The organism is Arthrobacter sp. UYP4, from assembly GCF_057291175.1.
Genome location: NZ_JBXAVU010000001.1, coordinates 1,640,464 through 1,864,509, shown reverse-complemented (window position 1 = coordinate 1,864,509; position 224,046 = coordinate 1,640,464). Strand labels below are relative to the sequence as shown.

Genomic DNA, 224,046 nt, shown 5'->3' with positions numbered 1-224,046 from the left:
GGCCGACCGGCTGCCCGGCCGCGTCGTGTTCCTCGGGACCCCCGCCGAGGAGGGGCACTCGGGCAAGGAGGTGCTGGCCCGCAACGGGGCGTTCGACGGCGTCGACGCCGCGATCATGGTGCACCCCTACGGCTACGACCTCGCCGACCAGGTGTGGCTCGGGCGGAGGCTGCTCACGATCACGTTCACGGGGGTCGAGGCGCACGCGTCCGCCCAGCCGTTCATGGGCCGGAACGCGCTCGACGCCGCCAGCCTCGCCTATCAGGGCATCGGCCTGCTCCGGCAGCAGCTGCCGCCGTCGGACCGCGTGCACACGAACATCACCGAGGGTGGGAAGAGCCCCAACATCATCCCGGGCCGTGCCGTGCTGAAGCTCTATGCCCGCTCGCAGCAGCCGGCGACCCTCAAGGACCTCAGCAGGCGGCTCGAGGACGTCGCCCGCGGCGCTGCCCTGATGACGGGGACGGGCGTGGACCTGCAGTGGGACGAGCATCCGCCGTCCCTGCCCATCCGCACCAACAACGCGCTCACGGGCCGCTGGGTGGCCGCGCAGCAGCGCCGGGGACGCTCCCCGCTTCCGCTCGGCGTCGTCTCCGAGGCGCTCGCTGCATCCACCGACTTCGGCAACGTGAGCTACCGCATCCCGGGGATCCATCCCCTCATCCGCATCGCCGAGCCGGCCACGGCGCTGCACACGCGGGGTTTCGCGGAGGCGGCCAGGAGCGCCGAGGCGGAGCAGGGGGCGCTCGACGGCGCCGTCGGGCTGGCGCTCACCGCGCTGGACTACCTCGTCGACGCCTCCCTGCGCACCGCCGTGCACGAGGAGTTCGAGGACCAGGGCGGCGCGATCGACGTGCCCTCCTACTTCGACTGACCCGCCCTGCCCGCCGGGTGCCGGACCCGCCGGCCCCCGGACGACCCGCAGCACCCGCAGCACCCGCAGCACCGACCGCCAAGGAGAACGCATGTCGACCACTGCAGCACCCAGCCCGGGACTGACGGACCGGTTCCTCACGGGCGTGGAGAGGGTGGGCAACAAGCTGCCCGACCCGTTCATGCTCTTCCTGATCCTCTTCGGCATCACGGCCGTGGTCACCACCGGCATGGCGCTCGGCAACGTCACCGTGCAGGTGCCGGGCGCCGAGGAGGCGACGGTCATCAAGGGTCTCTTCACGGGCGAGGGCATGACCTGGCTCACGGAGAACCTCGGTGCCAACTACCTCGGCTTCCCGCCGCTGGCCACGGTGCTGCCGATCCTGCTCGCCGTCGGCGTGGCCGAGAAGTCCGGCCTGCTGGGTGCCCTGATCCGCAAGGTGTTCGGCTCGGCACCCCGCTGGGCCCTGCCGTACGCGGTGGGCTTCGTCGGCGTGGTCGGTTCCGTCATGTCCGACTCCGCCTTCGTCATCATCCCGCCGCTCGCGGCCCTCGTCTTCAAGGCCGCGGGGCGGCACCCGGTGGCCGGGCTGCTCGGCGGCTTCGCGGCGGCGGGCGCGGGATACTCCACGAACCTGCTCGTCACGAGCCTCGACGCCCTGTTCGCCGGCATCACGACGGCGGTCACGGAGAGCCTGCCCAACGCCGGCGCTCCCGTCACGCCGCTCTCGAACTATTACTTCAACATCGCGTCCTCGCTCGTGCTGATCGTCATCGCCGGGTTCATCATCGACAAGGTGCTCGAACCCCGGCTCGCCCGGCAGGCGGTCCCCGTCGACGAGGTGGTGGAGGACGGCGAGCATGCCGCGGCACCCGTGGTCCTGAAGGCCGAACTGGAGCCGCAGGAGGCGCGCGGCCTGCGGTGGTCGATGATCGTGGGCGTCGTCGTGGCGCTGGCGATCGTGGTGGCCGTGCTCCTGCCGAACTCGCCCTGGCGGAACGAGACGGGCGGGTTCCTGCCGCGCTCGCCGCTGCTGAGCTCGATCGTCTTCATCGTCTTCCTGCTCTTCACCATTCCGGGACTCGTGTACGGGCGGGTCGTCGGCACCATCACCACGGGGCGCGACGTCCCCCGTGTCATGGGCGAGGCGATCAAGGACATGGCCGGCTTCCTGGTCCTCGCATTCATCCTCGGCCAGTTCATCGCGCTGTTCAACTGGTCCGGTATCGGCTCCTGGATCGCTGTCGCGGGTGCCGGAGCGCTGGAGGGAATCGGGCTGACCGGGTACCCGGCGGTCCTCGCGTTCATCCTGCTCGCGTCCGTGCTGAACCTGTTCATCATCTCGGGGTCCTCGATGTGGACGCTCATGGCATCGGTCTTCGTCCCCCTGTTCGCGCTGCTCGGGTACGAGCCGGCCTTCATCCAGGGGGCGTTCCGGGTGGGGGACTCGGCCACGCAGGTCATCACCCCGCTGAACCCCTACATGATCGTGCTGCTGACCATGCTGAGGAAGTACGAACCGGAAGCGGGCCTGGGCACCCTGATGGCCCGGATGCTGCCCTTCGTGGTGCCGTTCTGGCTGGCGTGGGTGGCCATCCTGACGGTGTTCTTCTACCTCGACCTGCCGCTCGGGCCGGGCAATGACATCTTCATCGAGGACTGACGCCCGCTGGCCGGTCCCGCGGGAGGACGCCTGTGCGCGGAGCACGGAATAGGTGTCCGACGGGTCCGGTTATGACGATGAACGCCAGCCGTCCCACTCCCGATCGGAAGGACCTCCGTGACAACGGTCTACGCCCTGCACGAGAACCCTGAATGGTTCCCGCCCTTCGCCCGCGCCTTCGAGGCCGAGGGGGTCGAGGTGGTCGAATGGCTGCTCACCGACGGGGTGCTGGATCTCGACTCGGTCCCTCCTGAGGGGATCTTCTGGTCCCGCATCAGCGCGTCGGCGCACACCCGGGATCACGGCCTGTCCAAGGACTACGCGCGCTCCGTGCTGTCATGGCTGGAGGCGCACGGCCGCCGGACGGTCAATGGGCGCCGGGTCCTCGAGCTCGAGATGAGCAAGGTGGACCAGCTGACCGCCCTGAGGGCCGCTGGGATCGATACGCCGCGCACCGTGGCCGCCGTCGGCCGCGAGCGCATCGTCGAGGCGGCACAGGGCTTCGACGCACCGTTCATCGTGAAGCACAACCAGGGCGGGAAGGGCCTCGGGGTGCGCAAGTTCGAGTCCCATGACGAGCTCGCCGCCTACGTGGCGTCGGAGGAGTTCGAGGAGCCGGCGGACGGCATCACCCTGGTGCAGGAATTCATCCAGGCAGCGGAGCCCTTCATCACGCGCGCCGAGATCGTCGGCGGGCGCTTCGTCTATGCGATCAAGGCCGACACCGCACGCGGCGGGTTCCAGCTCTGCCCTGCGGACGCCTGCGCGATCGACCCGGAGACCGGCAAGCCCATCATGCCGCCCGGCGCGACGATCGCCCCTGAGCCGGACCAGCAGCTCTTCAGCCTCCGCGAGGACTTCGACCACCCCGTCATCGCGCAGTTCGAGGAGTTCGCGCGGCGCAACCACCTCGAGGTCTGCGGCATCGAGTTCATCGAGACCGCGGACGGGCGGGTCCTGACGTACGACGTCAACACGAACACCAACTACAACGCGGCGGTCGAGGCGGTGGCGCCGACGTCGGCTCCCCGGGAACTCGTCCGGTATCTCGCGACCCTCGGCTGAGGGCCCGGCCGGTCCGCAGGTGTTCACCCCCGGGTCGGCCGGAGTCCGTCTCCTGATCATGTCCGCTTCCTAGCCTCGGAACCGTCCCCGAACCCTGCAGGAAGCTGACGACCCATGACCATCGGACGTACCATCGCCGTGCTGCTCGCCGCGCCCCTCGCCCTCACCGCCGCCGTGCCGGCGTCGGCCGCCTCCACTCGCGACGACGTCGTGCTCGGGACGCCGCAGGCCGCCGCCCACGCGCACAACGACTACGAGCACGACCGCCCGCTCCACGACGCGCTCGAGCACGGCTTCACGAGCGTCGAGGCCGACGTCCACCTCGTGGACGGGGAACTCCTCGTGGCGCATGACGCCGAGGACGTGACGCCGGGCGTGACCCTCGAGAGCCTGTACCTCGATCCGCTCGACGAGCTCGTCCGCGGCAGGGCCGGCAGCGTCTACCCGGGATGGGACGGTGAGTTCCAGCTCCTCGTGGACATCAAGGGCGACGCCGAGGCGACGTGGGCCGCCATCGAGTCGGACCTCGAGGAACACCGCGGCATGCTGACGCGCTTCAGCAACGGCAAGGTCAAGCAGGGTGCGGTCAGCGTGGTCATCAGTGGGAACCGGCCGCTGGCCACCATGGCGGCCGACCGGCAGCGACTGAGCTTCTACGACGGCCGTGCCGCCGATCTCGGTTCCGCCCTGCCGTCGAGCCTCATGCCGCTGATCAGCAACAACTGGACGCAGCTCTTCGATTGGCAGGGGGTCGGTGAGATGCCGGCGACCGAGCGGGCCGAGCTCCGGGCCTATGTCGCCACGGCGCACGCCCAGGGCGCGCGGGTCCGCTTCTGGGCCACGCCGGACCTCCCCGGCCCCGCCCGGGAGGCCGTCTGGGCAGAGCTCGCCGCGGCGGGAGTGGATCACATCAACACGGACGACCTGCCGGCACTTCAGGCCTTCCTCGCCGCGCGGGGCTGATGCCGCGGATCCGGGCGCGCAGGTCGGGCCCGGGCGCGGACCGGGACCGGCACGACGACGGCGCCCCCGCGAGGCTGCGGAGGCGCCGTCGTCGTGCATCTGCTCGTTCGAGCTAGGGCGTGACGGGGATGGTCCCGGCGTAGTCGGTGCTGTACCCCGTGACCGGAGCGTGCGGGATCTCCTCCCACACCTCCGGGTCGGTCTGCTGGACCTCGCCGCTGGCGAGGCCGGTGAGCAGGGTCCGCATGGCCAGGATGTTCTGCTGGATGCTCTTGCCGCGCGCCTTCTGGCCCAGCGAGCCGTCACTGGTGTTGCCCGACGTCTCGAAGAACACCACGGGGTTGGAGTGGCCCTCCGGATTGAGGCCCTGGTAGTTCAGCCCGAGCATCATCGCCGAGACGACGCCGCCCTTGATGTCGATCTCCAGGCTGTTGCCCACCTGGTAGCGGTCCATCGTGATGAAACCGGTGTCCTCGAGTTCCTCGTAGACGTAGCCGTGCATCTGCCGCGTCAGGATGTCGTAGGCGCCGCCCTCGATCGTCGGCAGGGTGGGACCGCCCGGGGCGAGCGAGATGCCGAGGGACAGCGTGACGTCGTCGCCCGTGCCGTACTGCTGCTTCAGCCCCTGGTGGTGGATGTCGATGCCGTAGTCCGGATCCACCAGGGTCCAGTACTCGTAGAAAGCGAGCGATTCGCGTGCCTGGAACTTGCCGGCCACCCAGTCGCGGTTCAGGTCCACGATGAGGTCCCGCCCGTTCGCGTCCGTGCGGGGTGCGTCCGCCGCGGTGTCCCACAGGACCGTCTGCCGGATGTTGAGCGCGCTGCCGTCGGGGTTGTACATGGGGATGAAGTGGATGGTGAAGGCGTCCCTGATCGCCTTGTACTCCGGCGACCCGTTGGTGCCCAGGTCCTTGAGGAGACTGAGGATCGCCTCGGCGCCGTAGGGCTCGTTGCCGTGGATGCGGCCCTGTACCCAGACGTCCTTCGGACCCGTGCCCACGGTCGCCACGTACAGGTTCCGGCCCTGTTCGCTGGTGTCGACGGCGGTCCCGGCCTCGGCCAGGGTGAAGACGTCCACGCCGTAGCGCGACGTCGCCTCGATCTTCTCGAGCTCTTTTACGGTGTCGGCGTACGTGAGGATGCTGGCGGTGTTCGTCGTGCCCCCCGGGGAGGGGAAATTGCCTTCCGCCCGGGCTGGTCCCGCGGCGAGCAGCGGCAGGGCGATGAGCGCCGCCATGCCGAGTGCGAGGGCCCGGTTCTTCGCCCTGCCGGGCGTACCGGACGCGGTGGTGTTGCTCGGAATCACGAATGTCCTCCATTGGCGCGTAGGTGATGGTCCGGCCCTGGGGCCGGACACCGCGTCCCCCTGCGGTTGGCAGTCCCCAATGGCTGGTGCGCTTCACGGTACAGCGGATGGGCGCCGATGCACAGGGTGCTGTCCGTGCTCGAATCCGCCCGTTCCCCTGCGGTAGGTTGCTGGTATCGGCCCGGCCGTCCCGCAGGGCCGCCGTCGATTTCCCGGAGGGCTGCTGGTATGTCACGTTTCACGAAGGACGGCAAGGTCAAGCCGGAGACGCTGCCGAGCACGCTGCAGCGCTCCGACGAGAAGGCCCAGGACACGTTCGCGGCCACGCTGGACGCGGCCGAGGAGCAGTACGGCGACGGCGAGCGCGCGCGCCGTACCGCCTTCGCCTCCCTGAAGCACGGCTTCGAGAAGGTGGGGGACCACTGGGAGCCGAAGGAGGAGAAGGGCCCGTCGGACGACCAGGCGGCCGGAGGGCGGGCGGAAGCGCGGCCGACGGCCGGGGGCGTCGACGCCAACTCCTCCAAGCAGCACCTCTACGACCTCGCGAAGAAGCTCGACGTGCCCGGGCGTTCGACGATGTCCAAGGCGGATCTCGTCGAGGCGCTGCAGAAGGCGAACGACCGGGCGACGCGCAAGGCGCGCGAGCGGTAGCTATTACGCAACGAAAGCATTTCGTAATCCAGATCGGCTTAGGCTAGCCTTACTTCTACCCCGTTCCACGGCCTCCTCCGAGGCCACAGAAGTCAAGGACCCCCATGGCCCCCTCACGCTTGCGCGGCCTCGTCGCCGCCGTCGCCGTCGCCGCCCTCTCGCTCTCCGCCTGCTCCACCGGCCCTGCCGACAGTGGGACCGCGGCCACCGGTGGCAGCAGTTCCTCCGCCGGCGCGGATGCCTTCCCCGTCACGATCGAGCACGCCTTCGGCGAGACCACCCTCACCGAGAAGCCCGAGCGCGTCGCGACCGTGTCGTGGGTGAACGCGGACGTGTCCCTCGCCCTCGGCGTCGTGCCCGTCGGCATGCCCGCCGACACCTACGGCGGCAACGAGAACCAGTCCACGCCGTGGAAGGACGCGAAGCTCGAGGAGCTCGGCGCCGCGATCGGAACGGAGAGCGCGCCCGCACAGTACACGGAGACGGACGGCATCGCGTTCGACGACATCGCCGCCACGGCCCCGGATGTCATCCTCGCCGCGTACTCCGGCCTGTCGCAGGAGGACTACGACACCCTGAGCAAGATCGCGCCGGTCGTCGCCTACCCCGAGGTCGCGTACGGCACCGCCTGGCAGGACTCGACGCGGATCATCGGCGAGGCGCTCGGCCTGTCCGACGACGCCGAGCAGCTCGTGACGGAGACGGAGCAGGCCATCGCCGAGGCGGCCGCCGAGTACCCCCAGCTCGAGGGCAAGACCTTCATCTACGGCAACCTCGAGCCGGGCAGCGCGGAGGGCGTCAGCGTCTACACCGCCAATGACAACCGCCCGCGCTTCCTGACCGAGCTCGGCATGGTGCAGGCCGACGTCGTCACGGAGAACACGAAGGGTTCGGAGGAGTTCTTCATCCCATGGTCCGCCGAGCGTGCCAACGAGCTCGACTCCGACGTCTTCGTCACCTGGGTCCCCGACGAGGCCACCGAGGAGGCCATCGCGAGCGATCCCCTGCTCAGCCAGATCCCTGCCGTGGAGAGCGGTGCGCTCGTCGCCGACAGTGACAACACCCTGACGCTCTCCATCTCGGCGGCCAACCCCCTCAGCCTGGTCTGGGCGCTCGACCGCTTCGTGCCGATGCTCGGCGAGGCTGCCGACAAGGCCTGACGAGGAGCGCCGATTGCCCTTCCGCGGCATCTCGGCTGGAATGGGAGTACTCGCGTCCGATGAAGGGAACCTCGATGGCTCAGGCGGAAATCAACAAGCTCCAGGCGGCAACGGCCTGGGACAGCAAGGGCAAGAAGCTCGGCGACGTCAACGACGTACACCTCGAGAAGGAGTCCGGCGTCCCGGCCTGGGTCACGGTCTCCTTCGGGTTGCTGAACGCACGCAAGCACTTCGTGCCCCTCGCGAACTCACGCTTCGAGGGTGACGCCCTCCACCTCGCCTGGTCGAAGAGCGAGATCGCCGATGCGCCGGGGTCGGCGAACACCGCGGAGCTCTCGCCCGCGGAGGAGTCGACGCTGATCGACTACTACCGGCTGCGCGACGGCGCCGAGGCACCCTAGGCCGCCGAGCAGGAAGCCCCCGTCCGCTCCGGCGGACGGGGGCTTCGTGCTTCACGCAGGACTCTAGAAGAGGTCGATGATCCCCACGATGTAGCCGACGAAGTACAGCAGTGCCAGGAGCACGACGATCCCGATGACGGTGACCCAGATCGCCTGGCGGCCCTTCGAGGGCTTCTCCTCGTCCGCGTGGCCCTGCTGCTGCCAGGCCGTGCTGGATTCTGCCGGCGGCGTCTCACCCGGCGGCACACCGCCGCCGGGCTCCAGGCCGGTGATGTGGTTCTCGAGGGGGTCGGGATTGCCTGCGTTCGAGGGATCCGGGCGTTCACTCATGCTGTCCTCCACATGGTTGGCTGGGTGATTCCGTCTCACCCTACCCCGCATATCATCAGCAGGCTTAGCAACCGGAGGGGCTGGACACGGGTGCGGAGTTACTGGCCGACCCCGGCCGTGCTGCCGCCGGTCGGATCGAATCGCTGGCCCGAGGCGCTGTGCGGGGTCTCCGTGTCGTCGTCCGCATCGCCGTCGGCCGGCGGCAGGGCGATCGCGGCCGGCGCCACGGCGCCCTGCTCACGCGGCGTCCAGGACATCGTGATGGTCACACCGTCCGCCGTGTCCTCGACGAAGAGGTGGAGGTCCTCACCGATCAGCGCCTCGTGGTGGACCGGGTCGCCGGCCTCCCGTGCCATGTCCGTGAGCCGGCAGATGGCGACTGCCATGGCCCGCCCCCAGTCGTGCGGATGCTTGCTCGTCGACTCCTCCGTAGCGGTGAATTTCCTGTCGGTCGTCGCCATCGCCATACCTCCCGTTGGTGAGGAACGAAGTACCCTTGCCTTTCGGGTGACAGACACTTTAGCAGTGCGTCATATGGGGCGGCGCATGGTATTCGGTTAACAATGAGCAAAGATCCGTCCCGACCTCAGGCCGCCGAAGAACGCAGTGCGAGGATCGCGGTCACGCTGTTCCCGCTCCTCATCCTCGCCGGCGGACTCGTGGCCGTCCTGACGCCCGCGACCTTCACCGGCCTCGGTCCGCTGATCAATCCCCTGCTCGGCGTCATCATGTTCGGCATGGGCCTGACCCTCACGCCGGTCGACTTCGCGCTCGTCGGGAAGCGGCCCATCCCGGTGGTGATCGGTGTGGTCGCCCAGTACGTGATCATGCCGCTCCTCGGCTGGGGCGTCTCGATGGCGCTCGGCCTCCCGCCCGCCCTCGCGGCCGGCGTCATCCTCGTGGGCTGCTGTCCCGGCGGGACGGCGTCGAACGTGGTGTCCTACCTCGCGCGCGGCGACGTGGCCCTGTCCGTCGCCATGACCTCGGTGTCGACCATCCTGGCGCCCGTGCTGACTCCGCTGCTGACCCTGTGGCTCGCGGGCCGGTACATGCCGGTGGACGCGGCGGCCATCGGCCTGTCGATCCTCCAGATCGTGCTGATCCCGGTCGTCGCGGGCCTCGTCGTCCGCTACTTCCTGCCCCGTCTCGTCGAGCGGCTGCTCCCCGCCCTCCCATGGATCTCCGTGGGGGCGATCACCGTCGTCGTGATCGCCGTCGTCTCCGGAAGCGCCGGGATCATCTTCTCCGCCGGGCTGCTGGTGTTCGCCGCCGTCATCCTGCACAACGGCCTCGGGTACGCCCTGGGCTACGGCGCGGCGCGCGCCTTCCGGCTGCCGACCCCCGCCAGACGCACCACGGCGATCGAGGTGGGAATGCAGAACTCGGGGCTCGCCGCCGGACTCGCCCGGACCTACCTGACCCCGGAGGCCGCACTGCCCGGTGCGATCTTCTCGGTGTGGCACAACGTGTCAGGGGCGGCCATGGCGGCCTACTGGCGCCGCCGTGACGCGCGCGCGGACTCGCCGGTAGGCGCTGCGCACCGCTGAGCAGGGACGGCCTCGGGCGGGTCAGCTGCCGACGCCGCCGACGCGCAGCAGCCGCCACTCACCGTGCCGGTCGTCGAGGCCGATCACGAAATCGAGGACGGGGGAGGCGGGACCCGTCTGGGCCTGGAACCGCCAGGACCGCGGGGCCGGCCCGTCGGCTCCGGATATCGGGAAGGCGGCCATGGAGCGCTCGGTGGACGACGCGCGCCACGGGGTGGACTCACCGACCACCTGCCAGATGCTGCCGCGCCACCTCAGTGCAAGGGGCGTGCCGGTGGGCGTGAAGCGCACCGATGCGGGCTCATCGAGCGGGCGGGGTGTTCCGTCGCCCGTTCCGACCGTCTGTGCCGTCATTCCTGATCCTCCGGTTCTCGTGCTGATTGGCTCAACAATAGGACATGTGTTCGATTTCCGGGAGTCCGCCGTCCCGAAGGGGCGGAAGACGCGACCCGGAAAAATTCTGGGGGTGGGAGGGGCTACAGTCGCACCACCACGGTCCAGCAGAGGGCCGCGACCCGACCATCATCGGATCCTCATGACCGACATCTCGATCCTGTCCGGTATCACCGGTGCTTCCGCCGGTGAGCCCCGCTCGGCAGATCCGGAACCGGCACCCCTTCTCGCACTCCTTCCTGAGCCCTTCGACGACGCGCCTCCCACGAAGCGGGAGCGCGAAGCACTGTCGATGGCATCCGTGCTGGACGGCGGCGACCTGGCGGTCGTCCCGCTCGCCGAACTGCGCGTCCTGGCGAACGCGATGTTCCGCTCGCTGGACACCGATGCCCCGCCACGGTGGGCATCGGAGCGTTACGGTGCGGTGGTGGACGAGATCGAGCGGCGTATGGGCAGGATCGCCGCTCAGCGCGGTGCCTCGGTCCGGAGGGTCTTCAGGGACTCGCCCGTAGGCTCCCGCTTCGAGCTCTACTTCGACGGCTACCTCGCCGCGTACCTGAGGTACTCGATCCGCGCGGGCCGGCTCACCCTGCGTGCCGTCGTCGAGAACGCGGGCTTCGAGGGACGGGGACTGGAACGGGTGCTGATGCGCGGAGCGATGCTCGACGCCCATCGACGGCGCATCGACGTGATCCCGGGTTGCGCTCCGGCGCGGGAGTTCCTGGAGCGGAATCCGCAGTACCTGGCGCTGGCGCGCGGCCCACGTCGGCGGGACGACCCCCGGCGCTGATGCAGGGGCTGGCGGCAGGAATGGTGCGGCCGTCACCTGTGTTGTCCCCAGCGAGGCCCGATGGTGCGCCGCCCTTCCGATCGACGCACAGGAGCACCCGCATGCCGCTCAGCACTTCCATGACCACCACCCGCATCGCCGACACCAGCGTTCCGATCACCAGGGAGCTGGCCGGGCGCTGGAGCCCACGGTCCTTCGATCCGGAGGCGACGATCACGGAGCCCCAGCTGGACGCCCTGCTGGAGGCCGCGCGCTGGGCGCCGTCCGCGAGCAACAACCAGCCCCGCCGCTTCATCGTCGCCCGGCGCGGGACCCACGCGTTCGAGACGATCGTCTCGGCCCTCGTGGGATTCAACGCCGCCTGGGCCCACAACGCTTCGGTACTGGTCGTGGGCATCGCCGAGACATCGTCCGTGGAGGGCGATCTGCGTCCCTACGCCGAGTACGACCTCGGCCAGGCCATCGCGCACCTGAGCGTGCAGGCGCAGGCCGAGGGGCTGGCGACCCATCAGATGGCAGGGGTGGAGTGGGACAGGGTGGTGGCGGCCTTCGACCTGGCCGACAACCTGAAGCCCCTGACGATCACGGCCGTCGGCACGGTGGACGAGGCAGGCAAGCTTCCCGGCGCCCTGGCGGAGCGGGAGACCGCACCGCGGACGCGCCTTCCGCTGGACGAGCTGGTGCTGCTCCGCAGCTAGCGGGGTTCCGCGTCCCGTCGGCGCGGACCCACCCGTCAGCCGCGCAGTGCGGCCCGTGCGGCATGCCCGATCACGGCACTGTACGTGGGGTAGGCGAACTTCACCCGGGCCAGCGTGGCGAGGTCGGTGCCCGCCGCCATCGCGGACGCCACCGCGGTGATGACCTCCACCGCGTTCTCACCGACGGCATGCGCACCGAGGATCAGCTCGCGGCGCCGGTCGATCACGAGTTTGAGGAATCCCTGCTCGCGGTCGTCGATGATGGGCCGCTCGACGACCGCGTACGGCACGGAGACCGCGTGGCACTCGGCGTCGCGCTCCCTCGCCTTCGTCTCGGTCAGCCCCACGCCTGCGTAGTCCGGATCCGTGAAGCCGCCCTCCGGCAGCAGGTGGTGCGGCGTGGTGCGCGTGGCGCCGAGCACCGCGTTCTCGGCCGCGGTCTCACCCTCGAAGACGGCCGCCTGCACCAGCATGCTCGTGCCGTTGGCGTCACCCGCCACGAAGATGTGCGGAACGCTGGAGCGCAGGTACTCGTCCACTGGGATGAAGGATCGTGCGGTCCGGACGCCCGCCGCCTCGAGGCCCAGCCCGGCGAGGTTGGCGGGCCAGCCGGCCGCCATGATGACGGCGTCCACCGTGCGGGCCAGCGGCTCGCCGTCGCGCGTCCAGGTGAGCGTGAGGCCGTCGGCCTCCTTCCGGATGCTGTCGATCCCCCCGATGCCCGTCTCCACCTGGACGCCCTTGCCCGTGAAGCTCCCGGTGACGGCCGCGGCGACGTCCTCGTCCTCCGTCATCAGGATGCGTGGCGCGAGGTCCAGCAGGAGGACCCGGGAGCCCATCGCGTCGAAGATGGTGGTCATCTGCGCCCCGGTGTGCCCGCCTCCGATGATGGCCACGCTTCCGGGCAGGCTCTCGAGGCCCAGCACCTCGTGCGGCAGGACGGCGTACTCGGCGCCCTCGACGGGCAGCCGACGCCCGCTGCCGCCGATGCAGAGGATGATCGACGACGCGGTGACCCGGCGGTCACCCACGACCACGCCGTGGTCGCCGGTGAGCTCGGCGTCGCCCTCGATCAGTTCGATGCCGAGGCGCTCCATGGTGGCTCCGTAGCCCTTGGCGTCGAGGACCCGGGCCACCGTGGTGCGCACGCGGTCGACCGTCCTGGCCCAGTCGACGGACGGTTCGTCCACGACGATCCCGTAGTCGTACGCGGTGCGGACCTCCCGGAACAGCCGGGCGGTCTTCGCCAGGACGCGCGTCGGGACGCAGCCCGAGTTCACGCACGTGCCGCCGAGCGCGGAGCGTTCGACGACGGCGGTGCGCGCGCCGAGTTCGGCCGCGCGTGTGGCGGCCGCCATGCCGGCAGGTCCGCCGCCGATGACGAGGACATCGAACTCGTGGTCCATGGAAGGCTCCTTCGGTCGGTGGTGGCGCCTCCCATCCTCCACCGGATACGTACGGGCCCACAATGCGCGTGCGCGGTGGCGGTGCGGTGCTGTGCCGGGCACGCTCCTGCGCCTAGGATCAGGACCTCGGGTACGACACGAATGGATCGACATGGCTGGGGATGCTGGGGAGCTCCGCTACACGCTCACGGACGACGGCGCCTTCCTGCGCCTGCGGTGGGCCGCGGGTGTCACGATCGGAGGAGACGACGTCCGCTCGACGACGGCGGCCGTGACGGCCGCATCGCCCGCCGGGAGACGGCCGCTCCTGGTGAACATCGGACTCGTCGATGCGATCACCGCGGAAGCCCGGCACCTGCTCATCGAGGACGACTGCTCGTGCCGGACCGGCGTGGTCGGCGTGGATGACGTGGGCAGGGTGCTCACCGCCTTCAACTACCGCTCGGTGACCCCGAGCCGGTACTTCACGAACGAGGCGGAGGCGATCGCCTGGTTGACGGGTGGGGCCTCCGTCGGTGACTCCCCGACGGGGTGACGGGACCATGGTCGATGCGGGAGCCCCGGCGGACGCCCTGCCGCTGCACGTGTTCACGCTGCCCGACCAGCGCCGGTCGTTCGCGGCACGGACCGGTGACGGTTGCAGGGCGGCGGGTCGAAGCGCACGGCAAGTGGTGGACAGCAAGTAAGCTGAGTGCCGGAGTGGCTCGTCTCACAGCCACGTCCCGCCGGTTCTGGTCCGATCCGGCAGCACGGATCTCATTTCTGAACAGGTAGTGGCATGGGCGAGGAGCGGATGCAGGGGGTCTCAGGAAGGCTGGCAGCGTTGTCGCCGGCGTCCCTCCACGTCCTGTTCGCCCTGATGCTCGCGGCGGCGGCCCTGACCGGCCGCCACACCATGCTCGACGCGCCGGGCCTGGCCCTCGTCTGGCCTGCGGCGGGGGCGAGCTTCCTGTGGGCGCTCTGGGGTTCACGGACCCGGCGGGACCTCGCCGTCGCGCTCGTCGCCAGTGTTCCCATCCTGACCGTCGTCAACCTCGCCACGGGACTCAGCCCCACCCTCGCCCTGTCTGTAGCGCTCGGGAGCCTCGCCCAGACGGCCCTGGCCGTCCGCCTCTTCCGCGGACTGGTTCCCGGCCTCGACGTACGGAGCGTCGGTGACTACCTGCGGCTCGGGGGTGTCGCGCTCGTCTCCTGTTCCCTCGGCGCGCTGTTCATCGTCGCCGGCGTCGCACTGGAGGGCGGGGCGGACCCGTTCTCGGCGTTCATCCCCTGGCTGGTCCGGCACGCGGTGTCCCTGACGGCCCTCGGAGCACTGGGCATCGTGGTCGCCTCGAGCGTCACGGCCCGCGCGCGCGGGGAGGTCACTCCGCCGCTGACAGCGGCGCGGCGCGCCGAGTACGCACTCCTCACGGTCGTCTCCTTGGTGCTCTACGTGCTCACGTTCGGAGCCGGCCCCGCGCTGCCGATCGCCTACACCACCATCCCGGCGCACATGTGGGCGGGCCTGCGGCTGCGCGCGGGATGGGCCATGCTGCACGGCCTCGCCAGCGGCGCGTTCCTCGTCCTCTTCACCCTCGCGGGCCGCGGCCCGTTCCAGGACCTTGGCCCCGGCGTCGCCGCCTATGTCGCCCAGTCGTTCATGTTCATCGCGTTCTCCCTGTCCGCCGTCCTGGCACTCAGCATGGACGAGCGGCGCCGTCTCATCGCCCGCCTGTACCGGGCCAACGAGGAGGCGAAGGCAGCGGCGGACCTCCGTGACCTCGTGATCGGCAGGATGAACGACGGTGTCCTCGTCGCGGGACCGGACCGCCGACTGATCTTCCAGAACGCGACGAGCGAGCGCTGGCTGGGGCACGGCACGGCACGGCCCGGCGAGGTGTGGAAGCGCGACTACGAGGTGACGACGCCGGAAGGGCAGCCGTTGGCCGAGGCCGACAATCCCCTGACCCTGGCGCTGGAGGGCACGGTCACCGAGCGGATGGACCTGAACCTCACCCACCGGTCCGGCGAGGTGATGCACCTCTCGGTCGACGCCATGCCGCTTCCCGGCGAACGGGGGGCCGTGGTGGTGACGCGCAACGTGACCGACGAGCGTGTCCACCAGCGGGACCTCGGGCGCTTCGCCTCGGTCGTGGCGCACGACCTCCTGACCCCGCTGACCGTCTTCGACGGCTGGCTCGAGCTGCTCGAGGATCCGGACCTGCCCGCCGCCGAGCGGCAGGCCAGCATCGGGCGCCTCCAGCACGCGAGCCTGCGGATGCGGACCCTGATCCGGAATCTCCTCGCCTACAGCCTGGCCAAGGAGGAGAGGCTCACGGCGACCCGCATCGACGTCCCCCGCGTGATGGAGGGCATCGTGGACCTGCGCACCGCCCTCCCGGGCACGCAACTCCCCGCCATGCGGTTCGAGGTGCGTGCGCCGCATCCCGTCTACGCCGACGAGCGGCTCTTCCTGCAGCTGATGGAGAACCTCGTGGGTAACGCCGTGAAGTACGGGCGCACCGACGGAACCGGCGAGGTGGTGGTGGAGACGACCGTCGACATCGGGGGGAGGACCCTCGTGCACGTCCGGGACAACGGTATCGGCATCCCCGAAGGGGATCTCCAGCGCGTCTTCGAGGAGTTCCACCGCTCCGAGAACGGGCTGGGCCAGGCCACCGGGACCGGACTCGGGCTCGCCATCTGCCGCCGTATCGCCGAGAGCCACGGAGGCAGCATCAGCGTCCGCAACGTCGAGCACGGCGGCGCCGAGTTCACCGTCAGTCTGCCCGGCGCGCCCGATCAGCTCCCCCGGGGTATCCCACTGGTCGCCGCGGACGATGCTCCGAGGATCCCGGCGCAGTAGCCCTCGCGCTGCCGGCTCAGTTCTTCGACCTCGGGTACAGCTTGGGAGATCCTGCGTGCCCGTCGCCGTGGCGCATCCCCGCCAGCACCTCGGCCATCGCGTCGCGGGACGAGTGGCGCGGTTCCCAGCCCAGTTCGCTCCTCGCCCGGGCCGTGTCCATGACCGGGCTCTGCGCCGCCAGATCGATCCACCCCGGATCGGTGCGCTGGATGCGGAGCCACCAGCTCGCGCCGACGATCCAGCGCAGCACGCGCACCGGGAATCCGATCACGCGACGCGCCTCGAGCAGGTCGGCGAGGCGCGCGGGGGTGAGTTCGGGCTCCGCGGCGATGTTGAACGCGCCGGAAGCGCGTCGCGCCAGCACCCGCCAGTACGCGTCGGCGACGTCCTCCGCGTGCACGGCCTGGAAGATGAAGGCTGCCGGGACGGGCAGCACGGGAAGCGAAACGCCCAGGAGGACCTTCGGGACGAGCGGGCCGAGGAAATAGCGGCCCACCTCGCTGCCCGCTCCGCTCTGGAAGATCAGGGCCGGCCGGAGGCGGGCCACCGCGATCTCCGGGTAGGCCTGCTCGAACGCATCCAGCAGGCGTTCCTGCTCGGCCTTCTGGCGGCTGTACTGGGAGGACCGGACGCCGTCGGTCGGCCATGCCTCGCCCCTGCGGGTGTCCTTGCCGGCACGCGAGTAGGCCGCGACGGAGGACGCGCAGACGAACTGCCGCACACCGGCGGTGGCGGCTGCGTGGAGGGCGTTGGCCGTCCCGGTGACGTTGGTCCGTCGCATGGCGGGTTCGTCGTGATTCGGCTGGATGGCCCAAGCGAGGTGCACGACGGCGTCCACTCCCGCGAGCGCGAGCACCAGGGCCTCCCTGCCCTCGTCGGTCCCGATGTCGATCGCATGCCAGTCGACGCCGTCGTAGGGGGCCTGCGTCGTGTCCGGGATGGTGCGGGCGATCCCGGTGATGGTGATGCCGCCCGTGTCCCCCGAGGTGTCGTAGCCGGACCGCTCGATGGCCTCGCGGTCCCGCGCTGCCCGGTGCAGGCGGGAGAGGACCGCGGTGCCCACGTTCCCGGTGGCACCGATGACTGCTATGCGCATGGTTCTACTCCTTGGCCTGCTGGTTGTGGGGACGGGGGAGGGCGCTGATCCGAACTGGACTACTAAGCAAGCTTATGGTGCAGTTGAAGGAGACGTACAGCCGCAAGGGCGCACGACGCCCTTTCCAGGGCCATAGCGGGAGGTATCCGTGAGCAGTAACAGCAAGGTCGGCAGTGAGCCGAAGAGTGACGCCTCGCAGAAGGCGCAAACCGCGCCCGATCCGAACGATCCCCGGAAGCCGGATGATCCGAAGGATGTCGGGAAGCCCGCCTGGAAGTACGTGTTCAAGCGGTCGCTCAACGAGTTCGGCAAGGACCAGTGCACCGATCTGGCCGCGGCGCTGACCTACTACGCGGTCCTCGCGATCTTCCCCGGGATCCTCGCCCTGCTGTCCCTCCTCGGGCTGTTCGGACAGGCCCAGAACACCACCAATCAGGTCCTGGAGATCGTCGGCCAGTTCGCGCCGCCGGACACCCTGGAGACCATCAGGCCCACGATCGAGGACCTCGCCTCCAACCAGGCGGCCGGGCTGACCTTCGTGATCGGCCTCCTCGGCGCCATCTGGTCGGCATCGGGCTATGTGAACGCCTTCTCCCGGGCGATGAACCGCGTCTACGAGGTCGAGGAGGGCCGGGGCTTCTTCAAGCTGCGCCCGCAGATGCTCCTCGTCACCGTCGTCGTCCTCGTCCTGATCGTCGTCATGGGCCTCATGCTCGTGCTCTCCGGGCCCGTCGCCGAGGCCGTCGGGAACACGATCGGACTCGGTGGCACCGCACTGACCATCTGGAACATCGCCAAGTGGCCCGTCGTCGTGTTCTTCGCGGTCCTCATGATCGCCGTCCTCTACTACGGCTCGCCGAACGTCAAGCAGCCCAAGTTCCGGTGGATGAGTCTCGGCGGGTTCATCGCCCTGATCGTCCTCGCCATCACCACCGCGGCGTTCTCCCTCTACGTGGCCAACTTCGGCAGCTACGACAAGACCTACGGCGCCATCGCCGGCGTGATCGTCCTGCTCCTCTGGATCTGGCTGGCGAACCTCTCGCTCCTGTTCGGTGTCGAGTTCGACGCCGAGATGGAACGCGGCAGGGAACTGCAGGGCGGCATCGAGGCGGAGGACGGCATCCAGCTGCCGCCCCGTGATACCAAGGCTGCCGACAAGAAGCGCGAGAAGTACCGCAAGCTCGTCAACGAGGGTCGCGAGCTCCGCGAGAAGTACGAGCGGGAGTCGGCCCGCCGGTAGGCCGACCGCACCCTGCACCAGGAGGCCCGGACGTGTCAACGGCCGGGCCTTCTGCATGTCCGCGGTCCTAGACTGGCTGCATGACCGATACCCAGCAGGCCGACACGTCAGGGCACAGCACCAAGGGGTCCTACGTGACCGACGGCCAGGAGTTCACGCGGGACACGCAGTACATCGAGACGCGGATCACGCGGGACGGTGCGGACGGCTATCCCGTCGAGTCCGGGCGCTACCGCCTGATCGCGGCCCGCGCCTGCCCGTGGGCCAACCGCACCATCATCGTGCGCCGCCTCCTCGGGCTGGAGGACGCGATCTCCCTCGGCACCCCGGGCCCCACCCACGACAGCCGGTCCTGGACCTTCGACCTCGATCCCGGCGGCCGTGACCCGGTCCTCGGTATCGAGCGGCTGCAGGAAGCCTTCTTCAAGCGCGATCCGGACTACGCGCGCGGCATCACGGTTCCGGCGATCGTGGACACGACCACCGGCGCGGTCGTGACCAACAACTTCCCCCAGATCACCCTGGACTTCTCCGGCGAATGGACGGAATTCCACCGCGAGGGTGCTCCGGACCTGTATCCGGAGGCGCTCCGGGAGGAGATCGACACCGTCAACAAGCGGGTCTTCACGGAGGTCAACAACGGCGTCTACCGCTGCGGCTTCGCGGGATCGCAGGAGGCCTACGACGCCGCCTACGACCGGCTGTTCACGGCTCTGGACTGGCTCGAGGAACGGCTCACCACCCAGCGGTTCCTCGTGGGGGACACCATCACGGAGGCCGACGTCCGCCTGTTCACCACGCTCGTCCGGTTCGACCCGGTCTACCACGGCCACTTCAAGTGCAACCGGAACAAGCTGACCGAGATGCCCGCGCTGTGGGGCTACGCCCGCGATCTGTTCCAGACGCCGGGCTTCGGCGACACGATCGACTTCGAGCAGATCAAGCAGCACTACTACATCGTGCACGAGGACATCAACCCCACCGGGATCGTCCCCAAAGGTCCCGACCTCGCGGGATGGACCACGGACCACGGACGCGCATCCCTGGGTGGACGGCCCTTCGGCGACGGCACCCCGCCGACCCCCGAGTAGTGGGGGTGGACGCAGGCGGGGCCGCCTGCGTCCGCCGCAGCGGCCGTCCCAATTAGCGAACAAACTCGTTTCTTAATCGTCAGCAGCATAGGCTAGCCTTACTTCAGACTCATCGACCGTCTGAGGGGAGCACCATGGCAGTCCAGGCCGCCGCCTCGCGCCCCTCGACCGGCGATCGGCCCCTGTCGGCCCGGCGGCGGTCCTCGGTTCCCCGCACCGCCGCGCAGCTGGTCCTCACCGCGCTGGTCCTCCTCGCCTTCTGCGTCGCCTCCCTCACCATCGGGGCCCGCTCGGTCGGTCCCGGCACCATGATCGACGCCGTCCTGGCCTTCGATCCCGCCGACGGCGACCACGCGGTCGTGCTCTCCCGTGTCCCGCGCACCGTCATCGGCCTGCTCGTCGGAGCGGCCCTGGCAACGGCCGGGGCAGCCCTGCAGGGGATCGCGCGGAATCCGCTGGCCGATCCGGGGATCCTCGGCATCAATGCCGGAGCGTCACTGGCCGTCGTCGTCGGGATCCATCTCTTCGACCTCACCACCGCCTCCGGGTACATCTGGTGCGCCTTCGCCGGTGCGGGCGCCGCAGCCCTCGCGGTCTACGCCGTCGCCAGCCTCGGACGGGAGGGCGCGACGCCGGTCAAGCTCGCGCTCGCCAGCGCGGCACTGGCCGCCGGCCTCGCCAGCCTCACGAATGCGGTCCTCGTCTCCAGCCAGGAGACTCTCGACGCCTTCCGCTTCTGGCAGGTCGGCACGCTGTCCGGCCGGGGCTGGGACGTGATCGGCACGATCGCCCCGTTCCTGCTGGTGGGCCTCGTGATGACGCTGGCCACGGGCAAGGTCCTCAACGGCCTCGCGCTGGGCGACGACGTGGCGCGCGGACTCGGGCAGAACGTGAACCTCGCGCGGGGCATCACGGCGCTGGGCGTCGTGATCCTGTGCGGGGCCGCCACCGCCGCCGCCGGCCCCATCGCCTTCGTGGGCCTCGTGATCCCTCACGTCGTACGCCTCGTCGTCGGGGCCGACTACCGCTGGATCCTCCCGTTCTCCGCTCTCCTCGGCCCGGTCCTGCTGCTCGGCGCCGACATCATCGGCCGGGTTATCCTGCCGCCCGGAGAAGTGCAGGTGGGCATCATGACCGCGGTCGTCGGCGCCCCCTTCTTCATCTGGCTCGTGCGCCGCCGCAGGATGGCCCACCTGTGAGCACGACGCTCGACTCCTCGCAGGTCCCCCCGCGGCCTGCCCCGGCACCCCCGGCCGCAGGGCTGGCCCTCGTCCGTGCCCGTCGCCGGCGCAGCAGCGGGCTCCGCCTGGCCGCGGTCGGGGCGGTCGTCGTCGTCCTGTTCGCCGCGAACGTCCTGCTCGGTTCCTACACGGTGACCATCCCCGACGTCTTCCGGATCCTCGGGGGTGCCGACATCCCGGGTGCCAGCTTCATCGTGATGGAGAACAAGCTTCCCCGCTCGGTGATCGGGGTCCTGGTCGGTGTGTGCTTCGGACTCGCCGGAGCCGTGTTCCAGACCATGCTCAGGAACCCCCTCGCGAGCCCCGACATCATCGGGATCAGTTACGGAGCGAGTGCCTCGGCGGTCACGGCGATCGTCCTCTTCGGCGCCGCCGGCGCCGCCGTGTCCCTCTCCGCGCTGGTCGGCGCGATGGTCGTCGCCGCGGCGATCTATCTGATCTCGCGCCGGGGGGGAGTAGCGGGCTACCGCCTCATCCTCGTCGGCATCGGCTTCGCGGCCGTCCTGCACGCGCTGGTCAACTTCCTGATCACCCGCACCGACCTCCGGACGGCATCGGAAGCACTGCTGTGGCTCAACGGCTCGCTCAACTCGAGCAACTGGGACCGTGCGGCCGTCCTGGTCGCCGCCCTCGTGGTCCTGCTGCCGGCCGCGGCGGTCCTCTCGCGCAGCCTGCAGGGCCTCGTCCTGGGCGACGACGCCGCAGCAGGCCTCGGGCTCCGGGTCGAGGCCTCACGGCTGGGACTCATGTCCACCGCCGTCGCCCTCGCGGCCGTGGCCACCGCGGCCGCAGGGCCCGTCGCGTCCGTGGCCTTCCTGTCCGGACCGATCGCGCGCAGGCTGCTCGGGAACCGGCCCTCGCTGGTCATGGCGGCCCTGGTGGGGGCAGGAATCGTCCTCGGGGCCGATTTCATCGCCGCGAACCTCATCCCCGGGGCGTCACTGCCCGTCGGCGTCGTGACCGGCGCGCTCGGTGCCCCGTTCCTGCTGTGGCTGCTGGCCACGGCGAACCGATCAGGCCAGGGAGGCTGAGCATGGCTGCACGTCAGGAACCCACGTCGGGGGACACCCTGTCCGCCGAAGGGCTGACCCTCGCCTACGACCAGCGCACCGTGGTCGACGGGCTCTCCCTCACGCTCCCGGCCGGGCGGGTGACGGTGATCGTCGGGGCCAACGCCTGCGGCAAGTCCACCCTGCTGCGCGGACTCGCCCGTCTCCTCAAGCCGATCGAGGGCGCGGTCGTGCTCAACGGGTCGGACATCTCCGCCCAGTCCACGAAGGCCGTCGCCCGAGTCCTCGGACTACTGCCCCAGACCCCTGTGGCACCGGACGGTATCAGCGTCGCCGACCTCGTGGGGCGCGGCCGCTACCCGCACCAGGGCTGGTTCCGCCAGTGGACCCCCGAGGACGACGAGGCGGTGGCGGACGCGCTGGAGGCCACCGACACGCTGGCCCTCGCCGACCGCAACGTGGATGAGCTCAGCGGTGGGCAGCGACAGCGTGTGTGGATCGCGATGGCCCTCGCGCAACAGACGGGCATCCTGCTGCTCGACGAGCCCACCACCTTCCTCGACGTGACGCACCAGGTGGAGGTGCTGGACCTCATCACGGACCTGAACCGGCGGTCCGGCACCACCGTCGTCATGGTGCTGCACGACCTGAACCTCGCCGCACGCTATGCGGACCACCTCATCGCGATGCGGGACGGACGGATCGTGGCAGCCGGGCCCCCCGCCGCCGTCGTCACCCAGGAGACCGTCTCGGGCGTCTTCGACCTGGAGTGCCGGATCATCGAGGACCCGGTCTCCGGCACGCCGATGGTGATCCCGGTGGGCAGGCACCACAGCCCTCCGGCACCCGCCCGTCCCCAGACTCCCCCCGCCGGCCGGCAGCAGGCCACGGGGTACCGACCCAACCCGCAGGACGCCGTTCCCGCCCCCGTGGAGGCAGCATCATGACCCAAGTGACCCATCGGAACGCACTGCGGACCGTCGCCGACACCGAGCCCATGGTGCTCGCGTTCGACGTCGTCGTCACCGCCGTGCAGGACCTCGGTGCCACCTTCCGCCGCATCACGTTCGGTGGGGCATGCCTCGAGGCGTTCGGGGTGGCGGGGGACACCCTCGACCTCCGGATCAAGATCGTCATCCCCTCGAAGGGCCGTGACTGCCCGGACATCGCAGGCATGATGAAGCGCGGGGACTCGGCGAACTGGTACCAGCTGTGGCTGGGCCTGGAGGCGGAGGAGCGTGGTTCCATGCGCACCTACACGGTGCGGAACGTGCGCTGCGGCGGTCCGCGCCCGGAGATCGACGTCGACTTCGTGATGCACCTCGACGACGACGGCCGGGGCGGCCCGGCCTCGGAGTGGGCTTCGGCGGCCCGGCCCGGTGACCGGGTCTGCATCATCGGGCCCAATTCCTCGGCGGCGCAGTGCGCGACGGCGGGTGCCTACGGCGGCATCGAGTGGAGCCCGGGCCTCGCCCAGCACGTCCTCCTCGCCGGTGACGAGACGGCGGTGCCCGCCATCAGCGCGATCCTCGAGGCCCTGCCCGAGGACATCAGCGGGTCCGCCTTCCTCGAAGTGCCGGACCTGCAGGACGTCCAGGCCATCTCCACGAAGTCCTCCGTGGCCATCACCTGGCTGGCGCGTGGGGACCGGCCGCATGGCGAGCAGCTGGAGGCCGCAGTCCGGGACGCCGTCCGGGTGCCGGGTTGGGTGTCGCTCGCCGGTCCCGCCGGTGCGCGGGGAGGAAACGAGCCCGAGGAGGTCGACATCGACCGGACGATCCTGTGGGAGACGCCGCAGCGGATGGAGGCGGCCATCGTGCAGTCGACCGTCGGTTCCGGGCGCCCTGCCGGCACCCAGCCCTTCTACGCGTGGATCGCAGGGGAAGCCGCCGTCGTCCGTGGCCTGCGGCGGTACCTCGTGCGCGACGTCGGGGTGGACCGGAAGCAGGTCGCTTTCATGGGGTACTGGCGCAAGGGCCGCGCAGAGCTCGCCTGAGGTGCCGGCCAAGCCGGAAGGCGCAGGTTCTTCAGCGTCTTCGCGCAGGAACCCGGTGACGGAACGCAGTATGACACGGATGATCCACAGGCAGGATAACGGAATTGTAACTTCGGATCCCGTGGCCTAGGGTTTGAGCAGTCAAAGCTGGTTCCACGGAATCCAGGTCCGCACGCCCGACCCTGTCAGCGGACCGCCTGAACACTGTGTGACAGGGGTGGAGGATCCACGTCCGACGCGGCTCGAGCCGCCTGGAGGTGAAGCTCTTCCGCACTGCTCCTCTGTACGGTCCCGTCTGCGGCTCCTCCGCGATCCGGACCGCGTGGAGGTCGAGCCGACTCCTGCTCGAATCCGGCAGCCGACTTCGCGGGCGTCCGAGAGAGGTAAGCAGTTGACCCAGACGGTTACGTCCGGGCGCCGCCGCGCGTCCGACGATCGAGCGCAGCAGCACCCGGTTTCCCACCGCCCCGCTCATCCCGGCCCGCCCAGCCGCCGCTCGCTCCGGGTCCCGGTCGCCGGTGAGGCCCTTCCGCCCGTCCCGTCCGTCGCTGCACCCGCCCTTCCGACGACCGCACCCGCTGCCCCGGAGCCCACGACCCGACGCGGGCTCCGCGAGCAGCAGGCAGCCGCCCGGGACGCTGCAGCAGTCCTGCCGACACGGCGCAGTGCCCGCCGTTCCGTGCCCGTCGCGCATGCGGATCTGCATCCGGAGTTGAGGGAGGACCTGCATCCGGACCTGCGCTCGGGCCCGCGGCGCTCGCTCCGCCCGCACGCACCTCGGCCGGCGTCGTTCTCCCGGCTGCGCGACAACGCCGCGACGGCAGGGATCGTGCTCGCCTCGGCAGGGCTGGTCATGGGGGCAGTGGCGCCGTCGGCTGCCACCGCCCCGACCGCCGCAACCCCCGGCACGGCCCTCGCCTCGGGTGTCGCACCGGCCGTCACGGCGCCCGCCGGGGCGTCGGTGACCTTCCGGCTCGAGAGCGCCGGACAGGCCGCGGAGGGCATCGCGCCGAGTATCGCCAGTGCACGGGCCCTCTCCGCGTCCCTGACTCCCGCAGCCCAGGAGCGCAAGGCGTTCGGCGTCCCCGTGGACAGCCCTGTCGTCGCTTCCCCCTTCGGATATCGCGTCAACCCCCTGGGCGGATACGGACCCGAACTGCACACCGGCCTCGATTACGCGAGCGGGTGCGGGACCCCGGTCATGGCCGCCGATGCCGGCACCGTCGTCGACTCCGGCGAGCATGCCTATGGCGGCGGCCTGCGCATCGTGATCGACCACGGTGACGGCCTGAAGACCACCTACAACCACCTGAGCGTGCTCGAGGTGCCCGCCGGCACGACCGTGGCGCGCGGCGACCTCCTCGGAGCCGTCGGCACCACGGGGAACTCCACCGGGTGCCACCTCCACTTCGAGGTCCTGGTCAATGACGAGAAGGTCGACCCGCAACCCTGGCTGTGACCGACGGCCGACCTCCAGCGTCTGCAGACGGACAGGCGGACGGGCCGCCGGACGGGTAGACAGGCCGATGGACCGGGCCTGCCCGCAACCCTAGGGCAGCGGATCGCTGACGATCGCGGGATCCTTGTAGCCCAGGGGCATCCGGAGGCGGAGCGAATTGGGCTTCATCTCGAAGGCCATGTGCGTCGCCTTCCCGAGGGGGTCGCCGTCGAGCTGCACCTCGAGGGGCTCGCGCAGCGTGACCTCGGCGGTCCGGCACTGGAAGTACTCGAGCGAGGGGTCCTTGCTCCTGCCCTTCCCACGCGCGAAGAGCTTGCCCGCGACCGCCAGCCAGCCCAGCTTGCCCTTCGGCGCCACGGTCATGAGGTCCATCAGCCCGTCGTCGATCTTGGCGCCGGGGAAGATCTCCAGGCCCCCCATGATCTTCCCGCAGTTGCCGCCCATCACGCTGCGCAGGCGGCGCTCGAAGGGCCTGCCACCGTCCACGGAGATGGTGGTCCGCGCCGGCCGGCCCGGGAGGTTCCTGATCCCGGCGTCCACGTAGGCGAGCCAGCCCACCTTGTCCTTCAGGTCGTCCCTGGTGTCGGACATGATCGCGGCGTCGTAGCCGATGCCCGCCATGACCAGGAACACGTGGGCGTCCTGCGCACGATCCACGGTCACGTGCACGACGTCGATGGACCGCTCGGTCCCCCGGAACGCGGCCTCGACGGCGGCATCCGGACCGTCGACGGCGATGTCGAGGTTGCGGGCCAGGAGGTTGCCCGTGCCCAGCGGAACGAGGGCCATCATGGTCCCGCTGCCGGCGAGCTCCTCGGCGACGCACCGGACGGTACCGTCGCCACCGGCCGCGATCACGAGGTCCACCCCGGCCTCGAGGGCCTCGCGGGCCTGCCCGTGCCCGGGGTCGTCCGCCGTGGTCTCGATCACGAGGGGCGCGTCCCAGCCGTCCTCGGCGGAGATGCGCTCCACCGCTCCCTGCACGTCGGACGTGGTGGCCTTGATGGGATTGATGATGAGCGCGGCGCGACGGCGACCCGATCCGGCATCCGCAGCCACGTCGGTGGTCGCTTCGATTGTTGCGTCGGTGGGCATGATGTCCTTCGTGCGGGAGTCAACGGGCGGGTCCGTCGAGCTTATCCCGACGGACCCGGGTGCCGAGGGTAATCTTTGACGGTGAACTTCTCCCAGCGGTACGTGGCACTCGGCGACTCCTTCACCGAAGGGGTGGGTGACTGGGATCCGGCGTCGCCCAACGGCGTCCGTGGCTGGGCGGACCGCGTCGCGGAGCAGCTCGTCCTCGCCGACAGGTCCTGGGGGTACGCGAACCTCGCCATCCGCGGCAAGAAGATGCGCCAGATCCTCGACGAGCAGATCGACGGCGCCCTGGCTCTCGAGCCGACGCTCGTCACCCTCTATGCGGGCGCCAATGACATCCTGCGGCCACGGGTCGACATCGACCGGCTCATGGGCCACTACGACGAAGGGATCGGCCGGCTTCGCGAGGCCGGTGCGGCCGTCGTGCTGTTCACCGGATTCGATGCCTCGGGGTCCGCTGTCTTCGGCACGACCCGGGGACGCACCGCCGTCTACAACGAGTGGGTGCGTGAGATCGCCGACACGCGGGGCGCGACGGTCGTCGACTACTGGCGCCTGCGCGAGTTCCAGGACTGGAGCTACTGGGACGTCGACCGCATGCACATGTCCACCGCAGGGCACACCCTCATGGCCGCCCGGGTGCTGGAGGCCATGGAGGCCTCGCACGCCATCGACCTGCCGGAACTGGAGGCACGTCCCGTCCTCCGGCGCGTGGAGCAGTTGAAGGCCGACGCGCAGTGGGCGCGGGAATACCTGACGCCCTGGGTGGGCAGGCGGTTGCGCGGAGTCTCCTCGGGCGACGATCTCGCACCGAAGTATCCGGTGCCGGTCCACCCGCACTGGGCGTCCGTTCCCGCCTGACGGTCCGCGCTCCGGCCGGGCCGTCGCAGGTGCGCGGCCGTCGGAGCGCGGCAGATGGATGATCCACACCGCCTGGCTGGTCCGTACCGCCGTCGCGGCGTCTAGCGGGCGGCGACGGAGTTGCTGCCCTCGGTGTCGACCGCGGGGTCGCCGGTGCTGTAGGTGACGGTGTTGTCCTCACCGTCGACGTCGATGTCCCGGGTGTCGTCGACCGTGACGACGTTCGTCCGACCGTCGACGTCGACGTCGGGCACGCTCGTCAGGGTGGCCGTGTTGCCGTCCCCCTCGACGTCGAGGGCCTCGGCGGATTCGCCGGTGATGGTGTTGTCGTCGCCGTCGATGTCGATGTCCTCGCATCCGCCGGTGATGTCGATCGTGGTGCCATCGGTTTCGATGTCGATGTCGCCGCCGCCGCTGCAGCTGATGCTGACGGTGGTACCGGGTGTCCCGATCGTGCGCTCGTCACCCCGGCTGAGGCTGACCGGCGCGTCCGTCGCGGATTCCGTCGCCGTCGATGCCGACGGGGCGCCGGAGCTCGCGGGGCTGCCGGACCCGGTCGGGGCGGCAGTGGACGGGCTCCCCGTACCCTCGGGTGTCACCGGAGCCGGCTCGTCCGCACTGGCCGTTCCGGTGGGCGCGTTGGCCGGCGGCTGCGTGGTGCCGTCGGTGCACCCGGTGAGCAGGGCGAGGGCCAGTGCAGCGCCGAGGGCGATGGACACGGCACGAGAGTCTCGGGGCATCGGGTTCTCCTCCAGGGTGTGGCCGGTGGGCCGCCGACCGGTACGGTAAGCCTACTGTCCATCTCCGTCCCGGACCAGAGCAGCGCAAGGTGCCCGGACCGGGGAGGGACCGGAGCCGCAGTGCAGGGAGGATCGTCGAGAATGGCACTCGGCGCCGTCCCCCGCAACTGTCGGGTGGCTCCCCGCCCCCGCCCGGTACCCGCCGGAGCGGTATGCCAGAATGAGCGGATGGCGGCGCACTGGCTCACACCCGACGAGCGGCGGGCATGGCTGGCCCTCTATGCGCTGACGTCGCTGCTCCCCGCGACGCTCGACGCCCACCTGTTCCGGGAGGCCCGGATCACCCTGTTCGACTACCACGTCCTCGCGATGCTCTCCGAGTCGGAGGGGCGGAGCCTGCCGATGAGTGAGCTCGCCGCCCGCTCGACGGCGTCGCTCTCGCGGCTCAGCCACGTGGTCAAGAAGCTCGAGGGACGCGGGTGGGTGGCCCGGCTGCCGTCCGACTCCGACGGCCGCGTCACCACCGCGTCCCTGACTCCCGCAGGACTCGAGATGCTGGCCGGTCTCGCGGTGGCCCATGTCGCACAGGTCCGCTCCACGGTCTTCGACGCGCTGGACGCCCGGGACGTCGCCGACCTCGAGCGGGTGGGCCGGAAGATCCTCCGGGGCATGGACGGCGCGCACTGGATCCTGTCCGACGGTGAGCCGGCTGTCGAGGCCGCGCTCGCCGGGGACCCGACCGCCGGCGCGGGAGCTGCGCCCGGGCACCACGAAGCACACAGCACCGGGCAGTGACCCGGCGCGGACAGGACGGCAGATGGACCAGCAGGCACAGTTCCGGCGTCAGCCCCGCATCCTCGCGATCGTGCTGGCAGGAGGGGCGGGTGGGCGCCTCGGTGCCCTCACCGACCACCGCGCGAAACCGGCCATGCCGCTCGGCGGCAGCTTCCGCCTGATCGACGTCTCCCTGTCGAACCTCCACCACAGCGGGATCTCCGACGTGTGGATCATGGAGCAGTACCAGCCCAAGACCATCAACGACCACCTCCGCAACGGACGGCCGTGGGATCTCGACCGCACGCGCGGCGGGCTGCTCGTGCTGCCCCCGTTCAGCGGCCACGAGGGTGAGGGGTTCGCCGAGGGCAACGCCGACGGCCTGCTCCGCCAGGCGTCCTTCATCCGGGACTTCGCGCCGGACCTGGTCCTCGTGCTCAGCTCCGACCACCTGTACCGGCTCGACTACCGCGACGTCGTCGACACCCACCTCCGGACGGGAGCCGCACTGACGATGGTCACCGTCGACTTCGACGGCGACGCCTCCCACCACGGGGTCGTGACCGTGGGCGACGGCGGCAGGGTGACCGGCTTCGCCTACAAACCCGAGGAGCCGCAGTCGGACATCGTCACGGCCGAGGTCTTCCTGTACACGGCCGGAACCCTGCTGGAGTCGCTGGAGCACCTGCAGGACAGCCACGACGGCCTCGGCGACTACGGCCACCTTCTGGTGCCCCACCTCGTGGAGCAGGGGTCCGTCGTCGAGCACAGGCTCGACGGATACTGGCGCGACCTCGGGACGCCCGCCAACTACCTGCGCGCCCACCTCGATCTGGTGGACGGCAAGGGGCTGGAGCTCGCGGACCCGGAATGGCCCCTCCTCACGGAACCGCCGCAGCTGGTCCCGGCGTTCATCGGCGAGGGCGCCGTCGTCAGCAACTCGCTCGTGGCGCCCGGCGCCACCGTGCACGGGACGGTCCGCCGGAGCGTGATCGGTTCGGGGGCGACGGTCGAAGCAGGCGCCGTGGTCGAGGACTCCGTCCTGCTGAACCGGGTCCGACTGCGCAGCGGCACCCACGTCCGGTACGCGATCGTCGATTCGGATGCGGACCTCTCCGGCGACTACGCCGGGACCGCTCCCAAGGATCCCGCCGTCGTCGACCGGACCGGGCAGCTCGGCGACTGACCCGTTTTGGCCAGGCCTGATCCTGCCGGTAGTATGGTAGGGCGTTTGGCTGTGGCTGACGCCGACCCGTCCACGGACGGGGCGGAGTCCGTCCGGCTACCCGCGACTACCTGGAATGTAGGGCTGCGCCGGCCGAGAGGCCGTGCCGCCCGATCTTCACCGTCTTCCCCGCGGCGAGGCGCTTCGGCAGGTTCTCACCCTGCCAGGCCAACCTCCGGAAAGCTGCAGTAATAACGGTGTCATTACTGGTGGCGGGACGCCCCACAAGTGATTCCGTCACGTTCATCTAATCTGGAGGAGAGTTATGGCAGCCCACTGCCAAGTGACCGGAGCCGAGCCCGGCTTTGGACACAGCATTTCGCACTCGCACCGCCGCAACAAGCGCCGGTTCGACCCCAACATTCAGAAGAAGCGCTACTACGTGCCTTCCCTGCGCCGCAACGTGACGCTGCAGGTCTCCGCCCGCGGCATCAAGACGATCGACGTCCGCGGCATCGACGCTGTCGTCGCGTCGATCCTCGCGAGGGGAGTGAAGCTCTAATGGCAAAGGACAAGGACGTACGTCCGATCATCAAGCTGAAGTCCACCGCAGGGACGGGCTACACCTACGTGACGCGCAAGAACCGTCGTAACGATCCTGACCGCATGGTCCTGATGAAGTACGACCCCAAGATCCGCAAGCACGTCGAATTCCGAGAGGAGCGCTAAACCATGGCCAAGAAGTCAAAGATTGCTCGCAACGAGCAGCGCAAGGTCATCGTCGAGCGCTACGCGGCCAAGCGCCTCGAGCTCAAGAAGACCCTCGTCGACGAGAACGCCACCGACGAAGCACGCGAAGCGGCACGCCTCGGCCTGCAGAAGCTTCCCCGCAACGCCTCGCCGGTGCGCCTGCGCAACCGCGACCAGATCGACGGGCGCCCCCGTGGCACCCTCCAGAAGTTCGGCATCTCACGTGTCCGCTTCCGCGACATGGCTCACAAGGGCGAACTGCCCGGCGTGACCAAGTCGAGCTGGTAGCAGCGCCCGGGGCGTCCTGCCCCGACAGCATCATCCACCGCCCCGCGCGGTGACCCGGGAAGCCGGCGACCTCCGGGTCGCCGGCTTTTCCTTTCTCCCGGAAGCGGTCCCGCCGGGCCCGAAAGAGGGCCGAAAAGGCTGTGTTTAAGCCGAAAAGCCGCGAAAACACGCGGGGCGGGGCGCCCGAGCTGATAGGTTTTCGGACAGAGGCTCTTCGAATACCGTGAAGAGCTCGTTCAGAAGAGTGACGTCCAGGAGGACCCAAAATGGCTAAAAACCGTAGTGAACTTGTTGCCGAGGTAGCAGCGAAGGCTGACACCAGCCAGGCGTCGGTGAACAGCGTTCTTGACGCGCTGTTCGATGTCTTCGCCGAGTCCATCGCCAAGGACGAGAAGATCACCATCCCCGGATGGCTCGCCGTCGAGCGCACCAGCCGTGCAGCACGCACCGGACGCAACCCCCAGACCGGTGAGACCATCCAGATCGCCGCGGGCCACAGCGTCAAGCTGACCGCAGGCTCGAAGCTCAAGGCTTCCGCCAAGTAGTCCACGTACTGGAGGGCCGCTGCCACGACGGCAGCGGCCCTCCGTCGTTTAACGGCACTCGGACGGAGGATTGGCCCTATTTCTACTGCGGGTAGAGAATGGTGTATATGACGACGACCGGTAGGCAACCGCGCGAGAAGTCCGCCAGCGCCCCCGTGGAGCGTGCGCTCGGAGCCGGTTGGCTGACCCTCGCGGGTGTCGTCGTCCTCGCGGCACTCGTCGTCGCCCTGTTCTACTCGGGAGCGGCCGCTGCCCGGCAGCTCGGCGACCCCGGCGCCCTGACGCGCTGGGGACTGCCCGTCGCCAAGGTGCTGAACAACACCGCAGCCGCGGGCACCATCGGCGCCCTCGTCTTCGCGGTCATCATGCTGCCGCGCACGGTCGGCGCCAACGGCCGCAGACCGACGGCCGACGCGGCCGAGCATCCTGCCTTCGCCCGCGTTCTGCTCCTGGCCTCCGTCTCCGCCGTCGCCTGGACGCTCGGCGCGCTGGGCGTCATGGTCTTCACCTACTCCGATGCCGCAGGCCTGCCGCTCAGCACCGACCCCGCGTACACGCAGGGGCTCGCGGCGTTCCTCACCGACTTCTCCACCGGCCGCGCCTGGCTGGTCACCTCCATCGTCTCGGCCGTGCTGGCCACGATCCTGTTCGGGGTCCGCTCGCAGACCGGACTGGCACTCACCCTGGTGTTCGCACTCCTGAATCTGCTGCCCATGGCGCTGATCGGCCACTCGGCCAGCGGCGACGACCACAACGCGGCGGTGAACTCGATCGCCCTGCACCTCGTCGGTGTCTGCCTGTGGGTGGGTGGCATCATCTCCCTCGCCGTCGTCAGCGGGAAGCTGGGGGACCAGGCGCTCCCGGTCCTCAGGCGCTTCTCCGCCCTGGCCGGCTTCGCGTTCGTCCTCGTGGTGGGCTCGGGCGTCGTGAACGCCGGCCTCCGCATCACCGACCTCGCCCAGCTCAGTTCCCAGTGGGGACTGCTGGTCACGTTCAAGACGATCGCCACGCTGCTCCTCGGCGGCATCGGCTGGATGCACCGGCAATGGATCATCCCGCAGCTCGGGGATCCTGCGGCCACCACCGGGTCGAAGCTCTCCGCGCGCCGTGTGCTGTGGCAGCTGATCGCCGTCGAGCTGGTCCTCATGGGAGCGGTATCCGGTGTGGCCGGGGCACTCGGACGCACGGCCCCGCCCCGTGCGGAGGAACTGCCCACCGAGGCGGGCCCGGCCCGCGTCCTGACCGGCTACGACCTCCCGCCCGAGCCCACCGCCGCCCGCTGGCTCACCGAGTGGCGGCCGGACTGGCTGTGGATCACCGTCGCGCTGACCTTCGGGGTCGCCTACGTCCTCGGCATGGTGAAACTCCATCGCCGCGGGGACTCCTGGTCCGTGCCCAGGCTCCTCAGCTGGCTCGTGGGCCTGGCCCTGCTGACCTACTTCACGTCCGGCGCGCCGGCGATCTACGGGATGGTGCTCTTCAGCGCCCACATGATCGACCACATGGCACTCACCATGGTGGTGCCGCTGTTCCTGGTGCTGGGCGCGCCCGTGACCCTTGCGCTCAAGGCACTGGGGGCACGCCGCGACGGCACGCGGGGGCTGCGGGAGTGGATCCTGGTGATCGTGCACTCCTGGCCGTCGAGGATCATCACGCACCCCCTCGTCGCCGCGGGCAACTTCGTGGCCTCGATCATCGTCTTCTACTACTCGCCGCTCTTCGGCTTCGCCCTCCGCGAGCACGTGGGCCACGAGCTGATGATCACGCATTTCCTCCTCACCGGCTACGTCTTCGTGCTCTCGATGATCGGTTCCGATCCCGTTCCGCTGCGCGCCCCGTACCCGATGCGGATCCTGCTGCTCTTCGCGACCATGGCCTTCCACGCCTTCTTCGGCGTCACGCTCATGGGCTCGACGTCGCTGCTCGAGGCCTCCTGGTTCGGCAACATGGGCCGCGACTGGGGTGCGTCCGCCCTCGCGGACCAGCAGGTGGGCGGCGCCGTGACCTGGGGTGTGGGGGAACTGCCCACGCTCCTGCTCGCGATCGGCGTGGCCATCATGTGGTCCCGCTCGGACGCGCGCGAGACGAAGCGCAAGGACCGCGCGGCGGACAGGAATAACGACGCCGATCTCACGGCTTACAACAACATGTTCGCCGACCTCGCCGCGCGCGACGTCGGACCCCGTCCGGGCTCCCAGGGCGCGACGCGGGTGACCACCACAGCAGGAGACGATGAATGACCGAGACCACCGTCCGCGCCCGAGTGAACTACCGCGTGCGCGGCTCAGCCCTGACCGGCCGTAACTGGCTCAACACCGGCGGTAGGCAGCTGCAGCTCGAGGATCTCCGCGGGAAGATCGTGATCCTCGACTTCTGGACGTTCTGCTGCATCAACTGCCTGCACGTCCTCGACGAACTGCGTCCCCTCGAGGAGCAGTACTCGGACGTCCTCGTCACCGTGGGCGTGCACTCGCCGAAGTTCGAGCACGAGGCCGACCCGGTGGCTCTCGCCGCCGCCGTCGAGCGGTACGACATCCACCACCCCGTCCTCGACGACCCCGAGCTCACCACCTGGCAGGCCTACACGGCGCGGGCCTGGCCCACGCTCGTGGTGATCGATCCCGAGGGGTACATCGTGGCGCACCTCTCCGGCGAGGGCCACGCCGCAGGGCTCACCTCGCTCGTCGAGGAGCTCGTCGCCGAGCACGAGGCCAAGGGGACCCTGCACCGCGGGGACGGCCCGTACGTCCCGGCCGAGAGCACCGCGGGCGACCTGAAGTTTCCCGGCAAGCTCCTCGCGCTGCCCGCCACCGGCACCTTCCTCGCCGGTGACACCGGGCACCACCGGCTCGTGGAACTCGAAGCGGACCTCGTCACCGTGCGGCGCACCATCGGCTCGGGCACCAAGGGCTTCCGTGACGGCGGAGCGGACGAGGCCGAGTTCAACGAGCCCCAGGGCGTCGCGCTGCTGCCGGCGGAACTGGCCGCCGAGGTCGGGTACGACGTCGTCGTCGCCGACTCCGTGAACCACCGCCTGCGCGGCGTGGACCTCGCCACGGGGGAGGTGCGCACCCTCGCGGGCAACGGGATGCAGCGACTGCTCGACGCCGGCAACCACACCAAGACCGGGCCGCAGGCGAACTCCCACGAGATCGGTGCCCCCAGCGAGACGCCCCGGCTCACCGAGACGCAGCTCGGCACCGATGCCCTGAATCTCTCGCTGTCCTCGCCGTGGGACGTGCTGTACTCGTCGGTCCTGGACCGCGTGGTCATCGCCATGGCCGGTACCCACCAGATCTTCAGCTACGACCCCCGCACGCACGCCGTCGAGGTCCTGGCCGGCACCGGCCTCGAGGGACTGCTCGACGGCGACGCCTCGGCCGCCTGGTTCGCCCAGTCCTCCGGCCTCGCCGAGGACGCCAACGGCACCATCTGGATCGCCGACTCGGAGACCTCCTCGGTACGCCTCCTGTCCTTCGTCGAAGTGAACGGACGCCGCGGGGTCCAGGTCCAGACCGCCGTGGGGACCGGACTGTTCGACTTCGGCTTCCGCGACGGCGACGCCGAGCAGGCACGCCTGCAGCATCCGCTGGGCGTCACGGCACTGCCGGACGGATCGATCGCCATCGCGGACACCTACAACGGCGCGGTCCGCCGGTACGATCCGGTCACGCGCCAAGTGTCCACGCTGCTGCGCGGCCTCGCCGAGCCGTCCGACGTCCTGGTCGACATGACGCCGGTGGCCGACGGCGGGGACCCCCTGCTGATCGTCGTGGAGACCAACCGGCACCAGCTCGTCCGGGTGCCGCTGCCCAAGGAGGCGCTGGCCGTCGACGAGGGAGCGTCACAGACACAGCGCCCGAAGACGCCGATGGCGGCCGGCCCCGTGGCCCTCACGGTGCGCTTCACCGCCCCCACGGGCCAGAAGCTCGACGACCGCTGGGGCGATCCCACGCAGCTCAAGATCAGCGCCTCGCCGGAGTCGCTCCTCGTCTCGGGCGGCGGCACGTCCACCGGACTGACGCGCGAGCTCGTCCTCTCACCGGACGCGGGCGACGGCGTCCTGCACATCACGGCACGCGCGGCGTCCTGCGACGGCGAGCCGGGCGGCGAGATCCCCGACCACGCGGCGTGCCATCTCTACCAGCAGGACTGGGGCATCCCGGTCTCGGTGACGGCCGACGGCGACACGGTCCTGACGCTGGATCTGCGCGGACTCGACTGACCTGCCGGTCCGGGTCGCATCGAAGGGCACCGGCCGCGGCCGGTGCCCTTCGTGTGTCCGGCGCCCGCGGCTCGGCGCCGGAACGTAGCGCGAGGGGGCGCGGGGTGTGCGGTGCGTGCGGGTGTCCGGCACGGCGATGCCGACCCTGGCCGGAGCAGGGAATCCCCCCACGCCTCGCTGCCGCCGGAATATCTTTTCGGCAGGTCGGCTTGTCGCCTTCGGAGCCCGCGACGATCGATGCCTCCGCCGGCGGCCAGGACGTCCGCGGCAGGCAGGCATCCGCGGGCAGGACGCGACACGACGAGAAGGAGCGCAGGATGACGGCAGGGACGGCAGCAGCATCGCAGGGAGAGCGGACGGCACTCGTCGTGGGAGCGACCGGCATCGCCGGCTCCGCGCTCGTCGAGCAGCTTCTCGCCGAGGGATGGTCGGTGCTCGCACTGTCCCGCACAGCCGGCGCGGAACGCAGCGGCGTGCGCTGGCTGTCGGCGGACCTGACATCGGCCGAGTCCCTGTCCGCCGCCCTCGCCCCCGTGGACCCCAGCCACGTGTTCTTCACGGCGTGGTCCCGGCGGGACACCGAGGAGGAGAACATCGCCGTGAACGCGGGGATGCTGCGCGACCTCCTGGCCGCCCTGCGCGGCAAGGACGTGGCCCACGTGGCCCTCATGACCGGCCTCAAGCACTACCTCGGTCCCTTCGAGGCCTACGCCGCCGGTGAGATGGCCGACACCCCGTTCCACGAGGAGGAGCCGCGGCTGCCCGTCGCGAACTTCTACTACGCGCAGGAGGACGAGCTGTTCGCGGCGGCCGCCGCGCAGGGCTTCACCTGGTCGGTCCACCGGTCGCACACCGTGATCGGCCACGCCGTCGGCAACGCGATGAACATGGGCCTGACCCTCGCGGCCCAGGCAGCGCTGTGCAGGGAGACGGGTGAGCCGTTCGTCTTCCCCGGCTCGGAGACCCAGTGGAACGGGCTGACGGACATGACGGACGCCGGCCTCCTCGCCGAGCACATGCTCTGGGCCGCGACGACGCCCGGAGCCGCCGACGAGGCCTACAACATCGTCAACGGGGACGTGTTCCGCTGGCGCTGGATGTGGCCCCGGCTCGCGGCCTACTTCGGCGTCGACTGGGAGGGGTATGCCGGGTCGCCGCGGCCGCTCGAGCGGGCGATGGCGGGGCGCGAGGAGCAGTGGGCGGAGCTCGCGCGGCGCTACGGGCTCGCGGAGCCGCGCCTGGACCGCGTGGCATCGTGGTGGCACACGGACAGCGACCTGGGGCGCGACATCGAGGTTGTGACGGACATGGGCAAGAGCCGTGACGCCGGCTTCACCGGCTACCGGCGGACGCTCGACGCCTTCACCGCGCTCTTCGACCGGTACCGCGCCGAGAACCTCATCCCCTGACGCGGAGGAGAACCGCGCGGGCAGCCGAGGCTGTCCGCGTGGTTCTCCTAGTAACGGACGACGGGTGTCACGGTGACCTCGTCCCCGATCACCCGGAGGTCGGCCTCGAAATCGAACGGGACGGACTCCGAGACGTCCCGGACCGCACCGGAGAAGAAGTCCCTCAGCTGCGTCTCGATACGCGCCGACCCGCGCAGCGGTGCCAGCGACCATCCGCCGTCGGTCGGGGTGATCGTCGCCGTCGGGTACTCCTCGATGGACCACGCGATCTCGCCCGCCAACCGCTCGTTCGTCGGATAGTTGAACGGGCAGTTGGTCGGCTGGAAGACCGTCTGGGCCGCGCAGTCATCCAGGAAGGCCCGCAGCCGGTCGTCCACGGCCGAGGTCAGTTCCGGCGTCGCCTCCGTCGCGAGCGCCAGCAGCGGAGGCGCGGCGTCCCGGCCCGTCACCGTCACCGAATGCGCCGGCGCCCGGAAGTACCGTCCCTCGTACACGGCGTCGACGACCGCGGGGTAGAAGGACGCGAGCGCGGCCCTGCCGTCGGGAAGACCCACGTCCATGCCGTTCACCGCGGCCTCGACGCTGTTCAGGGCGGACACCTCGACCGTCGGCAGGACGGTCGGCTCGAACCGCCACACGTTGAAGAAGCCCCACTCCGTGCCCGTGCGCCGGAGCGGGAAGACCGTCGTCGACTCCGTGCCGTCGAGGGTGTAGGTCACCGGAACCTCGACGCGGTCCCCGCCCGTGTCGCGTGCCTCGCCCACCTCGACGTCGGCGAACGGAGCACTGGCCCGGCGGAGCGCGTCACCCTCGAGCAGGGCCGGATTCGAGCCCTCGGGTACTGACGCGTTGAGCAGGCCCAGTGCCTTGCCGCCGTCACCGTCGCGGAGTGCTTCGAGGTACAGGCCCACCTGGTGCTCCGGGCTGTAGAGCCGTCCGTTGAGGATCACGACGGCCGCGATGAAGGCTGCCGCGACGAGCATGAGGGCGAGCAGCCATGCTGCGACGACCTTCACTACGGGGCTGGTATGCACCTCTCAACGGTACCGGCTGCGCCGTTCAGCCGGGCAGGAAGCCCAGTGCGGCACCTCCGACGGCGAGCACGAGCCCGATCCCGGCGATGACCCGGGTGCCGCGGTAGGGCTCCTCGAGCGACCAGCGCGTGGGATTGCGGGCGTGGTAGAAGATGGTGACGTCCTCGCCCGGAGCGGGCGGTGGAGGAGCCGGCACGGAGCGGCGCCGCCGCATGCAGCTCGACCACAGGGCCTCGACGATCCTGTACCGGCTGTCGTGCCAGCGCAGGTACGGGTGGCCCTCGTGCTCGTACGTGACGGCCTGGGTCCTGGCCCACGAGCCGTAGACCAGCCGGATCACGAGTGCCGCGACGAGCAGCCCCACACCCAGGGCCGTGAGGGTGGAGCTCACGATCTCGGTCACGACCATCGGTGCGTCCTTCGGCGCCACAGGGCGTGCCATGGTCCTCAGGACCACGGGCGCCTGCGGCGCCTGGTCCCGAAGAGTCCGCGGGCCAGTTCCTTGCCGATCACCCCTGCAGCCCGGAGCGCGAGGTCGGCCATCTCGTCCCGGTCGGGCGCGCGCCCTGCCCACCGGTCCGTCCTCTGCGCACGACCCTGCCCGGAGCACCGTCCGTCGCCCTCCCCGCGGCCGCCGCTCCCGTACCCGGTCGCGGGACCCGCGGGAGGCGAGGACGTACCGAGGATCTCGTCCTCGATGCGGCGGGCCTCCGCGTCGCGGTCCTCCCGTCGCGAGGCGACGCCCGTCCCGGCCAGGGGATCGGCGCGGGTGCCTGATCCGCCGTCGGCAGCGCCTCCGGGCGCATCCCGTGCTGCCAGTGTCTCGAAGGCCGAGTGCCGGTCGACGGACTCGCCGTACCTGGCGAGGAGCGGTGATGACGCGACGGCGGCCGGCACGGTGCCCTCGGGTGCGCGGCCCATGACCGATGCGGGGGAGCGCAGGCGCGTCCAGGCGACGGGGGTGGGAGCGCCGTGCTCGTTCAGCACGGTCACCACGGCCTCGCCGATGCCCGCGGAGGTGAGGACCTCCTCGAGGTCGTAGGGGCTCGTCGGGAAGGTCGACACCGTGGCACGCAGGGCCTTGGCGTCGTCGGGCGTGTAGGCGCGCAGGGCGTGCTGCACGCGGTTGGCCAGCTGGCCCAGGATCTCTCCCGGGAGGTCCCTGGGTGTCTGGGTGATGAAGAAGATGCCGACGCCCTTGGACCGGATGAGCCGCACGGTCGCCTGGATGGACTCACGGAAGGCCTTCGAGGAACCGGTGAAGAGCAGGTGCGCCTCGTCGAGGAAGAACACGAGGCGGGGCTTGTCGACGTCGCCGACCTCCGGCAGCTCGGCGAACAGGTCCGCCAGCAGCCACATCAGGAACGTGGAGAAGAGCCGGGGTTTCTGCTGCACCGCGACGAGTTCGAGCGCCGTGATGATGCCGCGGCCGTCCGCGGCGGTGCGCAGCAGGTCGGCGGTGTCGAACTCCGGTTCGCCGAAGAAGGCGTCCATGCCCTGCGCCTCGAGGGCGACCAGCTCGCGCAGGATCACCCCGGCCGTCGCCTTCGAGAGGCCGCCGAGCAGTTCGAGGGCCTCCTTGCCCTCGGCCGAGGTGAGGAAGCCGATGACGGCGCGCAGGTCGGCGAGGTCGTAGAGTTCGAGGCCGTTCCGGTCGGCGTAGTGGAACACCAGCTGCAGACTGGATTCCTGCGTCTCGTTGAGGTCCATCACACGGCTCAGGAGCAGCGGCCCGAACGAGGAGATCGTGGCACGGACCGGGATGCCGTTCCCGTCCGGGCCGAGCGAGAGGAATTCGACCGGGAAGGCGGCGGGAGCCCAGTCCTGACCGACGCTCGTGGTGCGCTTCGCCAGCCGCTCCGAGGCGGTGCCCGGCGTGGCGAGACCCGTCAGGTCACCCTTGATGTCCGACAGGAAGACCGGGACGCCGTGCGCAGAGAGCTGTTCCGCGAGGACCTGCAGCGTCACGGTCTTGCCGGTACCCGTGGCACCGGCGATCAGCCCGTGGCGGTTCATCATGGCGAGGGGGAGCCGGACCTGGGCGCCGGTATGCAGCGTCCCGTCCACGAGGGCCGCCCCGAGCTGGAGGGTCGGTCCCTCGAAGACGTATCCGGCAGTGATGTCGGCGACCTGGTCGGCGCCGTCGTGTTCGACCATAGGGTCAGACTACACAGCAGGGCCGGCACCCGATCCGGTGCCGGCCCTGCTGTGGTTGCGCCCGCCTGCGCGGGCTGGGAACGGTCCGGTCAGCCCGCGGTGTGTCGCCCGCCGGCCGCCGTCGCGCCCCCTGACGAGCCCGCCCCGGCCTTCACCGTGGTGTCCTCGCGCCGGCCGGGAGCGCCGTCGGCGGAACCGTTGCCGTCCCTGCGTCCGTCCGCCTGCTGCGCGGTCGCGATCTCCTCGGCGCGTTCCTCGGCCGCCTCCCGCGTCAGCTCGGCGCCGGCCTCGGCGTCGCGGGTGAGGTTCTCTCCCGACTCGGCATCGAACAGGTGCAGCTTGCGCGTGTCGAGCCAGATCTCCGCCTCCCGCCCGCCGCGGATGCGGCTCGCCGCGTCCAGGGTGACGACGACCTGCGGCCGCAGTTCGTCCGCGTCCATGTCCCGGGCCAGGCTGTCGAGCAGTTCCCTCATCTCCGGGGCCGGATCGAAGTTGATGTACCCGTACTGCTCGTTCCCGAGCCACTCCGTGTGGGTCAGCGTGGCCGTGAACGTGGACCCGTTCGACTTCTTGTGGTCCTCCACGAGCTTGGCGTCCTCGAAGAACTCCGGCCGGACGCCCACGAGCACGACCTTCTTGCCCGCCGCCTTCCGCGCCTTGTCCTCCGGGATCTCGAGGTCGCCGATGGCCGTCCTGAGCAGGTTGCCCTCGAGGGTCGCCGGCAGGAAGTTCATCGACGGAGAGCCGATGAAGCCGGCGACGAACAGGTTGACCGGCTGTTCGTACAGTTCACGCGGCGAGGCGATCTGCTGCAGTTCACCCTTCTTCAGCACGGCCACGCGGTCGCCGAGCGTCATGGCCTCCGTCTGGTCGTGCGTCACGTAGACCGACGTGACGCCCAGGCGCCGCTGCATCTGGGAGATCTCCGAGCGCATCTGGCCGCGGAGCTTCGCATCGAGGTTGGAGAGCGGCTCGTCGAAGAGGAAGGCGTCCGCCTGCCGCACGATCGCGCGTCCCATGGCGACGCGCTGCCGCTGGCCGCCGGAGAGGTTCGCCGGCTTGCGCTGCAGGTGGTCGGTGAGTTCGAGGGTCGCGGCCGCCTCGGTGACGAGCTTGTCGACCTGCTCGTCGGAATGCTTGCCCTTCGCCAGGCGCAGGGGGAACGCGATGTTCTCGTACACCGTGAGGTGCGGGTACAGCGCGTAGTTCTGGAACACCATCGCCAGGTTGCGGTCGCGGGGCGCCTTGTCGTTCACGCGCTGGCCGTCGATGAGGAGATCGCCGTCGGTGATGTCCTCGAGGCCCACGATCATGCGCAGCAGCGTGGACTTCCCGCAGCCCGAGGGGCCGACCAGGATGATGAACTCGCCGTCGGCGATGTCGATGCTGACGTCGTTGACGGCGGGGAAGCCGTCGCCGTACTTCTTGACCAGGTGATTGAGGGTGATGGAAGCCATGGTGCGAAATCCTTTACTTGAACCGGGGGCGTTAGCCCTTGACGGCGCCGGAGGTCAGGCCCGAGACGATCTGGCGTTGGAAGAGCAGGACCAGGAGGACGATCGGGATGGTGACGATGATCGCCGCCGCGGAGATCGCCCCCGTCGGTGCCTCGAACTGCGATGCACCCGTGAAGAAGGCGAGGGCGGCGGGCACCGGCCTCGCCGCCTCGGTGGAGGTGAGCGAGATGCCGTACACGAAGTCGTTCCAGGCGATGAAGAACGCGATGATCGCGGTGGTGAAGACTCCCGGCGCTGCCAGGGGCACGATCGCCTTGCGGAACGCCTGCCACGTCGTCGCGCCGTCCACCTGTGCGGCCTGCTCGAGCTCCCACGGGATCTGCCGGAAGAACGCGGCGAGGGTCCAGATGGAGATCGGGAGGGTCAGTGACAGGTACGGGATGATCAGGCCGAGCCACGTGTCGTAGAGCCCGATGGTGCGCCACAGGTTGAACAGCGGCGTCACGATCGAGATGACCGGGAAGATCGAGACCGCGAGCGCCGTGGTGAGGACCAGCTTCTTGCCCGGGAAGTCCAGCCTCGCGATCGCGTAGGCGCACAGGGTGGCCAGGACGACGGCGATGAAGGTCGCGATCAGCGTGATGCCGATCGAGTTGCGCAGGGCCGAGAGGAACAGCCCCTGGGCGTCTCCCACCAGGATCTGCTCGTAGTTGGAGGTGGTGGCCCTGCCGGACGTCGGGAGGAACTTGCCGCTCGTGAGGTCGCTGGGGGCCTTGAACGACGTGGCGAGGATCGAGACCACGGGGAACAGCGCGTAGATCAGGACGAGGACCGTCACGATCGCCCAGAGGATCTTGCCCCGGGTACTGGTGTTCGTCATTACTTTCCTCCCTGCGATCCGGCGAGATCGACCTTGAACAGCTTGATCGCGATGAAGCAGATCAGCAGGACGCACAGGAACAGGAGGACGGAGACGGCAGAGCCGAGCCCGATCTCGAGCCGGCTGATCGATTGTCGGTAGGCGAGCAGCGACAGCACTTCCGTGCCGTACGCCCCGTTGGTCATGATGAACACGTTGTCGAAGATCCGGAAGGCGTCCAACGCACGGAAGAGCACGGCGACCATGATCGCGGCCTTCATGTTGGGGATGATGACCTTGCGCATCTGCTCCCACCAGGTGGCTCCGTCGACCTTCGCCGCCTCGCTGAGTTCGTCGGGTACCTGCGCGAGGCCGGCGAGGAGGAGCAGCGAGATGAACGGGGTGGTCTTCCAGATCTCCGACGCCATGATGACGAAGAGGGCCGTGGGCCCCTGCGCGAACCAGTTCAGGTTCTCGTCGATGCCGGGAAGCCAGCCGAACCAGTTGTTGACGTACCCCGAGTTGATGTCGAACGCGTAGAACCACGCGAACGCGGAGACGACGGTGATGATGCCGTACGGCACGAGGATCGCCGTGCGCAGCAGACCGCGCACGGATTTCAGGGCCTTGTGCATCACGAGGGCGAGGGCGAAGCCGAGGACGAGTTCCACGATCACGGTGACGACGGTGATGAACACCGTGGTCCACAGGCCCGACCACCAGACCGGGTCGGAGAGGATCACGGCGTAGTTCCCGAGACCGATGAACTCGCGCTCGCCGGGGGCCGTGAGGCGGAAGCGGAACAGTGATTCGTAGATGGCCTGCAGGATCGGGTACAGCGTCACGAGCAGCATGATGACGAATGCCGGCCCGGCGAGGATCCAGCCGAGCCGACGCTCGGCACGCACGCGGTCGCTGTACTGCTTCTGGGGTTTCTTGGTCTTGCCGTTGCCCGTGCCGGTGTCGCGTTCGACGCGCGGGCCGGGCTCGGTGGACGACGCCGTCGTCGTCTTCGCTGGGATGGCGGAGGTCACAGGAGTTGCTCCCCTCGAAGGACCGATGTGATGAAGTCGCTCGACGTCTCCGGGGTGCTGTCCGGGTCGACGTCGGCGGGGGGCGCCCAGCGCTGCTGGATGCCGGTGGAGACCTCGTTGTAGAACGGGGTCTGCGGACGGGGTGCTGCTACCTGGAGGGAATCCCGGATGGTCTCGGCCATGGGGAAGGACTCCTCGATCCGGGGGTCCTCGTAGGCCTCCGTGTTGGACGGCGGATTGCCGTTGGTCACGAAGTACTCCGCCTGGTTCTCGACCGAGACGATGCACTGGACCGCTTCGTACGCGAGGTCGGGGTTGTCGCTCTCGGCTCCGACGCCGAGATTGATACCGCCGAGCGGGGGCGCCGACTCCTGGTCCGCCGTCATGCGCGGGAAGATGCCCCAGCCGAGGTCGTCGACGACCGCCTGGTCCAGCGTGCCCGCCTCGACGGCGGCCGTGGTCGCCGGCCAGACGAACGGGTAGTTGACCATGAAGGAGCCGGAGTCGCCCTGGAAGGCGATGAGCGAGGCGTTCTCGTCCTGGGTGGGAAGCCCCGGGCCGCCCAGTCCGTCCTTGCCGATCGTGGAGATCACCTCGGCTGCAGCGACACCGGCGTCGGAGTCGAGGCCGAGCTCGATGGTGTCCGCCGTCGCCTCGGGGTCGACGATGATGGAGCCCCCCGCCGACTCGATCAGGGCGTTCACCCAGACCGTCATCGACTCCGCCTGCGCGCCCTGGACGCCCAGGGACTTGTCCTGGCTCTTCGCGGCCTCCATGATCTGCTCCCACGTGACGGGCTTGCTCATGTCCAGGCCGGCGGCCTCCGCCACCGACTTGCGGTACCAGAGGATCTGCGTGTTGGCCCAGAACGGGACGGTGACGAGTTCGTCCTTCCAGGTGGCCCCGGCGAGGGCACCCTCGACGACGTTCTCCGTCGTGCTCTCCGCGACCTCCTCGGGCACCGGCGCCAGGAAGCCCGGCTCGGCGAGTTCCGGGATGAAGGGGGGATCGAGGCTCATGATGTCGAGCGACGAATCCCCCGCGGCGAGGCGCCGTGCGAGCTGCTCCCGCTGGGAGGCGGCGTCGCTCGGCAGGAGCGAGGTCTCGATGCGGTAGCGCCCGCCCGATTCGTCGCTGCACTTCTGCGCTATTGCGGCCTGGCCCCCGTTGTCGGGGTTGATGTACCAGGTCAGGGAGTTGTCAGCCTGTGCCGGACCGCAGCCGCTCATGGCGAGTGTCCCCATGATCATGCTCACGACGACGGCGGCCTTCGGACGGCTCTTGCGTGTTCTTCGACTAGTCGGCATTCGTACCGAGCCTCCACATCCTCGTAGACAGCCCGGCTGACGGTTCGAGCGAATCGACAGCCTAAGCAAGCTTGCTTTTCGACCCTATGCCTTGCCGCCCCAAACCGCTAGGCAGTCTGCTGACCATCGCGCAAAAGGGCGTGCAGGACCGACGGGAGATGCCGGAGGTGCGAGGTGGTTCAGGCGGAGACGGCGGAGTTGTCCAGCGCGAAGGGCGGGCGCTCGAGGTCACCGGTGACCGCCTCGGCAGGATCGGAGCCGAGCTCGACGATCCGGTTGCCGGCGTCCACGTGCACGACGGTGGGGACGAAGGCACGCGCTTCCTCGGTGGTCATCTGCGCGTAGGTGATCAGGATGACGAGGTCGCCGCGCTGGACGAGGTGCGCCGCGGCGCCGTTGATGCCGAGGACGCCGGATCCCCGCTCGCCGGCGATGGTGTAGGTCTCGAGCCGCGCGCCGTTGGTGATGTCGACGATCGACACCAGCTCGCCGGGCAGGATGTCCGCGGCATCGAGCAGGTCCAGGTCCACCGTCACGGACCCGACGTAGTGCAGGTCGGCATGGGTGACCGTGGCGCGGTGGATCTTCGACTTGAACATTGTGCGATTCATCGCCTCAAGAATACGCCGGTCGGGCGCATGCCGCGGAGCGGCGGAAGGTGTCCTTGGGCACACCCGGAGCCCCGGGGACGGACCCCGCCGGGGGTCGAGAGCGGGCGACGGGAATCGAACCCGCGTATCGAGCTTGGGAAGCTAGCGCTCTACCATTGAGCTACGCCCGCACGGTTGGAACCGCTCCATCACCTTACAACAGTTCTTGCGGCTTCCCGGGACCGGCGTCGCCTGCGTGCTCGGGACCCCCGTCCGGACCCGCTGCGTCGGCTCCGTCAGCCGCCCCGGACGCTGCCCGGCCGGCCCGGGACCCCTCACGCTCTCCGGCCGTGACCGGTGCCCCGTCCGTAGTTGCGGCCGCGGGAGCGGCGCGCGCCTCAGCCCGGGCCCGCTCGATCAGTTCCCGCCAGGGCTCCTCGAGCCGGCTCTCCGGCACGTACACCTCCGTGTAGCCGATGGCGATCCGATAGGTGAAGCGGTCGCGCTGGGCGCCCGGCGCGGACCCGGCCGCCTGCGCGGCATCCCCGGCAGGAGGTCCCCCGGCGCGGGTACCGCCCTCCGGGCCGGCCGCACCCGCTTCCGCCTCCGCGAGCGGCAGCCAGCGTTCCTCGGCCTCGGTGCGGCTCACCTCGATGCTCCAGGTGCGGGTGAGCCCAGCGAAGCCGCCCGAGCGGGTGATCTCGATCCTCACGGCAGCACGCCGACCTGGGACCAGGCGCCGGTGACCGCTCTGGCCTCGGGACTGCCGGCGCCGAAACGCTTCTCCGCGGCGCCGACGGTGGCACGCGCGAAGGCCGGGAAGTCGCAGTCCGGTGGGATGGTGCCCCCGAGGACGGCGTCGTACCAGATGCGTCCGGCGCCCTCCCAGGCCCGTCCGCCGAGGGCGGTCGCCGCGAGGTAGAAGGCGTGGTTGGGGATCCCGGAGTTGATGTGCACGCCGCCGTTGTCCGACGTCGTCTCCACGTAGTCCGCCATGGTGGCGGGCTGCGGGTCCTTGCCGAGGACGTCGTCGTCGTACGCGGTGCCCGGTGCCCGCAGTGAGCGGAGCGCTTCCCCCTGCACCTGGGCGGTGAAGATGCCGGCTCCCACGAGCCAGGACGCGTCGGCCGCGTCCTGCCGCAGTTCCCGCTGCTCCACGAGGACACCGAACACGTCCGATAGCGACTCGTTGAGAGCGCCCGACTGGCCCTGGTACTCCAGGTTGGTCGAGTACTGCGTGAAGCCGTGGGTCAGTTCGTGGCTGATGACGGTCAGGGAGGCCGTGAAACGCCCGAAGATCTCGCCGTCGCCGTCGCCGAACACCATGCGCCCGCCGTCCCAGAACGCGTTGTCGTAGCCGGTGCCGTAGTGCACCGTGGCCTCGAGCGGCCTGCCGGCGCCGTCGATCGAGGACCGCCCGTACTCCTCGCTGAACAGCCGGTAGGTGGAGCCGAGGCCGTCGTAGGCCTCGTCCGCGGCGACGTCGCCCGTGGCGGGTGCGCCCTCGGCCCGCACGAGGTTCCCGGGGAGCTCTTCGCGGCCGCCCGCGTCGGAGATGCGCCGGGTCAGGGTCCCCACCACGGCGGCCCTCCGCACGGGGGCGCTGAGGGCTTCCGAGCGGACCTGCAGGACGGGGTCGAGCTCCAGCAGGGCGTGCCGCGCCGCCCGGGCGGCGACGGTGAGCCGTGGATCCTGAAGGGCGGCGAGGCGCGTGAGAAGGTGTGGTGGGACGATGCTGCAGTGCATTCGCTGCATGGGGCCTCCTTCGGGTTGGACCCAACCTAGACCCGCAGGCCGACAATCCTCGGCACGTAGGCTTGCGCCATGAGTGCAGAGCGGAACACGCGCAGCCTGGAGCAGGGCATCGAGCGGGATTTCTCGGACAAGATGAGCTACGGGTCGTACCTGGAGCTGGACCGGCTGCTCGACGCGCAGCATCCCGTGAGCTCGCCCGAACACCACGACGAGATGCTGTTCATCATCCAGCACCAGACCTCCGAGCTGTGGCTCAAGCTCGTGCTGCACGAACTCACGGCCGTGCGCCTGAAGCTGCAGAGGGACGACCTGAGGGCGGCGATGAAGGGGATCGCACGCATCAAGCACATCCAGCGCTCCCTGACGGAGCAGTGGTCGGTGCTGGCGACCCTCACGCCGTCCGAGTACGCGGAGTTCCGCGGCGACCTGGGGTCCTCGAGCGGCTTCCAGTCTTACCAGTACCGCGCCGTCGAGTTCCTGCTCGGCAACAAGAACGAGGCCATGCTCCAGGTGTTCGCGGCGGACCCCGCGGCCGAGGCCCTCCTCTCGGACCTCCTGGACCGGAGCAGCGTGTACGACGAGTTCATCGCGCTCCTGGCACGGCGCGGGTATGCGATCCCGGCAGACCTGCTCGGGCGGGACGTCCGGGTGGCGCACGAGTTCCATCCCGCGCTCGTCGCCGTCTACAAGGAGGTGTACGAGGACGCCGCGGGCCACTGGGACATCTACGAGGCCTGCGAGGAGCTCGTGGATCTCGAGGACAACTTCCAGCTGTGGCGCTTCCGCCACCTGAAGACCGTCGCGCGGACGATCGGATTCAAGCCCGGCACCGGGGGGTCGTCCGGCGTCGGGTTCCTCCAGCGGGCGCTCGAGCTGACTTTCTTTCCCGAGCTCTTCGCCGTCCGCACCGAGATCGGCCGCTGAAGGGCGCGGATCGGTGCTGGTAGTTTTGGACGGTGCTGATCTCCGACCGCGACATCCGAGCAGAACTGTCCGCCCAGAGGATCGTCCTCGAACCCTTCGATCCCGCGATGGTGCAGCCCTCCAGCGTCGATGTCCGCATCGACCGCTACTTCCGGCTCTTCGACAACCACAAGTACGCCCACATCGATCCAGCCGAGGACCAGCCGGACCTCACGCGCCTGGTCGAGGTCGGACCCGACGAGCCGTTCATCCTCCACCCGGGGGAGTTCGTGCTCGGGTCCACCTATGAGACCGTCACGCTTCCCGACGACATCGCGGCGCGGCTCGAGGGCAAGTCGTCGCTGGGTCGGCTCGGGCTCCTCACGCACTCGACGGCGGGCTTCATCGATCCCGGCTTCTCCGGGCACGTGACCCTGGAGCTCTCCAACATGGCGACCCTGCCCATCAAGCTGTGGCCCGGTTCGAAGATCGGCCAGCTGTGCTTCTTCAAGCTGACCTCGCCCGCCGAGCACCCCTACGGGTCGGGGGAGTACGGCAACCGCTACCAGGGACAGCGGGGCCCGACGGCGTCGCGCAGCCACCTCAACTTCCACCGCACGGGCATCTGAGCCCTCACGCCTCGGGCACGACGGCACGCACCACCCGGGCCGGCGGCCGGACGGGCAGCAGGACGAGGAGTCCCGCGAGCAGGACCACGAGGATCCCGATCACGCCGTACAGCTGCGAGCCGAACACCCCGATGCACAGGGCGAACAGCGTCGGGGCGAGGAAGCTCACCGCACGGCCCGTCGTGGCGTAGAGGCCGAACAGTTCGCCCTCGTCGCCGACCGGCGCCAGCCGCGCGAGGTAGGCCCGCGACGACGCCTGCGCCGGTCCGACGAACAGGGTCAGCAGCAGCCCGAAGACCCAGAAGGTCGTGTCGGAGGTCCAGTCCATGCCGAAGAAGGAATGCGTCTCGGTCCCGAGCAGGAGGATCGCCGTCCCGGCCACCAGCAGGCCCACCAGGGCGCCGATGATCACACGCTTCGGGCCGATGCGGTCGTCGAGGAAGCCGCCGATCACGGCGCCCGCCGCGGCGATGACGTTGGCGGCGATGGCGAAGACGATCACCATGCTCGCGGAGAACCCGAACGCACCGGCCGCCAGGATCCCGCCGAAGGTGAAGACCGCGGCGAGGCCGTCCCGGAAGATGGCACTGGCGAGCAGGAAGAAGATGGTGTGGGGGCTTTCCCGGTAGATGGCCTTCACGCGCCGCACCAGCAGACCGTAGGAGGCGAGGAACCCCAGCTGGGCGGCCCGGGCCCGGCGGGGGACCTCCGGCACGGCGAACATCACGGGCAGGGCGAACGCGGCGAACCACAGGGCCGAGAAGACGGCGACCAGCCGGATGTTCAGGCCGTCCTCGCTCGAGGCACCCGCCCAGTCGACGACCGGCTGGATGAACACCACGAGGACCACCACGAGTGCCACGATGCCGCCCACGTAGCCCATGGCCCACCCGAAACCGCTGACCCGGCCGATCGTCGACGGGGTCGAGATCTGGGTCAGCATCGCGTTGTAGTTGACGCCCGCGAACTCGAAGAAGATGTGGGCGGCGGCGATGAGCGCGACGCCGAGGACCAGCATCCCGGGGCTCGGGAACACGAAGAAGCACAGCGCGGTCAGCACGGCCACGATCAGGGTGTTCACGCCGAGCCACAGCTTGCGGCGCCCCCCGCTGTCCGAGCGCTGCCCGGTGACCGGAGCCAGGAGGGCGATCAGCAGGCCGGCGACCGCGAGGCCCCAGCCGAGCACCTGTGAGGCCCGTTCCTCACCGCCGAAGGCGTCCGACGTGAGGTACACCGTGAAGACGAACGTGGTCATGACGGCGTTGAAGGCCGCCGAGCCCCAGTCCCACGACGCCCAGGCGAGGACGGGCTTGCTGAAGATGCGGCCTGAGCCCACGGCCGGAAGGGGAGCAGGGGCCTCCGCGGGGGGCGGAACCTGCTGATGGGTACTCATACGGTGAATGCTAGCGCCGTATGATCCTGGTCACGCCCGCACCCGTCGAAGGCGCGCGGCGAGCCGGACCGGCCGGTATCTGTGGAAGGCCGCGCCCATTCGTTCGATAGACTGGGGAAAGCCCGACCGACCCCCAGTGGAAGATCGAGACTCCCATGATCCCCGTGCTGCTAGCGATGTTCGCGCTGGCACTCGGAGCGCCCTTCCTCTTCTCGCGGCTCGGCCGGTCGGCCTTCTTCATCCTCGCCGCCGCCCCTGCTGCCGGCTTCGCCTGGCTTCTGGTCCAGCTGCCGCAGGTCCTCGCGGCGGACCAGGGTGCGCCGAACGGCCGGCCCGGTGCGCCGCCGTCCGTGGTGATCCCGTGGATCCCCAGCCTGCAGCTCGAGCTCGCCTTCCGGCTCGATGCGCTCGCCGCCGTCCTGTGCATCCTGATCCTCGGCGTCGGAGCACTGGTCCTCTTCTACTGCGCGCGCTACTTCAAGAGTGACGACCCGGACGTCGGTGCCTTCGGCGCACAGTTGCTGGCCTTCGCCGCGTCCATGTTCGGGCTGGTCACCGCCGATGACCTGATCCTCATGTTCATCTTCTGGGAACTGACGACCATCCTGTCCTACCTGCTCATCGGCTATGCGCGCCAGCGACTGTCGGCCAGGCGTTCGGCGCTGCAGGCGCTCATCGTCACGACCTTCGGCGGACTGGCGATGCTGGTGGGCCTGGTGATGCTCGGGGAGGCGGCGGGCACCTACCGGATCTCCGAGATCCTCGCCGGGGCCCAGGCGCTCGCGGGGCGGGGGGCGCTGGTCGACATCGCGATCGCGCTGGTCCTCGTCGGCGCCATCACCAAGTCCGCGCTCGTCCCGTTCCATTTCTGGCTGCCGGGAGCGATGGCCGCGCCCACGCCCGTGAGTGCGTACCTCCATGCAGCGGCCATGGTGAAGGCCGGGGTCTTCCTCGTCGCGCGCTTCGCCCCGGGGTTCGGCGAGACCGCCTTCTGGTATCCCGTGATCTTCGTCCTCGGGATGGCCACGATGCTGCTCGGCGGGTGGCGCGCGCTGCGCCAGTTCGACCTCAAGCTCGTCCTGGCCTACGGGACCGTGAGCCAGCTCGGTTTCCTGACCATGGTGGTCGGGCTCGGCGGACCCGATGGCGCGGTGGCCGGCCTCGGGCTGCTGCTGGCCCACGGCTTCTTCAAGGCGACGCTCTTCCTGGTGGTCGGGATCATCGACCACCAGTCCGGGACGCGCGACCTCCGGGTGCTGTCCGGGGTCGGCGCCACGTCACCGGCGCTCTTCGCGGTCGCGCTGGTGGCGGCCGGATCGATGGCGGGCGTTCCGCCCCTGCTCGGGTTCGTAGCCAAGGAGTCCGTCCTCGAGGCCTTCGCGCACCGCGCCGAGGACGGTCCGGCCGGGACGCTCCTGCTGGGCGGGATCGTCCTCGGTTCGATCCTCACCTTCGCGTACAGCGCGCGGTTCGTGTGGGGTGCCTTCGCGCTGAAGCACGGCGAGCCGCAGACGCCGTTCAAGCGCGTCCGGATCTCCTTCCTGCTCGCGCCGGCCCTGCTCGCCGTCGCCTCGGTGCTGTTCGGGCTGTGGCCGGCACCCCTGGATGCCGCGATCCAGCCGTACGCCCGGCTGTTCCCGGACGGGGCCGCCACCCCGCACCTGGCCCTGTGGCACGGGTTCAACCTCCCGCTGCTGCTCTCGATGGTGACCATCGGTGCCGGCGTCGCGCTCTACCTGCTGCGGCGGCCCTTCGAGCGGCTGCAGGGCCGCCTGCCGGCCGTGCGGGAAGCGGAGGTGCTCTACCGCTCCCTGATCGGCGTCCTGGACGACGTCGCCGTCTGGATCACGGGGCGCACCCAGCGCGGCTCGCTCTCCTTCTACCTCTTCGTGATCCTGGCCACCGCCGTCGCCACACCGCTCGCGGCACTGATCCTGTTCGATGCCCCGCTGCCCTCGGACTTCCGGATCGCCGAATCGCCGGCCCAGGTCGTCGCGGCGGTCGTCATCCTCGGAGGGATCCTGGCGGCGCTGCGTTCCGACAAGCGGTTCATGGCCGTCCTGATGGTCGGCATCACCGGATACGGCATGGCGGTCATCTACGCCCTGCACGGCGCACCCGACCTCGCCCTCACCCAGATGCTCGTCGAGACGATCGTCCTGGTCGCATTCGTCCTCGCGCTGCGTTCGCTGCCGGCCCGCCTGTGGAACAGCAGCGGAAGCCGCCATCGCCTGCTCCGGGCGGGTCTCGGCATCGCGTTCGGCGGCATCATGGCCGTCATCGCGATGTCGGCCATGGCCTCCCGGAACGCCGCGCCCATCTCCCTCGCCTACCCGGAACTGGCGTACGGCGAGGGCGGCGGGGCGAACGCCGTCAACGTCCTGCTCGTCGACATCCGCGCCTGGGACACGCTCGGCGAGATCACCGTGCTCGCGATCGCCGCCACCGGCATCGCGAGCCTGATCTTCATCCGCGGACGCGGTGACCGGAGGCGACGCGCCGATGACGTCGAGGACGGATCGGTCGACCGGGGCCAGGAGCCGCTGAACGCCGGGGGCCGGGAGTCCGCCGCCCGCCTGCTCGCGGCCCGCTTCGCCGATGTTCCGCGGGACCCCTGGCTCGTCGCGGGCAGGACCCTCGCGCCCGAGCGGCGGTCGATCATCTTCGAGGTCATCACGCGCCTGCTCTTCCACACGATCATCCTCCTGTCGATCTACCTCCTGGTCGCCGGCCACAACCTCCCGGGCGGCGGGTTCGCCGGCGGGCTCATGGCAGGGATCGCGCTCGCGGTCCGCTACCTCGCCGGTGGACGGTTCGAACTCGCGGAGGCCAGCCCGGTCAGCGCCGGCGCGTTGCTCGGCGTGGGGCTCGCGATCGTCTCGCTGACGGCCGCCGCCCCGCTCCTGTTCGGCGGAGCGGTCCTCGAGAGCTACATCCTGGAGTTCTGGCTGCCGGTCTTCGGCGACGTGAAGTTCGTGACCTCGACCGTCTTCGACATCGGCGTCTACATCATCGTCGTCGGTCTCGTCCTCGACGTCCTGCGCAGCCTCGGGTCGGAGATCGACGAGCGCAGCGAGACCGAGGGCCCGGTCGAGGAACACCCCGGCTCCGATGCCCTCGTCCCGCCCGCCGTGGAAGGAGCACAGCCATGACCGTCAACATCACCCTGATCGTGCTGATGGCCGCCTTCTTCGCCGCCGGGATCTACCTGCTGCTCGAACGGAGCCTGACCCGCGTGCTCCTGGGCCTGATCCTGATGGGCAACGGGGCCAACATCCTGATCCTCGCGATGAGCGGAGGCGGCGGGAAGTCCCCGCTCTACGTCGCGGGGACACCGGCCGAGGGGTATACGGACAGCCTGCCGCAGGCGCTGATCCTGACGGCGATCGTCATCACCTTCGCCGTGACGGCCTTCATGCTGGGCATCATCTACCGCTCGTGGGTGCTGGGTCGCGAGGACAGCGTCCAGGACGATCCCGAGGATCGCCGCGTCGCGGACCAGGACAGCTACGACTACGAGGACGACGCCGACATCGCTGCCGATACTTCCGAATTCTCCGACGACGAGGGCTCCGCGACCGTGCCCGACGGCGGGCCCGGGCCCGACGGGCCGACGGCCGGGGTCCGCCGATGATCGCCGCCGACCTCGCGCCCCTCGCCGTCGTCCTGCCGTTCCTCGGAGCGGCGGTCACCTTCATCCTCATCCGTCACTCCCGCGGTCAGCGGGCCGTGAGCATCACGACGCTCAGCGTCACCCTGTTCATCGAGGTCGTGATGCTCCTCGCCGCGCCCTCGGAGGGGACGCATGCGGTGAGGCTCGGCGGGTGGGAGCCACCCTTCGGCATCGTGCTCGTGGTGGACCAGTTCTCCGCCCTGATGCTCGTGGTGTCGTCCGCCGTCAGTCTCTCGGTGCTCATCTACGCCACGGGCCAGGGGATGTCCGACGGCGACGAGGACGGACCGGTGTCGATCTTCCACCCCACCTACCTGATCCTCGTGGCCGGGGTGTCCAACGCGTTCCTCACCGGTGACCTCTTCAACCTGTACGTGGGGTTCGAGATCCTCCTCACCGCGAGTTACGTCCTGATGACCCTGGGCGGCACGGCGCCGCGCATCCGCGCCGGGGTGACGTACGTCGTCGTCAGCGTGGTGTCATCGATGCTCTTCCTGATCGCCATCGCGATGATCTACGGGGCGACCGGCACGATCACCATGGCGGACCTCGCCGTGAAACTGGAGGCCGTGGACCCGGCGACGCAGATGGTGCTCCACCTCATGCTGCTCGTGGCGTTCGGCATCAAGGCCGCGGTCTTCCCGCTCTCCTTCTGGCTCCCGGACTCCTACCCCACCGCGCCGGCACCCGTGACCGCCGTGTTCGCCGGCCTGCTGACCAAGGTGGGCGTCTATGCCATGGTCCGCGTCGAGACCCTGCTCTTCCCGGGCGACCGCATCAACTCCCTCCTGATGGTGGTCGCGCTGCTGACCATGGTGGTGGGGATCCTCGGAGCGCTGGCCCAGGCGGAGATCAAGAGGCTCCTGTCCTTCACGCTCGTCAGCCATATCGGGTACATGGTCTTCGGGCTCGCCATCTCGACGCGGGTGGGCCTCGGAGCGGCGGTCTACTACGTGGCGCACCACATCACGGTGCAGACGAGCCTCTTCCTCGTCACGGGCCTGATCGAGCGCCGGGGCGGGACGGCCAACATGGACCGGCTCGGCGGGCTGGCGAAGCTGTCACCGCTCCTCGGGATCCTCTTCTTCCTCCCGGCCATGAACCTCGCCGGCATCCCGCCGTTCTCCGGTTTCCTCGGCAAGCTCGGACTCATCCAGGCGGGAGTGGCCCTCGGGACCCCCCTGGCGTACGTGCTGGTGGCCGGCGGAGTGCTCACCAGCCTGCTGACGCTCCTGGTCATGGCGCGGGTCTGGAACAGGGCGTTCTGGCGCAGCCCGGCCGACGCGGAGGACCCGGATCCGATCCTGCTCGCCAGCAAGGCCGACGGCTCCAGCGTGGGTACCTCCCGCCATGTGACGGGCGAGGACACGGGACGGTTCGCGGGCAAGGACCCCGTGACGCTGCTCCCGGGCACCATGACCGGTCCCACGATCGGGCTCGTGGCACTCGGGCTCGCCCTCACGTTCCTGGCAGGGCCGCTGTTCACGCTCAGCGACGACGCGGCCTCCGAGATGCTCGAGCGCACACCCTACATCGAGGCCGTCCTCGGGCCGGGGGCGGACGGATGAGCCGCCAGCGCATCCCCCTCATCACCGAGCTCCCGCTCGTCGTCTGGCTCGTCCTCGTCTGGGGGGCGCTCTGGCAGGACTTCGGTCCCGGGAACCTCGTCTTCGGGGCGATCATCGCGTACGGGATCGTCAACTTCTTCTACCTGCCCCCGGTGGAGCTGACGGGCCGCTTCAACGTGCTCTGGCTCCTGCCGTTCATCGGCCGGTTCCTCCTCCAGCTCGTGTTCGCGAGCGTGCAGGTGTTCTGGCTCGCCATCAGCAAGGGGCCGTCCCTCCGGAATGCGGTCGTGGCCGTGGAGCTCCGGAGCCACTCGGACTTCCTCGTCACGGCGACCGGTCACGCGATCTCGCTCATCCCCGGGTCCCTCGTCCTCGAGGTGGACCGCTCCACCTCGACGCTCTACCTGCACTGCCTCGACGTCGAGACGGAACAGCATGCGGAGGCGGTGCGTGCCGAGGTCCTCGCGACGGAGGCATGGCTCATCCGCATCATGGGGAGCCGGGCCGATCTCGCCGCGCTCCGGTCCGAGGAGGCACGGCGATGACGGCGGTCATATATGTTGTCGGCGGAATACTCTCCGTCGCGGCCGTCCTGGCCGTGTACCGGGCGGTCCGCGGTCCGTCGATCCTCGACCGGGTCCTCGCCCTCGACGTCATCGTCGCGATCATCGGCGCGGCGTTGGTGCTGAACATGGTGGTGAACCAGCATCTCGACAACCTGGTCCTGCTCGTCGCGGTCTCGCTGATCGGGTTCATCGGGTCCGTCACGGTGGCGCGGTTCGTCACGGACAGGAAGTAGCGCCATGGTCGACGTCGTCGTGTCCGTCCTCCTGATCGGCGGAGCCCTCATGTCCCTGGCCGCGGGAATCGGCCTCGTGCGCTTCCCGGACCTGCTCTCGCGGATGCACGCAGCCACCAAGCCGCAGGTCCTCGGTCTCCTGCTCTTCCTGCTGGCGCTCGCGGTCGACTCCGGGAGCTGGGCCCTGGTCCCGCTCCTCGTGCTGTGCTGGGTGTTCCAGCTGCTCACGAGCCCGGTGTCCGCGCACATGGTCGGCCGGGCGGGCTACCGCACGCGGCACCTCCGGCGCGACCTCCTCACGCTCGACGAGCTCGACGACGTCGTGGCGCATGCTGCGGGGGACCGGGCGCACCCCGGGTCCCGCCGCTCACCGGACGCACCCGTCGAACGGGACGACGACGCTTCCTGAGCAGCCGGGACGGGCTGCCCGGTGTCCGGTCGTCCCGCCGGACCGATACCTCCGGCACCCGGAGGCCCCGGACCGATACCTACGGCGCCCGGAGCGCCGCCCGGTGGCGATGCTTCGGTACCGGAAGGTAAGGTTGCTTCATATCGACGGGTCGACACGACAGTGCAGGGTGGTGGAATGGACGAGCAGCGGAACGCCGTGGTCATCGAGGACGACGCCGACATCCGCCAGCTCCTCGTGATCGTCCTGTCCTCACGGGGTTTCACGGTGCACGAGGCCGTGACCGGCGCCGAGGGGGAGCGCCTCGTGGAGACCGTCGACCCGCAGCTCGTCACACTCGATCTGAACCTCCCGGACTCGGACGGCATCGATGTCTGCGCCCACCTCAGGGTCGGGTCGGACGCCCACATCCTCACGATCTCCGCGCGGCCGCCACAGCTCACGGAGGAGCAGTGCCTGGCCGCAGGGTCGAACCACTTCATGGCCAAGCCCTTCAGCCCACGGCTCCTCGGCGCGTACCTCGACGGTGTCTTCCCCCGGGCGAGCGCCGCCTGACCGGACGTCCCGGGCCCGCGTCGGGGCTTCGGCGGAGGACCCCCCCCCGCCGGGACGTCGGTCGACCACGGCTGCGTCCCGCTCCCGCAGGATGTCAGGACATGCGGGCCCGCCAGTCCTCGGGCACACGCCCTGCCGGTCCGGGCACCGGCTGGTCCGAGGGGTGGCTGGTCGGCGCGGCGAGCGGGCGGCCCTCGACGAACTCCTGGACGCGGTAGTCCCAGAACCAGTCCTCACCCGGTTCGAAGGACATGACCACCGGATGCAGGGTGTCGGCGGCATGCGCGGAGGCGTGCCGGCCGGGTGAGCTGTCACAGCAGCCCACATGCCCGCAGGCGGCGCAGCGGCGGAGGTGGACCCACCAGCCGCCCGAGTCCCCGCATTCCTTGCAGCCGGTACCCGAGGGGTGTGCGCCGGTGTCGATGGCGTCCGTCATGGCCGTCTCCTGTCGTGGGGTCGTGCCGGGGGAAAGCCGCCGGGTGCGCCGAAGGCCCCGGCGGCGTCGTCCGGACGCGCTGCCGCGGCCACGAATCCGTCCGGACGCACGAGGTAGAGCATGCCGGGCCGGAGCGGGGTCGCCCCGACCGTGGGGAAGACGTGGAGGGGCAGGTCGAGGTCCTCCGCGGCGGCGCGCGCCCGCCGTACCGCGGTGTCGTCCGGCGCGTACAGATGCAGCTGCCAGGCAGCGGTGCGCAGCGCATCGAAGTTCGACCCGGTCCAGTGCAGGCGCCGCCCCACGACGGCGTCCCGTCGTCCGGGCCGGTTCCCTCCGTCCATCCGGTAGTGGATGCGGATCTGGCCGAGGTAGCCCGCGAGGCGCCGTCCGACCGGCAGGCGGGGGAGGAGTGCCACGCCGAGGGGCAGGACGATCCGCGGTGCGTACCTCCGCACGAGCCCCACCGCTGCCGAGCGGGACGTGACGCCGCGGAACACGAGGTCCGTGGTCTTCAGGAGACGCACGGCCACGGGCCGGCGCTCGGTCTCGTAGCGGTCGAGGAGCGTGGCGGGCGCGCGCCCGGAGATGACGTCGTCGAGCTTGAAGGCGAGGTTGTGGGCGTCCTGCAGTCCCGTGTTCATGCCCTGCGCGCCGACAGGGGAATGGACGTGGGCCGCATCGCCGGCGAGGAGCACGGCGCCGATGCGGAAGCGCGCGGCGATCCTGTGGTGGACGCGGTAGGTGGAGAACCAGCGGGAGTCCTCGTAGGTGACCCCGAACGTCTCCGCCATCCGCCGCCGGGCGAAGGCCTCGGTGATGGCGGCGGCGTCGTCGCCGGCGACTCCGATGAGCCGCTGGCCGTTCCTGCCGCCGTGCGACCGCATGGGGAAGGCGAGGAGGAACTCGGCGGCACCCTGGCGGATGTTGACGGAGGCGGGGGCGAGTCCGCTGACGCCGAGCGCATCCACGAGGTAGAAGGTCTGCCTGCTGGTGGTGCCCTCGAACGCCGTACCGGTCGAGGTGCGGACGGTCGACGACGCCCCGTCGCACCCGACGGCGAAGCGCGCCCGGAGGGGCGAGGAGCCGCCGGGCCCGTCGACGACGGCGAGGACGCCGCCGTCCACCTGCTGCAGCGACGAGACCCGGTGCCTCCACCGGACGGACCCTCCGATCGCGCCGAGGTTGTCGGCGAGGATGCGCTCGTTGGCGCTCTGCTCCAGGATGTACATCCCGGGGTAGGGCGTGAGTCCGCGCCCCAGCCCTGTCAGCGGGATGGGCGCGAACGATCGGCGCTCGAAACCCTGCCGCAGGGATGCGGCACGGACGGCCTCCGCGAGCACGCGGTCGACGACGCCGAGCTGGTCGTAGATCTCCATGGACCGCGAATGGACGCCCAGGGCCCTGGACTCCCGCGTGGGGCCGTCCTTGCCGTCGAGCAGCGCGACGTCGAGGCCCAGCGTCACCAGCCAGTTCGCCAGCATCAGGCCGGTGGGGCCCGCGCCGACCACGAGGACGTCCACGGCCTCCCGGCCGGTCCCGTCCTCCGCCGTGGTCATCGCCCGGACCGCCGGTTCAGCGGTCGAGCGTCGTGCAGACGCAGGCCCGGTTGCCCTCTGCATCGGCCAGGACGGTGAACGACGGCGCTGCGGCGTCGTCGACCACGGTGCCCCCGGCGGCGACCGCTGCGGCGATACGTGCTTCCGCCGCGTCGTGCGGTACCCAGACGTCGAGGTGGAAGCGCTGCCGCGGTGTCTCGTGCGCCCCGGTGTGCTGGAACCAGAGCAGGGGCACGCGCCCGGTCGGGTCGACGACGTCGTCCCCGGCCACGGCGTGTGCATCGCCGGTCAGCAGGGCGGCCCAGAACGGGCCGATGGCCGCCGGGTCGGCGGTGTCGAGGGCGAGTTCGACGACGGTGGGCGCTGCAGGATCGGCACTGATGCCCCGCCGTCCCGCCAGGTCGCTGATCCGCCGGGCGAGGTCGACATCGCGTCCCGTCACGCCGGAGGCGTCGTGGCTGACGAGTGTCAGATCGACATGGGGGTAGGCCAGGGCGATGTCCGGATGATGGCCGGCCGCCTCCGCCAGTTCACCGACCCCCGAGACGAAGGCCAGGCCGGTGGTGAAGTCCCCGGTCAGGAACCGGGCGTGCAGGGCCTGCGGCAGCTTCCGCCAGTCATCGAGGCCGGCGTCGAGGATCTCCTGCGTGCTGAGGATGGTCATGCCGCCAGTATGTCGCGGGCGCGCGGGGAGGGGAAGAGAAGGTCCCGGACCCCTGCCGGACACCTTCGGGAGGCATCCGGCAGCGGTCCGACCGGGCACCGGGCCCGGTGTCGATCGGGTACCTGCCGATCGGGTACCTAGAGTGCCCCGCCCGTCGTCCGGTTCTTGTCGAGGAGCGGATCGTCCAGGACGTCGGCGGTCCTGCCGGGCTCACCGGCTCCTGTTCCCGACCCCTCGGTGGAGACGCCCTCGTCGACCGGAACGAGCGTCTCCGCGCCGTGGGGCGAGAGGCCGTCGTCCGCGCCGGTGTACACCTCCGCGGCGCCGCCGTCCGCGGGCGTGATGGTGGCATCGGGCGTGGTGTCCCCGGTCGGTGCCTGGCTCTTCTTCCCGGCGGCGACACCGGCGGCCGCTGCGGCAGCTGCCAGGCCGATACCGGCTGCGACCTTGCCGGAGATCCCGGCCTTGCCGCTGTCACCACGGGACGCGGCGGCAGCCTCCACACCGGGCTCTCCGGCAACCGTGCCGGAGCCCACCGATCCGCGCCAGGCTCCGGTGGCATAGCCTTCGTCCTCGATGAACGCCTTGAACCGTTCCAGGTCGCCCTCGGCCTGGTTCTCCACGACGTTGAGCTTGTCGCCGATCTTCTCGACCAGGCCCTCGGGCTCGTACTCGAGCACCAGGTGGACCTGGGTCTGCCCGCCCCCGACGTCCTCGAACGACACCGAACCGGCATTCGTCGCGCCCTCGGTCGCGGCCCACGACACCCTGGCGTCCGGCACCTGCTCGAGGATCCTCGCTTCCCACTGCCGGCGGATCCCGCCGATCTCCACCACCCAGTTCAGGCGCTCCTCGTCGAGCTGCGTGACGGATCTGACGCCGCCCATGAAGTGGGGGAACTCCTCGAACTGAGTCCACTGGTTGTAGGCCACGCTGAGGGGTACGTTGACGAGAATCCGCTTTTCGACCTTCGTGCTCATGGCATCTCCTTCGGTTGGTCCGTGACATGACAGACAGGGATGACTGCCCATCCCAATTCATAAGCACGCTTAGCGTAACGTCAGAGCCCGCGGATTGGCGAGGCCCGGGGGCTGGAGAGCAGCCGGCGTCGCGCTGGTCGCACGCGTCGGACGGGATCATGCAATCAGCGAGAATCGCAACGATCGGCGCTGTGGGAAGCTAGTACTATCTGATGATGCTGAAACCCTCGACGTCGGCGTCGGTCCCGTCCGGGCTCTTTCGCGTCCCGTTCGCCGTTGCGGCCTCCTTCACCGTCCTCACCATCGGGACGGCCGTGGGCTTCGGACTGCCCCTGCGCGACCCGGACGGCTTCCTGGGTCCCAGCTATGTCCGCCTCCCCGCGATCCTGGCGCTGATGGTCCTCGCCGACGTCGCCCCACGGACGCTGCTGAGGCGGCCTTCCGTCCGCACCATCCATCGAGTCGCGGCGATCGAGTTCCATCGCCGCTGGCCCGTGTCACGGCTCGTGGTGACAGCCATGGGGCTGCTCACGTTCTACCTCGCGTACGTCTCGTACCGGAACATGAAAAGCTTCCTGCCGTTCGTCCGCGATCGGGTGGCGGATCCCCTCCTGCAGGCGAGCGACCGGTGGCTCACGGGCGGGCACCACCCGGGCGACGTGCTGCAGCAGATCCTCGGGACCGGGGTCAGCGCACATGTCCTGTCGAGTGTGTACGTGTCCTATCTGATCTTCGTCCCGATGTCCGTCGCTGCGGCCCTCGTCTGGTCCCGGCAGCTGTCGCAGGGCGCGTGGTACGTCGCCGCGCTGTCGTTCAACTGGATCCTCGGTGCGGCGAGCTACTACGCGATTCCCTCCCTCGGCCCGATCTTCGTCGAGCGGACCCACTTCACGGACCTGCCCCGCACGGCCGTCACGGATCTCGGGGAATCCCTGTACCGGAGCCGGGTGCGCGTCCTCGCCGATCCGCACGCCACGCAGTCGGTCCACGGCATCGCGGCCTTCGCCTCACTCCACGTCTCCGTGGTCTTCACCGCGGCCCTGGTGGCGCATCTGATCCGCCTGCCGGTCGTCCTGCGGGCGATCCTCTGGACGTACCTCCTGCTCACCGCCCTCGCCACCGTCTACTTCGGGTGGCACTACCTCGTCGACGTGATCGCCGGCTTCGCCCTGGGCGCGGTCGCGACGTGGCTGGCGTGGCAGGCGACCCGACCGCGCAGGCTCCTCCGCGACCTCCCGGTCGTCGAGGAGACGAAGGTACCCGCCTGAGGCCTCCGTCGCGCTCGCGGCCTCGAAGCACCCCTCGGGCGTGCGGCCGGCCGCAGGACGGACCCTCCGCGGGAGGCCGGAATTTGACTCCCGGTTCCGCACGGTTCAGGGTTTTATGTCAGTCCCAGTCCTCCACCCACGCGATCGCCGCGGCATCCCTGCATGCCCGCGGCCGCGGAAGGAACATCCACCCCATGCAGAACTCCGCATCCTCGGCGCCGCCCTCCACCCAGCACGCCGCTGGAGACTCCAGCCGGCCGCCCCACCTCACCCGGGCGCTGAGCAACCGCCACATCCAGCTGCTGGCCATCGGTGGTGCCATCGGCACGGGCCTCTTCATGGGCTCCGGCAAGACCATCTCCCTCGCCGGGCCCTCGGTCATCTTCGTGTACATGATCATCGGCTTCATGCTGTTCTTCGTCATGCGCGCCATGGGCGAGATCCTGCTCTCGAACCTCGAGTACAAGTCCTTCAGCGATTTCGCCGGTGACCTCCTGGGCCCGTGGGCCGGTTTCTTCACCGGCTGGTCCTACTGGTTCTTCTGGGTGGTCACGGGTGTCGCCGACATCGTCGCCATCGCCGGCTACGTCGACATCCTCGCCCCCGGCACCCCGCTCTGGATTCCGGCACTGGCCACGCCCGTGGTGCTCCTGCTCCTGAACCTGCCCACCGTGAAGGCCTTCGGTGAGGCCGAGTTCTGGTTCGCGATCATCAAGGTCGTGGCGATCCTCGCGCTGATCGGGACCGGCATCGTCATGATCGCCACCCGCTTCACCTCACCGGGCGGCTCGGTCGCGGACCTCGCGAACATCTGGAACGACGGCGGCATGTTCCCGCACGGACTCTTCGGCTTCATCCTCGGCTTCCAGATCGCCATCTTCGCCTTCGCCGGTATCGAGCTGGTCGGCACCGCCGCCGCGGAGACCAAGGACCCCGAGAAGACGCTGCCCCGTGCCGTGAACTCCATCCCCATCCGTGTACTGCTCTTCTACGTGGGAGCCCTCACGGTGATCATGGCGGTCAACCCCTGGCGGACCATCGATGCAGCGAACAGCCCGTTCATCGGCATGTTCACCCTGGCGGGCCTCGGGGTCGCCGCCGTCGTCGTCAACCTCGTGGTGCTCACCTCGGCGGCATCCAGCGCCAACTCGGGCATCTACTCGACCTCGCGCATGGTCTACGGCCTCGCGCAGGACGGCAACGCCCCGACGTCCTTCGGGAAGCTCAGCCCACGCAAGGTGCCGCAGAACGCGCTGCTGTTCTCCTGCATCTTCCTGCTCGCCGGCCTGATCCTGCTGTACTCGGGCGACTCCGTGATCGGCGCCTTCACCGTCGTCACCTCGGTGGCCTCGGTGCTGACCATGTTCGTGTGGTCCATGATCCTGCTCAGCTACCTGGCGTTCCGGCGCCGCCGGCCCGAACTGCACGAGCGCTCGACGTTCAAGATGCCGGGTTCGGCCTTCATGCCGTACGTGGTCCTGGCCTTCTTCCTGTTCATGCTCTTCGCGCTGGCACAAGCCGAGGACACCCGGCTGGCCCTGGTCGTGACACCGCTGTGGTTCATCCTGCTGGGTGCTGCCTGGTACCTGAACCGCAGGACACCGCTGCAGCAGGCCCGCATCGAGGAGCACAAGGCGACACTGCGGTCCGAGCGCTCCGCCGCTGCAGCCCGCTAGTCCCGCTCCATCCAATACGTGAGGACCGTCCCGCAGGGGGCGGTCCTTCGTCGTCCCGGGGTGTGCACAAGGGGGGATGTCATACTGCTGGGATGGCCAAGAACAGGATCCTCCGCGGCCGTGGCGTCCTCGCAGCCCGTCTCGACGACGACCTGAAGGAGCGGCTGCGCGCCGCCGTGGTCGATCCCCACCTCCTCCTCGCGGGCAAGGCCGCCCTCGCGGCTGCCCTTGCCTGGACCTTCGCGCTCGCCATCCCGGGAGAGGCCTCCCGGTATCCGTACTATGCTCCGCTGGGCGCCCTGCTGGCGATGTACCCGACGGTCGCGGGAACGCTCAAGTCAGGTCTGCAGACGGTCGCCGGACTCACGATCGGGATCGTCCTGGCTCACATCGCGGTCTGGGCGGGAGACCCCAACTGGCTGACGATCGCCTTCGTCGTCGGAGCGGGCGTGCTTCTCGCCGGCCCCCTGAAGAGGACTGCGGGCGGCGGCTCGGGGATCGCGTCCGCCGGGCTGTTCGTCCTGGTCATCGGCAACGAGAACCTGGGGTACTCGCTGGGCTACTTCGTGCAGACCGTCGTGGGCGTGGGCGTGGGCGTCGCCGTCAGCGCGCTGATCCTGCCGCCGCTCAACCTGAACGACGCGGTGGGGCAGATGAGCCGGCTCCGCAGGACGGCTGCACGTCAGCTCCAGGAGATGGGCGAGGCCCTGCAGGAGGACTGGCCGGCGGACGACCCGCGCTGGCCCGAACGGCGGGACGACCTCACCGCCACGGCACGGAATGCCCGCGAGGCCCTGCAGTTCGCGGACGAGAGCAGGAAGGGCAATCTCCGGCGGCGCTTCCACCCGCACGACGCCCGCCGCGACCACCGGCACGTCGAGGTCCTCGAGACCGTGGCGATCCACACGCTGAACATCACCAACATGCTGCAGGACGCGCTCCATGGGACCTCCCGTGAGCACCCCCTGCCCGCCGCGGTCCGGCCGCCCCTGCAGCAGGCGTTCACCGCCGTCGGCGACGTCCTGGACCTGTGGACGGTGGAGGACCTCGACGCCGAGGCGCTGCAGGTCGCCGAGCGGAGCCTGAAGGACCTCGAGATCAGCGCGTACGAGACCTCGTCGAAGGAGGTCCCCTTCGGTGCTGCGGCCGCGATCGGCATGAACCTGCACCGCATTCTGCAGACGGTCGCACAGGAGCAGCGGACCGACGGGGCCGACTGAACCCGGGAACGACGAGGGGCACCCCGGAGGGTGCCCCTCGATCCCCACGGGGCTGCTCAGGTCAGGTCGCGGCTCTTCGCGAACCGGTCGATGGCCTTCTGCGTGGAACGGTTCGTCAGCACCTGGATGGTGGTGCTGACCGCACCCGAGATGATCGCGAAGACGAGGGCCGAGCGCAGCGTGTTCTCCAGGCCGTCCTTGCTCTTCGGCGGCGCTTCGCCCGTGATCCTCTCCCAGAGGAAGTCGACGAGCTTGGTCCCCACATAGCCGGCGCCGACACTCATTCCTGCGCCGAGCAGCTTGAACAGTACGTTCATGGTCTCTCCTTCTTGTCCGATACTCCTGCGCCTAGCCTAGCGGCGGTGCGTACCCCGCCGCAGGGACGATCCGGCCCGCAAGCGGTTCCGGAGGTGCGGGGCCGAGCCCGGCGTCGCGGTCCACCGGTGTAGGATCGGTAGCGCTCAACCAACAAGCGACAGGGGAGCGCCGATCCGCAGCATGCTGCGGGGACGGGCGCTGAGAGTGCGGACCGCCGCAGACCCTCGAACCTGATCCGGCTAGTACCGGCGAAGGGAGTCGAGTTCTCAGAGTGCACGGCGCTGCTCCGGCGGCCCCGGCACTATCCCCTCCTGTACCTCAGGAGGATTCACCATGGCATCATCCACCGCCCTCAAGACCACCTCCGGGCGCACCCGCCAGTGGCGCGTCGTCGACATCGTGGTGGCCTCGGTCATCGCCGTCGCCGTCGGCGTCCTGTTCTTCGCCTGGTCCGCGGGATACTCCGGCATCAGCCTGCTGACGGCCGGTTTCCCGCCCCTGGCGGGCCTCTACTCCGGGGGCTGGCTGATCGCCGGCGTCCTCGGGGGACTGATCATCCGCAAGCCCGGTGCCGCCCTCTACTGCGAGATGCTCGCGGCGGCTGTGTCCGCCCTGATCGGCACGCAGTGGGGCGTGGGCGTCCTCGTCTCCGGAGCGATCCAGGGAGCCGGCGCCGAACTGGTCTTCCTGCTCTTCCTGTACCGGAAGTGGAACCTGCCGGTCGCGTTGCTGGCCGGCCTCGGCGCGGGCCTCGCCCTCGCGATCAGCGAGAACATCCTCTACAACGCGCTCTGGACCTTCGAGTTCAAGCTCCTCTACACCGTGTTCGCGGCCATCTCCGGCGTCGTCATCGCGGGCCTGCTCTCGTGGCTGGCCATGCGGGGCCTCGCGAGGACGGGTGCGCTGTCCTCCTTCGCCGCGGGCCGCTCGGCGGACGTGTGACGGCAGCACACCCACCGGCCGCGGGGGCCGTGCAGGTCAGCGCCCGCGGCTGGGGCTGGCGCCACGCGGGCCGGAAGGCCTTCGCGGCACGCCACCTCGACCTCGACATCGGGCCGGGAGAGCGCGTGCTGCTCCTCGGGGCGTCCGGGGCGGGCAAGTCGACCGTGCTGCACGGACTCGCCGGGGTGCTCGGCGCGCAGGACGAGGGCGAACAGGAGGGCGGACTCCTGCTCGACGGCGTCCCCCCGGCCGCGGCGCGGGGGAGGGCTGGGCTGGTGCTCCAGGACCCCGAGACGCAGGTGGTGCTCGCCCGCGTCGGCGACGAGGTGGCCTTCGCCGCCGAGAACCTCGCCGTGCCCCGCGAGGAGATCTGGCAGCGCGTCGGCAGGGCGCTCGACGACGTCGGCCTCGACCTCCCGCTCGACCACCCCACCACCGCGCTGTCCGGGGGGCAGAAGCAGCGCCTCGCGCTCGCGTCCGTCCTCGCGATGGAGCCCGGGCTGCTCCTGCTCGACGAACCCACCGCGAACCTCGACCCCGACGGCGTCCTCGAGGTGCGGGACGCCGTCGTCCGCGTCCTGGAGCGCACCGGTGCCACGCTCGTCGTCGTCGAGCACCGCGTGGCGGTCTGGGCCGATGTGGTGGACCGCGTGATCGTGCTCGACGCCGGGGGAGGCGTCCTCGCCGACGGTTCCCCCGCGGACATCCTGGGGCACGAGGCCACGCGTGCCGGGCTGGCACGCGCCGGCGTCTGGGTCCCGGGCCGGCGGCCGCCCCTGGGAGGGCCCGTACCCGGCGCCGGTGGCGGCCCGCTGCTGTCGGCGCGCTCCCTCACGGTGGCCAGGACCAAGCGGGGCCCCGCGGCCGTCGAGGACCTCGACCTCCGGGTGCACGAGGCGGAAGCACTGGGCATCACCGGGCCGAACGGCGCCGGGAAGTCGACGGCGGCGCTCACGCTCGGCGGCCTGCTCCGGCCGCGCGCCGGCCGGGTGGACGCCGCGCCTCCGCTCGCCGGAGCGGCGGGCAGCGACCCGTTCCGCTGGCGGTCGGCCCAGCTCGTGCAGCGGATCGGCACGGTCTTCCAGGAGCCCGAGCACCAGTTCCTCACGGCGTCCGTGGGCGAGGAACTGGAGTTCGGGCCGCGACGCGTCAGCGGGACCGCCGATCCGCGGCGGATCACCGAGCTGGCCGAGCGCCTCCGCCTCACCCATCTGCTGAAGGCCAATCCGTTCACGCTCTCCGGCGGCGAGAAGCGGCGGCTGTCGGTCGCGACGATGCTCGCCACGGCCCCGCGCCTCCTGATCCTCGACGAGCCCACCTTCGGCCAGGACGCCGGGACCTGGGCCGAACTCGTCACCCTGCTGCGCGAGCTGATCGACGACGGCGTGGCCGTCGTCTCCGTCACGCACGACGCCGATTTCATCGCCGCCCTCGGCGGCAGGACCCTGCACATCGCCGACGGGGCGGGACGGCTGGTGGCCCGATGAGCACCGATCACCTGACCCCGGTGCTGACCGGGAAGACGCTCCTGCGCGCCAACCCCGTGTCCAAGCTGTTCGCCGCCGCGGTCATCACGCTCGCCCTCATGGCGAGCATCGACTGGGTCAGTGCCGCCGTGGTCCTGGCCTGCGAGCTCGCGCTGATGCCGCTGCTGGGCATCAGTGCGTGGGGCCTCGCCCGGCGCATCTGGCCCCTGCTGGTCGCGGCGTCGATCGGCGCCTACGGCACCGCGCTGCTCGCGGAGAAGAGCGGAACGGTACTGATCGACGTCGGGCCGTTCCTCTTCACCGAGGGCTCGGTGGCGGCCGGGGTCGCGGTCGGGCTGAGGGGGCTCGCGCTCGCGCTGCCCGGCATCTTCCTCCTGCTCACCACGGACCCCACGGACCTGGCCGACGCCCTCGCCCAGAAGCTGCACCTGCCGCACCGCTTCGTCCTCGGCGGGCTGGCCTCGCTGCGGCTCGTGGGCCTGCTCCTGGAGGAGTGGGAGTCCCTCGGACTGGCACGCCACGCGCGGGGCATCGGTTCGGACGGCTCCGTCGTCGCGCGCACGCGGAATCTGCTGGGGCAGTCCTTCGGGCTGATCGTCCAGGCGATCCGGCGTGCCACGCGGCTCGCGACGGCGATGGAGGCGCGCGGTTTCGGCGATGCGACGCGCACCTGGGCGCGGACCAGCACGTTCTCGTCCCTCGACCTCGGCGTCGCCGCCGTCGGGCTCGTGGTCGCGGCGGGCGCGGTAGCGGCGGCGGTCCTGGCCGGGACCTGGAACTTCCTCCTCTCCTGACCGGGAGGCGCCGGACATGCCACAGGGGCTCCGCGGATGCGGAGCCCCTGTGGCATGCGAGCGGATCCCGGCCCCGGCAGGACCGCTAGAGGACGTCCGAGAGGAACGACCTCAGGCGGGGCGTCTGCGCGTCGTCGAAGATCGCGGACGGTGGTCCCGACTCCACGACGACGCCGCCGTCCATGAACGTCACGGTGTCCGAGACGTTGCGTGAGAAGCCCATCTCGTGCGTGACGACGACCATGGTCATGCCCGCCGAGGCGAGGTCCGCCATGAGGGCGAGGACGCCCTTCACGAGCTCCGGGTCCAGCGCGGACGTGGCCTCGTCGAAGAACATCACCTCGGGGTCCATGGCCAGCGCCCGCGCGATCGCCACGCGCTGCTGCTGCCCGCCGGAGAGGTTGCCCGGCCGGACGTCGGCCTTGTGCTTGAGGCCCACCAGGTCGAGCTGGGCGAGGGCCTTCTCCCGTGCCTCGCCGGCGGACATCTTCCGGAGCTTGCGCAGCGCCAGGGACACGTTGTCCAGCACGGTCTTGTGCGGGAAGAGGTTGAACTGCTGGAACACCATGCCGATGCGGCGGCGCAGCTCGTCCGGGTTGTCCTTGAGGACGGAGCGGCCGTCGAGCAGGATATCGCCCTGGTCGGGTTCGATCAGCCGGTTGAGGACACGCAGCAGGGTGGACTTCCCGGAGCCGGACGGCCCGATGACCGACGCCGTCGTCCCCCGTTCCACGTGCAGGTCGATCCCGCGCAGCACGTGGTTGGAGCCGAAGGACAGGTGCAGGCCCTTGCCCGTCAGTGTTCCCGATTCGATGGTCTTCATGCCTTCGCTCCTCCGCTCGTCGGAATCACCGCGGCCAGTTCGTCCGGTTCCGGTTTCTGCTTCCTGCCCACGCGGAGCCTGGTGTCGATGAAGTTGACCAGGTGCGTCAGCGGGATGGTCAGGCAGAGGTAGAGCACGCCGGCCGCGATCAGGGGCGAGAGGTTGCCGGTGTTGCTCGCGGCGTCGTTGCCCACCCGGAAGAGCTCGCGTTCACTGGCGACGAGGCCGATGAAGTAGATGAGCGACGACTCCTTGATGAGCGAGATGAACTGGTTGACCAGGGCGGGCAGCACGCGCCGCACGCCCTGGGGCACCACCACGAGCTGCATGGATGCGCCGTAGCTGAAGCCCAGCGCACGCGAGGCCTCCAGCTGACCCTTCTCCACGCTCTGGATGCCGGAGCGGAAGATCTCCCCGATGTAGGCCGAGGCGATCAGCGACAGGGCGAGGATGCCCAGCGGGTAGGGGCTGGTGCTGCCCGTGACCTGCCGGAGGATGGGACCGAGGCCCAGTCCGATGAGCAGGATGATCACGACGGCGGGGAGGCCGCGGAAGATGTCCGTGTAGATGCGTGCGATCCACCGGAGCACCCGGTTGCGGGAGATCCCCATGATCGCGAGGAGCATGCCGACGATCGTCCCGATGATCCCCGAGGCCAGGGCGAGCAGGAGGGTGTTGGGCAGTCCGACGGTCAGGAGGTCCGGCAGGACCGCGGCCATCGCCTCCCAGTCGAAGAACGTCTTGCCGAGCTGTTCGAGGGCATCCATGCAGGGCCGGCTACTTTACGTCCACGGCTTTGCTGCCGGGCTTCCAGTCGGTGGGCATCTCGCGGTCCGGGTACCACTCCTTGGTGAGCTCGGACCAGGTGCCGTCGGCGATCACCGCGTCGAGGCCCGAGTTGAGGGCGTCGATGAGGGGCTGGTTGTCGCTGTTGACCGCGTACGCCGTGAAGTTCTCCGTGTTGATGATGGTCTCGGCGATCGTGGTGTCGTCGCCCTCCTTCACCTGGCCGGTGGCCTGCTGCGACGGGGCGACCCAGGCGTCCACCTGCCCGTTCTTCACGTTGGCGTACACCGTGTTGTAGTCCGGGAAGCGCACGGGCTCGAGGCCGAGGGTATTGGAGACGTAGTCGTCCTGGACGGTGCCCTGGACCACGCCGATGCGGGTGCTCTCCGAGAGGGAGTCGAAGCCGCTCACCGAGGAGCCGTTCTTCGTGACGACGGCCATGTAGCCGAAGTCGTAGCCGTTGGTGAAGCCGACGTTCTCGCGGCGGGCCGCCGTCGTCGAGATCGAGGAGGACCCGACGTCGAACTGCTTGTTCTGGACCTGCGCGAGGAGGGCGGAGAAGTCGGTGGAGGCGAACTCGACCTCGAGGTCGAGCTTCTCGCCGATGGCGCGCAGCAGTTCGTTGTCGTAGCCGGTGAAGACACCGTCCTCGAGGAAGATGTTCGGCGGGGCGTCCGAGAGCGTGCCGACGCGCAGGGTGCCGTCGGTGATGAGGCCGAGCCCGGACGTGTCGATCTCGTCGATCGGCGTGGTGTCCTCGGTGGTGTACTGGTCGAGCGACTGCTGGTCGCTGCCGGCCAGGGCGTCGGCGGATTCGGTGGGCGTGCTTCCGCTGTCACTGCCGCAGGAGACGGTCAGGGCGAGGAGCGGCACGGTGAGTGCAGCGAGGACCTTGCGGGAGATGTTCATGGTGTCCTTCATTTCGATGCCGGCCCGGGTGCGGGCGCTGGGTGTTCGGGGATGCCGGATGGCGGCAGGGGGAGGCTGCTGGCTGCTGGGTGACACGCTCGCTGTTCTGGGCTGTGCGCGCTGTGGCGGTGGTGTCCTCCGTCTACCTCGGGACAGGCCGCACGACGCCGTACTTGCCAACCGGGGGACTTGGCCCGGCGGCCGAATCTTCACCTGGAGCACCCCACTACGGGAGAGGGTTGCTGTCCAGCCGGCCAGGGCCGATGGCTGGAACTCTTGATTTCAGGAAAACGGTAGGGCAGCACGAAGCGTCGGGTCAAAACGCGGATGCCGGGAAAGTGGTGTTTGACGTAGCAAAGGGCCCCGGAGGGGCCCTTTTGTGGTGGAGATTACACGAAACGATCCACCAGTCCGGTGAGTTCTGCGGTCAGGGCGGCGGAGGTCCGGAGCTCCGTGCCGTCCAGCGAGAGGACCGGCGCGAGGAGCCGGATGCTCGAGATCAGCCACACGGCGTCGGCGTCGAGGAGGTGGTGCGGTTCCAGCGGTCCGTAGCCGAGCTCCCACCCCTGTTCCCGGGCTGCGGCGAACAGTGCGCTCTGGGAGGTGCCCGCCAGGATGCCGCTCTCGAGCTGCGGCGTGAGGAGCGTCTTCCGACCGTCGCGGTCGTACGCGAGGAGCACGGTGGAGGTGGGGCCCTCGAGGACCTTCCCGTCCGAGGAGATGAAGATGACGTCGTCGGCGCCGTGCGCCTTCGCATGGCGGATGGCGGCCATGTTGACGGCGTAGGAGAGCGTCTTCGCCCCCATCAGCAGCCAGGGAGCACGCTGCGCCACCGTGCTGTCGTAGCCGCGCTCGAGGAACAGCACCTTCAGGCCTGCCTCCCGCTGCGCCAGGGTCGACGCCGGAACGGGTGCCACCGAGACCCAGGCCGTGGCCCGGCCGGCACCCTCGACGCCGCGGGTGGCGACGAGCTTCACGACGGCATGGTCCTCACCCGGTTCCGCTGCCGAGAACTCCCGCAGGCCGGTGCGGATGGCACGGCTCCAGGCCTCGGCGTCGGGCACCGACAGGTCGAGGGCCGCGGCCGACGACGCGAGTCTCGCGAGGTGCGCCTGCTCCTTGCGGGGGGATCCTCCGACGGCGAGGAGCGATTCGAAGATGCCGTCACCGCGGGTGGCGCCCAGATCGGTGGCCAGGAGCTGCGGCTGGGACGCGTCGACGACCCTGCCGTCGTCGTGGGCCGGGTCGAGGAACACGAGAACAGTCATGCGCTCCAGCGTATCGGCTGGGTCGCGGGAGCGGGGCGGACCGGTGCGGCGGGGCCGTCAGGTGAGTCTGGCCTTCCGCGTGAAGAGTTTCTGCAGCAGGATGAAGGCGAGGAGAAGCGCGCCGATCACGATGCGCGTCCACCAGGAACTCAGCGTCCCCTCGTAGGAGATGAAGGTCTGGACGATGCCGAGGATGAGCACCCCGGCGAGGGAGCCGAGGACGTAGCCGTATCCTCCGGTGAGCAGCGTGCCGCCCACGACCACCGCGGCGATCGCGTCCAGTTCCAGGCCCGTGCCCGCCAGGCTGTACCCGGAAAGGCTGTAGAACGAGAAGAGGATCCCGGCCACCGCCGAGCACAGCCCGCTGATCCCGTAGACGAGGACCTTGGTCCGGGGGACGGCGAGTCCCATGAGCAGCGCCGAGGATTCGCCGCCGCCGATCGCGTACACCGTCCGGCCGAAGCGGGTCTGGTGCAGGACGTAGAAGGCGACGGCGACGACCACCAGTGCGATCACGACGCCGGGGGAGATGAAGAGCCTGTCGGCCAGCGGGATCCTCGCCTGGGCCATCGCGGTGAAGAAGGGGTCGGTCACGGTGATCGAGTCGACGCTGATCATGTAGCAGAGGCCCCGTGCCAGGAACAGCCCGGCGAGGGTGACGATGAAGGGCTGGATCTCGAAGACCTGGATGACCAGCCCCATGAGAAGCCCGAAGGTCGCACCCGTCAGGATCACGAGGGCGATGACGGCTATCGGGTTCCACCCGGCCTGCAGGAGTGCTGCGGCGATCATCATGGAGAGCGCGACGACGGATCCGACCGAGAGGTCGATCCCGCCGGTGAGGATCACGAACGTCATCCCGACGGCGAGGACGATCAGGAAGGTGTTGTCGATCAGGAGGTTGAGGAACACCTGGCCGGAGAGGAACCCGGGGTACATCACGGCGCCGGCGGCGAACATCGCCAGGAACAACCCGGTCGTGGCGAGTGCCGGCGCGTAGCGCGCCTTGCCCTGGAGGCGGCTGATCCGGCTGCGGTTCAGCGGCGCCGGGGTGCGGGTGAGGACCGACATCAGATGGACACCTTCACTTCGGACTGTTCTGTCACGGGACGCCGGCGCCGGCCGAGCAGCGCCCGGGCCTTGCTGGACTGGAGGAGGCAGACGATGATGACGACCAGCGCCTTGAACACCAGGGTGACCTCGGGCGGGATCCCCAGCGTGTAGACGGTCGTCGTCAGTGTCTGGATGATCAGGGCGCCGACGAGGGTACCCACGAGGCTGTACCGGCCCCCCGCCAGGGAGGTTCCTCCGATGACGACGGCGAGGATGGCGTCCATCTCGATGTAGAGACCGGCGTTGTTGGCATCCGCGGCCGTCACATTGGAACTGATCATCAGGCCGGCGACGGCTGCGCACAGACCGCTGAAGACGTAGACGGTCCAGGTGATGTTGCGTGCGTTGAGCCCTGCCAGCCTGCTGGCGACCGGATTGATGCCCACCGCTTCGATGAGCGTTCCGAGGGCGGTACGCCGCGTCAGCAGCCCGGCCACGCCGAAGGCGACCGCCGCAATGAGGATGGAGATCGGGAGGCCGAGGAAGAATCCGGCGCCGATCGCCTGGTAGGAGTCGTTGGACACGGAGATGATCTGGCCGTCGGTGACGAGTTGCGCCAGTCCCCGCCCGGCCGTCATGAGGACGAGGGTGGCGATGATGGGCTGGATGCCGACCACCGAGACGAGGAAGCCGTTCCACAGACCGAGGGCCAGTCCCACCGCCACGGCGATGACCACCGCCACCGCCGCCGTGCGGAAGGAGGAGGGATCCGGGGAGTTGTAGATGTAGGTGCAGGAGACCGCCCCGGAGATGGCGGCCACGGCTCCCACGGACAGGTCGATACCGCGCGATGCGATGACGAGCGTCATGCCCAGGGCGATGAGGATCGTCGGTGCACCGTTCCGGAGGATGTCGATGAGGCTCCCGAACAGGTGCCCGTCCTGGACGCGCACGGCCAGGAAGTCGGCGCGGAAGAGCTGGTTGAGGAGGAGCAGGAGGACCAGTGCGAGTACGGGCCAGGTCAGCCGGTGCTTCAGGAGGGCGTTCATGCGTTCGTCCCCGCGATGATCGTCATGACGTCTTCCATGGTGACTCCGTCGTTGGCCAGGTCGGCGACCATCTCCCGGTCCTTGAGCACGGCGATCCGATCGCTCAGCCGGAGCACTTCCTCGAGCTCGGCCGAGATGAAGATGATGGACATGCCGTCGGAGGCGAGGGTGCTGATGAGCTTCTGGATCTGCGTCTTCGCGCCGATGTCGATGCCCCTGGTGGGTTCGTCGAGGATCAGCAGCCTGGGGTTCGTGATGAGCCAGCGGGCGAGCAGCACCTTCTGCTGGTTGCCGCCGCTCAGATTTCGAATCAGGGCGTCCTTGCTGGCCGGACGGATGTCCAGGGCCCTGATGAACTTCTCGGCCAGCTGGTCCTGCGTCGCCCGGGGGATCCGCCTCAGCCATCCCTTGCTGGCCTGCATGGCCAGGACCAGGTTGTCGCGGACGGACAGGTCGCCGATCAGTCCTTCCTCCTTCCGGTTCTCCGAGGAGAAGGCGATCCCCCGGTCGATCGCGGAGCGGGGAGTCCGGAGCGTCCGGACCGTTCCGCCGATCCGCAGGCTGCCCTGATCGGACCGGTCGGCCCCGAAGAGCAGCCTCGCGGTCTCCGTGCGTCCGGAACCCAGCAATCCTGCCAGGCCGAGGATCTCACCGGCGTGGATGGCGACGGTGACGTTACGGACGGAGCCCTTGCGGCCGAGGCCCTCCGCCTGCATGAAGGGGGCATCCTGCGTGCGGTCCGACTGGCGGCGGCCCTCGGCGTCCTCGAGTTCGGCGAGGGCGTCCATCTCCTTGCCGATCATCTTCGAGATGAGTGCCATGCGCGGCAGGTCCCGGGTGAGGTATTCGCCCACCAGCTTCCCGTTGCGCAGGACGGTCATGCGGTCGGAGATCTCGTACACCTGCTCGAGGAAGTGGGACACGAAGAGGATGGCGACGCCACGGTCGCGCAGCGTCCGGATGACCGCGAACAGTTGCTGGACCTCGTCGGCATCGAGGCTCGAGGTGGGCTCGTCCAGGATGAGCACCCTGGCGTCCACCTGCACCGCCCGTGCTATCGCGACGAGCTGCTGGAGGGCGATCGAGTGGGAGGACAGGACGGACCCGGGGTCGATGTGCCCCAGCTGGAGCTGCCCGAGGACCTCCCTCGCCTTCCGGCGGACCTCCTTCCAGGAGATGCCCCCGCGCCTGCGCGGCTCCCGCCCCAGGAGGATGTTCTCCTCGACCGACAGGTTGGGGCAGAGATTGACCTCCTGGTAGACCGTGCTGACGCCTGCGGCCTGTGCCTCCGCAGGGGAGGTGAAGCGGTGGTCCGAGCCCATCACGGTGATCGTCCCGCCGTCGATCGCGTAGACGCCCGTCAGGGCCTTGATCAGTGTCGACTTCCCGGCGCCGTTCTCCCCCATCAGGGCATGGACCTCACCCTGGAACAGCCGGAGGTCGACTCCGTCGAGCGCCTTCACGCCGGGGAATTCGATGGAGATCCCGGCCATCGCGACCACGGGGACGATCTCGTTCATTGTCCTGCCCTTCTGTCGGGGATGCGGTGGCCCGGCCACCGCATCCCCCGTCGTCGACCCGGACACCCGCTTCCGGTGTGCCGGATCCGGTCGAGCTCCTAGTACTCGCGGCTGGCCAGGACTTCCTTGGCCTGCTCCGGGGTGAAGGCGGATTCCTCCGTGACGACGCGGGCGGGCACCTCCTCGCCGGCGACCACCTTCGCGGCCAGGTCCATCAGCTGCTCCCCGAGGAGGGGGTTGCACTCCACGATGTAGTTGATCTTGCCCTCGGACAGCGCCGTCATGCCGTCCTTGACGGCGTCGACGGTGATGATCTTGATGTCCTTGCCCGGCACCTTGCCCGCGGCTTCGATCGCCTCGATCGCCCCGAGTCCCATGTCGTCGTTGTGGGCGTAGACGACGTCGATGTCCGGGGTGTTCTTGAGGAACGCCTCCATGACCTGCTTGCCGCCGCTGCGGGTGAAGTCGCCGGTCTGGGACTCGACGATCGTGAGGTCGGGATCCGCCGCGATGGCCCCCTCGAACCCTTCCTTCCGGTCGATCGCGGGGGCCGCTCCCGTGGTGCCCTGCAGCTCGACGATGTTGATCGGGCCGTCCGTCGACGCCGAGTCCTCGACGAGCCAGTCGCCGGCCTTCTTGCCCTCCTCGACGAAGTCGGACCCGAGGAAGGTCTTGTACAGGGAGGTGTCGGCGGAGTCGACGGAGCGGTCCGTCAGGATCACGGGGATGTCGGCATCCTTGGCTTCCTTGAGGACGGTGTCCCAGCCCGACTCGACGACGGGCGAGAAGGCGATGACGTCCACCTGCTGCTGGATGTAGGACCGGATCGCCTTGATCTGGTTCTCCTGCTTCTGCTGCGCGTCGGAGAACTTGAGGTCGACGCCTGCCTCCTTGGCGGAGTCCTGGATCGACTTGGTGTTGGCCGTGCGCCAGCCGCTCTCGGCGCCCACCTGTGCGAAGCCCATGGTGATCCCGTCATCGGAACCGCCTCCTGCGTCCGAGCCGCCACCACACGCCGTCAGCGCGAGGGTGGTCGCTGCGATGACCGTCACGAAGGATTTCTTGAACACTGCTGCCTCCTGGAATTCGGAACCGCAGCAAGGAGCACCTGCACCGTCGTTGCTGCGCGGGCGTCGTGCCCTGGCTGCAATTGTGAACGCTAACAATTAGACGGTCAAGTGATTCCGGTCACATTTTCGACACGGAGCGGAACGCCTCGGAACGACGTCGCCGGGGGCGATACACGCTCCGGGTTTCGTGCATACTGGGACCACGTGGGGAGATGGGCGACAACTCGATGGCCGAAGTAACAGCACCGCGGGGACCGAGCCTCACGGACGTGGCGACGCTCGCAGGGGTCTCGCACCAGACGGTGTCCCGTGTGGTCAACCGGCACCCCAACGTCAGCGACGCGACCCGTCGGAAGGTGCGGGCGGCGATCTCGGAACTCGATTACCGTCCCAACGCCGCCGCGCGCTGGCTCGCCACGGGGCGGACCCATTCCATCGGCATCCTCGCCGGCGAACTGGCGCAGTACGGGCCGTCGAGCGTCCTCATGGGCATCCAGGACGCGGCCCGGAGTGCCGGCTACTTCCTGACCGTCGTGACCCTCAAGGACTACTCCGAGGCCGCCGTGGACGAAGGGCTGAGCGGGCTGCTCAACCACGGGGTCGAGGCCGTCGTCGCGGTCACCCCGCATGTCTCGGCCCTCGAGGTGCTCGCGAAGGTCCAGACCAGCATCCCGATGGTCATGGTGGGCGGCGGCGGCGGGATCGACGGCGACGTCTCGCTCGATCAGGAGGGTGGAGCGGCGCGGGCGGTGGAGCACCTCGTGGAGCTCGGACACCGCCGGATCGCGCACCTCGCCGGGCCGCTGGACTGGGTGGATGCGCAGCGCCGGGTGGACGGGTGGCGCAGGGTGCTGCGCGCACACCGGCTCGGGGACGGAGCGCTGTACCAGGGGGACTGGAGTGCGCGGTCCGGCTACGACGCCGGGATGCGGCTCGACGTCTCCGACGGCACCACCGCGGTCTTCGCCGGGAACGACCAGATGGCCCTGGGCCTGCTGAAGGCGCTGCGTGAGCGAGGCTGCAGCGTTCCCCGCGACGTGAGCGTCGTCGGGTTCGACGACGTTCCCGAAGCCGAGTTCTACGAGCCGTCGCTGACCACCGTCCGGCAGGAGTTCCACGACCTGGGCCGGTCCTGCATCGATGCCCTGATGGACCGCGGGGCCCGGAGCGCTGCGGACGCGGGCCCGCTGCGCCTGGTCATCAGGGGGAGCACGGGACCTGCCCTGCCGCACTGAGGGCGGCCCGATGGTCATGTCCCGGCGCATACCCTGCCGGGACGCAGGAGAGGCCGGACCGCATCCCGCGGTCCGGCCTCCGTCGAAGGGGAGTGCTACTTCTGGTCGCCGTCCTTGCCGTCGACGGTGTCCTTGGCCTTGTCGGCCATTCCACCGATGTCTGCCATGGAGTGACCCTTCAGTCGAACTGGTCCGCGGGCGCCCGTGACCGCCGCGGTCTGACCCCTCCATGGTGACCCGATCGCATGCCCGATGGTGCGGCGAACCCCTGGTTGACAACGGTGCTGACGTGTCCGCCGTCTCCGGATCCGGTCCTAGCCGCGGGGCCGCATCCGGTACAGCAGGCTGTCGCGGACCATGGGCCACTCGTGGGCGAGGATCGAGAAGACGACGGTGTCGCGCAGCTCCCCGTTCCGGGCGCGGGTGTGGCTGCGAAGGACGCCGTCCTGCCGGGCGCCGAGTCGCGAGATCGCCTCGCGCGACTGGTGGTTGAGCCAGTGCGTGCGGAACTCGACGGCGGGGCACCGGAACTCCTCGAAGGCGTGGCGGAGCAGGAGGTACTTCGATTCCGTGTTGGTCCCGGTCCGCTGGGCCGAGGCGGCGTTCCAGGTGGAGCCGATCTCGACGCGCGGGGTGTCCCGGTCGATGTTCATGTAGGTGGTCATGCCGATGATCCTGCCGGGCCCGCCGCTGCCCGGCTCGACGAGGCGTGTGGTGAAGGGCAGCATGGAGCCCGTGTCCTGCAGGGCGAGGCGCCGGTCGATCTCCTGCCGCATCCCCTCCCGGGTCGGCACGGAGGTGTACCAGAGGTTCCAGAGCTCGCCGTCGGCGGCCGCGGCCACCAGGCCGTCGTGGTGCTCGTGGGCGAGGGGTTCGAGGACGACGCGGTCTCCCCGCAGGGTGGTCGGTTCGAGGGAGGCCATGAACCGACCCTAGTGCGGGATCGTGCGCGCCGGGAGGCGCCACGGCGGTGTGGTTCCCTGCGGGCGGCTCGAGTTGCGGGCGGCATGGAATCGCAGGGCGGCCTGCCGATGCGCCGACGAGGCGGTGCCCCTGCCCGGACCAGGCGTGGTCAGGGGTGGTGGGGCTGCCCGTGCTGGTAGACGTCGGGGGTGCCGTCGTCGTCCGCGTCGATCTCCTCCTCGGCCTGGATGGTGCGGTAGTGCCTGTTGCGGCTGCGCAGGATGATCGCGGACAGGAGGGCCGCGGTCAGCGACGCGGTGAGGATGCCGACCTTGGCGTGGTCGTTCGTGGTCCCGCCGTCGCCGAAGCTCAGGTCGGCGATGAGGAGGGAGACGGTGAATCCGATGCCGGCGAGCAGGGCGACCCCGACCAGGTCCACCCACTTCAGGGACGCGTCGAGGGTGACGCGGGTGAGTCTGGTGAGCAGCCAGGTGGTGCCGACGATGCCGATGGGTTTGCCGGCCACCAGTCCGGCGATGATGCCCAGGGTGACGGGGTCGGTCAGGGCTGACAGGAAACCGCTCCAGCCGCCCACGGCCACGCCCGCGGAGAAGAACGCGAACACGGGCACCGCGAAGCCGGCCGAGAGGGGGCGGAAGCGGTGCTCGAAGATCTCGGACAGCCCGGGCCCTGCACCGGGTCCGCCGCTCGCCCGGCTGCGGATCACCGGTACGGCGAACCCGAGCAGGACTCCTGCGACCGTGGCGTGGATGCCCCCGGCATGCACGAGCGCCCAGACGGCGACGCCGATCGGAAGCAGGATGAACCAGGCCGCGGCGGGCTTCAGGCCGAAGAACCGCCGGTACTTCTGGGCGAGGACCGTGAACAGCGCCAGCGGGATCAGGGCCAGGAGCAGCGGCGCGAGGTGCAGGTCGTCCGAGTAGAACACCGCGATGATGGTGATGGCCAGCAGGTCGTCGACCACCGCGAGGGTGAGCAGGAAGATGCGCAGGGCGCTGGGGAGGTGGGAGCCGACGATGGCCAGGACCGCGACCGCGAACGCGATGTCGGTGGCCGTGGGTGTCGCCCAGCCCTGCAGGGTCTCGGGGCTGGAGAGGTTGATCGCCGCGTAGACGAGGGCCGGTACCGCGACCCCGCCGAAAGCTGCGGCGACCGGCACGACGGCCCTGGTGAAGCTGCGCAGATCCCCGGCGACGAACTCCCGCTTGAGTTCCAGCCCGACGAGGAAGAAGAAGACCGCGAGCAGACCGTCCGCCGCCCATGCCCCGAGGCTCAGCTCCAGATGCCAGGGCTCGTACCCGATCCGGAAGTCCCGCAGGGCGAAATAGCTTTCCGAGGCAGGGGAGTTGGCCCAGATCAGGGCCACGGCTGCGGCGAGGACGAGCAGGATCCCGCCGACGGTCTCCTTGCGGAGGATCTCGCCGATCCGCAGGACCTCCGAGTAGGAGCCTCGGCCCAGGATGCCGGATCGGGGTGCGGGTGTGGGCTCGGGTGCTTCTTCGGCCATGGGAGGGTTCCTCCTGGAATCGGGGTCGACGACACAATCTGCCGACCAGACTTCCCGGCTCACCGCACTCCACTCTACCCACCGGCACCGGCACGGGGAACATCCTGCTGCCACGCTGCTCGTGCCGTGCGGCGATCCCGGCCGCCGGAGCGGCTGCGGACGGTGTCGTCCGGCGCTGCGGAGCAGGTCCTAGCCGGGCAGGAGGTCCTCGATGAGGTGCTGGATGCGGCGCTTGATCTCGTCCCGGATCGGTCGGACGGATTCGACTCCCTTGCCGGCGGGGTCGTCGAGCACCCAGTCCTCGTACCGCTTGCCGGGGAAGTACGGGCACTCGTCCCCGCAGCCCATGGTCACGACGACGTCCGAGGCCTCCACCGCGTCGGTGGTGAGGATCTTCGGGGTCTCGGCGGCGATGTCGATGCCCTCTTCCGCCATGGCCTCCACCGCTGCGGGGTTGACCTGGCTCGCCGGCCGGGAACCGGCGGACAGCACCTCGATCCGTCCTTCGGAGAGGTGGTGCAGGTAGGCCGCGGCCATCTGGGAGCGGCCGGCGTTGTGGACGCAGACGAACAGGACGGAGGGCTTCACCGCAGAGGCGGTGTCCGCAGGTCCGGGTCCGGCCGGCGGGGTGGTGTCCGTGGTCATGAGGGTCTCCTGGTCGGGACGGGTCGGGACGGGATCGGGGAGCTGAAGGGGGTCGCCGACGGGCACGCGGTCGCCAGGGAAACCGGCACCCAGGGCCGAGAGGACACCGCGCGCCTTCGTCCGGACCTCGTCCCACTCCTCGGCAGGATCGGAATCGGCGGTGATCGCCCCACCGACGCCGAGCGTGAGGTGCGTGCCGCCGTCGTGCTCCCGCAGGACGAGGGTGCGGATGACGACGGCGAGGTCCGTGGCGCCGGTCAGGCTGAAGTATCCGGCTGCGCCGGAGTAGGGGCCGCGGGGAGCCTCCTCCAGGCCGTCGAGGATGGCCATGGTGCTGATCTTCGGTGCTCCGGTCATCGATCCGGCCGGGAACGCCGAGGCCACGACGCCCGCCCGGGCACTCCCGGGCCGGAGGCGCGCGTCGATCGTGCTGACCATCTGGTGCACGGTGGCGTAGGTCTCGATGTCGCACAGCCTGCTGACCGTGACGGATCCCGGCACCGCGTGGTGCGAGAGGTCGTTGCGCAGCAGGTCCACGATCATGATGTTCTCCGCGCGGTCCTTCTCCGACGAGCGCAGCTCCTCGCGGAGGAGGGCGTCGGTCGCCGGGTCCGCTGACCGGCCGCGCGTCCCCTTGATGGGCTCGGCCCGCATCCGGCCGTCGGCGGTCAGCTTCAGGAACCGCTCGGGGGACGTGCTCGCGACGGCGAAGCCCGGGAAGCGGAGGAAGGAGGCGAACGGGGCAGGGCTGCCGGTGCGGAGCCGGAGGTACGCGCCGAGCGGATCGAGGGCGTCCGTGCGGGCGGACAGCGAGGTGGTCAGGCACACCTCGTAGGTGTTCCCCTCGGTGATCTCCGCCTGGGCGCGGCGCACCTTCCCGAGGTACTCCTCGCGGGAGTCCCGGGCGGCGAACCGCGGCACGGGCACGGGCAGGGGGAGGGACGACGGGGCGGGGGCCGGCGTGGCGAGGGCCTCGCGCGCGTGGGCACGCCAGGCGCCGAGTTCGGCGTCGGGACGGCCGTCGGAGAGGGTCAGCAGGAACACGGCGCGCTCGGCGTGGTCGAGGACGACGGCGCGGCCGGCGAAGATCAGAGCGGCATCGGGGAGGGCCCCCTCGACCGGCGGGGTGGATCCGCCGCCCGTCTCCCGCTTCAGCTCGTAGCCCAGGTAGCCCAGCCAGCCCAGCCCGAACTCGCACCCGAGGCCCTCCGGGGTACGCACGGCCCGCCGACCCCAGGCGTCGTCGAGCCATCGGAAGAAGGGCTCGCGGATGCGCGTGGTGACCGCACCCGCCGTGATCTCGGTGACGCCGGCGCGATGCAGGGCCTGCTGCCCGAAGACGCCACCGGAATCGGCCAGGATGCTGAACCGGTTGCGCTGGTCCCGGCCGGTCGTTCCCGTGGCGTCGGAGCTGTCGAGCCACACCGCGGACGGGGAGGCCCCGTACAGCGTGGAGAACAGGGCGGCCGGGTCCGGCACCGCGTCGATGCGCTCGCAGTCCAGTGTCAGCCCGCGCCGCCCGGCACGTTCCGGAGCCAGCAGGACGGCGCAGGAGGGCAGCCCGGTGAGGGCCAGGCGCACGGCCTGCGGTGACGGCGGACCGCGGTGGCCCTGCACGAGGACGTCGGCGGCGGCAGCCGGATCGTCCTCCGCCAGCCAGGCGTCCTCCTGGTCCGCCCACCGCTGCCAGAAGGGCGCATAGGTGTCGCCGTCGCGTTCCAGTGCCGTGCGCATCCTGACCGCATCGGCCGCCTCGACCCAAATGACGGCGTCGAGGTGCGCGCGTGCCGCCGCGGCCGCGGCACCCACGCCTTCCAGGAGCACGATCTCCGCCGCCGGTGTCGTGTGCTCGGCGCCGTCCTGCCCCCGGTCCCAGTCCCAGGCATTCCAGCGGGCGGTCCGCCCTGCCGCCAGGGGACGCAGGACGCGCTCGACGTAGCGTGCCGTGCCGTCCGCGAGCCCGTCCCAGCCGGGGTAGACGTCCTCGAGGTGGAAGAGGCTGACGCTGTGATGCTCACGGAGGAGCGCGGCGAGCTCGACGGCGAGGGTCGTCTTGCCCGCACCGGACCGGCCGTCGATCGCGATGAGCAGCGGGGAGGAGGTGGGCATGGGTCAGGCCAGGGCGAGCAGCGCGCCGACGCCGACGAACAGCGACCCGAAGGTGCGGTTGAGGATCACCTGACCGCGGTCGTCGCGGGTGAAGCGCCGGAACGAGCGTGCCGTGCCGGCGTAGAAGAACCACATGACCAGGACGTCGATGGCGATGACGGTGGCTGCCAGCACGCCGTATTGGCCGAGCAGGGGCTGATCCGGGCGGATGAACTGGGGGATGAGGGCGAGGAAGAACACGATCGCCTTGGGGTTGAGCAGGTTCACCCAGACGCCGCGGCGGAACATCGAGAAGGCGCCCTCGCTGTGCTGCAGCGCCCGGACCTCGCTGTGCTCGGGCTTCTGCAGGAACTTCCGGATCCCGAGGTACACGAGGTAGGCGGCGCCGGAATAGCGGATCAGGTTGAAGGCGAGCGGGGAGTTGGTGACGAGGATCCCGACACCGGCCGCGGCGATGCCGATGTGGACGACCAGGGCCGCCTGCTGGCCGAGGATGCCCCAGATGGAACGCCGGAAGCCGACCGTCAGGGCGTTGCTCATCGTGTTCACGGCACCGGCACCCGGGACGAAGCTGATGAGCGTTCCGGCGCCGAGCAGCGCCAGCCAGAGGGAGGGATTCACCCGTTCATGGTAAGCGCCGGGCGTCAGCCCTCCGAACCGTCGGCGTCGAGCTCGTTCCGGACGTAACGCACCACGCCGTCCACCGCGCCGTCGACCATCTTCCAGGTGGCCTCGAAGTCGCTGGCATCGCCGTACCAGGGGTCGTAGATGCCGAGGTGGTCGAGCTCCGTGTCCGTGGTCGAGGGGTCGAACTCGCGCAGGAGGTGGATCCTGTCGCGCGCGTCGTCGTCGGGCGCGTCCCGGCGCAGCTCACGGTAGTGGTCGAGGTCGAGGGCGAGGATCAGGTCGCGCTCGCGGTACCAGTCCGGTTCGAACATGCGGGCCCGGTGCAGGTGGCTCTCGATGCCGAGCTCGGTCAGCTTGGCCGCGGCACGCTCGTCGATCGGCCTGCCGGCCTCCCAGTCGGTGGTCCCCGCGGAGTCGACGACCACGTCGTCCCCCAGGCCCGCCTTGCCGAACGCATGGGTCAGCATGAGTTCGGCCATGGGCGAGCGGCAGATATTGCCTGTGCAGACGGTGACGATGCGGTACATCCCGCCAGCCTAGCGGCGGTCGCGCTCCGCGGCCTGCCCCGGGCCGCATGCGCCGCGGTCCGGAGCTAGTCGCGCGCGAGGATCTCCACGCTCGGCAGGAGGAACACGCCGTCGTCCCTGCGTGCCCACCGGCGCCACCCGTCGGCCAGCCGGTCGAGGGTCGGCTGGTCGGCGAGGCCGCGGTCGAGCGTCTGTTCGGCGAAGGCCGAGTGCAGCACGCGTTCCGCCCAGGATTCGGCATGGAAGCGGCGGTCCTCGGCGGTGGCATAGGTCCAGTTCGACGACGACACCTCGACGTCCGCGAAGCCGGCCTCGGCCGCCCAGCCGGGGAGTCTCCGTCCCGCGTCGGGCTCGCCACGGTTGCCGCGCGCCAGCGTGCCGTAGAGCTCGCGCCATTCGTCCAGCTCGTCGATGGCGGGATACCAGGTCATCGCTCCGAAGTCCGCTTCGCGGACGGCCACGATGCCGCCGGGCCGCACCACGCGGCGCATCTCGCGCAGTGCTGCCACGGGGTCGGCCAGGTGCTGCAGGAGCTGGTGGGCGTGGACGACGTCGAAGGACTCGTCGGCGGCGTCGAGGTCGTACACGTTGCCCTCGCGGAACTCGACATTCGCCACGTCCGCGTGGGCCTCGGATGCCTGGGCCACGACGTCCGCCGAGCTGTCGATGCCGAGCACCGACCCGGGTGCGACGATGTCGGCGAACCCCGCCGTGATGCTGCCCGGGCCGCAGCCGATGTCCAGCAGGTCGAGGCCGCTCTCGAGGAAGGGTTCGAGATAGGCGGCCGACGACGCGACGGTGCGTGCCGCATGCGCTGCCGTCACGCTCGGGTGGTGTCCGTGGGAGTAGACCTCGTCGTTCATACCTCGAGGCTAGCCGGTGGTGGGTCCGTCAGTCTGCGTCGGCGTCGTGCAGCGCCTCATTCTTCGCCGCGACCGTGGCCTCGGTCACCTTCCGCATCATGTCCCGCAGGAGCGCCAGGTCCTCGTCCGAGTACTCGTCCAGGACCGCGTTGATGTGGCGGGCGAGCGGCGCGAACAGCATGGCACCCGTGATGCGCGCCTTCTCCGTCATCTCGAGGTGGACCTGCCGCCGGTCCACCTCACTGCGCCGGCGCGTCACATGGCCGGCGGAATCGAGGCGGTCGACGAGTGCGGTGGTGGCCGGTGAGCTCAGGTTCAGTTCCTCCCGCAGGAGCCCGGGCGTGACCGTGAGGCCGGCGCGTGCCGCGCCCATCATGATGCCCAGGGCGTGGAGGTCCGTGCGGTAGAGGCTGTCCCGTTCGCTGGCGACGTCGACATAGCGGTCCGTCTCGACCGTGAACTGCTGCATGAGTGCCATGAGCTCGTCCCTCGCAGCCATGATCCCTCGCCTTCTTTCGCCTCCAGTTTAGGCTGGTTCCTATTATCTCCATGATAGATATACTTTACGATAGAGATAATTTCTGGGAGATGGAGAGATCATGAGGAACAGCTGGTTGAGGGTCCTGCTGCCCGTCGTCGTCGTACTGATCTGGCTGGTCGGGGCAGCGGTGGGCGGTCCGACGTTCGGGCGCCTCGAGGAGGTCTCGAGCAACGACCAGGCATCGTTCCTGCCCGCGAGCGCCGAATCCACCGAGGCGGGCGAGCTGCAGCAGCGGTTCAGCGACTCGGACGCCGTCCCCGCGGTCCTCGTCGCCGAGTCGGACACCGCCATCGGGCCGCAGGACCTCGGCCTGTACGAGGAGGTCGGGGTGGCGCTCGGCGAGGTGGAGGGGCTGGAACCCCCGGCCGAGGGAGCGCCCGCCGTCGCCGGACCCATCCCGTCCGAGGACGGGCTGGCCGTCCAGTACATCGCCTTCGTCTCCTCCGACGCCGAACTCGCAGAGGTGGTCGGGGAGTTGCGCACCGTCCTGGCGGACGAACTACCCGACGGCGTGACCGGCTACGTGACCGGACCGGCGGGCTTCACCAACGATCTCGTGGAGGCCTTCGGCGGCATCGACGGGATCCTGCTCGGAGTGGCACTCGGAGCGGTGTTCCTCATCCTCCTCGCCGTCTACCGCTCCATCGTGCTGCCGTTCCTGGTGCTGCTGACCTCGGTGTTCGCGCTGGCGACGTCGATCCTGCTGGTGTTCGGTCTCGCGAAGCTCGACTGGATCCAGCTCAGCGGGCAGAGCCAGGGCATCCTGTCGATCCTCGTGATCGGTGCGGCCACCGACTATGCGCTGCTGCTCGTAGCCCGGTTCCGGGAGGCGCTCGCCGAGCACGAGACCACCTGGCACGCCATGCGGGTGGCCTACCGCGGGTCGGTGGAACCCATCCTGGCCTCCGGCGCGACGGTGATCCTCGGGCTGCTGTGCCTGCTGTTCTCCGATCTCAACTCGAACAGGAGCCTCGGGCCGATCGCGGCCATCGGCATCGTCTTCTCGCTGGCCGCAGCGCTGACCCTCCTCCCGTCGCTCCTCCTCCTGTTCGGCAGGGCGGCGTTCTGGCCGCTGCGCCCGCGCTACGACGCCGGGCTCTCGACCGCCGTCGCCCCCCACCATGGCAGGCATGCCGCACCGACCGCCGCAGGCGCGGAGATCGGCCTGGAGCGGCTCAGGGGCATCTGGAAGCGGGTCGCACTGCTGGTGGCCCGCCGGCCCCGCGTCCTGTGGATCGCGTCACTGCTCATCCTCGTCGCCGGTGCGCTCGGCCTCACCCAGCTCCAGGCCAGTGGCGTGCCGCAGTCGGCACTGATCCTCGCGCCGTCGAACGCCGTCGACGGGCAGGAGGCCCTCGGTCGCCACTTCGACGCCGGATCCGGCAGCCCCGTCTACGTGGTCGCACCGGAGGCAGACTCCGACGCCGCCCTCGATGTGGTCACCGGGCAGGACGGCATCTCGGGCGCGGCGCTGACCGTCGACGCCGCGGGAGTGCCCGCCGTCGAGGACGGGCAGGTCCTGATCAGCGGGACGCTCGAGTTCCAGGCGGACTCCGGGCAGGCGGAGGACGTGGTGCGGGAGCTGCGGACGGCGCTCGACGACGCCAGTCCCGACGCGCTGGTGGGCGGCGTCACCGCGGTGGCGATCGACACCAACGACACGGCCCTCGCGGACCTCGTCAAGATCATCCCGATCGTGCTGCTCGTCATCCTCGGAGTGCTGATCGTCCTGCTGCGCTCCGTCGTCGCACCCGTGCTCCTCGTGGCCAGCGTGGCGCTCTCGAACGCCACGGCCCTGGGCGTCTCCGCACTGGTGTTCAACGGCATCTTCGGGTTCGAGGGCGCCGATGCCTCCGTGCCGCTCTTCGCCTTCGTGTTCCTGGTGGCGCTCGGCGTGGACTACAACATCTTCCTCATGACCCGGGTACGCGAGGAGTCGCTGCGCATCGGCACGCGGCCGGGCATCCTCCGGGGGCTCGGCGTCACGGGCGGGGTGATCACCTCTGCCGGCGTGGTCCTGGCGGCGACCTTCGCCGCGCTGGGCGTGATCCCGATCCTGTTCCTCGCGCAGATCGCGTTCATCGTGGCGTTCGGCGTGCTGCTGGACACCGTGCTGGTCCGCTCGCTGCTGATCCCCGCGCTCGCCTACGACATCGGACCGAAGATCTGGTGGCCGTCCGGGCTGGGCAGGGTCGCGTCGCCACGGTAGCCGCGCGCGTCCGCCGGCGGCCACCGCCGGGTCCGTGCACCGGTCGCTGACAGCCCGTAGCTGTGCGTTTCCTGCACAGCGACCGCACAGCTACGGGAAAGCCCTGCCCCAGGTGCCGGCACCAGGCTGGAGGAACACCACCAGCCCGCAGGAGGACGCCGTGATCAGCTACCGACCCACCCCCGAACTCACCCCCGAACTCACCCCTGGACGCAAGGGCATCAGGGCGGCCATCGGTGCCATGGCCCTGGTCGCGGTGCTCGGCACCACGGCGTTCGCTCCGGTCGGCGCCGATCCCACGGCGCCCGTCGCCGGCGCCCGGACCGCCGTCGTCGTGGGGACCACCCTCCCGGCGGAGCAGGCCATCGTCCGGAGGCAGGATCCCGGCGGCTCGCTCGACCAGGGCGCTGCAGCGGGACCCCTCTCCGCCTGAGACCCCGGTCCTCCGGACCCGTGCGGGATACTGGACGGGACCTTCGACCGACCGCACCGCTCCGCCCGCAGCGCACGCCGGCCCCGCCGCATCCCAGACGACACCAAGGTAGACACGATGGCCGACGCCACGCACCACTCCATGACCGACAACCTGCCGCGGTTGGCGCACCCGGACGGCAGCCCTATCCGGGCGCTCGTGGTGGACGACGAGACGAGCCTCGCGGAACTCGTGAGCATGGGCCTGAGGATGGCCGGCTGGAGCGTGACGACCGCCGGCGACGGCGCCACGGCGATATCCGCGGCACGGGATTTCCGCCCCGACGTCCTCGTGCTCGACGTCATGATGCCCGGCGTCGACGGCATCGAGGCGCTGAAGAAGATCCGCACCTTCGCACCGAACGTCCCGGCCCTCTTCCTCACGGCCAGGGACGCCGTGCAGGACCGCATCTCCGGGCTGTCCGCCGGCGGCGACGACTACGTCACCAAGCCCTTCAGCATGGAAGAACTCATGCTGCGCCTCCACCGCCTCGTCCAGCGCTCCGGCGTCGCGGCGTCGGACTCCGCGGAACTGGTGGTCGGCGACCTCGTGATGAACGTGGACACGCGCGAGGTCACCCGCAACGGAGAGGACATCGCCCTGACCTCGACCCAGTGGGAGCTGCTGCGCTACCTCATGGAGAACCCGCGCCGCGTGGTCAGCAAGGCGCAGATCCTCGACAACGTCTGGAACTACGACTTCGGCGGCCAGGCGAACATCGTCGAGCTGTACATCTCCTACCTCCGCAAGAAGATCGACGCCGGGCGTGCACCGATGATCCACACCGTTCGGGGCGCCGGCTACGTCCTCAAACCCGCCGCCTCATGACCCCGCAGGACCCCGCCGGCGATCGACCGGGCCATCGGCCGCTGCACCTGCGCACGAAACTGATCCTGGCGACCCTCGCCCTGCTCACGGCGATCTGCATCGCGATCGGCGTCCTCAGCCACCTCGCCATGAGCAGCTACCTGACCCGCCAGCTCGATGCTGCCCTCGAGCCCGCCGCCGGCCGGGCGGGCTACCCCGGCGGGCGACCACCGGGGAACGACCAGCGGCCGTCCCGTGACGTCGACCCGGAGAACGCAGCCGGCCAGCGACCGGGAACCCTCAACGCGGTGTTCGACGACGGTGAGGCGCGGAACTCCGCGCTCGTGCAGGACGACGGCACGACCGAGCCCCTCACCGGAGCCGATCTCGACCTGCTGGCCGGCATCGAACCCGCCGACGGTCCCGAGGAACTGGTGCTCTCGAGCGGGCGCTACCGGGTGGACGCGGCGGACCTCCCCGTCGCGTTCGACCCCGACGGCGGCGTCCTGGTCACCGGTCTGTCCACGGCGGAGCGGGACAGCACCCTCGTATCCCTGGACATCACCGTCGCCGCGCTCTCCCTCGCCGGGCTGGCTCTCACGGGCCTTGCCGGCACGGTGATCATCCGCCGGTCCCTGCGCCCGCTCGAGGAACTCTCCGCCGTGGCGACGTCCGTCTCGCAGCTCCCGCTGTCCTCGGGGGAGGTGGCCATCCCCGTGCGGGTCCCGCCTGCCGCAGCGCAGCCGGGCACGGAGGTCGGGACGGTGGGGCTGGCCCTGAACGAGATGATCGACCACGTCACCAGTGCGCTGCGGGAACGCCACGCGAGCGAGACGAAGGTGCGGCAGTTCGTCGCCGACGCGAGCCACGAACTGCGCACCCCCCTGACGTCCATCCGCGGCTACACCGAGCTGATCCTGATGAGTGAGATCGTCAGTCCGTCCGGCCGTGCCGCGCTCGAACGCGTCGACAGCGAGTCCAAGCGCATGTCCTCCCTCGTCGAGGACCTCCTGCTGCTCGCGCGACTCGACGAGGGCCAGCGCGGCGAGGCGTCCGACGTCGACCTGACGGAACTGGTCATCGAGACGACGAGCGACGCCCGGGTGGCCGCCCCGGACTATGCCTGGAGCCTGGACCTGCCGGACGAGCCCGTCGAGGTACGCGCCGTCGGGGCCGAGATCCGCCAGGTGCTCATCAACCTGCTCGCCAACGCACACAGACACACCCCGCCGGGTACCGCGATCTCCACGGCGCTCGCAGCCGGCGACGGAAGGGCGAGCATCACCGTCACGGACTCGGGTCCCGGCATCGACCCGGCGTTCCTCGACACGATCTTCCTGCGCTTCAGCAGGGGCGACGCCGCGCGGAGCGCGAGCGCAGGGAGCACCGGTCTCGGGCTGGCGATCGTCCAGGCTCTCGTCGAAGCCAACAGTGGAACCATCAGCGTGACCAGCGAGCCCGGCCGCACCCGGTTCACCGTGGACCTGCCGCTCCCGCCGGCGGGTCGCGACCCCGACCAGGAGCGCCCCTAAGCCCACCGCACAGCGTGGAGTACGGCCATGCCGTGGGCGCTCGATAGGCTCAGGGGTATGAACGAACTCGCCGACTTCCTGGACGCACGCATCACCGAGGACGAGAAGGCCGCCCGCGTGGGCAACCTTCCCGAGGAGGTGTGGGGTGCCCGCGGGTGGTACGACCCCGAGCGTGTCCTTGCGGAGTGCCGGTCGAAGAGGAAGCTCATCGATTACGTGAGTGCCGGCCTCGACGAATCGGACGGGCTCGCGGTCCTCCGGCTGGTGGCCCTGCCGTGGGCAGGCCATACCGCCTATCGCCAGGACTGGAGGGCCTAGGCGCGGGCGTGCTTCGCCTCCTTCGGACGGACTAGCCGGGAGCGGGTCCGGCGGAGCGTTGCGGGGCGCCCTCGGGAGAAGGCGTCGGCGGGCAGAGGTCCGTGATCAGCCCGGTCCCGGCGCACTCCCGGACGGCCCGGATGCCCGCCACGGCCGCCGCCTTCCCCGGGAACGGCTTGGACACTGCGATGACCGTCCCGTCCGGTGTCTTCAACCTGAACCTGAAGGCATCGTCCCGATCATGGAAGAGTTCGAACGCCGCGGCCATGGTGCCCCCTGCAATCGTCCCGGACAGAAGGACTGCTCGGGCTCGCTGTCGAATCCGGGACTCGAGGCCGAGTCCCGTCTGGCCCGGTGACGGAATAGGGCTTGCCCCATGTGACCCCAGCCACACCCAAGCCCCGATGATAAGCAGTCTGCGGACTACTGGCGAGTACGTGTCATCGGCGAACCGGGGCCGATGCCCGGTCCGGGAGGGAACGCCTGGAGGAAGAACGCCGCCCGACCGGTGCCGCAATCAGTGCAGTGGCCCGACGGACCGCATGGCTCCGTAGGGGCGCCTCCGCCATTCCACAAGCTTTGCGCAAGAAGCTGTGGATACCGCACCGCCTCCTCCCGCCGTCGCTACCCTTGAACTGTGCCCATCCATCCGACCCCGCCTCCTGGCCAGCACCAGGAGGGGACGGCGCTCCCGCAGGGCGACGCCGTCCGGGTCCCGGACGCGTCGGGCAGGGCTGCGCCTCTCCTGGACCTCGACGTCCTGCGGGACATGGAGCGCGACTTCCCGGACACGTTCGTCGTCGAGCGTTTCGCCCGCGACTTCTCCGAGACGCTGGAAGGGAAGATCGACCGCCTGGAGGCCTGGCTGCAGGACGGCGACCCCATGGCCGCCCAGGACGCCGTGCTCAGCGTGACGACGTCGGCGGCGATGGTGGGAGCCACGCGCCTGAAGCAGGCCGCACTCGCCACGCAGCGCTTCCTCGCTGCCGACGACCTCGGCGCCGCTCAGCGGTCGGTCGCGCTGCTCCGGGGCTGTGCGACCGATACCGTCCGTGAACTGCTCGACACCTACCTGGGACGCCACTAGCCGGACGCGCGCTCCTGCCCCGGATCGACGCGCCTCGGCATGATCCGGAAGCCCACGCCACGCACCGTCGTGATGAGCTCGGGGTCGCCTTCCGATCGGGCGAGTTTCTGGCGCAGGTTGGCGATGTGCACCTCGATGGCACGTTCGTCCGTGCGGCTCACGAAGTTGTACCCGCGGTAGTCACGGCCGCGGGACACGCGGACCAGCTCCTCCTTCGTGCGCACGGCGCCGTTGCTCGCCATCAACTCGTGGAGCAGGTTGAACTCGGTCTTCGTGAGCGGCAGCTCGACGCCGGAGCAGGTCGCCGTGCGGGCTTCGCTGTCCACGACGAGGCTGCCGTTCCGCAGGAGGCCTGCCGTCCCCTTGGCGGTCCCGGCGTCCGTGGGACGATCGGGTGCAGTCGCAGGTCCTGGCGCAGGTCCTGCTGCTGCGGGCGGCTGTGTCGGAGGGTGCTGCGCGTTCTGGCCGATGCGCGGCCTGCGGAGCATCGCGTCGATGCGCGCCCTGAACTCGCGGGGGCGGAAGGGCTTCAGCACGTAGTCGTCGGCGCCGGCCTGGAGCGCCGTGAGGATGTCCATCTCGTCCGTGCGTCCGCTGAGGACGATCACGTAGCAGTCCGTCGTGGAGCGGATCCGCCGTAGGACCTCGTACCCGTCGATATCGGGCAGTCCGATGTCCAGCGTGACCACGGCCGGGTGTTCCCGGCGGACGACGTCGACACCCTCGCGGCCGCTGGACACGCCGCTGACCTGGAAGCCACCCTGCTCGAGGATGGCGGACACGAGGTTCCTGATGTCGAGATCGTCCTCGATCACGACGGCGGCCCGGCGGTCACCGGAGAGGGGGCTATTCATGACCGGGTGCCTGATGGTGGCGGTTGGCCCAGCGCGGCGTCACCAGGACCGCCGCCGTCCGTGTGGACCCCGGGGAGTACCGTGCTGGGAGGACTGTATTGACTTGGCGTGTCCGAGGCATACTCCGTGGACCTGTTCTCTTCGGCGGCCCGGCTGACCTCGTGGGTTCCGTGGCTTTGCGTCCCCGGTTCGCACCGGGTTTGCCTTTGTCGACGAGCGGCTGCCCGCCCGACGATCTTAGCAATGTCGGGTGACACTTCTGCCACTGCGGGTGCGCAGCAGGAGAAGCCGGTCCGAAGGGGCCCGAGACGCTCACGCCGTCCCTGCTCCCGGCCGGCGCAGGACGGCGGACGCGCGGAGGACCGCCTCGCCGACGGCATCGAGGGACCGGGAGCCGTGCCGCCACTGCTGCCAGTGGAGCGGGACGTCCACGTGGCCACCCGGCTCGAGGGGGCTGACGTCGCCGGTGGGTGGTCCGGCCTCCAGCTCGAGTTCGGACATCAGCCCCCACCCCATGCCGAGCCGGATCGCGTCGGCGAACTCCTGCGCTGCCGGGACGAAGTGGCGGGGCGGGGAGACGGGCCGCCCGGTACGGGTGCGCAGGTAGCGGTCCTGCAGGTCGTCCTTGCGGTCGAAGACGATCACGGGAGCGTCCGCGAGGCGGTCCGGGCCCGCACCGTCGGGGAACCACTTCTCCCGGAAAGCCCGCGCGCACACCGGGACGTAGCGCATGATGCCCAGGGGCCGGGACGAGCATCCCTGCACGGGCTCGGCGATGGAGGTGATGGCTGCGGCGGCGGTCCCGTCGCGCAGCAGATCGAGGGAATGCTGCTGGTCCTCCCGCAGTATCTCGACCTGCAGGCTCTCGGCGAGTGGTGCCAGGGCCGGCAGGACCCAGGTGTGCAGCGAGTCCCCGTTGATGACGATCGTGATGCGCTGGTGCTGCCGTTCGCCGGCGGCTCCCAGCTCGGAGGCGAGGTCCGCGGACAACAGGTCGAACTGACGTGCGAAGCGGACGATGGCCTCGCCGGCCTCGGTGGGATGCAGCGGACGGGTGCGTGTGATCACCGGACGCCCGACGGCCACCTCGAGTGCGCGGATGCGCTGGCTCACCGCCGAGGGCGTCACCGAGAGCAGGGCGGCGGCCCCCTCGAAGCTACCCTCCCCTACGATGGCCGCGAGGGCCCTTGCCTGCGCCGGTTCGATGCTCGACATAAGCCCGTCTTACCACACTGAAGAACCATTAGCTGGCCTGAAGGCCCTTCCACTCCTACCGTGGTGATGTGATCGCTTCCGCTGCTACCGGCCTCGCTGCCGGACTGACCCTGATCGTCGCCATCGGCTCCCAGAACGCCTTCGTCCTGAGCCAGGGCCTGCGGCGGTCCCACGTGGCCTTGGTCGTGACCGTGTGCGCACTCTCGGATCTCGTGCTGATCGCCCTCGGAGTCGGCGGACTGGGTGTGGTGGTCACCGGCGCCCCCGTCGTCCTCGAGGTGGTGCGCTGGGCAGGGGCAGCCTTCCTCACCGGCTATGCGGTGGTTGCCGCGCGCCGGGCCGTCCGGGGTGGCACGCTCGATGCCGACAGCCGGACGGGCACCTCCTGGCGGGCCGCGCTCGGTACCTGCCTCGCCCTCACCTGGCTGAACCCGCACGTCTACCTCGACACCGTGCTGCTGCTGGGATCGCTGGCCAGCACCCACGGGACCCCGGGGAAGTGGTGGTTCGCAGCGGGAGCCGGCCTGGGGAGCATCCTCTGGTTCACGGCACTCGGTGTCGGTGCGCGGTACCTCGCCCCGGTCTTCACCCGACGGTGGGCCTGGCGTGTGCTCGACGGGTCGATCGCCGTCGTCATGCTCGTCCTCGCGGTGATGCTCGTCGTGTAGCCGCGCGGGTGAGCGGGCGGGGCACCACCGCGGCAACGCCGTCGGCGCGGTCTGCCGGAGGCAGGCGTCGGGAGACGGCGGTCGTCCCACCGGCCGGAAGGGCGGCTAACGCCAGGAGCCGACGATCGCCTGTGCTGCCGGGATCGGGCCGACCGCGGTGCGGGGTGACCGTCGGAGCAACCAGGTCAGGGCCTCGTCCCGTCGCTCGAAGTACTCGATCGGGTACGACGGCCGGTGCACCGCCTGGAAGTGGGCGACGAGCACCCTCTCGACGGGCGAAGCGCCGACGACGGCGACCGCCGGGAGGTTCCGCGCGGAGGACAGTGCGGTGAACGCTTCCCTGGAGAGGGTGACCATGCCGTTGAGGTCGGCCAGGATCGGAGGAAGGCATCCCGGGGCCAGTGCCTGCACGCGGACCCCGAGTGCCTCGATGTCGCCCGCGGTCACTTCGATGGATCTCGCCCAGCGCAGCGTCAGCACGCCGGTCGCGAGGTACTCCAGGTGGAACCTGGCGGTCTCCGCGGAAGGTGGATTCACCGGGCACCTCCTCCCTCGTGCGGCTGTCGGGCCGGCTCTGTCCTCCCGGGGAAGCGGTACCGGCGGCCTCTTCCGGGGCCGCCGGCACCGTGGATCGGGTCTCACGCCTCTCCAGGTGTCCGACGGCTGGGGGAACCGCCGGACGGTCCAGCGTACCCGACGGGCAGACCGGTCTGTCTACCCTAGGATGGACGGACGAGTCGACAGCAGGGGAGATCCATGGTTGCAGCGGCGGCAGTCCAGACGAAGGACGCCCGGGAGCGGATCCTCGGGACGTCGTACGACCTGTTCCTGCAGCGCGGGGTCCGGGCTGTCGGGGTGAACGAGATCATCGCGACGGCCGGCGTGGCCAAGGCGACCTTCTATCATCACTTCCCGTCGAAGGACGATCTGGTCATGGCGTTCTTCGAGCGCCGTCAGCGCCTCTTCACGATCGGCTATCTCGGGGCGGAGAGCGAGCGCCGCGCGGATACGCCCCGCGGACAGCTGCTGGCGATCTTCGACATCTTCGACGAGTGGTTCCACACGCCGGACTTCGCCGGCTGCCCCTACATCCGTGCCCTGCTGGAAACCGGCCCGCGGCATGCGATCGGGGCGGCCGCCGTCCTCTACCTGGACGACATCCGTTCCACGGTCGAGAAGGCCGCCACGGCGATGGGCCTGACCGACGCGGAGGATTTCGCCTACTGCTGGCTGGTCCTCATGCAGGGCGCCGTCGTCTCGGGTGTGGGCATCGATCCCGGCAGCAGTGCACGGATCAAGCGGCTCGGGAAGCACCTCATCGGCCTCCACACGCCCATCGAGGGCGGGGAGGCAGACTGGACCATCCGATAGGGGTGTGCCTCGTCCGCGCCCGGATCGGCCCCCGCGTCCGCGTTCGCTACCATCGGTAGCACCACCTCGGGCGGTGCACGACCTGCGCGAGGACCGGGCACGGCCTGTGCAGGGGCGGTCGATCGTTGCGGCGAGGCCGTATCCGGTCAGGCTTCGGGGAGCTGCCTGGGCGGCCGGAGGGACATCGCGCGATGGCGGGAGCTGCATGAGGCTGGATGTTGTGACGCTGCAGGTTGCGTTCGGCGTGATCGCGCTGACCCTGCTGGTGCTGTTCTACGGCGTGAGCGTGCGGCGCAGCCACTCCACCTACAGCACCTGGTGGTGCGCGGCGATCGCCTCGTTCCTCACGGGCACCGGTCTCTACCTGTGTGATGGTACGGTCCACCAGGTCTGGGCCAACCCGGCCGGCAACGCCCTGCTGGTGGCAGGAGCCGCATGCGTGTGGGCCGGCGCGCGGGCCCTGCGCACGACGGCACCGAGACCGTGGCAGATCCTGATCGCACCGGTCATCACGGTGGTGGCCTCCGCCTTCGACAGCCCGTCGACGAACACCTGGTCCGCCGGAGGGTTCCTCCTCGCCTTCATGACGTTCTTCATCGGACGCGCCTCCCTCGAGATCTGGCGGCTGGACCCCAACACGACCACCACGCAACGTCCGCTCGCGGTCGCGTCCGGTGCCCTGGGTCTGTACTACCTGTGCCGGTGGATCGCCTTCGTGGCCACCGGCCCCTCCTCGTCGACCTTCCAGACCTACTTCGGCACCGTTCCCACGACCCTGTTCACCATGGTCCTGCTGATCGTGGTGTCCTTCACCATGGCGACCCTCAGCAACGAACAGGCCCTCAAGGAGCTTCGGGCGCAGGCCAGCCACGATGAACTGACGGGGATCCTGAACCGCCGCGGTTTCCTCGAACTGGCGGAGTCCGAGATACGCAACCTGCCGACCCGGGACACCCCGAGCACCCTCGTCCTGGCCGACATGGACAACTTCAAGCAGGTCAACGACACGCACGGACATCCTGCAGGAGACTCGGTCCTCCAGGCGGTCGCGGCAGCCTGTACCCGCTCGGTCCGTTCGACGGACCTCGTCGGACGCTACGGTGGGGAGGAATTCGTCCTCCTGCTCCCCGGCGCAGGGCTCGACAGCGCGGAGCTGGTCACCGAGCTGATCAGCAAGACCCTGCGCATGAGCCAACCCGCCTTCGATTTCCCCCTCCCCACCATCAGCTACGGACTGGCAGCACTGCCGCCCGGGCCCGACCGCATCGGCAACGCGATCGCAGCCGCCGATGTGGCCCTCTACACCGCCAAGGAACTGGGCCGCGACCGCGCCGTCAGGGCGGACCAGCACTGAACGGCATCACGTCCTCACCAGGGGCGGCACGGGCGCCACCTCATATGCCTGGCCTTGGTCCGACACAGCAGTGGCACAGGGTACCCCCGGAACGTAGGAGAAGAATCCTTCCCCACGAACCGGAGACCAGCCCATGAACATCCTGATCCTCATCGCCGCAGACCTCCTGGCGATCACACTCCTGACTGTCGGCCTGTACCTGCGCCGGCACCGCCGTCGCGACCTCGTGGTCTCCTACCTCGGCATGAACGTCGGAGTCCTCGCAGTGGCGACGGCCCTGTCGGGATCCGCGGCCGGCGTCGGCCTGGGCCTCGGGCTGTTCGGTGTCCTCTCCATCATCCGCCTCCGCTCCACCGAGCTGGCACAGCACGAAGTGGCCTACTACTTCTCCGCGCTCGCCCTCGGGCTGATCGCGGGCCTCGGCACGGAGCCGCTGTGGCTCCCGCTCGCCCTCATGGGGCTGATCCTCGCCGTCATGGTCATCGGTGACCACGCACGGGTGCTCCCGGCCTACCGGCATCAGGTCGTGGTGCTGGACCAGGCCATCAGTGACGAGACGATGCTCCGGGTCCGCCTCGCAGAGGTGCTGAACGCCCGGATCCACTCCGCCACCGTGTCCGAGCTGGACCTCGTGAACGACAGGACCACCGTCGAGGTCCGCTACGAGGCGAGCGCCGCCGGTGCCGACGCGCGGCGGGCCCCCGTTCCACCGTCGACCGCCATGCCGCCGCAGGCCCCGGCCGGGACCACCTGCTCCACCGACCTGCCCGAGGCGATGCCCGCAGCCGATCCGGCGCACGTCCCGCCCCTGCCGCCGATTCAGGAGGATCCGGCCGGCAGTGCACGGGCGACGGCGGGTGTGTCGTGAATGCCGGTGCCTTCGCCGGCCTGGACCGCAGGGCGTCCGTCAGCCTCGGGGACCTGAACGGCGCAGCCGCCCTGCAGACCAGGATGGACCGCAAGTACGTGGTCGGGACGCGTCTCGCCGCGAACGTCCTCCGATCGTTCGACGCCGACGTCCGCGTCCTCGAGATGCTGGGGCGGCGGTCCTTCACCTACGACTCGGTCTACTTCGACACCCCGACCCTGGACAGCTACCTCCTCGCCGCCCATGGCAGGCGCCGCCGCTACAAGGTCCGCACCCGCACCTACGTGGACAGCGCTGCCGGCTTCCTCGAGGTGAAGACCGAGGGGGCGCGTGCGGCCACCGTCAAGGAGCGCATCCCCTACGCGCTCTCCGACAGCCACCGCCTCACCCCTCGGGGCCTGGACTACGTCCACGAGACACTCGCCTGCTCCATCGGGTCGGTGCCCTCCGGCGTCCTGCGGCCCGTGATCGAGACGCGCTACCGACGCATCACGCTCTACCTCCCCGCGTCGGGGAGCCGGGCCACGATCGACCTCGGCGTCACCTGGCGCAGGCCCGGTGGCCAGGCCCACGAACTCGACGGCGCCGTCATCATCGAGACGAAGTCCGGCGGCGCGGCCGGCGCCCTCGACCGCCACCTCTGGGCCTCCGGCATCCGGCCCGGCAGGATCTCCAAGTTCGCCACCGGCATGGCCGTCCTCGATCCGACGCTTCCGGCCAACCGGTGGCACCGCACCGTCTCCACCGGACTTCCGCTCCGACTCATCTCCCTCTGACACCACACGTCCCGAAGGACCCCCATGCGCATCCCCTCCCTCACTGCCCCCCGCAGCACAGCCCTGAAGACCTCCGTCGCCGCACTCGCGCTCACATTCTCTCTCGCCGCCTGCAGCACGGGGACCACGAACGCCGGTACCGCGAACGGCACCACCGACACCACCACGACGGACGCGACCACGACCGACACCGGCGACACCACCGACGCGACCGCGGTCGTCGCCGGTGCGGCCGACATCACCGAGGACACCCACTACGACGCCGACGACCTCACCTGGGACGCCGCGGAGGAAGTAGCGGTCACGCTCGCGGACGGTGCCAGCAGCGCCACGGACGACGGTGTCGCCGCCGACGGCGTAACCGTCGACGGCGACACCGTCACCATCACGGCCGCCGGCACCTACCGGCTGTCCGGCAGCCTCGCCGACGGCCGGGTGGTCGTCGCAGCAGGGGAGGAGGACGTGGTCCGCATCGTCCTCGACGGCGTCGAGCTGACCAGCAGCACCGGATCCCCCTTCGTCGTCACGAGCGCGAACGAGGCCCTGGTCCACCTCGAGGACGGCACCGCCAATACGCTGAGCGACGCCGACAGCTATGCGGACACCGGCACGGACGCCCCGGATGCGGCCCTGTACTCGATGGCCGACCTCACCATCGCCGGCGCAGGCACCCTCACGGTGACCGGCCATGCCGACAACGGCATCGTGTCGAAGGACGGACTCGTCCTCGCAGCGGGGAACGTCACCGTCGAGGCCGTGGACGACGGCATCGAGGGCAAGGACTACATCGCCCTGCTCGGCGGCACCTACGACGTCACGGCCGGCGGCGACGGCGTGAAGGCCACCAACGAGGACGAGGACGGCCGCGGCTGGTTCACCGTCTACGGCGGGCAGCTGGTGGTGTCCTCGGGCGACGACGGCGTCAAGGCGGCCACCCTGCTCACCGTCGATGCGGGGGCAGTGGAGGTCACCGACTCCGTCGAGGGCCTGGAGGCCCAGCACATCGCCGTCGACGGAGGCTCAGTCGACGTCACCTCCAGCGACGACGGCGTGAACGCGGCAGGTGGGTCGTCCGGTGCCACCAGCGGCGGGGGCGGCATGGGCGGCGGGTCCATGGCGGCCGGAGACTACACGGTCAGCGTGACGGGCGGGACGCTCACCATCGACTCGGAGGGAGACGGCCTCGACTCCAACGGCGACGCGAGCATCACCGGAGGCACCGTCGTCGTGAACGGACCGACGGGCCAGGGCAACGGCGCCCTGGACGTGAACGGCGAGCTGACGGTCGACGGCGGGACGGTCGCCGCAGCGGGCAGTTCCGGCATGGTCGTCACCCCGGGTGCGTCGTCGACGCAGTCGGGCGTGCAGCTGAGGTTCGGCGCGACGATCCCGGCCGGTACCGCGATCCAGATCGCGTCGTCGGACGGCACCGTGGTGGGTTCCTTCGTGGCGAGCAAGGACCTCGCGTCGCTGATCTTCTCCTCGGCGGCGATCACCGAGGGTGGGACCTACACCGTCTACACGGGTGGCACCACGGCCGCCACGGAGGGCGTCACCGAGGGCACGTTGGACGGTGCCGAGGAACTCGGCAGCGTCACGGCCGGCGAGTACACGCAGTCCGAAGGCCCCGGCGGACGCTGACGGCGCGGCAGGAGCGGGGAGGCCCCGGCTTCCCCGCTACCGCTCGTTGTCGGCCCGTTCCTCGATCCAGTCCGTCGCGGCATCGGAGAGGAAGACGCCCTCGGGCCCGCGCTCACCCATCCACCAGGAATCGGAGGCGATCAGGCCACCGGCCCGGCTGATGTCCGCCACGACCTCGGGCGTCAGGGCCGTCCCGTTGTTGCTGATGAGCCACTGCCGCGTCTCCGGCATCACATCGTTCCACCACTCGTCGAGTTCCATGCCCGCAGTATCGCATCGCGGGAGTCTTCGAACCGTCAGTCCTTCCTATAGTGTGCGACGCACAGTATAGTAACGGCCATGAGCGACGACCTCCTCCAGGGCCACCTCCAGGAGCTGCGACGCGGCACCGTGGTCCTGGCCTGTCTGTGTCGCCTTCGGCATCCCGATTACGGGTACGCCCTGCTCGAGTCCCTCGAGGCATCCGGCATCCACGTCGACGCCAACACCCTCTATCCACTCCTGCGGCGCCTCGAGAAGCAGGGCCTGCTGACCAGCGAGTGGAACACTGCCGAATCCCGTCCCCGCAAGTTCTATCGGACGAGTCCGGCCGGCGACGACCTCGCCGCCACCCTCACGGCCGACTGGGATCGGCTGACCACATCGCTGCATCGCCTCGCCGAAGGGGACAGATCATGACCAGCCTCACCGACCGATACATCTGGGCCGCCGTCCGCACCGTCCCGGAGGCCCAGCGCTCCGGCCTCGAACCCGAGATCCGGGAGATGATCGAGGAATCCATCGACGTCCGCCTCGCCGCCGGCGATGATCCGGCCTCCGCCGAACGGGCCACCCTCACCGGATTGGGTGACCCCGAGCGCCTCGCCGCCGACTACGTGGACCGCCCGCTGGTGCTGGTGGGTCCGCGGTACTACCTCGAGTGGTTGCGCCTCCTGAAGACCATCGCCTTCATCTCCGTCCCCATCGCCGCGGCCGCCGTGTTCGTCGTCCAGCTCTTCACCACGGGCAGCGTCGGCGGCGCGATCGGCAGCGCGGCGGCGACGGCGATCAGCGTGACGGTGCACGTCGGTTTCTGGACCACCCTGCTGTTCGTCATCCTGGAGCGCACGGGCTCCGCGGAGGCCGGGATGGAGTGGACGGTCGACCGGCTCCCGGAGCTGCCCGACGGCTCCCGTGACGGCCGCCGGTCCGAACTGGTCGCCTCGCTGGTGTTCCTTGCGGTATTCGCGGGCCTGATCCTGTGGCAGCAGGTGCGACCTGCGGTCCGCGCCGAGGACGGGAGCGGGATACCGCTCCTCGACCCCGCGCTCTGGACCTCCTGGCTTCCGTGGTTCCTCGGGCTGATCGTCGCCGAGGCATTCTTCGCGACCTGGATCTTCCGGCGCGGGTGGTCCTGGTCCGCAGCCGCCGTGAACCTCGTCCTCGGCGTCGCCTTCACGGTACCGGCGCTCCAGCTCTGGGCCGCGGGGGACCTCCTGAACCCGGCCTTCCTCGACGCCACCGGCTGGGATCCCGGCGTCGCGACGGAGGGCTGGACCGTCAGCACCATCGTGACCGCATCCGTCCTGGTCCTCGCCGTCTGGGATGTCGCCGACGGTTTCCTGAAGGCAGGGCGTGCATCGGGTGCGGCGTCGCCGCGTCGGGTCCTCGCCGATCACTGACGCGTACCGGCCGGCCACAGGGCGCAGGCGTACCGTGGGCGCATGGCAGCCACCGATTCCCGTCAGCAGCACATCGTCAGCACCCTCGTCGAGGCCCACCAGGACCTCATGGAAGTGGATCCGCTCGCCTTCCGTGCGAGGTTCCGGAAGATGGCGGCGGATCCCTACGCCTTCTACCGCGGCAGCGCGGCCCTGTTCTACACGGACATGGCGGAGCTCGACGACGCCTGGGCGGACGAGCGCACGGGCCGGGTCTGGATCCACGGGGACCTCCACGCCGAGAACTTCGGCACCTACATGAGCAACCAGGGGCGGCTCACCTTCGACGTCAACGATTTCGACGAGGCGTACGTGGGTCACTTCTCCTGGGACCTGCGCCGCTTCGTCGCCTCGCTGACGCTGCTCTGTTGGCAGAAGGCCCTGCCGTCACGGGCGGTCCGGGACCTGGCGCACACCTATCTCGAGGCGTATCTCGGCCGGGTCGAGGACTACGTGGACAACGAGCAGTCCACGTTCGCCTTCGGGCTCGACAACGCCGAGGGCTCCATCTACCGCGTCCTGCAGCAGGCCCGCGCGGCCCGGCGGACGGGCCTGCTCGACTCGCTCACCCTGATCGAGGACTACGAGCGGACATTCCGCGACGACGGATCCATCCGGGCGCTCGACGACGACGAGTACGCCGAGGTGGCCGACGCCTTCGAGCGCTACCTCGGGACCGTCCCGGACAGCGAGCGGTCGCGCCGCCGGGTGTTCTACCGGATCAAGGGCATCGTGGGCAAGAAGGGTTTCGGCATCGGCAGCGCGGGACTTCCGACCTACAACGTGCTGATCGAGGGCTTCGACGAGGCTCAGGAGAACGACATCATCCTGACCATGAAGCAGTCCAACATCGCCGCGCCCAGCCGGATCGTCCGGGACGAGCGCGTGCGCGGTTATTTCGAGGACGACGGGCACCGCGCCGTCATCAGCCAGCGCTCCCTGCAATCCCACACCGACCCCTTCCTGGGGTACACGACCATCCGGGGGGTCTCGTTCGTGGTGTCCGAACTCTCCCCCTACAAGCGGGACCTGTCCTGGGACGACCTCACCGAACCCGAGCAGATGGATCCCGTGCTCGAGGCCCTCGGACAGGCCACGGCGAAGATCCACTGCTCCACCGACGAGGACAGCGACCACGACCTCGTGCCGTTCCGCACCGAGACGGCCATCATGGCCGCCGTCGACCGCGACCGGGACGGATTCCTGGAGGACATCGTCGGTTTCGGCGAGGCGTATGCGGACACCGTCCGGCAGGACCACGCCCTCTTCGTCGACGCCTTCCGCGAGGGCCTCATCAGCGCCGTCCCCGCAGCATGACCAGAAGAAGTTGAGTCCGCAAGGCTCAACTTCATTTTGCCCCTGGGGGCTGCCGGGCCTATACTTGAGTGCAGAACGCTCAATCTACGCGCCCGGCGGATGAGCGCCTCGCAAATCCCGGGCAGTCGAAAGGAAATTGCATGTCACGTGCAGTAGGTATTGACCTCGGAACCACCAACTCGGTCGTCTCGGTTCTCGAAGGTGGCGAGCCCACCGTCATCGCGAACGCCGAGGGCGCACGCACCACGCCGTCGATCGTCGCTTTCTCCAAGTCCGGCGAGGTCCTGGTCGGCGAGATCGCCAAGCGCCAGGCCGTCAACAACATCGACCGCACCATCTCGTCGGTCAAGCGCCACATGGGCACCGACTGGACCGTCGGCATCGACGACAAGAAGTACACGCCGCAGGAGATCTCGGCCCGCATCCTCCAGAAGCTCAAGACCGACGCGGAGAGCTACCTCGGCGAGAAGGTCACGGACGCCGTCATCACGGTTCCCGCCTACTTCAACGACGCCGAGCGCCAGGCCACCAAGGAGGCCGGTGAGGTCGCCGGCCTGAAGGTCCTGCGCATCGTCAACGAGCCCACCGCGGCAGCCCTCGCCTACGGACTGGACAAGGGCAAGGAGGACGAACTCATCCTCGTGTTCGACCTCGGCGGCGGAACGTTCGACGTCTCCCTCCTCGAGGTGGGTAAGGACGAGGACGCGTTCTCGACCATCCAGGTCCGCTCGACCGCCGGTGACAACCGCCTCGGTGGCGACGACTGGGACCAGCGCGTGGTCGACTACCTGTTGTCGCAGGCGAAGGCCAAGGGCGCGGACCTGTCGAAGGACAAGATCGCCCTGCAGCGCCTGAAGGAAGCTGCCGAGCAGGCCAAGAAGGAACTGTCCTCGGCGACGTCCACCAACATCTCCCTGCAGTACCTCTCCGTCACGGCGGACGGCCCCGTCCACCTCGACGAGCACCTCTCGCGCGCCAAGTTCCAGGACCTCACCAAGGACCTGCTGGACCGCACCAAGAAGCCGTTCAACGACGTCATCTCCGAGGCCGGGATCAAGGTCGGCGACATCGACCACATCGTCCTGGTCGGCGGATCCACCCGCATGCCCGCCGTCGTCGAACTCGTGAGGGAGCTCGCGGGCGGCAAGGAGCCCAACAAGGGCGTCAACCCCGATGAGGTCGTCGCCGTCGGTGCCGCCCTGCAGGCCGGGGTCCTGAAGGGCGAGCGCAAGGACGTCCTCCTGATCGACGTCACGCCGCTGTCCCTCGGCATCGAGACCAAGGGCGGCATGATGACCAAGCTCATCGAACGCAACACGGCCATCCCCACCAAGCGCAGCGAGACCTTCACCACGGCGGACGACAACCAGCCGTCCGTGGCCATCCAGGTCTTCCAGGGCGAGCGCGAGTTCACCCGCGACAACAAGCCGCTGGGCACGTTCGAGCTGACCGGCATCGCGCCGGCTCCGCGCGGCGTCCCGCAGGTCGAGGTCACCTTCGACATCGACGCCAACGGCATCGTGCACGTGTCCGCGAAGGACAAGGGCACGGGCACCGAGCAGTCGATGACCATCACCGGTGGCTCGTCCCTCTCCAAGGAGGACATCGACCGCATGGTGCGCGAAGCCGAGGAGCACGCGTCCGAGGACAAGAAGCGCCGTGAGGCCGCCGACACCCGCAACGGTGCCGAGCAGCTCGCCTACTCGGTGGACAAGCTGATCGCCGACAACTCGGACAAGCTGCCCGAGGACGTCCGGACCGAGGTCCAGGCCGACGTCGACGCCCTCAAGAAGGCGCTCGAGTCGCAGGACAACGACGACGAGGTCAAGTCGGCCTTCGAGAAGCTGCAGGCCTCCCAGTCGAAGCTCGGTGAGGCGATCTACGCGTCCGCCCAGCAGGACGCGGGCTCCGCCGGCGCCCCGGACGACGACCAGTCAGCCTCCACCGGCAGCGACGAGGACATCGTCGACGCCGAGGTGGTCGACGAAGACACCAACGAGAAGAAGTAGTCATGCCGCACCACGGAAATGAAGAAGAGCACCAGTCAGAGCCGGTGAGCTTTCGCGACAACCGGAAGATCGACCCGGAGACGGGCGAAGTCCGTGGGCAGCAGAACGACGCCGACACCCCGGCCGCGGAAGACCCCGCGGCCGGGGGGCAGGCTTCCCCCGCGGGCGACTCCGCCGAGGGGGACGCCCTGGCGCAGGCCGAGGCGATCCTGAACGAGGCCGGCGCCGACGGGGAGAGCAATCCCGCCGTCGACGTCGTCGCGGAGCTCCGCAACGACCTGCTCCGGCTGCAGGCCGAGTACGTCAACTACCGGCGCCGCGTCGAGCGTGACCGGGACGTGGCGCGGGACCAGGCGGTCATCGGCGTGATCAACTCGCTGATGCCCGTGCTCGACGACATCGACGCCGCACGCCAGCACGGCGACCTCGCCGAAGGACCCTTCGCGGCCATCGCGGGCAAGCTCGAGAACGTCCTCCGGACGTACGAGCTGACCCGCATCGACGAGGTCGGCGTCGCGTTCGACCCGAACATCCACGAGGCGCTCATGCAGCAGCCCAGTGCGGACGTCCAGGTCGACAGCGTCAGCCAGATCCTCCGCGCGGGCTACCGCAAGGGCGAGCGCGTCCTCCGGGCCGCGCAGGTCATCGTGGCGGTTCCGGAGTAATCAGCAGCATGATCGCCGGGACGGTCCCCGAACGGCGGCAACGAAATTCCTGCGGGCCTGGCGGCCCTTGGAATATTGAAGCCGCCTTCCTCGGGGACTGCCCCGGCTCTCGCCGCTCACTCACCTCTCTATCTGAAGAACGACGAAAGGAGACGCCAATTGGCTAGTCAGGATTGGGTCGGCAAGGATTTCTACAAGATCCTGGGTGTCTCCAAAGATGCGTCCGACGCAGACATCAAGAAGTCGTACCGGAAGCTCGCACGCAAGTACCACCCTGACCAGAACCAGGGCGATGCAGCCTCCGAGAAGACGTTCAAGGACGTATCGGAGGCCTATTCCGTCCTGTCCGACGCCGAGCAGCGCCAGCAGTACGACGCGATCCGCGCGATGGGCGGCGGAGCCAGGTTCTCCGCCGGCGGGTCCGGCGGGAGCGCCGGCGGCAACGCGGGATTCGAGGACATCTTCGGGAACCTCTTCGGCCAGGGCACGGGGACGCGCCGGCGGACCGGGTTCTCGAACAGCGACCTGCCGCCCGAGTTCGCCGACCTGTTCGGCGGCGGAGGCATGGGTGGCGGGTTCCCGGGCGGGTTCCAGTCCACCCGCCCGCAGAAGGGCGCGGACCGCACGGCCAGCACGTCCATCTCCTTCGGCGGATCCATCAACGGCACCACCATCGGCCTGCGCGAGCCTTCGGGCGAGCAGATCGATGTCCGCATCCCCGCAGGCATCCGCGACGGCCAGAAGGTCCGGGTGAAGGGCAAGGGACAGCCGGGCCAGGCCGGCCCCGGTGACCTCATGGTCACCGTCAAGGTCAAGGAGCACCCACTCTTCAAGCGCGACGGCGACGACATCCGCGTACACGTGCCGGTCAGCTTCCCCGAAGCGGCCCTCGGGGCCCAGATCGAGGTCCCGACCGTCAGCGGAGAGCTGGTGAAGATGAAGATCCCGGCCGGCACACCGTCGGGCCGCACGCTCCGGCTCAAGGGCCGCGGCGTGAAGACCTCGAAGGCGACGGGCGACCTGCTGGTGACCGTCGACGTCGTCGTCCCGCAGAATCTGTCCAAGGAGGCGGAGGCCGCCGTCGAAGCCTTCCAGAACGCGACGAAGGATGCCGATCCGCGATCCGGCCTCGCTGCGAAGGCGCGCCTGTAACAGTACATTTGAGCCACCGCCGGCAACGCCGGCAACGGAAGGAGGCACTGCCATGGACTACACGATGCCCATCTACGTCATCTCCGTCGCCGCCGAGCTCGCCGACATGCACCCGCAGACGCTCCGGCAGTACGACCGGCTGGGCCTCGTGACGCCCAGCCGGGCGCCGGGACGTGCCCGGCGGTACTCGCAGAGGGACGTCAGCACGCTGCGCGAGATCCAGCGGTTGTCTCAGGAGGGCGTCTCCCTGGAGGGGATCCGGCGCATCCTCGACCTCGAGAACCAGGTGTCGGCACTGCAGTCGCGGATCACCGAGCTCGCCACGGAGCTGGCATCCCGCCGCGTCCAGTCCGAAACCAGCAGGGTCTTCGCGGCCGGACTTGCCGGCGACGTCGTCACGCTGGCCCGCGGCCAGCGTCCCCGCCCCCGCAGCCAGGCGCTCGTCGTCTGGCGCCCCGACACGGCCCGCGCGGCGAACTAGCCGCCCACCGGCGGCGTGGCCTGCCTCCGGGCAGACGACGCGCGTCAGTCCCTCGGCGCAGCCGTGCTCGAGCGGACGATGAGGGCCGTCCGGGCCGCGTGGTTCACGGGCTCGCACGTATCGGGCCCCTGCAGGATCTGCAGCAGGCGTTCGACCGCCCGCTGGCCCTGCTGCTGCGGGAACTGCGCGACGGTGGTGAGGCCGAGGGTCTCGCCGAGTTCATGGCCGTCGATCCCGATGACCGAGATGTCCTCCGGAACGCGCAGGCCCAGTTCCCGCGCGGCGAGGATGGTACCGATCGCCATCTCGTCCGAGGCGCAGAAGACCGCCGTCGGGGTGTCCCGCGGATAGCCGAGCAGCTGCTTCGCCTGGCCGTAGCCGCCCTGGATGGTGAAGTCGGCATCCAGGCGCCACGAGTCCAGGATCCCGAGGCCCGCGGCGTCCATCGCCGCCTCGTAGCCGCGGCGGCGCGTGCCGGCGATCCGGAAGTCGTTCTCGAAGGCGTCGGTCCCGCCGATGTGAGCGATCCGGCGATGGCCGAGCGTGATGAGGTGGTCCGTGGCCAGTCCGGCGATCGCGTGGTCGTCGACGCTGTAGGTCTCGGCCCCGGGGAGGGGGCCGCCGATGCCGACGACGGGCTTGCCGACGGCGAACAGCTGTCCCAGTTCCTCGCGGCCCAGTTCCAGCGAGACGGGGATGACGCCGTCGCAGCGCTGCCGGAGCAGGAATTCGGAGAGGACCCGGTCGCGGTGCCCGGCGTCCTCGTTGAGGTTGTAGAGCGTCAGGTCGTAGCCCGCCTCGAGCAATGACGCGGCCACGCTGTCCACGATCTGGGAGTAGTACCAGCGGGCTACGGACGGGACGACGACGCCCACGTTGCGGTGGCGCCCGGACGCCAGCGAGGAAGCCGTCGAACTGACCACGAAGTCCAGCGTCTTCGCGGCCTGCAGCACGCGCGCGCGGGACTGCTCGGAGACCCGGCCGTTGCCGCTGAGCGCCCTGGATACGGTGGCGGTGGAGACACCGGCCAGGCGGGCGACGTCCTTGATGCCGGCCATGGTGTCCTCTCCTCCCGTGCCCGGGGACAGTCCGCTCGACGTGTCCCCGTTCGATCATTCCGGATCAGGCATGGATCCGCTATCCGGCGCTGGTCAGCATCCAGACGCAGGCGTCTGGTACGAGGTGCCCGCCGTCGGCCGCGCCGGGCGTGCTCGCCGCGATCACCGTGCCCTCCGGCAGCGGGGTCGCGAACTCGCCCATGTTGAGGAGGACGAGGACGTCGCCGTTCCGGAAGGCGACGACGTCGGTCGCCTCGAGTGCGCGGGACCAGCTCAGCGAACCGGCTCCGAGGCGCAGGTCGCGGCGGAGCCGGAGGGCCGTGCGGTACAGCGACAGCGTCGAATCGTCGTCCATCGACTGCACGTCGCGCGCGTACCCGGCCCAGTCCTCCGGCTGCGGCAGCCACGGCGCCGAACCGTCCACGTCCGCGAATCCGAACGACGGCGCCCCGGCCCGCCACGGGAGGGGGACCCGGCACCCGTCGCGGCCCAGGCGCTCGCCCCCGGTGCGCACGAACGTCGGATCCTGCCGCGCGGCGTCGGGCATGGCGGTGTGGTCCGGCAGGCCGAGCTCCTCGCCCTGGTACAGGTAGATGCCGCCGGGCAGGGCGAACATCGCGAGCGACGCGGCGCGGGCACGGGCGAGACCTGTTCCCGTGTCCGGCTGCGCGTCCGACCGGCCGATCCCGTCACCACCACGGGGAGCGCCCTCGGCGAGGCCGAAGCGGCTGGTGTGCCGGACGACGTCGTGGTTGCTCAGCACCCACGTGGTGGGCGCGCCGACGGCATCGAAGGCGGTGAGCGATGACGAGATGACATGGCGCAGGCTGTGCGCGTTCCACGGGTGGTGGAGGTAGGCGAAATTGAAGGCCTGGTGCATCTCGTCCGACCGCACCCAGTCGGTGAGCCGGGGCAGGGGGTCGATCGACGCTTCCGCGCAGAGGATGCGCTCGCCGTCGTACTCGGCGAGGATGCCGCGCCACTGCCGGTAGATCGCATGGACCTCGTCCTGGCCGAACATGGGTGCCTCCCAGCCGGGGAAGCCCTCGGACGAGCAACCGTCGGCGCGTCCGCCCCAGTCGGGCAACCCCTGCGCCTTCACGAGGGCGTGGGCCACGTCCACGCGGAAGCCGCCGACGCCGCGATCGAGCCAGAATCGCAGGACCCTCTCGAACTCCGCGCGCACCGCGGGGTTGTCCCAGTTGAAATCGGGCTGGGAGGAGTCGAAGAGGTGGAGGTACCACTGGCCGGGCATGCCGTCCGTGTCGACGGTGCGGGTCCACGCGGGGCCACCGAAGTGCGATTGCCAGTTGTTGGGCGGTTCGCTGCCGTCGGTGCCCCGGCCGTCCCGGAAGACGAACATCCCGCGCTCCGCCGATTCCGCGGGAGCGGCGAGGGCGGCCTGGAAGAGGACGTGGTCGCTGGAGCAGTGGTTGGGCACCAGGTCCACGATGACGCGGATGCCGAGGGCGTCGGCGCGCGACACCAGCGCGTCGAAGTCGGCCAGGGTGCCGAACAGGGGATCGACGTCGCAGTAGTCGGCGACGTCGTATCCGCCGTCGCGCTGGGGCGAGGTGTAGAACGGCGACAGCCAGACGGCGTCGATGCTGAGGTCCGCGAGGCGCCCCAGCTCCGCCGTGATGCCGGGGAGGTCACCCATGCCGTCGCCGTTCGAATCCCGGAACGACCGCGGATACACCTGGTAGATGACGGAGGAGCGCCACCACCGGTCGTCCTCGGAGGCGGCGTGCAGGGGCGCATGGAACGCGGCGGACGTGGACAGGTGCTCGCCGTGCAGGACGGGGGCGATCTCAGACATGTCGATCATCCTAGACCCGTTGAGACCAAACGATGGAAGCGCTTCCAATGTTCAGCCTACTGTCCTTGCGCATTTCCTGCGGAAATTGACAGGAGATCACCAGACTACTGAGCGGTACGGTGTAAACGTTTACAACTACAGTTCCCCCGATGGTCGGCGCTCAGGGCGAGGAGCAGGGCGAGGACCCGTCCGGTGCCGGGACCCCGGGTGGAATTTGTCCCGGCACGCGGGCAGACTGGAGGGATGGAACAGACTCCGGAGTCGTGTCGTGCTTGAGACCTTCGTCGAAGCCCTGGCGATCGGCGCCGGCGTGCTGGCAGCCATGGGTGCCGGGACCGGGGTTGCCGGCTGGCTGGTGGTGCGGAAGGTCCGTCGGTCGCGGATCATCGAGCGCACCAGGGACCGGGGACTGCTGGCCGCCCGCGCCTACGCGCCCGACCGCCTCACCCGTGAACCCGCCCGGCTCATCGGTGAGCTCAAGCGCTCCTCGCGTGCCACGCATCTCGCGCTCGCCGAGGCCGCGGCGCAGGGGCGGCCGGTCGGTGACCTGCCCCGGGCCGCTGCCGAGATCGACCGGGCGGCGGGTTCCCTCGAACACCTGCTGAGGGTCGCGGACCGCGAGCCGAACCGGACTCTGAAGCAGGAGCTGACCACGGATCTGGCCGCTCAGGCGCGTGCCCTCGACGACCTCTCCGCCGATCTCCGCCGCTGCCTCCTCCAGACGTCGCGGTCCATCGACACCCTCCAGCTCGATCAGGCCACCAGCCGCCTCCGCACCGAGATCTCCGCCATGAGCACGTGGCGGGACAGTTACGGGAACCGGCAGGGCTGGTGACCGGTTCCACTAGGTAGCACACTCCATCCAGTCACCCCGGGGGTCCGACCGTGTCGATCAAACGCCGCATCACGCGCATCGTGCAGGCCAACCGCAATGCGGCGACCGAAGCGAAGCAGGATCCGCGGGTCCAGGCGCAGAACGCCCAACTGGCGCAGCGCTCGCTGCTCGACCAGGCGAGGCGTGGAGCGGCCGATGTCGCAGCCCACCATCACCGGGTGGGCCTCGCCGCGAACGAGGCCGCCGCCTACCTCAACCGGGTCGAGGCTGCTGCGGCCGCCGCCGTGCAGCGGGGCGACGACGACGCCGCCCGGGCGGCGATCCGGGAGTCGATGACGGCGCGACGGCGTCTCGAGACGCTGACCCGGCAACTGCACGAAGCGGAGCAGCAGGCCCGCCGGCTCCACGACGACGTGCAGCGGCTCGAACAGCGTGTGCAGCAGAACGCGATGGAGTACGACGCCCTGCTCGCCCGGCGCGCGGCCGCCCAGGCCGCCATCGGCGTGCACGACGCTCTGGCGTCGTCGTCGAGGGAGGCCGCGGCGATCGACGCCGCGCGCCGGAACGCCGAGCTCGAGGTGCGCCGCTTCGAGGCGCAGGCCCAGGCCCGTGAGGAGCTGTCCTGGACAGATCCTTCGTCGCCGCGCCTGCAGCAGGCGTTCGAGGAGCTCGAAGCGGACGCCGCGGCCCAGCAGGAACTCGAGGACCTCAAGCGGAGGAACGCGCGAGGCTATCCTCCAGCGCAACAGTGAGCGCCTGCAGGACGGCGTCGTCGACGTCGTCCACGGCGCGGAGGCGCACGCGCCACGCGAACGGATCATTCGCCCGCACCGGTTCGAGGCCGGGCAGCTCCGGTACCGCCAGACGGAAGTACAGGTCCACCGCCGTCCTGGTGCCCGGGGTGATCTGCGCGAACTTGCGCCGGGTGGTCTGCAGCGCCGCATAGGTCTTGCGCATCTGGATCACGACCCCCGGTGTCTCCGCAGCCCAGAGGATGAGGCGGTCCGCGATGGGCTTCAGGAGCGGCCGGTCCTGGTACTGCGCGTCGTACAGCTCGTCGGCGGAGCGGAGGAAGAAGTCGGGCAGTCCGAAGACCTCCCAGTCGACGCTCATGAGGTTGTACCCCGTGACGCCCTGGCCCTTCAGCCATCGGGACAGGTCCTCGCGGCTGGTCACCCCTGCCTGCCGTGCTTCAGCCGCCCATTCCGCCGGCGTCCGGCCGGTGGTGCGCAGGAGTCGGGCCGCGTTCGTGTCCACCATCGACTGCCAGCTCTGCATCTCGCCCATCCCCACACTGTAGTGGCGCCGCTGCACGCCCGGAGCGGTGCCGGTGCGTTGCTACACTCTGCCAATGACTGAGCTGAGCGGTTCCCACGTCCTCGTCGTCGGCGCCACCGGGGTGCTCGGTGCGGAGCTGTCCCGGCAGCTGGCGGCGCACGGCGCACAGCTCACCCTGACCGGCCGGTCGGAGGAGAAGCTGGCGCAGCTCGCGGACGAACTCGGCGACGCCGTCGTCGGGCAGGTCGCCGCGGATCTCGGCCGGCCGACGGGCCCTGGGGACATCGCCGCTGCCGTGTACGGCCGCGAACTCCACGGCATGGTGTTCGCCGCGGGCGTCGTCGCCTTCGGCCCCGCCGTCGAGGTGGATGACGACACCCTCGACGAGCTCCTGCTCGTGAACCTCCTCGGCTACATGCGGCTCGTGCGCGACATCGCGCCGAGGCTCGCCCGGGATTCGTTCATCGCGCAGATCAGCGCCGTCGTCGCGGAGAGCCCGACGGCGGGTATGGCCGCGTACTCGGTGACGAAGGCCGGCCTCGGCGCCTACGGCAAAGCCCTCACGCTCGAGCTCCGGAGGCAGGGTGTCCGGATCCTGGACGTGCGGCCGCCGCACACGGAGACCGGGCTGGCCGCCCGGCCCATCGCGGGCTCGGCCCCGAAGCTGCCGCAGGGCAAGGACCCCGTGGCCGTCGCGGGCCGCATCGTCACCGCCATCCGCGAGGGTGAGCGGGACCTGCCGTCGTCGGCGTTCTGACCGTCGTGCGCCGAGGGCCGGTGGCGGGACGCGGCGGCGGGCCTGCCGACGACCCGCGGCTGCCGGTCACGACGACACGTCTGCCCGTCGGCCGGTCCGGAGGTGGGTCGCTGCGGCCGGCCCGGCGGTGACGACGGTGCCGGCTGCGCAGGCGACAGCGGCCGCGGAGAAGGCGAGTGCGGGACCGGCGGCCTCGATCAGGGAACCCACGAGGGGGGCCCCGGCCGCCTGTCCGAGGACGAGCGCGGTGAAGAGCAGGGACGTTCCGCCCGCGCTGTTCTCGGCGACGGACGACGCCCACAGGATCAGGACGGAGGTCGCCGCCGTGTAGGCGAGACCGAAGACAGCCGCCGCCAGGTACGCGAGGACGGGATTGCCGGCCGCTGTCCCGAGAAGCGCTGTCGCCCCCGCCGTGCCGAGGGCCGTCACCGACCAGGTGGTCGGGATGCGGTGGTCCGCGAGCCAGCGGGCGGCCAGGATCGCGCAGGCGCCGCCGGCCCCCAGCGCCATCCACGCGCCGGCCGACATGGACGCGGTCATGCCGCTCTCCTCGAGGGTCGCCCGTCCGTACACCCACACGGCGGCGCAGCCGAGGCCGAAGACGAAGGCGCCGGCGAGCGGCCTGCCGAGCCCCCGGACGCTCGATCGCGCGACCAGTGACGGCGCCTCGCGTCTCCGCGGGCCGTTCCCGGCCGGTACTGCCAGGATCCTGTCCAGGCGCAGGACGGACAGCACCGAGGCCAGGGCGATGCCCGCGATCAGGAGCCAGGCGATCCGCCAGGCGTCGCCGAGCACGAGGGACAGGATGCCCGCGGCGACGACGCCGAACCCCGTCCCCGAATTGACGACCGACTGGAGCCTCCCCTCCCGGGCAGGGGCGGTGTTCCGCTGCACGAGCTCCACCAGGGCCGGCGACGCGAACCCCGCACCCGTTCCGGCGAGGAGCACGGCACCGGTGAACATCGCCGTGTCCTGGGCGCAGGCCACTCCGATACTGCCGAGCGCCGCCGAGAGACCGGCGAGGAGGGTCACGGCGCGGGGATGGCCGGGTGCGTACCGGAAGCCGAGGGCCGCCGAGACGCAGTACAGCACCGAGGCGCCCGACGACGTCAGCCCGGCCACAGTGGGGGACAGGGAGAACGACGCGGAGAAGGCGGGCAGGAACAGGCCGTACCCCAGGCGCGCCAGGCCGTAGGTGGCGGCGATGAGGGCGACGGCCGACACGGCGAACCCGGTGGAGGGTGCCGGACGGCGGGACCATAACGATCGTTTCATTGAAACGGACGTTATATCCTTGTGGCGTGACGACGCAACCATCCGCACGGGAGAGACTCCTCGATGCAGCAGAAGAACTGGTCTCGATGCAGGGTGTCACCGTCACCCCCGTCGATGCCATCCTCGAGCGCGCCCGGGTGTCGCCGGCGACCCTGTACGCGCATTTCGGGAACAAGGAGGGTCTCATCACCCAGGCCCTCCAGCGCCGGCTCTCGGCATGGGACCGCACGTGGCAGCAGTGCATCGATGCTGCGGACACACCCGAGGAGAAGGTGCTCGCAGTCTTCGACGCGCTGGCCCAGCACCGGCGCAGCCTCCACCCGTCGCGCTGGTGCGTCTTCCTCGGCGTCACCGCCGAGGCGCCGTCCCGCGGGCCCGAGCTGGAGGACATCCTGGCGGGTGACACACGGCTGCTGGCCGACAGGCTCGGGGAGCTTGCTGCCGGCCTGGTCGGAGCCGGCCGATCCGAGAACCTGGCACAGCACCTCGTCCTGGTCTACACAGGGGTCCTGGGAATGATCCTCCGCGGCGCCGACGCCGATACCGCGATCGCCGACGGCCGCCGCATCGCCGCCATCACCGTCTCCGCGTTCGGGACGGCCGACGCCTAGCTGTCCGGGGCCTGCGGCCCCGCCGGTGGGTGGCGGGATGCGGACGGTCAGGCGAAGTCCTGCACCTTCCTCCAGCCCGGGTCGAGCGAGTGCCTCGCGGTGACGGACCGGCGCTCACGTGCGGCGGCGTCGAGGGCGTCCCGGCCGTTCTGGTCCTCGGCGTCCGAGTAGAAGTGGAAGGTCCGGGCGCCCTTCGAGGTCTCTGTCGCCACGAGCATGCCCCGCATCCCGAGGGCCCGCACCAGGCTGTCCTCGAGCCCGCCCAGGTCGTCGGACGCCGCGGCTCGGGGGAGTCCCTGCTCGTCGGCGTCGAACGGGATGCGCAGCGCCGTGTGGAGGTCGAAGCGCGGGTGGTCGATCCACCGCAGCGGCCGCAGGACCCGCACGAGGATGGGGTCGCCGGATCCCAGTGTCCCCTGCATGAGCAGCCAGTGCGGTTCCGGCGATGCCTGCGCCAGCTCCGCCACGCGTGCGGGCAGCTCGGCGGCGGGGATGCTGTCCTGGACGTCGTGGACGAGGCAGTCCACACGGCGTACCCAGCGCTCGACGTCGTCCTCGCCGAGCAGCCACTCGAGCAGCAGGACGCAGAGGCCGTGCTCGTCGTCCCACTGCCCCGTGAAACCGGGGTTGTGCACGGACAGGATAAAGCCGTCACCCGCGCGGGCCACCGCCGCGTGCACGCGCGTGAGACTCAGGTCGAAGGTCCTGCCGCGGTAGGTGATGATCGACTCCAGCATGTCCGGCTTGGCGCTGCGGGCGGGCACGAAGGACCAGCGGCTGCTCGGCGGTGGGGCGGCGCGGTACCACCGCTCGGCCACCGGCCGCAGGGAGGCGTCCCCGCCGCTGGAGACGCAGAGGGTGTGCTCGGCTTCGGCGCCGGACCGCGTCTCCCATTCGAGGCCGCGGGCGATCGCCCTGACGTGCCGCGTCACGACGTCGACGTAGGCGTCGAAGTCCCCGGCCCTCGTGGCGGTCGTCAGCAGCTCCTCGCCGTCGTCGGCCCACCATTGCCAGAAGGCCGCGATCGGGTCCCTGCCCGCTACGCGGCCGGATGCTCCCCGGCGGCTGAAGATACCCATGACGACCTGCGTTCCCCTGGTGTGCGCGTCCGGGATCCTCCAGCCGCTCCGACTCCAGAGAATCTACCCGGGTCGGGCCCTGCGTGGGGGAGACGCCGCCGGCAGGGACGGCGCGCACCGCACAGGAGATCTACGGCGGAGGGCAGCTGGAAAGGGCTACGCATCGATCACGAGGTCGGTCCGCGCGGTGGAGCAGCAGGGCAGGAACTTGCCGGCGTCGATCTCCCGTGCCCGGATCCCGCCCTGGTGGTTCATCTCGACCTCCCCGGAGAGCTTGACGACCTTGCAGGAGCCGCACATGCCTTCCTTGCAGTTCGCGCCGATCCGGACGCCGGCACGCTGGGCCACCCCGAGGATATGTTCGGTGGGGTCGATCCGCACATTGACGCCGGTGCGCAGGAAGGACAGGGTGAGGTTCCCCGTCCCGACCGTGTCGAAGCTCGAGGCATCGGGGGGCACCGCGTCCGGCCCTCCGTGCGGACTGCCGTCGGGGGCCTCGGGGCCGGGCGCATGCGGGTCGAAGGTTTCCAGCGGCAGTCCCGTGGCCTTCAGGGTTCCCTCGGCGTCGTAGCCGGGCTCGTAGAGCCCGAAGGCGCTGGGCCGGCTCTCGTAGTGATCCTCGGCGGAACCGGCTATCTCCTCCGCCATCTCCTCCGCCATATCCACTGCGTGCGCGAGCTCCACCTCGTATTCGAGGAGCGTCTGGCGGTCTCCCGAGAAGAACTCCATGTGGACGGAGGTGTCGTCGACGCCGACCTTCTCGAGGAGTTCGGCGGCAGTGTTCAGGTAAGCCTCGGGGCCGCAGGCATAGACCTGCCGGCCGTTCGCATCGGGGGCCACCTCGTCGAGCATGTCCGCCGCCAGCCTCCCGGTGAGCCATTCCCACCCCTCTGGTTTCTGGCGGTCTCCCAGTGAGTAGAAGACCCTGATGCGTGAGTCCACGGAGACGATGTAGGCCAGTTCCTTGTGGAAACCGAAGTTTCCGGCCGCCGCTCCGTGGTAGAGCACGATGACATCGGCCTTCCCGGGCAGCGAGTGGATGGTCCGCACCATCGACATGATGGGGGTGATGCCTGCACCGGCAGCCAGCAGCAGGTATCTCGCCCTCCGGTCGGCGTCAGGAAGGTGGAATGCCCCGATCGGGCCGAGCATCTCGAGGACCGTACCGGGTCGGACGTTCTCGTGCACCCATGGTGAGACCAGTCCCAGGGGGTCGCGTTTGACCGTGATGTCGAAGGTCCACGGCTTGGTGGGTGAACTGGACAGGGAGTAGCTGCGGTCCACGGCGTCCTGGTCCTCACCGTGCACGGGAAAGGCGACGTTCACGTACTGGCCTGCGCGGAACGCCAAAGGCGCCCCGTCGGAGCGGCGGAACACGAAGGTCATCATCCCGCCCGCCTCCGGAACGACCTCGACACATTCGGCCAGGAACTCCTGCGGATGCCAGGGGCCCAAGGCGCGGGCGGCACCGGCCGGTCCTTCGGTGCTGCTCATCACCCTGTTCCAAGGCATCTCGAGACCGCGAATGCGCTGGGGTTCTTGGGCTGCCGTGTCGGCCCGGGGTTCGGTCATGCCATCTGCTCCTGCACGCGCTGCACGTACCAGTTGATGAACGCCTCCACCTGGTATTCGCTCTTCATGTACGGGCCGGGCTCGTAGGCGGGGCTGCCGGCGCCCTTCTGGCACAGTTCCACGAACGCCTTGTCCTGCAGATTCGTCTGCTTCCAGGTATAGGTGAGTTTCTCCAGGTCGTAGTCGATGCCTTCCACGGCGTCGTCGGCCACCAGCCAGGTGGTGCGTACCAGTGTCTGGTGCTCGTTGACAGGGAAGACTGCGAATGTGATGACGTGGTCCCCCTGGAAATGGAACCAGCTGTTGGGCTGCAGGTGCATCGAGCAGCGACCGAGGCGGAAGTCCCGCAGGTCACCGAGCAGCTTCTTGGAGAGCCGGCGCCCATCGGGGGAGAACGATTCGCCGTCGCCGTCGAGCGATTCCCTGGAGATGCGGATTCCCGCCACGCGGGTGTCGAGCTCCTCGACGACCTCGTAGGGAAGGCCGTAGCGGCGGCAACGCTCTTCGAGCGAGGACTGCGCTTCCTTGTTGCGGTCCCACACTTCCTCGAGGTGTGCCGGGATCAGCCCCTCCGTCAGGCCCCAGGTGGGAAAGAGGGAACAGGCGAGCTCCGGGTGGCCGTCGCAGTGGTAGCACTCACGGTTGTTCTCCATGACGAGCTTCCAGTTGCCCTCTTCGATGATGTTCTGCTGGTAGGCGATTTTCGTCGTCGCCAGATCGTGGGGTGCGAGGTAGGGCTCGAAGATCTTCGAGGTCTCGTCGAAATCGGTCGGCGGTTCGTCGGCGATGCAGACGAAGACGAGTCCGGCGACCACGCGGCTGGAGGCACGCTTGAGGCCGAAGCAGCCCTTGTCGAACGTCGTCTCCCCGGGTGCGGAGGCGTGAATCAGATCGCCCTCGGGGGAGTAGGTCCAGGAGTGGTAACCGCACACCAGGTTTCCCGTGGTCCCCGCGGGTTCGGTCAGGACGCGGGCGCCGCGGTGGCGGCATACGTTGTGGAGCACGTTCACGCCGCCGTCGTCATTGCGCAGCACGATCAGGGAGTAGGGCCCGTAGTCGACGGTGACGTAGTCGCCCGGCTCCGGGAGCTCGGCGATGCTGGCGGCAAAGATCCAGTGCCGGCCGAAGATGGCCTGCATGTCGATGCTGAAGATCGTCGGATCGGTGTAGAAGGGGGCATCGAGCGAAAATCCAACGCGCCGGAAACCGAACAACTCGCTGATTTCTGCCAGCTGCTCGGCAGGCACCGAGGAAACAAGTCTCCCGCGTGTGTCGAGGGGCACGTTCACTGGAGCAGACATGGGTTCCTCCAAAAGGACGGGGTAACTGTGCAGGTCGCAAGAATGATCACGGGCGGAACAGGCGGAGCCGATAACGGTATTGTCACGAGGTTAGGGCCATTCACATTGCGATAAAAGCGCAACAATCCGGTGAGGACAGTGCACCATGGGTGCATGATCGACCCACGGCTCATAACCCTCCGGGTGTTCGCCCAATGCGGCACCATCAGTGCCACCGCGGAACTGACGGGTTACTCTCCCTCCGCCGTCTCCTCGCAATTGCGGGAGCTCCAGCGCGTACTCGGAATGCAGCTGCTGACCAAGGACGGTCGCGGCATACGGCTGACCGCCACGGGCCGCTTCCTCGTGGAGGGCTCGGACACCCTCCTCATGGAGTGGGAGAGCCTCCGCGCTGCGGCCATGGAGGCCGGCGACAGGATGCAGTCCACTCTCGGGCTCGGCGGATTCTCCACGGCGGCCGCCCAATTGCTCGCGCCGCTGGCCGCCACCCTCCGGTCGACACACCCTCTGCTGAAGGTTCAGGTACTCGAGGCCAACCCGACGCGCTGCTTCGACTTGCTGGTCGCCGAGCGGATCGACCTGGCGGTCGTCGTCGCCATGCAGTCGGACTCCTCGGTGGAGAACGATTCGCGATTCGAGCAGACACTTCTCCTCGACGATCCCCTGGACGTCATCATCCCCGCCGATCATCCGTTCGCATCCCGGGAAACGGTGGCGCTCGAAGAACTGGCGTCGGAGACCTGGATCACCGACGCTGCTGGTTCCACCTACCGCTCCCTCTTCACGGCGGCCTTCACGGCAGTCGGGATGACGCCACGCATCGCCCATGAGGCCGTCGAATGGGAGACCCAGATCGCCTTCGTCGGCGCGGGACTCGGCGTGGGCCTGTTGCCGCGCCTGGCGCCGCTGCACAGTGCCGAGAAGGTGGTTCGACTACGCATCACCGGCAGGGGGAAGCCTTCACGGCGCATCATCGCTGCTGTGCGCAGGGGCAGCCTCTCATCGCCCCTCATCCAGGAGGCGCTCGGCATCCTGCAGGCCCGCGCCCGCCGGATCCTCACCGCCCGGCCCCGCGACGATCCCTGACACCACGGACCGCGATGGGCTGCCGACGCGGCAGGCGTTCAGGAGTCCGTCGCGGGAGCGAGAGGCGGCGGCGTGCCGGCCCTGCGTATGCCTCGGCGGCATGGGCCGGGACAGGCCGCATGCCGCCGAGGTGGGTTGCTACTCGAGCTGCGCAGCCATCAACTGGACGGTCTGGAGCCCCTGTGCTCGACGGTCGGGATGATTCCCGTCGCGGGCCCTCCGGGACACTCCGAGTCGGAGCACTTCTCCGCGCACTCATGCTTCGTCACGAGGTCGAACTGAGCGCCGCCGTGTTGTTCCACGCCGGTGCGTATGGCCCGCTCCACGACGGAGGTGGCCAGGCGACGCCGCAAGGAGAGAGGGTCCCGACGCAGGTCCTTGGTGAGGGCGAAGCAGAGCAGCAGCATGACGATGACGAACGGTAGCGCTGCAACGATGGTGATCCGTTGCAGGCCTGCCAGGGCTTCGGATGGTTCATCTCCGCCTGCCAGCAGCATGACCGCCGCCACGGCGCCGGTGAGGCAGCCCCAAAAGATGACGACTGCGCGGCGGGGGTGCTCGGCGCCATTGGAACTGAGTGATTCCATCACGATGGACGCAGCGTCGGCGCCCGTGATGAAGAAGATGGCGACCAGGACCATGGCCAGCACGATCACGGCACCGGTGGCCCAGTCGGCCATGCCCAGGTTCTTGACCAGGTCGAACAGCGCCCCGTCGAAGTTGACGGTCGGTGTCCCGTCGACCACGGTGACCAGGCCGGGCGTGTTGGCTTCGTCGGCTTCCTGCTGGACGTTGAAGGCAGCGCCTCCGAAGATGGCGAACCAGAGCACACTGACGAGGCTGGGCACCAGCAGCACACCGGTGACGAACTGGCGGATGGTGCGGCCGCGGCTGATGCGGGCGATGAAGAGGCCTACGAAAGGCGTCCAGGACACCCACCAGGCCCAGTAGAAGATGGTCCAGCTGGTCATCCAGCTACGCAGTGACTCATCGCCGACCGCTTCGGTCCGGGAGGACATCTCGGCGAGGTCCCGCACGTAGTCGCCCACCGCGGAGGGGACCAGGTTGAGGATGAAAAGGGTGGGTCCGGCGACGAAGACGATCAGTGCAAGGACGACGGCCAGGACCATGTTGATGTTGGAGAGCCACTGGATGCCACGGCTGATCCCGGAGACGGCAGAGGCGACGAAGCACAGGGTGAGGACGGCGACGATCGCCACGAGCACGGGAGTGCCGATCTCACCGAACCAACCGTTGGATGTCATGCCGCTACCGATCTGCAGGGCGCCGAGGCCCAGCGACGCGGCGGTGCCGAACAGGGTGGCGAAGATGGCCAGGATATTGATGAACTTCCCGACCGGCCCTTCGACCGTCCGAACGCCGAAAAGAGACGTGAAGGCGACGGAGATCAGTTGGCGGCGGCCCAGCCGGTAGGTCCCGTAGGCCATGGCGATACCCACGACGGCGTACATGGCCCAGGGGTGCAGGGTCCAGTGGAAGATCGAGGTGGCCATGGCCGTCTGGATCGCTGCGGGTGTCCTTCCATCCACTGTTCCGGGCGGGGGGGAGATGTAGTGGTAGAGCGGTTCGGCCACGCCGTAGAACATCAGCCCGATGCCCATGCCCGCGGCGAACATCATCGCGACCCAGGAGATGGTCCGGAATTCCGGCTTTTCGCCGTCCTTGCCGAGCGGGATGTTGCCGAACTTGCCCACGGCCAGCCACAGGACGAAGACCACGAAGAGCGATGCCATGAGCATGAAGAACCATCCGGTGTACTCCATGACCCAATTGAGGGCTCCGGTGGAGGTGCTGGACAGGCTGTCGCGGCCGGCGAAGCCCCAGATGACGAAGGCGATGGCGATGGCGCCCGTGATGCCGAACGTGACCTTGTCGAGAACGAGCTTGTGGTTCCGGCGGTCCGCGACTTCTTGCTCGGTCCTGGCGTGACGCAGCTCGTCGAGGATTTGTTCGGACTCGGCGTCGGACCCGGCGTCGGACACAGCGTCGGCCACGGGTGCGACTCCTGCCTCCGGGTCGAGGGCAGCAGGTTGCCTGTCTCCTCCGGCGCCTTCGTCCGCAGGCAACTCCTCGGGTACGTGGGATTTCAGGTCACTATCAAAAGCCATGAGCGGGTCCTTTGCTCGGTGAGGCATGAGTCTGCGATCGGCCGCGGCCCTCGGACGTCGGCCCGAGCGGAAAAGGTGCGGCCTCGAATGATCCGACGGTCACGATGCTGCCGCCGACGAGGTGAACTTCGTGGGTTCACCCCCTCCACCTTCGGGGGATCATGTTTCATGAACACACTTCTTTCGTGTTCAGAGGATTAACGCTGATATGTCCTGCCCGGGAGCGTTGATATATCAGTGATACTTTAGATCACGGCGGGGTGCACGTCCATAGGTCGGGCGCGCGAATAGGATGGATCGGGAACTGGGGCGTCGAGGCCCGGGGCTCATCGGGAGGAGACCTGGAGATGGCAGACGCTGGCGGAGCACCGGTGCAGGCGGAGGATCCGGCCGCGCCGCTGAGGCAGGACGACGAATCCTTCGCCGACTTCGCCTACCGGATTCTGTGCGACGAACTGATCGTCCTGGACATCAAGCCGGGCGAGCCCCTCAACGACGACGTCATCTCCCGCCGACTCGGCGTCGGCAGGACGCCGATCCGCGAAGCCATGAAACGGCTGGAGAGCGACCATCTGGTGGTGGCCTACCCCCGACGCGGAACGTTCGCCGCCGGCGTGGACATCACGGACCTGGCCGAGATCTCCGAGATCCGACAGCTCCTGGAGCCGGCGGCAGCTGCGCGGGCTGCGCGACATGCCTCGCCGCAGCTCCGGAGCGAGCTCCGGGACTTTGCGCGGGACGTCGGGCAGCTGTTGCCGGGGATGCAGTCCCAGCAGGATCTCATGCGGCTGGACATGCGGGTCCATCGGATGATCTACCGGGCCACCGGAAGCAGGCATCTCGAGGACGTGCTGATCCGATACGACAACCTCGCAACGCGGATCTGGAGCCTGGTGCTCGAAAAGCTCCCGCCGGTGTCCGAGCACATCGCCCAGCACATCGAGCTGCTCGAACATATCGCGGCGGGGGACTCCGAAGCTGCTGCGCGGTTGACCAGCCGCCACGTCACCGATTTCGAGAACCACATCAGGGCTGTGCTGTAGTCCGGACAGGTACCCGCCCAGTACGGGCGGATGCGGGAGAAGTCGCACCGAGAACGGTACGGACAGTAGTGGCAATCGCTACTGCTCCCCGCCCGACGAAGCCTGCGAACGGCGCCGGCCGGCCCGGCACGGCGGGGTCGCTCAGCCGCGGAGCCTGGTCATCGTGGGGTCGTAGAGGGGATCCGCGGTGACGGTGGCCTGGATGCGCCGTCCGAAGTACGCGATCTCCACCGAGTCCCCGAGGCTGACGTCGGCAGGAAGATACGCGTAGGCGATCGGTTTGGCGACCGTGTAGCCGTAGGCGGCACTGGTGACGTAGCCGACTGCCTGGTCCTTGTAGAAGACCGGTTCCTTGCCCAGTACGAGGCTCCGTCCGTCGTCGACCGTCAGGCAGCGCAAGCGGCGGGCGGAGTTCTCCTCGGTGCGGCCTTCCAGGGCAGCCTTTCCGACGAAGTCCTCCTTGGTCATCTTCACGGCGAATCCGAGGCCGGCTTCCAGGGGGTCGTGCTCGGTGGTCATGTCGGTGCCCCAGGAGCGGAAGCCCTTCTCCAGGCGCAGCGAGCTGAAGGCGGCCCGACCCGCGGCGATGACGCCGTAGGGCTGCCCGGCTTTCCACAGGGCATCCCAGAGGCGCTGGCCGTTGTCCGCGCTCGTGTACAGTTCCCAGCCCAGCTCGCCGACGTAGGACAAGCGCATCGCAGTCACGCTGACGCCGCCGATGACGACCTGCTTGGCCCGGAAGTAGCGAAGACCGTCGTTGGAGAAGTCGTCGCTGCTGACAGTGCTGATCAGGTCCCGGGCGAGGGGGCCCCACAGGCCGATGCAGCAGGTGCCGCCTGTCGTGTCGCGCACCTGTACCCAGTCGCCGGCGGTTCCGCTCTCGGTCTGGTGGCGTGCGGCCCGCTCGAAGTAGGCGGTGTCGATGTTTCCGTTGGCTCCGAGCTGGAAGGTGTCCTCGCTCAGCCGGGCCACGGTGATGTCGCTCCGGATGCCGCCGGCGCTGTCCAGCAGGAGGGTGTAGGTGACTGCCCCGGGCTTCTTCGACAGGTCCCCGGTGGTGAGCCCCTGCAGCAGCTTCAGTGCTCCCGGTCCGGAGACCTCGAGGCGCTTGAGTGGGGTCATGTCGTACATGGCCACCGCGGTGCGGGTCTTCCAGGCTTCAGCGGCTGCGATGGGCGAGCTGAACATCGCGGACCAGGCGTCGCGGGCCGGGGGCTGCCACTCGGCCGGCATCTCCTTGAGCAGGTCCGCGTTCGCTTCGAACCAGTAGGGGCGCTCCCATCCGCCGGACTCCAGGAAGAACCCGCCCAGGGCCTTGTGGCGGGCGTGGAAAGGGCTGACGCGGAGGTTGCGGGGGGACAGCTTGGGCTGCAGCGGGTGCAGGACGTCGTAGATCTCCACGAAGTTCTGCTGGGACGTCTCGCTGACGTACTCGGGGGTCAGCTGGACCTCTTCGAAACGGTGGATGTCGCATTCACCGAGGTCGATCTGGGACGTGCCGGTGGTCAGGAGTTCAGCGACGGCCCGGGCGATACCGGCCGAATGGGTCACCCAGACGGCTTCGGCCACGAAGAAGTTGTCGAGCTCCTTGGACTCACCCACCAGGGCCCCGCCATCGGGCGTGAAGGAGAAGATGCCGTTGAAGCCGTCCTCGATCTCGCATTCCCGCAGTGCCGGAAGCAGTTGCTTGGTGTCCTCCCAGGCCGGGAGGAAGTCCTCCAGGGTGAAATCGAGACGGGAGGGCATGTTGTGGTCGCTGATGCCGGCCGGGTCGTAGGAGCCCAGGTCATCGAGGTCCACGGGCATGGGACGGTGCGCGTAGGAACCGATGCCGTAGCGGTCGCCGTGTTCGCGGTAGTAGAGGTCCCGGTCCTGGTGACGCAGGATCGGCAGCGACGCTCCGTCGGGAAGTTCGTTGTGGCCCGTGCGGGCCGGCACCGGAGTGGTTTTCACGTACTGGTGGGCCAGGGGGAGGAGGGGGACGACCATGCCGATCATCTCGCCGATCTTGGCGCCCCAGAAGCCTGCGCAGGAGACCACGATGTCGGCGGGGATGACACCGTCCGGAGTCACGACCCCGGTCACACGACGGTCGGACTGCTCGATGCCCGTGACCGTGGTGTTGCCCAGGTACTGGACGCCTGCGGCTTCCGTGCGCTTGATCAGCAGCTGGACGGCACGGGCGGCACGGGCCAGGCCGTCGGTCGGGACGTGGAGCCCGCCCAGGATGTCCTCCTCGTTCAGGAGCGGGTAGAGCTCCTTGCACTCGGCGCTGGAGAGGATCTTCCCACTGATTCCCCAGGAAGCGGCATATCCGAGCTTCCGCTTCAGGTCCGCCAGGCGTGCCTCTGTGGTGGCGACTTCGAGGCCTCCGACCTGGTCGAAGCAACTGACGCCGTCCTCGGTCAGGGACAGGAACTTCTCGACGGTGTATTTGGCGAATGAGGCCATGGTCTTCGAGGGGTTCGTCTGGAAGACGAGACCCGGGGCGTGGGACGTGGAACCCCCGGGCATGTTCAGGGGCCCCTGGTCCAGGACCGTGATGGTGTTCCATCCCCGGGTGACCAGTTCGTCCGCGAGGTTCGTGCCGACGATCCCAGCTCCGATGATGACGATGTTTGGCGTCGATGCCATGTGGCTTCTCCTGCTGATATCCATGGGTTGTCCGTGCTGGTCTGGGGGCTCGTGCTTACCGGAACACGACGGTGCTGGTCCGGTCCAGCAGCACGCGGTGCTCGCAGTGCCACCGCACCGCGCGTGAGAGAGCCAGTGCTTCGGCGTCCTGGCCGACCGTCGAAAGGGCGGTCGGTCCATAGCTGTGGTCCACCCTGATCACTTCCTGTTCGATGATGGGCCCTTCGTCCAGTTCCGCCGTCACGTAGTGGGCCGTTGCGCCGACCAGTTTCACGCCGCGATCGTAGGCCTGGTGGTAGGGGCGTGCACCCTTGAATCCCGGTAGGAACGAATGGTGGATGTTGATCGCACGACCCTCGAGGGCGCGGCAGAGGTCGTCGGACAGGACCTGCATGTACCGGGCCAGCACGACGAGGTCGATGTCATGCTCGTCCACCAGTTCCAGCAGGCGGCGTTCGGCATCCGACTTCGTCTCGGGAATGACCGGGAGGTAGATGAAGGGGAGGCCGGCGGCCTCGGCCATGGCCCGGTGGGTCTCATGGTTGGAGACCACGAGGGCGATCTCACCCCCCAGGCTGCCGCCGCGCCAGCGGAAGAGCAGGTCGTTCAGGCAGTGGCCGAACTTGGACACCATCACGAGGATGCGTTGCTTCGTCTGGTCATGGAAGCTGAACTTCATGTCGAAGAGGTCGGCGATGGGGCGGAACTCCTCCTGGAGCCGCTCCGGGGTGTAGGCCGAGGAGCCCGAGAAGGCGGAGCGCAGATGCAGTGTCTGGCGGAGGCCGTCATCGAACTGCTGGTGCTCGTCGATGTTGAAGCCACGTTCGAAGAGAAAGGTGGTGACTGCCTGGACGATGCCCGCACGTTCGACGCATGACAGCGTCAGCACGAACCTCTGCGTCTGGTCTTCCGCACGGGCCTCCGACTGGGGCAGCGTGCTGGTCGATGAATCTGTCGCCACTAGGGTCATGTCTCCTCCTTCTGAATATATTCAAACGTCGTACACTGATATATTACGATTGGATGAGAGCGTATACTGGTGATGCGGTGAGGGTCAAGAGCCCTCCCGGCTCGAAGGGGAAAGGGATTCGCGTCATGGCTTTGGAAGTTCTGGCAGCCGCCGATGAGGCAAAGAGGTCGTTGGCCGATGTGGCCTACGAGCGCATCCGGGACCGGCTGCTGATGCTCGACATCAAGCCTGGCGACCTCATCAACGACGACGCCCTCGCCAAGGACCTCGGCGTCGGCCGGACCCCGGTGCGTGAAGCCCTGAAGCGGCTGGAGCTGGACCGCCTCGTCGTCTCCTATCCACGGAGGGGTACTTTCGCCACCCGGGTGGAGGTCACCGACCTCGCGTTCATCTCCGAGATCCGCACCCAGCTCGAGCCGCTTGCCGCCTCCCGGGCAGCGCGGGTGGCGACGGAGTCGATGAAGGAGCAGTTGCGCGCCGTGATCCGCGCGGTCGAGTCCTTCGACACGAGTGCTGCTTCGGTCGTCGAGACCCTGCGCCTGGATGCCCGCGTGCACCAGGGCATCTACGCGGCGGCCGGCAACCCCCACCTCGAGGACGTCCTGATCCGCTACGACAATCTGGCGACGCGGATCTGGTGCATGGTCCTGGACCGCCTGCCCGACCTCTCCCGTCATGTGCACGAGCATGTGGACCTGCTGCGCGCGGTCATCGACGGAGACGAGGCCCGGGCCGCGGAACTCGCGCGGATCCACGTCAGTGGTTTCGAGCACGCGGTGCGCGAAGCGCTCTTCGCCGCCTGAGGCGTATCGCCCGAACCGCGCCACGCTGTTGACACCCTTGGGGGACAGTAGAATACTTATGGCCAACTACTAATATATCAAACGGATATTAGTTGCAGCCATAGGAGACAACGATGGTCGACGTTCTGACCCGCTCGCTCGCAGAGACCGATCCCCAGGTCCATGCCGCCGTGCAGCAGGAACTGGCACGCCAGCAGGGCACTCTCGAGATGATCGCCTCCGAGAACTTCGCCCCGACCGCGGTCATGGAGGCGCAGGGATCCGTCCTGACCAACAAGTACGCCGAGGGTTACCCGGGCAAGCGGTACTACGGCGGCTGCGAGCACGTCGACGTCATCGAGCAGCTGGCCATCGACCGCCTCACGGCGTTGTTCGGTGCCGAATTCGCGAATGTGCAGCCCCACTCAGGTGCCCAGGCCAACGCAGCGGCGATGTTCGCCCTCATCCAGCCCGGCGACACCATCCTGGGGCTGAACCTCGCGCACGGTGGCCACCTGACACACGGGATGCGCATCAACTTCTCCGGCAAGCTCTACAAGGTCGTCCCGTACGGGGTGCGTGAGGAAGACCGCCTGATCGACATGGCCGAGGTCGAGCGCCTGGCGGTCGAGAACAATCCACAGCTGATCGTCGCCGGCTGGTCCGCCTACTCCCGGCAGCTGGACTTCGCCGAGTTCCGCCGCATCGCGGACCGGGTAGGCGCCTACCTGATGGTGGACATGGCGCATTTCGCAGGCCTGGTGGCTGCAGGGCTCCATCCCAGCCCCGTTCCTCACGCCCACATCGTCACGAGCACCACCCACAAGACCCTCGGTGGCCCGCGCGGTGGTGTGATCCTGACCAACGATGCCGCCATCGCCAAGAAGGTCAACTCCGCGGTGTTCCCCGGACAGCAGGGCGGTCCGCTGGAGCACGTCATCGCCGCGAAGGCTGTCGCGTTCAAGCTCGCTGCCGAGCCGGAATTCCGCGACCGCCAGGAACGCACCCTGGAAGGGGCCCGCATCATCGCGGAACGCATGCTGTCCGCCGACGTCGCGGAGTCAGGGGTGACCGTGGTCAGCGGTGGCACCGATGTGCACCTGGTCCTGGTGGATCTGCGCACGTCGGAACTGGACGGCCAGCAGGGCGAAGACCGCCTGCACCGGATCGGCATCACGGTCAACCGCAACGCAGTGCCTTTCGACCCGCGTCCGCCCATGGTCTCGTCCGGTCTCCGTATCGGCACACCGGCGCTGGCCACGCGTGGCTTCGGCAGGACGGAGTTCACCGAGGTCGCGGACATCATCGCCGCAGCACTCAAGCGCGAGTTCAGCGACGAGACCGTGGCGGAACTCCGGCAGCGGGTCGAGATCCTGGCCCACAAGTTCCCTCTCTACCCCAACCTCTCCTCCGACGCGACCGAGGTGGCATGATGGCCGATCTTCTTCCGGAGCACCCGGACTTCCTCTGGCACAACCCCGACCCCGAGAAGAGCTATGACGCGGTGATCGTCGGCGGCGGCGGGCACGGCCTCGCCACCGCCTACTTCCTGGCCAAGAACCACGGCATGACCAACATCGCGGTCCTGGAGAAGGGGTGGCTGGCCGGCGGCAACATGGCCCGGAACACCACCATCATCCGCTCCAACTACCTCTGGGACGAGAGCGCGGCCATCTACGAGCACGCCCTCAAGCTCTGGGAGATCCTGCCCGAAGAGCTCGAATACGACTTCCTGTTCAGCCAGCGCGGTGTGATGAACCTGGCCCACACCCTGGGGGATGTGCGCGAGAGCATGCGCCGGGTCGGGGCGAACAAGCTCAACGGCGTGGACGCCGAGTGGCTCGACCCCCAGCAGGTCAAGGAACTGTGCCCCATCCTGAACATCAGCGACAACATCCGCTACCCGGTCATGGGCGCCACGTACCAGCCACGCGCCGGGATTGCGAAGCATGACCACGTGGCCTGGGCCTTTGCGCGCAAATGCGACGAGCTCGGCGTGGACATCATCCAGAACTGCGAGGTCACGGGCTTCCTGAAGGACGGGAACCGCGTCGTGGGCGTCAAGACCAACCGGGGGACCATCTCCACCGAGAAGGTAGGGCTGTGCGCTGCCGGCCACAGCTCGGTCCTGGCGGAGATGGCCGGCTTCCGGCTTCCCATCCAGTCCCACCCCCTGCAGGCACTGGTCTCCGAACTGCACGAACCGGTCCACCCCACCGTGGTCATGTCGAACCACGTGCACGTCTACGTCTCCCAGGCCCACAAGGGCGAACTGGTCATGGGCGCCGGCGTCGACTCCTACAACGGATACGGCCAGCGCGGATCCTTCCACGTGATCGAACACCAGATGGCTGCCGCCGTCGAGCTGTTCCCCATCTTCGCGCGGGCGCACGTGCTGCGGACCTGGGGCGGGATCGTCGACACCACGCTCGACGCCTCACCCATCATCGGCACCACGCCGGTGGACAACATGTTCGTCAACTGCGGCTGGGGTACCGGCGGATTCAAGGGAACCCCCGCGGCCGGGCTCACCTTCGCCCACACCATCGCCACGGGGACGCCGCACGACCTGAACAAGCCGTTCGCGCTGGAGCGGTTCGAGACCGGCGCCCTGATCGACGAACACGGCGCGGCCGCCGTGGCCCACTAGAAGAGAGTTCGGACATGCTCCTCATCTCATGCCCCAACTGCGGCTCCCGCGACGAGACCGAATTCCACTACGGTGGCCAGGCCCACGTGCCCTACCCCGAGGATCCGGCAGCGCTGGATGACCGCCAGTGGGCCGAGTTCCTGTTCTACCGGGACAACACCAAGGGGGCCTTCGCCGAACGCTGGCTCCACAGCACCGGCTGCCGCCAGTGGTTCAACATGCTCCGCGACACCGTGACCTACGAGATCCAGGCCGTCTACCCGATGGGCGCGGCCCGCCCGGACAGAGCCGCCGCGGCACCTGAGTCCGGCACCGCCAGCACAGCCCCGGACAGCACCACCACCGGGACAGCGGCTCCCGACATCTCCGGCACGAGCACGGCCCCCGCCACCTCAGCCGGCACCACCGCCCCGGAAGGAGCATCCAAGTGACGCCCCAGAACGCCCGCCTCGCCACCGGCGGACGCATCGACCGCACCATCTCCTGGCGTTTCACCGTGGACGGCGAGGAGTTCACCGGCCACCCCGGCGACACGCTCGCCTCCGCCCTGCTCGCCAACGGTCGGATCGCCGTCGGCAACTCGCTGTACGAGGACCGCCCCCGAGGAATCATGTCCGCCGGAGTCGAGGAATCGAACGCCCTGGTGAAGGTGTACCCACGGTTCCCCGGCCACGTGGCCGAGTCCATGCTCCCGGCCACGACCGTCACCCTGGTGGACGGCCTGGCGGCGGAGCTGCTCGACGGGCGGGGCAGGCTGGACCCGGAGGACGACCGTGCCGAGTACGACAAGAAGTACGTCCACACCGACGTCCTGGTCATCGGCGGCGGTCCCGCCGGCCTGGCCGCCGCCCGCGAGGCCGTCCGCACCGGCGCCCGGGTGATGCTGATGGACGACCAGCCCGAGTTGGGCGGATCGCTCCTGTCAGGGTCCACGGCTCCCGGGCCGGCAGAGACCATCGAAGGGAAGCCGGCCCTGGACTGGGTGGCGGACGTCGAAGCGGAACTGGTGTCCGGTGCCGAGTCCACCGTTCTCAACCGGACCACCGCGTTCGGCGCCTACGACGCCAACTACGTGATCGCCGTCCAGAACCGTACCGACCACCTGTCCAGCCCCGCAGCGCCCGGCGTCTCCCGGCAGCGTATCTGGCACGTGCGTGCGGCACAGGTGGTGCTCGCCCCCGGCGCCCACGAACGGCCCCTGGTCTTCGAGAACAACGACCGCCCGGGGATCATGCTGGCCTCCGCCGTCCGCAGCTACCTCAACCGCTACGCCGTCGCCGCCGGACAGCGCGTGGTCATCAGCACCACGAACGACAGCGCCTACGCACTCGCCGCGGACCTGCGCGCCGCCGGCGTGGAGGTGGCGGCCGTCGTCGACGCCCGCCCCAGCCTCACCGGGGTGGCAGCCGCCGCCGTCGACGCCGGCACCCGGGTGCTGACCGGCAGTGCGGTGGCGGACACCGCTGCGGACCGCACGGGCCGACTGAACGTCGTCACCGTCCGCGGCATCAACGACGACGGCGAACTCACCGCGGACGTCGAAGAGATCGCCTGCGACCTGCTGGCGGTCTCCGGCGGCTGGAGCCCGCTGGTGCACCTCCACTCCCAGCGGCAGGGCAAGCTGCGCTGGGACGACGAGCTGGCCGCTTTCGTGCCGAGCACCGTGGTCCCGAACCAGCAGACCATCGGCTCCGGCCGCGGCAGCTTCGACCTCGCGGACGTCCTGGCCGAAGGCATCTCCGCGGGGGTATCCGCCGCCACCGCCGCCGGTTTCGAGTCCGCCACGCAGCCGTCCGCCCTCGGCGAGCCGACCTCCTCCGCCCCGACCCGCCAGCTGTGGCTGGTCCCGGGCCAGGCCGGCACGCCGGACGACTGGCACTCCCACTTCGTGGACTTCCAGCGCGACCAGTCCGTGGCCGATGTCCTGCGCTCCACCGGCGCCGGCATGCGCTCCGTGGAACACATCAAGCGCTACACCTCGATCAGTACCGCCAACGACCAGGGCAAGACCTCCGGCGTCAACGCGATCGGCGTCATCGCCGCCGCACTCCGCACAGCGGGCGAAGCGTCCCGCGGCATCGGCGACATCGGCACGACCACGTACCGCGCACCGTTCACCCCCGTGGCCTTCGCGGCACTCGCCGGGCGCCAGCGCGGCGAACTGTTCGACCCCGCTCGCAGGACATCCATCCACCCGTGGCACGAGGCCCACGGTGCCCTGTTCGAGGACGTGGGACAGTGGAAGCGCCCCTGGTACTACCCGCGCGCCGGCGAGGACATGGACGCAGCCGTGCTGCGCGAGTGCGCCGCCGTCCGCGACTCCGTCGGCTTTCTGGACGCCACCACCCTCGGGAAGATCGAGATCCGCGGCAAGGACGCCGGTGAATTCCTCAACCGGATCTACACCAACGCCTTCAAGAAGCTCGCCCCGGGTGCCGCCCGCTACGGTGTCATGTGCATGGCGGACGGCATGATCTTCGACGACGGCGTGACCCTCCGCCTCGATGACGACCGCTACTTCCTGACCACCACCACCGGCGGCGCCGCCAAGGTCCTGGACTGGCTGGAGGAATGGCTCCAGACCGAATGGCCCAACCTCGACGTGCACTGCACCTCCGTGACCGAACAGTGGAGCACCATCGCCGTCGTCGGGCCCAGATCCCGGGCCGTCATCGCCAAGCTGGCACCGGACCTGGCAGCGGACGGGGGGCTGGAGGCGGACGCCTTCCCGTTCATGACCTTCCGCGAGACCACCCTCGCCTCCGGCGTGCAGGCCCGGATCTGCCGGATCTCGTTCTCCGGCGAACTGGCCTACGAGATCAACGTGCCGTCCTGGTACGGGTTGAACACCTGGGAAGCAGTGGCAGCCGCAGGCGCCGAATTCGGCATCACCCCCTACGGCACCGAGACCATGCACGTGCTCCGCGCCGAGAAGGGCTACCCGATCGTCGGCCAGGACACCGACGGCACCGTCACCCCGCAGGACGCGGGCATGGAATGGGTGGTGTCCAAGGCCAAGGACTTCATCGGCAAGCGGTCCTACGCCCGGGCCGATGCCGGGCGCGAGGACCGCAAGCACCTGGTCAGCGTGCTGCCCGTGGACCGTTCCTTCCGGCTCCCCGAAGGGACCCAGCTGGTGGAGCAGGGCATCAGCACCGACCCTGCCTCCGGTCCCGTCCCGATGCAGGGTTTCGTCACCTCCAGCTACTCCAGCGCCGCCCTGGAGCGGACCTTCGCCCTGGCGCTGATCAAGAACGGCCGCAACCGCATCGGTGAGACCCTGGTGGCCGCCGCAGGCGACCGGCTGGTCGAGGTCGTCATCGCCGAGACCTTACTTTTCGACCCCGAAGGGACCCGCAAGGATGGCTGACACAGCAGCACTCAACGGCATCAATGGACTGCGGCCCCTCCGGCGCAGCCCCGCCTCCCATCTGGCCGCCGCGCTGGAGGCCGGCTCCATCGAGGGGACGGTGGTCCTCCGTGAGGGCCCGTTCCGGACCATGGTGGGCCTCCGCGTGGACCCCCGCTCCGAGGAGGGCGCCCGGGTCGCCGCGGTGGCCGGCGGCCTGCCGCTCCGCTGCGGTGACGTGGGCGGCGCCGACGGCGTCCGGGTCCTCTGGCTGGGACCCTCCGAGTTCCTGGTGGTCGCATCCGAGGCCGCCCACGACTCGCTCGGTGGCACCCTCATCGATTCCCTCACCGCCGCTCTGGGCGGGGCTCCGGGCCAGGTGGTGGACCTGTCCGCGAACCGCACCACGTTCGAACTCTCCGGCACCCGGGCCCGTGCCGTCCTGGAGAAGGGCTGCTCCCTGGACCTGCACCCGCGCAGCTTCCCCCCGGGAACAGCCCTGAGCACCGAGGTGGGCAACATCCCGGTGGTCCTCGAGAAGACCGGGAAGGAAAGCTTCCGGATCTTCCCCCGCGCATCCTTCGCGGACTTCCTGGGCCGGTGGCTCCTCGACGCGATGCGCGAGTACGCCTCGCCCGAGGTCCCCTGACGGTCCCCGGTCCGGGCAGAGCTGTCCGGATCGCTCGGTGCCACCGGGAGGGGCGACAGCTCGGACCTGGAATCCGCCTGTCCGGTCCTCGTGTATCCCGGTCGGACGGATCGCCCATGCCCTTTTCCGACAGGATCATCTGCCGGGCCACTCCGGACACGAAGGAACCGCACCATGGCTGTAGGAGTCTTCGATCTCTTTTCCATCGGCATAGGACCTTCGAGCTCGCACACTGTCGGACCGATGCGGGCCGCCGCGGTGTTCAGCGAGGAACTGAAGGCCTCCGGCATCCTTGCCGACGTGGCATCACTGCGGGTCGACCTCTACGGGTCCCTCGCTGCGACGGGGCACGGGCACGGAACGATGACGGCGATCCTCCTCGGCCTCGAGGGGTTCCACCCCGAGCTGATCCAGCCCGAGGAGGTGGAGGAGCGGCTGGCAGCCATCGCCGGCACCGGCATCCTGGAGCTCGGTGGAAGCGTGTCCTTGCCCTACGGGGTCGAGGACATGGTCCTGCGCCCCCTGACGATCCTGCCCCGGCACACCAACGGCATGACCTTCACCGTCCACGGCCCGGCCGGGCAGGTCCTTCATACGGCCACGTTCTTCTCGGTCGGCGGGGGGTTCATCGTGCGGGACGGGGAGGAGGACGCCGCCCGGCAGGAACTCGAGTCCTCGAAGAAGGAGCTTCCACTCCCGTTCCGCACCGCCGCAGAGCTGCTCGACCACTGCCGACGAACCTCCCTCGGTATCAGCGACGTGATGCTGACCAATGAGAAGGACAGCCGCACGGAGGAGGAGATCCGGCAGGGCCTGCTCCACATCTACTCGGTCATGGAGAGCTGCGCGCAGGTCAGCCTCACCCGCGAGGGACTGCTGCCCGGCGGGCTCAAGGTCCGCCGGCGCGCCCCCGACTGGCATGACCGCCTGCTGAAGGAGGACAAGGACCACGACCCCGCGTACTGGCAGGAATGGGTGAACCTGATCGCTCTTGCCGTCAATGAGGAGAACGCATCCGGCGGCAGGGTGGTCACGGCACCGACCAATGGAGCGGCGGGCATCATCCCCGCCGTGCTGTACTACGCCCTGCATTTCGCGCCCGGGATGCAGAATGCCAGCCGGCAGGATCTCGACGACGTGGTGGTCACGTTCCTTCTGACCGCCGGTGCTGTCGGAGTCCTCTACAAGGAACAGGCCTCGATCTCGGGCGCGGAGATGGGCTGCCAGGGCGAGGTGGGCTCGGCATCGTCGATGGCTGCCGCCGGCCTGGCCGAAGTGCTGGGTGGCAGCCCCTCGCAGGTCGAGAACGCGGCCGAGATCGCGATGGAACACAACCTCGGCCTGACCTGCGATCCCATCGGTGGCCTGGTGCAGGTGCCCTGCATCGAACGGAACGCGATCGCCGCGGCGAAAGCGATCAATGCCGCCAAGATGGCGCTCTGGGGCGACGGCGTCCACCGGGTGTCCCTCGACGAGGTCATCATCACCATGCGGGAAACGGGCAAGGACATGAGCTCCAAGTACAAGGAGACGGCCATGGGCGGGCTGGCCGTCAACGTCGTGGAGTGCTGAGCAGTAGCGACCGTCCAACGGGTGGTGCACGGTCGGCACCTGGGACCTGACGTGTCGGTCTCGTCCTCGGCCGCCCCGGTCATGACCCCTGCGTCATCGGACCGGATCAGCGGTCATCGAACGGGAATCTGCCAGGTCGATCCAACGGCGCCGACCCGTCAGCGGCGGCGGTAGGTGAGGTCGAAGACCATCCGCCCGGCCTTGATCGCCTTGTTCTCGAAACTCGTCAGGGTGCGGCCCTCGAAACGGGGCGCCCACCCGCCGAGCTCGTCGGTCCCCTCGTTGACGCCGGTGTTGCCGGTGCTCACCGGGTCGCGGCCCTCCCGGACCGGCGCACCACCCACCACGGATTCCACCCCGCTCTGCCACACCTGGGTCAGCGGGCTCCCGGCGCCGGAGCGTTCGCCGTCGTGCAGGTTCTCGAAATGCCCGCTCGCGTCCAGGACGGCGCGCATCTGCACGGCGTAGCTGGACCAGTCGGTGGCGAGGCGGAAGATGCCGCCGGGCTCGATGACGCGTGCGGCGAGTTCCACGTAGTCCTCCTTGACCAGGCGGCGCTTGTGGTGACGGGCCTTGTGCCAGGGGTCCGGGAAGAAGGTCCACAGCTCGGCGACGGACGACGCCGGGATCATCCCGGCGAAGGCCTCCGCGGCATTGACCTGGGCGGTCCGGACGTTCGTCAGGTCCTTCTGGCTGATCCGCAGCATGGTCTGGGCCAGTCCCGGACGGTAGACCTCGAGGGCGAGGTAGTCGCGGTCGGGATCGAGCTCCGCGGCGTGGGTGATGGCCTCTCCCAGGCCCGATCCCACCTCGACGACGAGGGGCGCCGTCCGGCCGAAGGCCGCTTCGACGTCGAGCACGAAGCCGGGTGCCACCGACGTGTCGGCGTTCTCCACGCGGGGCACGTCGATGAGGAAGGCCTCGGCGAGCTCGTCCCAGGCCTCGCGGCGCCTGCCCTGGAGGCGCGAGCCCCGTCGGACGAAGGACACCGGCTGGGAGCGGTGCGGCTGGTCGGGGGTCTGTTCTCGTGGCTCCATCATCTTCTAGGCTACCGGCCGGACATCAGCCCGCCATCGCCCGGCGGAGGCGCGAGATCGCGAGCTGCGCATAGAGGGCGGCGCCGTCGGCCAGGACGCCGTCGTCGAAGACGGCGTAGGGGGAGTGGTTGAACGGCGCGGTCACCGGGTCCGCGCCGGGGGGAACTGCCGAGAGGAACACGAAGCTGCCCGGCACCGCCTCGAGGATCCGCGAGAAGTCCTCCGAGCCGCTCATCGGCTGCGGCATGGTGACGTACCGGTCGGGGCCCAGCAACTCCCCGACCTGCGCCGCGGCGTGTGCCGTCTCGTCGGGGTCCGTGACGGTGACGGGATACTCGTGGAGGTACTCGATGTCCGCCTCGAGCCCGTGGGCGGCGGCGATGTGCCGGACCAGCCTCGGAGCGGCGTCCGCCATCCTGTCCCGGTTCGCCGGCGAGAAGGTCCTGATGGTCGCCTCGATCCGCGCGGTCTGCGGGATGATGTTGCGCTGCGTGCCCGCGTGCAGCACGCCGACGGACAGCACCACGGGATCGAACATGTCGAACTGCCGCGTGATCAGAACCTGCAGCTGGGTCACGATCTCCGCCGCGACGGTCACCGGATCCTTCGCGGAGTGCGGGGCGGAACCGTGCCCACCCGCCCCGCGCACCGTCACCATCAGTCCGTCCGACGCCGACATCAGCGGTCCGCTGCGGCTCATCAGCATCCCGGCCGGTATCAGGGAGGACGTCACGTGCACCCCGTACGCCGCGTCCGGGCGCCTGCCCGCCGCGTCGAGGACGCCCTCCCGGATCATGACGCCCGCCCCGTCGTGGCCCTCCTCGCCGGGCTGGAACATGAGGACGACATCCCCGGGCAGCTCGGAGCGACGCTCGGCGAGGAGCGTCGCCGCTCCCGCGAGCATCGCCGTGTGGAGGTCGTGGCCGCACGCGTGCATGACGCCCTCCACCCGGGAGCTGTACGGGACGCCGGTCGCCTCCTGGACGGGCAGCGCGTCCATGTCGCCGCGGAGGAGGACCACCGGGGCGTCGTCGCCCTGCGCCGCGCCGCCGCGGAGCACCGCGGTGACCGACGTCGTGTCCGTCCCGAGCGTCACCTCGTAGGGCAGGCCGTCCAGGGCGTCGAGCACCTTCTCCTGGGTGCGCGGCAGGTGGAGGCCCAGCTCGGGTTCGCGGTGGAGGCGGTGGCGCAGGTCGGTGATGTCACCGACGAGGGCACGGGCATCCTCGAGCAGAACGGCGGGGGACAGCGTCATGGAGATCCTCCTGGCAGGGCTGGTCCTCCCACCCTTGCAGAAGGCGCCCGGGGAGGCGAGGTCCCGTCGGCGGGCGCGGTGCCCCGCTGCTCCAGGCTCCGCCACAGCCTCCGCGGACCGCGCCGATGCGGGGTTCGGGCGCACCTCCTGATAAACTGGGACCACTTGCCTGCGCACGGCGGACCGCGTCCGCCAGTTGAACGCGCAGCCTGCGTCGATAGAACGCATTCTTTTGCCCCGCATCCAGCTCCGAGGATCGTGAGCGCGGTGGACACTGTCTGACTTTTCTTCGGCGAACCCCTGCGCCAACCGGTGCCGGGGAAGATGAGAAGAAAGTTCGTGTTAACTACATGACTACTTTTGCTGCCCTCGGTGTGCCCAAAGCGCTGGTCGAGAACCTCGCCGCGCAGGGGATCACCGAACCATTCCCCATCCAGGTCAAGTCGCTTCCCGACTCCCTGGCCGGGCGCGACGTCCTCGGACGCGGCCGCACCGGCTCGGGCAAGACCCTCGCCTTCGCGCTCCCCATGGTCGCACGCCTGTCCGAGCAGGAAGCGGCCTACCGTCGCAAGCCCGGGCGCCCCCTGGCCCTGGTCCTCGCGCCGACCCGCGAGCTCGCGACCCAGATCAACGCCACCGTCGAGCCCCTGGCCAAGGAGCTCGGACTCAACACCACCGTGATCTACGGTGGTGTCTCGCAGCAGCGCCAGGAGAAGGCTCTGCGCGCCGGCGTCGACATCGTCATCGCCTGCCCCGGGCGCCTCGAGGACCTGATGCGCCAGAAGCTCATCACGCTCGAGTCCGTGGAGATCACCATCCTCGACGAGGCCGACCACATGGCCGACCTCGGCTTCCTGCCTGTCGTCAAGAAGCTGCTCGACACCACCCCGGCCGACGGCCAGCGGCTGCTGTTCTCGGCCACGCTGGACAACGGCGTGGACAAGGTGGTCAACCGCTACATGACCAACCCCGTCACCCACTCCGTGGACGACCCGCAGGCAGCGGTCACCACCATGGAGCACCACGTGCTGATGATCGGTGACCAGACGCAGAAGAAGCAGCTGATCGTCCAGCTCGCGTCCGGTACCGGGCGCCGCCTCCTCTTCATGCGCACCAAGCACCACGCGCGGAAGCTCGCCAAGACCCTGACCGACGCCGGGATCCCCGCTGTCGACCTCCACGGCAACCTGTCGCAGAACGCCCGTGACCGGAACCTCTCCGAGTTCTCCACCGGCGACGTCCGCGTCCTCGTGGCCACCGACGTCGCGGCCCGCGGCGTGCACGTGGACGACGTCGAGCTCGTGGTCCACGTCGATCCGCCCACGGAGCACAAGGCGTACCTGCACCGCTCGGGCCGCACGGCTCGTGCGGGCTCCTCGGGAACCGTGGTCACGATCACGCTGCCCGAGCAGAAGTCCGAGGTGCAGAAGCTGATGAAGGCCGCCGGTGTCGACGTCGCCTTCGAGACCGTCAAGGCGACCTCACCGCTCGTCCTGTCGCTCGTCGGCGACGTCGCCGACAAGATCGATCCCCGCACGCGCGCCGCGCTCCTCGCCTCGCGTGAGGCCACACGCGGCGAAGGTACCTCGACGGGCGCCAACGCCGAGCGCAAGCGCGCCCGCCGTGGTACCGCAGCCCCGTCCGCGGGAGGCCGTGGCGGCAGGGGTGGACGCGGTCGCGTCTCCGCCGAGACGCAGGCGACCCAGGGCAACCGGGCCGACCGCCGCAAGGACCAGCCGCAGGCGCCGCGCTTCGGCACCGACTCGGGTGCTGCTGCGAAGACCGGCGGTTCCCGCCGTCGCACGGACGAGCCCCGCACCGCCTCGGAGACGACGACGCGCAGCCGCCGTCCCGCCTCCGGCCAGCGCGTGGGCGACGCCGTCCGCCGTCCCGCGGCCGGCGCCCCCGCCGCCGGCGGGCAGCGCAGCCATGCGCCGTCCTCGGCTCCGCGGACCGAGGGAGCCCGCCGTGCGGCCGGCTCCCGCAGGGCCAGCGCGCCTGCGTCCAACGATCGCCGGTCCCGCTAGCAGCATCGCTGACCACGGAAGGCCCCTACCCTCGCGGGTGGGGGCCTTCCGTTCGTCCGGGGGGTGCCCCGGCGCACCGGGTGGGGAACAATGGGCGGATGAACGCACTCCTGAACGTCATCTGGCTCCTGTTCGGCGGCATCTGGCTCGCGCTGGGCTACTTCGCGGCAGGCATCATCTGCTGCCTGCTGATCGTGACCATCCCCTTCGGCATCGCCTCGTTCAGGATCGGCGCCTACGCGCTGTGGCCCTTCGGTCAGACCGTCGTGAACCGCGGCGGTCAACCGGGCGGGTTCTCCACGATCGGGAACGTCATCTGGCTTCTCGTCGCGGGCATCTGGATCGCCATCGGCCACGTGCTCACGGCCATCCCGATGTTCGTCAGCATCATCGGGATCCCGCTGGGCATCGCCAACCTGAAGCTGATCCCGGTGTCGCTGGCGCCGCTCGGCAAGGTGATCGTCCCCTCGTCGGGGACCTACCTGCCGACCTACCGCTGACGGCCGCCGCCGGATCCCCGACGGCGGCCTGCAGGTCCCGCTAGTCGGAGCCGCCGACGACGGTCGGGCTGGTGGCCCCGTTCCGGCCGGGCTTGTCCGCGTTCTTGAGCAGGTCGCCGAGCAGCGCGATGATGTCCAGACCGGTGGTGTCCTTGACCATCTGCGTGGTCTGGTGGACGCCGCTCGAGACGTTCTTGCTGAGCTGGCTCGCGCCGTCGTTGGAGACGACGGTCATGGTGTCGATCGCCGACATCGGCGCGGCGATCTCCCGTGCCATCGCGGGCAGGACCTCGAGGACCTTCGACAGGATGGCGGCCTGGTTGAACTTCTCGTAGGCCTCCGCCTGCGCGGCGATACCGGCGGCCTCCGCCTTGCCACGGGCTTCCGTCGACTGCGCCTCGGCATCACCGCGGGACGCGATGACCGCGGCGTCGGCGCGGCCCTTGGCCTCGTTGATCGATGCTTCGGCGGTACCGCGTGCCGTGTTCGACGCGGCATCCGCCTCGGCTGCCACCCGGTCACCCTCGGCGACGAGCTTGCGGCGTGCGAGGTCCACGCGGGCTTCGATCTCCGTGGCCTCCGATGCCCGGCGCCGCTCCTCGAGCTTCGCGTCGGCCTGCTGGATGAGGCGGTACTTCTCGGCGTCCGCGGGCTTGCGCACCTCGGTGTCCAGCTCGCGCTCACGGAGCTCGGACCGCCGCTGGGCGACCTGCTGCTCACGCATGATGACCTGCTCCTGCTGTTCGGCCTGGGCGAGGGGTCCCGCGGCGTCGGCCCGTGCCTGGCGGGCATCGGCCTCCTCCTTCAGTTCCGCGCGGCGGATGATCAGCTGCTGCTGCGCGAGGGCCACCTGCTCGTCGGACAGGGCGCGTGCCTGCTCCGATTCCTGCATGGATCGGGCTTCGGCGATCTTCGCGTTGCGTTCCGCGAGGGCGGCCTCCGGGCGGCCCAGGTTCTTCAGGTACCCGGAGTCGTCGTCCACGGACTGGATCTGGAAGGTGTCGATCTCCAGGCCCTGGTTGTGCATGGAGTGTTCGGCCTCCTCCTTGACGCTCTTGGCGAAGGTCGCGCGGTCCCGGATGATCGATTCGACCGTCAGGGTTCCCACGATCGAGCGGAGCGAACCGGACAGGGTCTCCTGCGTGTAGTGGTCGATCGCCTCCTGCTGGTTCAGGAAGCGCTGGGCGGCCTTGCGGACAGCGTCCGCGTCACCCCCGACCTTGACCTGGGCGACGCCGGTGAGGTGGAGCTTGATGCCGTTCTTGGAGATGCCCTCGATGCGCAGGGACACCTGGCGCGATGCGAGCGACAGGGGATAGGCCCGCTGCGAGAACGGGTTGATGAAGATCCGGCCGAAGACGACGCGCTGGCTGTCCGGATCGGGCTGCCCCTTGCTGTCCTTGGACGAGATGATGAGCGCCTGGTCCGGGCTGGCGATGTGCAGCGCCATGCGGGCGAGGACGACGGCGGCGATGATGATGACGAGCAGCACCACGGCGCCGATGATGAGCGGGATGAACCTGAGATCCACGGGGACCCTTTCAACGGTCTTCGGATGGCCTCCGGCGTCGCGTACGGGCGCCGGAGGATGATCAAGCAACTGCGTTCACTGTGTCGATCCGACCCCCATGTCGTCGAAGGAGAGGACCCGCGCACTGGGGCGGGCCGGTGGCTGCTCGGCGGTCAGCCGGTGGCCGCGCCCGTCAGGAAGGCCTGCATGAGGGGGCCGCCGGACGTGGATCCCAGCTCGCCCTCCTCCACGAAGACCGCGACGGCGAGGTCGCCCTGGAGGGCGACGACCCACGCGTGGGTCCGCGGGGGAGTCTCGCTCCCGAACTCGGCGGTCCCGGTCTTGGCCAGGACGGGATCGCCCGGCACGTCCTGCAGGAGCCGGGCCCCGCCCTGCTCGACGACGGCGGACATGAGCGTCCGCAGCGTCGCCGACTCGTCGGCGGTGAACGCGCTGGGCCGCGCCTCGGACTCCCCGGCCGACGGCGTCGCGTCACCCGACGGGGCCTCCGTGGCCGCGGCGCTCTCCGAGCCGGGGTCGAGTTCGGTGGATTCGCCCGCGGCGAGGAGGGTCGGCGTGACGCGCGATCCTGCCCCCACGGATGCGGCCATGGTGGCGAGGCCCAGGGGCGACACCAGTACCTCGCCCTGCCCGATCATGGCGGCGGCGTGGGCCGTCCCCTCCGCCTCGGTCGGCACGGAGCCGAAGAACGCGGGTGTGCCGATGCGCGACTCCACGCCGATCCCGAGATCGGTGGCGGCGGCCGCGAGATCGGCCTGGCTGATCTCGCCCCGGGCCGAGATGAAGCCGGTGTTGCAGGACTGCGCGAAGGTCTCCAGGAGCGGGATGGTCCCGAGGAACTGCACCGGATAGGTGCTGGCGTTGTTGAACGTGCGGCCGTCCACGGAGACTTCCTCGGTGCACTCCGTGGGGCTCTCGGGCGTGAAGCCCTTCCGGAGCAGTGCGAGGCTCGTGGCCACCTTGAACGTGGACCCCGGCGGGTACTGGCCCAGGAGCGCGGTCTGCAGGCCCTCGCTGCCCGGACCGTTGGCCGCCGCGAGGATCTCGCCCGTGCTGGGCCGGATGGCGACGATCGACGACGCCGAGGGCTCGTCCGCGAGAACCTGCTCGCCGAGGCCCTGCAGGCGGGGATCGAGCGTGGTGGCGAGGTCGGTGCCGTCCACGGCCGCCTTGGTGAAGAGGGTCTGGCTGGGCGTTCCGGGGTCCGCCACCGGCGCGGCGCCGACCGAGAGGCCCGGGGTGCCGGCCAGCTGGTCGTTGTGCTGCAGCTGCAGCCCGCCGAGCCCGGTGACATCACCCGCCCGGAGGGCACCGTCGGACTGCTCCACGAGTTCCTCCGTCGCCTCGCCCACGCTGCCCAGGAGTTCGCGGGCGAAGGTGCGGGTGGGTGCGAGTTCCAGGGTGTCGGCCTGCCGCAGTGCACCCGGGACGGCATCGATCTGCGCGTCGGTGACCGTCCGCGTCGCGTCGTCACGCAGGACGACCGCCACCACGAAGGCCTCCGCACCCGCGGCGGCGACCTGTTCCTCGTAGGCCGCCGGGTCGAGCTCGAGCAGGGTGGCGAGCGCACGGGCCGAGGCGGCCCACTGCGCGTCCGGGACCCCCGTCTTGTCGATGCCGACGCGGATCACGGGCCGCTCGGTGACGAGGACCTCGCCGCCCGCCCCGGTGATGTTGCCGCGGTCCCCGGGCACGCTGGTGAGGGTGAGCTTCTCGTCCGGCAGGAGGTTCGGGACGAACAGCGCAGGGTCCCAGGCCGCCTGCCAGACGTCCTCGACCCGCGTGAGGTCCGCCGTCGTGCTGTAGGTCCAGTCGGAGTCGGTGTCGTCGAGGTCCCAGACGTAGTCGAGCGTCGCGGTCGCGCTGTCCTCGCCGGTCTCCTCGACGCCTGCGACCGTCACCTTCGGCGCTCCGGGCCCGAACCCCTCGGTGATCGTGGCGAGCTCGCCGGTCACCTCGGACGCCTCCACCGACGTGAACGCGGACTGCCCCACGTCGAGCCGGGCCAGTCCCTCGGCGAGCGTGCGCGCCGCGTCCTCCGCGGTCGGGCGGTCATCCGTGCAGGCCGCGAGCGCGAGGGTGAGGGCGGCGGTGGTCAGGACGGCGGTGACGCGGCGGAATTTCCCCATAGGGGCCATTATGTCCGAGATCACAGCGGGCTCCGGAAGCCGCACTGTGCCGGGCGGCCCCGGCGCCGCCGCAGTCGTCCCTTCCCGCTCCGCCAGGGTCGAAGCGGGGGAATATCTCTCCCGGCTCGAAAGTTGAGTCGAGTACACTCAATGCAAGACCTACGTCAGGACGGAAAGGAACCGCGCGTGGACACGAATTTCACCACCAAGAGCCGCGAGGTGCTGTCAGCTGCCGCCATGAACGCCTCCACGGCGGGGAATGCGCAGATCGATACGCCGCACTTCCTCAAGGCCCTCCTGGACCAGCGGGACGGCATCGCCGTCGCGCTCCTCAAGGCGGCCGGCGCCGATCCCGACACCGTGAGCGTGCAGGCGAGCACGGCGATCAAGGCACTGCCGTCGTCGTCGGGCTCCTCGGTGGCGCAGCCGCAGTTCTCCCGCGGTGCCCTCCAGATGATCAACGCGGCCCAGCAGGAAGCGGAGACCCTCGGTGACCAGTTCGTGTCCACCGAGCACATCCTGCTCGCCCTGGCGGCGGACAACGGAGCGGCCGGTGGCATCCTGCGCTCCGTCGGGCTCACGCGCGAGGCACTCGCGTCGGCCCTGCCGGGCGTGCGCGGTGACCGGCGCGTGACCACGCCCGATCCGGAGAACACCTTCCAGGCGCTCGAGAAGTTCGGGGTGGACCTCACCGAGGTGGCGCGGAGCGGCAAGCTGGACCCGGTCATCGGGCGCGATGCGGAGATCCGCCGCGTGGTGCAGGTGCTCAGCCGCCGCACCAAGAACAACCCGGTGCTCATCGGCGAGCCCGGCGTGGGCAAGACGGCCGTCGTCGAGGGGCTCGCCCAGCGCATGGTCGCGGGCGACGTGCCCGAGTCGCTGCGGGGGAAGACCCTCATCAGCCTCGACCTCGGGTCGATGATCGCCGGCGCCAAGTACCGGGGCGAGTTCGAGGAGCGGCTGAAGGCCGTGCTCGACGAGATCCGCTCGTCCGGCGGCCAGGTGGTGACCTTCATCGACGAACTCCACACCGTCGTCGGAGCGGGTGCCTCGGAGGGGTCGATGGACGCCGGCAACATGCTCAAGCCCATGCTGGCGCGCGGTGAGCTCCGGCTCATCGGTGCGACGACGCTGGACGAGTACCGGGAGAACGTCGAGAAGGACCCGGCGCTGGAGCGCAGGTTCCAGCAGGTGTACGTGGGCGAGCCGTCCGTGAACGATACCGTCGGCATCCTCCGCGGGCTGAAGCAGCGCTACGAGGCGCACCACAAGGTCTCGATCGCGGACTCCGCCCTGGTCGCCGCGGCCACCCTGTCCCACCGCTACATCCCGGGCCGCCAGCTCCCGGACAAGGCGATCGACCTCGTGGACGAGGCCGCCTCGCGCCTGCGCATGGAGATCGACTCCGCACCGGTGGAGATCGACGAGCTGCGCCGTTCCCTCGAGCGGATGCACATGGAGGAGATGGCGCTCTCCCGGGAGAAGGACGAGGCATCGCTGGAGCGGCTGGACGCCCTGCGTGCCGAGATGGCCGACCGCCAGGAGGAGCTCGACGGGCTGAACGCCCGGTGGGAGGCCGAGAAGGCCGGCCTCAACCGCGTGGGCGACCTGAAGGCATCCCTCGACGACCTGCGCTCGCAGGCCGACCGCGCCCAGCGCGAGGGTGATCTCGAGACGGCGTCCCGCATCCTCTACGGGGACATCCCGCAGCTGGAGCGCGAGCTGCGGGAGGCCCAGGCCGCCGAGGAGCAGACCACCAATGCTCCCGACCTGATGGTCGCGGAGGAGGTGACCGCGAACGACATCGCCGAGGTCATCTCCGCCTGGACGGGCATCCCCGCCGGGCGCATGCTGCAGGGTGAGAGCGAGAAGCTGCTCGCCATGGAGGACGTCATCGGCGCGCGCCTGATCGGACAGCAGCGGGCCGTGTCCGCGGTGTCCGACGCCGTCCGCCGTGCCCGCGCCGGGGTGTCCGACCCGAACCGCCCCACCGGTTCCTTCCTGTTCCTCGGACCCACGGGCGTGGGCAAGACCGAGCTCGCGAAGGCGCTCGCGGACTTCCTGTTCGACGACGAGCGGGCCATGATCCGGATCGACATGTCGGAGTACTCGGAGAAGCACTCGGTGGCGCGCCTCGTCGGCGCCCCGCCGGGATACGTGGGCTACGAGGAGGGCGGCCAGCTCACCGAGGCGGTGCGGCGCCGGCCCTACAGCGTGGTGCTGCTCGACGAGGTGGAGAAGGCGCACCCCGAGGTGTTCGACCTGCTCCTGCAGGTGCTCGACGACGGGCGGCTCACCGACGGGCAGGGCCGCACGGTGGACTTCCGCAACGTCATCCTCGTGCTGACGTCGAACCTCGGGTCCCAGTTCCTCGTGGATCCGTCGCTCGACGACGCGGCGAAGCGCTCCGCCGTGATGGCCGCCGTCAACGCGAACTTCCGGCCGGAGTTCCTGAACCGGCTCGACGACGTCGTCGTCTTCGACCCGTTGAGCCTCGACGAGCTCTCGAGGATCGTGGACCTGCAGGTTCGGGCGCTCGGGGACCGGCTCCGCGACCGCCGCCTCGAACTCGAGGTCAGCGCTGCGGCCAGCGAATGGCTCGCCCTCACCGGCTTCGACCCGGCATACGGCGCACGTCCGCTGCGCAGGCTCGTCCAGCGTGAGATCGGCGACCGGCTGGCGAAGGGCATCCTGGCCGGTGAGATCGTCGACGGCGACACCGTGGTCGTCGACCGCCAGGAGCCGGACGCCGGCGCGCTGGCCGACGGCAGCCTCGACGCGGGGGGCCTGCTGGTGCACGCCGCGCGGTAGCCGGGCCCGGCACACGAGAGGAATCGCAGGTTGCTTCCTCTCCCGCCTGCGGGCCCGGGTCCGTCAGGAGGTGAGCAGGCTCCGGCTCATCGTGTCGCCGTCCTCGACGACGGCGAAGCAGTCCACCCGGCGGTCGCCGTCGGCCCAGGTCTGGCTGGTCGGGGTCGCGCGGAGCAGCGTGATCCGGAGGTCGTCCGTCACGGCGTCCGGGTCGATGGCCGCGGAGGCCGCCGCGCAGGCCTCCTCGGCCCGCAGCCCGAGCTGCTCGCGTCCGGGGAACTCCGCGTCCTCCGGGTAGTTCTCGCTCGCCACCAGTTGTGCGTTGTGGGCTTCGCCGCAGTCCACCGGGACCGCGTCCTCGGTGATGCCCGTGAAGTCGGCGAGGCAGTCGCCGGCGGCGACCGACGACGGATCCACGCGCTCCTCGTCCTCCGCCCCGCCGAAGAGCGAGACGAGCAGCCAGACGAGCAGGCCGAGCAGGACGACGACGCCGCCGATGATCAGCAGCAGCGGCAGGTTGCTGCTGCGGGCCCTCGACCGGTCCCGCTTCGGCTCCGCGTCCGCCGCCTTCGGGTCGGTTCCGGCTGCCCCCGGGGCCCACGCGGCCGCGGTCGCGCCGCGCGACCCCGGGGAAGGGTCCACCGGGGACGCCGGGGAAGCCGGTGCTGCCGGGCCGATCGACGCCGGATCCGTGCCGGGGTAGAGGCCCGGGTGGCCGAGGCCCTGCTCGCCGCCCTCGGGCGGGAAGGCGTACGGACCGCCGGCAGGAACGTCGGCGCCGGTGCCCGCCGCCGGCACGCCGGCCCCGTCGGCCGTGTCCGCGGCCGTGTCCGCGGCTGGGTCCGCGGCTGGGTCTGCGTCCGCCGCCGCGTCCCCTGCGACACCTCCGGCGGGAGCCGTGCCGTCCGGGGCCGCCTGGACGACCGGGGCGCCCGCCGGCAGGGGACCACCCACCAGTGTCCCTGCCTTCTCCGCTTCGGCGGCCACGGCGCGGGCCTCCGCCGCGGCGTCCTCGAGGGAGGCCGCTTCCGCCGTGTCCCTGCTGATCTCCGCCGGCCCGAGGGCGGGCTCCGGCAGGTCGAGGCTGTCCGGCGACACCGACAGCTCGGGTTCCAGCGCCCCGGGAGGTAGCGTGCCGTCGTCGAGCACGACGCCGTCGGGATCGACCACGTCGGGGCCGTCGGGCCGGTCGGGTTCGTTCCCGCCCGGACCGTGCCCGGGATCCCTGGGTGCCTGCTCCTCGTTGCTCATGGTGGGCCGCTGTCTCCTTGCATTCCTGGTGTCTCGTGGCCGGCGCTCCGACGTGATTTCGACTCTAGCCAAGATCGTCGCCGGAAGGGTCGGGACGTGGCTGGAGCAGGCTCGGGTACCGGGGGCGGCTTCGCGTCCATGCTTTGCAGGAGGCGGGGGCACCCGCGCTCGGATGCACCCGAAAGCATGTAACCTGTACATACGACAAACTGACCAAATACTCCGGGGCCTCGCTGCAGCCTTGGGCCTCGTGCCCCAGTGACCACCTCCGGATCGACGCACAAAGGGGGTCACGCCATGGGGCGCGGCCGTCAAAAGGCAAAAGCTACCAAGCAGGCCAGGGACATGAAGTACTTCAGCCCGGCCACTGATTATTCGGCACTGCAGCGAGAGCTCACAGGCCCGGGTAGTCGTGCTTCCACTCGACGTACCGAACCTCTCGAGCCGGTCGAACCCGACTACTCGGAGTACGCGGACAAGTACGCCGACGAACTCGACGACGACGGCGAGGAGAGCGGCTCCCGCCGCACCGGCTGACCTCCCGGTCCGCCGTCCTCCGGGACACCACAACCGGCGCATCAGGCCCCTTGCGGGACGATGCGCCGTTTCGTGTGCCCGGATCCCGGAACCGGCGAGCCGCCGCGCTCGCGACGCCCCGACTCGCGCGGTGGACAGGTCGGGACTGCCCGTCCGCGGTCGGTCCGTTCCTAGTGTGGGGAGGCGAGGAGCGGCTGCAGGGCGAGTTCTGCCGCCCCGACCAGCAGGAGCTCCGGCCCGAGCGTCGCCCGCCGCACGTCGACGCCCCCCGCCAGGGATCCGGTGTTCACGGCATGGGTCAGCCGGTCACCGTGGAAGCCGAACAGGGAGCCGAGGAAACCGCCGAGCACGATCCGCGTGGGATCGAAGATGTTGACGAAGTTCACCAGTGCCACGGCCAGCAGGTCGAGCTGGCGCTCGGCCTCCTGCTGGACAGCGGGCCCGGGATCGTCGGACAGCACGTCCTCGAGTGCCTCGATCCCGCCGCCTGCGAGGCCGGCCGCGTCGAGCAGGCGCTCCAGGCGGACCTCCGCGTCCAGGCATCCGGACCGGCCGCAGTGGCAGGGCGACCCGCCGGCACGGACGAGGGTGTGGCCCAGTTCCCCGGCGTAGCCGCGACTGCCGACCAGTTGGACGCCTCCTGTCACGATGCCGCCACCGATACCGCTCGCGCTGCCGTTCAGGTACACGGCGTCCTCCACACCGAGCGCCGCACCGAAGATGCTCTCGGCCATCGAGCCGAGTGAGGCATCGTTCGCCGCGACCGCAGGCAGCCCGAGCGCCCTGCTGAAGGGCCCGGTGAGGTCGGCCGCGCGCCAGCCGAGGTGCGGTGCCACGAGGACGCGGCCCGTCCCGGCGTTGACGAGCCCCGGCAGCGCGATCCCGACACCGAGCACCCGGTCGAGCCCGGCCAGGACGGGGTGGAGGTCGGCCACGATGTCGCGGGTGAGCCGCACGGCGTCGTCGAGGGAGGGCACCCCGTCGGTCTCGCGGCGCACCCGACGGTGGACGTGACCGCCGAGTCCGACGACGCCGGCCGTCAGCGCGTCGATGTCGGGATTCACCGCGATCACGGCGACGCCGGGGTTGGCATGCACGATCGGGCTGGGGCGCCCCACCTTGCCCCCGACCGCCGGTTCCGTCTCGTGGACGAGCTGCTTCTCGGCGAGGGCGGACACGAGGGCCCCGACGGTCGAGCGGTTGAAGCCGCTGCGCCGCGTGAGCTCCGAACGGGACAGCGGTCCGTCCCGGTGCACCATCGTCAGGATCTGGGAGAGGTTCTGTGCGCGAAGGCCTTCGGTGCCGTTGACCGATCCGGGTAGTGTGCGCACGGCCCTGGGTTCTCCTTCGTCCTGCAGGAGCCCTCTGTGCGCCTGGTGTGGCCCTATCGTATCCAGAAGCGCCGGGTGGGCCCGGCGGCCGCTCAGGCCCGCTGCCCTGCGGGACTCGGCGCAGTCCCGGCGGGGAGGGGCGGTGCGGACGTGCTCTGGCGCACCACCAGGCTGGTGGCGAGGTCGAGCCGGAGGTTGTTGGGCCGCTCGCCGTCGCGCAGGCGCAGGACCATGCGCGTGGCCTCTTCCGCCATCTGGATGAGCGGCTGGTGGACGGTGGTCAGGGCGGGGCTCGACCACTGCGCGAGCTGGAGATCGTCGTATCCCACGATCGAGAGTTCGTCGGGGACGCGCAGCCCGATCTGGCGGGCGGCGTCGAGGACGCCGAGCGCCTGCAGGTCGCTGCCCGCGAAGATCGCCGTCGGGGGCTCGGCGCTGCGCAGGAGCGAGAAGGCGTGGTCGCGCCCGCCGTCGACGTGGAAGTTGCCGTAGCGGATGAACTCCGGGTCGATGGACAGGTTCGCCATGCTCATCGCCGATCGGTAGCCATCGATGCGCGCGAGGGAACACATCATGTCCTCGGGTCCGCTGATGGCTGCGATGCGGGTGTGGCCGAGGTCGATCAGGTGCCGCGTGGCCATCATGCCGCCCGACCAGTTCGCGGACCCGACGGACGGGACGTCGGGCGCGGGATCCCCGGCGGGATCGATGATGACGAACGGGATGGCGCGCGCGTCGAGTTTCTGGCGGAAGTCCTGCGGCATGTCCGAGAAGACCAGGACCACTCCGGCGGGCCGCCTGGCCATGACGCCTTCGATCCACTCCGAGCCCGGGGCATGCCGCGTGCCGGTCTCGGTCAGCACGACGCTCATCCCGTGCTCGCGCGCCACGTTCTCGACCCCGCGGATGAGTTCGAGCGCCCAGGCGCTCTCCAGTTCATGGAAGACGAGTTCCACGAGGGCCGCCCGGGCCGCCGACACCTTGCGCCGGCGGTACCCGTGCTCCTCCAGGAGCTCCTCAACTTTCGCCCGGGTTTTCGGAGACACGTCGGCGCGGCCGTTGAGCACCTTGGATATCGTTGAGAGGGATACGCCCGCCGCCGTCGCGAGCTGGGCGAGGGTGACGCGCGGTTCGTCCGCCGAAATCGACATGCGGCCAGCTTACATGCGGGCTCCAGTGCGGCCCGGCGGGCGTCGGACACGATTTGTGACCGCCCACACATCGGATGTTGCAAAAGCGGGCGAGCGCTACATACACTCATCCCACTACATAACTTTCGATATTATTATCGAAACTTTCGAGAGGCGTTCAACGATGAACAACCGAACCTGGATGTCCCGCAGTCTTGCAGGCACCGCGGTCATGATGCTGGGCCTCACCCTGGCAGGGTGCGGCGGAGGCGGCGGCGACGCGTCGAGCCGGCCCGAGAACGAGCTGCACCTGGCCGTCTACGGCGATGCCAGCAACAAGGTCGAGCAGGCCATGGTGGACAAGTTCAACGAGACCTCCGACGTCAAGATCGTGCTCGACACGATCCCCGGCGCGGACTACCAGACCAAGCTGCAGACCATCATCGACACCGATTCCGCTCCGGACATCTTCTTCAACTGGGGCGGTGGCAGCATCGCGAACTTCGTGAAGGCCGATCTGCTGATGCCCCTCGACGACTTCATCGAGGAGGACCCGCAGCTGAAGGACGCCTTCCTGCCCTCGGTGTTCGAGACGGCCGTCATCGACGACAAGAGCTACGGCATCCCGATGCGCGGCACGCAGCCCGTGATGCTCTTCAACAACTCCGAGGTGCTCAAGCAGGCCGGCATCGATGCTCCTCCCGCCACCTGGGACGAACTGCTGGAGGCCGTCGAGAAGCTGAAGGCGGCCGGCGTCACCCCGATCGCTCTCGGCGGCGCCGACCAGTGGCCCACCCAGATGTGGTTCCAGTACGTCTTCGACCGCGTCGCCGGCGAGGACCTGTTCCAGTCGGCGCTCGACGGCGACACGGAGGTGTGGGACTCCGAGGAGAGCCGTGAGGCCCTCGGCAAGCTGCGCGAACTGATCGACGCGGGTGCCTTCGGCACCAACTTCGACTCGGTCAAGTTCACCGACGGCGGGTCCCCCACGCTGCTCTCCAGCGGCCGGGCAGGCTTCGAGCTCATGGGCTCGTGGGCCTACGCGACGCACCTGGATGCCAATCCCGAGTTCGCGGAGAACGTGCTCGGCTACAGCGAGTTCCCCGCGATCGAGGGCGGCGAGGGCGATCCCGACAACCTCGCCGGCAACACGAACAACTTCTACTCGGTCCACAAGGACACCCGCTACCCCGAAGAGGCCGGCGAGTTCCTGAAGCTCATGTACTCGGACGAGTTCGTGCAGGAGCAGATCGCCATCGGCAACCTGCCCACCACCACCAACACGGAGGAGTTCCTCGGCGAGGCCTCCAACCCCGAGTACGCGAAGTACCAGTTCGACCTCGTGAAGGAAGCGCCCCACTTCCAGCTCTCCTGGGACCAGGCGTACCCGCCCGAGGCGACGGTGACCATCCACACCGCCGTGGCCCAGTTCTTCAGCGGCCAGATCGATGAAGACGGCTTCATCAAGGCCATGCAGAGTCTCTAGGACATTCCCATGACAACGCTTGCAACGCGCAGGCAGGCAGCGCCGGGCGGCTCCACTCCGAGCCGCCCGGCCCGCTCGGGCGCCTCCTCCGTGGGGCGTCCGGGCTTCGCCTGGGCCCTGCCCGCCACCATCTTCTTCGCGCTCTTCGCCCTCGTGCCGCTGGCCGCGGTCGCCGTCCTGTCCTTCACCTCGTGGAGTGGCCTCGGTGACCCGGAGTTCGTGGGACTCGAGAACTGGGAGACGCTCGTCTCCGATCCGGTGATGGTCAAGAGCCTCTGGCTCAGCCTGCTCTTCATCGTCCTCGGGGTGGTCACCCAGACACCGCTGAGCATCCTGCTCGGCGTCTGGGCCGCGGGCAACCAGCGCAACCGCGCCGTCCTCAGTGCCATCTACTTCATCCCCCTGCTGCTGTCCTCGGCCGCCATCTCCGTGCTGTGGCGTGCCCTGCTCGATCCGAACTTCGGTATCCCGGGCCAGCTCTCCTGGCTCTTCGGTGACGGCAACCTGCTCGGCACCCAGTCCGGCGCGATCGGTGTCCTCATCTTCGTGGGCATGTGGCAGTTCACCCCGTTCCACACCCTGATCTACCAGGGCGCGGCGAAGGGCATCCCCAACGTGCTGTACCAGGCGGCGTCGATCGACGGCGCGGGCATGGTGCGCCAGTTCTTCTCCATCACGCTGCCCCAGCTGCGCAACACGGCCATCACCTCGATCATCCTGATGGTGGTCGGCGGCCTGACGACGTTCGAGACGGTGCTCATCCTGACCAACGGCGGGCCCGGCACCGACACCACCATCACCGCCTTCTACATGTACCAGGAGGCGTTCCAGAGCTTCGACTTCGGCGTCGGCAGCGCGATCGCCCTGGTGCTCGTCGTCGTCGCCACCCTGATCTCCCTCGTGGTGGTCAAGGTGTCCGGCTACGACAAGATGAACAGCTCGCTGGAAGGACTCTGATGAAGACCCGCCCCAACTACTTCGCCGGCATCGGCTCCTTCGTCTGGCTGCTGATCGTCGCGATCCCGCTGTACGTGATGCTGTCGGGTACCTTCCAGACGCGTGAGGAGTTCGGGGACAACGGCCCGCTGTCCTTCCCCACGAGCTTCACGCTGCAGAACTACGTCGATGCGATCACGAGCGGCTTCGGCCGGTACTTCCTCAACACCGTCGTCGTGACGGTCGGAGTCGTCGCGATCGTGCTCCTGCTCGTGCCCCCGCTCAGCTATGCGATCGTGCGCAGCCAGAGCCGGGCGGCGTCGTTCGTGTTCCGCTTCTTCCTGCTGGGCCTCGCGATCCCGGCGCAGGCCGTGATCGTGCCCGTGTTCTACCTGATCAACACCGTCGGCCTGTACGACAACCTGATCGGCGTCATCCTGCCCACCGCGGCCTTCGCGCTGCCCATCTGCACGCTGATCCTCAGCGGCACGATGCGCGACATCACGGGGGAGCTGTACGAGGCCATGGCCATGGACGGAGCGAGCCCGGCGCGGGCCTTCTTCCGGCTGGTCCTGCCGCTGTCCAAGGGTGGCATCTCCACGATCGCCGTCTTCTCCGCCCTCCAGGCGTGGAACGGATTCCTCTTCCCCCTCATCCTCACGCAGTCCGAGAGCACCCGCGTGGTGACCCTCGGCCTCTTCAACTTCCAGACGCAGTACGGCATCAACATCCCGGGCCTGCTCGCCGCGGTCACCCTGTCGATGGTGCCCGTCCTGCTCGTCTACCTGTTCGCGCGCCGCGCGCTTGTCCAGGGCCTCATGGGCGCTGGCGGAAAGTAACCATGACTGAGACAACACTGAACGACGCCCCCTGGCGGGACACCGCCGCCGCACCCGAGGACCGGGTGGAGACCCTCATCCAGGCGATGACGCCGCGTGAGAAGGTCGCCCAGCTGGTCGGCGTCTGGGTCGGCGCCAACACCGAGGGCGGCGAGGTGGCCCCCCACCAGCACGAGATGAACGAGGCCGTGGACCTCGACGAACTCCTGCCGCACGGACTCGGCCAGCTCACCCGCCCCTTCGGCACCGCCCCCGTGGAGCCGGGACTCGGAGCCCTGTCGCTGCAGCGCACCCAGGAGCGCATCACGGCGGCGAACCGCTTCGGCATCCCCGCCCTCGTCCACGAGGAATGCCTCGCCGGGTTCGCGGCGTGGAAGGCCACGGCCTACCCGGTCCCCCTCGCCTGGGGCGCGACCTTCAACCCCGACCTCGTCCGGACCATGTCCTCGGCCATCGGCGCGGACCTCCGCTCCGTCGGCGTCCACCAGGGGCTCGCCCCGGTGCTCGACGTCGTGCGCGACGCCCGCTGGGGCCGCGTGGAGGAGACCATCGGCGAGGATCCGTACCTGATCGGGACCATCGCGACGGCGTACGTGCAGGGACTCGAGCGCGGCGGGATCGTCGCCACGCTCAAGCACTTCGTCGGCTACTCGGCGTCGAAGGCGGGCCGCAACCTCGCGCCCGTCTCCATCGGGGAACGCGAGCGGGCGGACGTCCTCCTGCCGCCGTTCGAGATGGCGATCCGGGAATCCGGCGTCCGGTCGGTCATGCACGCCTACACCGACATCGACGGCGTACCGACGGCAGCGGACGCCTCGCTCCTCACCGCGCTCCTGCGGGACACCTGGGGCTTCGACGGCACCGTGGTGGCCGACTACTTCGGCATCGCCTTCCTCAAGGAGCTGCACCGCGTGGCCGCGACCCTCGGTGAGGCGGCAGCCGCGGCGCTGACCGCAGGGGTGGACGTCGAACTGCCGACCGTGCACACCTTCGGCGAGCACCTCCTCGCCGAGATCGACGGCGGGCGGCTGGACGAAGGGCTCGTCGACCGTGCGCTCCGGCGCGTCCTCCGGCAGAAGCTGGACCTGGGCCTGCTGGACCCCGAGTGGTCGCCGGTCCCGCCGGCCCTCGAACGGACCGGCGCCGGGACACCCGTCGTCGACCTCGATTCCCCGGGCAACCGGGACATCGCCCGCGAACTCGCGGAGCAGTCCATCGTCCTCGTCAGGAACAGCGGGATCCTGCCGCTCGCCGCCGCGCCGCGCATCGCCCTCATCGGCCCCAACGCGGACACGCACCGCGCGTTCCTCGGCTGCTACTCCTTCCCCGCGCACGTCGGCGAGCAGCACCCCGACGTCGAGATCGGCCTCGCCATCCCGACGGTCGCCGAAGCACTCCAGCGCGAGTTCGGCGCGAGCGACATCACGATCGCGGCCGGCTGCACGATCGACGGCTCCGCGACCACCGGGTTCGACGAGGCCCTCGCGGTCGCCGGCGGAGCCGACGTCGTCGTCGCGGTCCTCGGTGACCGGGCGGGGCTCTTCGGGCGCGGCACCAGCGGCGAGGGATGCGACGCCGAATCACTGGCCCTCCCGGGCGTGCAGCAGCAGCTCCTCGACGAACTGCTCGCCACCGGCAAGCCCGTCGTCGTCGTGCTGCTGACCGGCCGCCCGTACGCCCTCGGGTCCGCGATCACCGACGCCGCCGCGATCGTCCAGGGGTTCTTCCCCGGCGAGGAGGGTGCGGCCGCCGTGGCCGGCGTCCTCAGCGGACGGATCAACCCCGCCGGGCGACTGCCCGTCAGCATCCCCGGGACGCCGGGCGCCCAGCCGTCCACCTACCTGGCCGCACCGCTGGCGCAGTCGAACGGCGTCTCGAACATCGATCCGACAGCGGCCTTCGCCTTCGGCCACGGACTCGGCTACACCGAGTTCCAGTGGCAGGGCGCGGGAGCGACGGCGGGAACGGCACCGACCGACGGCGAGGTCGCCGTGCACGTGACGGTGACCAACGCGGGGGAGCGCGACGGCGTCGAGGTGGTGCAGCTCTACCTGCACGACCCGGTGGCATCCGTCGTCCGCCCGGTCCAGCGTCTCATCGGGTACGCGCGCGTCTCCCTGGCGGCGGGGTCCTCCGCGAGGGTCGCGTTCACCGTGCCCGCCGACGTCACCTCCTTCACGGGGCGGGACGGGCAGCGCATCGTCGAACCCGGGGAGCTGGAGCTGCGCCTCGGCGCATCGAGCAGTGACATCCGGGCGACCGTGCCCCTCACCCTCACGGGCGAGGTGCGGCGCGTGGACCACACCCGGCGGCTCCACTGCGACGTGCGGGTGGACGCCGTCTAGCACCCGTCCGCAGGCCGTCGGAACCCGTCGCAACCCGTCCCCGCTCAGCTGGGGGCGGGTTGCGTCGTTCCCGGGACCACCCGGTCGGTTCCGTCCGCGGCCGTGACTGGTGCATTCCCTGTCGGCAGCTGCCTCGGGGAGCCGGGATCCCTGCAGGGACCGTCCCTGCACCCCGGAAGATGCACGCCGGAAGATGCACGCCGTGCAGAAGAACGTGCTTGCGCGCGGAGCCCCCGCGCGTCACGGTAGTAAGCAGACTGATCTTCCGGTTACGGAGCCTCCCGCAGGCCGGACCCGGCAGGATCAATCATCCCTACCGAGGAGGCACCAGCATCATGGCACGAGACGACACATCAGGCGCGAGCACCCCGAGGAGCCGGCGCAACGACGTCGTCGCCGCGGAGAAGGAGCGGTTCGGCGGCATCAAGTGGGGGTCGGCGTTCTTCGGGTGGCTGACGGCGATCGGCCTCACCGTCATCCTCAGTGCGCTGGCGACGGCGATCGGCGTCGGCATCGGAGCGGCCAACACGGGCACCGCGTCCGACGCCGCCAACCAGGCACAGGAGAACGCCCAGACCATCGGCATCGCCAGCGGTATCGTCCTGGCCGTCATCCTGTTCGTCGCCTACTACTGCGGCGGGTACGTCGCCGGTCGCATGGCACGCTTCGACGGCGTCAAGCAGGGCGTCGCCGTCTGGCTGTGGGGCATCGTCGTCGCGATCGTCCTGGCGATCCTCGCCGCCGTCGCGGGCAGCCAGTTCAACGTCCTCGCGCAGGTGCAGGGCCAGCCCAACATCCCCGTCGACGGCAGTGCCCTGACGACCGGCGGACTCATCGGACTGGCCATAGCGATCCTCGTGCCCCTTCTCGGCGCGATCCTCGGGGGCAAGGCCGGGATGCGCTTCCACCGCAAGGTGGACCAGGTGGGCATCGACCACCAGGTAGGCCTCTGACCGGGCGACGCCGCACCACCCACGACGAGAGGCACCACCCCGCGGGGTGGTGCCTCTCGTCGTGGGTGCGGGACCGGCTAGAACGCCACGGATGCCACCGTGGCCCGGTACTGCGTCCGGATGACGGGCCGGTGGTCGGACGCGCGATCCTCGAGCGTCTCCACCGACCACTGCGGCCGGGAGCCGGCCAGGACCCACGCGGCCTGTACGGCGGCCCCCCGCGCGACGTACTCGCCCGGAGCGGGGATGCGCACGGGCAGGTCGAACACCTGGGCGGCGACCTCCTGGACCGCCGCGTTCTGTGCGGCCCCGCCGATCAGCAGCAGGTGGCGCGGTGTGACACCGGCGGCCCGCACCGCGTCGAGGGCGTCGGCCAGTCCGCACAGCATGCCCTCGATCGCCGCACGGGCGATGTTGGCGCGCGTCGAGGAGGCGATGCTGAGGTTGTGGAAGCTGGCCTTCGCCGTCGGCAGGTTGGGCGTGCGCTCGCCCTCGAAGTAGGGCACCAGGACCACACCGTCCGACCCCGGTGCTGCCTCGCGGGCCAGGTCGGCGAAGCCGTCGTGGTCCACGCCGAGGATGCCGGCCACCGATGACAGCACGCGGGCGGCGTTGAGGGTCGCCACCAGCGGCAGGAACAGTCCGCTGGCATCGGCGAACCCCGCCACCGTCCCGGACCGGTCGGCCACCGCCTGCGGGGCGACGGCGAAGACCGTGCCGCTCGTCCCGAGGGACACGACGACGTCTCCCTCCTCCGCGCCCAGTCCGAGGGCGGCACCCGCATTGTCGCCGGCACCGGATCCCAGGACGATCCGGCGGTCTCCCGACAGGAACGAGGGATGCACGGTCCCTGCGGAGGCCTCCGCAGGGAGGACCCGGGGGAGCACGACCTGGTCCGGCTCGCCCTCCGGCTGTCCGGCTTCACGCGCCGGGCGGCCGAGGATGTCCTCGAAGAGGGCGAGGTCGTACGCGTTCGTGGCAGGGTTCCAGTAGCCCGTGCCGCTCGCGTCGGAGCGGTCCGTGACGAGTTCCTCCAGCACCGGCCCGAGCGGAGCTTCCCCCTCGGGCCCGAAACCGCGCAGGCGCCACGTCAGCCAGTCGTGCGGCAGCGCCACGGCCGCGATGGCCGGGACGACGTCCGGTTCGGCGTCGCGCACCCAGCGCACCTTGGTGCTGGTGAAGGACGCCACGGGGGCGGACCCCGTCCGCGCCACGAGGCCGTCGACGCCCAGTTCACCGATCAGGTCCCGGGCGGCACCGGCGGACCGGGTGTCGTTCCAGAGCAGGGCGTCGCGGAGGACCCGCCCCTCGCGGTCCAGCAGCACCATTCCGTGCTGCTGGCCCGCGACGGCGAGCCCGTCGACGTCGTCGCCGAGTCCGTCAGCGGCGTCGAGCGCTGACAGCAGGGCCTTCCACCAGGCGCCGGGGTCGACCTCCGTGCCCTCCGGGTGGAGGGCACGGCCGGTCCGGACCTCCGCGCCCGTCCCGGTGTCGACGACGACGACCTTGCAACTCTGCGTCGACGAGTCGACGCCGGCAACGAGGGCCATGGATCAGCGGGCGCCGAGCAGGTGCTCGATGAAGAGCTGCTGCAGCTTCACGAAGCCGAAGCCCTTGCCGTTGAAGTAGGCGTCCGTGTCGAACTCCTCGTAGGACGCGCGGTCCGCGCGGAGCGCGTCGTAGCCTTCGCCCTCGTTGAGCGTGGGCACGTTGATCTCGGAGACGCGGGATGCTTCCAGTGCGGCCTGGACCTCGGGGTCCGCGCGGAAGGCCGCGGCACGCTCCTTGAGCAGCAGGTACGTCTGCATGTTCGCTGCGGCCGAGTCCCAGACGCCGTCCATGTCCTCGGTGCGGCTCGGCTTGTAGTCGAAGTGGCGGGGGCCGTCGTAGGACGGACCGCCCGCGGGGCCGCCGTTCTCCAGCAGGTCCACGAGCGAGAAGGCGTTCTGCAGGTCGCCGTGCCCGAACACGAGGTCCTGGTCGAACTTGATGCTGCGCTGGCCGTTGAGGTCGATGTGGAACAGCTTGCCCTGGTAGAGGGCCTGCGCGATGCCGTGGGTGAAGTTCAGCCCGGCCATCTGCTCGTGGCCCGTCTCCGGGTTGATGCCCACGAGTTCAGGGCGCTCCAGCGTCTCGATGAACGCCATCGCGTGACCGAGGGTCGGCAGGAGGATGTCGCCGCGGGGTTCGTTGGGCTTGGGCTCGATCGCGAAGCGGATGTCGTACCCCTTGTCGGTGACGTAGTCGCCGAGCAGGTTGACGGCCTCGCGGTAGCGCTCGAGGGCGCCGCGGATGTCCTTGGCGGCGTCGTACTCGCTGCCTTCGCGTCCGCCCCACATGACGAACGTCTTCGCGCCGAGCTCTGCTGCCAGGTCGATGTTGTCCAGCACCTTGCGCAGGGCGAACCGGCGCACGCCGCGGTCGTTGCTCGTGAAGCCGCCGTCCTTGAAGACCGGGTGGCTGAAGAGGTTGGTGGTGACCATGGGCACGATCAGCCCGGTGGACTTCAGTGCGCCCTTCAGGCGGTCGATCTCGCGCTGGCGGTCCGCCGGGGAGGAGCCGAAGGGGAAGAGGTCGTCGTCGTGGAAGGTGATGCCGTACGCGCCGAGGTCGCTCAGGCGGTTGACCGCCTCGACGACGTCGAGGGGTGCACGGGTCGCGGATCCGAACTGGTCCTGGGCTTCCCAGCCCACCGTCCAGAGTCCGAAGGAGAATTTGTCGTCGCGGGTGGGCTCGATCGCCATTGAGTGCTCCAGGAAGTGTGTGTGACTAATATGTTGCCGTTACAAACATATTAGGTTTACCGCCAGAGTCAAGCCCGGATCACGAGCCGGTACCCATGCCAGGGATGCTGGACACGCGTCAGGACCCGAGTGCTCCCACGCTCGCCCGGGTGACCAGCCGGGTGGACAGCTCGATCCGTGGACTGTCGACGGCGTCGCCGGCGATCAGCCGCACGAGGGTGCGGGCCGCGAGCGCCCCCATCTCCGAGAGCGGCTGCCGGACCGTCGTCAACGGAGGGGACGCCCACCCCGCCTCGGGCAGGTCGTCGAAGCCGATGACGCTGAGGTCGTCAGGAATGCGCAGTCCCTGCTGGCGGGCCGCCTCGTACACGCCGAGGGCCATCTGGTCACTGGCCGCGAAGACCGCGGTGGGCCGGTCGGCGCGCCCGAGGAGTTCCATCCCTGCCGCGAACCCCGAGGCGTAGTCGAAGTCCCCACTGATCACGAGGGCGGGATCGAAGGCGATGCCCGCGGCGTCGAGCCCGGCCCGGTAGCCGTCGAGGCGCGCACGGCTGCACCACAGCCCCGGGCGTCCGGCCACGAACCCGATGCGGCGGTGGTTCTGCTGGGTCAGGTGTTCCGTGGCGGTGACCGCACCGGTCCAGTTGGTCGCCCCGATCGTCGGCACCTCGAGATCCGGCACGCCGGCGGGATCGACGACCACCACCGGGACGTTGAGCCGCTGCAGTTCGGCGTGCAGGAACGAGTCGAGGTCCGTCGTGACCAGGATGGCGCCGTCGCTGGTCCTGGCTCCGAGGGTGTCGAGCCACTTGCGCGTCGAGTCGGCGCTGCCCCGCCGGTGGATGGCGGACACCACCACGGACATGCCCTCGGTGTTCAGGGCCTCCTCGACGCCGCGGATGATCTCCACCGCCCAGGGGCTGTCGAGGTCGTTGAAGACGAGGTCCACCAGCCCGGAGGGGGCTGACGGGGCCGTGCCGCGGCGACGGTACCCGTAGTCGCGGAGCAGGGCCTCCACGCGTTCCCGCGTCGCGGGAGCGACGTCGGACCGGCCGTTGAGGACGCGCGACACCGTGGGGACCGAGACTCCGGCGGCCGAGGCGATCGCCGAGATCGTCACGGCGGGTTGGGTGTTGTCGTGCACAAATCCTCCTCGGGGCGCCTGGAGCAACGTCGAGGTCTCCCGGAACTGTTTTCGCTTCCGCCCTTGACCTCTCCTGCGCGGTGTTCCTAACCTACAGCAACGGTATTTCCGGAAAGTTCCGGAAAAGTTCCGAAGAAAGTTTCGGACGACCGCACCTCAGGTACCTCAAAGGAGAGCTCATGAAGGTCCACCACTCACTCGCTGCCGCAGTCCTCGCTTCGGCAATGATCCTTCCCACCGCCGCACCCGCGCTCGCAGCACAGCACCAGGCCCCCCGTCCGCCCGGGATCGAGAAGCAGGACACCCTCCGCTGGGTCGCCCCGAACGATCTCAAGATCGGCACCGCCGTCGCAGGCGGCGGTCACCACGAGACCCAGCCCTATCCGGCCCCGTTCCCCAACGACCGGGAGTACCTGCAGCACCTCGCCGCCGAGTTCAGCTCCGTGTCGCCCGAGAACCAGCTCAAGTGGGAGTTCGTGCACCCCGAGCGCGACACCTACCGCTTCGCCGAGATGGACGCCATCGTCGACTTCGCGCAGGAGAACAAGCAGGTGGTCCGCGGCCACACCCTGTTCTGGCACAGCCAGAACCCCGCCTGGCTGGAGGAGGGCGATTTCTCCAAGGAGGAGCTGCGCGCCATCCTCAAGGACCACATCCAGACCGTCGTCGGGCGGTACGCCGGCAAGATCCAGCAGTGGGACGTGGCCAACGAGATCTTCAACGACAACGGCACCCTGCGCACCACGGACAACATCTGGATCCGCGAACTCGGCCCGGAGATCATCGCCGACGCGTTCCGCTGGGCCCACGAGGCGGATCCGAAGGCGAAGCTCTTCTTCAACGACTACGGCGTGGAGAGCGTCAATGCGAAGAGCAACGCCTACCTCGAGCTCATCCCGCGGCTGCAGGCCCAGGGCGTCCCCGTGGACGGCTTCGCCATCCAGGGGCACCTGAGCACGCGCTACGGCTTCCCGGGCGATCTCCGGACCAACCTCCAGCGCTTCGACGACCTCGGGCTGGAGACCGCGATCACCGAGATCGACGTCCGGATGGACGTCGCAGCGGGGACCCAGCCCACCGCGGCGCAGCTCGAGAAGCAGGCGAGCTACTACCAGCGGGCACTCGACGCCTGCATCGCCGTGGAGGAGTGCAACTCCTTCACGATCTGGGGCTTCACCGACAAGTACTCCTGGGTGCCGGTGTTCTTCTCCGGTGAGGGGGAGGCGACCGTCATGTGGAACGACTTCACCCGCAAGCCGGCCTACTACGCACTGCAGGAGAGCCTCGAGCAGGCGTCCCCGGGGCGCGGTAACCGCTAGGCAGCACCAGCACGACAACCAGCACGACTAACAGCACGACCAGCACGACCACCCCCAGCAGTCGGTGGCCCGCCCCTCCCCGGGCGGGCCACACCATCAAGGAGAACCATGAGACAAGGACGTCTGATCGCAGGCGCCACGGCATTCGGCCTGATCACGGGAGCCGGCGTGCTGACGCTGCCGGCCGCCCAGGCGGACGAACCGTCGGTGCTGCTGAACGAGGATTTCGAGGACGGCAGCTTCAGTCCGCTGGCGCAGAACGGCGGGCCCACGCTGTCGGTCGTCGACGCCGACGGCGACAAGGCCCTGCTGGTGAAGGGCCGGGTCAACGACTACGACGGCATCAAGACGCCGGCCGACCTCCTGCAGGCCGGCGGGACCTACACGTTCTCCGCGCAGGTGAAACTCTCGGCGCCGGCAGGAACGACGACGTCGGCGCGCTTCGTCGTGGAACCCGCCTACAGCTGGGTGGGCAACACCACGGTGTCCGCGGATGCCTGGACCACGGTGACCGGCACCTTCAACGCCCCGGCCGGAGCCGACCCGGCGACGCTGCGGGCCTACCTCGGAACGGGAGACCTGGGTGCACCCTACGACTACCTCGTGGACGACGTCGTGATCACCGGGACGGCCGGGCCCGCCGACGGCGGAGCCTGGCAACCCACCCCCGACGCGTCCTTCGTGCCGGGAGGCGCAGCGAACCCCACGAGCACCCCCCTCGCCGCGGCGCGGGGCACCGGGAACACCGTCGCCCTGACGTTCGACGACGGGCCGAACCCGGGCGAGACCGCAGCGATCCTCGACTTCCTGCGGGACAAGGGCATCACCGCGACGTTCTGCATCATCGGGCAGAACGTCCAGGCTGCCGGTGGCGCCGACCTGCTGCGGCAGATCGTCGCCGACGGCCACACGCTCTGCAACCACGGCACGTCCTACGCGGACATGGGCTCCTGGTCGCAGACCCAGGTCGAGACCGACCTGAAGGAGAACCTGCGCATCATCCGGGCCGCCGTCGGTGATCCGTCCCTGCAGGTGCCCTACTTCCGTGCACCGAACGGCAGCTGGGGTGCCACTGGGGAAGTGGCCGCGGCGCTCGGCATGCAGCCGCTCGGCCTCGGCAACGTCATCTTCGACTGGGACGGCAACGACCTCAGCGAGGCGACCCTGACCGCCAACCTCCGCGCGGCCTTCACCCCCGGCGCCGTGGTCCTCGCCCACGACGGCGGCGGCGACCGCTCCAACACGGTCCGGGCCGTCACGACGGTGGTGAGCGAGAAGCTCGCCGAGGGATGGACCTTCACCCTGCCGCAGGGCGGCGCGGGAGCGGCACCCGTCGAGGTCACCTCCGGCTTCGAGACCGGCACCGACGGCTGGACGGCCCGGGGCGACGGCGTCTCCGTCGCCACGAGCAGCGATGCCCGCACCGGCACCGGCAGCCTGCTCGTCACGAACCGCACCCAGCCCTGGCACGGTGCCGCGCTCAACGTCACGGCGGGCCTGCCCGTCGGGACCGCCGTGCAGGTATCGGTGTGGGCGAAGCTCGCTCCCGGCGAGGCCCCGGCCTCGCTCAAGGTGTCCGTGCAGCGTGACAACGGCGGCGGAAGCGCGTACGACGGCGTCGCCGGCGCCAGTGCCTCCGTGACGGCCGACGGCTGGGTCCAGCTCAAGGGCACCTACACGCTCGGTGCGGCCGCGGACAAGGCCCAGGTGTACGTCGAGGGACCGGTGGGGACGGACTTCCTGCTGGACGATTTCAGCCTCGCCCCGATCGTCGAGAAGCCCATCCAGTCGGACGTCCCCGGACTGAAGGACGTGCTCGGCGCGGACGGCATCGAGCACGTCGGTGTCGCCATCGATGCCCGGGAGACCGTGGGAACGGCCGCCGACCTCGTGCGGAAGCACTTCAACGCCTTCACACCGGAGAACGCAGGCAAGCCGGAGAGCGTCCAGCCGGTCGAGGGCCAGTTCGCCTTCACGCAGCTGGACCAGCTGCTGGACTTCGCGGATGCCAACAATGTGCAGGTCTACGGACACGTCCTCGCCTGGCACTCGCAGACCCCGGCGTGGTTCTTCAAGGACGGCACCCGCGACCTCACCGACAGCCCCGCCGACCAGGCGTTGCTCAAGGCCCGCATGGAAGCGCACATCAAGGGCATCGCCGACCACATCGACGCCCGCTACCCCGAGGGGGACAGCCCCATCTGGGCCTGGGACGTGGTCAACGAGGTCATCGCGGACGGCGACACGGCGAACCCGCACGACATGCGCGACAGCCGCTGGTTCCAGGTCCTCGGCGAGGGCTTCGTGGACGAGGCCTTCCGCCTGGCGGACCGCTACTTCCCCGAGGCGGCCCTGTTCATCAACGACTACAACACGGAGATGCCGGAGAAGCGGGCCGACTACCTCGACCTGATCCGTGCGCTGAAGGCCCGGGCCGTGCCGATCGACGGCGTGGGCCACCAGGCCCACGTGGACGTCGCCCGGCCCGTGCAGTGGCTCGAGGACTCCATCGAGGCCGTCGAGGCGCTGGACCCCGCGCTCCTGCAGGCCATCACGGAACTCGACGTCAACGCCTCCACGGAGAACCAGGGCGCCGATGTCAGTGGCGCTCCGGCGGATCCGTACAGCCCGGCGTTCGAGGACGACGCGGACGCCGCAGCGGAGGTCGGCTACTACTACCGCGACCTCTTCGCGATGCTGCGCGAGCACAACGCGTCCGTGGACTCGGTGACCTTCTGGGGGATCAGCAATGCCCGCACCTGGCTGCGGACCTGGCCCATGGCCCGACCCTGGGAGCAGCCGCTGCCCTTCGACGACGAGCTGCAGGTCACGCCGGCCTACTGGGGCATCGTGGATCCGTCCAGGCTGCCCGCCCGGCCCGCCGATGTGCTGCCGCCGCGGATCGCCGACCAGTCGGACATCACCGCCGTCTCCAACGGGGCCAGCGGCGCCAAGGTCAGCTACGTCTCGCCGTCGGCCATCGACACGCTCGACGGCGTCGTGCCGATCACGTGCCTCCCCGCACCGGGCGGCCGGTTCCCCGTCGGTACCACGACGGTCACGTGCACGGCGACGGACGCGGCCGGCAACACCCGGACCAGCTCGTTCGACGTCGTCGTGACCCGCAAGCAGGCGGGCAAGCACTGACCGGCCTGCACCGACCACGACAAAGCCCCTGTCCTCTCCGGAGGGCAGGGGCTTCGTCGTGGAGTCCGATGCTGGGCGTGCTCGGCGGGGTGGCTCGCTCCTCCCGTTCGCCGTCGTCCGGTGGGAATGTTCGAACATGCCCACTGTCCGGGCTCGATCAGGAGGAGGATCCGGACCTGCCGTGCTCCGGCAGCGGTGCTGTGGACGTTTCGGGTCAGGCGTAGGCGCCGAGCAGCCGTACCGAGCCGCCGTCCACGCCCTTGGCGCCCTGGACGTAGTCCGGCCCGTCGGTGCTCCCGTTCCCGGCCACCTGCACGCTGCCCATGATCCAGGAGGGGACACCTGCCGCGGTGAGCTGGGCGAGGGCGGCGTCCGCGCCCTCGGCCCCGACGATCGCGACCATCCCGACCCCGAGGTTGAGGGTGCGCTCGAGATCCGGCAGCGGGACGGAACCGAGCTGCGCGACGAGCGTGAAGACCGGGGGCAGTTCCCACGTGGAGCGGTCCACCGTTGCTTCCAGCCCGCGGGGCAGCACGCGGGCGAGGTTCGCCGCGAGCCCGCCGCCGGTGACATGACTGAAGCCGTGGACCTGCGCGGCGTCGTTCCGGGCCAGCGCCAGGCAGTCGGCCGCGTAGATCCGGGTGGGCTCGAGCAGCTCCTCGCCGAGCGTCCGCCCGAGCTCGGAGACCTGGCGGTCCAGCGCCCAGCCGGCCTGGTTGATGACGCGCCGCACCAGCGAGTACCCGTTCGAGTGCAGGCCTGAGGAGGCCATGCCGATCACGACGTCGCCCTCGCGGACGCGCTCGGGACCGAGGACCCGATCGGCCTCGACCACGCCGGTCGCGGCGCCCGCCACGTCGTACTCGTGCTCACCGAGCAGGCCTGGGTGTTCGGCGGTCTCGCCGCCCACGAGGGCCGTGCCGGCGGCCGAGCAGCCGGCCGCGATGCCGCGCACGATGTCCGCGATGCGCTCGGGGACCACCTTCCCGCACGCGATGTAGTCGGTCATGAAGAGCGGCTCAGCGCCGACCACCACGATGTCGTCGACCACCATGCCCACGAGGTCGAACCCGATGGTGTCGTGGATGTCCATGGCCTGCGCGATGGCCACCTTGGTGCCCACGCCGTCGGTGGACGTCGCGAGCAGCGGCCGCGTGTAGGTGAGGAGGCGGGACACGTCGAAGAGCCCGGCGAAACCGCCCACCCCGCCGAGAACCTGCTCGCCGTGCGTCGCCCGCACGGCGTCCTTCATCAGCTCGACGGCGCGGTCACCCGCTTCGACGTCCACTCCTGCGCTGGCGTACGTGATGGGGTTGGACGCGCTCATACCCGCTCTTTCTTGTCTTCGTCGGTCAGTACGGCTTCGAACTCTGCGTCCGGTCCGGGATCGCATCCCGTGGCCCCGGACTTGTCGGCGGGGTTGGTGCGCTCGAGCAGGTTCTTGCCCAGGCGGTCGTCGTCGGGCAGTTCGATCGGGTACGTGCCGGTGAAGCATGCAGTGCAGAGGCGCTCACGGGGCTGCTGCGTCGCGTCGATCATGCCGTCCTCGGAGATGTACGCGAGGCTGTCGGCGCCGATGGACTTGCTGATCTCGTCGATCGCGGCGCCGTTGGCGATGAGCTCCGCTCGGGAGGCGAAGTCGATCCCGTAGAAGCAGGGCCAGCGCACGGGCGGCGAGGAGATCTTCACGTGGACCTCGGCCGCGCCCGCCTCGCGCAGCATGCGGACGACGGCGCGCTGCGTGTTGCCGCGCACGATCGAGTCGTCGACGACGATGATGCGCTTGCCCCGGATGACCGACTCGAGGGCGTTGAGCTTGAGCCGGATGCCGAGCTGGCGCAGGGTCTGGCTGGGCTGGATGAACGTACGGCCCACGTAGGCGTTCTTCACGAAGCCGTGGGCGAAGGGGATGCCGGACTCCTCCGCGAAGCCCACGGCGGCCGGGGTGCCGGACTCTGGGACCGGGATGACGATGTCCGCGGCGGCGGAGTTCTCGCGGGCGAGCTGCCGGCCCATCTCCACGCGGGACTCGTACACGGAGCGGCCGGCGATCGCGGCGTCGGGCCGCGCGAGGTAGACGTATTCGAACACGCAGCCCGCGGCGGTCGGGGCGGCGAAGCGGCTGCTGCGCACCCCGTCCTCGTCGATGGCGATGAACTCGCCGGGCTCGATCTCGCGGATGTAGCTCGCGCCGACGGTCGCGAGGGCCGCCTGCTCCGAGGCGACCACCCAGCCGCGCTCGAGGCGGCCGAGGACGAGGGGACGGACACCGTAGGCGTCGCGCGCCGCGTACAGGGTTCCTTCGTCCATGAAGACGAAGCAGAATGCGCCGCGGATGCTCGGCAGCAGGTCCATGGCCGTCTGCTCCAGCGAGCGGCCGTCGTTCCCGGCGAGCAGCGCGGTCACGAGGGCGGTGTCGGTGGTGTTGCCCTGCGCGAGCTCGCCGGCGCGGGGCTTGCCGTGGCGGTCGAGGACCATCTGGTACAGCTCGGCGGAGTTCGTGAGGTTGCCGTTGTGCGCGAGGGCGACCGTGCCGGCAGCGGTGGCGCCGAGCGTGGGCTGCGCGTTGGCCCAGTGGGAGGACCCGGTGGTGGAGTAGCGGCAGTGCCCGACGGCGATGTGGCCGGTCAGGGTGTTGAGCGTCGCCTCGTCGAAGACCTGGGACACGAGGCCCATGTCCTTGTAGACGTTGATCCGCTGGCCGTCGCTCGTCGCGATACCGGCCGATTCCTGGCCCCGGTGCTGCAGCGCGTACAGCCCGTAGTAGGTGAGCTTGGCTACTTCCTCACCGGGCGCCCAGACACCGAAGACGCCGCAGGCGTCCTGGGGTCCTTTTTCGCCGGGGAGAAGATCGTGGGAGAGTTGTCCGTCGCCGCGCACCATGCGCCCATTCTCTCACGGCAGGCAATGGCGGCCGCGCGATGGGCGGCGTCGGGCCGCTGGCCCGGGACGCGCGGCCGCGGCGACGCCCGTCACACGGCCGGGACGTGCGGCGTACCCGCGATCCTTCCGATCAGCCGCTCCATCCGTGCGAGGCCCACGAAGCGGCCCGCGTTGTCCGTGACGAGCAGGGGAGCGAAGCGGGCACTGCTGTCCCGGGTGATGGCGCGGGACAGCGCCTCGCCGATGGGGGTGTCCACGTTGACGACCAGCCCGGCCGTGACGACACCGAGCCGCGCCGCCTCCTCGGGCAGGACGGCGACGGGCCGGCGGCCGTCGAGGAGCACGACGTCGGCGAGGAACGGGTCCGCTGCGAACAGTGCTGCGGCCTGCGCCGGGGACGGGGCCGTGGGGGCGGGCTCGACGACGCCGCGCACGGTCTGCGACGACGTCGAGCGCGGGGAGGCGGACAGCCGCAGCGCCAGATCGACGTCGAGGGTGGACCACGGGGGTGCCGGACGGCCCAGCAGGTACCCCTGGACGAGGGGTACCCCGAGGGCGGCCAGGGCGTCGAGTTCCTCGACCCTTTCGATGCCCTCCGCGAGGAGCCACGCATCGACCCTTCCCGCGAAGAGCCCGAGCATCTCGATCAGGGCGCGCTTGGCCTCGTCCGTGTCGATCCCGCGGACCAGTTCCCGGTCCACCTTGATCATGGCGGGTCGGAGCGCGAGGAGGTGCTGCAGGCCCGCGTACCCCGACCCGGCGTCGTCGACCGCGATCAGGGCGCCCGCGGACCGCAGCGCGTCCAGATGGGGTTCCAGCTGCAGGTACGAGTCGATGGGAGTCTGTTCCGTGAGCTCCACGATCACGCCGCCCAGGTTGCCCTGCTCCGCCCAGACGTCCCGGACCACGGGGGAGGGCAGCAGGTGGGGCGACACGTTGACGGTGAGGAAGCAGTTGCCCGGCAGGCCCGCGCGGTGCGCGAAGGCGCTGCGCAGGGCTGCCGCCTCGAGTTCGGCGTCTTGACCCTCCCGGCGTGCCCGGGCGAACCATGCCTCGGGGTTCTTCTCCTCGTACCCGGGAAAACGCACGAGGGCTTCGTAGCCGACCACCGAGCCGCGGACGGTGTCGATGATGGGCTGGTACGCCGAGGAGATGCCCTCGCCGCGGCATGCGGCGTCCAGCTCGGTGGCCTCGCGGAAAGCCTGGTCCTGCCCGAGGGCCTGCATCGGGGCCGGCGGCGTCAGGCGGCGACGATGCGGGTGCGCACGGCCCCGACGAGCTCGGGTGCGAGATCCGTCAGTCCGTGGACGGCGGCGGCGTGCTCGCCGACGCGGGCGAGGATCTCATCCTCGGAACTGCAGACCCAGCGGGCTTCACACCCCGGTACGACATCTCCACATGCGAATGCCTTCATGAAAAACTCCCTCTTCCGCGGCCCGCGGACCAGCCTGATCAATTGCCCCCATCCCTACTGTCGTCAGGTCGGGCGGCACCGTTAGCCGAACCGCCGCATCCGGTCAGGAGCGGTGGGGGCGCCGTCGGGAGGCCTAGGCGGAATCGTCGTCGTACGTGCGCTCGGCGCGGGCGCGCTCGGCGCGCCGGACGCTGCGACGGTCGACGACGAGCACCACCAGGGCCGCGAGGAGCAGTCCCGGCAGGGCGAACGCCACGGTGAAGAAGCCGAGGACGGACTCGCGCGTGAGGGTGGGATCGGCGGGCCCGGTGTAGGCGACCACGAGTGCCGCGAGGAAGCCGAGGATCGCCCCGATGGCCATGAAGGGGATGAATTTCGGGGCTCTCCGGACGGTCACCTCCCGGACAGCCGGGGCATCGGGTGCGGGGACAGCCGTGCCGGGCTCCTGCGTGCCCTCCCGGTCGGCGGGCGCCGGCTGCCCGTCCGCAGGCACCGCGCCGCGCGTATCGGGCTGCTCGGGGGTGCTGTTCGGCGGGGGCTGCTCGGCGGTCATGGTTTAAGGCTACCGGGCATCAGCGTCCCAGCTCGACGAGCTGGTAGCCCGCCTCGTCGAACACCAGGGTGTAGTCGGTCCCGGGGAAGCGCTGCTCCGCATGGGCCTCCGCGTCGCTCGGCCGGACGGGGCCCCAGCTCCAGTCCTCCGCGTCGACGACGAGGTAGTCCGGCGCCGGATTCGGGTTGCCGAGCCAGTACACCCGGGTCTCGGGGACGAGGTAGGCCATCAGCACCACCCCGCTCTCCACGCTGGACCCAGCGGGGATGAGGTCCATCATGCGGTGGGCCGCGTCCCAGCGGTCCGACGGTCGGTAGGTCTCCGGTTCTGCGAGGGCGGCGAACTTCTGGCCCGGCAGCAGGACCAGGCAGGCCAGCACCGCGGCGGGGACGCCGACCAGGGCGGTGGTGCGCACCCAGGTGCGGCGGTGCATCCGCAGGGTCCGCACGCCGTCCACCAGTGCGAGGAAGAGCACGGGCATCAGGACCGCGCTGTAGTGCCACTCCGGCCCCCAGTACCCCTCCTGGCCGGAGGCGAACCGCCACAGGATCGTCGGCAGCAGGACGAGGCTGAGCGAGGAACGGAGGAACAGGGCACCACCGGCGAGCAGGAGCAGCAGCAGCGTCTCGTGTTTCGCGGTCCCGGAGACGAGGTCGACGACGGCGCCGGCGGGGTCCGCGATCATGCCACCCACGTCGATGCGGTCCGAGTAGTCGTACTGGCCGGAGGTGTTGAGTGCCGGGAGGATCACGCGTACCGAGACGATGAGCCACAGGGCGCCCCACAGGGAGAGCCACAGTCCGGCGATGGTGCGGAGGCGCCATGCGAGGACCAGTCCCAGGGCGATGACGGTGAGCCCCAGATCCTCCTTGACGAAGACGAGGAGCCCACCCCACACCACGGCGGGCAGCACGCGGCGCAGCAGCACCGCCTCGAGGCTGAGCGCGAGGAGGGGGACGGCGAACGCGATCTCGTGGAACTGCGCCGCCACCGCGGACTGCAGGCCCCAGGACAGGGCGTAGGCGATCCCCACCCCGATCCCCGCGGCGCGCCCGAGCAGCGTCATCCCCGTCCGCGCCACCACCGCCACGGACAGGCCGAACAGCAGGCCCTGCACGACCAGGAGGGTGAGGCCCGACGGCGCGAGGGCGTAGGCCGGTCCGAGCAGTACGAGCAGCGGATGGAAATGGTCGCCCAGCAGGTTGAAGTCCTCGCCCTTGATCGGGACGATCGGGGCGCCGGGCGCTGCGTAGGCCTTCGCGAGCTGCGTGAAGATCCCGAGGTCCCAGGACGGTGAGTCCAGCCGGTACCACTGCGTGACGGAGAAGAGGGTGTAAAGGAGGGTGGCCGCGAGGCCGGTCGCCCACGCCCCGGCGGGCCGGCTCCGGAGTGCCGCGACGAGGTTCTTGCGCCGGGCACCCGGGCGGTCCCCGGCACGGGGAGGCACGTCCCTCGCGGTGGACGCCGTCGTGTCCGTGCCGTCCATGCTCATGTGCGGCGTCCGAAGAGGGGGAGCCAGGCACCGAGGTCGGCGCGCTGGCCCGACGCCGCGACCTTGCCCGCGGCGAGGGCCTCGGGCCAGGTCGTCGTTCCCGTGACGAGGGCGAGCCAGGTGGCGGCGTCCGTCTCGACGACGTTGGGCGGGGTGCCGCGGGTGTGGCGCGGCCCTTCGACGCACTGCGTGACGCCGAAGGGCGGCACACGGACCTCGACGCTGTTGCCGGGCGCCAGTCCGGCGAGCTCCTCCAGCGTGAACCGTACGGCGGTCGCGAGCTCGGGTCGGCCGGCCGAGCCCTCGGCCACGCGTGTGAGGGCCCGGTGGCCGTCCTCTGCGGAGATGCGTCGTCGCGCCATGGTCGGGCGGGCCCTAGTCGAGCAGGGCCAGGACCGGGGCGGCGAGCCGCAGGCTGCCGACCGGACGTCCGCCGCCGAGGACCGGCGGGACGACCTTCTCGAGGACCGCGCCGACCTTCTCGGCGTCGATCGCCCCCGATGCGGCGAACAGCGTCAGGCCGACGAGGGTCGCCGCACGGGCATTGCCGTCGAGGACCTTCAGGGCCAGGGATGCACCGTTCCGCGCGCCGAGGACGAGGACACCCTCGGCCCCGCTCTTGGCGAGGACGCCGAGGTCCTCCATGACCACCGAGTTCTCCATGCCGTTGCCGTGCACGGCCCACGGGTAGTCGAGCATCGCCGTGGCGATCGTCGCCGCACGCGCGTCGGCGTGCTTGTCCGACGGCGCCTTCGCGATCCTGCCGATGCCGCGGGCGAGCCCCTTCAGGGACACCGCGGCGACGGGGGCGCCGCAGCCGTCGATGCCCCATGCCGCCACGGACTCCTCGGTGTACTCCTCGATGACCGACGCCACGGAGCGCTGGAGCGGGTGCGTGGGCTCGAGGTAGGTGGCCGTGTCCCAGCCGTTCTCGGTGCAGGCCCACAGGAAGGCGGCGTGCTTCCCCGAGCAGTTGAAGGCGATGCGCTGCTTGCCCTTGCCGCTGCGCACGAGGTCGTTGCGGGCCTCCTCGTCCTGCGGCCAGTCCTCGGGGCACTGGAGGTCGTCCTCGGTGACGCCCGCGGCGTCGAGCATGGTGCGCACCACGTCCATGTGCTCGTTGCTCGCGACGTGGCTCGCGGCGGCGAGGGCCACCTGGGGGCCGCGCAGCGGTACGCCCGCCTTCATGCTGGCGAGCGCCTGGAACGGCTTGAGCGTCGAGCGGGGGAACACCGGGCTGTCGATGTCGCCGAGTCCGGTGACCACGGAACCGTCCGCCGCGAGGACGACGGCTGCACCGACGTGGCGGGATTCGATGAAGCCGTTGCGTTCGAGGACGGCGAAGTCGACGGCGTCAGCCGTGGTGAAGGTGGAGGGCATGGTCCCAGTATTCCCCATCAGGGGCCGCCGTCCCGGTACGACTGCGCCCACCGGAGGGACGGTCTTCCGGTGGGTGCAGGCCCCGGAGCCTTCCGTGGCCTTCCGTGCATCGGAGGTCTACTTGACCGTGAACTGCACCGACTGCCAGCCCGAGGCGCCGTTCGGCACGGTGTCCGCGCGCTGGTCGGTCTGGAGGCCGTCGGCGGCGTCGGTGGCCCGAGCCCGTACGGTGTGGAGTCCGGGCTCGAGATCCACGCCGTACGACCACTGCCGCCACGTGTCCACGGATGCCTCGGCCGCGAGGTCCACGGCTTCCCAGTCGCCGCCGTCCACGGAGACCTCCACCGCGGTGATTCCCCGCTGCTGCGACCAGGCCACACCGCCGATCATGACCGTGCCGGCATCCACCGATGCGAAGGACTGCGGCACCTCCACGCGGGCCATCGTCTTGATGGGGCCTTCCTCGGACCAGCCGCGGTCCGTCCAGTAGGCGGTCCTGTCGGCGAAGCGGGTGACCTCCAGGTCCACCACCCACTTGGTGGCGGACACGTAGCCGTAGAGCCCGGGGACCACCATGCGGACGGGGAATCCGTGCTCCACCGTCAGCGGCTCACCGTTCATGGCGACGGCGAGGATGGCGTCGCGGTCGTCCTGCAGGACGGGCAGGGGGGTGGAGGCACTGAAGCCGTCCGAACTGGTGGACAGGACCATGTCGGCGCCGTCGAGCGGCCTGGCACGCGCCAGTACCTCCCGCAGGGGGTAGCCCAGCCACTTCGCGGTGCCGGCGAGGTAGCCGCCCACGGGATTGGACACGCAGGTCAGGGTGATGTGGCGTTCGATCAGGTCCGCGTCGAGGAGATCCTGGAAGGACAGCTCGAACTCCTCCTCGACCATGCCGTGCACGCGGAGCACCCAGTCGTCCGTGGTGAGCTGCGGGACGCTGAGCGCGGTGTCGATGCGGTAGAAGTCTCCGTTCGGGGTGACGAACGGTGTCACGCCCGGGACGGGGGACTGCACGCCGGCGGGGAGGACCGGCGCGGGGCTGGCGGGCGCGGGGAACTGCAGGCTGTCGCGGAGGGCGGCGATGTTGTTGCGCGCTCCGGACAGCAGCCGCCCACCGCCGGCGGCGGCCGCAGCGACCACGGCGGTGGCCCCGGCCGCGGCGAAGAAGCCGCGGCGGGAGGTGGTACCGCCGGGCTTCGCGGCCGTGGCTGCCGACCGGCCGCCGGACGGGTGGACGACGCCGTCCGTCGTGTCGGTGGGGGATCCGGTTCCCGTGATCCCCGCAGGAGCGGGTGTCCCGGAATCGGCGGCGGGGACGACGGCGGCGTGGCGGAGACGGGCGATGAGCAGGCGCAGGGCGAGCAGCCCCGCGACGGTGCCGACCACCGAGGGGACGGCGTCGGGAAGGGAGGCACCGGCACGTGTGAGGACGCACGCCACGATGATCGCGCCCATGAGGATCACCCCGGCGGCACCGAGTGCCCAGCGCCGGTAGGCGACCACGCCGAGGACGGCTGCCAGGATCGCGATGGTGACAGCCATGCCAACGAGCAGCGCCAGCTTGTCATGGGTGCCGAAGGTGGCGATCGCGAAGTCCTTCAGCCACGGCGGGGTGAAGTCGATGAAGGTGGAGCCCATCGCGATGACGGGGGTGGCACTGGCCCGGAAGAAGGCGCCGGCGAGTTCGGCGACACCGAGCACCACGCCGGCGGCGATGATCCCGGCGAGGGCGGCGAGGAGGGCGATGCCGCGGCGGGGCCCGGTCGAGTTGCTCATGCGAAGTATTCGGAGAAGGCCGCGAAGGGTATGGGTAGGGCCCCGCGTAACAGGGCCCGCACGCTGGGAGGGCGCGGGCCCCTCCAGTACGCTGTCCTACTGTGAAGGTACTTGTGCTGGGCCCCGGAGGCCGCGAACATGCCATCGTCCGGGCCTTGCTGGCCGACCCGTTCGTCGGCGAGGTGCATGCGGCCCCCGGCAACGCCGGTATCGCGGCGGACGTGCCGACCCACGACATCGACGCGAACGATCCCGCCGTCGTGACGGACCTGGCCCGACGGCTCGGTTCGGACCTCGTGGTGATCGGCCCCGAGGCCCCGCTCGCCGCCGGCGTCGCCGACGCCCTGCTCGACGCCGGGATCCCCGTCTTCGGGCCCACGAAGGCTGCTGCCCAGCTCGAGGCGTCCAAGGCGTTCGCCAAGCAGGTCATGGCGTCCGCAGGGGTTCCGACGGCGATGGCACGGGTCGCCGCCACGGACGAGGAGGCGAACGAGGCGCTCTGCACCTTCGGGGCCCCCTATGTGGTGAAGGACGACGGACTCGCCGCGGGCAAGGGCGTCGTCGTCACGGACGACCTCGACGAGGCCCGCGCCCACGCCTCGGCGTGCTTCCGGGCCGGCGGCACCGTGGTCGTCGAGGAGTACCTCGACGGGCCCGAGGTCTCCCTGTTCGTCCTGTCCGACGGGCGCACCGTGGTCCCGCTCGCACCGGCGCAGGACTTCAAGCGCATCGCCGACGGCGACCGGGGTCCGAACACCGGTGGCATGGGCGCCTACTCGCCGCTCGAATGGGTTCCCGCCGGCCTCGTGGACGAGGTCGTGTCCCGCGTGGCGCAACCCGTGATCGACGAGATGGCACACCGCGGCACGCCCTTCGCGGGCGTCCTCTACGTCGGCCTCGCCCTCACCTCGCGCGGCATGCGCGTCATCGAGTTCAACGCACGGTTCGGCGACCCCGAGACGCAGGCGGTGCTCGCCCGGCTGTCCACACCGCTCGGGGGGGTGCTGCTCGCTGCCGCGAAGGGAACCCTCGACCAGGTGGACCAGCTCAAGTGGTCGCCCAGGACCGCCGTCGCGGTCGTGCTCGCGTCCGAGAACTACCCCGATGCTCCCGCGACCGGTCGCCGTGTCCGCGGCCTCAGGAAGGCCGCGAAGGTCGACGGAGCGCACGTGCTGCATGCCGGCACGGCGCTCCGCGACGGCAAGGTGGTCAGCGCCGGCGGCCGCGTGCTCGCCGTCGTCGGGCTCGGGGATTCGCTGGCGGACGCGCGGACCACCGCCTACGACAGCCTCTCGCTGATCGAACTCGAGGGCGGCCAGTTCCGCACGGACATCGCGCTCAGGGCCTCCCGCTCCGAAGTCACCGTCACGGGACCCGCGGCGGCACCGGCATGAGCACCTTCGCCCCGGCACACGTCGAGCTCCCAGGCTGGCGGCACGTCTACTCCGGCAAGGTCCGGGACCTCTACGAGCCGGAGGACGGACGCGACGACGTGGTCCTCGTGGTCGCGAGCGACCGCATCAGCGCCTACGACCACGTCCTGTCCTCCGAGATCCCGGACAAGGGACGCGTCCTGACGCAGCTCAGCCTGTGGTGGTTCGAACGCCTCGCCGGGATCCCCAACCACGTGCTCGCCTCCGACGTGGCAGGCGGCGTCCCCGCGGCCGTCGAGGGGCGTGCCATGATCTGCCGGAAACTCGCCATGTACCCGATCGAGTGCATCGCACGCGGCTACCTCACCGGGAGCGGACTGCTCGAGTACCGGGAGTCACGGACCGTCTGCTCCCTGCCGCTGCCCGCCGGGCTCGTGGACGGATCACGCCTCGAACCGGCGCTCTTCACGCCGTCCGCCAAGGCCGAGGTGGGCGAGCACGACGAGAACATCACCTACGACGCCGTGGTCATGACCGTGGGCGACGACGCCGCCGCGGAACTGCGGTCGCTCACGCTCGACATCTACACCCGCGCGGAGGCGATCGCCCGGGAGCGCGGGATCATCCTCGCGGACACCAAGGTGGAATTCGGCCTCGATCCGGCGACGGGCCGCATCACGCTGGGCGACGAGGTGCTGACGCCCGACTCCTCGCGGTTCTGGGACGCCGCCCTCTACGCGCCGGGGCAGGCGCAGCCGTCCTTCGACAAGCAGTTCGTGCGCGACTGGCTGACCTCGGACGCCTCGGGCTGGGACCGGCGGTCCACACCACCGGCCCTGCCCGACGACGTCGTCGAGCGCACGCGCACCCGGTACATCGAGGCCTACGAACGCCTGACCGGCCGCACCTTCGCCTGACGTGTCCGCTCCGCCCGGGGCTCAGCGCCGCGCCGGACGGCTCCCCGTCGGCGCCTCGCGCGCAGGGGCGGGACCGACCGGCGTCGTCGGCGACCGCGTGTCCCCGGGCACCGGGGACGGATCGGGCGGCGTCGTCGCCGACCGCGTGTCCCCGGGTGCCGTCGCATTCGTCGGGGCCACGGCGAGGACGAGCAGCGCTGCGCCGATGATGCCCAGGCCCGTCCAGCCCAGGGCCGGGAGGCGTTCCCCGACGACGACCACGGCGAGGATCGCGGCGACCGCAGGTTCCGTGAGGGTGACCGTGGTCGCGGTGCTCGCCGAGACCCGTGCGAGGCCGAAGCCGAACAGCAGGTAGCCGAGGAACATGGGCACGAGCGCCATGTAGGCGGCGACCAGGAACGCTTCGCGGGTGGCGACGAGCGGGGCTCCCGTGATGAGGAGGACCGGCATCAGGAGCAGACCGCCGCCGCCGAACACCGAACCCATCGAGGCTGCCCGGCTGATCCGCCGGGCCATGAGGCGGTGGACGGCCCACGAGTACGTGGCATAGGTGGCCCCTGCCACCAGGCCGAGGCCCGTGCCGAGGATGGTCGATGAAGCGTCGGCGGCGGGGCCCTGCACCTTCGACAGACACAGCAGGACGCTGCCCAGCACGCCGAGACCGGCGGCGAGCATCCACCACCTGCTCAACGGGTGGCGGTCGATGAGCCGTTCGAGGACTCCCGAGGCCAGGGGCGCCGAGGCGAGGGACACCACGGAGCCGACGGCGACGCCGGCATGGTGCATGGAGCTGTAGAACGCGAGGGGATAGATCCCGACGGCGACGGCGCCGAGGAGGGCGGCGGGGAGGTTCGCCCGCAGCGCGGCGCGGGCCGCCGCCAGCGCCGGGACGGCGATCAGGGCCTGCAGCAGTCCGCCGATGCCCAGTGCCGCTGCGCCGATCGCCAACGGGCCGGCCGAGGGGGCGAAGGTCGCTGCGGTTCCCGTGGTCCCCCACAGCAGGGAGGTGGCGGTGATCGCACCGAGGCCGACGAGCCGGTCCCGGTTCACAGGGCGTCCGCCTCCTGGACGGTGCTACCGGCCGGCGATGCCGCGGCCGCGTACTCCGGGTGTGCCTCGTGCACGCCACTTCCCTTCGAACGGCGGTGCGACGTGCACCGCGGTGACGGGCTCCGGCGGCTCCGCACTGGTAGACCAGAGTACCGGGAGACAGGCCGGCCGGTCCTAAACCGGGCGATCCGGGGACGATGGTCGCAACCGGAGCGTTATGGTTACGGCCCGGTCAGTTCAGGCCGGCACCGGGGCCCCGGCCGCAGTTCACGATGATCGACGATCCCTTCCGACACAGCGCTGTGCGGAACCCGTGGAGGGCCGCTCCAGCGCCGGACCAACGAGGAGCACAGAGTGAGAACCACCACCAGGACCACATCCCATCCGTCGGCCTCCCGGCGGTGCACCGTACGCGCCGCCGCCGCCGTCCTCGCCATCGGCGCTCTCCTGCTGCCGGCCGCGGGGGCCGTCGCTGCACCACCGTCGCCCGGACCGTCGTCGCAGAGCACGTCGCACAGGCAGCAGGGCCTCAGCATCCCGTTGCCCGGCGCGTCGTCGGCCGAGGGGATCGCGGCGGGCAGGGGATCCACGTTCTACGCAGGCGACCTCGGCCTCGGGGACATCTTCCGCGGCGACATCCGCCGGGGAACGGCGGAACTGTTCATCGACGCGCCGGAGGGCAGGGCGGCCGTCGGCCTGAAGGCGGATGTGAGGAACGACCTGCTGTTCGTCGCGGGTGGCGGAACCGGCCATGCGTACGTCTACGACACGCGGACCGGAGCCACGGTGGCCGACATCGAGCTGACCACGGGCAGCGCGTTCATCAACGACGTCACACTCACGAAGGACGGCGCCTACTTCACGAACTCGCGCAGCGCCGAACTCTACTTCCTCCCGGTCGGGAAGAAGGGAACGCTCGGAGAGCCGCGCACACTGCAGCTCAGCGGGCCGGCAGCGGAGGTCGCACCGGCACCGGCCTTCAACCTCAACGGCATCACCTCCGTGGACCGCGGCAGGACGCTGATCGTGGCGCACTCGGCCAACCAGGCGATCTACACCGTGGACCCGGAGACCGGGGCCAGCGCCGTCATCACGACAGCACCGCTGCCGAACGTCGACGGCATCCTCGCGAAGGGCGACACCGTCTACGCCGTCCAGAACCGGATCAACCAGGTCAGCAGGATCGACCTGGCGAAGGACCTCTCCGCCGGCGAGGTCGAGGACGTCATCACGAGTCCGCTGTTCGACGTCCCCACCACGGTGGCGCTCTTCGGCAGCACCCTGGCGCTCGCCAACGCGAAGTTCGGGGCAGTGGATCCCGACGGGTACGAGGTCGTGACGGTCGACGCACGCTGAACCGGGACCACGACGAGAAGGGCCCGCCGGCTTCCGCCGACGGGCCCTTCTCGTGGTGACTACGGTCGGGGTGACAGGATTTGAACCTGCGACCTCGTCGTCCCGAACGACGCGCGCTACCAAGCTGCGCCACACCCCGGTGTCGCGGACGGAAGGCGGGAACCTCCCGAACAGCAACTGTCCAAGAATAGCCGAGGATGCGCGGCGAGGAAAACCGGGACCGCAGCCGCGGCCGGCTCCTCAGACGAGCGAGTCCTTCCAGGCCGCGTGCAGGGTCGCGAACCGGCCCGTACCGCCGATGAGTTCCGCGGGAGTCCCGTCCTCCACGACACGGCCGTCGTGCACCACGAGCACGCGGTCGGCGATCGCCACGGTGGACAGGCGATGCGCGATGATCAGCGCCGTCCGGTTACCGAGGAGCTTCTGCAGGCCCTCCTGCACGAGGCGCTCGCTCGGTATGTCTAGGGAGGACGTCGCCTCGTCGAGGATGAGGACCGCGGGATCCGCGAGGAACGCCCGGGCGAAGCTGATGAGCTGGCGCTGGCCCGCGGACACGCGGCCGCCGCGCTTGTTGACATCGGTGTCGAAGCCCTCGGGGAGTTCGAGGATGAAGTCCTCCGCGCCCACGGCACGGGCCGCCGCGACGATCTCCTCCCGCGTGGCCTCGGGTTTGCCGAGGGCGATGTTGTCCGCCACCGAGCCGCTGAAGAGGAACGCCTCCTGCGTCACCATGACGACGGCGCGCCGCAGGTCCTTCGGCGCGAGGTCCCGCAGGTCCACGCCGTCGAGCGTGAGTTCGCCCTCGGACACGTCGTAGAAGCGGGCGATGAGCTTCGCCAGTGTGGACTTGCCCGCACCCGTCTGTCCGACGAGCGCGACCGTCTGTCCGGCGCGGATGGACAGGTCCATGGTGGGCAGCACCACGGGTCCGGTCCCGTACCGGAACGCGACCTTCCGGAAGTCGATCGCACCGCGCGGATGCGGGAGCGCCACCGGGTTCTTCGGCGGGCGGACGGTCGGTACCTCCTCGAGCAGGCCGGAGACCTTCTCGAGCGCCGCGGCGGCCGACTGGAAGGAGTTGTAGAACATGGCCATCTGGTCCACCGGCTGGAAGAACCGCTTGCTGTAGAGCAGCAGTGCGAGCAGGGCGCCCACCTCGAGGGTGCCGCCGAGGACCCGGAAACCGCCGAACACCAGCACGACGGCGACCGTCACGTTGCCGATCAGCACGAGTCCGGGCTGGAAGACGCCGTTGAGGTTGATGGACCGGACGGTGACCCTGCGGTAATCCTCGGCCAGTTCGTCGTAGCGCCTCCCGTTGACCGCTTCGCGGCGGAAGGCCTTGACGGCGCGGATGCCGGTCATGGTCTCGATGAAGTGGACGATCAGCTTCGCCGAGACCACGCGGGACTCCCGGTACGCGATCTGGGAGTGTTTCTGGTACCAGCGGGCCAGGAGGAACATGGGGACGGCGGCCGCCAGGATCAGGAGGCCCGTCCGCCAGTCGAGGGCGAAGATGGTGGCCGCGGTGAACAGCATGAAGATGGCGCCCGAGGCGAGGGAGCTCACGCCCGAGTCGAGCAGTTCGCGCAGCGCCTCGAGATCGGAGGTCTGCCGCGAGATGATGCGTCCCGACGTGTACTTCTCATGGAACTCGAGGCTCAGTCGCTGGGTGTGGCGGAACACGCGCACTCGGAGGTCCAGCAGCATGGCCTGGCTGAGCTGCGCGGTGGCCCGCACGTAGCCGGCCGTGAGGACGGAGGCGAGGACGGCGGCCAGCAGGTAGGTGCCGCCGGCGACCCAGAGCAGGAGCGGGTCGCCGTCGATCAGGGCCGGCAGCGCCCGGTCGATGCCGAAGGCGATGATGGCCGGGCCGGCCACCCGGGCGGCCTGCGAGATGACCACGAGCAGCACGGTCCAGACGAACTGGCGTCGGTTCGGCCGGATCAGGGACCCGAGCAGCCGGAAGGACCTCGAGCGGACGGATCTGCTCTGCGCGCGGTCGAGGAGGACGTCGTCCTCGTTGAGGACTCCGGCGGAGGTGGCGCCCTTCCCGTCCCTGGGCGGATCGCCCCCGGGGGTCGTCGTGGTGCGGCTCATGCCAGTGCCTCCTCGTCGTCGTGGTCGGACAGGACCGGCCGTCCGAGCTGTGCGATCTCCTCGTCGTCGAGGCTTGCGATGACGTAGCGGTAGTGGTCGCTGCGCGCGAGGAGCTCCGAGTGGGTGCCGACGTCGGTGATGCGCCCGTCCTGCAGCAGGGCCACGCGGTCCGCCAGCGCGACCGTCGACGGCCGGTGCGCCACGATGAGCGTCGTGGTGGAGCCGAGGACGGCGCGCAGCCCCTCCTCGACGCGTTCCTCCGTGGCGACGTCGAGCGCCGAGAGCGGATCGTCGAGCACCAGCACGGTGGGCCGGGCCGCGATGGCCCGGGCGAGGGCGATCCGCTGGCGCTGGCCGCCGGACAGGCTGAGGCCCTCCTCGCCGATGAGCGTGTCGAGCCCCTCGGGCAGGTCGTAGGCGAACTGCGCCTGGGCGACCTCGAGTGCCTCGGCGAGCACGCTGTCGGCCTCCGTGCCCGTAGTGTCGGAGCCCATCAGGACGTTGTCGCGGACGGAGTTCGAGAAGAGCGTCGTGTCCTCGAAGGCCACCGCCACGAGGGTACGCAGCTCGGCGAGGGTGAGCTCGCGGAGGTCGACACCGTCGATGCTGATACTGCCGCCCGTGACGTCGTAGAGCCGGGGGACGAGCTGGAGGAGGGTGCTCTTCCCGCAGCCCGTGACGCCGACCAGTGCCATCGTCTCCCCGGCCCGCAGCGTCAGGTCGATGCCGTCCAGGACATCACCGGTGCCGTCCTGCGCGTCGGGGTAGCGGAAGTGGACGGCGTCGAACACCACGTCCCCCCGCGGCGCCTCGAGGTGTACCGGCTCGGCGGGATCGGTGATGGTGTTCTCGGACTCCATGACCTCGTAGTGCCGGTCGATCGCCGTCTTGGCCGTGAAGGTCATGGCGAGCAGCGGACCTATGAACTCGACGGGTCCGGCCACGGCGGCCGCCGTCGCGAAGAAGGCGACGAGCGCGCCGATGGACACGTCGCCGCTCGCGGCCAGCGTCACGCCCACCACCAGGGAGGCGCCGAGGGCGAGCTCGGGCAGCAGGGTGACCACCATGGAGAAGTTGGCGAGCGATCTCGCCTTGAAGATCTCCGTGCGGCGCAGCTCCTCGGCCTGCTCCTCGAAGTCCTCCAGCGCTTCACGGCTGCGCCCGAAGGCCTTGAGGACGCGGATGCCGTGGACGGATTCCTCGACCGTCGTGGCGAGGTCCCCGGCCTGGTCCTGGCTCTTGCGGGAGACGCGGCTGTAGGAGGTGCGGAAGCGGTAGCCGTACACCATGAGCGGCACGGCGGCTGCGACGAAGATCAGTGCCAGGGCCCAGCTGGTCAGGAACATGACGACCACGCCCATGACCACGGTCAGGGAGGTGACCACCAGCATGATGAGGCCGAAGGCCATCCACCGACGCATCAGGTTGAGGTCGCTCATCGCGCGGGAGAGCAGCTGCCCGCTGCCCCACCGGTCGTGGAACTCGATCGTCAGGTCCTGCAGGTGGCGGTAGAAGGACGTCCGCATGTTCGTCTCGACCGTCGTCGCCGGGGCGATGACGAACTGCCGGCGCAACGCGACGAACGTGGCTTCGAGGACGCCGAGGAGCAGGACGACGCCGGAGGCGATCCAGACGGTCCGGGCCGATCCTCCCTCCGCCAGCGCGTCATTGATGAGGACGCGCAGCACCTGGGGGATGGCGAGCGCCATGACGCTCGCCCCGAGGGCGCAGAGCAGGCCGAGGAGCAGCCGGGGGATGATGGGCCGGACGTGCGGATAGAGCCGTCCGAGCGATTCCCACAGTGTGTTCTGGTTCGTCATGCCAACTCTTCGGTGATCGGTGCTTGTTGGTGTCCTTCAGCAACCATCCTAGGCCAGGAGGGCTGTAACCCAGCTCACACGTCGGGAAGAAGCCGGCAGGATGCCGGGGCTAGCGGGCCGTCCGGGGAGTCAGCGTCAGCAGCACGGCTTCCGGCTTGCAGGCGAAGCGGACCGGAGCGAAGCGTGAGGTCCCGATGCCGGCCGACACGTTCAGTGGCACGGTGCGGCCGTCGGAGTCCCACTGGGTGAGACCGCGGGCACGCCAGGTGGGCAGATCACAGTTGCTGACGAGCGCCCCGTAGCCCGGGATGCACACCTGCCCGCCGTGCGTGTGGCCGGCCAGCATGAGGTCGGCGCCGCCGGCGGTGAAGTAATCCAGGACGCGCTGGTAGGGCGAGTGAGCGACGGCCACCCGGATGTGGGGAGCGTCCGCCGAGGTGCTGCTGCCCGGGGGGTAGGGCGCGTACCTGTCCCGGTCGAGGTGTGGATCGTCGACCCCCGTGAAGTCGATCCGCAGGTTCCCGAAGCCGACGGACTGGGACCTGTTGGTGAGGTCCACCCAGCCGGCTGCACCGAACGCGCTGAACATGTCGGCCCAGGGCAGATCCTGCGCCTTCGACTTCTTCGGAGGGATCGACGGTCCCGCGAAGTACCGCAGCGGGTTCTTGAGGACCGGCGCGTAGTAGTCGTTGGATCCGGGTACGAACACGCCCGGGACCTTCAGGAGGGGCTCGAGCGCCTCGAGCAGCGGGCCGACGGCCTTCTTGGAACTGAGGTTGTCGCCCGTGTTGACCACGAGATCGGGATTCAGGCTGGCGAGGCTGTGCAGCCAGTCGGCCTTCGACTTCTGGCCGGGCACCATGTGGATGTCCGAGAGATGGAGGACCCGCAGGGGAGCGGCGCCCGGCGGCAGGATGGGTACCGTCTCCTCCCGGAGCTGGTACAGCGTGCGCTCGACAGCCGAGGCGTAGGCGAGGGTTGCGGCCGCGGTGGTCAGGGTGAGGCCTGCCATCCAGCCGAGCGGTGCCCCGCTCCGGGTTGTCTGAGTCGATTCCACGCTAGCCGTTGCCTCCGTTGCCGCTGTTGCCCGCTTGTCCTCCAGTGGTACCACCGGTGGTACCGCCAGTGCCAGTGCCACCGTTGTTGGTGCCGTTGTTGTTGCCCGAGTTCCGGCCGGGGTTCGTCGAGCGCTGGCCGCTGATCATGCCGGCGGGCGGGTTGGCGAACGGCGCCCCGACGTACAGGCCGGGGATCTGCTGCATGAAGCGCGCCCAGGACGGGGCGGCGATGAGCGAGCCGTCGATCTCCGGGTACACCTGCCCGCCGATCTCGAGTCCGCCGAGCGAACTGGTGTCTCCCTCGCCTTGCCAGTTGCCGACCCAGCTCGCGGTCACCATCCCGGAGTTGTAGCCCATGAACCAGGTTTGCGAACGCGCATCGTTGGTGCCGGTCTTGCCCGCCATGGGGATGTCCCCGTACTCCAGGAGCTGCCCGGAGCCGTTGGTCATGACGCGCTGGGTCGCGTAGTTCACGCCACGCGCCACGTCCGCGGCGATCTTGCGTTCGCAGGACACGGCGGGGACGGGGTAGCTCGTCCCGTCGATGGCCGTCACCTCGGTGAGGGCGCGGGGATCGCAGACCACGCCTTCGTTGGCGAAGCCGGAGTAGGCCTTGGCCATGGACATGGGCGCGGCCTCACCGCCACCACCGATCAGCGAGGACGGCCCGAAGCCGAACGGGACCTCCTCGCCCTCGGAGCTCTTCGCCTGGTGCACGCCGAGGTCGTAGCCGATGTCCCGGATGCGGCACAGGTCCAGCTGCTTGGCGCTCGCCATGGTGATGGTGTTCAGCGACTGGGCGAGACCGTCCAGCACGGTGGTGAACCGGTAGTTGATGTCGCCGTAGTTCTGCGGCGTGTAGCCGTCCTCCTCCTGGATCAGGAACTCCCCGCCCTGCGCGCAGCTCGCCTTCCACTTGTCGAACTGGCGGTAGGTCTTCTTGGTGCCGTCGAGGACCTGGTTGAGGCTCTTGCCGTTCTCGACCCAGGCCGCGACCGTGAAGGGCTTGTAGGTCGAACCGGGCTGGAAGCCGCCGCCGCCGCCCAGGCTCTTGCTCGGGTCCCCGCCGTCGAACTGGTCGACATTGAAGTTGAGCACCGTGTTGCCCTGGGCCGCCTCGGGGTTGTACCGGGTGTTCTGCGCCATCGACAGGATGTTGCCGGTCTTCGGATCCAGGCTCAGCATGGTGTGCCCCACCTTGCCGTCCGTGGTGTCGGGGTTCGCGGTCTCGGTCACGGCGGTCTGCGCGGCGTTCTGCACGCGGGGGTCCAGCGTGGTCTTGATGGTCAGGCCCGAGCGGTACAGGACCTTCCGGCGGGCATCCTCCGTGTCGCCGTAGGCGGGATCATTGAGGATCAGGTGCGTGACGTAGTCGCAGAAGTACGGAGCCTGCGCTGCGCCGACGCATCCGCTGAGGGTCGGGGAGATGGCGAGGCCGAGGTCCGTGGCGATGGCCGCGTCGTGTTCCTCCTGCGTGATCTTCCCGCGGGTGAGCATGGCGTCGATGACGAGGTTCCGGCGCTGCAGCGCACCCTCGGGGTTGGACTCGGGGCTGTACGCGCTCGGACCGTTGACGAGGCCGGCCAGCATCGCACTCTGCTGGATGTTGAGGTCCTTGGCATCCACGTTGAAGAAGTACCGCGATGCCGCCTGCACGCCGTAGGTGGTGCCGCTGAACGGCACGATGTTGAGGTAGCCCTCGAGGATCTCGTCCTTGCTGAGCTCCTTCTCGACGGCGATGGCGAGCTTCATCTCGCGCAGCTTGTCGCCCACGGTCTTCCCGCCACCGCTCAGCGTGATGGCTCCACCGTTCTGGCGGGCGGTGTCGATCAGGACGTTGTTGACGAACTGCTGCGTGATGGTCGACGCGCCACGGGAGGTGCCGTTCGAGACGTTGCTGGCGATCGCACCCAGGATGCCCTCGAGGTCGACGCCGCCGTGCTCGTAGTACCGGTAGTCCTCGATCGCGACCAGCGCGTCCTGCATGGTCGGCGAGACCTGGTCGAGCGTGACCGGCTGGCGGTTCTCCTCGTACAGGGTCGCGATCAGGGACCCGTCGGAGGCCACGATCTTCGTCGGCTGGGCGAGCGCCTCGCGCTCGAGCTCGGCCGGCAGTTCCTCGAAGAACTGGATGGACGCGGAAGCCCCCGTTCCTGCGGCAGCGGCCACGGGCACCAGGAGGCCCGCGGCGAGCACACCGGCGAGCGCACTGATCCCGAGGAATGCAATGATCTTGCCGAGGGTGGTTGCCGTGTCGAACAGGGGTGATTTGCGCGCAGCCATTATTCCAGTTTACAAGCACGCGCTAGGCTTTCCTCATGAAGAAATGGGAGTACTCTACGATTCCGCTCATCATCCACGCAACGAAGCAGATCCTCGACCAGTGGGGCGATGACGGATGGGAGCTCGTGCAGGTGGTTCCCGGACCCGACGGAAACGGTCTCGTGGCGTACCTCAAGAGGGAGAAGAGCTAGCAGTGTCCGCTGGAAATACCGCGGTTTCGGCGGTGGAGGCGCGCCTGGCGGACCTCGGGATCGCCCTTCCCGACGTGGTCCCGCCCGTGGCCATCTACGTCCCCGCCGTCGTCACGGGCAGCCATGTGTACACCTCCGGCCAGCTGCCCTTTATTGGGGGCAAACTCACAGCTTCGGGCAAGGTCGGTGCTGCTGACGGCGTCGACGCGGAGACCGCGGCCTCCCTCGCCGCCACCTGCGCGGTCAACGCCCTGGCCGCCATCAAGAGCCAGATCGGCGACCTGGACCGCATCACGCGGATCGTCAAGGTCGTGGGATTCGTGGCGTCCGATCCGTCCTTCACCGGCCAGCCCGGCGTCATCAACGGCGCCTCGGAGCTGCTCGGAGCAGTCCTCGGAGACGCAGGCGTCCACGCCCGGTCCGCCGTCGGCGTGGCCGTCCTCCCTCTCGACTCGCCCGTCGAGGTCGAGGTCATCGCGGAGTTCGTCTAGGCCGTGGACCGTCTCAGCACCCGGCTCTTCCCCGTCCATCCGGACCAGCGCACCGCGGCGGAGAGCTGGATCGAGCACGGGGAGCGCACGCCCCTGAAGGCCCGGCCGGCGTCGTCGGTGGTCCTCCTGCGCGACAGCGCGATCGGTACGGAGACCTACCTCTCCTATCGTCGCGGGCAGTCGCCCCTGGGCGTCATCGGGTTCCCGGGCGGGAGCATCGAGGAGTCCGACGACGACGACCTCCCGTGGTTCGGCCCTCCACCCTCGATGTGGGCGAAGACCCTCGGCGTCGACGACCACCGGATGGCCCGCCGGCACGTGCTGTGCGCCATCCGTGAACTGTTCGAGGAGACCGGGGTGCTGCTCGCCGGACCCGATGCCTCGTCGCTGGTGGAGGGTACGCAGGCCAAGGAGTGGATGAAGGCGCGCGAGGCGATCAACGAGGGTGAGTGCCGCTTCTCGGAGATCCTCACCCGACGGGGACTGGGCGTGCGCACCGACCTCATCAAGCCGCTCTCGCACTGGCTGACTCCGGACTTCGCGCACCGTCGCTTCGACACCCACTACTTCGCGGCGGCCCAGCCGGTGAACCAGGAGCCGAGCATCCTCGCGAGCAAAGGCGTCTGGGGCCAGTGGCGCTGGGCCGCGCAGGAGGTCGCGGACCGCGACACCACGAGGCTCGGCGACGAGGTGGGCCAGCCCAACACGGTGAACCGCACGCTCAGTGAACTAGCAGTGCCCGCAGTGGAGATCATCCTCGAGAAGATCGGTTCCTCCCGCGGCTGCATCGCCTACCTGTCGCACAAGCGCCCGGTGAAGATCTACCACCCGCAGCTCGCCGAACACGACGGCGACCTCATGCTGCAGGTCGAGTGCCCGAAGCTCAGCGAGGGCGGGTCCGTCCAGCGCGGGCGCTGACCGCCCGTCCGATGCACGACAAAGGCACCTGCCCGCGGACAGGTGCCTTCGTCGTGCGGAGCCTTTTCCGTGCGGAGAGGTGATCAGCGGCTGCGCTGGCGCAGGCGCTGGATGTCCAGGATGACGACGGCGCGCGCCTCGAGGCGGAGCCAACCGCGCTGGACGAACTCCGCCAGGGCCTTGTTGACGGTCTCGCGCGACGCCCCGACGAGCTGTGCCAGTTCCTCCTGCGTGAGTTCGTGCGCGACGAGGATGCCGTCGGTCGCCGGGCGGCCGAAGCGGTCCGCCAGGTCGAGCAGGGCCTTGGCCACACGACCGGGGACGTCGGAGAACACGAGGTCCGCGAGCGATTCGTTGGTGCGGCGGAGGCGGCGCGCAAGGGCCTGCAGGAGCTGGGCCGAGACCTCGGGACGGGTCTCGAGCAGCGTACGGAGGTTCTCGTTCTTCAGGCCGGCGAGGCGCGTCTCCGAGACGGCCGTGGCCGTCGCGGTGCGCGGGCTCGGATCGAAGAGGGCCATCTCGCCGAACAGCTCGCCCGGACCGAGGATCGCGAGGAGGTTCTCCCGGCCGTCCTGGGCGGTGCGGCCGAGCTTGATCTTGCCGGAGACGATGAAGTACAGCTGGTCGCCCTGGTCGCCCTCGCGGAACACCGACGAACCGCGGGGGAGGTCCACCTCGATCAGCTCGTCCGTGAGTGCGGCGAAGACGTCGTCCCCCAGCGAAGCGAAGAGGGGCGCCCTGCGCAGTACCTCGATATCCATTGATTCTCCTGATGCGTCTCTTGTACGTCGTCCATGCGGCGGTCCGCGCTGTCCTCCGCCCTCCATCTTGCCGTACCGAAGCGGATGTGACGACTGATACACGCTCCGGTGACCCGTATTCCGGCTGGAGCACCCCCGTTCCCACGGTCCTCCCATGCTGCGCCGCTAGAATCGCTCGGAGCGTCGTGAGGAACGTAGCCCTCCGTCCACCATAGCCAGGGGAGAATATACGTGCCGGACTTCAGCCTCGCCGGGTTCACCCTCCTCGACGTCGTCCTGGTGCTGGTCCTCCTCGGTTACCTGGTGACGGGGCTCCGGAACGGGTTCCTCGTGACGCTCGGCGGCATCGCCGGGTTCATCGCAGGCGCGGTGGCGGCCTTCTTCGCAGTGCCCCTCGTCAGCGCCTGGGTGCCGGACAACCCCTGGCGCCTGATCGCGGTCATCGCCACCGTGATCGTCCTCATCATCGTGGGCCAGGCCGTCGGCTCCGCGCTCGGCGCCTCGATCCGCCGCTGGTCCGACTTCCCGCCGCTGCGGATCGTCGACCGCCTCCTCGGGGGCGTCGTGAACGTGGTCGTCGCCGCACTGGTCCTGTCGATGCTGGCCTTCAGCGTCGGGACGCTCGGCGTCCCGTTCCTGTCCCAGCAGCTGGCGTCCTCCCAGGTGATCCGCGGCATCGACACGGCGACCCCGGGGCCGGTGCGCTCGTGGCTGGCGCAGCTGCGGACCATCGCGGTCGACGACGGGATCCCCACCATCCTGGAGAGTGTCGGGCCCGCGACCCCGGCGGATGTGCCCGATGCGTCCGTCGATACTCCCGAGCTCGCTGCGGCCGCCGATTCGGTGGTCCGGATCACCGGTACGGCCTTCCAATGCGGCCAGAACCAGACCGGATCGGGTTTCGTCGTCGCGCCCGACCGGGTGGTCACGAACGCGCATGTCGTCGCCGGGGTGGACGAGCCCGTCGTCGAGGTCCCGGGCGCGGGAGCGCTGCCCGGTCGGGTGGTGCAGCTCGACACGGCCCGCGACATCGCCGTGATCGCCGTCGACGGCCTCGACGCCGCCGCGCTGCCGCTCGGCGACGACCTGGCCAACGGGACGACGGCGGCCTTCGCGGGCTACCCGGCGGGTGGCCCGTACCGGATCCAGCCCGCGAGCATCCAGGGACTCACCCCCGTCCTGGTGAACGACATCTACGGCGCGAATCCCCGGCCGCTGCAGGTGTACAGCCTCGCCGCGAACGTCCAGCAGGGGAACTCGGGAGGTCCGCTGCTCGACCTGCAGGGCCGGGTCACCGGCGTGGTCTTCGCGAAGTCCACCGCCGACGCGCCCGTCGGCTATGCGCTCTCGCTCGCGGAACTGCGTCCCATCGTCGAGAGCGCCGAGGGACTGCAGGACGCCGTCTCCGCAGGACAGTGCACGAGGGCCGACCAGGCCCGCTGATACGCTGACAGCCACACGTCGCTCTTCGACCAGGGGGAACCGGTATGGCCAGCGAACGGGGTGCCCGCACCGGGCCGGCGCGCACGAAGACCCCACCGGTGTTCATGTACCACTCCATCAGCCCGTCGGACCAGCCGGATCCGTACCGGCTGCGGGTGCACCCGGACCGGCTGGACCGGCACCTGCGGTTGCTGCGGCGGTCGGGCCTGCGGGGAGTGTCCCTGTCGGAGCTGCTGAGGGCGGTGGACCGGGGGGAGGCGCGCGGCCTTGTCGGGCTCACCTTCGACGACGGCTACACCGACTACCTGGAGCACGCCCTCCCGATCCTCCAGCGGCACGGGATGACCAGCACCCTCTATGCGGTGGCCGGTCGCCTCGGTGGCGACAACGAGTGGGACGACGGCCCGCGGCTCGGCCTGATGGATGCCGACCGGCTGCGCACCGTCGCCGCCGCCGGCCAGGAGGTCGGCAGCCACACCATGACCCACCCCCACCTGCCCGGGGCCGATGCGGAGTCCCTGGCCGCGGAGATCGGCGGCAGCAGGACGGTCCTGCAGGACATCCTGCAGGCCGACGTCGTGAGTTTCTGCTATCCCTACGGCGAGTTCGACGACGCCGCCGCGGATGCCGTCCGTGCCGCCGGCTACGACCACGGCTGCGTGATCGGCGACTACGACCCGGGTGACCGGTTCACCCTGCCGCGCTGCTACGTCAGCCCTCGTGACACGGGCGCGCATCTGGTGGCACGCATGGCGCGGCACGCGGTGCGCCTGCGCCTGCGCTGACGACGTCCGTCCCTCCGGGCTACAGCCACTCGATGGACTGCCCGTGCGGTCCGGTGCGCGCGATCGTGACGCCGTTGTGCTGCAGCACGAACCGTCCGTCCTCCTCACCGGGCGCCTTCTCCATCGCGTCGGGCACACCGGCGAGTGTGCCGTAGCCCTCGTGCGACAGCCAGTGCACCGGACGCTCCCGGTGCGCGGTGAGCCGCATCATCGTGTCCCGGAAGCGGTCCCGCCCCGCCCGGTCGAGGTAGGCGAGCACGGCGCTGTGGAACACGACGACGACGGCGTCCGACGGTGCACGGGCGACGAGCGGCAGGATCTGCTCGTTCAGGTCCCCGCGGATGAGCAGCGGCGGTTCCGCCCGGACGACGCCGAGGGCCGCGCGGAGGCGTTCCGCACGGAAGCGGTGCTCCGGCCAGACGAGTGCCTCGAGCCAGCGGACGTCGTCGTCGTCCCCCGCATCGAGCGGATTCAGGTCGATCCCCGCCCGCCAGACGACCTCGGGCAGCGACGACGGCACGGGCACGGGGCCCGCCACCGTGCAGTCCAGCGGCGGTACCGGGGACCCGCCGGGCGGCTGCAGGGAGGGCCCGGGGGAGTAGGAGTAGGCGTAGCGGTCGGGGTACAGGCAGGCTCCGGCGGAGGCGCCGACCTCGACCAGAGCGAGCGGCCTGCCCTCGTCGGCGCTGATCGCCGCCAGGGACGGCAGCAGGACAGCGCACCTGCCGGCCTCGTTGGTCTGGGTGGCACGCGTCTCCATCACGGAGCGGATGGCGTCCCAGGAATCGAGCACGAAGGACCGGAAGGCGGCGTAGTCCCCGAGCGGGACGCCGACGAATCGCGCTGCTCCGAGGAACAGGACGGGCTGGCGGCGTGCCGGAGGGAGCGTGTCCAGCAGGGCGAGGAGTTCGCCGTCGCCGCTGACGCCCATGCACCACGCGTCGTACAGCGGCGAGTAGCCCCGCGTCTCGACCTCCGCGAAGCTGCGATAACGCACGGATGTTGCAGTATCTGTTCCAGCCATCGGTCCTCCGGTTTCAAGCACGTTTCGCGCGGGTATCGCCGGCCCGGTCCGTCGCACGCGATGCCAAATCGTAACCACTGATGCTCCCGAAATGCCGCCGGCGGCCCCGCCGGAAGTTAGGCTCGTCACACGGATCAGCGCGTTCGCCGCTGTGGTCCCCATGGATACCGGTCACATCCGGTAGGAATCACTCGTTCACCAGGGAGCAACACATGTCCAACCGAGGCACATCCGTGCGCGGCGCAGGTTTCGCGAGGAAACGCGCTGCGCTCACCGCAGGATTCTCCATCGCCGCACTCCTCCTGACCGGCTGCGTCCAGAGCCAGCGCGAGGAGAACACCGGCACCGAGGGCGAGGCCGCCGTCGACTCCACCTTCGTCTTCGCCGCGTCCTCCGATCCCAAGTCGCTCGATCCCGCCTTCGCCAGCGATGGCGAGTCCTTCCGCGTCAGCCGCCAGATCTTCGAGGGCCTGGTCGGCGTCGAGCCGGGCACCGCCGACCCCGCTCCGCTGCTCGCCGAATCCTGGGAGACGGCCGAGGACGGCCTGTCCACGGTGTTCCAGCTCAAGGAAGGCGTCACCTTCCACGACGGCACGCCCTTCAACGCGGAAGCCGTGTGCTTCAACTTCGACCGCTGGTACAACTGGACCGGCATCCAGCAGGCCGAGACGACGTCGTACTACTACGGTTCCCTGTTCCGCGGGTTCGCGGACAGCCCCGAGAACGCCGTCTACGAGTCCTGCGAGGCCAACGGGGACACTGAAGTCACCGTCAACCTGGCCAAGCCGTTCGCCGGATTCATCGCCGCGCTGTCGCTGCCGGCCTTCGCCATGCAGAGCCCGACCGCTCTCGAGGAGTTCACCGCCGACGAGATCGGCGGCACCGCGGAGGCTCCCTCGCTGAGCGAGTACGCCCTCGGCCACCCCGTGGGCACCGGGCCGTTCAAGTTCGACTCCTGGGACGTCGGACAGCAGCTCGAGCTCTCGATCTTCGACGACTACTGGGGCGAGAAGGGCCAGATCACCAAGACGATCTTCCGCATCATCGACGACCCCCAGGCACGCCGCCAGGCACTCGAGGCCGGTGACATCGACGGCTACGACCTCGTGGCTCCCGCCGACACGCAGTCGCTCAAGGACGCCGGCTACAACATCACGCCGCGCGATCCGTTCACCATCCTCTACCTGGGCATGAACCAGGCCGTCCCCGAGCTGAAGGATCCGAAGGTCCGCGAGGCCATCGCCCACGCGATCGACAAGGATGCCCTCGTCTCGCAGACGCTGCCCGAGGGAACGAAGGTCGCCACCCAGTTCATCCCCGAGGTCGTCGACGGCTACAACGAGGACGTCACGACGTACGACTACGATCCCGAGCGTGCGAAGGAACTCCTGGCCGAGGCCGGCTTCCCCGACGGCTTCGACGTCACCTTCAACTACCCGACGAACGTCTCCCGCCCGTACATGCCCACGCCCGAGCAGGTCTTCACCAACCTGCAGGCACAGCTGAGCGAGGTCGGCATCACGGTCAACCCGGCGCCCGCCGCCTGGTCGCCCGACTACCTGAACCAGGTCCAGGGCACCCCGGACCACGGCCTGCACCTGCTGGGGTGGACCGGCGACTACAACGACACCGACAACTTCATCGGCGTCTTCTTCGGCCAGGAGAAGCTGGAATTCGGCTTCGACAACCCCGAGCTGTTCGCGGCCCTCGACGAAGCCCGTGGCACCAGCGACCGCGACCAGCAGACGGAGATGTACAAGGAGATCAACGAGCAGATCGCCGAGTTCAACCCGGCCATCCCGCTCGCCCACCCCGCTCCCTCGCTGGCCTTCGCGCCCCGCGTCACCTCCTACCCGGCGAGCCCCGTCAATGACGAGGTCTTCACCGACATCGAGCTGAGCGAGTAGCAGCAGTACCCGTGTGGAGCCGGTCCCGGTGTCGGGGCCGGCTCCACACTGCTGTACTACCCCTGTCCGGCTGAAGCCGGTCCACCCGGAAGGATCCTGAGTGTTACGCGTCATCGGTAAGCGGCTAGCCCTGCTCGTACCCACCCTGTTCGGACTGTCCATCCTCCTGTTCCTGTGGGTACGCAGCCTCCCCGGCGGTCCGGCCACCGCCCTGCTCGGCGAGAAGGCGACGCCCGAGGCCATCGCCCGCGTCAACGAGCTTTACGGCTTCGACCGCCCCCTGCTCACCCAGTACCTCACCTACATGGGCAGGCTGCTCCGGGGCGACTTCGGCGTCTCCATCAACACCGGGCGCCCGGTGCTCGAGGAGTTCGCCACCCGCTTCCCCGCGACGCTCGAACTCACCGTCATCGCACTCATCTTCGCGATCGGCGTCGGTGTCCCGCTCGGCTACCTGGCCGCGCGGTACTACGGCCGGTTCCTCGACCACAGCTCCGTGGTCCTGAGCCTCATCGGCATCACCGTGCCCGTCTTCTTCCTGGCCTTCATCCTCAAGTACCTGTTCGCCATCCAGTGGTCCCTGCTGCCGCCCGACGGCCGGCAGGACCCGCGCATCGACGCGACGCACTACACACAGTTCTACGTGCTCGACGGACTGCTCACGGGCGAGTACGACGCCGCATGGGACGCGTTCCTGCACCTCATCCTGCCGGGGCTGGCCCTCGGGACCATCCCGCTGGCGATCATCGTCCGCATCACGCGCGCCTCGGTCCTCGAGGTGCAGAACGCGGACTACGTCCGCACGGCCCGCGCCAAGGGCCTGATGGAACGCACCATCCGCGGCAGCTTCATCCTGCGGAACGCCATGCTCCCCGTCGTGACGACCATCGGCCTGCAGTTGGGCCTGCTCATCTCGGGGGCGGTCCTGACGGAGACGGTCTTCGCCTTCAACGGCATCGGCCGGTTCCTGCGCGACGCGATCTTCGGCCTGGACTACCCCGTGCTTCAGGGCTTCATCATCTTCATCGCGATCCTGTACGCACTGATCAACCTGATCGTCGACCTGTCCTACTCCGTCATCGACCCGAGGGTGCGTGTGCAATGAGTACCATCCTGCCTCCCGCCGCCGGCGGTTCAGCGGCCCCGAACGATCCCGCCATCGACACCGGTCGGGGCACCGGCCTGTGGAAGGACGCCTTCCTCCGCCTGCGCAGGAACCCGCAGGCGATCGTCGGTGCCGTCATCATCGGCCTCTTCCTGCTCGTGGCCGTCCTCGCGCCCATCCTGGCGCCGTACGGCGGCGACGAGCTGCCGGGTCGCACCTCCATCACGCCCACCACCATCCCCGGTCCCGGTGAGATCGACGGCTTCCCGCTGGGCCTCGACCGGTTCGGCGGAGACGTGCTCAGCAAGCTCATCTGGGGCGCCCAGGCGTCACTGCTGATCGGTGTCGTCTCGACGGCGCTCGGCCTGGCGGGCGGCATGCTGCTCGGCGTCCTGGCCGGCGGGCTCGGTGGCTGGGTGGACAACGTCATCATGCGCTTCGTGGACATCCTGCTGTCCGTCCCCAACCTGCTGCTCGCCGTCAGCATCGCCGCGGTGCTCGGCCAGAGTTCCTACGCCATCATGATCGCGATCGGCGTCTCGCAGATCCCGATCTTCGCGAGGCTCCTGCGGTCCTCCATGCTGTCGCAGCGGGGGGCGGACTACATCCTGGCGGCCCAGACCCTCGGGCTCAGCCGCCGGACCATCACCATGAGCCACCTCCTGCCGAACAGCATGGGACCGGTGATCGTGCAGGCGACGCTCACGCTCGCGACGGCCGTGATCGACGCGGCGGCGCTGTCGTTCCTGGGCCTCGGTGGCGGCCTGCCCCAGGCCGCCGAGTGGGGGCGCATGCTCACCTACGCCCAGGCGGAACTCGCGGTAGCTCCGCAGCTCGCCTTCCTGCCCGGTGCATGCATCGCCATCACGGCACTGGGCTTCACCCTTCTGGGGGAATCGCTGCGCGAGGCCCTCGATCCGAAGACCCGGAGGAAGTAGCGACCGCTTCCCGGTGCATCAGCGGCCATCACCCCTCGGGGCGGTGGCCGCTGCCGGTTCCGGGGCAGGCGGGCCAAAGGCCCTCCTAGCGGGCGTGCAGGTCCAGTCGGTGCGGGTCGATGCGCAGGTCGGGGTCCCACCCACCTGTGGCCGCCGCGGCCCGGTAGGTGGCCCGCAGGAACCGCAGCAGCGTGGCATCCGGGTCCTCGCTGGTGCGCACGGCCTCGTAGGGCAGCAGGAACTGGCGGAACTCGGTGCTGTAGTAGGCGCCGTCGACGTCGATGACGGCATCGCGGTACCCCTCGGGCTCGGGGTAGGCATAGGAGTAGAAGGCGCCCTCCTCGCCGCCGCCGGGCCAGAACCCGCAGCTGGAGAGCTCGTGCGAGTAGCCCTCCTGCATGACCCAGTCGGCGCAGTTCGGCGCACCGCCCGGATGGATGGGGGCAGGACGTCCGGTGAAGCGCGTGCAGGCAAGGTCCATGGCACCCCAGAAGAAGTGCACGGGGCTCACCTTGCCGAGGAACTCGGCGCGGAAGCGCGTGAGGACCCGTTCCGCCTGGATGAGCTGCCGCCAAAACGCGTTCACCGCCGCTGCGTCGTAGGACGCGTGGTGGTGGTCCTCGGCGAAGGGTACGGCGGGATCCACCTCCGTGGGCACGGCCCGGATCGGTGCGTCGATGCCGAGCTCGGCCAGTGCCGCCATGGTCCGTGCGTGGAACTTCGCCACCGACTGCGGCTCGAGCGGCACGCTGCGGTCCCCGCCGGAACTGCTGCGCACCACCAGGCGGTGCGCCACGACGTCGGCCTCGATGTCGAACATCCCGTCCCCGTAGGGGATGGCGGAGGTGCCGAGCCCGCGCGGCGTCACGTAGAGCGGCACCTGCCACCAGTGGTTGACCAGCGGGGCGTGCGCCATGCGGATCTTGCCGACCACCTGGAGCCACATGTGCAGTGTCGCCTGCGTGTCCTGCCAGTCCGCGACTCGTAGCGCCGGCCAACCCGACGCCGTCGTCGTTCCCGTGATCACCTGGTCGCTCATGCTGCTCCTCCGCCTCGTCGTGTGCGGCCAATCTATGCGCCCTACCCGCGCTGGTACAGGCCATGACGGTTCGTGGCGCTTGCTAGGGTGGCATCCGACGGATCCCGGCCGAGGCGGAACACGTACGCAGTGCGCGTTCCTCTCCGGGGTCACCCCGGGGCACGCAGACCGACCAGCACAGGGCGCCTCAGGCGCCTGACTGCGCTCCGCGCAGCTCAGCGCCCGAACAGAAGGACAGGTCGGCCGGGATCCGTCGCGCTGTCGCACACCGGTGCGGCGACGCCCAGGCGGAGGGGGAGCCATGGACGACACCGAATCCCTGCCGGACGACGGCGGATCCTTCCCTGCCCGGGGCGGCCCGGACCGGGCCAGCCGTGGGACGGCGGCGGCCAGGACGCTCGCACGGACGCCTGCGCCCGGCGGTCCGGGACTCGCGTTCCTCCTCGCGGGGGCATTCCTGACCGCGCCCGCCTGGCAGCGCGAGGACCTCCTGGACGCCGGTGCCGCCGTCCTCGGGAGCCGGCGGCGCTGGTTGGGGTCGCTCGTCCGCGCCGTGTTCGCCGGCTACCCGCGGCGGCCCGACGGCGCTCCGCGTGAGCTCGCCCGCTGGATCCGCGCCCAGCCGGTCTTCACGGACGCGATCGGGCGAGCGGCCGCGAGGGGCGTTCCGATCACCCCGGCCCGGTACCTGACCGCAGGTTCCCCGGAGGAGGGGCACCGCTCATCCCGCGTGGACCTCGGGACGGGGGCGCCGGCAGCACCGGGCGCCGCGGACCTGGGCCGGCTCGCGCGGGAGCTCAGGCTGACACCGGGCGAGCTCGACTGGTTCGCCGACACCCGGTCCTGGAACCGGCGCGCACCGAGCCAGGCACTCCGCCACTACCGCTACGAGTGGCGTTCGCGCCCGGGACGTGTCCCGCGGCTCCTGGAGGTCCCCGGGATCCGCCTGCGCACCGTGCAGCGCCGGGTGCTCGATCTCGTCCTCGCCCCGATCCCCCTGCACCCCGCCGCCCACGGGTTCGTCCCGGGACGCAGCGCGAGGACGGGTGCGGCCCTGCATGCCGGGACGGACGTCGTCATCTCCCTGGACCTCGTCTCCTTCTTCGCGCACGTGTCACCGGGCCGGATCTTCGGTGTGCTGCGGCAGGCGGGCTGCCCCGAGGCCACCGCGCACGTACTCACCGGACTCTGCACCCACTCCGTCCCCGAGGCTGTCCTGCGGGCCATGCCCGGCGGCGGCACTCCGGAGGAGCGCTTCGCACTCGCCCAGGCCCTGCGTGCCGCACACCTCCCGCAGGGCGCGCCGTCCTCACCCGCCCTCGCCAACCTCGCGGTGCGGCGGCTCGATTCCCGGCTGGCGGGCTGGGCGGAGGCAGCCGGTGGCACGTACACGCGCTACGCGGACGACCTCGCCTTCAGCGGCCCGGCCGGCCTCGCCCGCCGGGCGGACGCCTTTCTCCGGGGTGCCGAGCGCATCGTCGCTGCCGAGGGCCACGAGGTGAACAGGCACAAGACCCGCGTCCGCAGCGCGGCGACACGGCAGACCGTGACGGGTGTCGTCGTCAATGCGCATCCGAACGTGGCACGGGCCGACTACGACGCCCTCAAGGCGACCCTGTACAACTGCCTCGTCCACGGTCCGGAGTCGCAGCGACGCGGCCAGGCCGACTTCCGCGCACACCTCGGCGGGCGCATCTCCTGGGTGGAGTCCCTCAACCCGCTGCGCGGCCGCAAGCTCCGGGAGGCCTTCGACCGCATCGGCTGGTGACGGCTCTAGGAGGCCAGGTCCTCGTCGATGTTGAGCTCGTTGCCCGGGATGGAGGCGAGCAGCCTCCGGGTGTAGGGGTGGCGGGGGTTCTGGAAGACCTCTTCGGAGCTGGCGGCCTCCACGAGCTCGCCGTCCTTCATCACGCACACGTAGTCCGAGATGAGGCGGACGACGGCGAGGTCGTGGGAGATGAAGAGGTAGCTGAGGCCCAGTTCGGACTGCAGTTCGCCGAGGAGTTTCAGGATCTGTGCCTGCACCAGGACGTCGAGCGCGGAGACGGGCTCGTCGCAGACGATCAGCTCGGGCTGCAGGGCGAGGGCCCGTGCGATCGCCACACGCTGCCGCTGCCCGCCGGAGAGTTCCGCCGGGTAGCGCCGCAGGGCGTTCTGCGGGAGGGAGACCTGGTCCATCAGTTCGCGGACACGTGCCGCCCGCTCCTTCCGGGACCCGCGCTTGTACGCGTTGAGGGGTTCCTCGACGATGCGCTCGATCGTGAACATCGGGTTCAGCGAGGAGTAGGGGTCCTGGAAGATCGGCTGCACGCGCTGGCGGAAGTCGTTGAGCTGCGCCTTGTCGAGGGTGGCCACGTCCATGCCGTCGAACGTCATGGTCCCCGAGGTCGGCTCGATCAGTTTGAGGAGCATGCGCGCCGTCGTGGTCTTGCCCGAGCCCGATTCCCCGACGATCGCCACGGTCTGCCCGCGCGGGACATCGAGTGTGACGTTCTTCGCCGCGTAGAAGTCCTCCTTGCTGCCGCGGCGTTTGTAGATCTTCGTGAGGTCACGGATCTCGACGATGTTCGGGGGAGCTGCGGGGCCGGCGGGAGCCGCGTCGATCCCGGGTGCGGCCGGACGGTCCGAGGACGACGTCGCAGCATGCGCTCCGGCGGCAGCGCGGGGTACGTCCTGGGCATGTCCATCACTCGTCGCGGGAAGGTGGTCGGAACCGTGGTCGGTGGGAACCCCGCCGTCGTGTCCTGCCTCGTGCTCCGCGAAGACGGCCTCGGCCAGCTTGAGCCGGCTCGCGGTGTCCGCCGTGAAGGCGCCGGGGCGCAGGCGGACGGCGGCGACGCTCGGGGCCGCCCGGACGAGGGACTGCGTGTAGGGGTGCTGCGGATCGTTGAGCAGCTGCTCGGCCGGTCCGGTCTCGACCACACGGCCGCGATGCATCACCACGAGCTGCGAGGCACGCTCGGCGGCCAGCCCGAGGTCGTGCGTGATGAGGAGGACCGACGTGCCGAGCTGTTCGGTCATCGTCTCGATCTGGTCGAGGATGGTGCGCTGCACGGTGACGTCCAGGGCCGACGTCGGCTCGTCGGCGATGAGCAGGCGGGGCTGGCAGGCGAGGCCGATCGCGATCAGGGCCCGCTGCCGCATGCCACCCGAGAACTCGTGCGGGTACTGCTTGGCGCGCTCGCCGGCGTCGGGCAGGCCGGCGGCCGTCAGTACCTCGATGACGCGCTGCTTGACGTTCTTCTTGGTCGCCATGCCGTGGACGAGGAGTGTTTCGGCGACCTGCGTGCCGATCTTCGTCACCGGGTTCAGGTTGGACATCGGGTCCTGCGGTACGAGGCCGATCGCCCTGCCGCGGATGGAGCGCATCTTCGCTTCCGGCAGAGCCACCAGGTCCTGGCCCTCGAACAGGATGCTGCCGGAGGTGACCCGGCCGTTGCCGGGCAGGAGGCCGATGCAGGCCATCGCCGTCGTCGACTTGCCCGAGCCCGACTCGCCGACGATCGCGAGGGCGCTGCCGCGCTTGAGCGTGAAACTCGCGTCCTCGACCGCCTGGACCTCGCCGTGGGTGGTCCGGAAGCTCACCGCCAGGTTCCGCACCTCGAGCAGGGGTGCGTCGAGGTTCTCTGGCTGGTCGGCCGCGCTTCCGGCGGGAGTGATGTCCGTCATAGCACCATCGTGCCCTATGTCCGGGGCCGTCGCCGTCCACGCGACGGGGCCCGGGCTAACTTTTCGGGAACGATGCGGCGCCGTCGGCCGCAGCGGTGAGCCGGGTCGCGAGGTGGTCCACCGCCAGGCGGTAGCCGTCGACGCCCGCACCGACGATCACGGCATCCGCGACGCCCGAGAGGAAGGAATGGTGCCGGAACTCCTCGCGCCGGTGCACATTGCTGATGTGCACCTCGACGACCGGGAGGCCCACCCCGGCGAGGGCGTCCCGGATGGCGATCGACGTGTGCGTGTAGGCGCCGGCGTTGATGACGATCCCGTCCGCCGTCGTGCGTGCGGCGTGGATGGCGTCGATGATCTCGCCCTCGTGGTTGGACTGCATCGCCGTCGTGGTGCAGCCGCGCTCCCGTGCGGCATCCGACGCGAGGCGGACGACGTCGTCGAGTGTCGCCGTCCCGTACACGGCCGGCTCCCTGGTGCCGAGCAGGTTCAGGTTCGGGCCGTTGATCACGAGGATGCTGGGGGTGCGTGCCGGGGTCATGCCCTAACTATGCCGCACGCCCGGCACCGGCCGGCGGATCCGCGAGGCGGGAACGCAGGCGCACGGCGCCCACCGCGCCGGCCACCGTCACGAGGCTCATGGCGGCGAGGACGACGCCCGGGTGCCACCAGGCACCGCCCGTCGCGATGCCGAACTGCTGGGTGATCGACGGGGCGAAGCCTGCGACGATCGCGGCGATGCTGTAGGCGAAGGACAGGGCGGTGAACGCCGTCGCCGGCCGGAAGATGTCCGCCATCAGGCCGCCGAGGGCTGCCCAGCTGGCGGTCGGCAGGATCCCGCCGAGGATGATCGCGGCGATGTACAGGGGTTCCGTCGCGATGCTGATGGTCCAGTACAGCGGGAAGGCGATCAGCGCGGTCCCGAACGCCCCGCCGGCGACCACCCTCGCGGAGCCGATGCGCATCGCCAGGTAGCCGAAGGCCGGGATGGTGACGAGCTGGAGGATCGACCCCACGAGGGCTGCGTTCAGGACCGTCGCCTGGGACAGCCCGAGGGTCTCGGTGCCGTAGGCCTGGGTGTAGGTGACCATGAGGAAGTAGGAGCCGATGCCCAGGACCGCGGAGGCGATGGCGACCACGATCGCGGTGGGCTGGGACTTCAGGACCTCGAGGAAGGGGACGCGGGGGAGGGCATGCTGCCGGCTCGTCTCCCGGAAGACGGGCGTCTCGTCGATGGCGAGCCGGAGGTAGATCGCGACGGCGAGGAACGGGAAGGCGAGCAGGAACGGGATGCGCCAGCCCCAGGTCGTCATGACGTCCGGGGCGACGACGGCGAGGACGAGGAAGATGGCGGAGATCAGCATGGTGCCGACGGGGGACCCGAGCTGGGGGATCGAGGCGTAGAGCGCGCGCTTGCGGGGCTCGGCGTGCTCGGTGGCGATGAGGATCGAGCCGCCCCACTCCCCGCCGAGCGAGAGGCCCTGCAGCAGGCGCAGCACGGTCAGGATGATCGGTGCCCACACGCCGATGGTGCTGTAGTCGGGCAGCAGCCCGACGGTGCCGGTGGCCAGCCCCATCAGGGTGATGGTCCAGATCAGGGTGCGCTTGCGGCCGATCCGGTCACCGAGGTGGCCGAAGAGGATCGCGCCGAGGGGGCGTGCGACGAATCCCATCGCGAAGACCAGGAACGCCGAGAGGGTCCCGGCGAGCGGATCCTGCTCGGTGAAGAAGACGGTGTTGAAGACGAGCGCGGCGGCAGTGCCGAACACGTAGAAGTCGTAGGACTCGAGGGCTGTTCCGACGAAGGAGGCTCCGGCGACGCGGCGGGCCATGCGCGGATTCGATACGGGGGGCTGCTGCACGGTAGTGGACACGCTGAAATCATCCTCTCGCTCCGGCGTACGGGCCATCTTTTCGGACGAACGTCACATCCCGGGCAGGTCGTCCGTCCGCAGCGCGGCCGCTGCGGCGCTGCTCGGAGCCGCCGGGCTGCTCAGGTGGGCAGGGCCGCACCGGCACCGGCGGTGATGATGGCACGTCCCGTGGTGATGAGCGACTCCGTGATCGCCGTCGGGTCGCCCAGGTAGCCCTGCACCATGGCGCCGTCACGCAGCATGATGAGCTGGTCCGCGACGATCCCGGGCTGCTCCACCCCGAGCTCGGACAGCAGCTCCGTGACGACGGAGTGCAACCACGCCCGGTACCGCTCGACGGCGGCGCGGACCACGTTGTCGGCTGCCGGGTACTCGGCGGCCGCATTGATGAAGGTGCATCCGCGGAATCCCGGCCGGCAGGCTGCACTGCCGTTGGCGGCGGCCAGGGCGAGCAGGACGCTGCAGGCATCCGGGCCCGCAGCACGCTCGCTGTCGACGGCGGTCTGCAACTGCTCCAGCTGGTTCTCGAGGTAGGCCACCACGAGGTGCTCCTTGGACCCGAAATGCCGGTAGAAGGTGACCTTCGTGGTCCCGGCGTCGGCGATCACCTTGTCCGCACTGACCGAGCGGATGCTGTCGGCGTCGAACAGTCGTGTCGCGGACGCGAGGATGCGTTCCCGGACGGGGGGCTGGGCGTTCATGGATGCTCCCGTGAGAGGGTGGATTTGGGTCGGGTGGAGTTACTAGTTAGTCTACCTGAAGGAGCGGGGGCCAGTCCGGCCCCCACGACGGAAGGATCTCCCCACATGAGTGCTCTCTACACCGCAGTCGCCACCGCCACGGGCGACGGACGCAACGGCAAGGCACACACGGACGACGGGCAGCTCGTCGTCGACCTGGCGGTCCCGAAGGAGATGGGCGGCGCCGGTGGCGCCACGAACCCCGAGCAGCTCTTCGCCCTCGGCTACGCAGCCTGCTTCCACAGCGCACTGAAGCTCGTCGCCGGCCGCAGCAAGGCCAGGATCAGCGACACGGCGGTCACCGCCGAGGTGAGCATCGACGCGGTCGACGGCGGCGCGTTCCAGCTCGCCGTCGCCCTGCACGCCGAGATCGGCGGCGTGGACCAGGAGACGGCGGACGCACTCGTCGAGCAGGCCCACCAGGTGTGCCCCTACTCGAACGCCACGCGCGGCAACATCGAGGTCACGGTCGACGCCACGATCGGCTGATCGGTTCCGGCTGGACGCAGAGAGGCCCCCGCACGCGCGGGGGCCTCTCCGCGTCCCGGGTCGGGCGCTACTTCCGGAGCGAGACGGCGATCTGCTGCATGATCGTGGGGTCGGACAGCGTCGTGGCGTCGCCCACCTCGCGGCCTTCGGCGACGTCCTTGAGCAGGCGCCGCATGATCTTCCCGCTGCGGGTCTTCGGCAGTTCGGGCACCACCAGGATGTTCCGCGGCTTGGCGATCGGTCCGATCTCCTTGCCCACGTGGTTGCGCAGGGTGGTGACGATGTCGTCGTCGTCCTTCGCCGAGCCACGGAGGATGACGAAGGCGACCACGGCCTCGCCCGTCGTCTCGTCACTGGCACCGACGACGGCGGCCTCCGCGACGGACGGGTGGCTCACCAGCGCCGATTCGATCTCGGTGGTGGACAGGCGGTGGCCGGAGATGTTCATGACGTCGTCGACCCGGCCGAGGAGCCAGATGTCCCCGTCGCTGTCCTTCTTGGCGCCGTCCCCGGCGAAGTACATGTCGTCGAAGCGGGACCAGTAGGTGTCCTTGAACCTCTGCGGGTCGCCCCAGATGCCACGCAGCATGGCGGGCCACGGCTCGCGGATCACCAGGTAGCCGCCGGAACCGTCCGGCACCGACACCCCCATCTCGTCGACGACGTCGACGGCGATGCCCGGTACGGCGACCTGCGCGGAGCCCGGCTTGGTCGCGGTCACCCCGGGCATCGGCGCGATCATGTGCGCGCCGGTCTCCGTCTGCCACCACGTATCCACGATCGGCGCCTGTCCGCCGCCGATCACCTCCCGGTACCACATCCACGCCTCGGGGTTGATCGGCTCCCCGACGGAGCCGAGCACGCGGATCGACGAGAGGTCGTACTTCTGCGGGATGTCGCGGCCCCACTTCATGAACGTGCGGATGGCCGTCGGTGCCGTGTAGAGGATGGACACCCTGTACTTCTCGATCAGTTCCCACCAGCGGCCCTGGTGCGGGGTGTCCGGCGTCCCCTCGTACATCAGCTGGGTGGCGCCGTTCACGAGGGGCGCGTAGGTGACGTAGCTGTGACCGGTGACCCAGCCGATGTCCGCCGTGCACCAGAACACATCGGTCTCGGGCCGCAGGTCGAAGGTGTTCCGATGGGTGAACGCGGTCTGGGTGAGGTAACCGCCGGTCGTGTGCAGGATGCCCTTCGGCTTCCCCGTGGTCCCCGAGGTGTACAGGATGAACAGCGGGTGCTCCGAGTCGTGCGCGACGGCGACGTGTTCCTCCGGGGCGCCGTCGACGACGTCGTGCCACCAGGTGTCGCGTCCCTCGGTCCACTCGACCGGTTCGTTGTTGCGGCGGACCACGACCACGCTCGTGACCGTGTGGCCCTCCTTCTCGAGGGCCCCGTCGACCGCCGGCTTGAGGGGGCTCGGCTTGCCACGGCGGTAGGTGCCGTCGGAGGTGACCACGAGCGTGGCCTCGGCGTCGTCGATGCGGCTGCGGAGGGCGTCCGCCGAGAAACCACCGAAGACGACGGAGTGGACGGCGCCGATCCGCGCACAGGCGAGCATCGTGACGACCGCCTCGGGGATCATGGGCAGGTAGACGGCGACGCGGTCGCCCTTCGCCACGCCGAGCGACTCGAAGGCGTTCGCCGCCTTCTTCACCTCCCGGGTCAGTTCCGCGTACGTGATGGTGCGTGTATCACCGGGCTCGCCCTCGAAGTGGATGGCGACGCGGTCGCCGAGGCCGGCTTCGACATGGCGGTCGAGGGCGTTGTAGGCGGCGTTGACCGTGCCGCCCACGAACCACTTCGCGAAGGGCGCGTCCGACCAGTCGAGCGTCTCGGTGAAGTCCTGGTCCCAGGTGAGGAGCTCCCGCGCCTGGCGGGCCCAGAACTCCGTGCCCTGCTCGCGTGCCTCGTCGTAGAGGGACGGCTGGGCGACGGCGTTCGCGGCGAACGCCTCGCTGGGCGGGAAGCGTCGTTCCTCGTGCAGCAGGTTCTCGAAGGCATCGCCTTGTCGTTCGGCGGTCATGTTCTACCCCTTTGTGACGTGTTCAATGACGGACAGGACGCAGGGTGCCGCGACGGCTCGCCGCACCGCAACGTGCTCCAGTGGAACACTATCGAGTTCTCCCCGCCGGTGTGTGCCCGGCGTCACAGGACCTAGCCGAGATGCGGCGATTGTGCGGTGAGCGGCGGTCGGCTCGGCATCTCCTTCGGTGGAGAAGGCGCGGGCCGATGGCTAGGGTGGAAGGAGGTAAGTGATGCCGGCGGCCGATGCAGCCGGTGACCAGCGCTAGAAACGGGAGTTTGAGATGACGGAAGCAACCGAGGGGCGACTCGCCTCCGGCCAGGAGGCGACGGCATCCCGAACCGACGCACGGGACACGGGCGCGCAGGCGGCCGAGAAAGCCTCCGGCGCGGACAGCCCGTCCGGCACGACGGCGACCCGGCAGGCCGGCGCCACCGGGCCGAGCGAGGCCGTGCTCGGTCCGTTCACCCTGCGTGAGGCCGTCTTCGGCGGAGGCGTTGCGCTCGTGTTCATCGGGACGCTGCTGCCGTTCATCGACGGCATGGTGCGCTACGCGAACTTCTGGAACAGCGGCCCGCTCTTCTTCATCGGCATCGGCATCCTGCTGCCCGTGATCGCACTCGCCCTCCTGGCCGGACGACGCCTGGGAAGTGCGGGACTCCGTGTCGGATCCCTCTCCGTCGACCAGTTCGCATCGGTCACCGCCGTCCTGGCCGCCACCTACTTCTTCCTCCAGACCGTGACCGACTTCCACCCCGGACCCCTGCTCGCGCTGATCGGGTCCCTCGCCATGCTGGCCGCGACCGTCACCGCTCCTTTCCTCCCGGTCTTCCGGAACGACTTCGCGGAGCGGCCGGAGGTGCCTGCGCCCGCTGCGGCCCGCCCCATCACCGCAGCCCGCCCCCGCCCGAAGCAGCCCAAGCAGCCCAGGCCCGAGGCCGGAGCGAAGACCCGGCAGGCCCCGACGACCTCCGGTCCCGGCACGGCGGGAGTCAATCCTGCCGCTGCCGCAGTGCTGCAGAACGGCGCGGGCCTGTACGGTGCGGGCGGGGCAGGCGCCGTCGGTGCCGGTGCCGCCGCATCGGGCCAGTCCGGGATGGAGCGGGGAGCGTCGCAGGGCACGCCGACGCACAACGACCCGGTCACCGGTACGACGACGGCCGAACCGTCGGGGTCCTCCGCCGTCGGCCGCGGTTCGGAGGCCACTCCGGAGGATGCGGGCACGCGGACCTCCGATTCCTCGGATCGGAACGCCTCCGAGGCCGTCCCGTCGCAGACCACGACGCCCGCCGCGGATGCGACGCGGGTCCACGACGTCGTCCGCGACGACCTCCCGGGGTCCTCCGCAGCGGAGACCGCGGAGGAACGGAGCCACCAGGAGCCCATCACCGCAACGCGCTTCGCGGAGGAGGAACCCGTCGTCGAGGCGTTCTGGTTCGCGGTCGGCTCGCCGCGTCCCGTCGTCGACGAACAGACCGGCCGTGAGGTCTTCACGCTCCAGCCGGGCGACTGGGAAGTCGGCATCGAGGATCGCGGGAGCGAGTTCCTGGTCCAGGACAAGCGCACGGGATCGGTCGGTATCCTGCGGGACCTGCGCAACATCGAACGCGCTCCCCGCGACTGACGCATTCCGCCCCTGCCCGTCGTGGCCGGTGGCTCGAGCAGCACCACCGAGAGGAGATCCGCGCGTGGCAGGCAGGAAAGCGAAGATCGAGGAGGAATCGCCCGTCGCCCTCAAGCGCCGCGCCCGCCGGATCAACAGGATCCTCGGTGAGACCTACCCCTACGCGGTGGCGGAGCTCGACTTCCGGAACGCGTTCGAACTGCTGGTGGCGACCGTGCTGTCCGCGCAGACCACCGATGTGAGGGTCAACCTCACCACCCCCGCCCTCTTCGAGCGGTACCCCGACGCGCGTACCATGTCCGAGGCCGAGGAGCTCGAGCTGCAGGAGATCATCCGCCCCACCGGGTTCTACCGCGCGAAGGCCAACAGCCTCCTTGCGCTCTCCCGGCGGCTCGTCGACGAATTCGACGGCGAGGTACCGGGCACGCTCGAGGACCTCGTGACCCTGCCCGGGGTGGGACGCAAGACCGCGAACGTGGTCCTCGGCAATGCGTTCGGTGTGCCCGGCATCACCGTGGACACGCACTTCGGGCGGCTGTCGCGCAGGTTCCGCTGGACGACGTCGGAGGACCCCGTGAAGGTGGAACTCGACGTCGCCGCGCTGTTCGACCGCAAGGACTGGACGATGCTCTCCCACCACGTCGTCTTCCACGGCCGGCGGATCTGCCATGCCAAGAAGCCGGCGTGCGGGGTCTGCCCCGTCGCGGCCCTGTGCCCGTCCTACGGGGAGGGCGAGACGGACCCGATGAAGGCGGCCAAGCTGCTCAAGTACGAACTCGCGCCGGGCCGGGAGGAGCTGCTGGACCAGATGCGGGCCGGCCGGACCCGTGCGGAGCTCCGCGAGGCCGGGCACGGCCTGGGTGCCTAGGGCCCGGCTCGTGCCGGGAGGGGATCCGGCGGATGCGGCGGTGACGGCGTACGACGAGCTGACTCGATGGGTCAGGTCGATGGACCGCCCCGGAGCCACGCTGCTGCAGCCGCACGGCTGGCAGTTCGCGACCTTCGACCCCACCAGGAGCCGTCGCGCTGCCGTGCTGATCCTCTTCGGAGCCCGGGACGGGGGCCGGTCCGGACGACCCGGCAGGGCTTTAGGGCGCAACGAACTCGACGTCCTGTTCGTGATGCGGGCCAGTTCGCTCTCCAACCATCCGGGCCAGGTGGCGTTCCCCGGCGGCGCGATCGACGCCGGGGACGCGGACGAGGGCGCGGCAGCCCTGCGCGAGGCAGAGGAGGAGACGGGGGCTGACCCTCGGGGCATCGAGGTCCTGGGGACCCTGCCCGACGTGGGACTCCCCGTCAGCAATTTCATGGTCACGCCGGTGCTCGGCTGGTGGGCCGAGCAGTCGCCGATCCGTGTCGTGGACACCGCCGAGTCCGAACTGGTCTTCCGGTGTCCCGTGGAGACCCTCCTCAACCCGTCGCGCCGCCGGACGGCAGTCGTCCGGCGCGACGGATTCGTCAGCCGGACACCCGCGTTCCTGGCGCCCGAAGCGGTGATCTGGGGATTCACGGCGATGCTGCTGGATGCGGTGTTCGACGGTCTCGGCTGGACGGAGCCGTGGGACCGGTCGCAGGAGATCCCCGCACCCCTGTGAAATGCCCTGGCCCGGACCGCGATCGCCGGCCGTCGCACGGAAGCGTGACCGGAGGCCGTGCGGACTACTTGGCGTCCGCGTAGGACGTCACGGTGACCGTGGTGATGGAGAATTCGATCGGGATGGCACCGAAGATCAGCCGCGTCGCCGCCCGCGCAGCGTCGCCGAGGAGGGCCTCCGCCTCGGCGGCCTGCTCCACCGGGACATGCAGGACCACCTCGTCGTGCAGGAAGAAGGCGATGCGGCTCCGCGGCTGCGGGATGCTGCTCGCGGTCAACCGCCGCCGGATCTCCGCCAGCCAGCACAGGGCCCACTCCGCGGCCGAGGCCTGCACCACGAAATTGCGTGTGAAGCGGCCCCGGGCCCGCGCCGCCGCGTCCGCGCGGCGCTGCTCCTCCGCCGTCGTCGTCCGTTGCCTCGCGCGCCATTCCTCCGAGGCGGGCGGGCAGCCACGGCCGAGGTAGCTCGAGACACCCTCCCCGGCTTCGCCCGCCCTCGCCGCCGCCTCGACGACGCCGATGGCGCGCGGGTAGGCGCGGGTCAACTGCGGCATGAGCCGCCCGGACTCACCGCTCGTCGCACCGTACATCGCGCCGAGCATCGCGAGCTTCGCCTTCGCACGGTCCCCGCCGAATCCCTGGTCGGCGATGCCCTGGTAGAGGTCCCTGCCGCGCGCGGCGGCGGCCAGCGCCGAGTCCTGTCCGAGCGCCGCCAGCACCCGGGGCTCCAGCTGCGCCGCGTCGGCGACCAGGAAGACATGACCCTCGTCGGGCCGGACGGCGTCGCGCACCTGCCGAGGGATCTGCAGCGCACCGCCGCCCCGGGACGCCCACCGGCCGGAGACGACGCCGCCCACGACGTACTCCGGCCTGAAGCGTCCTGCGTGGACCCAGGTGTCGAGCCAGTTCCAGCCGTTCGCCGTCAGGAGCCGCGACAGTTTCTTGTAGGCCAGGAGCGGTTCGATGGCGGGGTGCTGCTGCTGCTCGAGTTCCCACGAGCGCGTGGTCCTCACCTCGATCCCGGCCCGGTGCAGGGCCCGCAGGACCTCCTGCGGGGAGTCCGGATTGAGCGCAGGGCTACCCAGCTCGGCACGCAGCACCCCGGCGAGCCGCTCGAGTTCGATCGGCCGCGCACCCTCCGCGGGCCGCGGCCCCAACGTCCGTTCGAGCAGCTCCTCATGCACGTCCCTGCGCCACGGGAGCCCCCAGTGTTCCATCTCGGCGGCGATGAGCGAGCCCGCGGACTCGGCGGCGACCAGCAGGGTGAGGCGTCCCGGCTCCATGGCATCGGAGACGGCGGCGAGCTGGTCGCGGAACGTCCCGAGGACCTCCTCCGGGGACGGACCGGAGGGCTCCCGCGGCTCGTCGAACAGCGAGTGCTGGTTCGGCGGCGGAGGGGGTGGCATCAGGAGCCGGGGAGGCTCCGTGCCGTCGTCCTTCGGGGCCGCCGACCTCAGCGAATCGATGTAGGGGGAGGGCCGGCAGGACGCCGAGTAGGCCAGGATGTCCCGGGTCAGTGCGAGGTCCCAGCATCGGTCCACGGCGACGCCCGCGGTCAGGAGGGCGGGATACCAGTCCCGTGTGCTGCTCCACACCCAGCGCGGGCGCTCGACCTCCAGGCGGGCGACGGCGTCGCCGAGCCCGTCGCGGTCGAGCACGTCCGGCTCACCGACGGACCCGCCCTCCGCATCGAGGCGCTGCAACGCCACGGCGGCGTCGCCACCGCGACCCGACGGCAGGGACGCCACGGCTATGTACATGAGCATATTGTCGGCGGTCGCGCTGTCATTCCTTCAATCCTGGTCCTTGTCCACATAGGGGTGACCCCTGCGGTGACGCCCACCCGGTGCAGCGAGGCTTGCCGCATGACTCGGCAGACGCGGACGCGGACGGAACGGCGGCAGCCCGTGGTCCTCGCCGGAGGGACGCAGTTCGTCCTGGATCAGGTGGCGCGCGCATGTGCTGCCGCCGGGATCGCGGGCCTGTTCGTCCCCACCCTCGCCGAAGCACTCACGCACGACCCGCTGGTGCTGCTCGTCGCGGTGGACCAGGCCGCGGCGGGAGTGCACGGGCAGCGCGAGGTCATCGTCGTGGGGACCGCCGACGACGAGCAACGGGCCTGGGGAAGCGCTGCGGCCCTCGCCTCGTCGCGCGTCGTGATCCTGCCGCAGGGTGCGGGCTGGCTCGCCGAACACCTCGGACGGCGGGTCAACCCTGCCGCCACCGGCGCGGTGGTCGGCTTCGTCGGTACCGCCGGCGGCTGCGGCGTGAGTACCTTCGCCTTCTGGTGTGCCCGACGCACCGCGGACCAGGGTAGGTCCGTGCTGCTGGTGGACGCGCATCCCCTCGGCGGCGGCCTCGATCGTGCCCTCGGCATAGAGGAGCACCCCGGCGTGCGGTGGCACGACCTCGAGGAGATCCGCGGGACGCTCGGTGCCGAGCAACTCGCCGCCGCATTGCCCTCCGTCGGCGGCCTCTCCGTGCTGTCGCACGGCACGCGACCCGGCCCGCCCGGCGTCGAGCGAGGGGACGCGACGGGGCCGGCGGGAGCTGTCATGGAAGCCGCGCGCGGCGCGTTCGACACCAGCTTCATCGACCTCGGCAGCACCGGGACAGGTGACCGGGCCCTCGCGTCTGCATGCGACCGCCTGGTCCTCCTCGTGCCATCGAGGCCTCGCGGCGTCGCCGCAGCGGCCGCCGTCCTCCAGGAGTGCGGGTCCGTCCCGGTGACCATGGTGCTACGTGGGCCGGTCCTCGACGGCCTCGATGCCTGGGCGGTCGCCGAACTGGCGGGACGCCCGGGTGCGCTCCCGTACCTCCCCTTCGTCCGGGGGGCCGCCACTGCTGAGGCGAGCGGCAGGATGTTCGACTTCGCCCTGCCCAGGAAGGCACGCAGGATCGTCGAGTCCGTCGCTGCGGAGGGGGACGCGGCCGCATGAAGGAGCCCGACCCCCAGAGGCAGCCGACCCGGCGCGAGCTACGCGCCGGTCCCGGGGCCGGCACCCTCCACCGGGGTGCACCACCCCGGCCGGTCGCCGACGGGGCACGCGACAGGGACCCGGGTGCCGCGTCGATGGTGGAGTCGGTGCGGCGGGCCGTTCTCGCCGGGGACGTGCAGGCGACCGGGGCGGCCCTCGCCGACGCCGTGGGGTCGAGCGGCAGGCTTCTCGGATCGGAAGGTACCCTATCGGCCCTCGACCGGGTTCGAGCGGAACTCAAGGGACTCGGACCGCTCGAGCACCTCCTCACCCAGGAATCCACGACCGACATCCTCGTCAACGGGCCCTCGGACGTGTGGGTGGACGGCGCGGCGGGACTGCAGCGGGTGGGTTCCGTCTTCGCCGGCGATTCGGAGGTACGAGCGCTCGCCGTGCGCCTCGTCGCCGCGGGTGGGCGGCGCCTGGACGACGGCAATCCTGCCGTCGACGTGCGGCTGGACGGGCTCCGGATCCATGCGGTGCTCCCGCCCATCTCGACGACGGGAACGCTGCTGTCCATCAGGATCAGGAGACCGCTGCAGTTCTCGCTCCCGGAACTCGTCGACCGCGGGACCGTGGCGCCCATGATGGCGGAGGCACTGACCCTGATGATGCGCCGCCGCCTCAACTTCCTCATCAGCGGTGCGACGGGGACGGGAAAGACCACCCTCCTCTCGACGCTCCTCGGGCTGGCCGGGCCGCGGGAGCGTGTGGTGCTGGTCGAGGACGCCGCAGAGCTCGACCCTGCACACCCGCACACCGTCGGGCTCCAGTCCCGTCACGGCAACCTGGAGGGTGCCGGCGTCCTGGACCTCACCGAGCTCGTGCGGCAGGCCCTGCGCATGCGACCGGACCGGCTGGTCGTGGGGGAGTGCCGGGGCGCCGAGGTCCGGGAGTTGCTGGCCGCGATGAACACGGGGCACGACGGTGGTGGGGGAACGGTCCACGCGAATTCCGCCGACGCCGTCCCGGCCCGTTTGGCGGCGCTCGCAGCGCTCGCGGGCCTGTCGCCCGAAGCCCTCGCCCTGCAGGCAGCGAGCGCACTCGACGTGGTGGTGCACGTCGTGCGCGACATGCGTGGCCGCCGGGTGGAGAGCATCGGGCTCCTGGAACTCGGCCCGGGCGGCGGCCTCCTGGTGCGGCCGGTCCTCATCGACACCGGCGGGCAATGCCGACGAGCCTCGGGATGGGACGACTTCGCCCTGCGGGTGGGCCGGAGCGGGGACGGGCCATGACCGGAGTCGTCGTGGCAATCCTCCTGGCGCTGGCCGGCACCGTCCTCGTGCTGCCGACCACGGGACGGAGCGGCAGACGGGCGCCGGGTACCACGACACGTCCCGCTCGGACCGGCAGCACCCCCGTGGAAGCAGGGGTCGTCCGGCCCGACCGGCCCTTGAGGTCCAGGCGTCCGGCGTTCGACCTCCACGAGCTCCCGTTGTTCGTCCACCAACTGGCGGGGCTCCTCAGGGCAGGGCGGCCTCCGCACGTCCTCTGGGCGGATATCGAGGCCGTCTACGCCGACGGGAGCAGTAGCTTCGCGGCCGCCGTGCGCCCGATGATCGCCACAGCACGGCGTGCCGCGGACCTCGGCCTCGGTGTTCCCGACGCCCTCCGCCGAGGGGCTGCACATCGCAGCAATGGTGCCGGGGTGTCATCGTCCGCCGCGCACATCGACCGGCTGTGGATCGACCTCGCGGGGTGCTTCGAGGTGGCGGGGCGCAGCGGTGCGCCCTTGGCCGGGATCCTCGAGCACTACGCCGCACAACTGGACGCGCACCTCGACGGGCTGTCCGCCAGGGATACGGCGCTGGCGGGTCCGCGGGCGACGGTGGTGCTCCTCTCCTGGTTGCCGGCCGTCGGCCTGGTCCTCGGTTTCGCACTGGGCACCAACCCGCTGGAGGTCCTCACCGCGTCACCGCCGGGGCGCCTCGCGCTGGTCGCCGGCGCCGTCCTGATGATCGCATCGCGGATGTGGTCCCGGTGGCTGGTGCAGCGGGCGGGTGGGGGATCACCGTGATGCCCGGTCTCCTGGTGTTCGCCCTGCTGGCGGCGGCGTCCTCCGTGATGACGGTGTCGTCGGGGCGGCTCCGTCCGGCCCGCACGGAGCGACGGGGCGTGGAACAGGACGGCGGGATCCGCGACGGTCCGTTGCTCCTCGACCTGCTGGCAGCGCTGTTGTCCGCCGGAGCATCGGTGGAGCATGCGCTGTCGCTGGTCGCCGAATCCTGCGAGCCCGGTATCCGCTCGCACCTGGTCCGCGTGCACACGGCACGGCTCCTCGGTGCGTCGTGGGAGGCGGCCTGGGAAGCCGGGGCGGGGAGCCGGGCGGACACGCCGCCCCCGGGTTTCCTGCACCATGCCGGTCGGAGGCGGTCCGTCCGCGATCAGGACCGCACCGTGGAGGATGTCCGGCTCGGTCTGCGCTTCGCCACATCGACGGGCGCGCCCTCGGCGGCGCTCCTCCACGCCCATGCAGCGCAGCTGCGGCGACGGTACAACCGTGAGATCGACAGGAAGGCAGCAGCCCTGGGCGTGCAGCTCGTCCTGCCCCTCGGCCTGTGCTCCCTGCCGGCCTTCATCTGCCTCGGCGTCGTGCCTGTCGTCCTGGGGCTCCTACCCTCCCTCTGATGTGGGTGCCGGCGCTCCGCGGAGCGTGTGCGAGTGCGTCCCGCTGCAGGATCCGACCGTGAGTCCCGCTGCGCCGGTCAGGTCACTCGTCCCGCGCATTCCGCTGAATCGGTCGGGCCGTTCGTTCCGTGCATTCCGCATGCGCCGGTCGGGCCGCACGTTCCCGTGCATTCCGCTGCGCCGGTCGGACCGCACGTTCCCGTGCATTCCGCTGCGCCGGTCGGACCGTTTGTTCCCCTGTTCCGGGGAGATGCGCTCCGGGGCAGGATGACCGCGGCACCTCGGGCACAGGGGTTATCCACTTAGCCCGTCCTGTCGTCGAGTGAGCACCGGCTGGTGACGAGAGTTGGTCCTGCGGCGATCGTCGCGGAGAGCACGCGGGACCTGTGTCCCTCGTCGAGGAAAGGACAGTCCATGTCAGAGGAGACCCAGCTCGAGGTAGTGCAAGGGTCGGCGTTCCGAAGCGCCGTCGTCGCTCCGGACGGTGCAGCAGGCTGCGGCAGCCCGGTGCGTCCTGCGCCGTCCGAGCTCTCGCAGGCGGCACCATCGGCGCCGCTTCATCCGGTGGGCGACGCCGAGCGGGAGAAGCCGGAGGGCGGCAGGCACGGGGCCGTCGCACCGGCTCCGATGCCGGTCGACCGGATGAGCCGTCGGGCGGAGGCTCGACGCCGGCGGTCGAACGAGCGGATCATCCGCCGTCGGAAGGACCCGGCGACAGGTCAGGAAGCCGGGATGGCGACCGCCGAATACGCCATAGCGACGCTCGCGGCCGTCGCTTTCGCGGCGCTCCTCGTCGCCGTCCTGTCGAGCGGCGAGATCAAGGGACTGCTCATGTCCCTGATCACGTCGGCGCTGAACTTCGGCTGATGGTGACCGGCCGGGGCGGGCCGGGACGCGACCCCGCAGGACCACCGGACGAGTGTCATCGTGGACGTCATCTGATGAGCGGTACCGACGAGCCAGGCGACCCGCGCACACCGCGAAACCCGCAGGAGCCGCACGAGCCGCACGAGCCGCATGGCCTGCAGCACCAGCGCGCACCGGACCCCTCGGATGGGGCTCCTGGAAGGCCGAGTGCTCGTCGGAAGGGTCTGCGCCAGGAGACCGCCAGGACCTCCGACGGCGGTCAGCGCGGCTCGGTCACGGCGGAGGTCGCCGTCGTGCTTCCCGCCCTGGTCGTCCTCCTCGCGCTGCTGCTCGGGACTGCCCATGTCGGCACCGTCCAGCTACGGCTGGAGGAAGCCGCACGTGCCGGAGCACGCGAGGCGATGCGGGGCGAAAGCAGCGGAACAGTCCAGCAGACGGTGCAGCGTCTCGCCGGGCCCACCGCGAGGGTGCGGGTGGCGACGGACTCGGGATGGACCACCGTCGAGGTGACGGCACAGGTCGAGGGACCCGTCGTGGACCTGATGGGGATCGAACTCACGGCCACTGCTTCGGGGAAGGAGGAACACGGTGGATAGGAGTGGGGCGGCCGCCGGCGCAGGGCGGAGCCGCGATGCCGAGAGTGGGGCCGGGACGCTGCTGATGGCGGGCCTCGCGCTGGTAGCAGTCCTCCTGATCGCAGCAGCAGTCCTGGTGCTCCAGGCGGCATCCGCTGCATCGAAAGCGGCGACCGCGGCCGACCTCGCGGCACTCGCAGCCGCGGACGTCGCGCGAGGACTCGCCACCGGGGACCCCTGCGCGGCCGCCTCGAGCGTCGCTGGACGCCACGGGGCCAGGGTGCAGGACTGCACGATCGGCGGGGCGGGCCCCGGAACCGCGCTGGTCCGGGTCTCGGTCGGCGTCGCCGGCCCGCTTCCCGACGCCCTCGGCGCAGCCCGGGCCGGGCCGCCTCCGTGAGCGTCACCCAGGGACTACCCGGCGTCCGTCCGCTGATCCTCCAGATCGGACGCCGCAGACGCGGACCTCGGGGAGGTCGACGCGGAGATCGATGCGCCGCTGGTGGCCGGAGCCGCATCGTGGCCGGGGTCCGATACGCGGGCCCGACCGGCACCGGGAGCGGCAACGGCCTGGTTCAGGATGAGCGAGAGGACCGCTACGGCACCACCCTTGCTGAGCGGATTGTTCCGGTTGCCGCACTTCGGCGACTGGACGCAGGAGGGGCACCCCGACTCGCACTCGCAGGCCTCGATCGCGTCACGGGTCGCGGACAACCAGGTGCGCGCGGCCTCGTAGCCTCGCTCGGCGAAGCCGGCGCCGCCGGGGTGGCCGTCGTACACGAAGATGGTGGGCATCCCGGTATCGGCGTGCAGCGCGGTGGACACTCCGCCGATGTCCCAGCGGTCGCTGGACGCGACGAGCGGCAGCAGGCCGATCGCCGCATGCTCCGCTGCATGGAGCGCCCCGGGGAGCTCCTCCGCGAGGATGCCCTCCGCCTCCAGCAACTCCGGACTGATCTCGAACCACACGCTCTTCGTGAAGAGATCCCGTGCCTCGAGTTCGAGCGGTTCCTCACCGAGGATCTCGTTGGAGGAGAAGGCCTTGCGCTGGAAGGACACCACCTGGGTCGTCACCTTCACGTCGCCGAAGTTGGCGAGGACCCCACCCCAGAGCCGGCTGACGTCCCGGCCGATCACCTCGATCTGCGTGACGTCCCGTGCCTGCGTGTAGTAGTCGGGATGGGCCCGTGCGACGACGGCGCAGTGGTCCTGCTCGTTGAGTTCCTGCACCACGTAGGTCCGCCCCTGATGGACGTACACCGCCCCGGGGTGCGCCTGGTAGTGGCTCTGCGGCGAATCCATGGTTCCGAGGAGTGCGCCCGATTCCGCCTCGACGATGTTGATCGGCCCACCTCCGTCGGCGCGCAGGTTCACCATCGAGGCGGCACTCTGGGGATGGGTCCAGAACCATCCGGCGGGACGGCGCCGCAGGAAGCCCTGGTCGCACAGGGTGCCGAGCAGTTCCTCCGACGTCGCGCCGAACAGGACGAGGTCGGCGTCTGTCAGCGGGAGCTCCGCGGCTGCGGCGCACAGGTGCGGCCCCAGCACATACGGATTGGAGGGATCGAAGACGGTGGCTTCGACGGCGAGGTCGAAGACGGCCTCGGGGTGGTGCACCAGGTACGTGTCCAGGGGGTCGTCGCTGGCCACGAATGCGGCGATCGCGTCCTGCCCGGAGCGGCCGGCGCGGCCGATTTGCTGCATCAGCGAGGCCCGGGTGCCGGGCCAGCCGGCCACGAGCACGGCGTCGAGACCGGAGATGTCGATGCCGAGCTCCAGCGCCGAGGTGCTCGCGACACCGAGCAGCTCACCGCTGCGCAGGGCTGCCTCGAGGGCCCTGCGCTCCTCGGGCAGGTATCCCGAGCGGTAGGCGGCGATGCGGTGGGGGAGGCTCGGATGGACGTCCTCGAGCATCCGCCGGGAGGTCTGCGCGATACTCTCCGCGCCCCGCCGCGATTTGATGAAGGCGATGGTCCGCACATGGGAGGACACGAGGTTGGCGAGCAGGTCGGAGGTCTCGGCGATCACCGTCCGTCGCGTCGCCGCGCCGTTCTCACCCTTCATTCCCGTGAGCTCCGGCTCCCAGAAGGCGACGGTGGTGGAGCCGTGCGGAGAGCTGTCCCGGTCCACGGCCCGGGTCGGAGCGCCGATCAGCCGGGCGAAGGAGGCGGCGGGCTCGGCCGACGTGGCGGACGCCCCGATGAACACCGGATCCGCCCCGTAGCTCGCGCAGACGCGCCGCAGGCGTCGCAGGAGGTTCGCGACATGCGAGCCGAAGACGCCACGGTAGCTGTGCGCCTCGTCGATGATGACGTACTTGAGGCGGCGGAAGAACCGGGCCCACCACGTGTGGTTGGGCAGGATCCCGTAGTGGAGCATGTCCGGGTTCGCCAGCACCATGTTCGCGTGGTCGCGGATCCACCGCCGCGCACCCGACTCGGTGTCGCCGTCGTACGTCTCCGCCCGGACCGTGGGGAGTCCCAGCGCGTTGATGGCGGCGAGCTGGTCAGCGGCCAGGGCCTTCGTCGGAGCGAGGTAGAGGGCCACCGAGCCGGTGGGGGCGAGCGTCGCGCGGTCCAGCAGTTCGCTGCGGTGGATCTCGTCGAGGACGGGCAGCTGATAGCAGAGCGACTTCCCGGACGCGGTGCCCGTCGCAATGATCGTGTGCTCCCCGTCGTGGGCCGAGGTGGCGCCCTCCACCTGGTGACGCCACGGTTCGCTCACGCCGCGGGCGGCGAAGGCATCGACGACGTCGGGGTGCACCCATTCGGGCCACGGTTCGTGCTCGGCCTCGCGCGCGGGGATCTCGCGGACATGCAGCAGCTGCTCAGGGTCGGGCCCCCCTCCGAGGAGGGGAAGGAGGGGATTCTGCGCAGCCACCCTGCAATTCTCCCACCGGGTCTCCGGGAGGAGAGCGGAAACCGCCGTTATCCTCTGATGACGAACACATCGGCGAGGTGGCGCCACCCCAGGAACTCGTACAGCGCCCGGCCGTCCGCGGAGGCCATGAGCAGACCGGACGTGACGTCGTCCTCGAGGACGCCGGCCGTCAGGGCGCGCATGACGAAGCTGCCCAGTCCCCGTCGCCGGTAGCCGTCCTCGGTGACGATGCGGTCGTAGACCGCGTGCTCGGCCACCACCGACACCGAGCCGTGGGCCGCCAGTTCCCCGTCGGCGCGCACCGTCACACGGCGGCAGGCGCCGCTGTGCTCGCGCTCGAGGGTGAAGTCGTCCCCGGGGGGCCGGGGGTCCTCGACGTCCTGGCCGTCCATGTCGACGCTCATCAGGGACTGCTGGCGGTCGGTGACCCGCATGCGCAGGGGGGCTGCAGCATCGATGAGCTCCTGCATCCTGTTGGTGACGACGGTCAGCACGCGCGTCGGATCGTCCCGGGTCTCGGCGGCGAGTTCGAGGAACAGCCCGGTCGTCGGTTCGAACAGGAAGTGCTCGGTCTGGTCCTGTTGGTCCGTGAGCAGCACGGAGGTGCTCCGTGCGTCCCTGTGAGGCTCGTAGCCCCGGCAGGCGGACCAGCCGGTGATCCACGTCTGGAGGAGTTCGGCGTCTGCGTGTGCACCCATGTGCTGAACCATAGTTCTCGACGACTTCGAATCACCAGGGACGGGCGCCGAGGTGACCGTATTGAGACGCAAAGTACGCTTTAAGCCGTGTCGATGAATCGTATTGCCCTTTATTACGCCTTTGCACCACTGCCCGACCCCGAGGCGATCCGCCTGTGGCAGCGTGCTCTCTGCGAGAAGTGGGGGCTGCGCGGACGGATCCTCATCTCCAAGGACGGGATCAACGGCACGGTGGGTGGCGAGATCGGCGCGGTGAAGCAGTACGTGAAGACCACGCGCGAGTACCCCGCGTTCAAGGGCATGGAGATCAAGTGGTCTGACGGCGGCGCGGACGACTTCCCGCGGCTGAGCGTGAAGGTCCGGGACGAGATCGTGTCGTTCGGGGCGCCCGGGGAACTCGAGGTCGACGCGAACGGAGTGGTGGGCGGGGGCACCCACCTGGCGCCGGAGGAACTGCACGCTTTGGTCGATGCAAAGCGGGCCGAGGGCGAGGAGGTCGTCTTCTTCGACGGCCGGAACGCCCTCGAGGCGCAGATCGGACGCTTCAAGGGGGCCGTGGTCCCCGATGTGCGCACCACGCACGACTTCGTCCGCGAACTCGACTCGGGCAAGTACGACGACCTCAAGGACAAGCCCGTCGTCACCTACTGCACCGGCGGCATCCGCTGCGAGGTGCTGTCCAGCCTCATGGTCAAGCGCGGCTTCCAGGAGGTCTACCAGCTCGACGGCGGCATCGTCCGCTACGGCGAGAAGTACCGCGACGCCGGGCTGTGGGAGGGCTCCCTCTACGTCTTCGACAAGCGCATGCACCTGGAATTCAGCGATGACGCCGTCACGATCGGCAAGTGCGTGCGGTGCCAGACGCCCTCGAACACATTCGAGAACTGCTCCAACGCGTCCTGCCGGAATCTCACGCTCTACTGCTCGGCATGCGCGGCCGACCCGGCGACACTGCGGTGCCCCCAGGGGTGCGAGTCCGACGAAGCCGAGGCGACGGCCGCGGGCGCCGCGTGATGCCGGCCGCGCGTCCGACCGGCCGGCGGGACTTCGACGACGACGTCCCCACCACACCCTCGAGCCGGGACCTCCCGGCGCTCGAGGCACTCGCCGAGGACCTGAGGGACCTCGCCTACACGGTCGACGGTGTCGGGGAACTCCTCGGAGCCCCGGCCTACGCGGCCCTCGGCCGGGGTCAGCTCGCCCCCGCGCTCCTCGAATGCAGGCGCCACCTCTCCGGCTCGGCCGGCGCGCGGGCCGTGCCGGTCCTCCTGTGGCTCCTCGGGGAAGCCGTGGGCGACGAGGATCTGCGGGCCGCGTTCCCGCGCCTCGGCGTGCCCGGGCTCGAACAGCTGAGGCTCATCGAGCCCGGTGCGGACGGCGGGCCGACGTCGCACGAGGAACGGCAGGTCACAACGGCCGACGGGCCGGAAGCTGCGACGCGCACTGCCGCCGACCCGTCGGCAGGACGGAGCCGGCACGCCGCCGTCGAGCTCCGGCCCTACGGCTCCGATACAGGCGGTGGCCTGTGGGTGGCGAGTGACCTCGGATCGGAGCAGCGCCCGGGGCCCCTCCGCCACGACCACGTCCTGGGCATCGGCGGCGCGTCCCTGACCCTCGCCCAGACCGTCATGCGGACGCCCGTGGAGCGGGCTCTCGACCTGGGGACGGGGTGCGGGATCCAGGCCTTCCACCTGCTGTCGCATGCCCGCCACGTGACCGCGACCGACATCTCCGACCGCGCGCTCGGGTTCGCCCGGTTCAATCTCCTCCTGAACGCCCGGGCTCTGGAGATCGACCCGCAGCGGCTGGGGGACCGCGTCAGCCTCCGCAGGGGCAGCCTGCTCGAACCGGTCGAGGGGGAGCGGTTCGATCTCGTGGTCTCCAACCCGCCCTTCGTCATCACCCCGCGCACCGGGAGGTCCGGGGAGGCCTACACCTACCGCGACGG

The 224,046-nt window shown here is 70.0% G+C and carries 202 protein-coding genes, 2 tRNA genes, 1 pseudogene and 3 riboswitches (2 of these 208 cut by a window edge); of the genes and pseudogenes, 113 read left to right on the top strand and 92 right to left on the bottom strand.

Going from position 1 to position 224,046, the window contains the following annotated elements; translation table 11 throughout:
- The 4 genes from AC0Z9V_RS08760 to AC0Z9V_RS08745 form a co-directional block, all read left to right on the top strand.
- Window positions 1-874: the 3' portion of a M20 family metallopeptidase gene (locus AC0Z9V_RS08760; protein WP_459267980.1), read on the top strand. It extends 446 nt beyond the left edge of the window; the window shows 874 of its 1,320 coding nt (coding positions 447-1,320); the start codon falls outside the window, past its left edge; its stop codon occupies window positions 872-874.
- Window positions 875-965: 91 nt separating this feature from the next.
- A complete protein-coding gene (locus tag AC0Z9V_RS08755; RefSeq protein ID WP_459267981.1) occupies window positions 966-2,537 on the top strand; it encodes an AbgT family transporter in 1,572 nt (523 codons plus the stop codon).
- Window positions 2,538-2,654: 117 nt separating this feature from the next.
- The gene (locus tag AC0Z9V_RS08750; protein WP_133081361.1) at window positions 2,655-3,602 is read left to right on the top strand and encodes an ATP-grasp domain-containing protein; all 948 of its coding nucleotides are present in this window, start codon (window positions 2,655-2,657) and stop codon (window positions 3,600-3,602) included.
- A gap of 114 nt (window positions 3,603-3,716) precedes the next feature.
- Complete coding sequence (locus AC0Z9V_RS08745) at window positions 3,717-4,565, top strand: phosphatidylinositol-specific phospholipase C/glycerophosphodiester phosphodiesterase family protein (RefSeq protein WP_133081360.1); 849 nt, start codon at window positions 3,717-3,719, stop codon at window positions 4,563-4,565.
- A gap of 112 nt (window positions 4,566-4,677) precedes the next feature.
- Here the strand turns inward: AC0Z9V_RS08745 and AC0Z9V_RS08740 are convergent, their stop codons facing one another.
- Window positions 4,678-5,871: a M14 family zinc carboxypeptidase gene (locus tag AC0Z9V_RS08740; RefSeq protein WP_485141249.1), complete on the bottom strand. Its 1,194-nt coding sequence runs from the start codon at window positions 5,869-5,871 to the stop codon at window positions 4,678-4,680.
- Window positions 5,872-6,099: 228 nt separating this feature from the next.
- On the opposite strand from AC0Z9V_RS08740, the gene AC0Z9V_RS08735 reads away from it, so the two are divergent.
- From AC0Z9V_RS08735 to AC0Z9V_RS08725, 3 genes are all read left to right on the top strand, one after another.
- Window positions 6,100-6,522 (top strand): ChaB family protein, encoded by a 423-nt coding sequence (locus AC0Z9V_RS08735; RefSeq protein WP_133081359.1) that lies wholly within the window; start codon window positions 6,100-6,102, stop codon window positions 6,520-6,522.
- 104 nt (window positions 6,523-6,626) lie between these two features.
- On the top strand, window positions 6,627-7,682 hold the full coding sequence (locus AC0Z9V_RS08730; protein ID WP_485141248.1) for an ABC transporter substrate-binding protein: 1,056 nt from the start codon (window positions 6,627-6,629) through the stop codon (window positions 7,680-7,682).
- A gap of 74 nt (window positions 7,683-7,756) precedes the next feature.
- A complete protein-coding gene (locus tag AC0Z9V_RS08725) occupies window positions 7,757-8,083 on the top strand; it encodes a PRC-barrel domain-containing protein (protein WP_485141247.1) in 327 nt (108 codons plus the stop codon).
- A 63-nt stretch (window positions 8,084-8,146) separates the two neighbouring features.
- Here the strand turns inward: AC0Z9V_RS08725 and AC0Z9V_RS08720 are convergent, their stop codons facing one another.
- On the bottom strand, window positions 8,147-8,413 hold the full coding sequence (locus AC0Z9V_RS08720) for a DUF6480 family protein (protein ID WP_133081356.1): 267 nt from the start codon (window positions 8,411-8,413) through the stop codon (window positions 8,147-8,149).
- 98 nt (window positions 8,414-8,511) lie between these two features.
- Window positions 8,512-8,874 carry a hypothetical protein gene (locus tag AC0Z9V_RS08715; protein WP_485141246.1) on the bottom strand — a complete coding sequence of 121 codons (363 nt, stop codon included), beginning with the start codon at window positions 8,872-8,874 and terminating at the stop codon, window positions 8,512-8,514.
- A 102-nt stretch (window positions 8,875-8,976) separates the two neighbouring features.
- On the opposite strand from AC0Z9V_RS08715, the gene AC0Z9V_RS08710 reads away from it, so the two are divergent.
- Window positions 8,977-9,960 (top strand): bile acid:sodium symporter, encoded by a 984-nt coding sequence (locus AC0Z9V_RS08710; RefSeq protein ID WP_133081354.1) that lies wholly within the window; start codon window positions 8,977-8,979, stop codon window positions 9,958-9,960.
- A 21-nt stretch (window positions 9,961-9,981) separates the two neighbouring features.
- On the opposite strand, the gene AC0Z9V_RS08705 is transcribed toward AC0Z9V_RS08710, so the two are convergent.
- Complete coding sequence (locus AC0Z9V_RS08705) at window positions 9,982-10,314, bottom strand: hypothetical protein (RefSeq protein WP_208740565.1); 333 nt, start codon at window positions 10,312-10,314, stop codon at window positions 9,982-9,984.
- 181 nt (window positions 10,315-10,495) lie between these two features.
- Here AC0Z9V_RS08705 and AC0Z9V_RS08700 point away from each other — a divergent pair, with 181 nt between their 5' ends.
- Together AC0Z9V_RS08700 and AC0Z9V_RS08695 are read left to right on the top strand one after the other, a co-directional pair.
- A complete protein-coding gene (locus tag AC0Z9V_RS08700; protein ID WP_459267987.1) occupies window positions 10,496-11,143 on the top strand; it encodes a GNAT family N-acetyltransferase in 648 nt (215 codons plus the stop codon).
- Between the two features lie 101 nt (window positions 11,144-11,244).
- Window positions 11,245-11,841, top strand: coding sequence for a nitroreductase family protein (locus tag AC0Z9V_RS08695; RefSeq protein WP_485141245.1), 597 nt, complete (start codon window positions 11,245-11,247; stop codon window positions 11,839-11,841).
- 35 nt (window positions 11,842-11,876) lie between these two features.
- On the opposite strand, the gene AC0Z9V_RS08690 is transcribed toward AC0Z9V_RS08695, so the two are convergent.
- Complete coding sequence (locus AC0Z9V_RS08690) at window positions 11,877-13,247, bottom strand: dihydrolipoyl dehydrogenase family protein (protein WP_485141244.1); 1,371 nt, start codon at window positions 13,245-13,247, stop codon at window positions 11,877-11,879.
- A gap of 151 nt (window positions 13,248-13,398) precedes the next feature.
- Here AC0Z9V_RS08690 and AC0Z9V_RS08685 point away from each other — a divergent pair, with 151 nt between their 5' ends.
- Window positions 13,399-13,782: a hypothetical protein gene (locus AC0Z9V_RS08685; RefSeq protein WP_133081350.1), complete on the top strand. Its 384-nt coding sequence runs from the start codon at window positions 13,399-13,401 to the stop codon at window positions 13,780-13,782.
- A 243-nt stretch (window positions 13,783-14,025) separates the two neighbouring features.
- A complete protein-coding gene (locus AC0Z9V_RS08680; protein ID WP_485141243.1) occupies window positions 14,026-16,092 on the top strand; it encodes a sensor histidine kinase in 2,067 nt (688 codons plus the stop codon).
- A gap of 16 nt (window positions 16,093-16,108) precedes the next feature.
- On the opposite strand, the gene AC0Z9V_RS08675 is transcribed toward AC0Z9V_RS08680, so the two are convergent.
- A complete protein-coding gene (locus AC0Z9V_RS08675; protein WP_485141242.1) occupies window positions 16,109-17,188 on the bottom strand; it encodes an NAD-dependent epimerase/dehydratase family protein in 1,080 nt (359 codons plus the stop codon).
- A gap of 148 nt (window positions 17,189-17,336) precedes the next feature.
- Between AC0Z9V_RS08675 and AC0Z9V_RS08670 the strand changes: the two genes are divergently transcribed.
- The 7 genes from AC0Z9V_RS08670 to AC0Z9V_RS08640 all read left to right on the top strand — a co-directional run bounded on the left by AC0Z9V_RS08670 (window position 17,337) and on the right by AC0Z9V_RS08640 (window position 25,225).
- Entirely contained in the window at window positions 17,337-18,428 is a 1,092-nt protein-coding gene (locus AC0Z9V_RS08670) for a YihY/virulence factor BrkB family protein (RefSeq protein ID WP_133081347.1), read from the top strand.
- 80 nt (window positions 18,429-18,508) lie between these two features.
- Window positions 18,509-19,519 (top strand): glutathione S-transferase family protein, encoded by a 1,011-nt coding sequence (locus tag AC0Z9V_RS08665; RefSeq protein WP_485141241.1) that lies wholly within the window; start codon window positions 18,509-18,511, stop codon window positions 19,517-19,519.
- A gap of 134 nt (window positions 19,520-19,653) precedes the next feature.
- Window positions 19,654-20,718 (top strand): FecCD family ABC transporter permease, encoded by a 1,065-nt coding sequence (locus tag AC0Z9V_RS08660; RefSeq protein WP_485141240.1) that lies wholly within the window; start codon window positions 19,654-19,656, stop codon window positions 20,716-20,718.
- A 107-nt stretch (window positions 20,719-20,825) separates the two neighbouring features.
- Entirely contained in the window at window positions 20,826-21,791 is a 966-nt protein-coding gene (locus AC0Z9V_RS08655) for a FecCD family ABC transporter permease (protein WP_244186302.1), read from the top strand.
- 2 nt (window positions 21,792-21,793) lie between these two features.
- Entirely contained in the window at window positions 21,794-22,717 is a 924-nt protein-coding gene (locus tag AC0Z9V_RS08650; RefSeq protein ID WP_133081344.1) for an ATP-binding cassette domain-containing protein, read from the top strand.
- Window positions 22,714-23,766 (top strand): siderophore-interacting protein, encoded by a 1,053-nt coding sequence (locus tag AC0Z9V_RS08645; RefSeq protein WP_485141239.1) that lies wholly within the window; start codon window positions 22,714-22,716, stop codon window positions 23,764-23,766. The genes AC0Z9V_RS08650 and AC0Z9V_RS08645 overlap by 4 nt, the downstream gene beginning before the upstream one ends.
- 391 nt (window positions 23,767-24,157) lie before the next feature.
- Window positions 24,158-25,225 carry a M23 family metallopeptidase gene (locus AC0Z9V_RS08640; RefSeq protein ID WP_485141238.1) on the top strand — a complete coding sequence of 356 codons (1,068 nt, stop codon included), beginning with the start codon at window positions 24,158-24,160 and terminating at the stop codon, window positions 25,223-25,225.
- Window positions 25,226-25,315: 90 nt separating this feature from the next.
- On the opposite strand, the gene AC0Z9V_RS08635 is transcribed toward AC0Z9V_RS08640, so the two are convergent.
- Window positions 25,316-26,320 carry a diacylglycerol/lipid kinase family protein gene (locus AC0Z9V_RS08635; protein ID WP_485141237.1) on the bottom strand — a complete coding sequence of 335 codons (1,005 nt, stop codon included), beginning with the start codon at window positions 26,318-26,320 and terminating at the stop codon, window positions 25,316-25,318.
- A gap of 81 nt (window positions 26,321-26,401) precedes the next feature.
- On the opposite strand from AC0Z9V_RS08635, the gene AC0Z9V_RS08630 reads away from it, so the two are divergent.
- Window positions 26,402-27,184 carry an SGNH/GDSL hydrolase family protein gene (locus tag AC0Z9V_RS08630; protein WP_133081343.1) on the top strand — a complete coding sequence of 261 codons (783 nt, stop codon included), beginning with the start codon at window positions 26,402-26,404 and terminating at the stop codon, window positions 27,182-27,184.
- Window positions 27,185-27,285: 101 nt separating this feature from the next.
- On the opposite strand, the gene AC0Z9V_RS08625 is transcribed toward AC0Z9V_RS08630, so the two are convergent.
- Window positions 27,286-27,924 carry a DUF3060 domain-containing protein gene (locus tag AC0Z9V_RS08625; RefSeq protein ID WP_208739393.1) on the bottom strand — a complete coding sequence of 213 codons (639 nt, stop codon included), beginning with the start codon at window positions 27,922-27,924 and terminating at the stop codon, window positions 27,286-27,288.
- A 228-nt stretch (window positions 27,925-28,152) separates the two neighbouring features.
- On the opposite strand from AC0Z9V_RS08625, the gene AC0Z9V_RS08620 reads away from it, so the two are divergent.
- The 9 genes from AC0Z9V_RS08620 to AC0Z9V_RS08580 all read left to right on the top strand — a co-directional run bounded on the left by AC0Z9V_RS08620 (window position 28,153) and on the right by AC0Z9V_RS08580 (window position 37,080).
- On the top strand, window positions 28,153-28,719 hold the full coding sequence (locus AC0Z9V_RS08620; RefSeq protein ID WP_133081341.1) for a MarR family winged helix-turn-helix transcriptional regulator: 567 nt from the start codon (window positions 28,153-28,155) through the stop codon (window positions 28,717-28,719).
- Window positions 28,720-28,741: 22 nt separating this feature from the next.
- Window positions 28,742-29,884, top strand: a complete 1,143-nt coding sequence (locus AC0Z9V_RS08615) for a glucose-1-phosphate adenylyltransferase family protein (protein WP_485141236.1) — start codon at window positions 28,742-28,744, stop codon at window positions 29,882-29,884.
- A 304-nt stretch (window positions 29,885-30,188) separates the two neighbouring features.
- Window positions 30,189-30,425 carry a 50S ribosomal protein L28 gene (gene rpmB, locus AC0Z9V_RS08610; RefSeq protein WP_043441573.1) on the top strand — a complete coding sequence of 79 codons (237 nt, stop codon included), beginning with the start codon at window positions 30,189-30,191 and terminating at the stop codon, window positions 30,423-30,425.
- Window positions 30,425-30,592, top strand: a complete 168-nt coding sequence (gene rpmG, locus AC0Z9V_RS08605; RefSeq protein WP_019481734.1) for a 50S ribosomal protein L33 — start codon at window positions 30,425-30,427, stop codon at window positions 30,590-30,592. The genes rpmB and rpmG overlap by 1 nt, the downstream gene beginning before the upstream one ends.
- A gap of 3 nt (window positions 30,593-30,595) precedes the next feature.
- On the top strand, window positions 30,596-30,901 hold the full coding sequence (rpsN, locus tag AC0Z9V_RS08600; RefSeq protein WP_133081339.1) for a 30S ribosomal protein S14: 306 nt from the start codon (window positions 30,596-30,598) through the stop codon (window positions 30,899-30,901).
- Between the two features lie 266 nt (window positions 30,902-31,167).
- On the top strand, window positions 31,168-31,446 hold the full coding sequence (locus AC0Z9V_RS08595; protein ID WP_087074140.1) for an HU family DNA-binding protein: 279 nt from the start codon (window positions 31,168-31,170) through the stop codon (window positions 31,444-31,446).
- A 107-nt stretch (window positions 31,447-31,553) separates the two neighbouring features.
- Window positions 31,554-33,686, top strand: a complete 2,133-nt coding sequence (locus AC0Z9V_RS08590; RefSeq protein WP_485141235.1) for a bifunctional copper resistance protein CopD/cytochrome c oxidase assembly protein — start codon at window positions 31,554-31,556, stop codon at window positions 33,684-33,686.
- Window positions 33,683-35,671, top strand: a complete 1,989-nt coding sequence (locus AC0Z9V_RS08585; protein ID WP_485141234.1) for an NHL domain-containing thioredoxin family protein — start codon at window positions 33,683-33,685, stop codon at window positions 35,669-35,671. The genes AC0Z9V_RS08590 and AC0Z9V_RS08585 overlap by 4 nt, the downstream gene beginning before the upstream one ends.
- Window positions 35,672-35,988: 317 nt before the next feature.
- Window positions 35,989-37,080, top strand: coding sequence for an SDR family oxidoreductase (locus AC0Z9V_RS08580; RefSeq protein ID WP_485141290.1), 1,092 nt, complete (start codon window positions 35,989-35,991; stop codon window positions 37,078-37,080).
- A 47-nt stretch (window positions 37,081-37,127) separates the two neighbouring features.
- On the opposite strand, the gene AC0Z9V_RS08575 is transcribed toward AC0Z9V_RS08580, so the two are convergent.
- The 11 genes from AC0Z9V_RS08575 to AC0Z9V_RS08525 form a co-directional block, all read right to left on the bottom strand.
- A complete protein-coding gene (locus AC0Z9V_RS08575) occupies window positions 37,128-38,114 on the bottom strand; it encodes a hypothetical protein (RefSeq protein ID WP_485141233.1) in 987 nt (328 codons plus the stop codon).
- Window positions 38,115-38,139: 25 nt separating this feature from the next.
- A complete protein-coding gene (locus AC0Z9V_RS08570; RefSeq protein WP_133081336.1) occupies window positions 38,140-38,556 on the bottom strand; it encodes a hypothetical protein in 417 nt (138 codons plus the stop codon).
- Between the two features lie 5 nt (window positions 38,557-38,561).
- On the bottom strand, window positions 38,562-40,271 hold the full coding sequence (locus tag AC0Z9V_RS08565; protein WP_485141232.1) for a helicase HerA-like domain-containing protein: 1,710 nt from the start codon (window positions 40,269-40,271) through the stop codon (window positions 38,562-38,564).
- 89 nt (window positions 40,272-40,360) lie between these two features.
- Window positions 40,361-41,728, bottom strand: coding sequence for an ABC transporter ATP-binding protein (locus AC0Z9V_RS08560; protein WP_133081334.1), 1,368 nt, complete (start codon window positions 41,726-41,728; stop codon window positions 40,361-40,363).
- A 31-nt stretch (window positions 41,729-41,759) separates the two neighbouring features.
- A complete protein-coding gene (locus AC0Z9V_RS08555) occupies window positions 41,760-42,608 on the bottom strand; it encodes a carbohydrate ABC transporter permease (protein ID WP_208739350.1) in 849 nt (282 codons plus the stop codon).
- The gene (locus AC0Z9V_RS08550) at window positions 42,608-43,495 is read right to left on the bottom strand and encodes a carbohydrate ABC transporter permease (RefSeq protein ID WP_244186328.1); all 888 of its coding nucleotides are present in this window, start codon (window positions 43,493-43,495) and stop codon (window positions 42,608-42,610) included. Before AC0Z9V_RS08550 ends, AC0Z9V_RS08555 begins: the two co-directional genes overlap by 1 nt.
- A gap of 122 nt (window positions 43,496-43,617) precedes the next feature.
- On the bottom strand, window positions 43,618-44,928 hold the full coding sequence (locus tag AC0Z9V_RS08545; RefSeq protein WP_485141231.1) for an extracellular solute-binding protein: 1,311 nt from the start codon (window positions 44,926-44,928) through the stop codon (window positions 43,618-43,620).
- Window positions 44,929-45,107: 179 nt separating this feature from the next.
- Window positions 45,108-45,539, bottom strand: coding sequence for an aspartate 1-decarboxylase (gene panD, locus AC0Z9V_RS08540; protein ID WP_208739348.1), 432 nt, complete (start codon window positions 45,537-45,539; stop codon window positions 45,108-45,110).
- A 99-nt stretch (window positions 45,540-45,638) separates the two neighbouring features.
- Window positions 45,639-45,709 (bottom strand) — tRNA-Gly (locus AC0Z9V_RS08535).
- 23 nt (window positions 45,710-45,732) lie between these two features.
- Entirely contained in the window at window positions 45,733-46,230 is a 498-nt protein-coding gene (locus tag AC0Z9V_RS08530) for a protealysin inhibitor emfourin (protein ID WP_459268000.1), read from the bottom strand.
- A complete protein-coding gene (locus AC0Z9V_RS08525) occupies window positions 46,227-47,273 on the bottom strand; it encodes a M4 family metallopeptidase (RefSeq protein ID WP_485141230.1) in 1,047 nt (348 codons plus the stop codon). Before AC0Z9V_RS08525 ends, AC0Z9V_RS08530 begins: the two co-directional genes overlap by 4 nt.
- A gap of 69 nt (window positions 47,274-47,342) precedes the next feature.
- Here AC0Z9V_RS08525 and AC0Z9V_RS08520 point away from each other — a divergent pair, with 69 nt between their 5' ends.
- Window positions 47,343-48,197, top strand: coding sequence for a tryptophan 2,3-dioxygenase (locus AC0Z9V_RS08520; protein ID WP_459268002.1), 855 nt, complete (start codon window positions 47,343-47,345; stop codon window positions 48,195-48,197).
- A gap of 32 nt (window positions 48,198-48,229) precedes the next feature.
- Window positions 48,230-48,805, top strand: coding sequence for a dCTP deaminase (gene dcd / locus AC0Z9V_RS08515; RefSeq protein ID WP_459268003.1), 576 nt, complete (start codon window positions 48,230-48,232; stop codon window positions 48,803-48,805).
- Window positions 48,806-48,809: 4 nt separating this feature from the next.
- Here dcd and AC0Z9V_RS08510 read toward each other — a convergent pair whose 3' ends face one another.
- Complete coding sequence (locus tag AC0Z9V_RS08510) at window positions 48,810-50,198, bottom strand: MFS transporter (RefSeq protein WP_208739329.1); 1,389 nt, start codon at window positions 50,196-50,198, stop codon at window positions 48,810-48,812.
- 155 nt (window positions 50,199-50,353) lie between these two features.
- On the opposite strand from AC0Z9V_RS08510, the gene AC0Z9V_RS08505 reads away from it, so the two are divergent.
- From AC0Z9V_RS08505 to AC0Z9V_RS08475, 7 genes are all read left to right on the top strand, one after another.
- Window positions 50,354-53,350: a Na+/H+ antiporter subunit A gene (locus AC0Z9V_RS08505; protein WP_485141229.1), complete on the top strand. Its 2,997-nt coding sequence runs from the start codon at window positions 50,354-50,356 to the stop codon at window positions 53,348-53,350.
- A complete protein-coding gene (locus AC0Z9V_RS08500; RefSeq protein WP_459268005.1) occupies window positions 53,347-53,832 on the top strand; it encodes a Na(+)/H(+) antiporter subunit C in 486 nt (161 codons plus the stop codon). Before AC0Z9V_RS08505 ends, AC0Z9V_RS08500 begins: the two co-directional genes overlap by 4 nt.
- Window positions 53,829-55,439 (top strand): Na+/H+ antiporter subunit D, encoded by a 1,611-nt coding sequence (locus AC0Z9V_RS08495; protein WP_133081325.1) that lies wholly within the window; start codon window positions 53,829-53,831, stop codon window positions 55,437-55,439. The genes AC0Z9V_RS08500 and AC0Z9V_RS08495 overlap by 4 nt, the downstream gene beginning before the upstream one ends.
- Complete coding sequence (locus AC0Z9V_RS08490; RefSeq protein ID WP_485141228.1) at window positions 55,436-55,984, top strand: Na+/H+ antiporter subunit E; 549 nt, start codon at window positions 55,436-55,438, stop codon at window positions 55,982-55,984. The genes AC0Z9V_RS08495 and AC0Z9V_RS08490 overlap by 4 nt, the downstream gene beginning before the upstream one ends.
- Window positions 55,981-56,238 (top strand): MrpF/PhaF family protein, encoded by a 258-nt coding sequence (locus tag AC0Z9V_RS08485; protein WP_133081323.1) that lies wholly within the window; start codon window positions 55,981-55,983, stop codon window positions 56,236-56,238. Before AC0Z9V_RS08490 ends, AC0Z9V_RS08485 begins: the two co-directional genes overlap by 4 nt.
- A gap of 4 nt (window positions 56,239-56,242) precedes the next feature.
- Window positions 56,243-56,647 carry a monovalent cation/H(+) antiporter subunit G gene (mnhG, locus tag AC0Z9V_RS08480; protein ID WP_459268008.1) on the top strand — a complete coding sequence of 135 codons (405 nt, stop codon included), beginning with the start codon at window positions 56,243-56,245 and terminating at the stop codon, window positions 56,645-56,647.
- Between the two features lie 177 nt (window positions 56,648-56,824).
- Window positions 56,825-57,202, top strand: a complete 378-nt coding sequence (locus tag AC0Z9V_RS08475) for a response regulator transcription factor (protein WP_133081321.1) — start codon at window positions 56,825-56,827, stop codon at window positions 57,200-57,202.
- 94 nt (window positions 57,203-57,296) lie between these two features.
- Here AC0Z9V_RS08475 and AC0Z9V_RS08470 read toward each other — a convergent pair whose 3' ends face one another.
- From AC0Z9V_RS08470 to AC0Z9V_RS08455, 4 genes are all read right to left on the bottom strand, one after another.
- Window positions 57,297-57,638 (bottom strand): UBP-type zinc finger domain-containing protein, encoded by a 342-nt coding sequence (locus tag AC0Z9V_RS08470; protein ID WP_459268009.1) that lies wholly within the window; start codon window positions 57,636-57,638, stop codon window positions 57,297-57,299.
- The gene (locus tag AC0Z9V_RS08465) at window positions 57,635-59,194 is read right to left on the bottom strand and encodes an FAD-dependent monooxygenase (RefSeq protein WP_459268010.1); all 1,560 of its coding nucleotides are present in this window, start codon (window positions 59,192-59,194) and stop codon (window positions 57,635-57,637) included. Before AC0Z9V_RS08465 ends, AC0Z9V_RS08470 begins: the two co-directional genes overlap by 4 nt.
- A gap of 16 nt (window positions 59,195-59,210) precedes the next feature.
- Entirely contained in the window at window positions 59,211-59,858 is a 648-nt protein-coding gene (locus AC0Z9V_RS08460; RefSeq protein WP_459268011.1) for a 4a-hydroxytetrahydrobiopterin dehydratase, read from the bottom strand.
- 137 nt (window positions 59,859-59,995) lie between these two features.
- Window positions 59,996-60,838 carry an SRPBCC family protein gene (locus AC0Z9V_RS08455; protein WP_459268012.1) on the bottom strand — a complete coding sequence of 281 codons (843 nt, stop codon included), beginning with the start codon at window positions 60,836-60,838 and terminating at the stop codon, window positions 59,996-59,998.
- A gap of 212 nt (window positions 60,839-61,050) precedes the next feature.
- Between AC0Z9V_RS08455 and AC0Z9V_RS08450 the strand changes: the two genes are divergently transcribed.
- The 3 genes from AC0Z9V_RS08450 (at window position 61,051) to AC0Z9V_RS08440 (ending at window position 65,002) form a co-directional block, all read left to right on the top strand.
- Window positions 61,051-62,106, top strand: coding sequence for a phosphatase PAP2 family protein (locus AC0Z9V_RS08450; RefSeq protein WP_459268013.1), 1,056 nt, complete (start codon window positions 61,051-61,053; stop codon window positions 62,104-62,106).
- Window positions 62,107-62,300: 194 nt separating this feature from the next.
- Window positions 62,301-63,782 (top strand): amino acid permease, encoded by a 1,482-nt coding sequence (locus tag AC0Z9V_RS08445; protein WP_459268014.1) that lies wholly within the window; start codon window positions 62,301-62,303, stop codon window positions 63,780-63,782.
- A 92-nt stretch (window positions 63,783-63,874) separates the two neighbouring features.
- A complete protein-coding gene (locus AC0Z9V_RS08440) occupies window positions 63,875-65,002 on the top strand; it encodes an FUSC family protein (protein WP_459268015.1) in 1,128 nt (375 codons plus the stop codon).
- Between the two features lie 56 nt (window positions 65,003-65,058).
- Here AC0Z9V_RS08440 and AC0Z9V_RS08435 read toward each other — a convergent pair whose 3' ends face one another.
- Window positions 65,059-65,319, bottom strand: a complete 261-nt coding sequence (locus AC0Z9V_RS08435) for a DUF4235 domain-containing protein (protein WP_133081313.1) — start codon at window positions 65,317-65,319, stop codon at window positions 65,059-65,061.
- 150 nt (window positions 65,320-65,469) lie between these two features.
- Window positions 65,470-65,594, top strand: a riboswitch (TPP riboswitch).
- Between the two features lie 59 nt (window positions 65,595-65,653).
- Between AC0Z9V_RS08435 and AC0Z9V_RS08430 the strand changes: the two genes are divergently transcribed.
- From AC0Z9V_RS08430 to AC0Z9V_RS08420, 3 genes are read left to right on the top strand one after another with little or no spacing between them, the layout of a single operon-like run.
- The gene (locus AC0Z9V_RS08430; protein ID WP_133081312.1) at window positions 65,654-66,262 is read left to right on the top strand and encodes an ECF transporter S component; all 609 of its coding nucleotides are present in this window, start codon (window positions 65,654-65,656) and stop codon (window positions 66,260-66,262) included.
- Window positions 66,259-67,749, top strand: a complete 1,491-nt coding sequence (locus AC0Z9V_RS08425) for an ABC transporter ATP-binding protein (protein ID WP_459268016.1) — start codon at window positions 66,259-66,261, stop codon at window positions 67,747-67,749. The genes AC0Z9V_RS08430 and AC0Z9V_RS08425 overlap by 4 nt, the downstream gene beginning before the upstream one ends.
- On the top strand, window positions 67,746-68,543 hold the full coding sequence (locus tag AC0Z9V_RS08420; protein WP_485141227.1) for an energy-coupling factor transporter transmembrane component T family protein: 798 nt from the start codon (window positions 67,746-67,748) through the stop codon (window positions 68,541-68,543). Before AC0Z9V_RS08425 ends, AC0Z9V_RS08420 begins: the two co-directional genes overlap by 4 nt.
- An 85-nt stretch (window positions 68,544-68,628) precedes the next feature.
- Here AC0Z9V_RS08420 and AC0Z9V_RS08415 read toward each other — a convergent pair whose 3' ends face one another.
- The 8 genes from AC0Z9V_RS08415 to AC0Z9V_RS08380 all read right to left on the bottom strand — a co-directional run bounded on the left by AC0Z9V_RS08415 (window position 68,629) and on the right by AC0Z9V_RS08380 (window position 77,021).
- Window positions 68,629-69,366 (bottom strand): amino acid ABC transporter ATP-binding protein, encoded by a 738-nt coding sequence (locus AC0Z9V_RS08415; RefSeq protein WP_208741576.1) that lies wholly within the window; start codon window positions 69,364-69,366, stop codon window positions 68,629-68,631.
- The gene (locus AC0Z9V_RS08410) at window positions 69,363-70,133 is read right to left on the bottom strand and encodes an amino acid ABC transporter permease (protein WP_133081308.1); all 771 of its coding nucleotides are present in this window, start codon (window positions 70,131-70,133) and stop codon (window positions 69,363-69,365) included. Before AC0Z9V_RS08410 ends, AC0Z9V_RS08415 begins: the two co-directional genes overlap by 4 nt.
- Window positions 70,134-70,143: 10 nt before the next feature.
- Window positions 70,144-71,061, bottom strand: coding sequence for an ABC transporter substrate-binding protein (locus tag AC0Z9V_RS08405; protein WP_485141289.1), 918 nt, complete (start codon window positions 71,059-71,061; stop codon window positions 70,144-70,146).
- Window positions 71,062-71,225: 164 nt separating this feature from the next.
- A riboswitch (SAM riboswitch) is annotated at window positions 71,226-71,343 on the bottom strand.
- Window positions 71,344-71,450: 107 nt separating this feature from the next.
- The gene (locus AC0Z9V_RS08400; protein WP_459268018.1) at window positions 71,451-72,329 is read right to left on the bottom strand and encodes an aminodeoxychorismate lyase; all 879 of its coding nucleotides are present in this window, start codon (window positions 72,327-72,329) and stop codon (window positions 71,451-71,453) included.
- A 57-nt stretch (window positions 72,330-72,386) separates the two neighbouring features.
- A complete protein-coding gene (yjfF, locus tag AC0Z9V_RS08395; RefSeq protein ID WP_133081305.1) occupies window positions 72,387-73,400 on the bottom strand; it encodes a galactofuranose ABC transporter, permease protein YjfF in 1,014 nt (337 codons plus the stop codon).
- Entirely contained in the window at window positions 73,400-74,431 is a 1,032-nt protein-coding gene (locus tag AC0Z9V_RS08390) for an ABC transporter permease (RefSeq protein WP_208740302.1), read from the bottom strand. Before AC0Z9V_RS08390 ends, yjfF begins: the two co-directional genes overlap by 1 nt.
- Window positions 74,428-75,951, bottom strand: coding sequence for a sugar ABC transporter ATP-binding protein (locus AC0Z9V_RS08385; protein WP_208740301.1), 1,524 nt, complete (start codon window positions 75,949-75,951; stop codon window positions 74,428-74,430). The genes AC0Z9V_RS08390 and AC0Z9V_RS08385 overlap by 4 nt, the downstream gene beginning before the upstream one ends.
- A gap of 98 nt (window positions 75,952-76,049) precedes the next feature.
- Window positions 76,050-77,021 (bottom strand): ABC transporter substrate-binding protein, encoded by a 972-nt coding sequence (locus AC0Z9V_RS08380; RefSeq protein ID WP_485141226.1) that lies wholly within the window; start codon window positions 77,019-77,021, stop codon window positions 76,050-76,052.
- Window positions 77,022-77,248: 227 nt separating this feature from the next.
- On the opposite strand from AC0Z9V_RS08380, the gene AC0Z9V_RS08375 reads away from it, so the two are divergent.
- Window positions 77,249-78,256 (top strand): LacI family DNA-binding transcriptional regulator, encoded by a 1,008-nt coding sequence (locus tag AC0Z9V_RS08375; protein WP_208740299.1) that lies wholly within the window; start codon window positions 77,249-77,251, stop codon window positions 78,254-78,256.
- 314 nt (window positions 78,257-78,570) lie between these two features.
- Here AC0Z9V_RS08375 and AC0Z9V_RS08370 read toward each other — a convergent pair whose 3' ends face one another.
- From AC0Z9V_RS08370 to AC0Z9V_RS08335, 8 genes and pseudogenes are all read right to left on the bottom strand, one after another.
- Window positions 78,571-79,179: a GNAT family N-acetyltransferase gene (locus AC0Z9V_RS08370; RefSeq protein ID WP_133081300.1), complete on the bottom strand. Its 609-nt coding sequence runs from the start codon at window positions 79,177-79,179 to the stop codon at window positions 78,571-78,573.
- Window positions 79,180-79,328: 149 nt separating this feature from the next.
- Window positions 79,329-80,687, bottom strand: coding sequence for a Na+/H+ antiporter NhaA (gene nhaA / locus AC0Z9V_RS08365; RefSeq protein WP_485141225.1), 1,359 nt, complete (start codon window positions 80,685-80,687; stop codon window positions 79,329-79,331).
- A 189-nt stretch (window positions 80,688-80,876) separates the two neighbouring features.
- Window positions 80,877-81,332 (bottom strand): arsenate reductase ArsC, encoded by a 456-nt coding sequence (locus AC0Z9V_RS08360; RefSeq protein WP_485141288.1) that lies wholly within the window; start codon window positions 81,330-81,332, stop codon window positions 80,877-80,879.
- 120 nt (window positions 81,333-81,452) lie between these two features.
- Window positions 81,453-83,066: pseudogene (gene pabB, locus AC0Z9V_RS08355) on the bottom strand (aminodeoxychorismate synthase component I); the annotation flags it as partial.
- Between the two features lie 378 nt (window positions 83,067-83,444).
- Entirely contained in the window at window positions 83,445-84,062 is a 618-nt protein-coding gene (locus tag AC0Z9V_RS08350) for a LysE family transporter (protein WP_208740255.1), read from the bottom strand.
- A gap of 23 nt (window positions 84,063-84,085) precedes the next feature.
- Window positions 84,086-84,595: a low molecular weight protein-tyrosine-phosphatase gene (locus AC0Z9V_RS08345; protein WP_485141224.1), complete on the bottom strand. Its 510-nt coding sequence runs from the start codon at window positions 84,593-84,595 to the stop codon at window positions 84,086-84,088.
- Between the two features lie 65 nt (window positions 84,596-84,660).
- Window positions 84,661-85,458 carry a methyltransferase domain-containing protein gene (locus AC0Z9V_RS08340; RefSeq protein WP_485141223.1) on the bottom strand — a complete coding sequence of 266 codons (798 nt, stop codon included), beginning with the start codon at window positions 85,456-85,458 and terminating at the stop codon, window positions 84,661-84,663.
- A 28-nt stretch (window positions 85,459-85,486) separates the two neighbouring features.
- A complete protein-coding gene (locus AC0Z9V_RS08335; protein WP_459287527.1) occupies window positions 85,487-85,957 on the bottom strand; it encodes a MarR family winged helix-turn-helix transcriptional regulator in 471 nt (156 codons plus the stop codon).
- A 100-nt stretch (window positions 85,958-86,057) separates the two neighbouring features.
- On the opposite strand from AC0Z9V_RS08335, the gene AC0Z9V_RS08330 reads away from it, so the two are divergent.
- The 5 genes from AC0Z9V_RS08330 (at window position 86,058) to AC0Z9V_RS08310 (ending at window position 91,337) form a co-directional block, all read left to right on the top strand.
- The gene (locus AC0Z9V_RS08330) at window positions 86,058-88,208 is read left to right on the top strand and encodes an efflux RND transporter permease subunit (protein ID WP_133081294.1); all 2,151 of its coding nucleotides are present in this window, start codon (window positions 86,058-86,060) and stop codon (window positions 88,206-88,208) included.
- A 160-nt stretch (window positions 88,209-88,368) separates the two neighbouring features.
- The gene (locus AC0Z9V_RS08325; protein WP_208740146.1) at window positions 88,369-88,641 is read left to right on the top strand and encodes a hypothetical protein; all 273 of its coding nucleotides are present in this window, start codon (window positions 88,369-88,371) and stop codon (window positions 88,639-88,641) included.
- 117 nt (window positions 88,642-88,758) lie between these two features.
- Window positions 88,759-89,508, top strand: coding sequence for a response regulator (locus AC0Z9V_RS08320; protein ID WP_133081292.1), 750 nt, complete (start codon window positions 88,759-88,761; stop codon window positions 89,506-89,508).
- Entirely contained in the window at window positions 89,505-91,019 is a 1,515-nt protein-coding gene (locus tag AC0Z9V_RS08315; protein ID WP_485141222.1) for a sensor histidine kinase, read from the top strand. The genes AC0Z9V_RS08320 and AC0Z9V_RS08315 overlap by 4 nt, the downstream gene beginning before the upstream one ends.
- A gap of 57 nt (window positions 91,020-91,076) precedes the next feature.
- On the top strand, window positions 91,077-91,337 hold the full coding sequence (locus AC0Z9V_RS08310; protein ID WP_133081290.1) for a DUF6221 family protein: 261 nt from the start codon (window positions 91,077-91,079) through the stop codon (window positions 91,335-91,337).
- Between the two features lie 31 nt (window positions 91,338-91,368).
- Here the strand turns inward: AC0Z9V_RS08310 and AC0Z9V_RS08305 are convergent, their stop codons facing one another.
- On the bottom strand, window positions 91,369-91,605 hold the full coding sequence (locus AC0Z9V_RS08305; RefSeq protein WP_459287522.1) for a YegP family protein: 237 nt from the start codon (window positions 91,603-91,605) through the stop codon (window positions 91,369-91,371).
- Window positions 91,606-91,974: 369 nt separating this feature from the next.
- Here AC0Z9V_RS08305 and AC0Z9V_RS08300 point away from each other — a divergent pair, with 369 nt between their 5' ends.
- A complete protein-coding gene (locus AC0Z9V_RS08300) occupies window positions 91,975-92,424 on the top strand; it encodes an Hpt domain-containing protein (RefSeq protein WP_485141221.1) in 450 nt (149 codons plus the stop codon).
- Here the strand turns inward: AC0Z9V_RS08300 and AC0Z9V_RS08295 are convergent.
- Together AC0Z9V_RS08295 and AC0Z9V_RS08290 are read right to left on the bottom strand one after the other, a co-directional pair.
- Window positions 92,421-93,278 carry a response regulator transcription factor gene (locus AC0Z9V_RS08295; RefSeq protein WP_459268029.1) on the bottom strand — a complete coding sequence of 286 codons (858 nt, stop codon included), beginning with the start codon at window positions 93,276-93,278 and terminating at the stop codon, window positions 92,421-92,423. The two genes, AC0Z9V_RS08300 and AC0Z9V_RS08295, sit on opposite strands and share 4 nt — an antisense overlap.
- A gap of 140 nt (window positions 93,279-93,418) precedes the next feature.
- Window positions 93,419-93,493: riboswitch (cyclic di-GMP riboswitch) on the bottom strand.
- Between the two features lie 97 nt (window positions 93,494-93,590).
- On the bottom strand, window positions 93,591-94,493 hold the full coding sequence (locus AC0Z9V_RS08290; protein WP_485141220.1) for a LysR family transcriptional regulator ArgP: 903 nt from the start codon (window positions 94,491-94,493) through the stop codon (window positions 93,591-93,593).
- Between the two features lie 68 nt (window positions 94,494-94,561).
- Between AC0Z9V_RS08290 and AC0Z9V_RS08285 the strand changes: the two genes are divergently transcribed.
- The gene (locus tag AC0Z9V_RS08285) at window positions 94,562-95,161 is read left to right on the top strand and encodes a LysE/ArgO family amino acid transporter (RefSeq protein WP_208739325.1); all 600 of its coding nucleotides are present in this window, start codon (window positions 94,562-94,564) and stop codon (window positions 95,159-95,161) included.
- A 105-nt stretch (window positions 95,162-95,266) separates the two neighbouring features.
- On the opposite strand, the gene AC0Z9V_RS08280 is transcribed toward AC0Z9V_RS08285, so the two are convergent.
- Window positions 95,267-95,698: a DUF7793 family protein gene (locus AC0Z9V_RS08280; protein WP_485141219.1), complete on the bottom strand. Its 432-nt coding sequence runs from the start codon at window positions 95,696-95,698 to the stop codon at window positions 95,267-95,269.
- A 219-nt stretch (window positions 95,699-95,917) separates the two neighbouring features.
- Between AC0Z9V_RS08280 and AC0Z9V_RS08275 the strand changes: the two genes are divergently transcribed.
- The 5 genes from AC0Z9V_RS08275 to AC0Z9V_RS08255 all read left to right on the top strand — a co-directional run bounded on the left by AC0Z9V_RS08275 (window position 95,918) and on the right by AC0Z9V_RS08255 (window position 101,171).
- Complete coding sequence (locus tag AC0Z9V_RS08275; RefSeq protein ID WP_485141218.1) at window positions 95,918-96,532, top strand: TetR/AcrR family transcriptional regulator; 615 nt, start codon at window positions 95,918-95,920, stop codon at window positions 96,530-96,532.
- Between the two features lie 205 nt (window positions 96,533-96,737).
- Window positions 96,738-97,886 carry a GGDEF domain-containing protein gene (locus AC0Z9V_RS08270; protein WP_133081282.1) on the top strand — a complete coding sequence of 383 codons (1,149 nt, stop codon included), beginning with the start codon at window positions 96,738-96,740 and terminating at the stop codon, window positions 97,884-97,886.
- Window positions 97,887-98,019: 133 nt separating this feature from the next.
- Window positions 98,020-98,754, top strand: coding sequence for a DUF4956 domain-containing protein (locus AC0Z9V_RS08265; RefSeq protein WP_485141217.1), 735 nt, complete (start codon window positions 98,020-98,022; stop codon window positions 98,752-98,754).
- A complete protein-coding gene (locus AC0Z9V_RS08260; protein ID WP_485141216.1) occupies window positions 98,751-99,530 on the top strand; it encodes a polyphosphate polymerase domain-containing protein in 780 nt (259 codons plus the stop codon). Before AC0Z9V_RS08265 ends, AC0Z9V_RS08260 begins: the two co-directional genes overlap by 4 nt.
- A 24-nt stretch (window positions 99,531-99,554) precedes the next feature.
- Window positions 99,555-101,171, top strand: a complete 1,617-nt coding sequence (locus tag AC0Z9V_RS08255; RefSeq protein WP_485141215.1) for a carbohydrate-binding domain-containing protein — start codon at window positions 99,555-99,557, stop codon at window positions 101,169-101,171.
- Window positions 101,172-101,207: 36 nt separating this feature from the next.
- Here the strand turns inward: AC0Z9V_RS08255 and AC0Z9V_RS08250 are convergent, their stop codons facing one another.
- Window positions 101,208-101,432 carry a hypothetical protein gene (locus AC0Z9V_RS08250; protein ID WP_133081279.1) on the bottom strand — a complete coding sequence of 75 codons (225 nt, stop codon included), beginning with the start codon at window positions 101,430-101,432 and terminating at the stop codon, window positions 101,208-101,210.
- Between the two features lie 78 nt (window positions 101,433-101,510).
- Between AC0Z9V_RS08250 and AC0Z9V_RS08245 the strand changes: the two genes are divergently transcribed.
- The 7 genes from AC0Z9V_RS08245 to AC0Z9V_RS08215 all read left to right on the top strand — a co-directional run bounded on the left by AC0Z9V_RS08245 (window position 101,511) and on the right by AC0Z9V_RS08215 (window position 108,495).
- Window positions 101,511-101,849 carry a PadR family transcriptional regulator gene (locus AC0Z9V_RS08245; RefSeq protein WP_133081278.1) on the top strand — a complete coding sequence of 113 codons (339 nt, stop codon included), beginning with the start codon at window positions 101,511-101,513 and terminating at the stop codon, window positions 101,847-101,849.
- Complete coding sequence (locus AC0Z9V_RS08240) at window positions 101,846-102,832, top strand: permease prefix domain 1-containing protein (protein WP_485141214.1); 987 nt, start codon at window positions 101,846-101,848, stop codon at window positions 102,830-102,832. The genes AC0Z9V_RS08245 and AC0Z9V_RS08240 overlap by 4 nt, the downstream gene beginning before the upstream one ends.
- Window positions 102,833-102,874: 42 nt before the next feature.
- Window positions 102,875-104,188 (top strand): DUF2252 family protein, encoded by a 1,314-nt coding sequence (locus AC0Z9V_RS08235; protein ID WP_133081276.1) that lies wholly within the window; start codon window positions 102,875-102,877, stop codon window positions 104,186-104,188.
- Between the two features lie 140 nt (window positions 104,189-104,328).
- A complete protein-coding gene (dnaK, locus tag AC0Z9V_RS08230) occupies window positions 104,329-106,197 on the top strand; it encodes a molecular chaperone DnaK (protein ID WP_208739317.1) in 1,869 nt (622 codons plus the stop codon).
- A gap of 2 nt (window positions 106,198-106,199) precedes the next feature.
- Window positions 106,200-106,862: a nucleotide exchange factor GrpE gene (locus AC0Z9V_RS08225; RefSeq protein ID WP_133081274.1), complete on the top strand. Its 663-nt coding sequence runs from the start codon at window positions 106,200-106,202 to the stop codon at window positions 106,860-106,862.
- Between the two features lie 159 nt (window positions 106,863-107,021).
- Window positions 107,022-108,014 carry a DnaJ C-terminal domain-containing protein gene (locus AC0Z9V_RS08220; RefSeq protein WP_485141213.1) on the top strand — a complete coding sequence of 331 codons (993 nt, stop codon included), beginning with the start codon at window positions 107,022-107,024 and terminating at the stop codon, window positions 108,012-108,014.
- A gap of 52 nt (window positions 108,015-108,066) precedes the next feature.
- Window positions 108,067-108,495 (top strand): heat shock protein transcriptional repressor HspR, encoded by a 429-nt coding sequence (locus AC0Z9V_RS08215; RefSeq protein ID WP_208739314.1) that lies wholly within the window; start codon window positions 108,067-108,069, stop codon window positions 108,493-108,495.
- Window positions 108,496-108,539: 44 nt separating this feature from the next.
- Here AC0Z9V_RS08215 and AC0Z9V_RS08210 read toward each other — a convergent pair whose 3' ends face one another.
- On the bottom strand, window positions 108,540-109,553 hold the full coding sequence (locus AC0Z9V_RS08210; RefSeq protein ID WP_459268035.1) for a LacI family DNA-binding transcriptional regulator: 1,014 nt from the start codon (window positions 109,551-109,553) through the stop codon (window positions 108,540-108,542).
- A 79-nt stretch (window positions 109,554-109,632) separates the two neighbouring features.
- Window positions 109,633-111,372, bottom strand: coding sequence for a glycoside hydrolase family 13 protein (locus AC0Z9V_RS08205; protein WP_208739784.1), 1,740 nt, complete (start codon window positions 111,370-111,372; stop codon window positions 109,633-109,635).
- Window positions 111,373-111,640: 268 nt separating this feature from the next.
- Between AC0Z9V_RS08205 and AC0Z9V_RS08200 the strand changes: the two genes are divergently transcribed.
- A complete protein-coding gene (locus AC0Z9V_RS08200) occupies window positions 111,641-112,207 on the top strand; it encodes a hypothetical protein (RefSeq protein WP_133081269.1) in 567 nt (188 codons plus the stop codon).
- A 50-nt stretch (window positions 112,208-112,257) separates the two neighbouring features.
- On the top strand, window positions 112,258-112,959 hold the full coding sequence (locus tag AC0Z9V_RS08195) for a PspA/IM30 family protein (protein ID WP_133081268.1): 702 nt from the start codon (window positions 112,258-112,260) through the stop codon (window positions 112,957-112,959).
- Here the strand turns inward: AC0Z9V_RS08195 and AC0Z9V_RS08190 are convergent.
- Window positions 112,916-113,494, bottom strand: coding sequence for a hypothetical protein (locus AC0Z9V_RS08190; RefSeq protein ID WP_208739785.1), 579 nt, complete (start codon window positions 113,492-113,494; stop codon window positions 112,916-112,918). The genes AC0Z9V_RS08195 and AC0Z9V_RS08190 overlap by 44 nt on opposite strands.
- 64 nt (window positions 113,495-113,558) lie before the next feature.
- Here AC0Z9V_RS08190 and AC0Z9V_RS08185 point away from each other — a divergent pair, with 64 nt between their 5' ends.
- Window positions 113,559-114,242: an SDR family NAD(P)-dependent oxidoreductase gene (locus AC0Z9V_RS08185; RefSeq protein WP_485141212.1), complete on the top strand. Its 684-nt coding sequence runs from the start codon at window positions 113,559-113,561 to the stop codon at window positions 114,240-114,242.
- A 66-nt stretch (window positions 114,243-114,308) separates the two neighbouring features.
- On the opposite strand, the gene AC0Z9V_RS08180 is transcribed toward AC0Z9V_RS08185, so the two are convergent.
- Complete coding sequence (locus AC0Z9V_RS08180; RefSeq protein WP_485141211.1) at window positions 114,309-115,517, bottom strand: MFS transporter; 1,209 nt, start codon at window positions 115,515-115,517, stop codon at window positions 114,309-114,311.
- Window positions 115,518-115,543: 26 nt separating this feature from the next.
- Between AC0Z9V_RS08180 and AC0Z9V_RS08175 the strand changes: the two genes are divergently transcribed.
- Window positions 115,544-116,128, top strand: coding sequence for a TetR/AcrR family transcriptional regulator (locus AC0Z9V_RS08175; RefSeq protein WP_208739789.1), 585 nt, complete (start codon window positions 115,544-115,546; stop codon window positions 116,126-116,128).
- A 47-nt stretch (window positions 116,129-116,175) separates the two neighbouring features.
- Here the strand turns inward: AC0Z9V_RS08175 and AC0Z9V_RS08170 are convergent, their stop codons facing one another.
- The 3 genes from AC0Z9V_RS08170 to AC0Z9V_RS08160 all read right to left on the bottom strand — a co-directional run bounded on the left by AC0Z9V_RS08170 (window position 116,176) and on the right by AC0Z9V_RS08160 (window position 120,080).
- Window positions 116,176-117,207, bottom strand: a complete 1,032-nt coding sequence (locus AC0Z9V_RS08170) for a DUF695 domain-containing protein (protein WP_485141210.1) — start codon at window positions 117,205-117,207, stop codon at window positions 116,176-116,178.
- Window positions 117,208-117,363: 156 nt separating this feature from the next.
- A complete protein-coding gene (locus tag AC0Z9V_RS08165) occupies window positions 117,364-118,779 on the bottom strand; it encodes a flavin reductase family protein (RefSeq protein WP_485141209.1) in 1,416 nt (471 codons plus the stop codon).
- Complete coding sequence (locus tag AC0Z9V_RS08160; protein ID WP_208739339.1) at window positions 118,776-120,080, bottom strand: aromatic ring-hydroxylating oxygenase subunit alpha; 1,305 nt, start codon at window positions 120,078-120,080, stop codon at window positions 118,776-118,778. The genes AC0Z9V_RS08165 and AC0Z9V_RS08160 overlap by 4 nt, the downstream gene beginning before the upstream one ends.
- 153 nt (window positions 120,081-120,233) lie before the next feature.
- Between AC0Z9V_RS08160 and AC0Z9V_RS08155 the strand changes: the two genes are divergently transcribed.
- Window positions 120,234-121,166, top strand: a complete 933-nt coding sequence (locus AC0Z9V_RS08155) for a LysR family transcriptional regulator (protein WP_485141208.1) — start codon at window positions 120,234-120,236, stop codon at window positions 121,164-121,166.
- Window positions 121,167-121,324: 158 nt separating this feature from the next.
- Here the strand turns inward: AC0Z9V_RS08155 and AC0Z9V_RS08150 are convergent, their stop codons facing one another.
- Complete coding sequence (locus AC0Z9V_RS08150) at window positions 121,325-123,295, bottom strand: BCCT family transporter (protein ID WP_485141207.1); 1,971 nt, start codon at window positions 123,293-123,295, stop codon at window positions 121,325-121,327.
- A 347-nt stretch (window positions 123,296-123,642) separates the two neighbouring features.
- Here AC0Z9V_RS08150 and AC0Z9V_RS08145 point away from each other — a divergent pair, with 347 nt between their 5' ends.
- The gene (locus AC0Z9V_RS08145; RefSeq protein WP_485141206.1) at window positions 123,643-124,338 is read left to right on the top strand and encodes a GntR family transcriptional regulator; all 696 of its coding nucleotides are present in this window, start codon (window positions 123,643-123,645) and stop codon (window positions 124,336-124,338) included.
- A gap of 141 nt (window positions 124,339-124,479) precedes the next feature.
- Here the strand turns inward: AC0Z9V_RS08145 and AC0Z9V_RS08140 are convergent, their stop codons facing one another.
- The gene (locus AC0Z9V_RS08140) at window positions 124,480-126,972 is read right to left on the bottom strand and encodes a GcvT family protein (protein WP_485141205.1); all 2,493 of its coding nucleotides are present in this window, start codon (window positions 126,970-126,972) and stop codon (window positions 124,480-124,482) included.
- A 55-nt stretch (window positions 126,973-127,027) separates the two neighbouring features.
- Complete coding sequence (gene purU / locus AC0Z9V_RS08135; protein WP_133081256.1) at window positions 127,028-127,942, bottom strand: formyltetrahydrofolate deformylase; 915 nt, start codon at window positions 127,940-127,942, stop codon at window positions 127,028-127,030.
- Between the two features lie 125 nt (window positions 127,943-128,067).
- Between purU and AC0Z9V_RS08130 the strand changes: the two genes are divergently transcribed.
- The 7 genes from AC0Z9V_RS08130 to AC0Z9V_RS08100 all read left to right on the top strand — a co-directional run bounded on the left by AC0Z9V_RS08130 (window position 128,068) and on the right by AC0Z9V_RS08100 (window position 136,944).
- Window positions 128,068-128,745, top strand: a complete 678-nt coding sequence (locus AC0Z9V_RS08130) for a GntR family transcriptional regulator (protein WP_208739291.1) — start codon at window positions 128,068-128,070, stop codon at window positions 128,743-128,745.
- Window positions 128,746-128,858: 113 nt separating this feature from the next.
- Window positions 128,859-130,157, top strand: a complete 1,299-nt coding sequence (gene glyA / locus AC0Z9V_RS08125; protein WP_485141204.1) for a serine hydroxymethyltransferase — start codon at window positions 128,859-128,861, stop codon at window positions 130,155-130,157.
- Window positions 130,154-131,374 (top strand): sarcosine oxidase subunit beta family protein, encoded by a 1,221-nt coding sequence (locus tag AC0Z9V_RS08120; RefSeq protein WP_485141203.1) that lies wholly within the window; start codon window positions 130,154-130,156, stop codon window positions 131,372-131,374. Before glyA ends, AC0Z9V_RS08120 begins: the two co-directional genes overlap by 4 nt.
- Window positions 131,375-131,388: 14 nt before the next feature.
- Window positions 131,389-131,805: a sarcosine oxidase subunit delta gene (locus AC0Z9V_RS08115; RefSeq protein ID WP_133081252.1), complete on the top strand. Its 417-nt coding sequence runs from the start codon at window positions 131,389-131,391 to the stop codon at window positions 131,803-131,805.
- The gene (locus tag AC0Z9V_RS08110) at window positions 131,802-134,744 is read left to right on the top strand and encodes a 2Fe-2S iron-sulfur cluster-binding protein (protein WP_485141202.1); all 2,943 of its coding nucleotides are present in this window, start codon (window positions 131,802-131,804) and stop codon (window positions 134,742-134,744) included. The genes AC0Z9V_RS08115 and AC0Z9V_RS08110 overlap by 4 nt, the downstream gene beginning before the upstream one ends.
- Window positions 134,737-135,372 (top strand): sarcosine oxidase subunit gamma, encoded by a 636-nt coding sequence (locus tag AC0Z9V_RS08105; protein ID WP_485141201.1) that lies wholly within the window; start codon window positions 134,737-134,739, stop codon window positions 135,370-135,372. Before AC0Z9V_RS08110 ends, AC0Z9V_RS08105 begins: the two co-directional genes overlap by 8 nt.
- Before the next feature lie 174 nt (window positions 135,373-135,546).
- Window positions 135,547-136,944: an L-serine ammonia-lyase gene (locus tag AC0Z9V_RS08100; RefSeq protein ID WP_485141200.1), complete on the top strand. Its 1,398-nt coding sequence runs from the start codon at window positions 135,547-135,549 to the stop codon at window positions 136,942-136,944.
- Between the two features lie 158 nt (window positions 136,945-137,102).
- Here AC0Z9V_RS08100 and trmB read toward each other — a convergent pair whose 3' ends face one another.
- Together trmB and AC0Z9V_RS08090 are read right to left on the bottom strand one after the other, a co-directional pair.
- Window positions 137,103-137,981, bottom strand: a complete 879-nt coding sequence (trmB, locus tag AC0Z9V_RS08095; protein ID WP_485141287.1) for a tRNA (guanosine(46)-N7)-methyltransferase TrmB — start codon at window positions 137,979-137,981, stop codon at window positions 137,103-137,105.
- Between the two features lie 25 nt (window positions 137,982-138,006).
- Window positions 138,007-139,236 carry a M20 metallopeptidase family protein gene (locus AC0Z9V_RS08090; protein WP_485141199.1) on the bottom strand — a complete coding sequence of 410 codons (1,230 nt, stop codon included), beginning with the start codon at window positions 139,234-139,236 and terminating at the stop codon, window positions 138,007-138,009.
- Window positions 139,237-139,586: 350 nt separating this feature from the next.
- Between AC0Z9V_RS08090 and AC0Z9V_RS08085 the strand changes: the two genes are divergently transcribed.
- Both AC0Z9V_RS08085 and AC0Z9V_RS08080 read left to right on the top strand, forming a co-directional pair.
- Window positions 139,587-141,263: a DEAD/DEAH box helicase gene (locus AC0Z9V_RS08085; RefSeq protein ID WP_485141198.1), complete on the top strand. Its 1,677-nt coding sequence runs from the start codon at window positions 139,587-139,589 to the stop codon at window positions 141,261-141,263.
- Window positions 141,264-141,361: 98 nt separating this feature from the next.
- Entirely contained in the window at window positions 141,362-141,763 is a 402-nt protein-coding gene (locus tag AC0Z9V_RS08080) for a YccF domain-containing protein (protein WP_133081229.1), read from the top strand.
- A gap of 40 nt (window positions 141,764-141,803) precedes the next feature.
- On the opposite strand, the gene AC0Z9V_RS08075 is transcribed toward AC0Z9V_RS08080, so the two are convergent.
- Both AC0Z9V_RS08075 and AC0Z9V_RS08070 read right to left on the bottom strand, forming a co-directional pair.
- Window positions 141,804-143,294 carry a flotillin family protein gene (locus AC0Z9V_RS08075; protein WP_133081228.1) on the bottom strand — a complete coding sequence of 497 codons (1,491 nt, stop codon included), beginning with the start codon at window positions 143,292-143,294 and terminating at the stop codon, window positions 141,804-141,806.
- Between the two features lie 152 nt (window positions 143,295-143,446).
- Window positions 143,447-145,423: a penicillin-binding transpeptidase domain-containing protein gene (locus AC0Z9V_RS08070; protein ID WP_485141197.1), complete on the bottom strand. Its 1,977-nt coding sequence runs from the start codon at window positions 145,421-145,423 to the stop codon at window positions 143,447-143,449.
- Window positions 145,424-145,609: 186 nt separating this feature from the next.
- Between AC0Z9V_RS08070 and clpB the strand changes: the two genes are divergently transcribed.
- A complete protein-coding gene (clpB, locus tag AC0Z9V_RS08065; RefSeq protein ID WP_208739275.1) occupies window positions 145,610-148,234 on the top strand; it encodes an ATP-dependent chaperone ClpB in 2,625 nt (874 codons plus the stop codon).
- Between the two features lie 63 nt (window positions 148,235-148,297).
- Here the strand turns inward: clpB and AC0Z9V_RS08060 are convergent, their stop codons facing one another.
- A complete protein-coding gene (locus AC0Z9V_RS08060; RefSeq protein ID WP_485141196.1) occupies window positions 148,298-149,485 on the bottom strand; it encodes a septum formation family protein in 1,188 nt (395 codons plus the stop codon).
- A 297-nt stretch (window positions 149,486-149,782) separates the two neighbouring features.
- Between AC0Z9V_RS08060 and AC0Z9V_RS08055 the strand changes: the two genes are divergently transcribed.
- The gene (locus tag AC0Z9V_RS08055) at window positions 149,783-150,022 is read left to right on the top strand and encodes a DUF3073 domain-containing protein (protein WP_104167997.1); all 240 of its coding nucleotides are present in this window, start codon (window positions 149,783-149,785) and stop codon (window positions 150,020-150,022) included.
- Between the two features lie 170 nt (window positions 150,023-150,192).
- Here AC0Z9V_RS08055 and AC0Z9V_RS08050 read toward each other — a convergent pair whose 3' ends face one another.
- Both AC0Z9V_RS08050 and AC0Z9V_RS08045 read right to left on the bottom strand, forming a co-directional pair.
- A complete protein-coding gene (locus AC0Z9V_RS08050) occupies window positions 150,193-151,353 on the bottom strand; it encodes an ROK family protein (protein WP_485141195.1) in 1,161 nt (386 codons plus the stop codon).
- Window positions 151,354-151,445: 92 nt separating this feature from the next.
- A complete protein-coding gene (locus AC0Z9V_RS08045; RefSeq protein ID WP_485141194.1) occupies window positions 151,446-152,504 on the bottom strand; it encodes a LacI family DNA-binding transcriptional regulator in 1,059 nt (352 codons plus the stop codon).
- A gap of 163 nt (window positions 152,505-152,667) precedes the next feature.
- Here AC0Z9V_RS08045 and AC0Z9V_RS08040 point away from each other — a divergent pair, with 163 nt between their 5' ends.
- The 5 genes from AC0Z9V_RS08040 to AC0Z9V_RS08020 all read left to right on the top strand — a co-directional run bounded on the left by AC0Z9V_RS08040 (window position 152,668) and on the right by AC0Z9V_RS08020 (window position 159,042).
- Window positions 152,668-153,969 carry an extracellular solute-binding protein gene (locus AC0Z9V_RS08040; RefSeq protein WP_133081223.1) on the top strand — a complete coding sequence of 434 codons (1,302 nt, stop codon included), beginning with the start codon at window positions 152,668-152,670 and terminating at the stop codon, window positions 153,967-153,969.
- Window positions 153,970-153,978: 9 nt separating this feature from the next.
- Window positions 153,979-154,926, top strand: coding sequence for a carbohydrate ABC transporter permease (locus AC0Z9V_RS08035; RefSeq protein WP_133081222.1), 948 nt, complete (start codon window positions 153,979-153,981; stop codon window positions 154,924-154,926).
- Window positions 154,926-155,744 carry a carbohydrate ABC transporter permease gene (locus tag AC0Z9V_RS08030; protein WP_133081221.1) on the top strand — a complete coding sequence of 273 codons (819 nt, stop codon included), beginning with the start codon at window positions 154,926-154,928 and terminating at the stop codon, window positions 155,742-155,744. Before AC0Z9V_RS08035 ends, AC0Z9V_RS08030 begins: the two co-directional genes overlap by 1 nt.
- A gap of 2 nt (window positions 155,745-155,746) precedes the next feature.
- Complete coding sequence (locus AC0Z9V_RS08025; protein WP_133081220.1) at window positions 155,747-158,089, top strand: beta-xylosidase/alpha-l-arabinosidase; 2,343 nt, start codon at window positions 155,747-155,749, stop codon at window positions 158,087-158,089.
- A 335-nt stretch (window positions 158,090-158,424) separates the two neighbouring features.
- The gene (locus AC0Z9V_RS08020) at window positions 158,425-159,042 is read left to right on the top strand and encodes a hypothetical protein (protein WP_208739704.1); all 618 of its coding nucleotides are present in this window, start codon (window positions 158,425-158,427) and stop codon (window positions 159,040-159,042) included.
- A gap of 77 nt (window positions 159,043-159,119) precedes the next feature.
- Here the strand turns inward: AC0Z9V_RS08020 and AC0Z9V_RS08015 are convergent, their stop codons facing one another.
- The 3 genes from AC0Z9V_RS08015 to AC0Z9V_RS08005 all read right to left on the bottom strand — a co-directional run bounded on the left by AC0Z9V_RS08015 (window position 159,120) and on the right by AC0Z9V_RS08005 (window position 162,930).
- On the bottom strand, window positions 159,120-160,592 hold the full coding sequence (locus AC0Z9V_RS08015) for a xylulokinase (protein WP_485141193.1): 1,473 nt from the start codon (window positions 160,590-160,592) through the stop codon (window positions 159,120-159,122).
- A 3-nt stretch (window positions 160,593-160,595) separates the two neighbouring features.
- Window positions 160,596-161,786 (bottom strand): xylose isomerase, encoded by a 1,191-nt coding sequence (gene xylA, locus AC0Z9V_RS08010; protein WP_133081217.1) that lies wholly within the window; start codon window positions 161,784-161,786, stop codon window positions 160,596-160,598.
- Window positions 161,787-161,904: 118 nt separating this feature from the next.
- A complete protein-coding gene (locus AC0Z9V_RS08005) occupies window positions 161,905-162,930 on the bottom strand; it encodes a LacI family DNA-binding transcriptional regulator (protein WP_485141192.1) in 1,026 nt (341 codons plus the stop codon).
- 179 nt (window positions 162,931-163,109) lie between these two features.
- Between AC0Z9V_RS08005 and AC0Z9V_RS08000 the strand changes: the two genes are divergently transcribed.
- Window positions 163,110-164,249, top strand: coding sequence for an endo-1,4-beta-xylanase (locus tag AC0Z9V_RS08000; protein WP_485141191.1), 1,140 nt, complete (start codon window positions 163,110-163,112; stop codon window positions 164,247-164,249).
- A gap of 108 nt (window positions 164,250-164,357) precedes the next feature.
- A complete protein-coding gene (locus tag AC0Z9V_RS07995) occupies window positions 164,358-167,396 on the top strand; it encodes an endo-1,4-beta-xylanase (protein ID WP_485141190.1) in 3,039 nt (1,012 codons plus the stop codon).
- Window positions 167,397-167,610: 214 nt separating this feature from the next.
- Here the strand turns inward: AC0Z9V_RS07995 and purM are convergent, their stop codons facing one another.
- The 9 genes from purM to AC0Z9V_RS07950 form a co-directional block, all read right to left on the bottom strand.
- Window positions 167,611-168,723 carry a phosphoribosylformylglycinamidine cyclo-ligase gene (purM, locus tag AC0Z9V_RS07990; protein WP_133081213.1) on the bottom strand — a complete coding sequence of 371 codons (1,113 nt, stop codon included), beginning with the start codon at window positions 168,721-168,723 and terminating at the stop codon, window positions 167,611-167,613.
- Window positions 168,720-170,279 carry an amidophosphoribosyltransferase gene (gene purF / locus AC0Z9V_RS07985; protein WP_133081212.1) on the bottom strand — a complete coding sequence of 520 codons (1,560 nt, stop codon included), beginning with the start codon at window positions 170,277-170,279 and terminating at the stop codon, window positions 168,720-168,722. Before purF ends, purM begins: the two co-directional genes overlap by 4 nt.
- A gap of 89 nt (window positions 170,280-170,368) precedes the next feature.
- Window positions 170,369-171,505, bottom strand: a complete 1,137-nt coding sequence (locus AC0Z9V_RS07980) for an EAL domain-containing protein (RefSeq protein ID WP_485141189.1) — start codon at window positions 171,503-171,505, stop codon at window positions 170,369-170,371.
- 14 nt (window positions 171,506-171,519) lie between these two features.
- Complete coding sequence (locus AC0Z9V_RS07975; RefSeq protein ID WP_133081210.1) at window positions 171,520-171,693, bottom strand: DUF1059 domain-containing protein; 174 nt, start codon at window positions 171,691-171,693, stop codon at window positions 171,520-171,522.
- A 133-nt stretch (window positions 171,694-171,826) separates the two neighbouring features.
- A complete protein-coding gene (locus AC0Z9V_RS07970; protein WP_459268084.1) occupies window positions 171,827-172,246 on the bottom strand; it encodes a hypothetical protein in 420 nt (139 codons plus the stop codon).
- 19 nt (window positions 172,247-172,265) lie between these two features.
- The gene (locus tag AC0Z9V_RS07965; protein ID WP_485141188.1) at window positions 172,266-173,738 is read right to left on the bottom strand and encodes a DUF2079 domain-containing protein; all 1,473 of its coding nucleotides are present in this window, start codon (window positions 173,736-173,738) and stop codon (window positions 172,266-172,268) included.
- Complete coding sequence (locus AC0Z9V_RS07960) at window positions 173,735-174,100, bottom strand: sterol carrier family protein (protein WP_485141187.1); 366 nt, start codon at window positions 174,098-174,100, stop codon at window positions 173,735-173,737. Before AC0Z9V_RS07960 ends, AC0Z9V_RS07965 begins: the two co-directional genes overlap by 4 nt.
- 13 nt (window positions 174,101-174,113) lie before the next feature.
- Complete coding sequence (locus AC0Z9V_RS07955; RefSeq protein ID WP_133081207.1) at window positions 174,114-175,118, bottom strand: asparaginase; 1,005 nt, start codon at window positions 175,116-175,118, stop codon at window positions 174,114-174,116.
- A 117-nt stretch (window positions 175,119-175,235) separates the two neighbouring features.
- On the bottom strand, window positions 175,236-176,897 hold the full coding sequence (locus AC0Z9V_RS07950) for a molybdopterin-dependent oxidoreductase (protein WP_485141186.1): 1,662 nt from the start codon (window positions 176,895-176,897) through the stop codon (window positions 175,236-175,238).
- Window positions 176,898-176,998: 101 nt separating this feature from the next.
- Between AC0Z9V_RS07950 and purD the strand changes: the two genes are divergently transcribed.
- Together purD and AC0Z9V_RS07940 are read left to right on the top strand one after the other, a co-directional pair.
- Complete coding sequence (purD, locus tag AC0Z9V_RS07945) at window positions 176,999-178,291, top strand: phosphoribosylamine--glycine ligase (RefSeq protein ID WP_208739200.1); 1,293 nt, start codon at window positions 176,999-177,001, stop codon at window positions 178,289-178,291.
- Window positions 178,288-179,187 carry a phosphoribosylaminoimidazolesuccinocarboxamide synthase gene (locus AC0Z9V_RS07940; protein WP_459268087.1) on the top strand — a complete coding sequence of 300 codons (900 nt, stop codon included), beginning with the start codon at window positions 178,288-178,290 and terminating at the stop codon, window positions 179,185-179,187. Before purD ends, AC0Z9V_RS07940 begins: the two co-directional genes overlap by 4 nt.
- A 21-nt stretch (window positions 179,188-179,208) precedes the next feature.
- Here AC0Z9V_RS07940 and AC0Z9V_RS07935 read toward each other — a convergent pair whose 3' ends face one another.
- On the bottom strand, window positions 179,209-180,237 hold the full coding sequence (locus AC0Z9V_RS07935; protein WP_485141185.1) for a DMT family transporter: 1,029 nt from the start codon (window positions 180,235-180,237) through the stop codon (window positions 179,209-179,211).
- Window positions 180,238-180,591: 354 nt separating this feature from the next.
- Between AC0Z9V_RS07935 and AC0Z9V_RS07930 the strand changes: the two genes are divergently transcribed.
- Window positions 180,592-181,593 carry an NHL repeat-containing protein gene (locus tag AC0Z9V_RS07930; RefSeq protein WP_485141184.1) on the top strand — a complete coding sequence of 334 codons (1,002 nt, stop codon included), beginning with the start codon at window positions 180,592-180,594 and terminating at the stop codon, window positions 181,591-181,593.
- 65 nt (window positions 181,594-181,658) lie between these two features.
- Here the strand turns inward: AC0Z9V_RS07930 and AC0Z9V_RS07925 are convergent.
- The 5 genes from AC0Z9V_RS07925 to AC0Z9V_RS07905 all read right to left on the bottom strand — a co-directional run bounded on the left by AC0Z9V_RS07925 (window position 181,659) and on the right by AC0Z9V_RS07905 (window position 188,854).
- A tRNA-Pro gene (locus AC0Z9V_RS07925) sits at window positions 181,659-181,732 on the bottom strand.
- 101 nt (window positions 181,733-181,833) lie between these two features.
- Window positions 181,834-183,693, bottom strand: coding sequence for an ABC transporter ATP-binding protein (locus AC0Z9V_RS07920; protein ID WP_133081201.1), 1,860 nt, complete (start codon window positions 183,691-183,693; stop codon window positions 181,834-181,836).
- Window positions 183,690-185,513 carry an ABC transporter ATP-binding protein gene (locus tag AC0Z9V_RS07915; RefSeq protein ID WP_485141183.1) on the bottom strand — a complete coding sequence of 608 codons (1,824 nt, stop codon included), beginning with the start codon at window positions 185,511-185,513 and terminating at the stop codon, window positions 183,690-183,692. The genes AC0Z9V_RS07920 and AC0Z9V_RS07915 overlap by 4 nt, the downstream gene beginning before the upstream one ends.
- Window positions 185,514-185,622: 109 nt before the next feature.
- Complete coding sequence (locus AC0Z9V_RS07910) at window positions 185,623-186,525, bottom strand: metallophosphoesterase (RefSeq protein WP_485141182.1); 903 nt, start codon at window positions 186,523-186,525, stop codon at window positions 185,623-185,625.
- 46 nt (window positions 186,526-186,571) lie between these two features.
- Entirely contained in the window at window positions 186,572-188,854 is a 2,283-nt protein-coding gene (locus AC0Z9V_RS07905; protein ID WP_133081198.1) for a transglycosylase domain-containing protein, read from the bottom strand.
- A gap of 35 nt (window positions 188,855-188,889) precedes the next feature.
- Between AC0Z9V_RS07905 and sp36 the strand changes: the two genes are divergently transcribed.
- Genes sp36 through AC0Z9V_RS07890 form a run of 3 tightly spaced genes read left to right on the top strand, consistent with a single transcriptional unit; the run spans window position 188,890 to window position 190,454 of the window.
- Window positions 188,890-189,045, top strand: coding sequence for a Sp36 family protein (gene sp36 / locus AC0Z9V_RS07900; protein WP_087074509.1), 156 nt, complete (start codon window positions 188,890-188,892; stop codon window positions 189,043-189,045).
- 2 nt (window positions 189,046-189,047) lie between these two features.
- On the top strand, window positions 189,048-189,536 hold the full coding sequence (locus AC0Z9V_RS07895) for a RidA family protein (protein WP_485141181.1): 489 nt from the start codon (window positions 189,048-189,050) through the stop codon (window positions 189,534-189,536).
- A gap of 3 nt (window positions 189,537-189,539) precedes the next feature.
- The gene (locus tag AC0Z9V_RS07890; protein WP_133081196.1) at window positions 189,540-190,454 is read left to right on the top strand and encodes an NUDIX hydrolase; all 915 of its coding nucleotides are present in this window, start codon (window positions 189,540-189,542) and stop codon (window positions 190,452-190,454) included.
- Window positions 190,455-190,537: 83 nt separating this feature from the next.
- On the opposite strand, the gene AC0Z9V_RS07885 is transcribed toward AC0Z9V_RS07890, so the two are convergent.
- Window positions 190,538-191,215, bottom strand: a complete 678-nt coding sequence (locus tag AC0Z9V_RS07885) for a Crp/Fnr family transcriptional regulator (RefSeq protein WP_087028341.1) — start codon at window positions 191,213-191,215, stop codon at window positions 190,538-190,540.
- Between the two features lie 231 nt (window positions 191,216-191,446).
- On the opposite strand from AC0Z9V_RS07885, the gene AC0Z9V_RS07880 reads away from it, so the two are divergent.
- Window positions 191,447-192,658, top strand: a complete 1,212-nt coding sequence (locus AC0Z9V_RS07880; RefSeq protein ID WP_485141180.1) for a MarP family serine protease — start codon at window positions 191,447-191,449, stop codon at window positions 192,656-192,658.
- Window positions 192,659-192,702: 44 nt separating this feature from the next.
- Window positions 192,703-193,443 carry a polysaccharide deacetylase family protein gene (locus AC0Z9V_RS07875; RefSeq protein WP_485141179.1) on the top strand — a complete coding sequence of 247 codons (741 nt, stop codon included), beginning with the start codon at window positions 192,703-192,705 and terminating at the stop codon, window positions 193,441-193,443.
- 19 nt (window positions 193,444-193,462) lie between these two features.
- Here the strand turns inward: AC0Z9V_RS07875 and AC0Z9V_RS07870 are convergent, their stop codons facing one another.
- Complete coding sequence (locus AC0Z9V_RS07870; protein WP_459268095.1) at window positions 193,463-194,440, bottom strand: DUF2332 domain-containing protein; 978 nt, start codon at window positions 194,438-194,440, stop codon at window positions 193,463-193,465.
- A gap of 239 nt (window positions 194,441-194,679) precedes the next feature.
- Here AC0Z9V_RS07870 and AC0Z9V_RS07865 point away from each other — a divergent pair, with 239 nt between their 5' ends.
- From AC0Z9V_RS07865 to AC0Z9V_RS07855, 3 genes are all read left to right on the top strand, one after another.
- Window positions 194,680-196,374 (top strand): ABC transporter substrate-binding protein, encoded by a 1,695-nt coding sequence (locus AC0Z9V_RS07865; protein WP_485141178.1) that lies wholly within the window; start codon window positions 194,680-194,682, stop codon window positions 196,372-196,374.
- A 100-nt stretch (window positions 196,375-196,474) separates the two neighbouring features.
- Window positions 196,475-197,479, top strand: a complete 1,005-nt coding sequence (locus AC0Z9V_RS07860; protein ID WP_133081191.1) for an ABC transporter permease — start codon at window positions 196,475-196,477, stop codon at window positions 197,477-197,479.
- Entirely contained in the window at window positions 197,476-198,417 is a 942-nt protein-coding gene (locus AC0Z9V_RS07855; RefSeq protein ID WP_133081190.1) for an ABC transporter permease, read from the top strand. The genes AC0Z9V_RS07860 and AC0Z9V_RS07855 overlap by 4 nt, the downstream gene beginning before the upstream one ends.
- 85 nt (window positions 198,418-198,502) lie before the next feature.
- Here the strand turns inward: AC0Z9V_RS07855 and AC0Z9V_RS07850 are convergent, their stop codons facing one another.
- Window positions 198,503-199,456 (bottom strand): DUF5996 family protein, encoded by a 954-nt coding sequence (locus AC0Z9V_RS07850; protein ID WP_485141177.1) that lies wholly within the window; start codon window positions 199,454-199,456, stop codon window positions 198,503-198,505.
- Window positions 199,457-199,757: 301 nt separating this feature from the next.
- Here AC0Z9V_RS07850 and AC0Z9V_RS07845 point away from each other — a divergent pair, with 301 nt between their 5' ends.
- Window positions 199,758-201,224: a reverse transcriptase family protein gene (locus AC0Z9V_RS07845; RefSeq protein WP_485141176.1), complete on the top strand. Its 1,467-nt coding sequence runs from the start codon at window positions 199,758-199,760 to the stop codon at window positions 201,222-201,224.
- A 5-nt stretch (window positions 201,225-201,229) separates the two neighbouring features.
- Here the strand turns inward: AC0Z9V_RS07845 and AC0Z9V_RS07840 are convergent, their stop codons facing one another.
- The 4 genes from AC0Z9V_RS07840 to AC0Z9V_RS07825 form a co-directional block, all read right to left on the bottom strand.
- Window positions 201,230-203,125 (bottom strand): dipeptide ABC transporter ATP-binding protein, encoded by a 1,896-nt coding sequence (locus tag AC0Z9V_RS07840; RefSeq protein WP_485141175.1) that lies wholly within the window; start codon window positions 203,123-203,125, stop codon window positions 201,230-201,232.
- Between the two features lie 55 nt (window positions 203,126-203,180).
- Window positions 203,181-203,666, bottom strand: coding sequence for a type II 3-dehydroquinate dehydratase (aroQ, locus tag AC0Z9V_RS07835; RefSeq protein ID WP_208739192.1), 486 nt, complete (start codon window positions 203,664-203,666; stop codon window positions 203,181-203,183).
- Between the two features lie 7 nt (window positions 203,667-203,673).
- Window positions 203,674-204,957: an MFS transporter gene (locus AC0Z9V_RS07830; RefSeq protein ID WP_485141174.1), complete on the bottom strand. Its 1,284-nt coding sequence runs from the start codon at window positions 204,955-204,957 to the stop codon at window positions 203,674-203,676.
- A 161-nt stretch (window positions 204,958-205,118) separates the two neighbouring features.
- Window positions 205,119-205,700, bottom strand: coding sequence for a TetR/AcrR family transcriptional regulator (locus tag AC0Z9V_RS07825; protein ID WP_485141173.1), 582 nt, complete (start codon window positions 205,698-205,700; stop codon window positions 205,119-205,121).
- Window positions 205,701-205,805: 105 nt separating this feature from the next.
- On the opposite strand from AC0Z9V_RS07825, the gene AC0Z9V_RS07820 reads away from it, so the two are divergent.
- A complete protein-coding gene (locus AC0Z9V_RS07820) occupies window positions 205,806-206,228 on the top strand; it encodes an organic hydroperoxide resistance protein (protein ID WP_133081184.1) in 423 nt (140 codons plus the stop codon).
- Between the two features lie 67 nt (window positions 206,229-206,295).
- Here AC0Z9V_RS07820 and acs read toward each other — a convergent pair whose 3' ends face one another.
- Entirely contained in the window at window positions 206,296-208,254 is a 1,959-nt protein-coding gene (gene acs, locus AC0Z9V_RS07815) for an acetate--CoA ligase (RefSeq protein ID WP_485141172.1), read from the bottom strand.
- A gap of 283 nt (window positions 208,255-208,537) precedes the next feature.
- Between acs and AC0Z9V_RS07810 the strand changes: the two genes are divergently transcribed.
- The 3 genes from AC0Z9V_RS07810 to AC0Z9V_RS07800 all read left to right on the top strand — a co-directional run bounded on the left by AC0Z9V_RS07810 (window position 208,538) and on the right by AC0Z9V_RS07800 (window position 211,473).
- On the top strand, window positions 208,538-209,878 hold the full coding sequence (locus AC0Z9V_RS07810; protein ID WP_485141171.1) for a hypothetical protein: 1,341 nt from the start codon (window positions 208,538-208,540) through the stop codon (window positions 209,876-209,878).
- A gap of 64 nt (window positions 209,879-209,942) precedes the next feature.
- On the top strand, window positions 209,943-210,746 hold the full coding sequence (nth, locus tag AC0Z9V_RS07805) for an endonuclease III (RefSeq protein ID WP_459287393.1): 804 nt from the start codon (window positions 209,943-209,945) through the stop codon (window positions 210,744-210,746).
- Window positions 210,747-210,825: 79 nt separating this feature from the next.
- On the top strand, window positions 210,826-211,473 hold the full coding sequence (locus AC0Z9V_RS07800; RefSeq protein ID WP_485141170.1) for an NUDIX hydrolase: 648 nt from the start codon (window positions 210,826-210,828) through the stop codon (window positions 211,471-211,473).
- Window positions 211,474-211,537: 64 nt separating this feature from the next.
- On the opposite strand, the gene AC0Z9V_RS07795 is transcribed toward AC0Z9V_RS07800, so the two are convergent.
- Window positions 211,538-213,232: a bifunctional 3'-5' exonuclease/DNA polymerase gene (locus AC0Z9V_RS07795; RefSeq protein ID WP_485141169.1), complete on the bottom strand. Its 1,695-nt coding sequence runs from the start codon at window positions 213,230-213,232 to the stop codon at window positions 211,538-211,540.
- Between the two features lie 105 nt (window positions 213,233-213,337).
- Between AC0Z9V_RS07795 and ssd the strand changes: the two genes are divergently transcribed.
- The 7 genes from ssd (at window position 213,338) to AC0Z9V_RS07760 (ending at window position 218,920) form a co-directional block, all read left to right on the top strand.
- Complete coding sequence (ssd, locus tag AC0Z9V_RS07790) at window positions 213,338-214,411, top strand: septum site-determining protein Ssd (RefSeq protein ID WP_485141168.1); 1,074 nt, start codon at window positions 213,338-213,340, stop codon at window positions 214,409-214,411.
- Window positions 214,408-215,685: a TadA family conjugal transfer-associated ATPase gene (locus AC0Z9V_RS07785; protein ID WP_485141167.1), complete on the top strand. Its 1,278-nt coding sequence runs from the start codon at window positions 214,408-214,410 to the stop codon at window positions 215,683-215,685. Before ssd ends, AC0Z9V_RS07785 begins: the two co-directional genes overlap by 4 nt.
- Window positions 215,682-216,467: a type II secretion system F family protein gene (locus AC0Z9V_RS07780; RefSeq protein ID WP_485141166.1), complete on the top strand. Its 786-nt coding sequence runs from the start codon at window positions 215,682-215,684 to the stop codon at window positions 216,465-216,467. Before AC0Z9V_RS07785 ends, AC0Z9V_RS07780 begins: the two co-directional genes overlap by 4 nt.
- Window positions 216,467-217,078, top strand: a complete 612-nt coding sequence (locus AC0Z9V_RS07775; protein WP_485141165.1) for a type II secretion system F family protein — start codon at window positions 216,467-216,469, stop codon at window positions 217,076-217,078. Before AC0Z9V_RS07780 ends, AC0Z9V_RS07775 begins: the two co-directional genes overlap by 1 nt.
- Before the next feature lie 414 nt (window positions 217,079-217,492).
- A complete protein-coding gene (locus AC0Z9V_RS07770) occupies window positions 217,493-217,945 on the top strand; it encodes a DUF4244 domain-containing protein (protein WP_485141164.1) in 453 nt (150 codons plus the stop codon).
- A 74-nt stretch (window positions 217,946-218,019) separates the two neighbouring features.
- Entirely contained in the window at window positions 218,020-218,541 is a 522-nt protein-coding gene (locus tag AC0Z9V_RS07765; RefSeq protein ID WP_485141163.1) for a TadE family type IV pilus minor pilin, read from the top strand.
- Window positions 218,534-218,920 carry an Rv3654c family TadE-like protein gene (locus AC0Z9V_RS07760; protein ID WP_244185887.1) on the top strand — a complete coding sequence of 129 codons (387 nt, stop codon included), beginning with the start codon at window positions 218,534-218,536 and terminating at the stop codon, window positions 218,918-218,920. Before AC0Z9V_RS07765 ends, AC0Z9V_RS07760 begins: the two co-directional genes overlap by 8 nt.
- A gap of 14 nt (window positions 218,921-218,934) precedes the next feature.
- Here AC0Z9V_RS07760 and AC0Z9V_RS07755 read toward each other — a convergent pair whose 3' ends face one another.
- Together AC0Z9V_RS07755 and AC0Z9V_RS07750 are read right to left on the bottom strand one after the other, a co-directional pair.
- Entirely contained in the window at window positions 218,935-221,400 is a 2,466-nt protein-coding gene (locus tag AC0Z9V_RS07755) for a DEAD/DEAH box helicase (RefSeq protein ID WP_485141162.1), read from the bottom strand.
- 47 nt (window positions 221,401-221,447) lie between these two features.
- Entirely contained in the window at window positions 221,448-222,098 is a 651-nt protein-coding gene (locus tag AC0Z9V_RS07750; RefSeq protein WP_459287371.1) for a GNAT family N-acetyltransferase, read from the bottom strand.
- A gap of 87 nt (window positions 222,099-222,185) precedes the next feature.
- Here AC0Z9V_RS07750 and trhO point away from each other — a divergent pair, with 87 nt between their 5' ends.
- Together trhO and AC0Z9V_RS07740 are read left to right on the top strand one after the other, a co-directional pair.
- A complete protein-coding gene (gene trhO / locus AC0Z9V_RS07745; protein WP_485141161.1) occupies window positions 222,186-223,112 on the top strand; it encodes an oxygen-dependent tRNA uridine(34) hydroxylase TrhO in 927 nt (308 codons plus the stop codon).
- Window positions 223,112-224,046, top strand: the 5' portion of a protein-coding gene (locus AC0Z9V_RS07740) for a DUF7059 domain-containing protein (protein ID WP_485141160.1). Its footprint extends 778 nt past the window's final position; 935 of the gene's 1,713 nt are visible here — the first part of the coding sequence; its start codon is at window positions 223,112-223,114; the stop codon falls past the right edge of the window. The genes trhO and AC0Z9V_RS07740 overlap by 1 nt, the downstream gene beginning before the upstream one ends.

Bases quoted from the DNA above. Each gene is read 5' to 3' on its own strand.
- AC0Z9V_RS08755 (WP_459267981.1), top strand. From the start codon at position 966: ATGTCGACCACTGCAGCACCCAGCCCGGGACTGACGGACCGGTTCCTC.
- AC0Z9V_RS08745 (WP_133081360.1), top strand. From the start codon at position 3,717: ATGACCATCGGACGTACCATCGCCGTGCTGCTCGCCGCGCCCCTCGCC.
- AC0Z9V_RS08735 (WP_133081359.1), top strand. From the start codon at position 6,100: ATGTCACGTTTCACGAAGGACGGCAAGGTCAAGCCGGAGACGCTGCCG.
- AC0Z9V_RS08730 (WP_485141248.1), top strand. From the start codon at position 6,627: ATGGCCCCCTCACGCTTGCGCGGCCTCGTCGCCGCCGTCGCCGTCGCC.
- AC0Z9V_RS08725 (WP_485141247.1), top strand. From the start codon at position 7,757: ATGGCTCAGGCGGAAATCAACAAGCTCCAGGCGGCAACGGCCTGGGAC.
- AC0Z9V_RS08720 (WP_133081356.1), bottom strand. From the start codon at position 8,413: ATGAGTGAACGCCCGGATCCCTCGAACGCAGGCAATCCCGACCCCCTC.
- AC0Z9V_RS08715 (WP_485141246.1), bottom strand. From the start codon at position 8,874: ATGGCGACGACCGACAGGAAATTCACCGCTACGGAGGAGTCGACGAGC.
- AC0Z9V_RS08710 (WP_133081354.1), top strand. From the start codon at position 8,977: ATGAGCAAAGATCCGTCCCGACCTCAGGCCGCCGAAGAACGCAGTGCG.
- AC0Z9V_RS08705 (WP_208740565.1), bottom strand. From the start codon at position 10,314: ATGACGGCACAGACGGTCGGAACGGGCGACGGAACACCCCGCCCGCTC.
- AC0Z9V_RS08700 (WP_459267987.1), top strand. From the start codon at position 10,496: ATGACCGACATCTCGATCCTGTCCGGTATCACCGGTGCTTCCGCCGGT.
- AC0Z9V_RS08695 (WP_485141245.1), top strand. From the start codon at position 11,245: ATGCCGCTCAGCACTTCCATGACCACCACCCGCATCGCCGACACCAGC.
- AC0Z9V_RS08690 (WP_485141244.1), bottom strand. From the start codon at position 13,247: ATGGACCACGAGTTCGATGTCCTCGTCATCGGCGGCGGACCTGCCGGC.
- AC0Z9V_RS08685 (WP_133081350.1), top strand. From the start codon at position 13,399: ATGGCTGGGGATGCTGGGGAGCTCCGCTACACGCTCACGGACGACGGC.
- AC0Z9V_RS08680 (WP_485141243.1), top strand. From the start codon at position 14,026: ATGGGCGAGGAGCGGATGCAGGGGGTCTCAGGAAGGCTGGCAGCGTTG.
- AC0Z9V_RS08675 (WP_485141242.1), bottom strand. From the start codon at position 17,188: ATGCGCATAGCAGTCATCGGTGCCACCGGGAACGTGGGCACCGCGGTC.
- AC0Z9V_RS08665 (WP_485141241.1), top strand. From the start codon at position 18,509: ATGACCGATACCCAGCAGGCCGACACGTCAGGGCACAGCACCAAGGGG.
- AC0Z9V_RS08660 (WP_485141240.1), top strand. From the start codon at position 19,654: ATGGCAGTCCAGGCCGCCGCCTCGCGCCCCTCGACCGGCGATCGGCCC.
- AC0Z9V_RS08650 (WP_133081344.1), top strand. From the start codon at position 21,794: ATGGCTGCACGTCAGGAACCCACGTCGGGGGACACCCTGTCCGCCGAA.
- AC0Z9V_RS08645 (WP_485141239.1), top strand. From the start codon at position 22,714: ATGACCCAAGTGACCCATCGGAACGCACTGCGGACCGTCGCCGACACC.
- AC0Z9V_RS08635 (WP_485141237.1), bottom strand. From the start codon at position 26,320: ATGCCCACCGACGCAACAATCGAAGCGACCACCGACGTGGCTGCGGAT.
- AC0Z9V_RS08625 (WP_208739393.1), bottom strand. From the start codon at position 27,924: ATGCCCCGAGACTCTCGTGCCGTGTCCATCGCCCTCGGCGCTGCACTG.
- AC0Z9V_RS08620 (WP_133081341.1), top strand. From the start codon at position 28,153: ATGGCGGCGCACTGGCTCACACCCGACGAGCGGCGGGCATGGCTGGCC.
- AC0Z9V_RS08615 (WP_485141236.1), top strand. From the start codon at position 28,742: ATGGACCAGCAGGCACAGTTCCGGCGTCAGCCCCGCATCCTCGCGATC.
- rpmB (WP_043441573.1), top strand. From the start codon at position 30,189: ATGGCAGCCCACTGCCAAGTGACCGGAGCCGAGCCCGGCTTTGGACAC.
- rpmG (WP_019481734.1), top strand. From the start codon at position 30,425: ATGGCAAAGGACAAGGACGTACGTCCGATCATCAAGCTGAAGTCCACC.
- rpsN (WP_133081339.1), top strand. From the start codon at position 30,596: ATGGCCAAGAAGTCAAAGATTGCTCGCAACGAGCAGCGCAAGGTCATC.
- AC0Z9V_RS08595 (WP_087074140.1), top strand. From the start codon at position 31,168: ATGGCTAAAAACCGTAGTGAACTTGTTGCCGAGGTAGCAGCGAAGGCT.
- AC0Z9V_RS08590 (WP_485141235.1), top strand. From the start codon at position 31,554: ATGACGACGACCGGTAGGCAACCGCGCGAGAAGTCCGCCAGCGCCCCC.
- AC0Z9V_RS08585 (WP_485141234.1), top strand. From the start codon at position 33,683: ATGACCGAGACCACCGTCCGCGCCCGAGTGAACTACCGCGTGCGCGGC.
- AC0Z9V_RS08580 (WP_485141290.1), top strand. From the start codon at position 35,989: ATGACGGCAGGGACGGCAGCAGCATCGCAGGGAGAGCGGACGGCACTC.
- AC0Z9V_RS08570 (WP_133081336.1), bottom strand. From the start codon at position 38,556: ATGGCACGCCCTGTGGCGCCGAAGGACGCACCGATGGTCGTGACCGAG.
- AC0Z9V_RS08565 (WP_485141232.1), bottom strand. From the start codon at position 40,271: ATGGTCGAACACGACGGCGCCGACCAGGTCGCCGACATCACTGCCGGA.
- AC0Z9V_RS08560 (WP_133081334.1), bottom strand. From the start codon at position 41,728: ATGGCTTCCATCACCCTCAATCACCTGGTCAAGAAGTACGGCGACGGC.
- AC0Z9V_RS08555 (WP_208739350.1), bottom strand. From the start codon at position 42,608: ATGACGAACACCAGTACCCGGGGCAAGATCCTCTGGGCGATCGTGACG.
- AC0Z9V_RS08545 (WP_485141231.1), bottom strand. From the start codon at position 44,928: ATGCCGACTAGTCGAAGAACACGCAAGAGCCGTCCGAAGGCCGCCGTC.
- panD (WP_208739348.1), bottom strand. From the start codon at position 45,539: ATGAATCGCACAATGTTCAAGTCGAAGATCCACCGCGCCACGGTCACC.
- AC0Z9V_RS08525 (WP_485141230.1), bottom strand. From the start codon at position 47,273: ATGCAGCGAATGCACTGCAGCATCGTCCCACCACACCTTCTCACGCGC.
- AC0Z9V_RS08520 (WP_459268002.1), top strand. From the start codon at position 47,343: ATGAGTGCAGAGCGGAACACGCGCAGCCTGGAGCAGGGCATCGAGCGG.
- AC0Z9V_RS08510 (WP_208739329.1), bottom strand. From the start codon at position 50,198: ATGAGTACCCATCAGCAGGTTCCGCCCCCCGCGGAGGCCCCTGCTCCC.
- AC0Z9V_RS08505 (WP_485141229.1), top strand. From the start codon at position 50,354: ATGATCCCCGTGCTGCTAGCGATGTTCGCGCTGGCACTCGGAGCGCCC.
- AC0Z9V_RS08500 (WP_459268005.1), top strand. From the start codon at position 53,347: ATGACCGTCAACATCACCCTGATCGTGCTGATGGCCGCCTTCTTCGCC.
- AC0Z9V_RS08495 (WP_133081325.1), top strand. From the start codon at position 53,829: ATGATCGCCGCCGACCTCGCGCCCCTCGCCGTCGTCCTGCCGTTCCTC.
- AC0Z9V_RS08490 (WP_485141228.1), top strand. From the start codon at position 55,436: ATGAGCCGCCAGCGCATCCCCCTCATCACCGAGCTCCCGCTCGTCGTC.
- AC0Z9V_RS08485 (WP_133081323.1), top strand. From the start codon at position 55,981: ATGACGGCGGTCATATATGTTGTCGGCGGAATACTCTCCGTCGCGGCC.
- mnhG (WP_459268008.1), top strand. From the start codon at position 56,243: ATGGTCGACGTCGTCGTGTCCGTCCTCCTGATCGGCGGAGCCCTCATG.
- AC0Z9V_RS08475 (WP_133081321.1), top strand. From the start codon at position 56,825: ATGGACGAGCAGCGGAACGCCGTGGTCATCGAGGACGACGCCGACATC.
- AC0Z9V_RS08470 (WP_459268009.1), bottom strand. From the start codon at position 57,638: ATGACGGACGCCATCGACACCGGCGCACACCCCTCGGGTACCGGCTGC.
- AC0Z9V_RS08465 (WP_459268010.1), bottom strand. From the start codon at position 59,194: ATGACCACGGCGGAGGACGGGACCGGCCGGGAGGCCGTGGACGTCCTC.
- AC0Z9V_RS08460 (WP_459268011.1), bottom strand. From the start codon at position 59,858: ATGACCATCCTCAGCACGCAGGAGATCCTCGACGCCGGCCTCGATGAC.
- AC0Z9V_RS08455 (WP_459268012.1), bottom strand. From the start codon at position 60,838: ATGAGCACGAAGGTCGAAAAGCGGATTCTCGTCAACGTACCCCTCAGC.
- AC0Z9V_RS08450 (WP_459268013.1), top strand. From the start codon at position 61,051: ATGATGCTGAAACCCTCGACGTCGGCGTCGGTCCCGTCCGGGCTCTTT.
- AC0Z9V_RS08445 (WP_459268014.1), top strand. From the start codon at position 62,301: ATGCAGAACTCCGCATCCTCGGCGCCGCCCTCCACCCAGCACGCCGCT.
- AC0Z9V_RS08440 (WP_459268015.1), top strand. From the start codon at position 63,875: ATGGCCAAGAACAGGATCCTCCGCGGCCGTGGCGTCCTCGCAGCCCGT.
- AC0Z9V_RS08435 (WP_133081313.1), bottom strand. From the start codon at position 65,319: ATGAACGTACTGTTCAAGCTGCTCGGCGCAGGAATGAGTGTCGGCGCC.
- AC0Z9V_RS08430 (WP_133081312.1), top strand. From the start codon at position 65,654: ATGGCATCATCCACCGCCCTCAAGACCACCTCCGGGCGCACCCGCCAG.
- AC0Z9V_RS08420 (WP_485141227.1), top strand. From the start codon at position 67,746: ATGAGCACCGATCACCTGACCCCGGTGCTGACCGGGAAGACGCTCCTG.
- AC0Z9V_RS08415 (WP_208741576.1), bottom strand. From the start codon at position 69,366: ATGAAGACCATCGAATCGGGAACACTGACGGGCAAGGGCCTGCACCTG.
- AC0Z9V_RS08410 (WP_133081308.1), bottom strand. From the start codon at position 70,133: ATGGATGCCCTCGAACAGCTCGGCAAGACGTTCTTCGACTGGGAGGCG.
- AC0Z9V_RS08405 (WP_485141289.1), bottom strand. From the start codon at position 71,061: ATGAACATCTCCCGCAAGGTCCTCGCTGCACTCACCGTGCCGCTCCTC.
- AC0Z9V_RS08400 (WP_459268018.1), bottom strand. From the start codon at position 72,329: ATGACTGTTCTCGTGTTCCTCGACCCGGCCCACGACGACGGCAGGGTC.
- yjfF (WP_133081305.1), bottom strand. From the start codon at position 73,400: ATGTCGGTCCTCACCCGCACCCCGGCGCCGCTGAACCGCAGCCGGATC.
- AC0Z9V_RS08390 (WP_208740302.1), bottom strand. From the start codon at position 74,431: ATGAACGCCCTCCTGAAGCACCGGCTGACCTGGCCCGTACTCGCACTG.
- AC0Z9V_RS08385 (WP_208740301.1), bottom strand. From the start codon at position 75,951: ATGAACGAGATCGTCCCCGTGGTCGCGATGGCCGGGATCTCCATCGAA.
- AC0Z9V_RS08375 (WP_208740299.1), top strand. From the start codon at position 77,249: ATGGCCGAAGTAACAGCACCGCGGGGACCGAGCCTCACGGACGTGGCG.
- AC0Z9V_RS08370 (WP_133081300.1), bottom strand. From the start codon at position 79,179: ATGGCCTCCCTCGAACCGACCACCCTGCGGGGAGACCGCGTCGTCCTC.
- nhaA (WP_485141225.1), bottom strand. From the start codon at position 80,687: ATGGCCGAAGAAGCACCCGAGCCCACACCCGCACCCCGATCCGGCATC.
- AC0Z9V_RS08360 (WP_485141288.1), bottom strand. From the start codon at position 81,332: ATGACCACGGACACCACCCCGCCGGCCGGACCCGGACCTGCGGACACC.
- AC0Z9V_RS08345 (WP_485141224.1), bottom strand. From the start codon at position 84,595: ATGTACCGCATCGTCACCGTCTGCACAGGCAATATCTGCCGCTCGCCC.
- AC0Z9V_RS08340 (WP_485141223.1), bottom strand. From the start codon at position 85,458: ATGAACGACGAGGTCTACTCCCACGGACACCACCCGAGCGTGACGGCA.
- AC0Z9V_RS08335 (WP_459287527.1), bottom strand. From the start codon at position 85,957: ATGGCTGCGAGGGACGAGCTCATGGCACTCATGCAGCAGTTCACGGTC.
- AC0Z9V_RS08330 (WP_133081294.1), top strand. From the start codon at position 86,058: ATGAGGAACAGCTGGTTGAGGGTCCTGCTGCCCGTCGTCGTCGTACTG.
- AC0Z9V_RS08320 (WP_133081292.1), top strand. From the start codon at position 88,759: ATGGCCGACGCCACGCACCACTCCATGACCGACAACCTGCCGCGGTTG.
- AC0Z9V_RS08315 (WP_485141222.1), top strand. From the start codon at position 89,505: ATGACCCCGCAGGACCCCGCCGGCGATCGACCGGGCCATCGGCCGCTG.
- AC0Z9V_RS08310 (WP_133081290.1), top strand. From the start codon at position 91,077: ATGAACGAACTCGCCGACTTCCTGGACGCACGCATCACCGAGGACGAG.
- AC0Z9V_RS08305 (WP_459287522.1), bottom strand. From the start codon at position 91,605: ATGGCCGCGGCGTTCGAACTCTTCCATGATCGGGACGATGCCTTCAGG.
- AC0Z9V_RS08295 (WP_459268029.1), bottom strand. From the start codon at position 93,278: ATGAATAGCCCCCTCTCCGGTGACCGCCGGGCCGCCGTCGTGATCGAG.
- AC0Z9V_RS08290 (WP_485141220.1), bottom strand. From the start codon at position 94,493: ATGTCGAGCATCGAACCGGCGCAGGCAAGGGCCCTCGCGGCCATCGTA.
- AC0Z9V_RS08275 (WP_485141218.1), top strand. From the start codon at position 95,918: ATGGTTGCAGCGGCGGCAGTCCAGACGAAGGACGCCCGGGAGCGGATC.
- AC0Z9V_RS08270 (WP_133081282.1), top strand. From the start codon at position 96,738: ATGAGGCTGGATGTTGTGACGCTGCAGGTTGCGTTCGGCGTGATCGCG.
- AC0Z9V_RS08265 (WP_485141217.1), top strand. From the start codon at position 98,020: ATGAACATCCTGATCCTCATCGCCGCAGACCTCCTGGCGATCACACTC.
- AC0Z9V_RS08255 (WP_485141215.1), top strand. From the start codon at position 99,555: ATGCGCATCCCCTCCCTCACTGCCCCCCGCAGCACAGCCCTGAAGACC.
- AC0Z9V_RS08250 (WP_133081279.1), bottom strand. From the start codon at position 101,432: ATGGAACTCGACGAGTGGTGGAACGATGTGATGCCGGAGACGCGGCAG.
- AC0Z9V_RS08245 (WP_133081278.1), top strand. From the start codon at position 101,511: ATGAGCGACGACCTCCTCCAGGGCCACCTCCAGGAGCTGCGACGCGGC.
- AC0Z9V_RS08240 (WP_485141214.1), top strand. From the start codon at position 101,846: ATGACCAGCCTCACCGACCGATACATCTGGGCCGCCGTCCGCACCGTC.
- AC0Z9V_RS08235 (WP_133081276.1), top strand. From the start codon at position 102,875: ATGGCAGCCACCGATTCCCGTCAGCAGCACATCGTCAGCACCCTCGTC.
- dnaK (WP_208739317.1), top strand. From the start codon at position 104,329: ATGTCACGTGCAGTAGGTATTGACCTCGGAACCACCAACTCGGTCGTC.
- AC0Z9V_RS08225 (WP_133081274.1), top strand. From the start codon at position 106,200: ATGCCGCACCACGGAAATGAAGAAGAGCACCAGTCAGAGCCGGTGAGC.
- AC0Z9V_RS08215 (WP_208739314.1), top strand. From the start codon at position 108,067: ATGGACTACACGATGCCCATCTACGTCATCTCCGTCGCCGCCGAGCTC.
- AC0Z9V_RS08210 (WP_459268035.1), bottom strand. From the start codon at position 109,553: ATGGCCGGCATCAAGGACGTCGCCCGCCTGGCCGGTGTCTCCACCGCC.
- AC0Z9V_RS08205 (WP_208739784.1), bottom strand. From the start codon at position 111,372: ATGTCTGAGATCGCCCCCGTCCTGCACGGCGAGCACCTGTCCACGTCC.
- AC0Z9V_RS08190 (WP_208739785.1), bottom strand. From the start codon at position 113,494: ATGGGCGAGATGCAGAGCTGGCAGTCGATGGTGGACACGAACGCGGCC.
- AC0Z9V_RS08185 (WP_485141212.1), top strand. From the start codon at position 113,559: ATGACTGAGCTGAGCGGTTCCCACGTCCTCGTCGTCGGCGCCACCGGG.
- AC0Z9V_RS08180 (WP_485141211.1), bottom strand. From the start codon at position 115,517: ATGAAACGATCGTTATGGTCCCGCCGTCCGGCACCCTCCACCGGGTTC.
- AC0Z9V_RS08170 (WP_485141210.1), bottom strand. From the start codon at position 117,207: ATGGGTATCTTCAGCCGCCGGGGAGCATCCGGCCGCGTAGCGGGCAGG.
- AC0Z9V_RS08165 (WP_485141209.1), bottom strand. From the start codon at position 118,779: ATGACCGAACCCCGGGCCGACACGGCAGCCCAAGAACCCCAGCGCATT.
- AC0Z9V_RS08160 (WP_208739339.1), bottom strand. From the start codon at position 120,080: ATGTCTGCTCCAGTGAACGTGCCCCTCGACACACGCGGGAGACTTGTT.
- AC0Z9V_RS08155 (WP_485141208.1), top strand. From the start codon at position 120,234: ATGATCGACCCACGGCTCATAACCCTCCGGGTGTTCGCCCAATGCGGC.
- AC0Z9V_RS08150 (WP_485141207.1), bottom strand. From the start codon at position 123,295: ATGGCTTTTGATAGTGACCTGAAATCCCACGTACCCGAGGAGTTGCCT.
- AC0Z9V_RS08145 (WP_485141206.1), top strand. From the start codon at position 123,643: ATGGCAGACGCTGGCGGAGCACCGGTGCAGGCGGAGGATCCGGCCGCG.
- AC0Z9V_RS08140 (WP_485141205.1), bottom strand. From the start codon at position 126,972: ATGGCATCGACGCCAAACATCGTCATCATCGGAGCTGGGATCGTCGGC.
- purU (WP_133081256.1), bottom strand. From the start codon at position 127,942: ATGACCCTAGTGGCGACAGATTCATCGACCAGCACGCTGCCCCAGTCG.
- AC0Z9V_RS08130 (WP_208739291.1), top strand. From the start codon at position 128,068: ATGGCTTTGGAAGTTCTGGCAGCCGCCGATGAGGCAAAGAGGTCGTTG.
- glyA (WP_485141204.1), top strand. From the start codon at position 128,859: ATGGTCGACGTTCTGACCCGCTCGCTCGCAGAGACCGATCCCCAGGTC.
- AC0Z9V_RS08120 (WP_485141203.1), top strand. From the start codon at position 130,154: ATGATGGCCGATCTTCTTCCGGAGCACCCGGACTTCCTCTGGCACAAC.
- AC0Z9V_RS08115 (WP_133081252.1), top strand. From the start codon at position 131,389: ATGCTCCTCATCTCATGCCCCAACTGCGGCTCCCGCGACGAGACCGAA.
- AC0Z9V_RS08105 (WP_485141201.1), top strand. From the start codon at position 134,737: ATGGCTGACACAGCAGCACTCAACGGCATCAATGGACTGCGGCCCCTC.
- AC0Z9V_RS08100 (WP_485141200.1), top strand. From the start codon at position 135,547: ATGGCTGTAGGAGTCTTCGATCTCTTTTCCATCGGCATAGGACCTTCG.
- trmB (WP_485141287.1), bottom strand. From the start codon at position 137,981: ATGGAGCCACGAGAACAGACCCCCGACCAGCCGCACCGCTCCCAGCCG.
- AC0Z9V_RS08090 (WP_485141199.1), bottom strand. From the start codon at position 139,236: ATGACGCTGTCCCCCGCCGTTCTGCTCGAGGATGCCCGTGCCCTCGTC.
- AC0Z9V_RS08085 (WP_485141198.1), top strand. From the start codon at position 139,587: ATGACTACTTTTGCTGCCCTCGGTGTGCCCAAAGCGCTGGTCGAGAAC.
- AC0Z9V_RS08080 (WP_133081229.1), top strand. From the start codon at position 141,362: ATGAACGCACTCCTGAACGTCATCTGGCTCCTGTTCGGCGGCATCTGG.
- AC0Z9V_RS08070 (WP_485141197.1), bottom strand. From the start codon at position 145,423: ATGGGGAAATTCCGCCGCGTCACCGCCGTCCTGACCACCGCCGCCCTC.
- AC0Z9V_RS08060 (WP_485141196.1), bottom strand. From the start codon at position 149,485: ATGAGCAACGAGGAGCAGGCACCCAGGGATCCCGGGCACGGTCCGGGC.
- AC0Z9V_RS08055 (WP_104167997.1), top strand. From the start codon at position 149,783: ATGGGGCGCGGCCGTCAAAAGGCAAAAGCTACCAAGCAGGCCAGGGAC.
- AC0Z9V_RS08045 (WP_485141194.1), bottom strand. From the start codon at position 152,504: ATGTCGATTTCGGCGGACGAACCGCGCGTCACCCTCGCCCAGCTCGCG.
- AC0Z9V_RS08040 (WP_133081223.1), top strand. From the start codon at position 152,668: ATGAACAACCGAACCTGGATGTCCCGCAGTCTTGCAGGCACCGCGGTC.
- AC0Z9V_RS08035 (WP_133081222.1), top strand. From the start codon at position 153,979: ATGACAACGCTTGCAACGCGCAGGCAGGCAGCGCCGGGCGGCTCCACT.
- AC0Z9V_RS08030 (WP_133081221.1), top strand. From the start codon at position 154,926: ATGAAGACCCGCCCCAACTACTTCGCCGGCATCGGCTCCTTCGTCTGG.
- AC0Z9V_RS08025 (WP_133081220.1), top strand. From the start codon at position 155,747: ATGACTGAGACAACACTGAACGACGCCCCCTGGCGGGACACCGCCGCC.
- AC0Z9V_RS08020 (WP_208739704.1), top strand. From the start codon at position 158,425: ATGGCACGAGACGACACATCAGGCGCGAGCACCCCGAGGAGCCGGCGC.
- AC0Z9V_RS08015 (WP_485141193.1), bottom strand. From the start codon at position 160,592: ATGGCCCTCGTTGCCGGCGTCGACTCGTCGACGCAGAGTTGCAAGGTC.
- xylA (WP_133081217.1), bottom strand. From the start codon at position 161,786: ATGGCGATCGAGCCCACCCGCGACGACAAATTCTCCTTCGGACTCTGG.
- AC0Z9V_RS08000 (WP_485141191.1), top strand. From the start codon at position 163,110: ATGAAGGTCCACCACTCACTCGCTGCCGCAGTCCTCGCTTCGGCAATG.
- AC0Z9V_RS07995 (WP_485141190.1), top strand. From the start codon at position 164,358: ATGAGACAAGGACGTCTGATCGCAGGCGCCACGGCATTCGGCCTGATC.
- purM (WP_133081213.1), bottom strand. From the start codon at position 168,723: ATGAGCGCGTCCAACCCCATCACGTACGCCAGCGCAGGAGTGGACGTC.
- purF (WP_133081212.1), bottom strand. From the start codon at position 170,279: ATGGTGCGCGGCGACGGACAACTCTCCCACGATCTTCTCCCCGGCGAA.
- AC0Z9V_RS07980 (WP_485141189.1), bottom strand. From the start codon at position 171,505: ATGCAGGCCCTCGGGCAGGACCAGGCTTTCCGCGAGGCCACCGAGCTG.
- AC0Z9V_RS07975 (WP_133081210.1), bottom strand. From the start codon at position 171,693: ATGAAGGCATTCGCATGTGGAGATGTCGTACCGGGGTGTGAAGCCCGC.
- AC0Z9V_RS07970 (WP_459268084.1), bottom strand. From the start codon at position 172,246: ATGACCGCCGAGCAGCCCCCGCCGAACAGCACCCCCGAGCAGCCCGAT.
- AC0Z9V_RS07965 (WP_485141188.1), bottom strand. From the start codon at position 173,738: ATGAGCATGGACGGCACGGACACGACGGCGTCCACCGCGAGGGACGTG.
- AC0Z9V_RS07960 (WP_485141187.1), bottom strand. From the start codon at position 174,100: ATGGCGCGACGACGCATCTCCGCAGAGGACGGCCACCGGGCCCTCACA.
- AC0Z9V_RS07955 (WP_133081207.1), bottom strand. From the start codon at position 175,118: ATGCCCTCCACCTTCACCACGGCTGACGCCGTCGACTTCGCCGTCCTC.
- AC0Z9V_RS07950 (WP_485141186.1), bottom strand. From the start codon at position 176,897: ATGAGCAACTCGACCGGGCCCCGCCGCGGCATCGCCCTCCTCGCCGCC.
- AC0Z9V_RS07940 (WP_459268087.1), top strand. From the start codon at position 178,288: ATGAGCACCTTCGCCCCGGCACACGTCGAGCTCCCAGGCTGGCGGCAC.
- AC0Z9V_RS07920 (WP_133081201.1), bottom strand. From the start codon at position 183,693: ATGAGCCGCACCACGACGACCCCCGGGGGCGATCCGCCCAGGGACGGG.
- AC0Z9V_RS07915 (WP_485141183.1), bottom strand. From the start codon at position 185,513: ATGACGAACCAGAACACACTGTGGGAATCGCTCGGACGGCTCTATCCG.
- AC0Z9V_RS07910 (WP_485141182.1), bottom strand. From the start codon at position 186,525: ATGGCAGGCCTCACCCTGACCACCGCGGCCGCAACCCTCGCCTACGCC.
- AC0Z9V_RS07905 (WP_133081198.1), bottom strand. From the start codon at position 188,854: ATGGCTGCGCGCAAATCACCCCTGTTCGACACGGCAACCACCCTCGGC.
- sp36 (WP_087074509.1), top strand. From the start codon at position 188,890: ATGAAGAAATGGGAGTACTCTACGATTCCGCTCATCATCCACGCAACG.
- AC0Z9V_RS07885 (WP_087028341.1), bottom strand. From the start codon at position 191,215: ATGGATATCGAGGTACTGCGCAGGGCGCCCCTCTTCGCTTCGCTGGGG.
- AC0Z9V_RS07875 (WP_485141179.1), top strand. From the start codon at position 192,703: ATGGCCAGCGAACGGGGTGCCCGCACCGGGCCGGCGCGCACGAAGACC.
- AC0Z9V_RS07865 (WP_485141178.1), top strand. From the start codon at position 194,680: ATGTCCAACCGAGGCACATCCGTGCGCGGCGCAGGTTTCGCGAGGAAA.
- AC0Z9V_RS07855 (WP_133081190.1), top strand. From the start codon at position 197,476: ATGAGTACCATCCTGCCTCCCGCCGCCGGCGGTTCAGCGGCCCCGAAC.
- AC0Z9V_RS07850 (WP_485141177.1), bottom strand. From the start codon at position 199,456: ATGAGCGACCAGGTGATCACGGGAACGACGACGGCGTCGGGTTGGCCG.
- AC0Z9V_RS07845 (WP_485141176.1), top strand. From the start codon at position 199,758: ATGGACGACACCGAATCCCTGCCGGACGACGGCGGATCCTTCCCTGCC.
- AC0Z9V_RS07840 (WP_485141175.1), bottom strand. From the start codon at position 203,125: ATGACGGACATCACTCCCGCCGGAAGCGCGGCCGACCAGCCAGAGAAC.
- aroQ (WP_208739192.1), bottom strand. From the start codon at position 203,666: ATGACCCCGGCACGCACCCCCAGCATCCTCGTGATCAACGGCCCGAAC.
- AC0Z9V_RS07830 (WP_485141174.1), bottom strand. From the start codon at position 204,957: ATGGCCCGCCGCGTCGCCGGAGCCTCCTTCGTCGGAACAGCCCTCGAG.
- AC0Z9V_RS07825 (WP_485141173.1), bottom strand. From the start codon at position 205,700: ATGAACGCCCAGCCCCCCGTCCGGGAACGCATCCTCGCGTCCGCGACA.
- AC0Z9V_RS07820 (WP_133081184.1), top strand. From the start codon at position 205,806: ATGAGTGCTCTCTACACCGCAGTCGCCACCGCCACGGGCGACGGACGC.
- acs (WP_485141172.1), bottom strand. From the start codon at position 208,254: ATGACCGCCGAACGACAAGGCGATGCCTTCGAGAACCTGCTGCACGAG.
- AC0Z9V_RS07810 (WP_485141171.1), top strand. From the start codon at position 208,538: ATGACGGAAGCAACCGAGGGGCGACTCGCCTCCGGCCAGGAGGCGACG.
- AC0Z9V_RS07800 (WP_485141170.1), top strand. From the start codon at position 210,826: ATGGACCGCCCCGGAGCCACGCTGCTGCAGCCGCACGGCTGGCAGTTC.
- AC0Z9V_RS07795 (WP_485141169.1), bottom strand. From the start codon at position 213,232: ATGTACATAGCCGTGGCGTCCCTGCCGTCGGGTCGCGGTGGCGACGCC.
- ssd (WP_485141168.1), top strand. From the start codon at position 213,338: ATGACTCGGCAGACGCGGACGCGGACGGAACGGCGGCAGCCCGTGGTC.
- AC0Z9V_RS07785 (WP_485141167.1), top strand. From the start codon at position 214,408: ATGAAGGAGCCCGACCCCCAGAGGCAGCCGACCCGGCGCGAGCTACGC.
- AC0Z9V_RS07780 (WP_485141166.1), top strand. From the start codon at position 215,682: ATGACCGGAGTCGTCGTGGCAATCCTCCTGGCGCTGGCCGGCACCGTC.
- AC0Z9V_RS07775 (WP_485141165.1), top strand. From the start codon at position 216,467: ATGCCCGGTCTCCTGGTGTTCGCCCTGCTGGCGGCGGCGTCCTCCGTG.
- AC0Z9V_RS07770 (WP_485141164.1), top strand. From the start codon at position 217,493: ATGTCAGAGGAGACCCAGCTCGAGGTAGTGCAAGGGTCGGCGTTCCGA.
- AC0Z9V_RS07765 (WP_485141163.1), top strand. From the start codon at position 218,020: ATGAGCGGTACCGACGAGCCAGGCGACCCGCGCACACCGCGAAACCCG.
- AC0Z9V_RS07750 (WP_459287371.1), bottom strand. From the start codon at position 222,098: ATGGGTGCACACGCAGACGCCGAACTCCTCCAGACGTGGATCACCGGC.